We start from the raw sequence: 230,686 nt of genomic DNA, 5'->3' as shown, positions 1-230,686 counted from the left end.
GTTGGTCACTACTGGAATCAAGAGGTGAGGAATATCATTGTAGACAGAAAGCTCCACCATCTTTGGATCGACCATCATAAACTTGACTTCGTCTGGACGAGCCTTCATCAAGATACTCGAAATAATCCCATTGACCGCTACTGACTTACCAGATCCAGTAGACCCCGCTACCAAGAGGTGGGGCATCCGAGCCAAATCAAATGTCCGAGCTGAACCATCTACGGCCTTCCCAAGAGGAATCTCAAGGAGTTTAGCTGGGTCTGTTTTGGACTGCTCCCACAATTCACGGAAGGAGACCGTCGCAATCTCTGAGTTGGGCACTTCAATCCCGACCAGAGACTTCCCTGGAATCGGCGCTTCAATCCGCACATCCTTGGCAGCTAGAGCCAAGGCCAAATCATCTGCTAGGTTGGAGATGCGGTTGACCCGCACACCGACAGCTGGCTTCACTTCATACTTGGTAACAGAGGGACCGATTTCCGCCCGCTCCACTGTTGCCTTGATGTTAAAACTTGCAAAGGTCTCTTCCAAGATGCGGATATTCTGACGAACGATATTTTTCTCTTTGGATTGATTTTTGGGCTTGTCAGGTGCGAAGAGATCAATGGTTGGAAGTTTGTATTGAAGGAGTTCCTTAGGCGTGAAGTCTACAGTGACTTCTTCATCCATATCCTCCTCTTCTGCGACTTCCTCCATCTCCTCTGGGTAGTCCTCCGACCATTCTTCCGAATAGCCTTCCTCTTCATTTGGTAGATAAATTTGAGGATAGGCCTCCTCTGCAGGCGCTTCTGTTTCGATCACAGGTTCCATGACCTCACCTGTCTCAAGATCTACAGGATAGCCTTCTGTACTCATGGGACTAGCTTCTGCAAGTTGCTCGATGCGGGCAGCCTCCTCTGCTTCTGCTTGAAGGGCCTTCTTCTCTTCACGCTCGACAAAGCGCTCTTGGCGACGAATTTCTCGTTTTTCCATAAAGGAGTGAAAAGCTGCGACAGCCTGCTCATACAAGTCATAAACCGAATAAGAACTCATCAAGAGAAGTCCTAATACGATCAAGAGTCCTCCAATGAAATAAGTCCCGATGTTCGAGAGCAAGAAGGCAATCGGCGTGTACAAGATAGCACCCAGTAAACCACCTCCTGCAAAAGAAGAGACGCGAAGGTGTACGAGGTCCCCTAAGATACGTGAGAAGGTTGGCCCCAAAGAAGATCCTTCAAGTTTCAAGAGGGAGACAAAGTAAGCTTGATAGATCAGTAGCAAGCCTGCAAAAAGACTTAAAAAGCCAGACAAGGTTCCCTCATGCTTCTCAATCCATTTGAAAAAGAAGAGGTAGACAATAACAGCCGTCATCGCTACGTAAGCCAGACTACCTACCAAGAGACGGATAAGGTTGTAGGTCACTAAGCCTAAGGCCCCTAATCGTAAAAAGGCGAAAATGAAGACGAGAGTTAAGACAATCGTCATAATCATTCGGCGAATTGCTTTTTTTCTTTCTATTTCTGCTTTAGACAGTCGTCTTGTCGACCGTGTTTTTTTTGATTGATTATTGTTTGCCATAACCTTTATTATACCACATTTCTAGACTAGTTCTCTAGTAAAATCCTTTTCTCTCATGTGCGAAAGCAACAACAAAAAACAGTACCTCACAGGCACTGTTACTTATAGATTTTTCTTTGGGTGGCGGTCGATGATGGCTTGATGCTCTTTCAGCGCTTGCTTACCTTTTTCCGTCAACTGATAGCCCCGAACTGTGAACTCTTGTGCCAACTCTTCTTCGGTAAAGTGATTAGCCAAAGCTAGGTTCAAATCGGCTGCTTTCATTTTGGACAAGCCCGCGACTCCCTTCTTTTTGAGAATGGCTTTTTTCATGGTCGCATTGATATGGTCCAGCGAATCAAAAGCGGATTCGATAACAGCATACCCCTTATCTACCAAAGCCCTCAAATGTTCCGGAGCATGAATCCCATAAGTGTATTCGAAATACTTAGGAAACCAAGTCTCCGTCGTAAACGTTCCAAAATGGATTCGCCACAAGAGAATGATATCTCCTGCAAGCAAGCCATCTTGAAGCAACTCCATGTTTCTCTTCGAAACGGGCTTCGGATTCAACAACCAAGCTTCCAAGTCTCTCTCAGGCGAAATATAAGGTTTCACCTCGTGATCTGCATAAAATTTTTCTAGTATATCTGAAATAGTTGTCATCTGTTTCTCCATTTTAATCCTATCTCTCTTGAACTGTTTATACCTTCATTTGGAAAAATTCTGTTTTGATTGGAGGATTTATAGATAATTCCCCTCATCCTTCAAGTATTGTTGCGCCTTTTGAACGATATAGAGCGACTCATCTTCTGAAACCAACTTGCGAAAGAGCTCTTCCGCTCTAGACTTATCGCCTTTAAGAGTAGCATTTAAGGCCTGGTAGTAGATCATTTCTAACTGTTGGTACTTGAAGTCATTGCTTAAGTCTTCAAAATAATCATTGCTTTGGTGGGCAATGGTTAAATCATAAAGAGCGAGACAGACCTTTTTAGTTTTCTCAGCTAGTGTAGGATCTGTAATGGTCAATTCATTTAATCGAGCCTCCAGCTCTTCCTTAGACAATTCAGGATCTGTCAGGACAATTGATCGCATAAGATAACTCTCAAAAAAGTTCTTATATTTCTGTGGTAGTTCCTTCTGACTGAGTGCTTCCCTAGCTTCTTTTATGACGGTATCGAAATCTCCCATCATAAAAGAATAGGCAACCGATGTCAGCTTCATATCTATCTGTAAAATGGGCTTTTTCACATTCTTGTTCAACTGAAGGTATTGCTGCCAAGAGTCTAAATCTAAGTCTACATGCAGCAAGGTGTTGCACTTGTTGGTATAACGCTTCTTGAGCAATTGGATAAATAGAAATAATCCAACAAGAACCAATAAGACGCCAGCCGTCTGAAGAAGAGTATCTCTAATCACTAACCCAATGCAAAAAATCAGAAGCATTGCCAAAAGGCCAGCAGATCTAGTATAGAGTCTATAGTTTTTGCGCATTTGGCAATAATTCATACAAATCACTCTTTTCTATTCCTGTTTTCAATGCGGCTAGATTCAATCCTATAATTCGCCGCCTTTTCCATTGTAGTATTGTCTAAACTCTTCATAAGAATGGATTTCATGCTCCTGTCCATCTTTTGAGTAGTAAGCATCTATCTTTACTCCCGAGATTCGATTTTGACCGGTAGGAGCAAACCAGTGAAGTAGTTGGTCAAAATATTCCGCATTAGACATAGAGTCTTGACGTGGGTATAAGATGTAACCTTCCTTTGAAAGCTTTTCTTTCAATTCAGGATGTTCTTTAAAAATATTTAGATTTACGCTACTTTTGTCTCTATACCCATTAAGCTCTATTCTTGACCCAATACGATACCCTGTATTTTTCACTACCAAACCACCTAAATTAGTATAGGAAGTAAGAATTGCGTCAATAGTTGTCACTTCTGTATCTATATTTTCGGTTTCAATAAATTTATGATGGTCTAAATCAAAAAATAATTCATGTGATTTTTCTGAATCCTTTGACTCATAATAGCGCAACCATACAAGACTTTGACCTTTATTATTTATCACATCGAAATTTTTCGAGTAAGCTTTTGGAAATTTTTTTCGGATATTTTTTATGAAATCAACTTTAGTTTCTACCATATCACTACTTATATCATAGTATCGAAATCCAGTGTACTCTTTCTGTATTTTGTTTTGATCTTGTCTTTCATTATAATTAAAACTAACTAAATAACGATTCCCTACAAAATAGAAATCTTTAGCTAGAATATATTCGTTATGATTGCCCCAGTATGAAACATTCTTAATATTCCCTGACTCTACATATTTTGAAGCAGGTTCAGTTTTCTTGTGCTGATTCGATTTAGGATGAACCAATACGAATACACACCCGAAAATAAGTAACAAACTTAATAGAATCCCTGCCATTTTACTATTTAAGCATTTTTTCATTCTTTTCCTCTACAAAACCAATCGTTTCTTTCATAAACTAAACAACTTATCTTCCATCATACCCGATTTCATCCCTATACGCAACTTCCTTCTTAATTAGTGTTTTAGACCAAAAAGAAATCACCCTTAGAGGGTGACAAATGCTAAAGAATTAAGGAAACTATTTCTTTTCCAAAATTTTTAAATAATGTGTTTTCTTGAATTGACCACATAAAGTTAATACAACAAAGAGATACCACATCAAAAAACTTATAAACAATAACAGAAAGCTTCCGAAGGTGAGATATAAGATGGATAATCCTAAGGTGATGAGCCCAAAGACAAGAATTAGCAAATAGGTTTTCAAGCCATTCGACTTCTGTACTTTAAAATAATGCTCAGGCATTTCATAAGGAATGACATTCACTGTATACTTCTGCCTTCTGTGTTGCAATTGCCATATAGCGATGACAAGCATCAATCCAAACGATAGCACTAGTGGGATGAACCCATGAAAGGATACTCGATCTGTTAACAGATAAATGCCATAAAAAAGTACCGTGCTCGGAGTAAAGATAATGGGAAATGGAACACTTTTTCCGACATAGAGCTTATTCTCTTTAGGATGATAAAATACTGTTTTTTCTAGATCACCTTGATCTGCACCGAATTCGACCAAATCGCGTAAAGGGAACTGTTGTCGCTCCTTCGATGCTAACACAATCTGTTCAAAGTCCACTTCCGTAGACTCCTGCTCAAGAGCTTTATTTGCTTCTACTAATGCTTGAAAATGCTCTTGATAATACTTCAGTAATTCTTTATTTTTTCGTTTGGTACCAAGGAATTTAAGTGTAACTAAACGATCAGAAGTCCCATTTCCTATGATCTTTCCTTCCACATAAATTGGATAATTGGTGATTCCTCGAGACGAGTCCTTTTCTCCTAACCGGACGACAATAGTTAATGGATCTAGGCGATAGTGCTTAAAATTACGATCTACCACTATTTCCGATTTCCTAATCTCTATTCTTCCCATTGATGAAAAAGCAATCCATCCAACTGTCACTAGAAGAGACAAAGTAGCTAATAAGACTTTTAGGTTTTCAAAAAAATTATCTTCAATCAGTAAATGGATGATGGCGATGAACATCGACACTACCAAAAAGATCAAAAAATACAGTGAACTTCTAGAGTAAATGTAGAATTTACGTGGTTGTTTCATTTATGATAATTTCCTTTTTGTATAGTCAATTGCACAGCTGTATGTTGTTTCCTCGTGTATACTATCCCATACAGATAATGTTAGATAGATTTTAAAAGTTCACCTCTCATCATACCTTATTTTTTATAGGCCCGCAAGCTGAATATCACCTCATTCCTAGGATAGATTTGAATCAAATGGAAAATTAAGGTACAATAGAGGGTAGACTAATGTGTTGAAAGGATTAATATGAAAAAATTAATTGCCCTACTTGTATTTTCCGGTTTAGCTTTGGCAGGATGTGGCTCTCATCAATCAGATACAAAGACATCCTCTAGCTCGGCTTCAGAAACTAAGCAATCAACTACTTCCAGCGTAGATGCTAGTGAACAAAAGAAAATAGATCAGCTTCGTAAGGATATCCAAGATGCGATGACCAATGAAAATGCGGTCTTTCCTCAGCTCTCCAACGAAGTTGCTGAAGATGAAGCTGTCGTGAAAATCACGACCAACAAAGGGGACATTACCGTTAAGCTCTTTCCGAAATACGCACCTTTAGCCGTTGAGAATTTCTTAACTCACGCTAAGGAAGGCTATTATAATGGCCTCCTCTTCCACCGCGTGATTAATAACTTTATGATCCAAACAGGAGATCCTAAAGGAGATGGTACAGGTGGTGAGTCCATTTGGAAAGGAAAAGATACCTCTAAAGATTCTGGAGCAGGCTTTGAAAATGAATACTCCCCTTACCTCTACAATCTTCGTGGTGCTTTAGCCATGGCCAATTCTGGACCAAATACAAATGGTAGCCAATTCTATATTAACCAAAATAAAGAAGACTGGTCCAGCAAGCTTCCAACTGAGCGCTTCCCTGCTAAAATCATCGAAGCCTATAAGAATGGTGGAAACCCTACTCTTGATGGTGGGAACTACACTGTCTTTGGACAAGTCATCGACGGCATGGATGTAGTCGACAAAATTGCCGAAGTTGAAACAGATGACAAAGACAAACCAAAAGAAGATGTCAAAATTGAAAAAATGGAAATCGTAAAAGACTACGATTTCAAGAAATAAGCAAAAGAGAACCTCGCGGTTCTCTTTTTGTGTTTACGTCAATTCATTAAAGTCCCAGATTTGGTCCATCCAGCCTTCATAGAAGTCTGGCTCGTGGCAAACCATGAGGATCGATCCCTTGTATTCTTTAAGGGCTCGTTTCAATTCATCTTTGGCATCCACATCCAAGTGGTTGGTCGGCTCATCTAGTACCAAGACATTGTTTTCACGGTTCATCAAGAGACAGAAACGTACCTTGGCTTGCTCCCCACCAGATAGTACCTGGATTTGACTCTCGATATGCTTGGTGGTCAAACCACAGCGAGCAAGAGCTGCACGGACTTCTGCTTGGTTGAGAGCTGGAAAGGCATTCCAGACTGCCTCTAGCGGTGTCTGACGATTGCCCCCTTCGACCTCTTGCTCAAAATAGCCTAGTTCTAAATAATCTCCACGCTCTACTTCTCCAGCAATCGGTGGGATGATTCCTAGCAAGCTCTTCAAGAGAGTGGTTTTCCCGATCCCGTTAGCTCCGATGATGGCTACCTTTTGATTGCGTTCAAAGGTTAGGTTTAAAGGCTTAGTCAAAGGACGATCATACCCGATTTGAAGGTCCTTGGCTTGGAAAATGAAGCGTCCAGGAGTTCGGGCATTTTTAAATTCAAAGGATGGTTTTGGTTTCTCACTTTGCAACTCAATGAGTTCCATCTTGTCAAGCTTCTTCTGACGAGACATGGCCATATTCCGTGTAGCCACACGCGCCTTATTACGCGCTACGAAATCTTTCAAATCAGCAATCTCTTTTTGCTGGCGTTCATAAGCTGCTTCCAATTGCGATTTCTTCATCTCGTAGACTTCAAGGAATTGGTAGTAGTCTCCGGAATAGCGGGTCAACTGTTGATTTTCCACATGGTAGACGATGTTGATCACATCGTTCAAGAAAGGAATATCGTGGGAAATAAGGACAAAGGCATTTTCATAGTTTTGCAAGTAGCGTTTGAGCCAATCGATGTGCTCCGCATCCAAGTAGTTGGTTGGCTCGTCCAAGAGAAGGATATCTGGTTTTTCAAGGAGCAATTTAGCCAAAAGGACCTTGGTCCGCTGCCCACCTGAAAGGGCCGTCACATCTGTCTCCATGCCAAAGTCCATGACCCCAAGAGCACGCGCCACTTCATCTATCTTGGCATCCAAGGTATAGAAATCCCGACTCTCTAACCGATCCTGGAGCTCTCCGACTTCTTCCATGAGAGCATCCATATCCGCTCCATCTTCAGCCATCTCCATATAGAGGTCATTGATGCGAGCCTCTGCTTTAAAAAGCTCGTCGAAAGCTGTCCGTAAGACATCGCGCACCGTTTGCCCCTCTTTTAGGACAGCATGCTGGTCCAGATAGCCAGTGGTCACATACTTAGACCACTCGACCTTCCCTTCGTCGGGTTGCATCTTGCCGGTCACGATGCTCATGAAGGTGGATTTCCCTTCACCATTGGCTCCAACCAAACCGATATGCTCTCCCTTTAACAAGCGGAAGGACACATCCTCAAAAATAGCCCGGTCTCCAAAGCCGTGGCTTAAATTTTTCACCTCTAAAATACTCATGATTGACTCTCTTTCATTGATTTCACTCGTATGATTATATCATCTTCAAGACAAAATTAAAAGGGAGTCCAACTCCCTTTTCTCTTACAAACCTAAGTCTGCATATGGCTTCCGGTAGCCCACTTGAACAACTTTTCCGTCCTTCACTAAGAGAGGGCGTTTGATCAGCATGCCATCGCTAGCTAAAAGGTCTGCCGCTTCTTCTATCGAAAGCTGATCCACCTTGTCTTTCAAGCCCAATTCCCGATACTTCATCCCACTAGTGTTAAAGAATGATTTGATTGGTAGGGAAGACTCCTTGATCCAGGTTTGCAGTTGCTCACTAGTCGGTGTGTCTACCACGATATCTTGGCTATCAAACTCGCAACCTAAGCTCGTTAACTCCGATTTCGCCTTGCGGCAGGTTGAACATTTTGGGTATTCAATAAATGATAACATTTTTTCTCCTTATTCTTTCCAAGATATGGCCTCATGTTGCAACAGCCAACGTTTGCGATCTAGACCAGCAGCATAGCCAGTCAACTTTTTCTCCGTCCCCAGCACCCGGTGACACGGGATGAGGAGGACCAAGGGATTCCGACCTACTGCTTGACCGATGGCTTGAGCCGATCTGCAAGACAAGGCCCGGGCGATCTCTCCATAAGTCCGACTCTCCCCATAGGGAATCTGAGCTAAATAGGCCCAAACTCTTTGTTGAAAGTCTGTCCCTTGAGGAGATAGGGGAAAGGGCATGGAAGGACTTTCCCCTATAAAGTATCGATCCAGCCATTCAAAGACAGCTCCATGAAGAGGCTGAAAAGCTTCTTCGATATGCTCAAGCCCCTGCTCACAATTGGCTTGGTCACAAAACCAGATCCCAACTAGGCTTTCCTCATCCACCACAACAGATAGAGGCCCCAAGGGACTCTGATAGAGTTGGCGATAAAACCTAGTCATTTTGAGACTGTTCTGCACGGTAGTCCCAACGATCATCTTCGCTAATCACTTGGAAGAGGCTGGTTTCTGCCTTTCGTTTGATCTTCTGATAAGCGAGACGAACCCCATCAATTGGTACCTTCCCACAGTAATGGAAGCCTAACTTCTCTAAAAGGTGTTGCATAACCTTGTTGTCAGGATGGGTATCACAGCGAAAATCTGGGCCCTTCTCTCCTTCGATCAAACCTTGAAGGAAGGTTTGGGCTACTCCTCGACCAGCAGCTTCTTTGGCAACAGCGACTCGGTGGAAACTGATATAGAGATAGTTATCATGTTCCCATTTTCCTTCATAAATGTCATTATAAGCGGCTTCATTTCCCTTGTAGAGAGCGGCATAGGCTACGACTTCTTGATTCTCTACAGCCACATAACCACGGCTTTCTAGGATATCCTCAAAAATGATTTCTTGATCCGGATAACCATCCTGCCATTGGTCTACTCCAGCTGCAGCTAAGCTGTCCTTGCCATCTTGGATAATTTCCATAATCCGATTGATTTCATTGGGATAGGCCATTCTAATTTCCATCAGACTCTCCTTTTTCTTCCTCTTGGTGGTAACGGGCATAAAGTTCACTCTTTTGTAGCCCAAATTGTTTGGCAACCTGTTTAATCGCCTGGTTCTTTTTCATACCAGACTGGACCAGTAGATCAATCTCTTGGATCAGATCCACTTCTTCTAGATCTGGCTCCTGCTCACTGGCCCCCTCTACGATCAGGAGGCACTCCCCCTTGAGGGTATTTTCCTCTAGGTAAGCCACTAACTCTGCGATGGTCCCTCGCGTATACTCTTCGTAGATCTTGGTCAGTTCTCGGACCAGCACAACTGGACGATTCCCATAAACTGCCAGCATATTTTGAAGCGTCGCACGAACTCGGTGCGGAGACTCATAAAAGATCTGGGTCTCAGGATAGGCCAATTTCTCTTGGAAAAAGGCCTTTTGCTGCCCTTCCTTGCGTGGAAGAAAGCCATAAAAGATATGGGGCTGGGGTGCCAGGCCACTGGCAATTAGGCCGGTAATGCCAGCACTCGGACCAGGAACTGCCACAACAGGGATCTCTCGCTCAATCGCTGCCTTGACCAGGTCGTGACCTGGATCCGAAATACTGGGCAGTCCTGCATCCGATACCTGGGCCAAGTCCTTTCCAGACTCTAAATGAGCTAGCAAATCAGGGATTTTCTCCATGGCATTGTGCTCATGGAAGCTAGTTTGTGGTGTCGCAATCTCAAAATGCTTGAGCAAGAGTCCTGTATTGCGTGTATCTTCCGCCGCTATCAGATCCACCTCTTTTAGAGTTTGGATCATGCGGTAGCTCATGTCATCACGATTGCCAATTGGGGTTGGCACTAAAAAGAGAGTCCCTGTCGCTTTATCCCCTTTAAAACTTCGTTGAATCTGCATGTTTACTCCCTAAATAACAATTCATCACAGAAAATACACTCTTCATCATTTTCACGACGTTGACCATAGGAGTCTGTACAAACATGAAATCCATCATTGTAAATTCTTTGTAAATTTTCACGACCATTGCGATGGAATTTAGGGGAGCTGGTTTTCTCCACTTCTCCTAAGCGCTCTCTCAATTTATCATTTTCAAGACGCAGAGCAGTATTTTCCTCGACAATGAGCTTGAGATTTTTCTTTATGGCTTCAACCTCTGCTAATGTAACCAGCAATTCCTGGGAGAAGCCATCCAAAGCATCAAATAATTCTTTTTTATTCATCTCTTTACCTTCTATTTTTCAACTGTAGGACCATATACTCGAGAGCATTTTGAAAACTCACATTCCGTTCCCACATCTGTTTGGCCAAGACCAGTTTTTCTAGATAGTCTCTTCCTAAGGACTGACTGATGGAGCGTGCAAAGAGCAATTCCAGCAAGCGAAAGGCTTGGGCCTGCTTTTCTTTATCATCCGTCTCTTGAACCAAGCGAGAAACCAGTAAGTAGACATGCGGATCTGCTTTTAGACAAGCTGCGACGAAACGCTCACACTCCCTTGCCAGATCGAAAAAGGATGTATTCTGAGCGAGAATTTGAGCCTCTTGGAAACCTTGACTAAAGTTGGCTAACAAATCTGCTTGTTGAAGCAAGAGACCTTCCTGAAGGAGATACTCTTTTAGGAAATCTTGGTTTTTCGGAAAATGGACCTGCTGCGCCCGACTTTTTATGGTCGGGAGAACCAGCTGCTCATCTGCTGTCAGCAGAAAGATATGAACTTCACTCTGAGGTTCTTCAATGACCTTGAGGAGGGAATTGGCCGCATTGACATGCATCCGGTCTGCATCGCAAATGATAAAGACTTGCTTGGATCCTTCGTAGCCTGACTGAGAAAAATGCTGAATCAAATCCCGGATCCGATCCGTTTTGATGATTTGATTGACCGGTCGGACAACCGTTACATCAGAGAATTCATCCTCTTCAATCAAGCGACAAGCCCGACAAGTCCCACAGGGCCAAACACCCTTCTTATCCGTACAAAAGAGACTTTGGGACAAGAGCTGGGCCATCTCAAAACTGCCAAAATCTCCTGTAAAGAGATAGGCGTGGCTCAAGCGGTCTTGTTCTAAAATAGCTTGGAAGCGATCGACTAACTGAGGTTGAAGTTTTTGCACTTGTTCGAACTTCATTCACTGATCTCCAAGACTTCTTTCAATAATAGCCAAGTATCCTCGACCACCTGGTCAAAAGGTTGACTGGCATCAATTTTCACCACACGTTGTGGTTCTTTTTCGAGGATGGCCAGATAGCCTTGACGAACTTTCTGATGGAGACTGAGGCCTTCTAGATCCAAGCGATTGACTTCGCGACTAGCACTCTTAGCAATTCGAGCCAATCCCTCTTCTACATCAATGTCAAAATAGAAGGTCCGGTTTGGCTTGAGACCATCGGTCGCAAACTGGTTTAACCATTCAATATCCGCTACTGCTAAGCCACGGCCAAAACCTTGGTAAGCTACCGAACTGTCGATAAAGCGGTCCATGATGACGAGTTTCCCTGCTTCCAAAGCAGGAAGGACACGTTCTGCCAAGTGTTGGCGACGACTGGCGATATAAAGAAGCAATTCTGTCTTAGGATCCATTTCCGTATGGGATGGATCTAGAATGACTTCGCGAATTTTTTCTGATATGCCTACGCCCCCTGGTTCCCGCGTTGTGATATAGGCAATTCCTGCCTTTTCCAAACGTGGTAGCAAGGCTTCTAAAACGGAGGATTTCCCTGCACCTTCTGGGCCTTCAATTGAAATTAATGTTCCCTGTTTCATTCTCTTATCTTAACTTTCTATACTCATTTCTCTATCATGCATCACTTCTTTTTATTTTACCAAAAATAGGGGTAAAAATCCTGTCCGAATTCGTGAAAATTGATGAAAACTATTTCCTATTTTTCATTTTTTTTGGTAAAATGTATGGTGAAAAATGAATAGGAGAACGAGCATGTTTAAGGCAAAAAATATTCTGGCCATTATTTTTGGGGCTGGCATTTTTTCTTTTGGAATCTTCTTTTTAGTCATTCCATTTCACTTTTATGAGGGAGGGGCTACAGGGATTACCTTGATCACCTACTACCTCTTTAAAATTCCCGTTTCGGTCATGAACTTGGCGATCAATATCCCCCTCTTTTTCCTGGCCTGGAAATTACTGGGGCTCCGATCTCTCTATCTCAGTTTGATTGGAACTTTTTCGGTCTCTACTTGGATGGCCATCTTCGAGCTGATCCCCAGAAGTCATCAACTTCAGAATGCAATCTTTACGGCTCTTGATGGAGACATCCTCCTAGCCTGTATTGGATCAGGGGTTATCCTTGGAACTGGACTGGGGATTATCTTCAACGCTGGAGGCACTACAGGTGGAACCGATATTGTTGCGCGTATCTTTAACAAGTACACGACGCTTTCCATGGGACGCCTCATGTTGATTGTGGATGCCATCGTCTTGACAACTGTTTTGATCGTCTTTAAGGACTTCCGAATTGCGGCCTACACCCTCCTCTTTATCCTGATTGACACCGTCGTCATTGATATCGTTGGTGAAGGAGGCTTTGCAGGGAAAGGATTCCTCGTGGTAACTTCCAAACCGGATGAAATTGCCAAACAAATCACGACTGATTTGGGCCGAGGGGTCACATTCATGAACGGCATGGGCTATTATAGCCAACAAGAAATGAAAATTATCTACTGCGTAGTCTCTCGGAATGAAATGAAACAAATGAAAGACTTGATTAATAAAATTGATCCATTTGCCTTCATTACCATTACAGAAGCCCACGAAATCCTAGGAGAAGGATTTACATTAGATACCAACAAGCAACCCATTGCTCGCTAATACAAACAAATAGCCTGAGAATATCTCAGGCTATTTTATTTTAGAAGGCTTTTGCAGCTGTGCGACTAATTTCATCCACACGAATACCATTTTCTTCAAATTTCTTCTTGATGACTTCCGTATCGGTAATGCCATCAATCTGAACTTCAATAACCACACGATCATCCTTGGTTGGAATATTGACCGTATTGGAGATATTCAACCCTTCTTCTACGATCAAATGGATGATTTTTTCAAGAACACCAACCTTATCTTCTGTCACAAAGCGAACGCGAACTCCTTCTTCTCCATAACCGGATACTTCAAGGAAGGCACGGAAAATATCACGGTCCGTGATGACACCGGATACTTGGTCATTGTCCACGACCGGAAGAATGCCCACCTTGTTCTTATACATGAGATAGGTCGCATCTTCTAGGCTGGCAAATTTTGAGACAGTAATGACATCACGAAGCATGACATCTTTGACCTTGGTCTTGTTCAACAGGTAGTTCATCTCAAAAATAGACAAGCTAGTTGCTTTAGATGGACTAGCTTCCGCAATGGTACCTTCTGTCACCAAGCCAACCAATTTATCATTTTCAATAACCGGCAAACGGTGCAAGCCTTGTTCCCTCATCAAATCTGCCGCATGGGCAATTGTCGTATCTGGACTAATATAAACCACTTTACGGGTCATAAAATCTTTAACAGCCATAACAAGTTCTCCTATGCTTTTCTTAGTTTTATTATACTTGATTTTTAGTGGTATTTCAAACGCTTTCAGCAGTTTTCTCTTGTTTTCAAAATTTAGAAAAATCAAACAAGAGAGGTGAAAAAAAGAAAGGCCTTTCGTCCTTTCTTTTTATGCTTCAAACAAACTTTATAAATCTTATCCACCAAGGTAGGCCTTGCGGACTTCTTCTGAGGCTAAGAGTTCTTTTCCTGTTCCGGACAGAACAACTTTCCCTGTTTCCAAAACATAACCACGGTCTGCGATAGAAAGGGCCTTGTTGGCATTTTGCTCAATCAAGAGAACCGTTGTTCCTTGTTTTTGAATATCTTGGATGATATCAAAGATTTCCTGGATAAAGATTGGGGCCAATCCCATGGAAGGTTCATCCAGAAGCAAGAGTTTTGGCGTCGACATGAGGGCACGACCCATTGCTAGCATTTGTTGTTCCCCACCAGATAGGGTGGCTGCATCTTGGTTCTTCCGTTCTTCCAAACGTGGGAAACGTGAGAAGACTTTCTTCAAGTTAGCTTGATTTTCTTCTCGATCTTTTTTCAAGAAAGCTCCCATTTCCAAGTTTTCCATAACGGTCAAGCCTGGAAAGACGTGGCGACCTTCTGGAACTTGAGAGAGTCCAGCAGCTACAATTTTTTGAGCCGGAACCTTTTGAATCTCCTGACCTAAAAACTCGATTTTCCCATCACTTGGACGCACCAAACCTGAAATGGTACGAAGAATAGATGTTTTCCCAGCGCCATTGGCACCGATCAAGGAAACAACTTCCCCTTCATTGACTTCGAAGCTGACATCACGGACAGCCTGGATCATGCCATAGTGTACAGAAAGATTTTCAACTTTTAACATAGACATTAGGCTTCACCTCCTAGATATGCTTCGATTACGCGTTTGTTGGTCTTGATTTCATCTGGTGTACCATGGGCAATCAAGCGACCATATTCCAATACATAAATCCGTTCTGTTACTTCCATGACCAAGCTCATATCGTGCTCGATTAGCATAATCGTAATATTAAATTCTTTTTGAATGCGACGGATCAGTTGGGTTAATTCTGCAGTTTCTTGGGGATTCATCCCTGCAGCAGGCTCATCCAAGAAGAGGATCTTCGGCTCTGTTGCAAGGGCACGAACGATCTCTAAGTGACGTTGTTGTCCATAAGCTAAGTTCTTAGCCAAGGTAGCTGCTTCCTTTTCCAAACCAAATATTGCTAACAACTCGAGGGCTTTAGCTTTCAAGTCTTCTTCATTTTTGTAATAGCTTGGCAAACGGAAAAGACTAGCAAAAACATGTGGTTTGTGGTGATTGGCAAAGGCAATCAAGACATTGTCCAAAACGCTCAAATCTTTAAAGAGACGAATGTTTTGAAAGGTCCGTCCAAGACCACCAGCAGCGATTTTATATGGTGCTTTACCATTAAGTAACTGCCCATCTAAGGTAATGGTCCCTTCACTTGGCTCATATACCCCTGTTAGGAGGTTGAAGAGGGTTGTTTTACCGGCACCGTTGGGTCCGATCAAACCAACCAATTCCCCTTCATTGAGTTCCATGGTCACATCCCCAACAGCTGTCAAACCACCAAAGTTTTTTGTTAAATTTTTTACTTCAAGAAGTGCCATTAGTTAGCCTCCTTTTTTGAGAGTAGTTTTTTCAAGCTAAATTCCCATGTTCCAAGAAGACCACCTGGACGGAAGATCATTACGAGAATCAAAGCTAATGAGTAAATGATCATACGTACGCTTGAGAAATCTTGAAGCACCATGTTCAAGATTCCCAAGACGATGGCTGCCACAACTGTTCCTGACATCGATCCCAAACCACCGAAAACGACAATGATCAAGACATTAATGGTATTGGTGAAAGAGTAATCTTTCGGAACAACAGAACCGATAAAGCCGGCTTGAAGAGATCCAGCAATGGCCGCTGTGATCGCACCAAATACAAAGGCGATGACTTTGACTTTGGTCGTATTGATCCCAACAGATTCTGCTGCGATTTCATCTTCACGAACAGAAAGGGTAGAGCGTCCAATTGGACTGCGTAAGAAGTTAATCGTAAAGATAGTTGTAATCACGACAAAGAGGTAAACCAATTGCCAGGTTGTAAAGGCTGGCAAACCAAGGATCCCAGCGGCTCCATTTGTTAGGGTACCACCATTGACGATCAAGATCCGGATAATTTCAGAAACTCCAAGTGTCGCAATCGCTAGGTAGTCCCCTTTTAACCGAAGGGTTGGAACCCCAACGATCAAGGCAACGACACCAGCAATCAAAGCACCTAAAACCATCGCTCCAAAAAAAGCACCGTAGGTTGGTGATTTGGAACCGAGAATGGCTGCAGAGTAGGCACCAATTGCCATAAATCCGGCATGTCCGAGTGAGAATTGACCTGAAAAACCAACGATGAGGTTCAAACCAACCGCAAGGATGATGTTAATCCCGATTTGTTCCAAAATTTGGATATAGAAGAGGTTGAGCACACCTGCTGCAACCAAGACTTGGATCAAGGCAAAACCTGCGACCAAAAGACCAAGCCAGACTATATTCACTTTTAAATTTTGTTTCATGGCTTACACCTTCTCTTTCACATTTTTACCGAGGATACCTGCTGGACGGATCAGCAAGATCACAATCAAGATAGCATACACAATGGCATCACGGAAGTCTGAAAGACCGATCGCTGTAGCGAAGGTTTCCAACAAACCGATGACAAATCCACCTAGGGCCGCACCTGGAATGATCCCGATTCCTCCAAGAACGGCTGCAACAAAGGCTTTGATCCCTGGTGTTATCCCCATCAAAGGTTCGATCGAGTTGTAATACAAACCGATTAAAACCCCACCAGCACCCGCCAGGGCTGATCCCAAAGCAAAGGTAAAGCTGATGGTCCGGTTTACGTTAATCCCCATCAATTGAGCTGCATCGCTATCAACAGAAACGGCACGCATAGCTTTCCCCATCTTTGTCTTTTGGACAATAAATTGAAGAGCGAGCATCAAGAAAACAGACACTCCCAAGATCATCAACTGAATATTGGAGATCGAAATAGGACCAAAATTGTAACGAACGATTTCAATGACTTGCGGGAAGGAACGGGTATTGGCCCCTACAAAGAAGACCATCCCATATTGGAGCAAGAAGGAAACCCCGATGGCTGTGATCAAGGCTGCAATCCGAGTTGAATGACGAAGCGGACGATAAGCCAGGTACTCAATCACAACCCCTAAAATAGCTGTCCCAACCATAGCTAGTAGCAAGGCTACAAAGAAGTTAACTTTCAATGAGTTCAATAAGAAATATCCCATAAAGGCACCTACCATGTAGATGTCCCCATGGGCAAAGTTGATCAATTTGATAATTCCATACACCATGGTATAACCAAGGGCCAAGAGTGCATAGACACTTCCCAAGATTAGACCGTTCACTAATTGCTGGAGCATTTGAACCATCCTTTCTAACAATAAAGAGCGAGGCCAGGAATTTTCATTCTCCCAGCCTCTTGTACAAACAGCAAATGATAATTAAGGTTTAACCGACTCGACTGACTCAACTTTACCATCTTTTAAGCCAATCATAAGTGCAGATTTAACCGGATTATGGTCTTTGTCAATAGACATTGTACCAGTAACACCTTCCAAGTCTTTCAACTTCGCAAGGTTGTCTTTCAATTCGACAGAGTTCTTAGCACCTTTAGATGCTTCCGCAATCATGTAAACTGAATCATATGCCAAAGCCGCAAACATTGAAGGTTCTTCGTTGTATTTCGCTTTATAAGCTTCTACGAATTTCTTGGCTTTATCAGTCATTTCACCTTCAGTAGAGAATCCAGCTACGTAGTAAATGTCTGTAGCTGCAGCAGGTGTTGCTTGTTCAACGAACTTGGCATCACTAAATCCATCACCACCGATAATTGGTTGTTTGATTCCCATACCACGTGCTTGGTTTACGATCTTACCAGTTTCAGTGTAGTACCCTGGAAGGACAATGGCATCGAAGTCTTTGTCTTTGATTTTTGTAAGAGCAGCTTGGAAGTCTGTATCCTTAGATTGGAAAGTTTCTGTCGCTACGATTTCACCTTTATAAGATTTCTTAAAGGCTTCAGCAATCCCTTTTGCATAGTCAGATGAGTTATCGTAGTAAAGAACAACTTTCTTCGCTTTCAAATTATCCGTTGTATATTTAGCAATGATTTGTCCTTGGAAGCTATCGATGAAGGTTGCACGGAAAAGGAAATCTTGACCTTTTGTCAAATTATCTTGTGTTGCTGATGGTGTTACCAATGGAACACCTGCTTTACCAGCATTCGCAACCGCTGCGGCAGTGGCACCTGAAGTTGCAGGTCCTACAAGAGCGTTCACTTTTGATTGAGTGACAAGGTTTGTAGTGATTGTAGCTGCTTCAGCTGTTTCAGATTTGTTATCTTTGTCTGTAACAACAATCTTCTTACCATCAGCTCCACCATTATCATTGATTTCATCAACTGCTAATTGAGCACCTTTTTGTTCAGCACTACCATAGGCTGCTACTTCACCAGTTTTTTCAAAGTTAAAACCGATTTTTAGTTCTTTGCCGATTTCGTTACCAGTTGTGTTTGAACCTGAAGTTGACACTTCACCACAAGCAGCAAGAAGAGCGACACTTGCAATTGTTAAAAATGAAAGAGCAAATTTATTCTTCATTTGTGATAATCTCCTTAAATAATTCTTAAAATAAATAGATATTAAGAATATACCGAATTATCAGAAAATTGTCAACATAAAAAACGCAATCCTTTAAATGATTGCGTTTTCTACTTGTGTTTCATCTTGTTGACGGTGCAAACTTCCTACAAAATCACGATCCAATTCTTGAATATGGCAGATTTGGACCTTCTTTACAAAGCGCTCTTTTTTTAATTGCTGCATGATTTCAAGGACTTGAGGACTATCGACATAGACCTGTACATAGCGCATTTTTTTGGAATGATAGATTACATCTCCAATATCCTTTAATTTCTTTGCATCTCGATTATAATACAATTTAACAATTAAGCCTGTTCTAGCCTGCTTCTCAAACATACACAATCCCTTTCTGCTTCTGTTACAAGTATAGCAAATTTCTAGTAAAAATACTATCTTTTTCTAGAAAGTGAAAAGAGGACTAAAAAACCTCTCCTATGATAGGAGAGGGACCTAGTGACAAGGATTCCTTATCCAAGATTGTTGTTGGCCATGATTTCATCGATGAAACCATAAGCTAAGGTTTCTTCTGCAGTCATCCAGTTATCCCGTTCAGCATCAGCGTGGATTTTCTTGATGGTTTGCCCTGAATTTTCTGCCAAGATTTTTTCCAATCTGTGACGTGTTTTCAACAAGTGTTCTGCTGCAATGGCCATATCCGTTTGTTGGGTACCGCCACCAGTACCACCCATTGGTTGGTGGATCATGTACTCCGCATTTGGCAACATGAAGCGTTTGCCTTTGGCACCGCTTGATGCAATCACAGTCCCCATTGAAGCTGCCATCCCCATGACAATGGTTTGGACGTCTGATTTGATAAAGTTCATGGTATCGACGATAGCCAACCCTGCAGAGACAGAGCCTCCTGGCGTATTGATATACATATAGATGTCTTTGGTATTATCTTGGGCATCTAAGAAGAGCAATTGGGCAATAATCGAATTGGCCATTTGGTCTTCTACTGGTCCTGTAACCATAATAATACGGTCTTTTAAGAGGCGTGAGTATATGTCGTATGAGCGTTCGCCACGACTGGTTTGTTCAATAACTACTGGAATCATTCATTCATCTCCTTTTATCCATTATAACCGGCACCATCTCAGGAGTTTCATCCGGTTGATTCGAGAGTCTAGCTCTCCTTCCATTCTTTATAAAAGTTATTATATCCCATTGGTCAACAAAGGTCAAATTTTTACTTTCCCAAAGAAGGATTGGATAGGCGCTTATTTGGTACCAAACAAGCGGTCTCCAGCATCTCCCAAACCTGGAACGATATAGCCATTTTCGTTAAGGCGTTCATCCAAGGCTGCTGCAAAGATTTCTACATCAGGATGGGCTGTTTGAAGAGCTTCCACACCTTCTGGTGCCGCAACTAGGCAGACAAACTTAATATGGCTTGCGCCACGTTTCTTCAATGAGTCCACCGCTAAGATTGCAGAGCCCCCAGTCGCCAACATTGGGTCTACCACAAAGATTTGACGTTGGTCAATATCCTCTGGTAACTTCACCAAGTACTCAACTGGTTTCAAGGTTTCTTCATCACGGTACATTCCGATATGCCCAACTTTGGCAGCTGGTACTAAACTCAAGAGTCCGTCTACCATCCCGATTCCCGCACGAAGGATTGGGACAATTGCTAGTTTTTTACCAGCAATTTGTTTTTGAATTGTTTTTGTGATCGGTGTTTCGATTTCTACATCTTCAAGAGGAAGCTCGCGCAAAACTTCGTATCCCATCAACATAGCAATTTCATCTACTAATTCACGAAAAGCCTTTGTAGAGGTATCAGTTCGACGCAAAATAGACAATTTATGCTGAATCAGTGGATGTTTAATAACTTCAAGTTTTCCCATTGTGGTTCCTTCTTTCTCTATATTCATCTTATTATATCAAAAAGGAAGAAAAAGGCCTACAAATATGCAAACCTTTTCTTTTCTTATTTTAATGACTAGCTTATAGCCACTCTTTGTACTTGCCAATATAATAGTGTTTGACCAGGGTGACACTTGCCATATAAAGGAAGAGGATTCCCGCCAGTAATAGGAAGTAAAGACTATTCAGTGGCGCTACTTTTAACAAGGAAGCCAATGGGCCATATGGTAAGAAGGTAACCAAGAGTGCTCCCAATAGAGTCGTTGCCATAACAGCAAGAGCTGGCCGGCTTTGAACAAAAGGCAATTTTGGAGAGCGGAGCATATAGATGACCATAGTTTGGGACCACATGGACTCAATGAACCAGCCAGTTTGAAAGAGCATGATGAAGAGTCCCGCACTTTCTGCTCCATGGACATAGCCATATCCTGTAATCATGGGTACGATGATAAAGTAGAGAGTGATAAAGGTCAAGATGTCAAAGACAGAGGAAATAGGACCAAACCAGGCCATAAAGCGGGTAATGGATTTTGCTTCCCAAATCCGAGGTTTCTTCAAGAAGTCCTTATCCACTCGGTCAAAAGGCAAGGCGATACAGGAAAGGTCATAAACCAAGTTCAAAACGATGAGATGGATAGGGGCCATTGGAAGGAAAGGAAGGAAAATACTAGCAAAGAGAAGGGAGAAGATATTCCCGAAATTCGAAGAAACGGTCATCTTGATGTACTTGGTCATATTGGCATAAACCTTGCGGCCTTCTACCAAGCCTTTTTCGAGGACCATCAAGTCTTTATCCAGAAGGATAACATCTGCTGTTTCTTTGGCAATATCGACAGCTGTATCAACCGAAATTCCCACATCTGCCACTTTCATAGAAGGAGCATCGTTGATCCCATCTCCCATATATCCGACCTTGTGGCCATTTGCTTTGAGTTGCAAGATAATGCGTGCTTTTTGATCTGGAGATAATTTTGCAAAAACGGTGGTGATTTCTACTGCTTGGGCCAAGTCTGAATCAGAGAGACTGTCGATATCGCTACCCAGCAAAATGCGGTCAACATCCAGTCCCACCTTTTCACAAACCGCTTGGGTCACTTTCTCATTATCACCCGTAAGGATTTTAGTAGCAACTCCGTATTCCGCAAGGGTATTGATGGCTGGTGCTGCAGATGGTTTTGGTGGATCTAAGAAGGCTAGGTAGCCCGTCAAGATCATGTCTGCTTCATCTGCCACTTCAAAGGCATAGCCTTCCTCAAGATTTGATTTGTAACTAACCCCTAGCACGCGCAAACCTTGTTCATTCAGCTGAGTCACCTCTGCCAAGACGTCTTCCCGCACTTGGTCTGTTAGGGGGATAATCTCATCCTTGTATTCTACATAGTTAGAGACTGCTAGCATTTCTTCCAAGGCTCCCTTGGTGACCATGCTCACGATCCCCACCTCATCTTTGACAATGACACTCATCCGCCGGCGTTCAAAGTCAAAAGGCAATTCATCAATTTTTTGGAAGCTTTGGTCCAAGCCTCTGACAATCTCATGTTTCTTAGCTTCTCTTTCTGTCCGGCTGATAATAGCGCGATCCATTAAGTTTTTGAGGCCGGTTTGGAAGTAAGAATTGAGATAGGCCCGACGAAGGACAAACAAATCCAAGTCCCCACGAATGTCGAGGGGGTATTCGAGTACAATCTCATCTTGGGTCAAGGTTCCTGTCTTGTCCGTACAGAGGATATCAATAGCGCCTAGATCTTGAATAGCGTTGAGCTTTTTGATGACCACCTTTTCTTTGGCCATGATAATGGAACCCTTGGCCAAGCTAGCTGTGATAATCATTGGGAGCATTTCTGGAGTCAAGCCCACCCCTACACTAAGGGCAAAGACCCCTGCTTCCAGCCAGTCCCCATCTGTCAAACCATTGATAAAGAAGACGATGGGTACCATGACCATCATGAGTCGGATCAACAACCAAGAGATGGTGTTCATTTCTCGTTCAAAAGAGGTTGGTTCATCATAAGTATTGATGGTTTGCTCAATCGCTCCCATCATGGTTTCATCCCCAACGACCAAGACCAAGGCTGTTGCTCGACCTGAGATAACGTTGGTCCCCATGAAAGCTAGACTTTCACTCTCCAAAAGACTATCCAGATTTTGGCCAGTCGCTTTTTTCAAGCAGACTTTTTCGACAGCATCGCTCTCTCCAGTCAAACCAGACTGTTGAACGAAGAAGTCTCGAGAATCTAACAAGACCACATCCGCTGGGATCATGTCGCCTGCACTCAATTTAATCAGGTCTCCCACAACGATCTCATCAATGGGAATTTCTTCTTCTTTGCCTTCTCGAATCACTGTTGCTGTATTGACAATCATGCGAGAAAGGTTGCTAGCAGCCTTGTCACTTCGCAATTCTTGGATAAAGCGAATCCCTCCAGAGAGAAGAACGAGTACGACGATGATGAGAGAGGTCGTTGGATCTTCCTCACCTGGTTTGGCTAACCAAACATTGGTCACCAAAGAAACAAAGGCAATGAGCAGTAAGATGACTGTGAAGGGATTGATGATGGATTCAACAATCCGTTTCCAGATAGAATCATCTTGCCCCTTTGTGAGGACATTTTCTCCATAGTTATCCCGGTTCTCCTCTACTTGGTCTTCCGTCAAGCCAGACCAGCTAGATTGATAGGTTGCTAAGGTTCTTGTTTCTGCATCTTGCAATGCAGCAATGAGTCTTTCTTTTGTTGTTTGCATTGGAATCTCCTTTTAAATCAGGAGCCAAACGCTTATAGAGTCCCGATGACACAAATCAGCGATTGGCTGGCTATGTGCGGTTCGGGATGATCGTCGATTTGTATCATAGTGTTCTCCTTTTCTACTTGACAGGTGAGAGGCTTCTTAAGCATAAGAAAAGAGCCCTCCCCTTTTACAGGTAGGACTCATTAAACTCGTCGTTTATTTTTTAATAAAAATTCTCAAAAAATAGACCGTCCAAGCTTTAGCTCCGCAAGGCAATGAAATGAGCTTAGTCTTGACCTTTGCGATCAGGACTGTTGACCAACGAGTAGTGTCTCCACTGCTTTGCGGTAGTCATCCGTATCCTTGTGGTAGCCTCACCTACCGTTATTCCCCTTGAGTATACTCCTCCCCTATAGAAAAGTCAACCCTTAAAATCAACCTTTTTTAGGAAAATTTGTTACGATGCGATCGACAATCTCTTGGACTAGGGTTTTCGGAGCTGCCACATTCAAACGGGCATGTTGCTTCCCTTCTACTCCAAAGTCTGTCCCTTTATTGAGAATGACCTTGGCCTGGTCATGAAGTCGAGCATGGAGTTCTTCCTCTGACAAACCGTAGGCGGAAAAATCAAGCCAGAGTAGATAGGTCCCTTGCGGTTTCATCACATCAATGTCTGTCTGCTCACGCAAAACTTCTACAGTGTAGTTGATATTTTCTTCCAAGACTTCCTTTAAGTCCTCTAACCAAGCTTTTCCATTCTGATAGGCGACTTCGGTGGCGATAAAGCCAAGGGCAGAAATTTCATGTTGATTGTTTCGCAACTGCCGAGCTTGGAAGGATTTCCTTAGTGCATCATTTTCGATGATGGCATAGGAATTTTTTGTCCCTGCGATGTTGAAGGTTTTGGTCGCACTCGATAAGACAAGGGTGAACTCCTTAAAGCTTGGATCTACTGTATTAAAACATACGTGCCGATTTCCAAATAGCGCCAAGTCTTGGTGAATTTCATCTGAAACAAGCAAGACCCCATATTTTTGACAGAGGCGACCAATCTTTTCTAGGACTTCTCGTTCCCAGACGCGACCGCCTGGGTTATGAGGATTGCACAGGATGTAGAGCTTGACTTGGTGCTCCACAAAGTCTTTTTCCAATTGCTCAAAATCAATTTGGAAGAGTCCATCCACTTCTACTAAGGAATTGGTCACTAATTTGCGTTGATTGAGGCGGACACTACGGGCAAAGGGTGGATAGACTGGCGTATTGATGAGAACAGCCTCGCCTTCCTTAGTGAAAGCCTGAATAGCCGTTGAAATAGACGGAACCACACCCTCCATAAAGACAATGGCTTCCTTCTCAAACACATATCCATGCTCTGACTTTTCCCACTCCTGAACAGCTCGGTAAAGCTCTTCACTAGGATAGGTGTAGCCGTAGACTAATTGATCCGCGTAATTTCGAATGGCTTGTCGAACCGCAGGCAAGGATTCAAAATCCATATCTGCAATCCAAGCAGGAAGAAGTTCTGGATCTTGCTCTGACTCCTTCCACTTGCTAGTATGATGCCCCAAACGATTAGGGACAGTCAAAAATTGTTCTTTTCCCATGATAGACTCCTATCTAGCCAATGCTTGTTCTAAATCCTCAATCAAATCCCGTGCATCTTCAATTCCGATGGAAAGGCGAAGCAAGTCATCCGTTAACCCATAGGAATGACGAACCTCTGCAGGAATATCTGCGTGGGTCTGTGTCGTTGGGTAGGTAATCAAACTCTCCACTCCACCTAAGCTTTCTGCAAAGGTAAAGACTTGCAAGTGGTTTAAAATGGTTGGAATCTTTTCTTGGTGGCTTACTTTAAAGGAAACCATGCCTCCCTTGCCGGTATACAAAACTTCCTTAACAGCTGGATGCCCCTTCAAGAATTCCACTACCTTCTTCGCGTTTTCTGTAGAGCGCTCCATACGAAGGGCTAAGGTTTTTAAACCACGGATCAATTGGTAGCTGTCAAAAGGAGAGAGAACAGCTCCAGTTGTGTTTAAGTTATAAAAGAGTTGCTCATAGAGACCTTCATCATCAGTCACTACAACCCCAGCCAAAACGTCATTATGACCCGCTAGATATTTGGTCGCTGAGTGAAGGACGATGTCTGCTCCTTCTTCAATTGGACGTTGGTAGATAGGGCTATAGAAGGTATTGTCTACAATCACTTTTGCCCTTTTTTCATGAGCGAGTTTAGCTAATTTCTGGATGTCAAACTCCAGCATGAGTGGGTTAGTAGGCGTTTCAATATAGAGAATATCCACCTCTCCCTTCAATCCTTCTACCAATTCTTCTTCTGAATTTGCATAGGTAAAGTAAAAACGTCCTTCTTGTTCCATTTGGTTGAACCAGCGGAAAGAGCCTCCATAAAGATCTCTTACTGCCAAGACCTTACTGCCAACAGGAAAAATACTGAAGGCTAAGACAATGGCAGACATTCCTGAGCTCGTCACCAAGGCATGCTCTGCACTCTCAATAGCTGCCAAGGTCTTTTCAGCGTTTACCCGCGTCGGATTCTTGGTACGGATATAGTCAAAACCAGTAGATTGACCAAACTCTGGATGCTGGTAGGTGGTTGAAAAATGAAGCGGAGTAATCAAAGCCCCTGTTGCTGGATCCGACTTGATTCCCGCTTGAGCTAGGATGGTGTTAATATTCTTTTTGTGACTCATACAAACCTCCAATGGACGTAAATTCAATTGTCTCTATTGTATCACTTCTTTAGATGATTCGGTTTTTCCTTTTTCAAGAGCTAGATATAGCTTCAAACTATAATGAAAAAAAGAGGTGGGATAGCCCCAACCTCTACTGATTATGAAATATGAAATTTATTTCGAAGACTAGCTGCCTTGCTACCAATAAAGCGATCTAAGAAACGAAGACGAAGACCGAGGCCACCGTATACAACGATTCCCACACCACCAATCAGAGCTACATAGATCATACTGGTCACTCGACCATTTGGTTTGATCACAAAGCCAAGGATAAAGCCTGCAACTAGGACCACCAAGAGCATGATCAAGGTGAGAATGGCTGTCAATAAGCTCCGTTTGAAGACGTTCTTTCGATTAAATCGGGTCACCAGATGAATTTCCTTGTACATAAGAACAATCGGAATCATAAGACCAATCGTAGTAGAAAGAAGCGGACCATAGGCTTTAAAGAAATAGATGAAAGGTACTTGGAGAATCATTTTTACCAATACTCCATAACCAAAGTAAAGAATTGCCTTCCGATTTTGGAAAAGAGCCTGGATCATTGGAGAGAGAACAGTATACAAGCCAAGGATGACCGTTTGTAACATGGCTAGGATAAAGAGTCCCAAAGCCAGGGAATCTGGTTTCCCGTAAAAGACCGTATAAAGAGGCTCTGCAATGGCTACTGCTCCAATCGTCGCTGGAAGCAAGAAGGCCACTAGCATGGTCAAATTATCTTGAACTAGCTTACCTGCAGCTCGAAAATCCCCCTTGACATAGTTTTCTGTAAGGAGAGGGATTCCCACCCCACCGATCGATGTCGCAACTGCAATTAAAATCATGGTAATCTTGTTCGGATTCGCTGAGAAGTAACTGAACTGAACCAAAAGCTCCGAGCGACTAAAGTTGGTAAACCAAGACATGACATTGCTATAGGTCATCTGGTCGATAATTTGGAAGAGTTGAATGGCTGATCCTGTTACAATGAACGGAATCGCTTCACGAATAGTATCCCACAAAAGAGCCTTGGTATCAATCTGGCTATCAGACTCTGGGCGATGGATAATGTGCTGTAGAAGCCCTGTTTTCCAGAGGTAATAGACGAGGACTAGAAGACTCGCTCCCATCCCAATAAAGGCTGCAAAAGTGGACTGGGTCACTGCTTCAACGTAATCACCTGAGCCAACCTTCATAATAAAGTAGGCTGTCAAAAGCATCCAGATAACCCGAATCACTTGCTCAGCAATTTGACTGATGGCATAAGGTTTCAGATTGTTATGCCCTTGGAAGAAGCCACGGATGACACTCATGGAAGGGAAAATCAAGACTGCCCAAGACAGGCTCTGCATGACAGGGATTAGGTCTTTCCCACCTCCAGACAGATTTGCAAATACTGGAGAAAGCACATACATGATAATAGCAAAAACCAAGCCCAATAAAGACATGAACTTAAGGAAGCCACGAATCATGGCAAAACTGTGCTCTTCTTGCCCCTTGGTATTGTACTTGGCCACTTGCTTAGCAACCGCTACAGGAACTCCTGCAGTTGAAATCAGCAAAAACCAAGCGTAGATATTGTAGCCCATAGTGAAAAGACCGTTTGCCTCTGCTCCATGTTTGCCCATCCAGATATACCAAGGGATGATATAGGCCGCTCCTAAGAGACGACTAATGAAATTGCTGGCTGTTAACCAGACTGTACCTCGAAGCATCTGGGCCTGTTGATTACTTGTTTCGTTACTCATATGTTTCCTCTACTTTATAGTCTTCTTTCATTATAAACTTTTCCTTTACACTTGTAAAATAAGGTCTTTCAGTTTAAAATAGGATTATGATAAAGATAGAAACTGTACTAAACATTTTAAAAGAGGATCGCAATTTTCGTGAGATCCTACAAGACGGAGAATACCACTATTCTGCAAGTGGTGTTTCTTTTAATCAAATTAGCTACGATAGTCGAAAGGTCAACGCTGAGACCCTCTTTTTTGTCAAGGGGGCAAATTTCAAGAAGGAATTTTTGGAACAAGCGATCGAACAAGGTCTTCAGTGGTATGTCGCTGAGCAAGATTTTGAGGTCAGCATACCGGCCATTATCGTTACGGATATCAAACAGGCTATGAGCTTGATTGCCATGGAATTCTATGGCCACCCTGAGCGCCAGTTAAAACTCTTAGCTTTTACAGGGACCAAGGGCAAAACGACTTCTGCTTACTATGCCTACAAGATTCTTGAACAAGGCCACCGTCCAGCTATGCTATCCACTATGAATACAACCTTGGATGGCAAGACTTTCTTCAAATCAACCTTGACTACTCCAGAAAGCATTGATTTGTTTGAAATGATGGCCCAGGCAGTTGCCAATGATCGAACCCACCTGATTATGGAGGTCTCTAGTCAGGCCTATTTAGTCAAACGGGTTTACGGCCTTACTTTTGATGTTGGTGTCTTCCTCAACATTAGCCCTGACCATATTGGACCGATTGAACATCCAACCTTTGAAGACTACTTCTACCATAAACGTCTCTTGATGGAAAATAGCCGTGCTGTTGTCGTCAATAGCGATATGGATCATTTTGAGATTCTTACGGAGCAGGTGGCTGAGCAAGACCACGACTTTTACGGTAGTCAATCAAGCAACCAAGTCCACAACTCAAAAGCCTTTAGCTTTTCTGTCACTGGCAAGTTAGCCGGCGACTACGAGACCCAACTGATTGGTCGCTTCAACCAAGAAAATGCTGTGGCTGCAGGTCTTGCCTGCCTTCGTCTAGGGGCGAGTCTCGAAGACATCCAAAAAGGAATTGCCAAGACGCGCGTTCCTGGCCGAATGGAAGTCTTGACTCAAAAGAATGGGGCCAAGGTTTTCATCGATTATGCCCATAATGGAGATAGCTTGAAAAAACTGCTCTCAGTTGTCGAAACCCATCAGACAGGAACAATTTCACTGGTCCTTGGTTCAACCGGTAATAAGGGAGAGAGCCGCCGCAAAGACTTTGGCTTGCTCTTAGAAGACCATCCTGAGATCCAAGTCTTCCTCACAGCGGATGATCCCAACTATGAAGATCCTTTGGCAATTGCTGAAGAGATTAGCAGTTTCATCACGCGCCCTGTCAAGAAAATCGCAGATCGCGAACAAGCCATTCAACTGGCTATGACAACGACCAGCAAGCCTGATGATGCTGTCATCATCGCTGGAAAAGGAGCTGACTGCTACCAAATCGTTAATGGCGTAAAAGAAGAATATCCAGGGGATGCCGCCATCGCTGAACGTTACTTATAATCAAATAATAGAAAGGCTAGGAAATTTTCCTAGCCTTTATTTTTTTATAAAAACAAATCTTTCTTTATCAAATTCAACAGCTAACTTATACTTTCCATCTTTATTTTGAATGATGTAGCCCAATAAAACTAAACTATCGACAAAGATATCTCTGCGCTTTTGCTGGACTTCTTCTTTTTTGAGGAACTTGAGCAAAAAGCTAGTCATATACTTGAGAGCATACTCGGGATTGACATCTCCCAAGATGGCATAGAGCTTCTCTTGCTCCTCTGTCAAAGGATATTGGTGAGCCACCTTGTAAAAGTAATTGGAAAGGGTCTGTGCATTTCGTTCGAAGTCAGTCTCCTCTACGAGAATCGCTGCATTAGTCGTGTTGCGGAGTTCCGTTTGGAAAACTTTGTTTTTTAGTTCCTGATAAAATTCACTATCCTCTCGGACAAAGACCTCTTGATCCAGTTCAACTCGATCAGCTGACTCTAAGAAAGGCAGGTTGAGAGTGTAGCGTTTATTTTCTCGAAGGATGAAGCCCGCTTTGATATACTCCTCCATCAGCTTATCCACTGGCTGATCTGGAAATTGAGCCTTGATTTGCCGTAAAATCACATCATCCTGCTGATCCAAATAGTTGATCAAGTCCTTGAAAAATGGCTGACGTGTTAAACGTGTGGGATTAATGATTCGAATCATCCAAATACCTTTCTTTAAACTGTAGCTGTGGTGATTGGGCTAACTGACTCGGGTTGGTCCCGGGCTGATCTAAAGGAACAGCTAGGCCGAGTTCTCTGTAGTAGGCTTTCCAAAAGGAACTAATTTCTTCTTCTCCCTCTCCAAACTTCATGGGAATGGTATCAAAAATAGGAAGAATTTCTGCTACAAACTGGGAACAATAGAAGCCATCTCCATCTGGGTAAAAGGAAGCATTGTAGGGAGCACCTAAAAGGTTTTCTGCTTGCTTTTTGACTTCATTGTCATCAATCTCTGCATAGCGGTAAAGATCATATCCTTTCTCAGCTTCAAAGAAATCTTCATGGGACTGGGCAAGGACGCCACCTTCCACCGTGGCATGATAGACCTTCCCGTCCAAAAAGATGGCCACATGGCTATAGTTCCCAGTTGATGCCTGGATGGCCTGCCCCATTTCCGTATGATCCCTCACAAAAATCAAATCGCCAGATTCTAACATAGTTTCCTCCTAGCAAAAAAGGAGCCGAAACTCCTTTTTTATAATGGGTTTCCCCATTTATCATTATGCATTAAAGCTTTCAGTCAATTGTGGTACCACTTGTTTCTTACGTGAAACGGCACCTGGAAGGAAAGCGTGGTTGTTTTCAAGTTTGAAGTTGAAGGCTGCTTCCACTTTGTCCATATTTGATCCAAGAGCAAGGATTTCTGAGTTTGAGTTGACGATATCTGTAATCATCAAGACAAAGTCAGAGTATCCGTTAGCTGCATTTGCGGCTTGGATAGCTGCTTCGATTTCAGCTTGGCGTTCCAATACTTCAGCAATATCAACTGTATTGACTTGAGCCACACGGACATTGTTTCCGTTGAGTTCAAAGGTCTTAGCATCGATGTCAATCAATTCTTCTGCTGATTTGCTAGCCAAGTTTGTACCAGCCTTGAGCATAGCAAGACCGTATTCTTCCAAGTTCACATCAGCTAGTTCAGCCAATTCAGGAGCAATGACTTTATCAGATGGGTGAGTTGTTGGAGATTTCAAGAGAAGGGTATCTGAAATCAAACCTGAAAGCATCAAACCTGCGATTTCTTTTGGCACTGCTACACCATGTTCTTTGAACATGCGGTATACGATAGAAGATGCTGAACCAACTGGTTCTAAACGCATGTAAAGTGGGCTGGCAGTTTCAAAGTTAGCCACACGGTGGTGATCCACCACACCATATACTTCTACTTCAGCGATATCTGAAACAGATTGTTGGAATTCATTGTGGTCCGTCAAGATGACTTGCTCTGCACCTTCTGCTTTAGCTGATGTGATGACGCGTGGTGCTTCCACACCAAAATAGTCCAACACGAAAGCTGTTTCTTCATTTGGAGTTCCAAGAGCCACTGCTTCTGTATCCAAACCATAAGCTTCTTTTGCAAGATAATCAAAGGCTACAGATGAACCGATAGCATCTGAGTCAGGATTTTGGTGACCAAAAACGAGAATTTTTGACATGTTTCTACCTCTTCATTTTCATTTGTATATTCACTCTATTTTAGCACGTTTTTCCGTTTAAAGAAAGGGAATAGTTGTTCATTTCATCAGAAAAAGACAGCTGGAAGGACCAACTGTCTCGATTTATTTTATCCTTTAACCCGTTTCAGGTAATCTTGGTAACTTTCCGTTTCCATCAAGTCCTTCGCATTTTGGACCCGTTCTTTTGTTGGTGGTTTCACACCCTCTAATTTGTAAGGAATGCCCAATTCCCGCCATTTGAATTCCCCCATGGTATGGTAAGGCAGGATCTCAAATTTATCGACATTTTTAAGGGTTTTAACAAATTTCCCAAGTTCGATCAAGTCATCATCTCGGTCTGTAAGCCCAGGCACCAAGACGTGGCGAATCCAAACGGGCTTACCAATGTCAGACAAATACTTAGCACAAGCTAAAATATTCTTGTTTGTCTGACTGGTTACAAATCTGTGCCGTTCATCATTAATTTCCTTGATATCCAGAAGCACCAAGTCTGTCACTGCCATTAATTTATCAAATTTTTCCAAGTAACGAGGGGTATTACGGAAAGGTAGAGCACAGGTATCGAGCGTGCAGTGAATGCCCAACTCTTGAGCCTTGGTGAAGAGGGCAATCAAGAAGTCAATCTGCAAGAGGGCTTCTCCACCGCTGACCGTGATCCCACCTTTTTGACCCCAAAATCCACGATAGCGGAGGGCTTCTTCTAGGACATCATCCACTGTTCGTTCTCTAGACATGTTGGTTTCCATAGCCCAAGTATCCGGGTTATGGCAATACTGACACCGCATTTGACAGCCTTGAAGAAAGACAATAAAACGGATCCCTGGTCCATCCACTGCACCGAAGCTTTCCGTAGAGTGTACCATTCCTGTTACTTTTCCATAGTCAACTGTTTCATTTTCCATGTCTTGTCCTTCTCTCTTGAAAACGTTTTATGGTTTTATTATACCATGATTCCTTGTGAATAAAAGGATTTTAATGATTTTTTAGAAAATAAACTGTTTTTCAATTTCAACCCATTGTATTAGTACAGGCCCTTCCAATCGCTGTTACTCTTACCTATTCTCTATGGCAAAAAAAGAAAACGAAGAGCCGTTTTCTTTTTTTCTAATATCTTAAGAATCTTGATTTCACCAATCGATAATCGCGACAAAATCTTACTGGATCTTGGAAAAGACCAACACGTGGTGACAGTCCGCTCCCAAGTTTACCTAGCAGATGGGCGGCAATTCCAGTTCACCGAAAGTCGACACAAATTAGACAAGTTTCATTTTGTCAACTATGCAAAAAGAAATCAAAAATAGAGGACTCCGCTGACAGTTGAGACTGGACTCAATTGTTTTTTCTACGATATCCGTAAATGAGAACTGTTTTCATCCCAAAATCAATCGCTTATTTATTTCTTATTTTTCTACTATTTCAAGAAATAACACTCTCAAATATGCATCTTACCTAAAAGCTATTGACATTTTCCTGTTTCCCTATTAAATTGGATATGATAGAAATAAATATGAAGGGACTGTCTTCAACTAAGGATGTAAGCGGTCTCAAAAATCTAGAGGAGAGTTCTATGGACCAAAGATTTTTGGAAAAATCCTGTCGTTATAGTATCCGCAAACTAACAGTCGGTACAGCTTCTGTTTTACTAGGAGCAATTTTACTAGGCTCACACCAGGTAAGTGCTGATAGTATTGTTGGAAGTCAAAACGAAAGCAACCACCTTGAAGCTGCCCCAGCCATAGAGAGCCCGACTGATGGAACCGGAGAAGCCAAACCAGAAAATCCGTATATCGCTCCTATTTCTGAAGAAAAAAGCTCGTCACCTGATACAGAAGTTCAAAGCAAGCATACAGCCACTTCGACTACTTCGATTGAGCCAAATGAAGAAAGGGAAACTATGAAAGTTGAGACTCCCGTGACCAAACAAACAGATTATCATTTAAGCTACAATCAACCTGCTGCTGCTACCTATGATGGGTGGGAAAAACAAGCTCTCCCAGTCGGAAATGGAGAAATGGGCGCTAAGGTTTTCGGACTCATCGGCGAGGAAAGAATCCAATACAACGAAAAAACTCTTTGGTCTGGTGGACCACAACCGGATAGCACCGACTACAACGGAGGAAACTACCAAGATCGCTACAAAGTCTTAGCAGAAATCCGTAAGGCCCTTGAAGACGGAGACCGCCAAAAAGCGAAACAGTTAGCCGAAGAAAATCTAGTAGGACCAAACAACGCTCAATACGGACGCTACTTATCTTTCGGTGATATCTTCATGGTCTTTAATAACCAAAAGAAAGGTTTGGAGAACGTTACCGACTATCACCGTGACTTAGATATTACCGAAGCTATCACAACTACTTCTTATAGCCAGGATGGAACCACTTTTAAACGCGAAACCTTCTCTAGCTATCCTGATGATGTTACTGTGACCCATTTGAGTAAAAAAGGGGATAAGACCCTCGATTTTACCCTTTGGAATAGCTTGACAGAGGATTTACTTGCGAATGGTGACTACTCTTGGGAATATTCGAACTATAAACAGGGAGCAGTCACGACCGATTCAAATGGTATCTTGCTCAAGGGTACTGTCAAAGACAATGGCCTTCAATTTGCCTCTTATCTTGGAATCAAGACAGATGGACAAGTCACAGCCCAAGATGGCTATTTAACTGTTACAGGAGCCAGCTATGCGACCCTTTTACTCAGTGCCAAGACTAATTATGCTCAAAATCCAAAAACCAATTACCGCAAGGATATTGATGTAGAAAATACTGTTAAGTCTATCGTTGAAGCTGCTAAAGCCAAAGACTATGAAACTCTAAAAAATAACCACATCAAGGACTATCAAAGTCTCTTCAATCGTGTTCAACTAAATCTTGGTGGTAATAAGTCTAGCCAAACGACAAAAGAAGCTCTCCAAACCTATGATCCTACAAAAGGACAAGAACTAGAAGAGCTCTTCTTCCAGTACGGCCGTTACCTCCTCATCAGCTCTTCTCGTGACCGGACAGATGCCCTTCCTGCTAACTTGCAAGGTGTCTGGAATGCTGTAGACAATCCACCTTGGAACTCTGACTACCACCTCAATGTCAATCTACAAATGAACTACTGGCCTGCCTACATGAGTAATCTCGCAGAAACGGCTAAGCCAATGGTCAATTATATCGATGACATGCGCTACTATGGTCGTATCGCTGCTAAAGAATATGCCGGTATCGAATCCAAAGAAGGCCAAGAAAATGGTTGGTTGGTTCATACTCAGGCAACACCATTTGGCTGGACAACTCCAGGTTGGAATTATTACTGGGGTTGGTCTCCTGCTGCCAATGCTTGGATGATGCAGAATGTCTATGACTACTATAAATTCACCAAGGATGAGACTTATCTCAAAGAAAAGATTTACCCAATGCTCAAGGAAACAGCCAAGTTCTGGAATTCCTTCTTGCACTACGACAAATCTAGTGATCGTTGGGTTTCTTCTCCATCTTATTCGCCAGAGCATGGAACTATCACGATCGGGAATACCTTTGACCAATCACTAATTTGGCAGCTCTTCCACGACTATATGGAAGCTGCCAATCACCTCAATATGGACCAAGATTTGGTGACAGAAGTGAAGGCTAAATTTGACAAGCTCAAACCACTTCATATCAACCAAGAGGGACGTATCAAGGAATGGTACGAGGAAGACAGTCCTCAATTCACCAACGAAGGCATTGAAAATCATCACCGTCACGTTTCCCATCTAGTTGGACTCTTCCCAGGTACTCTATTTGATAAGGACCAGCCTGAATATCTGGAGGCCGCACGCGCAACCCTAAACCATCGTGGAGATGGTGGTACAGGTTGGTCCAAGGCTAATAAAATTAACCTCTGGGCTCGTCTCTTAGACGGAAACCGCGCCCACCGTTTATTAGCAGAACAGCTCAGATCCTCAACTCTAGAAAATCTCTGGGATACCCACGCGCCTTTCCAAATCGATGGGAACTTTGGTGCAACCAGTGGTATGGCAGAAATGCTCCTTCAATCACACACAGGCTATATTGCCCCATTACCAGCCCTTCCAGATGCCTGGAAAGACGGTCAAGTTTCAGGGCTCGTTGCTCGTGGCAACTTCGAAGTCAGCATGAAATGGAAAGAAAAAAATCTTGAGACATTAGCTTTCCTTTCCCATGCAGGTGGAGATTTAGTGGTCGATTATCCAGACATCGAATCGAGTATTGTCAAGATTAACGGGAAAGAAATCAAACCAACTCTTCTCAAAGACAATCGGATTCAGATTGCCACTCAAAAAGGGGATCAGATCACATTTGAAAAGTTACCAGAGCGGGTCACTCGCCTATCTGCTGTGAGAAAGGATGCTGTAACTGCTGAACTCGATTTCAATCCGGTTACAGATGCGACCCACTATGTCATCCGTCGAGAAAGTAATGACGAAAGCAGTGATGCTCCTTCTATCAAGGAATTCCTAACCAATGTCACTCATTTCATCGACCGCTCCATCGATTCTCTCCATAACTATAGATATTCTGTTAGAGCCATGATTGGGGAGCACTCAAGGCAAGCATCCGAATCTGCGTCAATCCAACCAGTTGTCGAATTGATGGACGACAGAGATCCTCGTGTTCAATACGGTCCTGCCTTCCATAACTGGGAGGATGCTGACCTATTTGCAGGAACTGAAAAATATGCTGACCTAACTGTCGATAGTTATTCTGACAACGATGCCACTGCTAGAATTTCTTTTAATGGACGAGGAATTGAAATCTATGGTCTCAAATCATCTGAATTAGGCCTAGCAGAAGTACAAATCGATGGCAAGAAAGTAGGAGACCTAGATTTCCACACATCGGGAGAGACGGAAAAAAGTGCTCTAATCGGTCGTTTCACAGGACTTCCTGATGGAGAGCACCTCCTGACTCTAACCGTGAAGAAGGAGCATTTGAACCGAGGGAATGAACGCTCAAAAATTTCCATAGATTACTTTAAAATCTATCCGGGTCAAGGTGCGACTGTTGAAAAGATGGATGACAGAGATTCTCGTATCCACTATGGCTCCTTGTTCAAGGACTGGAGCGAATCAGGCTTATATCAAACGACAGAAAAATACGCGACTCTCCAAAACGTGGATCCATCTCAGTATGCAGAGGCCAAAGCAACCATTCCTTTCACTGGTACGGGTATTCGTATTTACGGCTTAAAATCTTCTGACTATGGAAAAGCCTTAGTCACCATAGATGGAAAAGAAATGCCAAGTTTGGACTTCTACTCAAGTGCTGACTATGAAAAGAATGTGTTGATTGGCGAGTATACAAACTTAAGCAATGGAAATCATATCCTCACCTTGACAGTGGATCCTAACTCTCCTGATGACAGAAAGATGATTTCCCTGGATTCATTTGACATCCTGAAGCCGTCAACAGTATCCCTCGATACTCCAAGCCTGGCCCCAATAAAAGCAGGCGATCAGACGATTACCCTCACACTTCCGTCTGGGGAGTGGGATGCTATTGCCCTTCATTTCCCTGGGGAAAAAGATCCTGTTTTCCTCAAGAAAACGGACGAGCAGCACGTCACCCTATCAGATGGAAATCGAGTGTTAGAGATTAAGGACCAGCAAGTTGAATTGCCGATCTCAGAAACTGCTCATCAAAAACAAACTCAGATCATCTCAGCCTATGCCATCCGAGGAAAGACCATCACTAGTCCAGCCGTCTCTCTCTTACCTGCTATTGTGACAAGTTTGGGAGACCAAGAACCTCCTGTGGTGACCCTTCCTGAGTACACAGAGCCAATCGGCACCGCTGGACAAGAAGCGCCCGTATTGTCTCTGCCTGAATATGTCCTTCGAGTACTGAAAGACCCAGCCAGCAAGGTAGAAGTCATTAGTGGAGAGAATGAGATTGGTAGAGACAGTCATTTAGTGATTCAAAAGGTCCTTGACCAAGGTCTCTTCGGCAAAACCTACGATGCTTTCAACCTTCAACTTAAGGATAAAGAAGGAAATTCAGTTCCAGTCAAAGGAAGTGTATTGGTTCGACTTCCACTATCAAAAGAAGTGAAGCAAGTCTATGTCTTGACTCCTAATCAAGAACTCCAACCATTAGCATTTACACTACGAGAGGGCATGATTGAATTCATGGCACAAGAGTTAGGAACCTATGCCATTGTCTACAAGTCGGAATCAGAAGTCGGATCCGTTAATACAGATTCCTATGGGACTGTTGAGTCTACCCTCTTAGGAAGAAAGGATCAAAATAGGAAGGTGCTTGTTTCAGAGTCCACTCATCCAACGGATGTCAGAAACACTCTGGCTAGTGTTCCAAATTCCAAACAAGGAGACGCTTCACACAAACAGCTTCCAAAAACAAATCATGAACAACGTACATACCTCCTCTTCTTAGCTGGACTATGCCTTGTTCTCGCAGCTACTTTCCTAGAGAAAAAGAAAAACGATTAGCTATATGTAGCTAACAACATCAATAAAAAGGATGGAAATTCGATCCTTTTTATTTTATCCTAATACCAATTCGTCACTCACCAAGGTTTCACCACTGTTCTGATGGAAAAGGCGCATCAAGTCTTCAACCGTCAGGTTCTTCTTTTCTTCCCCTTTAACGTCGACCACAATCTTGCCTTGGTAGAGCATGATCAAACGATTGCCATATGCGATGGCATGATTCATATCATGCGTAATCATCAAGGTTGTCAAATCATGACTTTCCACGATCTTTTGCGTCAATTCCATGACCATTTCACTGGTCTTGGGATCGAGCGCTGCGGTATGTTCATCCAGTAGCAAGAGTTTTGGTTTGACCAAGGCAGCCATGACCAAGGTCAAAGCTTGCCGTTGTCCCCCTGATAAGTATTGCGTGTCCACTTTGAGGCGATTTTCCAAACCAATATTGAGTTCCTTCAAAGCCGTTTTAAATTCTTCGCGGTCTTTTTCTTTGACCCCCCAACTGAGTCCCCGTCTTGCTCCACGTTTTTTAGCAATGGCCATATTTTCTTCAATGGTCAAGCGGGAAGCCGTCCCCATCTTAGGATCCTGGAAAACACGCGCAATATCCTTGGCACGCTTCCGAACACTAGTCTGCTTAATGGATTTTCCTTCTAAAAGGATATCTCCTTGGTCCACTTGCAGGCCACCTGCCAGAATATTCATCAAGGTCGATTTACCGGCTCCATTTCCTCCGATGACAGAAATGAAATCTCCTTCTTCTACTGTCAGATCCAAGCCTTTGAGAACATGGTTTTCATTGACCGTACCTGCTTCGAATGTCTTATGGATATCTTCAATTTTTAACAATGTTGCCATTTATCTTCTCCTTCTAGTTGCTGGTTAATTTCAATCCACGAATCTTGAGACGTTTCTGGGCTTCTGGGGCGAACAAGACCAAGGCCAAGAGAATAGCGTTAAACAAACGGACCAAGTTTTGGTCTAGGTTTGGAATTTCGTAGATATTGAGGATAATGAGGCGGTAGACAATTGCCCCCACTCCAATCGAAAGCAAGCGTCCTCCAATGGTCAAATCATGGATCAAGACTTCTGCTAAAATAACAGCACTGAGACCTACGACGATGGTCCCTGTACCAGAAGTCACGTCTGAGAAGCCATCTGTCTGAGCGAAGAGAGCCCCACACAATGCCACCAAACCATTGGAAATCATGTAACCGAAAATCTTCATGGTGTCCACATTCACCCCATTGGCCTCACTCATCGGGATATTGTCACCAGTCGAACGAAGAACCAAACCAATCTGGGTTTTCATCAAGAGGGTCAAAATCAGACAAACCAATAACAAACAAGCAATACTAACAGCAAAGACTGCCTCCTCATTGGACAAACCCAAGCCCATCACAGACTTGAAAATGGTACTAGAATCTCCAATGGATAAATTAGGGACGCCCCCCATAATCTTAATATTGATGGAATAGAGTCCCGTCAGAGTCACAATCCCTGTTAAGAGCGCTGGGATCTTCATCTTGGTATGAAGTAGGCCAGAGACCAAACCTGCTAGCATCCCTGCTAAAATCGAGAAGAGGGTCGCTAGCCAAGGGTTTTGCCCTGCTTGGATTTGGGACGCAACGACTGCAGCACCAAGTGGGAAAGCCCCTTCTGCTGTCATATCCGCTATATCTAAAATGCGGAATGTTAAGAAAATACCAATGGCCATAATCGACCACAATAAACCTTCAGATAAACTTGATAATACTAAATCCATCATCCATCTCCTATTTCTTTTCGTTTATACCAGAGAGATCAATTCCTAATTTCTTAGCCATCTCTTTGTTAACATACAATTCTAGATTTTTAGGGGCCTCCACTGCCAGTTCGCCTGCCTTTTCCCCTTTCAGGATACGAATTGCCATCCGAGCAGATTGACGCCCTAACTCGGTGTAGTCTGTCCCATAGGTATAGAGCCCTCCTACTTGGGCCATTTCAATCGAACCTCCAATAACTGGAACCTGATGTTTCAAAGACACTTGTTTGATGGTTTCCATTGTGGAAGAAATGATGTTGTCTGTTGGAATAAAGACCATATCGACTTCTGACATCAAACTATCCGCTGCCGCTTTCACATTATTACTGTCTAAAATGGTCTTCTCGACGACACGGTAGCCTTTGGCCTCAAGTACCTTCTTAGCTTCCTCTTTTTGAACGACGGAGTTGGGTTCACTTTGCGTATAGAGGATACCGATTGTCTTAGCTGTTGGCAAAACCTTTTGAATCAGATCGACTTGCGTAGCAATGGCATCTGAAGATTGGTCGCTCGTTCCTGTCACATTGCCACCAGGCTGATCCAAGTTCTTGACCAACTTAGCAGCCAAAGGGTCCGTCACTGCAGAAAAGACTACCGGGGTCGTTTTGCTTGTATTAGCGATACTTTGTGCTGATGGAGTCGCAATGGCAAATACAAGATCACTTTCCTGTGACAATTGATTTGAAATATTTTTCAAATTTCGCTGCTCCCCTTGGGCATTTTGATAATCAATTTCAATCTCTTCTCCATCTACATAACCTTGTTTGGCTAACTCTTCGACAAAGCCTTTTCGAGTCGCATCTAGAGACTTATGGGTAATATACTGGGAAATCCCAATCTTAATCTTTTGATGCTTAGAGGTCTTCAAGTGGTGGAGGGTCAAGAGGGAGGTCATCAGTAGACCAACTACCAGGACCGGGGCAATTAACTTCTTTACAATTTTCATGAAACATGTCTCCTTATCTAAAACATTCAAACAGAATACAAAAAACCGTTTAGATGATTCTAAACGGTTGGTATGGTTCCTCACAAACTTAAAAGTATGCCAGCATTGCCGTCCATTTAGATATCATCTATATGGACCACAATCAAAAATCTTAGCCACATAGATACAAACAAATTGCTCGTTTCGTTTGCATCCATGAGTTCATGTCTACAAACATTATCTAAAGTAGCTAAAGTAAAAGTTTTGATTCAACAATGTGGAGTTCGTATTTTTCATAAGATTCTGCTTTCGTTTTTTTATGTTGACTATCTTACCGAAAATTTTTCAAGCTGTCAAGCCTAAATTCAGAATTTTTTTAATTATCTTATTTTTTCTACGTGAATCAACAAAAAAAGTGCCCGATTAGGGCACTAAATAAGCGAATATCTTATTTTTTGAAGGTGTATTTAAAATCATCCTCTTCATTCTGATAAACCGTTAACGTTCCGTTTACCAATTTATATTTGAGATTGTATTGCATTACAAAGTTTCCACCACTATTTACAAGAAATTCATGAGTTTTTTCAGATAACTCACCTTCAAATAGCACCATATCAATGGTTCCTTTTTTAACATCAATTTCAACTCCTATTTCCTTCAAATACCCCCATTTGCTTCGTTCCTCAATGTACTCCAATGCATTTTCCATAGAATATAAATAACTTTTATCGCCTTCAAGGAGTTCTTTTGCTGCTCCTTTAAAATCAACTTTTCCTGATGTGGAAATTTTTACTTTGTTACCCTCTACTTCCACAATCATTTCGACATCTTTAATAAATTCACTAGAGATATCTAAAGTCGAGGTGAAACTTTCTTTAAAACCAGATGTCATTTCTTTCTTCAGTTCAGGAGTAGCTGACCATTTCCCTTGAATACTATTAGGATTTTTAGCAAATAAGAAAAATGCAAGCACAGATAAAACTGCAACGGAGACAAGACTACATAATCCAATAATCAGCCCTTTCTTAGACTTCTTACCGGGTATTGGGGCTTGTCCCATATATGAGGAATTAGTCTGGTAATTCAGTTGCCCATTGTTTGGATAACCTCCCTGCATCTGAGCATTGTTATAGGATGTGAAGGTCACTCCTGCTTGAGCCGACTCCTGAACAGGAGCTTGTGGCTGAGTTCCACCTTGCCCAAAAGCTTGTCCTTGATGTTGAAACGGACTTGTTCCACCTTGGTATTGATTTGAAGTTGGGTTTGCACCTCCAAATGGAGATTGAATTGGTTTTACCAACGTATCCTGAGTCGCTTGTGTTTCTGGACTTCCAAACTGACCAAAAGCCTGTTGGATTTCCTCTTGATTGGCCGGTCGACCATGGACTCTCTCGAACTCTGCTAACCACTCTTCTGGTTTCATGACTATCACCTTCTAACCTTTACTTATTTTATTATAAAGGAAATTCATAGGAGAAGCAAACCCTACTAAAATGAGTATAAAAATCAGGAAAAACCCTGATTTTATGACTCTATAATTTCTGTAGTGGATAAAACCACCATAGGAATTATGGAGCCTATTTTGTTGTAGAAAACAAGAACATCAAAAAGGAGAGAACCAAGTTGGTCCTCTCCAGGGTATAACTTTTCATCAACCCACTACAGTTGACAAAGAGCCTAAATAAGCGAATATCTTATTTTTTAAAGGAGTATTCAATTCCATAATCATTTCCATCCACGGAAACTTTCAGCGTTCCATTTTCAATTTTATACTTGAGATCGTATTTAAGGAAATGACTCGCATCTTCATCCTGAATGAATCGGTGATCTTTTTCATCCACCTCACCTTCAAAGGCTACCATTTTAAGAGTGCCTTTTTTCACATCGATTTCAAGTCCCATATCCTCTAAATAGGAATTCTCACTGTTTTCCTGGATATAGTCTAAGGCATCCTCAACAGAGTAAAAATCATTGTCCCCATCATCATAGAGTTCCTTTGCAGCTCCCTTGAAATCAATCTTACCAATCACACTAATGGTTACTTTTTTCCCCTCTACCTCTACAATCATATCCATATCTTTTACAAATTCACTAGAAATATCTGATGCAGTAGAGAAAGTGCCTGAAAAAGCAGACTTCATTGTCTTTTTCATTTCAGGGGTTGCTGACCATTTTCCTTGAATATTATTCGAGTTTTTAAAAAATAGGAAAAAGGCAAGTACAGCTAAGATAGCAACTGCAACTAAACTACATAATCCAATAATCAGCCCTTTCTTAGACTTCTTACCGGGTATCGGGGCTTGTCCCATATATGGGGAATTAGTCTGGTAATTCAACTGCCCATTATTTGGATAGCCACCCTGCATCTGAGAATTGTTATAGGGCGAGAAGGTTGCTCCTGCTTGAGCAGACCCCTGAACAGGAGCTTGTGGTTGGACTCCACCTTGACCAAAAGCTTGTCCTTGTTGTTGAAACGGACTTGTTCCACCTTGGAATTGATTTGGAGCTGAACTTGCACCTCCAAATGGGGCTTGGGTCGGAGTTGGACCTCCAAACTGTGTTTGTTCTGGAGTTGGTGTCGCACCTCCAAATGGCGTTTGTTCTGGAGTTGGCGTCGCACCTCCAAACTGCGTTTGTTCTGGAGTTGGTGCTGCATCTCCAAATTTCGCTTGTTCTGGAAACGGTAAGGGACCCCCAAATTGTCCTTGATTGGAAACAGGTGCTGCACCTTCAAATGGAGATTGAATTGGGTTTACCGGTGTATCCGGAGTCGCTTGTGTTTCTGGACTTCCAAACATACCAAATGCCTCTTGTATCTCCTCTTGAGTGGCCGGTCGACCATGGACTCTCTCAAACTCTGCTAACCATTCTTCTTGATTCATTGCTATCTCCTTCTAACCTGTAGTAATTTTATTATAAAGGAATTTAATGGGATATGCAAATCCGACTAAATTGAGCATAAAAAATCAGGGGAAACCCCTGATTTCATACTCTTATTCTTGAACTTTTGTTACTTGCTCATCTTCATCGACTAGATCACTGACCTCAACCTTCACCTTGGTGACACGACCATTTTTCACCTTATCATTTGTAAGGATCAAATGTTTCTTCATGCTATCTACTTCAAAACTCAAGCGCTCCTTGTGCCCTGGAATTCGTCCGACACCAGTCAGGTAGTAGCCTGCAATGGTATCCACATCATCACTTTCCAGCTTCACATCAAAATACTCATTGAAGTCATTTAAGGTCACAATCCCCTGAACAATATAGAGGTTGGGGGCAATTTCAAACACATCATTTTCAGCCTTATCGGTTTCATCATCAATTTCACCGACAATTTCCTCGAGAAGGTCTTCCAAAGTAACTAGACCAGCCATTCCTCCATACTCATCGAGCAAAATAGCCATCTGATTTTGTGTATTTCGGAGTTCCTTTAAGAGGTCATCCACAAAGATTGTTTCCGGTACAAAGAGAGGTTCCTGAAGGATCTTTCGAAGAGCGATGTTATCAAAGCCATTTACAAAGCCCTCATTGAGGAGGCGCTTGGTATGGATGAGACCAATAACATTGTCTTTGTCATCATCATATACAGGAATCCGAGAAAAATTCTGTTTTAAAATGCTCTCGATGATTTCTCTGGTATCATCTTGGATATCCACCATAAAGGCATCCGTACGAGGAACCATTAGCTCACGCGCCATCAGCTCATCTAGTGAAAAGACTCCTTGCAACATTTCAATCTCGTCAGCATCCAGACTCGTTTCACTCTTAGCCAGCATATAGGCAATCTCATCTCGTGACATCTCTTCGTCTGCATCATCGAATTGCATAGGGGTCAGACGACTAACTAGATTCGTTGATGCCGATAAGAGCCAGACAAAGGGGCTAACGATTTCCCCTAGTAAAATAACAATTGGAGCCGTCCGAACAGCCAAGCTATCTTTCAGATTCATGGCAATCCGCTTGGGATATAACTCACCAAATACAATCGAAATATAGGTCAGAAAAGCCAAGGAGAGGAAACTAGCTATCGCACGCGCTGTCTCTGTATTTCCCATCCAAGAAGCAATGACTTTCCCAAGATTATCAGCTAGACTTGCCCCAGACAAGATGGTAATCAAGGTAATACCAACCTGAATCGTGGATAAAAAGTGGTTTGGATTTTCCAATACCTTTAAGAGACGAATATATTTCTTATCGCCTTCCTCCGCTTTTTGTTCTACCCGAGAACGATTCAGCGATACCATCGACATCTCCGTTGCAGAGAAAAAAGCATTAAATAAGGTCAATACAAATAGTAAAACAAATTGCAGTATTAAATCCTGACTGCCAGGGTCTTCCATGGATATTCTCCTCAATGTATAGTAATAATGCCCATTATATCATATTTTTTAAAATGGTGCATAGTCGTAAAAATTTCCCTCCTAAAAGAGGAGGGAAGGCTTCATTATACTCCAGATCGTGTGAAATCATAAAAGAGTACATTCAGTTTTTCTACAAGTTCCAAAAGGGTTAAACTACTTGTACAAATAAATTTTTTCCCTTTTATATTCGGAATCATAAAGTTGGCAACAATGACATCATATTCGGTGTGCTCTAGTTCATGAAGATTAAAGTCATGCTTGATGACCTGTGAAAACTCAAAGTTATCCGTACAATAGAATTTTAAGAAATCAATCATGGACTTAGCATGGTGGTCATCGTATCGGCTAATGATTAAGACCTTGACAGCCGTCCGTCTCCTTAATAGTTGAGGCAATAGATTTTCCCAATGTGAAAATACGGTATAAATCTGATGCTTGAGGTTTTCAGGATTTTCATGAAAGCCCATCTCTTTGAGATAGTGATACAAACCCGTTTCAACATCCTGATAAAATTTCGGGAAGAGGGTGCGATAATCCTCATTGGTATAGCTCTTGGTATCATCGAGAAGAAATTCACCAAAGATTTCACGCCGCTCCAAATAGGCGGTATTGTGAATATGCATAATCATCTCTTCATAATTCTCAAGTTCCAAACCATAAGATTTACTCAGGTGATCAAGAAATTGAGAGGCTAGAATATAGGATTTTTTTGTAACAGCATCTTCCTCGGTAGCATCAATCAGATCCTGCGGAGTAAAGTAAAAACGTTTCTGCAGAAAAATGATAAAGAGCTGTTCAATGGTTTCTTCGTTAAATTCTACACCCAGTTGCAGGCCAAAATAACGAAGCATCTCATTGATTTTTGGGAGTTCTTGGTAAAGATAGGCGTATTGTTCAAAATTATTGGCCCCTTCAATCCGATACCCTTGCTTGATCCGGTAAAGATAGACCGTCAGCATAATTTTATAAGAATGAAAGATCGAATAAGTCAGTGGGATTTCCGTCAGTTTATAGAAGAAGGTGATGAAATCAATGATGACTTGTTCTCTGATATCTGGAAATGGCCACTCTAAATAATAATACCGCTCTGCAAAATATTGGGAATAGAAAAAGCGAATATCGACTTCGTCTCCCACGACATTTAGAGGATTCAAGGTGATTCGAATATTGTACTTTTCCTGAATAATTTGGTTGATATTTCGAATCAAGCGATAAAATGATTGCTGGCTGAGATCATACCGTCTACAAATTAAGTCACTGGAAACATCCTTATGGAAGAACAAATACTCCAAGAGGGAGAAAGCTGTAGATTCTTTAAAGAAGTGATGGTACACCACCTCAATCCCAATCGAATCGTCATAGCTAATCTTAATACCATTTGTCGAAGATTCAATCAAAAATTCATTAAAGACCGTCCGTAAATTTGAAAGATCCTCCTTTAATGACCGCTCTGTACAATCTAACATTTCAGCGAGTTCCTTCAAATGAAACCAGCGCTTTTCACGAATTAATGTTTCTAGCAAACGCATTTGGCGTCGCTGCTTTTTGGCAAGCAATTCTATCATCTTATAGAAACTCCTTGATTTTGTATCATTACTAATTCATTATAATATATTTTCTTAAAGGAAAGCTAAAACTTTACGATTCAAGCCCTTAGCCTATCCTGTCTAAGTCTATACTCAAAAAGGAATGGTCACCCATTCCTTTTTTAATGTAGACATACTATTGTTTTACATAAAACAGCTAGATAATTTTCAAAAAATGACTCTTATTTTTTGAGTCATTCAAGTAGAGCTAAAACTTTCCGCTGTGAGAAAAGTGCCTGAAACAATTATGTTTCAGGCACTCGGAATTATTGAGACCTTAGGCTCAATAATTAGTCATGGAACTTCGACGAAGTTCGCTGACGTCCGTACTCACCTAAGGAAAGTTTTTTTAGAAGACTTTATCTTCAATTTGAAAGGAATGGTCACCCATTTCCTTCTCGTTTATTCTATTAGGATTTATTGATGATTCCATACTCTTCTTGCTTGCGCTGTTCCTTTGTCTTTTTATGATTTTCATACAAGGCCACGAGGAATTTCACGATCTCTTTACCGATCGAATAAACCGGAATGGCCACAACCATCCCAATCACACCATAGATGTTACTGGATAAGAGCAAGAGGACCATGATGGTAATGGGATGCACCTTCATCACCCCTCCCACAATCCGAGGGTAGAGGATATTTCCGTCAATCTGTTGGACGATGAGCATGAAGATAACAGCTTTGATCATCATATTGAAATCCGTGAAGGCATAGGTAACCACCATAGGAATCAAGCCAATCGTCGGTCCAATGTAAGGAATGAGGTTAGCCAAGGCTGAGAAAATCGCAAAGACCAAGGCATACTTCAAACCGATAAAACTGTAGCCAATAAAGGCTAAAGTCCCGATGATTAAAGCATCGATAGAAATACCACTAATATAGCGAGAAACTGTTTGGTTGAGACTCACTAAGAGAGAGGTAATATTCCGCCGGTCATTTTTCAGGATCGTCCGCTCTAACATCGGTAGTAGTTTTTTCCCATCAATCAAGAAGTAAACCAGGAATATCGGTGTCATCACCAGAATGAAGAGTGTATTGACAATCGTTGACACCACACTCCCTAAACTATTGGTCACACTGTTTAAGATATTTTGTAGAATATCCACATAAGACAGGTTTAACTGCTGAATAGTTGATTGGATATTGATACTCTGAAAGGCTGGATTCTTTGATAACTTCGTTACAAAACTTTGCACTTCCCAATACAAGCCTTGGGTTGAATTAATTAAGCTTGTCAACTGGTTGATCAAAATAGGCAGGATATAAACAATCCCATAAATAATCAATCCAAAAAGGGTTACCAAGGTTAATAGAATGCCCAAAATTCGATTCAGATGAAATTTCTTTTCCAAAAATTCTACGATTGGATTGGTGATATAGTACAAGAAACCAGCAATCAAAAATGGAAGAATAATCGTATTCAGAACAGATACAAATGGAGAGATCAGGCTTCCCATGCTTCCCCAAATATAGAATATAATCGTTAATAATAGGACTTCACAGGTCCAGAAAAATAATTTACTTTTATGAAACATCCCTTTCCTCCTATCTGCTATTTTATCATATTTATGGTAAAATAGAGAATATTTTTATGAAGGTTAAAAAGATGAAAGAAAGCTTAATTGAACTGAAAGACGTCACTCTCAGAAAAGAAGGAAAAAATCTCCTTTCCCGTTTGAATTGGACCGTCAATAAGGGGGAAACCTGGGCCATCCTTGGACTGAATGGTGCTGGCAAATCGACCCTACTCCGTCTCTTAATGGCGGAATATTGGAAAACGGAAGGGGAAGTTTCTGTCCTTGGAACACAATTTGGCCAAGGAGGGATTCCTGAGCTCCGCAAGCGAATCGGAGTGGTCAGCTCCTTTATTTCTGAGCGCATCCCTGAATCTCTATCACCAGAAGAAATCGTCCTCACTGGAAAATACAAGAGTAGCATTCTTTATACAGCTTATGGAGAAAAAGAACTCGAGGAAGCACGATCCATGTTGCGTCGCATCGGTGCTGCTTCTTTGATTGGGCGAAAATACCGGACTCTCTCTCAAGGGGAAAAACAGACGATTCTAATCGCCCGTAGTCTCATGGAAGAGCCCGATCTTCTCATCTTTGACGAAGCCTCTAGTGGGCTTGACTTATTTGCTCGGGAAGCGATCTTTCAGCTGATCCAACAGATTAAGCAGATGGAAAAGGCGCCGACCATTCTCTTTGTCACCCACCATGCAGAGGAAATCACCAAGTCCTTTAGCCATGTCCTTCTCCTCAAGGAGGGACAAAGTTTTGCCCAAGGACCTAAGGAGGAAATTCTCACCCAAGAAACGCTATCAGCTTTTTATGGGGGAACGGTCCAGCTGATTCCAATCGGGGAAGAACGCTATTATATCCAGCCAGAGCAGTAAAAAGACTTACTAAGATACAAAACAAAGAGATTGGGACAAGCGTCACCAATCTCTTTTCTTCTATTAAAGCGGAAACTTACTTTTACCGATTCCGAGCATAATTGATCATGTCATAAGGAAGAGTATTGGCACTTTCTCTTAAGGAATAGTTTTCCAATTCGTTGACATTTTGGCGCATGCGACGCGCATACTTGGCTGAAATCAAGTGCTGCTCCTCATATTCGAAAATCAATTTTCTTTCTAAGTAATAGCCTCTTAGCATCTCGTCAATATTATTGGGCTTGATGCGATTGATAACCCGCTCTACAAAAGCACCACTGGTAATCAACGATGTTTCCCGCAGACGAGATTCTTGAAGGAATGAAATCAAGGTACTCCGATAAATCCCTTTTAGGTTTTCCAAACTCTCGATAATGATTTCCGTATTGGCCAGATACAAAGCAGCGATCTGGTCATAGTCAATAGCTTCGAGCTTGTAATTCTCTCCGTTTTTCCATGCCCGAATACCGGAACCCAAGGTCACAAGCTCGTGCAACAGCAGTCGGAGCAAGCGGAAGAGCACCAAGAAATAATAGGTCAGGCGAGATGATAGATTGCGGTTGACCTTCTGCTCCATGGATCGAAGATAACGTTGGTAGACATGGTAACTTCTATCTCGAATCTTTCCTTCTTCATAAGCCTGTTCCAAACCATCGTTCTCAATACTAAGAATAAGGAGTTTCAGTTGTTCCCAGTCTCTTTGAGTCGCCTTATCTTCCTGATTGAGAATCATATTTTCTATCCGTCCATGATAATTATCAATCGCCGCGTATAAAGGACCCTTCTGCTTGGTCACCGTCAACTCTTTCTCCAATAGCATGACGACATCATTCAAGATAGCAATATGCATCAAATGATCATTGGATTCCTCTTTGTCCTCGGATAGTTTTGGGAGGACGAGAAGTCCGATTAAAAAACTACACAAGGTGACCCCTGCTACTAAAAACAAGAGAACTGGATATTCTGCTTCTAGATGCGTCGGTATCAAGAGAATGGTCGCAATGGACACTGTTCCTTTGACCCCTGAAAAGGTCAACAAGAGGGCATCTTTCAGATACTTATCAATGGATTTTTTCAATCGGAAACCCCGATACCAGTAAAATCCATACACCATCAAAAAGCGAATCAGGAACAAGAGCCCCGTCAATAAGAGAACAGTCACAATCAAGAGCAGATTGTTGTAAAAGGGAGTCCTCAAAATTGGCTCAGAAATCATCTCCAGCTCCATCCCCAAGAGGACAAAGACAGACCCATTGAGGACAAAATTGACTGTATTCCATACCGTATGCGTGACCGTATCCACCTTGGCTTCTAGTAGGGTAATTTTCTTAAACCGACTAGCCTTTAGGATCCCAGCCACTACAACCGCAATAATCCCTGATACATGGATCTCTTCTGCGATAAAGAAGGTCAGTAAGGGGAGACTCAACTCTAAAATGAGTTCACTGGCAATATCCGTTGCCCGAACACTGAGCAGTATTTTTTGAAGCCCACGGTTGACAGCAGCTGTCACAATCCCAACCGCAAACCCTCCTAAAATAGAGATGACCAAGTCCCAACTAGCTTGGCCTAAGGAAAAGACTCCAGTGGTCCATGCAGCTAGAGCCACACGAAAGGCAACCAAACCTGAAGCATCATTGAGCAAGCCCTCTCCTTTTAGAATGTTGGAGATTCGTTTTGGAAAGGTAAAGCGTTCCGAAAGGGAGGCAAAGGCCACCAAATCAGTCGGCCCGAGCGCTGCCCCTACTGCCATACAGGCCGCTAGTGGAATTCCTAGCCACAAGAGATGGGCCAACCACCCCAAGCTAAGGGTCGAAATAAAAATAACTGGGAAGATTAAAAAGGCGATAATGCGCCAGTGCTTCAGAATCGAGGTAATGTCTGCTTCTTCTGCCTCTCGAAAGAGGAGCGGTCCAATAACCAAGGCCAAAAAGAGCTCGGTATCTAAGTGGTACTCCGAATTGGGTAAGAGAAAGCCAATCCCAATCCCTAATAATATCTGGATCAAAGGGAGGGGCAAGGTAGGAATCAACTTATTGGTCGCATTGGAGACAATCAGGATCAAGGAAAAGACAATGGTGTATACAAGAATCTCCATCCCTTATCCTCCTGATCGTTGGTTACAACAGTCCTCAAAGAGTTGCTTTTGTTCTTGGATCTTTTGATCAATCTTTGTCAGATCCTTGTGCTCAATTTTCTTCTGGCAACGTTCCATTTCAAGAGAGACCAGCTTCTTCTTGATTTTGATCATTTTTTTGCTCATCCGTGCTTCATCTAAAAAACCAACGGCACGTTCATGAGAGGTTGACTCCACAAAATCGTGGCGAAGAGCATCAATTTTATTTTTTAAAAATTCTTTATCCATGGCGATAACTTTCTAATTTTTCGATCATGACCAAAAATGGGGGATGGTTGATCTGGTTCAGGGTCCGGTAAGTAGTGACCGTAAATTCTTGTTGAGGAAGTTGGGAGACAAACTCCAAGACAGCATCTTTTTCTAGGTCCCCACCCTCATGACCATAATAGATCATAATGGCTATTCGCCCTCCCTTGATCAAGCGGTGACAGAGTTTATCAATGGCTTGGATCGTTGTTTTAGGCTGGGTAATAATCGACTTGTCTGCTGAAGGAAGATAGCCTAAGTTGAAGATAGCCGCCTTGACCTGGTTTACATAGTGATCTACTTCTTCATGCCCCTTTAACAGAAGGTGGGCATTGGAAAGACCTGCTTCTTCCAAACGCTTTTGCGTTTGGAACAAGGCCTGCTCTTGAATATCAAATGCATAGACTTCTTTGGCTAGTTCTGCCAAGAAAAGGGTATCATGCCCATTGCCCATGGTCGCATCAACCACAGTATCTTGATCTGTAATGACCTCCCTAAGAAAATCATGGGCCATCTCTAATGGTCGCAACATGCTACTCCTCCTATTTTCCTACTTTACAACCTTGAACACTTCCACGGCGACGCATCTCAGCTTCAATGGCATTCAGAACTTCCCACTTATTGAGACTCCACATCGGTCCTATCAGCATTTCGCGTGGAGCATCTCCTGTAATCCGGTGGATGACGATCTCCTTGGGAATGATCTCCAGTTGGTCACAGATGACCGACACGTATTCCTCCTGACTCATCAATTGCAATCGTCCTTCATGGTAGTCTCGTTGCATCCGGGTATTGGTCATGAGATGGAGCAGGTGCAATTTAATGCCCTGGATATCGTTGTCTGTTACACAACGGCGGACATTCTCCACCATCATCTCATGCGTCTCCCCAGGAAGACCGTTGATTAAGTGTGAAACAATCTCTGCCTTAGGGACCTGTTGGCGAATCCGCTTCACCGTTTCCACATAGAGTTCATAGCTATGGGCTCGGTTGATCAATTCAGATGTCGTTTCATAGGTCGTCTGCAAGCCTAGCTCAATGGTCACATGCATGCGCTCTGTCAATTCTGCTAGGTAGGCCAACGTTTCATCCGGCAAGCAGTCTGGTCGTGTCCCGATGTTAATCCCTACGACACCTGGTTCATTGATGGCTTGCTCATAGCGCTCCCGAATGACATCGACGGATTCATGCGTATTAGTGAAATTTTGAAAATAGACCAAATACTTTTTGACGTCGGGCCATTTGCGGTGCATAAAATCAATTTCTTTGTAAAACTGATCCCGAATAGGGGCATCTGGTGCTACGATGGCATCTCCAGAGCCAGAAACTGTACAAAAAGTACAGCCCCCTCGAGCAACAGTTCCATCACGATTGGGACAGTCAAAGCCCGCATCGATTGGGACTTTGAAGGTCTTTTCTCCAAATAAAGTTCGGTAATAATCATTTAAGGTCGTATAGGATTTCATACTCCTCATTATAGCAAAAAAGCAGAGTGAACTCAAAGTTGAGTCTCCTCCGCTTTCCATTTGTACTTTTTAAGATCCACACAACCGTTGGATTTGCATTCCACCCCTTCGGCCCAAAGAAGCGTGCCTTGCTCTTCCCAATCAGGAGCCAGGCGACCAGTAGAGGTCACGACCCGATGACAGGGATAGGTCACAGCTTTTGTAGAAGTAGCCAAGACCTTGCCGACCTGGCGGGCGTGACGAGGATAGCCAATGAGTTGGGCAATTTGACCATAGGTGGCCACATATCCCAGGGGAATCTGAGCAACGACCTTTAGGACCTTTTCTTCAAATAAATCATTCATGCTTTACTTCTGCTTACTCTTAAAGCGCCATTCAAAACGCAAACGGTCGTAATAAGGAAAGACCATTTGCAAAAGACCAAATCCCAAAAGCATACTTCCTGTGACGTCTGTCGGGTAATGAACCCCAACATAGACACGTGATACAACGATGGTCACCATACAAAGGAAGAGGGCAATCTGAGCTAGGACTTTCCCGACTTGAGAGGTCATCCGTTGCCCCACCACAATGATTAAACTACCGAAGACCAGGGTGGCAGCTAAAGAGTGGCCACTTGGGAAAGAATAGCCCCCTTCTTGGACCAAATGTTGAAGTGCTGGTCGTGGACGTAAATAGATGTGTTTCAGGATCACCACGAGTAATCCAGTTGTAACCAAACTCCCGGTGAGGAGGAGGGCCTCCGTATACCATTTCTTCCAGACAAAGAAGAGGACAATGACGCCAACCCAGGATGCAACAACGGGTGTGTTCATCAGCACTGTTACACGGGTAAAGAAGGCCGTCAAATAGACTGGTAAATCCCCGCGAATAGCCGATTGAATCGGTTGATCGATTCCGACTAAATTTTCAGGATAAAATTTGACTACATAGCCCAGAATCATAAATAACAAAAGGGCAAAAGAGCCCTTTAAAAAATGAGATTGTTTATTTTTCATAGATTTTAAGTAGGGGCTGTACGACGGTATATACCATCCAGAATGTCACAGCCCAAATCAGTCCTTCTATCAGATTAAAGGGAACAACCATACTGAGAAGATACTTTTCAACTCCGACCATCTTTGCGATGTCAAAACCAACAAATTTGGCATAGAGAGGGATGGCATAATAGTAATTGACTAGGAGCATGGAAATGGTTAAACCAATGGTCCCAACTAGACTAGCAATTACAAACCGAACCTGGCTTTTCTTCTTATTCCAAATGACTGCAAAGGCTAAGACAAAGACTAATACACCAATGATATTAATCGGTAAGCCAACCAATGTCTCAGCTCCTCGACCATTCAAAACCAACTTGAGAACAGATCGAATCAAAATCACCACAACTGAGCTTTTTAGATCTAATAGAACTAAGGCGAGTAAGATTGGAATCGTACTAAAGTCAACCTTTAAAAAATCAATCCCTATTGATAGTTGATAAAACATCAATAGAAAAGAAAGTGCGGATAAAACAGCCACTAGGGTCAGTTTACGAGTATTTGTCATCACAGGTTCCTCCAATTTTTACTAAAATTAGAAGAAGTTGGAAAGATTCCCTTAACCTTATTCTATTTCAATCGTTTTAAAGAAAACTTAAACAGTTCCTTGGTACTTGATTAAAAAAGCCCTGATGCTACAAGAAAAAAGCACAAAGACTGATTTCTTATAGAATCAACAAAATTTCCATCAAGTCCATCGTCAAAAAGAACAGGTTTGTTCCTCTCTCGTCTTCTCCCATCCAGACTATACTGTCGGTTGTGGAATCACACCACATCAGCTTGCGCTCGCGGACTTCTCTTAGAGTATGGAAATGGAGATTTTTCTTTTAGACGAGGCGACAAGCTCTAGGCATAACTTCTAGTTAGGCAAAGCTTGGCAACAAGGTAGAAAAGAAAAAGAGCATTTCCTAGTAAAAGTCACCGCCGGTCGGGAATTACACCCTGCCCTGAAGACTCCTTAATCATAACAAAAAACACCTGCTATTGCAAGTGTTTTGTAATATCAAAAGTTACAACGAAACTCCCTTTGCAAAGAGCCTCTTCCTACTTCAACTTATCTCCCTCATACTGATGGACCAGCTCTAAGCCTGCAAACTCCTGTTGTCTGAGGGCTTCGTATACAATCATACAAACGGTATTGGAGACATTCAAGCTTCGAACATGCTCATCATTCATCGGAATCCGAATCGCCTTTTCAGCATGAAGCCGCATAAAATCCTCTGGTAAGCCTTTGTCCTCACGACCAAAAATGAAATAATGTTCTGCATCATCATTATAATCCACATCCGAATAGGTCTGGTCAGCAAATTTTGAAACCAGGTGGACCTTTCCTCCAGCTGCAGCCTCCATAAATTCATCCAAGCTGTCGTAGAAGCGAACATCTAACTTATCCCAATAATCCAGTCCCGCACGTTTCATCTTCCGATCATCGATAGGAAAAGCCATGGGCCGAATGATGTGAAGGGGGGCATTGGTAGCTGCACAAGTACGAGCAATGTTCCCTGTGTTTTGGGGGATTTGAGGTTGATAGAGAACTACATGGTTTTTTGATTTGGTTTCTGTATAAGCTAATTCTTCAATATTCATCACAATCTCATTTCTGGCAAAAAAATAGCCACACTGCCCGGAGTCAAGCTCAGCAAACAGCGTGGTTACGACTTCATTAACTTAACTCACAACAGGTTTGAGGTAAATCAATGAGGTTACTGTATCAGTATACCACTTTCATACCTCCTGTCAACTATTTCGACAAAAAAAATTCACTTTTTTACATTCTCTTTCATGTAGTTTAGAGAATCTGGTTCTTTATGCCCTATTTCCACCATTAAGAGGTGATTTTTTTTTGAAAATAGAGTAAGATAGAATCATACTTTGGAGGAAATATTCATGAAAATTATTGTAGTTGGAGGCGGTAAAGTCGGAACAGCACTCTGTCGTTCCCTCGTCGCAGAAAATCACGATGTCATTTTGATCGAACAAGATGAAGCCGTCGTTAATCACATTACCAAACGCTACGATATCATTGGTATTGTTGGAAATGGTGCCAACTTTAAGATTCTAGAACAAGCAGATGTGGCCGACTGTGACATCTTTGTCGCCCTGACAGAGCAAGACGAAGTCAACATGGTTTCTGCCGTCTTGGCCAAAAAAATGGGAGCCAAAGAAACTATTGTCCGGGTCCGCAATCCAGAATACTCAAATTCTTATTTTAAAGAGAAAAATATTCTCGGCTTCTCTCTAGTTGTCAATCCTGAGCTTCTTGCTGCCCGCTACATTGCTAATAGCATTGACTTCCCAAATGCCTTATCTGTTGAGCACTTCGCTGGTGGGCGAGTGGCCTTCATGGAGTTCAAAATCAAGGAGGAAAGCCCGCTCTGCCAGATGACCCTTTCTCAATTCAGAAAGAAATACGGAAACATCATTATCTGTGCTATCGAACGGCAAGGTCAGTTAACGATTCCAGATGGCGACTTCACTTTACAAGCCTTTGATAAGATTTTCATGACTGGAAATCGAGTGGAAATCGTAGACTTCCACAATAGCATTCGTCCGCAAGTCGTTAAAAGCCTGCTTCTGATCGGAGCTGGCAAGATTTCCTACTATCTCCTAAATATTTTGGAAAATAGCAAACGGAAGATTGACTTAAAAGTCATTGAAATCGATCAAAAACGGGCAGAATGGTTTAGTCAAGAATTCCCTGATCTCTATGTTATACAGGGAGATGGGACATCAAAAGATATTCTAATGGAAGAGCGAGCAGGTAACTTTGATGCCGTGGCGACTCTAACAGGGGTCGATGAAGAAAACATTATCGCTTCTATGTTCCTAAATAGCGTAGGTGTTCAAAAGAATATTACCAAGGTCAACCGGACTAGCCTACTGGAAATTATTGATCGGCAAGATTTTTCAAGTATTGTGACACCCAAAGGCATTGCGGTGGACACCATCATGCATTTCATCCGTGGACGCTACAATGCCCGCTATTCAAATCTTGAAGCCTTGCACCATGTTGCCAACGGTCAAATCGAGACCCTTCAATTCCAGATTCGCGAAGAAAACAAAATGACGGGCAAACCTTTGGCACAACTGAAATTGAAAAAAGGTGTTCTCATCGCAGCCATTATTCGAAACGGGAAAGCTATTTTCCCAACTGGAGATGACCATCTTTTGATAGGGGATCGCATTATCGTTACTACCCTAATCAGCAACATCACTAAAATCTATGATTTGTTAGAGGGGTAAGCCATGAACAAAAGTATGATTCGCTACCTTTTAGCAAAACTCCTTCTAATTGAAGCCATGTTGCTCTGTGTGCCGATTGTGGTTGCACTTCTCAATCTAAAGAACGATTTTGTTGTCAAGGATAGCCCGACTGTCTTTCTCTCCCTATTTGCAACCATTGCTATCCTCCTTGTATTGGGAGGCATTGGTTCCTTTTTCAAACCCAAAGATTTTCACATCTATGCTAAGGAAGGCGTTCTGATTGTGGCTTTGTGTTGGATCCTCTGGTCCTTCTTTGGTGCTCTTCCTTTTGTCTTTTCAGGACAAATCCCAAACATCATTGATGCATTTTTCGAAGTTAGCTCTGGTTTTACAACTACAGGGGCAACCATTTTAAATGACGTCTCCGTCCTCAGTCCTTCCCTTCTTTTCTGGCGTAGTTTCACGCACTTAATCGGAGGGATGGGGGTGCTAGTCTTTGCCCTAGCTATTATGGACAATAACAAGAACAGCCACCTCGAAGTGATGAAGGCAGAAGTGCCTGGTCCCGTATTTGGTAAAATTGTATCCAAATTGAAGAACACAGCTCAAATCCTTTATTACCTCTATTTGGCCCTCTTCTTCCTCTTTGTCGTGATCTACTTCTGTGCTGGCATGCCTCTTTATGATAGCTTTATCATTGCTATGGGAACTGCTGGTACCGGTGGGTTCACCGTCTTCAACGACGGGATTGCCCACTACCATTCGACGCTCATCACCTATTTGGTCAGCTTTGGTGTCTTGGTATTTGGGGTTAATTTTAACCTTTATTACTATATCATGCTTCGCAAGTTCAAAGCCTTCTTCGGCGATGAGGAACTTCGCACCTACCTGATGATTGTCGGAGTTTCTTCCCTTTTGATTGCCTGCAACATTTTCCATCTCTATCATAATTTTGCAGATAGTTTTGAAATGTCCTTTTTCCAAGTCTCCAATGTCATTACCACGACTGGATTTGGTTTTGGCAATACTGTTGATTGGCCACTCTTTTCTCAGTTCCTCCTTCTCATGCTCATGGTGGTTGGTGGATCCGCTGGGTCAACGGCTGGGGGACTAAAAGTGATTCGCTGCTTGATTCTAGCTCGGATCGGGAAGAATCAAATTCGTTCGACTCTCTCACCCAACCGGGTGATGACCCTACATGTGAATGGCACTGCCTTGGATAAGGACACCCAGCACAAAATCTTAAAATATTTTGTGGTCTATACCTTGATTACGATCGCCCTCATTGCGGTTGTCAGCTTTGACAGCAACAATTTTATGACGGTTGTCAGTGCAGTCTTTAGTTGCTTTAACAATATCGGACCGATGATTGGGACAACGGATACCTTCGCTATCTTTAGCCCCATCTCTAAATTCTTACTATCAATTGCCATGATTGCAGGACGGTTAGAAATCTACCCGATGTTACTGCTATTTATGCCTCGCACTTGGTCCGATCGCTAAAAACAAAAAGTTTTGGAGAATTTCCAAAACTTTTTTCTTTGCTCTGAGTGAGACTTCTTATGGAAGTTTGCTCTAACTTAATTTTCGCTTTTCTCTTCTTCTAGGTGGCTTCTCAGACTGAAATGATCTGGAACTGGATCTACTCCAGTCTTGCTCCAGGGATGGCAACGAAGAATCCGAGCAAGCCCAATCAGAATCCCTTTCAAACCATGCCGTTCAATAGCCTGGATCATATAGTTGGAACAGGTAGGACTATAGCGACAGGAAGGCGGAAAGAGGGGCGAAAGAAGGCGTTGATAGAGACGAACAAGGCCAATCGCACATTTCTTCATTATTTTTTCGTCTTTGTCACTGCAAGGGTATGCAATTGGCTGATTTCTTTTTTATTGAGACGGCGGTATTCACCAGGACGAAGTCCAGAAACGTCTAGATTTCCAAATTGGGTCCGGGACAATTTATCCACCAAGAGGCCAACGGCTTCAAACATCTTTTTGACCTGGTGATTGCGTCCTTCATGGATGGTCAATTGGACAACTGAGCGATTCTTTTCTGGATCAACCTTTAGAATCTCATAGGTAGCTGGCTTGGTCTTTTTGCCATCAATGGTCACACCACGAGTCAAGGGACGCAAGTTTTCTTTGTTCGCCAATCCCTTCACACGCGCAACATAAACCTTATCAATCTCATTACGCGGGTGGATCATTTCATCTGTAAAATCACCATCATTGGTCAAAATCAGGACACCAGAAGTATCCCAGTCCAAACGACCGACAGGATAAATCCGTTCCTTGACTTGCGGTAACAAATCAATAACAGTTGGTCTCCCTTTATCGTCTGATACACTGGAGATGACCCCTCTTGGTTTATTTAAGAGGTAGTAAACCTTCTCCTCGTTGTATATCGGTTGACCTTCTACTTCTACCTTGTCTCCAGACTTGATCGTTGTCGCCAATTCACGGACAACTTGGCCATTTACAGTGACAAGGCCTTGCTTAATCAATTCCTCTGCTTTGCGGCGGCTTGCGACACCAGCATGAGCAATATATTTGTTAATTCTCATCAATTTCCTCAGTTCTTTCTGTAAATAATTGGCTTTCTTGACCGATTAACTCCGTCTCTTCAACAATTGGTAGCTCGTCTAGATGGTTTATCCCCATGTAATCCAAAAAGTAATCTGTCGTCACATAGAGATTAGGTCTCCCAATGACTTCTTTCTTCCCATCTTCTCGAATCAACTCAAAAGAAAGTAATTTTGAAATAGCTCCACTAGAGTTCACCCCTCGAATATCATCGACTTCAATCCGAGTAATCGGCTGTTTATAGGCAATGATGGAGAGAGTTTCCAAGGCGGCACGAGAGAGACTTTGATTCATTGGTGACTTTGAATACTCACGTAACAGCTCTGCATATTTGGACTTGGTCACTAATTTATAGGTTGACGCTGTCTCCAATAAGGCCATACTAGAATCTTGATCCTGCTCATATTTCTGGGCCAATTTTTCTAAACTTTGAATCACCCCTGTGGGAGGAAGGGATAAGAGGTCGGCAATCTGCCTCACCGTCAAACCATCTTCTCCTGCAACAAACAAGAGGGCCTCCATCTCTGCAATTTTACTCATTCTTTAATCCTACTAAAATAATATCTCCAAATGGTTCTTCCTGAAGAGCCTCAACTTCTTGTACTTTAATTAATTCCAAAGTCGCCAAAAAGACTGTAATCAGTTCGTTGACATCCTTGGCTTCCTCAAAAATATCTTGTAGTAAGATTCTCTTACCAGGTTGACACAAGTGACGAACAACATTCATCAGGTCTTCAATTTTATACTCGTCTCGAACAATGGTCGTATGATTTTGTCGAAATTCTTCCTTCTTTTTCGTTAACAATTTTGAAAAGGCCAAGAAAAGATCTATCGTGGTCTTGTCATGGACCAATTCAGCATCATCATAGACTAATTCCGTTTTGGGTTTTGAAAAGTACTGGGCTCTCTCCTCGTGTTGAAGGGCCATCTTTTCACCCAATAGTTTAAACTTCCGGTACTCTTCGATTTGAGACAGGAGATCCTGCTCCAAATCTTCTTCATCGGTTGCTTGCTCCGCAATTTTTGGAAGGAGACGCCGACTCTTAATCAAGGTCAATTGACTGGCCATCAGCATGTATTCACCAGCGACCTCTAAGCGCATGGCTTGAAGGGTCGTCAGATAAGCCAAGTACTGCTCGATCACCTCAATCAGAGGGACCTCATAAATATCCATCTGATATTTTGAAACGAGGTGTAAGAGAAGATCCAAGGGACCTTCAAAATCCTTTATTTTAATATCCATTACTTATACTTTTCTAGGGTTACTAGGGTTTTTAAACCTAGCTCTCGGGCGATGCTAAACAGATCCATCCCCTGTTCTCTTTGTTTTAAAATATATTGTTCCCGTAAGGATTGCGCTGAAAGATTTTCAAAACCTTTTTCCATTAGGAAGGACTCTAATTGACGGAAGCCCCACTGACGCGAATAGGGCTTGCCCTTGTTATCAAATAAATACGTCCCAGTCATCAAATCTGTCAACTCTCCTAAAAGAGCATCCGGAATGCGCAAGACCCGTTTCTGTCCTTCTTTCCCTACACGTAAAACCTGAAAATCGAGTTCAATATCAACGATTTTCAACTGAAGAATTTCACTAGGTAACAAGCCCATCTCGACAATCAAGAGGGCAATCAAGCGTCCTTGGGATTGGTCCGAGCCTTCCCACAAAAGGGATAAATCCAATAACTCTTGATCGTGGCTCTTGGACACAGAGACTTTTGGAAGGACCAAGCGATGGTAATCCTCAATAACCTGATGTTGATAAAGATAAAATAGAAATTGATTGACGGCAGAAAGCTTCCGTTTTTGAACAGCTGGTTTAAAATCCTTAATCGAAGCTTGATATATTCGAAGATTGGTATCTGAGACATGGTTATGAATCGTATCCACGAACTGATCCAAATCATAAGAATAGGCCGCCTGCGAATTTTCACTTAAGTCTTTTTCTTTGATAAAACTAGCTATGTATTCTTTCATATTTTCCTCATCTCGTATTCATTTGAGAAATTGTGCATGAGGGAGTTGATGGCTTTTAAAATGGATTTTCGAGTAATGATTCCTTCAAAGACTCCATCCTCTGAAACAACCGGTAGAAAGGATTCCTCTACCAACTTATGCAAGACTTCTGTCACAGTATAATCTTTCCCTAAGCGCTCTCCATCCGTTTTTGTCATATGAACGATGTCCATGGATGAAAAGACTTCATCAGAATAATCATGTTTCATTTGGTAAGAAAGAATGTCTGTTAAAGAAATCGTCCCTACGTACTTCATCTGATCGGTCACAACAGGAACACGAGTATAGCTAATTTGACTGAGCACCAAGATAGCATGATCCACATTGTGCGTATCAATCAAGACAGCCAAATTGCGCGCTGGAGTCAAAAAAGTCTTTTCTTCTCGAAGAATAAATTCCTCAAATTCCTTAGCGATCATCGATCGAACTCCTTTGTAAGAGGTTCATAGACCTCATGTTTCCGATTTAAAAACTCAACTCGATAGGAATCTGCATCAATTTCCACTTTAGCATAGAGGCACTCTTGAATAGGCCCCCTCGGTAAACTGACTGACCCAGGGTTCAGAAAAAGGGTACGCCCTTCCTTCCAAGCATCCGGAATATGCAGATGGCCATAGAGGCAGATATCTGCATCTTCTTCCTGGGCCCAAAAATCTAACTTTTGAAAACTAAAATTAATTTGGAAAAGATGGCCATGGGTTTGAATGATCCGAGTAGGACCCAATTGCGTCACCAAACGTTCAGGGTACTCCCCATAGAAGTCCATGTTCCCTTTGACAACATGAATGCCTTCCCATACAGGATCGGTACTTTCTAACTCAGAATCCCCGTTGTGAAAAATGGCATCGACCTTTCCTTTATAGTGGTTTTTGATCTCTTCTACGATCTGACGATCACCATGAGAATCGCTCATGACGATGATTACTTGTTCTGCCATGCTGGGAATACCTCCACTAATTTCTTCACGGCTAAAGCTCGATGCGATTGTTGATTCTTTTCCTCTAGAGTTAGTTGGGCAGATGTCTTACCTGTTTCTCCAACTAGAAAGAGGGGATCATAGCCAAACCCGTTTTCACCTTTTGGTTCAAAATTGATATATCCTGGCCAATCCGCCTCAACAACCAGGCTTTCCTTACCAGGACTGGCAACGACTAAGGTTGTGTGAAATTTAGCTGACCGATCCTTCAATTCAAACACCATCGCCAACTCATGTAAGAGCTTGGCATTGTTCTCTAAATCAGTCGCTCCCACACCTGCAAAGCGAGCAGACCAGACACCTGGTAAGCCTCCAAGGATGTCAACCATAAGGCCTGAATCATCCGCCAAGACCATTTTCCCTGTTAGCTGTGAAATCGTCTCAGCTTTTAGGCGGGCATTTTCTTCAAAAGTCATTCCTGTTTCAGCTACTTCTGGAAGATCAGGATAATCATTGAGATTCTCCACTTCAAAGCCCATTTGCTCAAAAATCTGACGAAACTCTTTGGTTTTTCCTTCATTCCGAGTAGCGATTAACAAGCGATCCTTGAGGCCTTTCTGCCCCAAAAAATCTGCAAGTGGAAGACCATTCTTTGGCAGATTAACGGAGAGCAATTGTTCTCCTTCTACAATGAGAAGGGCTCCTTGGCGTTGCACGATTTCAATTTTCCGGCCTATTGTTTCCTCCACAATTTGAAAGAGGAAGGTTAAAAACTGCAAACTAGAGGCGTAACGGACAACTGTAACATTCAGCGGGAAGCCCAAGTCTGTGTCTCCAACTAGTGATTCTACTAAGTCAACAAGCTCAGAAGCTTCTGAAGAGACTTCACTATATTCGTTATAGTCACTCCGCTCTCCCCATTCAGCTAGAAACCAATTTAAGGCATCTTTGTATTCATATATCTTTTGGTTCATAATTCTACATGCTCCACATGAACGACTTGCTGCAACCAAGTCTTGGCAATCGCTGCAAAACTGGCTGCATTGGCCGTTGTATAAAATTGATGGTGGCAATCGTCCAATTGACGACTGCGATTAATCTCAAAGTAGTTGAGTAAGACCGAGATATCCCGGACACACTCTGCCCCGCTATCAATTAATTGAACCTCTGGCCCCATGACATTTTGGATTATAGGGCGAAGAAGAGGATAATGAGTGCAACCCAAAACCATCGTATCTACCTTCCCGGCAAGGGGTTTCAAGGTTTCATAGACGACTTTTTTTGTAACACTGGACTGCAACTCATTGGATTCAACCAAAGGGACAAATTTCGGACAAGCTAAACTCTCTACTGCCATTTCTGGTGACAGGCTTTGAATCTTCTTACGATAAATATCTGAGGCGACTGTCATCGGTGTCCCAATTACGCCAATTCGTTTGCTTCTCGTCGCCTTGATCGCTGCGGAAGCACCTGGTAAAATCACTCCTAAAACAGGGATATCCAAGGCTTCTTTTACCTCTTCCCATACAACAGCTGTCGCTGTATTACAGGCCAAAACAATCATCTTCACATTTTTCGTTAGGAGAAAACGAACCATCTCCCAAGTATAATCACGAATTTGATCTGCTGGTCTCGGGCCGTAGGGTGCTCTGGCGGAATCACCAATATAGACGACCTCTTCATGGGGTAGTTGTCGCATCAATTCGCGTACAACGGTTAACCCTCCGACACCCGAATCCAAAAAACCAATTGGTCGATTGTCCATCTGCCTTCCTTTCAAAACAAGGGACTAAGAAAAATCTTAAAGTCCCCCTACTTATTTTATTGTGTAATCAGTCTTGCTTTTATTTCTTCTTCGTATTCAAAGATGCTTTTTGTTGGTTCAAAATTTGACGGTAAACTTGTTGTACCTTCGCTTCACTTGGACGTTGACCGCTAGCTCCCAATAAGGTACGAACCGCTTCAACATTCAAACGTGGGTTTGATGCAAATTCTTTTTCAAACTGCTTGCGAAGTAGGTACATACCTGCCAACATCCCACCAAAGAAAGCAAGGATAATCAATAAAATTGTCAAAAATGTAGACATAAGTGTTTTTCTCCTAAATTCAATATTTACACATTTTCTATTATACCAAAAAGGCCCTATTTTTCAAAGTCAAAGCCATACAATGTTGCAAAGTAATCCTCTGGTTTTTCGGCCCGTCGGATGAGACGAGCTTGGCCCGATTCTTCTAATAAAATCTCGGCAGAGCGAAGCTTGGCATTGTACTGATAGCCCATGGAATAACCATGCGCTCCTGTATCATGGATGACCAAGAGATCCCCAATCTCAGAGATAGGAAACTCCCGATTCTTGGCAAATTTGTCATTGTTTTCACACAAACTACCAACAATGTCGACTACTTCTGTCTCACCTTCTGGACGATCGAGATTGGTGATATGGTGGTAGGCCCCGTACATAGCAGGACGGAGGAGGTTGACAGCCGAAGCATCTACTCCTAGATAGGTCCGATAAGTCTGCTTCTTATGGGTGACATGGGTGACTAACAAGCCATGTGGTGCCAACATGAAGCGGCCTAATTCCGTATAAATTTTTACTTGATCTAAGCCAGCAGGGATTAAAATAGCCTCGTAAGCACGACGAACCCCCTCCCCAATCACAGCGATGTCATTCGGCTGGTCTTCTGGTTTGTAGTTCACTCCAACCCCTCCAGAAAGGTTGACAAAATCCAAAGTCACCCCTGTCTTTTCAACAACTTCTACAGCCAACTGGAATAATTGCTTAGCCAATTCTGGATAGTAATCATTAGAGATGGTATTCGAAGCCAAGAGGGCATGGATTCCAAAGCGCTTAACCCCCAAGTCTTTTAACTCACGGAAGGCTCGGATCAATTGCTCCTTGGTCATGCCGAACTTAGCCTCCTCAGGGTGATCCATGATATCCGTTCCCAGTTCAAACACCCCTCCTGGATTATAGCGGCAAGAGATAACCTCCGGTAGAGTCGCAACTGACTGTAAAAAAGCTACATCTTCGTAGGCATCCAAGTTGATAGTCGCTCCTAGTTGACGGGCAAAGACCATCTCTTCAGCCGGCGTATTATTCGAAGAAAACATAATCTCTTGGCCCGTAAATCCTAATTTTTGAGCCATCAACAATTCCACATAGCTAGCACAATCCACGCCACATCCTTCTTCTTTTAGGATTTTTAGGATGGCTGGATTAGGGGTTGCTTTGATAGCGAAATACTCTTTAAAACCTGGATTCCAAGAAAAAGCTTGATGGAGGGCACGAGCTGTCTGCCGGATACCAGCTTCATCATATAGGTGAAAGGGAGTTGGATAGGTTTCAGTAATTTGTTTTAATTTCTCCCTGCTAATAAATGGACGTTTCATTTGAAGATTCTCATTTCTATCAATTTTCTTTAGTATATCACAAGTTTTCCAACAAAAAAAGCCGGTTCCCCGGCTCTTTCTATTAATCATTGCGTCCAAAAATACGTAAGATATTGATGAACAAGTTGATAAAATCAAGATAAAGTTCCAAAGCCAAGGCAACTACCCAACCATTGGTTGGTTGACCATTGGATTGTTCATAGACATAACGAATCTTTTGATTATCCCAAGCAGTCAAACCTGCAAAGATAATCACACAAAGGATGCTAAGGACATAATCCATACCAGAGCTTTGTAAGAAAATATTCGCAATTGAAGCAATGATGATACCAATCAAGGCTCCCATAAAGGCTCGTCCCATTCCAGACAAGTCTTTTTTGGTCACACGACTAATCGCTGACATGATGAAGAACATCAAGGCACTGACTACAAAAGCTTTATAAACTGTCGCTTGAGCATAGCGAGCAATGATAAAACTCAAGGTAAAACCATTCAAAGCGGAATAGGTTAAAAAGAGAGGCAAGGCCATGGGATTGTTTTTCACCGATTGTCTAGAAGCGACAAGGACTAAAATCAATTCAACGGCAATGGCAATATAGTAGACCCATGGAGCCTGAATTAGAATATACATGAAGGTTTCTTGGAAAAGGGTCATCATCAAAGCTGATACAACAGCTGAGATTCCAACTCCAACTCCGACTAGAGAATAAATTTTGCTATAAAAGCTATTAAGGCCACTTTGTTCGTGGATAACGGTTTGTTGATTCATAATCAATCATTCCTTTCAAACTTAAATTATTATGATTTTAACATTTTTCGATGGAAAAGTCTCCTCTTTGACCACTTTTTTCTCATTGGTTCTGAGGCTTCTTTGATAGCCCAGTACTTATCGACCATGGTCACGAGGAAAGATTCTTTGTAACGTGGTGGAGCAAGCGTCAATCCCCACATGTGTTTGAGGATGATATCCTCTTCTTTTTTATTGAGGCTTGTTATCTTTTTTGCATTTCGTACAGCTATTCGTGGATGGACCCAAGCATGGCTCTTATTGAATTTGACTTGGCGCCAATCATAGTAAAAAAGATCGTGCAGAAGAGCTCCTCTCGCTGTACTTTTGGTATCCCAGCCCATCTTCTTAGAAATGCGGTAACTAGTGTAGCTAACATGAATAGAATGCTCCAAACGATTGGAGTGAATATGATGCGGAATTTCCTTTAATTTTTGAAGTTTTGGGTGTTGAATCAAATGTCCCACTTCAGCCATATATTCTTTATCTTTCTGATACACGAGTCTCACCTCCTTAAATCTAACTAGCTCACTATTCTTAAATCATAGAAAACATTAAAATCCCTGCTGCAACTGCGACATTCAGACTTTCTGCTTGACCCGGCATCGAGATATGAATTAGCTGATCTGCTTTCTCAGCCATCTCAGAACTGATACCTTGACCCTCATTGCCCATAACTAATACAAAAGCAGGGACTTTTTCCACTTTCTTATAGTCAACGGAGTCCTTGGATAAGGTGGTCGCATAGATGGGGAGCTGGCTCTCTTTAATACCTGTCAAGAGTTGCTCTTTGTTTAAACGGATAACAGGAAGATGAAAATGACTTCCCTGCATGGAGCGCAAGGTTTTCATATTATACAAATCCGCAGATTGATCGGTTAAAAGCACCCCATCAAAGCCCGCTGCGTCAGCAGTCCGAATCATGGTTCCGACATTTCCTGGATCTTGAACATCCTCTAACAATAAATACCGTCCTTGAGCCAGCTGAAGATGCTGGATTGGCTGTATCTTAATTTCTGCCACGATTCCTTGAGGGCTTTTGGAATCAGCAATTTCTGCTAAAACCTCAGGAGATACGATGGACACCTTCGCATCTATCTTGATCTTATCTACAAACTCTTCCAAAACAAAGACTTGTTCAATCGGTGCCTGATGATTGACAGCTTCTTCATAAAGATGCCATCCTTCGATGAGGTAGGAGTCTGTTCTGTATTTTTTTTGATGAAGTTTTTTAACTTTTTTAATCCCATTATTGGACTTAGAGGTTATAATATTCATAAGACTATTATACCACATTCACAGGAGGAGCTTCTCCGTCCTGAGTAGGAATTCAATCACAAGGAGAACAAGCATGCAAAAAGTTGAAATGACAGCCCAAGGTCGGGTCCAAGGTGTTGGCTTCCGCTGGGGAGTTTATAGCTTAGCATTAGAAATCGGAGGCATTACAGGTCGGGTCTGGAACAATGATGACGGCACAGTCACTATCCTTGCCGCCTGTGAAGACAATGCCCTCATGGCCAAATTTATCCAAGAAATACGAAAAGGTCCTACTCCTTTTTCCAAAGTTTCTTATCTGGACGTCCATCTGGCAAACTTCGAACCCTACAAAGATTTTAAAATTTCAAATTAAGTCCAGAGAACTATTGTTAATTTGATAAAAAAACAGTAGAATAGAAAGGTATTATTTAAAATTAAAGGATAAAAACTCGTGAAAAAATATAAACGTTATCTACTTGCAGCCCTCAGCTTGTCTGCCCTCCTCCTCTTAACGGGATGTGTCAGCATTGACAAGACGACCAAACAACCGACCGGTTTCGTCTGGAATCTCATTGGAAAACCAATGGGAGAAGCCATCAATTTCTTTGCGACGGATCTTGGACTTGGCTTTGGTTTAGGGATTATCCTAGTAACCGTAATCGTTCGAATCATCATCTTCCCTCTAGGTATTTATCAATCTTGGAAGGCAACCTACCAATCAGAAAAGATGAACTACCTCAAACCGATCTTTGCACCGATTCAAGAACGCATCAAAAATGCAGAGACTCAAGAAGAAAAACTTCTTGCCAACTCTGAATTGATGAATGCCCAAAAAGAAAACGGCGTCAGCCCATTCGGCGGTATTGGATGCTTGCCCTTGTTGATTCAAATGCCATTCTTCTCAGCTCTTTATTTTGCAGCTCAATATACTCCAGGAGTCAACAAGAGCAGTTTCCTTGGCATTGATCTCGGTTCAAAAAGTCTGGCTTTAACCTTAGTTGTTGCTGTTCTTTACTACATTCAAAGCATGCTCTCTCTCCATGGTATCGAAGATGAAACCCAAAGAGAAACTATGAAGAAAACGGCTCTCATGAGTCCAATTATGATTGCAGTCTTCTCTTTGATGGCACCAGCTGGTGTAACCCTCTACTGGGTAGTCGGTGGTTTTGTACAAATTATTCAACAATTTGTCATCAACTACCTCATCCGTCCAAGATTGCGGAAACAAGTAGCTGAGGAATATAAAAACAATCCTCCAAAAGCTCCAGCATCCAATGGACATCGCGTAAAAAAAGATATCACACCTACCAATCCAGCCAACGCTCAACGTTCCCTTCCAACTAACGGAAACAAAAAACGAAACGCTGGAAAACAACGCAACCGTAACTAATACATACAAATAGGCCGAGATAATATCTCGGCCTTTTCCATTACTATAAAAAAAGAGGCTAGGACAAAAGTCCTAGCCTCTCAATTGTCTTTGGATTGTCGAGCAAGACGCAGTGGTTGAGTGGGCTCTACTACGCTGCTTTCATCAGCTTTTACAGCCCTACTCAACTGTGCGGAGGTGGGACGACGAAATCGAATTCTAACGAATGACCGATTTCTGTCCCACTCTCTTTTTATTCTGTTTTTTCAACGTTCAAGATTTTCACTTGGTAGCTTCCTGCTGGAGTTTCAATCGTCACAGTATCCCCTGTTTTCTTACCAATTAAGGCATGACCAATTGGACTTTCATTTGATATCTTACCAGCAAAAGCATCTGCTCCAGCTGAACCAACGATGATGTAGACATCTTCTTCGTCTTCACCAATTTCTTTTACGGTGACTGTTTTTCCGATCGCTACTTCATCAACAGCGACTGCATCACTATCTACAATTTCAGCATAGCGAATCTTTGTTTCTAGGCTGGAGATTTGCCCTTCAACAAAAGCCTGTTCGTCTTTAGCTGCTTCGTATTCACTGTTTTCTGAAAGGTCTCCGTATGAACGAGCAATTTTAATCCGCTCTACAACTTCTGGACGACGAACTAATTTCAATTCTTCTAATTCAAGTTCTAACTTTTGCTTTTCAGCAAGGGTCATTGGATAGGTTTTTTCTGCCATATTTATTTCTCTTTTCTCTTTTCTATTATTTTTTTCGAACTAAAAAGGTGTGGCATGCCACCTCCTCCTTAGTTTGAGCTGCTTTCTGTTAATTTGCTATTCACGTGTTCTTCCACGTTTTTAGTGTGTTCCTCAAAAGTTTTCGCAAAATAGACTTCCCCTGTCTCTACATTTGCGACAAAGTAGAGGTAGTCTGTCTTGCTTGGGTTGACGGCTGCTTCAATTGCAGATAGCCCTGGACTATCTACTGGACCAGGCATCAAACCAGTATTCTTGTAGATATTATAAGGTGAATCAATATTGGTGTCAATCGTTGCGTCTTCTTTCAGAGTCGTCTTCTTGCCTAATTGACCTTGTGCGTATAAGATGGCAATATTACTTTGAAGAGGCATATCTTGATTCAAACGGTTATAAAAGACACTGGCAATATCCTTGCGGTCTTTATCTGTAGCGCCTTCTTTTTCAATCAAAGAAGCCAGAGTCAATGCCTCATTGACATCAATGTTTTTAGCTTCCATAGTGTCATAGTAGGCTGAAAGATTTTGGTCCATTGCAGCTAACATTTGGTCCACAAGATCTTCCATTTTACTATCTTTTCCATAACCGTAAGTAGCTGGGAAGAGATAGCCCTCTAAGCGATAGCGTACCCCACTTTCTTTGGACGGTAAGGTTGCTAGTAACTTAGGATATTTGGCTACCATCTTTTCAATAAAAGCATCATCTTGGATTACTTTTAAGAATTCTTCTTGCGTATATGGAGTCTTGGCACCAGATTTGGAACTAGCATCCACAGAAACCACTTGAGCGATTTGATCAATCGTGTAGCCCTCAGGAATCGTAATTTTTCCTAAGACCGGTGGTTCCGGAGTTTTGGTCCCTTGCTCTTGCAATTTTTGAATAATGGTCTCTAGATCCATACTCTTTTGTAGATTGAAATAACCGGATTGGAAGTTTCCATAATTCTTAAACTTGGTGTAATAGTTGAAGAACTGACCATTCTTAATCAAGCCTTTTTTCTCCAAGATGGTCCCAATTTCACGATTGCTAGATCCAGCAGGAATTTCAACGGTTACAAACTCTGTAGACTTGGCATCCATTGCATTTAAGTTAGATCGAACATAGGTCACCGCGAAAATTCCAGTTGCAACCATTAAGACAAAAAGAATTCCTAGAACCGTCAAGACGATTCGTTTCGCAATGGTGTTCTGCTTTTTCTTTTTCTGAACGCGTTGATCCCGATCCTTGCGCGAAACACTAGATACAGGTGTTTCTTTTCTCGAAACAGCCACAGGCTGACTTGAGCTTTCTGCTTCTCGAGTTGGCTCTTCGATTGGTAGAGTTGTTTCTTCTTGGTTCTCTTTGGCTACTTCCTTAATTGCAGGAACCTCTGTAACCTCTGCTACTTCTACTTTTTCTACTTCCTCTGGAATCTCTACGGTTTCCTGAACTTCGGACTCTTCCGACACAAGCTCAGAAAGCGCCCCTTCCGTCTCGTCTTCTTGGTTCTCTGGAATAGAAATTTCTTGAACAGGTAAGTCAACTTCTTTTTCAACCTGTACAATCTGTTTATTGGCTTCTTCAAGATCACGGAGAATCCGCTCTTTGAAGCTTAATAATTTTTCATTCTCTTGTTGGTTTTCAGTCAAATACTTGACCCCCCTTGTCATAATCCTTAATATTATATCTTAAAAGGGATAGAAAAGCAATAGGAACGAGGCTTGAGGGCCTTAAATCCTATTGATCACTTACTTGATGGGACCTCCCATACTAAATCGTACCAGACTTCCCCAGCATAGTTAGAGGCCGAGCGTCCTTCGTTTACAAAGCCGTTCCTTTCATAATACTCAATCAAGTAATCATGACAGGTCAAACTAACCCCTTCCCGTCCTTCTTCTAAGGCAAGATTCTTCATGGCTTCAAGTAGGGCTTTCCCAACTCCTAAGCCTTGGGCAGACTGAGAAATCGAAAGACTCGTAAGGGTAATAAAACCTCCTGGTAGATGGGACTCTTCCTTTACTTCTGTTGTAAAAGAGCGGTCATCGACATATCTCTTTTGAGTAACAGGTCCTTCTAGATAGCCTAGAAGTTGGCCATCCTTTTCAGCGACTAAAAAGCTATTATGAAACGTTTCAATATGTTTTGCAAGCACCGTCTTATCTATTGCCTCTTCTGGACTAAAATTTTCCAGTTCTATGGCAACAATGGCTTCTAAATCATTCATAGTTGCACGACGAATGTTCATTTTTCTTCCTTTCTATAGGGATAGGTGCCACATTAGGTGATAGCCCTCAACTCCTTCTTCCTTATCCTCTATCTCTAGTTGAAAATCATTCATTTCAAAATACGGAATCAACTCTTCCTGGCAGGTCACATGAATCCCTAACAAGGATTCTTGAGCTACAAGAGACTTGAGTGTGGCGAGTAGCAAGGTGCCAAACCCTTGTTTTCTATAGTCTCGAAGAATTTCCAACCACAATAATTTTAAAGAGGGATTCTCGAACTGTTCCTCCATCTGAATCAGGCAACTTCCAATCACTCGCCCTTCAAATTCTAAGACCAGGGTCCTAAACCCATTCAGTTCTTGCAACTTCTCTCTTTGAAAAGAAAAATTTTGGGACGTGATCTGCTCGATCTCATCCCAATCATTTTTTTTAGCAAACCGAATCCTAACGCTTGGTTGCATGTTATCTCCTTATTGAACGTTATTGGTCAAGTTTCCAAGTAAACGTTCAAATGAATATTCATAGGTCTGGATATCTCCTGCTCCCATGAAGACATAAACGGCATTGTCATGATCCAAGAGTGGAGAAACGTTTTCAGCTGTAATCACACCTGATTTCTTAATAATTTTCGCTTCTAGATCTTCAACTTTGACATCCCCATGATCCACTTCACGAGCTGATCCATAAATTTGTGCCAAGTAGACCGCATCAGCCTGGTTCAAGGCATCCGCAAACTCATCCAAGAGAGCAATCGTCCGAGTAAAGGTATGAGGTTGGAAGACCGCTACGATTTCCTTACTTGGGTATTTTTGACGGGCTGCATCCAAAGTGGCAATAATTTCAGTTGGATGGTGGGCAAAGTCATCAATGATGACGGTATCGTTGACAATCTTTTCTGTAAAGCGACGTTTGACCCCGCCAAATGTTTTTAAGTGTTCTCGAACCAAATCAAGATCGAATCCAGCGATATAAAGTAAGCCGACAACTGCTGTTGCATTCATGATATTGTGACGTCCAAAGGATGGGATTTGGAATTGTCCCAAATCTTCTCCACGGAAATGAACAGTAAAGGTTGATCCCGTAGTAGAACGCAAGAGATCACTGGCTACAAAATCATTGCCTTCTTCTTCAAATCCATAGTAGTAAATCGGAGCCTTAGCTGTAATCCGACGAAGCTCAGGATCTTCACCATAGATGAACAAGGCTTTGGAGATTTGTTTGGCATAATCATTGAAGGCATTGAAAACATCTTCTAGGCCAGTAAAGTAATCAGGATGGTCAAAGTCAATATTGGTGATGATTGAATACTCTGGGTGGTAAGGCATGAAGTGACGTTCGTACTCGTCTGATTCAAAGACAAAGTACTTAGCACCTTTCGAACCACGACCAGTTCCATCCCCAATCAAATAGCTAGTATCTGTGATATTAGACAGAACGTGAGACAAAATCCCTGTAGTAGAGGTTTTCCCGTGAGCTCCTGCTACTCCCATGCTGACAAAATCACGCATAAATTCACCCAAGAATTCATGATAGCGTTGATAGGTGTAGCCTTGAGCATCTGCATAAGCAATCTCTACGTTGTTTTCAGGTTTAAAGGCATTTCCAGCAATCAAGATTTGATCCCCAGTAAGATTTTCTTCGCTGAATGGTAGGATGGTAATCCCTGCTTGCTCCAGACCTCTTTGAGTAAAGTAATATTTCTCTACATCAGATCCTTGTACAGTGTGTCCCATCTGATGGAGCATGAGAGCCAAGGCACTCATACCAGCTCCTTTTATTCCGATAAAATGAAATGTTTTTGACATAGTTTCTCCTCCTGCTAGTCCAGATTGGTCACATTGAGTTCTTGTTTAATAGGTCTCGTTGGAATGTTCTGTTGATCCTTGTTATAGATTTGACTCTTTTTCAAGAAATCATAATTGTTCTTTTTTGGTTTCTCTTCTTGATGGGATTCTTGAACTGGAACTTCCTCAGCCCCTTCTAAAAGGATCAATTGCTCTTGTTTCAGTCGCTCACCATATTTAATCAATTCACCGGGATTTTCTTTTTGAAAAGGAGCTGTCGGCTTCCCTTTTGGCATGAAAGAAGGGGTGAATTTTTTACGATTAGGCTTAGATGCAATATCTGCTGTTAAATACGGAGCCGTCCGCTTCTTTTTCAAATCAGCACGCGCTGCTTCACGAGCTTCTTCTGCGTAGCGATTCGCCGGGCTCTTTTTATCAACAGGCTCCTTGAAATCAGGAGTCATCGGCTGCCTTCTTGACTTAGGCACTTCAAATGGTTTTTGAAGGGATTTTTGTAGATTTTTTTGATAAGGTTGCTCTGCTACCTTTCCAGTAGCAATTGGCTCCCATTCTAAATAGTTTTTATCTGTATACTCCCCAAGAATATTACTAATGAAGTCCCCATCATCATATAAATTCATATGGGGCATTTGAGTTAGCATCAATTCATCATCTGCTACTTGAGGAAACTGCTTATCCGTCATCCTATTTCTTCCTTTCGACACTTCATTAATTATAAACTATTCATTTAATTTTTCAAGTTATTCTACCGAAATACCCAAAATTTCCCGAATTTCTTCAATAGAAAGGCTGGAGCGCGTTTCGGTGCCATCTAATATGGTAGAAACTAAATGACGTTTGCTAGTCTGAAGCTCTTGAATTTTTTCTTCGATGGTCCCTCGAGTAATCATCCGGTAGACCTCAACATTCTTATCTTGTCCCATTCGATGGGCACGGCCAATGGCTTGATCTTCTACCGCAGGGTTCCACCATAGGTCAACCAAAATAACCGTGTCAGCACCTGTCAAATTCAAGCCAACTCCACCTGCTTTCAAGGAAATGAGAAAGGCATCCCCTTGACCGGAGTTAAAGGCGTTGGTCATATCTTGGCGCTCATTAGCTGGCGTAGATCCTGTGATTTTAAACGAAGTCATCTTCAGAGCATCCAACTCTTTTTCAATGATATCCAACATGCCCCTAAATTGTGAGAAGATCAACACTCGTTGGTTTCCATCTTTGATCTGCTCTAGCAATTCTCGAAGGCTATCCAGCTTCCCACTTTCTCCAGTATAGTCCTCTAAAAAGAGGGATGGAGTATCACAAATCTGACGAAGACGCATCAAACCAGATAAGATTTCCATCTTACTGCGATTGAGTTCCTCTTCAGAAGAGTTTAGAATGCGGTCTTGCATTTGCTTCAACTGAGCTAAATAGATCGTTTTTTGATCGTCAGCCAATTCATTCTTATAGGTCATCTCAATCAAATCTGGAAGCTCCTGCAAGACTTCACTTTTTTTCCGTCTCATGATAAAGGGCTTGACGTATTGAGAAATAGTCTCTGGACTCAATTGTTTAAAATCTTTTTTACCCGGAAACAAACCAGGAAGCACAATTTGGAAAATCGACCAGAGTTCCTCTACGTGGTTTTCTATTGGAGTTCCCGACAAAGCAAAGGTATGAGGAACATCGAATTTCCGTAAATATTGGGCAATCTTGGTTTGGGAATTTTTCATGACCTGGGCTTCATCCAAGATGAGGTATTGGTACTGATTTTTTTCGTATTGCTCTACGTCCTGGCGGAAAGAAGCGTAACTGGTAATCGCTACCTGAGGGTTGCTTGCAATCACCTCGTCGCGACTTACTTTGAGGCCATAGATAACCTCCACTTCCATTTGTGGAGCAAACTTTTCGAACTCCTCTTTCCAATTATAGATTAGACTAGATGGAGCTAAGATCAAAATCTTAGAATCCGCCGTCGCAACACTTGAGAGAAAGGCAATGGTCTGGAGGGTCTTTCCAAGTCCCATATCATCTGCCAAAATCCCCCCAAAGCCATAGTGATTAAGCATGGATAGCCAGCGGACTCCGACTTCCTGATAATCTCGAAGTTTAGCTGTCACTTGCAACTCACCCAAAGGAAATTGTTCTGGATGAATCAAGTCATGAGCCAAGTGACGAAACTCTTCAGAAAATTGGACATTGTCAGCTGACTCAAATAACTGGGAGAGCTGGAAGGCTGCAATGCGATTGGTTTGTAACTGACCTGTTTTTGTCTTCTTTGCACGAAGATTCAATAAAGTCTGACTGATCCGCTTGGTTTCTTCATCAAAGATTAGAACCTTTCCTGATTGACTGATATAATAGTCATTCTTCTCAACCAAGGCACTCATAACTTGCTCAACCTCAGAGGGATCAATGGAGTCAAATTCAAAACCAATCTCAAGGAGACGACCACTGGTTTGAATGGCAATCTTTGGCTTTTCAACCTGATACAGATCTAACAACTTATCCGAAACTTCGACCTCTCCCAGTTCTTCAAACAAGGGAAGGGTCTGCTGAAAGAAGGGATAGATCTGCTTGGGAAGGAGAGGAGCTCGTTTTGTTTGAAATTGATTGGTAAAGCCAGCTGTCAAGATGGTTTCAAAAACCAAACGTTCCTTATCAAAATTACTGGAATAAGGCAGATCCTTAAGTTCTTTCTCAGAGCGAACGATACGGTCCTCGTAGACAAAAACTAGATCCATCAGCACTTCTCCTTGCTCCGATAAATCAAAAGCAAAGTGAGGTTGAAAATCGTGAATATAGAAATTACTTGGTGCTTTCACCTCACCAATTTTCCTGAATTGCTCTAAGCTATAGGTTAATTTGGTCTGATCAGACAAATCAAATTGAACATGTCTTTTCTGATCACTGGAGAGGGGTAAACTCTGCACAGCCTCAATCAAAATCTTTTGAAGCGGTGATATTTGATAAAAATGGCCATTTGCCAAAAGAAAGCGACCTTCCACCATTTTATAGGAAGCCACTTGGACCTGTAGTTCGATAAACTCCTTCATTTCCACTACTTGGAAAGAAAACAAGCCTGAATCTTCCTGGAGTTCTTGAAAGAATACTTCCTGATAGGTATCCAGTCCGACTTCAAGGGTAAAGAACGGTAAGTCCATCAATAATTGCACAGCTTCTTCAAAGAAGCTCATTGGAAAGTAAAGATGACGACCCCCATTTGGAAAGAAGAGGGCATCATGCACCGTATCTCCCGATAACAAGCCTTCTAAGAATCGAATTAAGGCACGACTTTCAGGGTCAAATGCTGCGTAGAAAATCGGCTCGTAATAACTTTTTCCAATCGCAAAATGGGACTGTTTTCTGATGGCTTGCAAAAAAGCTACAACATCCCGCACCACATAAGATCTCTCATCCGGTCTGCGATAGATACGAAGGGTCCACAAAAACTGACCGGAATAGTCGTCTACATGACCGGTTGCTGAGAGACCAAAACGGACTTCTTTGCTTTCAATTTTTGGTAGGACTTGATCTAAAAACAAACTTCCAAAAGATACTTTTTCCTTTGTTTCTTGACTTTCTGTTGCATCTTGCTCCAAACCAAGCAAGAGTTCCTTCCCTTCTTCATCATTTTTTAAAAAGGCTTCTCCTGCGGCTAAATGCACACAGAATTTTTTCTTCTGGAAAAACTCACAACTACAAAAAATTGCTTGATCATCTAGACTATAGCGGAGGGACTCATTGTCAATTCTGAAATAGAGGTACTGATTCTTCATTTCCTGTAGGGATACTTTCCCGTTTTCATAGAGAAGGATTCCTTCTGAACGGATTTTCCCAGGAATTAATTTTGCCATATTTACCACCTTATGTTTATCCCTTTATTATATCATATCCCCTCTAAAATAGAAAAAAAAGACAAAGAATTGTGAAGAATTCAATGCCTGATTTTACTATCACCTACTCCACTTTTCTTTTTAAATGTAGACAAACTATTGTTTTACATAAAACAGCTAGATGATTTTCAAAAAAATGACTTTTATTTTTAGTCATTTAAGAAGATGAAAAACTTTCCGCTGTGAGAGAAGTACCTGAAACAATTATGTTTCAGGTACTCGGAATTATTGAGACCTTAGGCTCAATAATTAGTCATGGAACTTCTTAGAAGTTCGCTGACGTCCGTACTCACCTAAGGAAAGTTTTTCAGAAGACTTTATCTTCAATCAGAAAGAGGCTGGGACAAAAGTCCTAGCCTCTCAATTATCTTTGAATTGTCGAGCAAGACGCAGTGGTTGAGTGGGCTCTACTACGCTGATTTCATCAGCTTTTACAGCCCTACTCAACTGTGCGGAGGTGGGACGACGAAATCGAATTCTAACGAATTACCGATTTCTGTCCCACTCTCTTTTATTTTACTCTCTTATAACCTTCTTTTTTGAAATTTTTGATATGTTCTGAATAGTTGGCCAGTTCTCCAAACGTTTTTATCTCATCGTTGGCTTTATTTAAGGCTTCAATATCTAAGTCTTGATAGACGATCTTGGTATGAATCATCAGTCCACCCTCTTTCGTCCGACTCACATCTGTTGTATAGCCCGAAATTCCTTTTTTAGGTTCAACAATTTCTTTTTTAATATATTCGAACTCAGAGTCATCTTCAATATTTACATTAAAATTATCAGCCCAAAACTCTTCAGAGATCATTTGATTGGCTCTATGTCGAATCGTCACTCGAAGAAGAATGTCTTTATCTTTTTTCTCATAGGTTTCTTCTCTTTCAATGCTACAAGCTGTTAGTCATAGAAACACAATGAATGGGACAGCCAACATGAGTCCTTGTTTCAAAATTTTCATAAATACCTACTTCCGTTTCCGAGCAATCAAATGGATTGGGGTTCCTTCAAAGACAAAGGCTTTCCGAATTTGATTTTCCAAGAAACGAAGATAAGAGAAGTGCATGAGCTCTTCTTCATTGACAAAGACCACAAAGGTTGGTGGTTTGGTAGCAACCTGAGTCGCATAGAAGATTTTTAGACGTTTTCCTTTATCTGTAGGTGTCGGATTAATGGCAATGGCATCCATGATGACATCGTTCAAGACAGCTGAAGGAATCCGTGTATTTTGGCTCTCACTGATCTGCTTGATCATATCTGGTAGCTTGTGCAAGCGTTGCTTGGTCAAAGCAGAGACAAAGATAATAGGTGCATAAGATAAGTATTGGAATTGATCTCGAATATCATCTTCCCATTGCTTCATGGTGTGGTTATCCTTTTCAAGGGTATCCCACTTATTGACCACGATGATCATCCCTTTTCCAGCTTCATGGGCAAATCCGGCAATCCGCTTATCGTACTCGCGGATTCCTTCTTCTGCGTTCAAGACCATCAAGACCACATCCGAGCGATCGATAGCCCGCATAGCCCGCATGACAGAATATTTCTCTGTATTTTCATAGACCTTACCAGATTTTCGCATTCCGGCTGTATCAATCATGGTGTACTCTTGGCCTTCTGCATCGGTGAAATGGGTGTCAATCGCATCCCGCGTAGTCCCTGCTACAGGACTGGCAATGACGCGGTCTTCCCCAAGGATGGCATTGATCAGACTAGATTTTCCGACATTAGGGCGGCCAATCAAGCTGAACTTGATGACATCTGGATTTTCTGGCTCCCGATCCGTCGGAAGGTTTTCAACAATAGCATCCAAGACATCCCCTGTACCAATCCCGTGCACAGATGACACTGGCAAGGGGTCGCCTAGACCAAGAGCGTAGAAATCATAGATGTCAGTTCGCATCTCTGGATTATCCACTTTATTGACCGCTAAAATGACTGGTTTGTGGGTCTTGTAGAGCATCCGAGCCACATACTCATCTGCATCGGTAATCCCTTCTTTTCCAGATACGACAAAGACAATGACGTCTGCTTCATCCATGGCAATCTCCGCTTGGTGCTTGATTTGCTCCATGAAAGGTGCGTCCACGTCATCAATCCCGCCAGTATCAATAATACTAAATTGGTGATTGAGCCACTCAGCCGTTGCATAAATACGGTCCCGAGTAACCCCTTCGACATCCTCGACAATGGAAATCCGCTCACCGGCAATCCGGTTAAAGAGCGTTGATTTCCCGACATTTGGACGTCCTACAATGGCAACAGTAGGTAAAGCCATGGTGTCCTCTTTTCTCTTATTTTTCTAGTTGGTGTTTCTTTAATAATTCTGCCGTAGCAGCTGGTTCTTCCTGTCCAAATTGGGCAGCCAAGCGTTGGCTCCAAGTATCCGTTGCCCGTGCTCCAGCATAGGCAGTCTGTACTCGATCAAAGGCTTCAATCACTTCAGGAGTCTGCTCCTGGTAACTTTCTTCGAAGACAACAGCTTCCAAAGGAAGGCGGGGCTTCACAGGATGGTTCTGATTTGGCACTCCTAAAGCCATCCCAAAGACAGGATATGTGTAGTCTGGTAAGTTAAATAGTTTCGCTACTTCAGCCGCTTCATACCGAACCAAGCCAATAATGACCCCTCCATAGCCTAGACTTTCAGCAGCCAGCAAGGTATTCTGACCAGCCAAGGCCGCATCTACAGAAGTAATCAATAAATTATCTGGTCCTTCTGGATGGAATTGATCCGTATGCATCCGAACCCCTTTTTCAGCTCGGTTGAGATCTCCTACAAACAGTAAGAAAACAGAGCATTGACGAATCGCCTCCTGTGGGACGAATTGATAGAGCGCTTCTTTCTTTTCCTGGCTTCTCACTAAGATAATGGAATAAGACTGGAAGTTCTTCCAAGAGGAAGCCATCTGTCCTGCAGTTAGGATTGCTTGAAGGTCTTCCTCTTTGATGTCCTCCTCCTTAAAGCGACGGACAGAGGAATGAGATTTCATCAAATCAATTACGGTATTCATCGGCGATTTTCTCCCTCTAGGCGCACTTCTTTAGCCAGGAACTTAATTCGCTCCATAACACGTTTGGCTTGCCAAGTCTCATCTCCATTCCGAGACGTAGCAAAATGACGTTCTAAATCTTCAAAATTGAAATTCGAAGTAAAGAAGGTTGGAAGAATCTCCTGCATCCGATGTTGCAAAATCACTTGCAAGACTTCATCCCGAACCCAAGGCGACATTTGCTCTGCCCCAATATCGTCTAGAATCAAAATTTCAGCCTTCTTGACCTGATCCAACATTTCTTTAACCTGACCTGTATTAATGGCATTTTTGACATCGATGACAAAGCTTGGGAAATGTAGAATGGTGGAGGAAGCCTGACGTTTTTCAGATAAGTCATGAGCAAGAGCTGCCATCATATAGCTTTTCCCAACTCCGAAATCTCCGTATAGAAAAATTCCTTTACGGGCTTGAGGATAGGAAGCAACAAAATTGGCCAACTCTTCAAAGGCTCCAAAACGTCCACGATCATCCAAGTCGACTTTCGCTAAGGAAGCCTCCTTCAAGGTGCTTGGCAAGTTGATTAGCTGCAAGCGTTTATTGATAGCAGCTTGTTTTTGTGCCTCGATCAACTCAGGTGTCTCTTCATAGGAAACATCCGCATAGCCCTCATTCATGACCAATACAGGCTTATACCCTCTTGCAATATAATCTGCATCCCCGAGGACAAAACGATTCCGTTCACTGATGTATTGGTTAAATTTGGAAATGCTGCGACGAATTTCTGCTTCCGACAAGGCTTCCTTTTGAATAAAGTTTGCAATCTCAGGTTCGGCGAGAATTTGAGCTACCAATTCTTCATAATTGAACTGCTGTGATCGATTCATCTGGGACATGGTTTTCCCTACGCTCTCCATTTACTCCCCTCCTTGATTTAATTTCTCGAGCAAGGCCCGTTTTTGTTGTTCCAGATCAGCCTGTTCTTCCTGGCTGGTCTGATTGGTATAGTTAGGCTGACTCCACTTAGGAACATTGGTTTTTCCAGTCGCTTGTCCACTCTTAGTTGCTTTCTCTTTTGCTTTTTGTGTATGGGAGTCTTGGCGCTGGCGGATCTTCAGGACAGCCTCTTCAGCCGTTTTAATTCCCTCATACGCAAAATCATTCCCAACTTTTAAGGCATATTTTTCATTGAGATTGGCAGAAGCAACCTTATTAAAGGTCAACAACAAAATCACGTTTATGACTTCATCTAATAGGCCTAACTGGGCCAAATCAGAAATCACCTTACGCTCAGATTGGGTCACGACAGCCTTACGCGCTTTTTTAATTCCTGCTAAAAATTGGAGACTGGTCTTATTTTTAGCTTCCCGGATAATGGCTCTTTCCTGCGGAGTGAACTCATCCTTGCCGTTTTCCTGTGGTTGTTGGGTTAGTTTCTGTCTCATCCGCTTGGTCGAAATGATCAAGTTGGCCGCTGTCTCCTTGGCCAAGAGATAGGTCTCATACCAAGTCCAATTCTTCTCCTCGGTAATGGCATAAAGAACCAAGAGATCCTCTTGTTCGTTTTCAAAACGAAGGCCATCCCTCGCCATTAATTGTTTAAAGTGCTCCAAACTGAAGGAAGATGTTTTCCTCTGAGGGGTCGAAACTCCATTAATCCCAAAGACAGAGGCAAAGTTCACCTTCCGTTTTTCGCCCTCTGGTTTTTCAGGAAGCAAGTCACGAACTGCCGCTTCTCCTATTTTTTTCTCCAGCAATTTCTGATAAGCAACATTGGCAAAAAATTGATCTGCTTCTAGCGGAGGCACAAATCGGAACTGAAGTCCTTCTTCTGTTTCATAAACCTCTAATAAATTCATGGCAATCAAGCGGTCTAGACTTTCGAGAAAATGAGCGAAACCTAGATCCAGATGATTTAAAATGACAGCAATCAGCCGTTTTTCTTTCCCCTGATCATAGAGACTCAGCAGAAAAGTATATAATTGACTTGCTTGAACACCTAATATTGGTCCATACAGATGCGTAAAGGAGGCTCCTGTAGGCGCCAAATAATTATTCTGCAAGAAAGAAAATGAAGTATTGGGCTTCATCTATTTTTCCTTTTTCTTCTTCGTTCCTTTGGTAATCTGTTTTAAGAGACTTTCCAATTCACCAACATCCTTGAAACTACGATAAACACTCGCAAAGCGGACATAGGTAATTTCGTCCAACTCTGCTAACTCGTCCATGACCAGTGATCCGATGTAGTCACTCTGGATCTCATTTTCACTCTGGCTTCGAATCTTTTGTTCGATGCGCCCCACAATTTCCTCAATTTCGTCACTGGAAACTGGACGTTTCTGAGCAGATCGAATAATCCCATTAAATATTTTATCTCTAGAAAACTGTTCCCGGGTGCCATCTTTTTTCACCACAACAAGAGTCCGCTCTTCTACTCGTTCATAAGTGGTGAAGCGATGATGACATTCATCACATTCTCTTCTTCTACGAATCGTTTTCCCATCTTCTGCCTGGCGACTATCTACAACACTAGACTTGTTTCCGCCACATTTTGGACACCGCATGGACACCCTCCTTATCGTTTCTTAATACTTTATTCTATCATATTTAGGGCTAAAGTGAAAGCAAGCGAAACAAAGAAAATCCCTAGCCTCCTAAAGGCATAGGGATTTGAATCTTATGGTAAATACAAGTCAGCTGACAAACCATAATGGTCGCTGATGAGAGGTTGGTTGGAACCATCAAACACAACTTCTAGTCGTTCGATAACCCATTCTTTTGAAGTGAAAACATAATCAATCCGCAAAGGTACCTGATTATCATCCCATCCATCAATTCCAGGACCTACTGTGTAAGTCCCCTTGGTCTGACGGGCTTCAATAAAGCTATCTTGAAGAGCTAGCGGACTCGCTAAAATGGCCTCATACCCCTCTTGACCAGCTGGATTATTAAAATCTCCTGCTAAAATCAAGGGTTTTTGCAATTGGCTAAAGCGCTCTTCTAAACGTGTCCACTCTTGTTGGAAACCTTTATCCCACCAGGAAAGGTGGACACTGGCAACCGCAATTTCTTTCCCATCAACTTGGGTTTCTGCAATGGCAATCCGTCGTGTATGATAATCTGTTGGATCATTCACATCTGAAACCAAGAGTTCGCTTGCCTGGATTGGGGTACGTGATAGAACTGCTACACCTTCATGATAACGGTCATAGCCGATATGGTTGTAAGCCCAGGTCCAGTGATAGCTCAATCCTTCTTCTTCTAATTTTTCAACTAAACAACGAACATAGTGATCCTGATGGATCGGCTCCGCAGAAGGAGTCGGATGATACAAGTCATTAACTGGAACAACTGGACTTTCGATGGCCTGATTGATTTCTTGGAAACAAATCAGATCGTATTGCTTTTCAAGAATGTCTGTTACTAAGTCCTCAAATTTTTGTTGGGGATTTTCTTCCATCCAACTATGAGTGTTTAAAGTTAAAAATTTCATGATCCTACTCTCCTAATAGAGAATTCCCTGTATCCGATGGATACAAGGAATGACTCTCATAGATTATAATTCAACCTTGGCAACCACTGCATCTGCTGGTAGTTGACCAGTTTGTGTAAGAGTGACAGATTTAATAGCTGCAGCATTTGTGAAGACTACAACTGTTGACGTTGCACGTCCAGCTTCACGAATAGCATCCAAATCTGCTTCCACCAATAAATCTCCCGCTGCAACTGTTTGGCCTTCTTCTACCTTCACTGTGAAAGGTTTTCCTTCCAAACTTACAGTATCAAGACCGATATGAACGAGAACTTCAAGACCAGATTCTGTTACCAAACCAAGGGCATGTTTGGTAGGGAAGACGCTTGTCACCTTACCAGCTACTGGTGAAACAATCTGACCATTTGCCGGTTCAACTGCAAATCCGTCACCCATCATTTTTTGTGAGAAGACTGGATCTTGAACTTTATCTAATTCAATGACTTGTCCTTCAGCAACTGAGTGAACTTCTTCTGTCACCCCTTTAAAGGCAACTTCCGCTTGTTGAGCCGCTGTCTGCTGACTTGGAAGAGTTTCAGGAATCACTTCACCTGAATCTAACAAATCTTGGATATCTGATTTCAAAACGTCAGCTTTTGGACCGTAAATCGCTTGGACCCCTTGTCCTTTCATGACAAGTCCCATAGCTCCTTCAGCTTTCCATTGTTCTTCTGTTCCAACTTTAGTTTCGTCCTTAACAGTCACACGAAGACGAGTCATACATGCATCCACATCGACGATGTTAGCACGTCCACCAAGAAGGTTGATGATATTAACTGCTTGAGAAGCAGCAGCTACTTTACCTGAACCTGAAGTTTCAGATGCATCTACATCTCCTTCAGCTTGTTCGTAGTTTCCATTACGTCCAGGAGTTGCGTAGTTAAATTTCTGGATCATGAAGTTTGCAATGAAGTACATGATCACAGCAAAGAGAATCGTTACCCAAATGAAGTTAAAGATGTCCATACCAAGGCCAGCTTTAATGGTCATTGGTGTACGAGTCAAGAACTCAATAGATCCAAATGAATGGACACGGAGATTGACGATATCTGCCATCGCGAAGGCTGCACCTTGTACCACTGCATAAACGAGGTAAAGAGGCATTGCTACGAACATAAACATGTACTCGATTGGTTCTGTAACCCCTGTGAGGAAGGTTGCAAGAGCAGTCGCAATCATCATCCCTTTGTATTTGTGTTTCTTATCAGGGTCTACATTACGGTAAATGGCAAGGGCAACCCCCATCAAGATACCGAATGAACCGATCATTTGTCCCACTTTGAAACGAGCAGGTGTGACAGTATCCAACAAGTGTTGGTAAGTAGCAGGGTCAGAAACTTTTGTATTTCCTAAGTCTGTAATCCAAGCCAACCAAAGTGGATCTTGACCAAATACTTGAGTGCCTTTTGCTGCACCAGTTAACACTTCATAAGTACCACCCAATTGAGTATAGTTGATTGGGATAGTCAACATGTGGTGAAGACCAAATGGAAGCAAGAGACGTTCCAAGGTACCGAAAGCAAATGGTGCTAAGATTGGAGCAGTCTCTTTTGAGTTAGCAATCCAAATACCAAAGTTGTTAATTCCTGTTTGGACTACTGGCCATAAGAATGACAAGATAAGAGCCACAATTGCAGAACGAAGGATAACGACAAATGGAACAAAGCGTTTCCCGTTAAAGAATGATAGGGCATCTGGTAACTTGCGGTAGTTGTAGTATTTGTTAAAGGCTGTTGCCCCTACAAAACCGGCAATAATCCCAACGAAAACTCCCATATTCAAGGCAGGTGATTCTAACACACTCGTGAAGTAATCAGCAACCTTGATAGATCCACCAAGAAGTGTTTTCACCTTCGCTTCTGGATCTTTCAGCATATCTCCTGTTACACCGAACATCACACCAGTGATCCGGTTAATCAGGATAAAGGATAGACCTGCTGCAAAGGCCCCACCCGCACGTTCTTTCGCCCAGCTACCACCGATAGCGAGAGCAAAGAGGATGTGGAGGTTTCCGATAACCCCCCAACCGATCTGTTCAAGAACACCACCGGTAGTTACCAAGAAACCAAGTTCTGGATTAATCATTGCAATGGTTTTACCAAGACTGATCATCAGACCTGCCGCCGGCATAACTGCAATGACCACCATCAACGCTTTACCGAATTTTTGCCAAAATTCAAAGCTTAATAGACTTTTGAATGATTGTTTATTCATCATTCGACCTCCTTATAAAATTGAAATGCCCGCAATACGAGAAAACGTTTGCATATTTCACTTACTATTATACCACTTTTTTTTCTTTTGTAAAGCCCTTACATGTAAATTTTTAATTCACAAACATTATATACAAAGGCCTTGGAAATACTGTAATCCAGGCAAACGTTTGCTTCTTTCACAAGATTTTAAAAAAATTTTTTTAAAAAATTTTTCTTTCTTCCTTTTTGACAAACAAAAAAATCCCTTTGAGATTTCTCATCAAAGGGATTGTTGTTATTCTTGCATTTGGTAGCCGACACCTCGGACAGTTTTGATATAGCTCTTTTGTCCTGGAAGATCTATTTTCCCACGAAGATAGCGAATATAGACATCAACGATATTGGTTTCTGCTGTACTCTCATATTTCCACACCCGCTCTAAGAGTTGCTCCCGACTAAGGACATGTTTGCTTCCCATCAAAGTTGCTAATAAATCATATTCACGACGTGTCAGATCAATTACTTCTTCTCCCCGATACACCATATGATTCTCGACATCAATTCGCAAATTCCGATAGGAAGTGGGAACTTTCATCTGATTACAATGTTGGTCAATAAAATCACGACCTCTAAAAATAGCGACGATTTTCTCAACCAAATCACTGATCACGAATGGTTTGATGACATAAGATACCGCAAATCGTTGGATACTCTCCATATGCTCTGAAATTTTCTCACGACTATCTAAGACAATCAAGACTGCTGCAGGACGAATCTTGCTCAGACGCTGGGCAAACTCTTCCCCACTCATATCTTCTAGTTCGTAATTGAGAAGAATTAAATCATATTCTGTAGCCTGCAGGAGTTTCAAGGCGAGTTCCCCTTGTTCTACCAAATCAACTACATAGCCTGCTTTCTGAAGTTCTAAATCAATAAAGCGCGCTAAATTCTTTTCATTTTCTACTAGTAATATCCGCTTTGTCATAACCTACAATTATTTTTCGTCGTACCAAGAATAGTGGAAGGTACCTTCTTTATCCTTACGTTGGTATGTGTGAGCACCGAAGTAGTCACGTTGTGCCTGGATCAAGTTCGCTGGAAGATCCGCTGAACGGTAGCTATCAAAGTAAGTGATAGCTGCTGAGAAGGTTGGGACTGGCACACCAGCTTGAACAGCAAGAGCTACGATATCACGAACAGATTGTTGGTACTTAGCAGTGACATCCAAGAAGTACTCATCCAAAAGAAGGTTAGCCAAATCTGCATCACGGTTGTATGCATCCGTGATCTTTTGCAAGAAACGAGAACGGATGATACAGCCATCACGCCAGATAGAAGCGATGTCTGCAAATGGCAAGTTCCAGTTGTTTTCTTTAGATGCAACACGCAATTGTGCAAAACCTTGTGCGTATGAAATGATTTTTGAGAAGTAAAGGGCTTGACGGATCTTTTCGATCAACTCAGCCTTATCACCTTCAAATTTGAAAGCAGCTGGTTTTGGAAGCACCTTGCTAGCGTGTACACGTTCTTCTTTGTATGTAGAGATGTAACGGGCAAATACTGACTCCGTAATGAGTGACAATGGCACACCAAGGTCAAGCGCTGATTGGCTAGTCCATTTACCAGTTCCCTTGTTTCCTGCGGCATCCAAGATGTAGTCTACGATTGGGCCATCTTGACCTTCATCATCTTTACGTCCAAGGATGTCCGCAGTGATTTCGATCAAGTAGCTGTCCAATTCGCCCTTGTTCCACTCAGTGAAGATTTCAGCCATGTCTGTAGCTGAAAGGCCAAGCAAGTGTTGCATGAGATCATAGCTTTCTGCGATCAATTGCATATCACCGTACTCAATACCATTGTGGACCATTTTCACATAGTGACCAGCTCCATCAGGACCAATGTAAGTCACACATGGTTTGCCATCTTCTGGTGCTTTTGCAGAGATTTCTTCAAGAACATCTACTACCAATTCATAAGCTTCTTTTTGTCCACCAGGCATGATAGAAGGACCTTCAAGGGCACCTTTTTCACCACCAGAGACACCAGTACCGATAAAGTTGATACCAGAGTTGGCCAACTCTTCATTACGACGGATAGTATCTTTGTAGAAAGTGTTTCCTCCGTCAATCAAGATATCGCCTTTATCCAAGTGTGGAAGAAGGGCTTGGATGGTTGCATCTGTACCAGGTCCTGCTTGAACCATAAGCATGATACGACGTGGTTTTTCAATTGAGTTTACAAAGCTTTCGATATCATAGCTTGGCACAAAGTTCTTTTCAGGATGGCAAGCAACAACATCTTCTGTTTTTTCTTTACTACGGTTATAGATAGCAACTGTGTATCCACGAGATTCAATATTAAGGGCAAGGTTACGACCCATTACGGCCATACCAACAACACCAAAGTTTGCTTTTGTCATGTGACACTCCTCTTTATAGTTTGCCTATATTCTACCATTTTTTGACATCAAATGAAAGCAGAAAATAGCTTCCCACTTCTCCAAGAGAGAGAAGATCATACAAGTCATTTGATCTTAAAAACAAAAGTGCCTGAGTTACAGTTCTCAGACACTTTCTGATGCATTCTAGTCATCGGTTTTAGACATTCATTCATTAGCTTCCATAATTCGCTATTTGTAGACAGACACCATTTCTAACTTCGACTAGCTCCCGGCTATGCTAGCTAATTTTTGCTCCCCAACCCTACTTTCGCTTTCCTTTAGGAAGGCTCCTATCAAACATTATTCTTCTCCGTCAAATAATCCTTGAAGGCCAGCAAAGGGGCTATTTTCTTCTTTCTTAATCGCTTGAGCGGCTTGGTATTCTTCTTCGGATAGGATTTTCCAATCATTGCCTTCGATAAAGCCTTGTCCAGCCTCTTCTTCTGGAGTGAGAACCTTGAGAGGAATATTAAGCAGGATATTATCTGCCACACTCTCACTTAGGTCAATTTTGCCCCCTTCAATAGGAAGAATCAGATCTTCCTCAAGGGCCTCGATATCTGCATCAGACTGTACATCTTCAGCAAACACTTCTGTTACAGGATAGCTTTCTTGGAGTTCAACGGGTTCCATGCTTCGGCTAGATGCCAAAACGATGGTGTAGTTCAACTGGTAATCCAAGACATAAAGACCTGTATCATAGGCTACTCGACCTGTCGCTGTCACATTCTTCAAATCAAGAATTTCTGGATTGCGCTTTTGCAGATCCTTTAACAAATCCAACTCTTGATCAAATGCTAATCCTTCAGGATTTTTACGGATTTCTTGTGTAAATAAGTTCATTCTATTGTCCTCTAATCTTCTAGATATTACTAGTATATCATGAAGCTGTCCCTTCAACCAAGATGTCTCCTCAAAAATTTGTTATAATCATGAAAAAGATAAAGGAGATCTGATGGCAAAAGTTTACGATTTACCATTTTCAACTGTATACACAGCTTTGATCCAAAAAGTCGTACGAAAGGGTGGAAAAGAGACCAGCCTTGACCAAATCACCTCTTGCTTAACGGGCTATTCTCTGGCGGAACTAAAAGAATGGAAAAAGAGTGATGGAAGCTACGGAGATTTCTTTCGCCAAGCTCCCGCCTATCACCCCAATCGGACATTGATTACTGGGAAAATTTGTGGCGTGCAAATTGAAACAATTCAGGATCCTTTGATGCGGGAAATTCGCCGCTTAGATCGCCTGGTCGATTGGTTAAGCAAGGGAAAGACCGTTGAGTAATTGGTTGAAAAATACCAGCTAAAAAAGGAGAATTCATGAAAGAAATCGGAGCAGTTTTTCGGCAAATACGTGAAAGTCGCCACATCTCTTTAGAGGAGGCTACGGGTGGCGAATTTTCGCGCTCCATGTTATCTCGATTTGAAAGAGGGGAAAATGACCTGACGACGCAACGGTTTTTTCAGGCCCTTCAACAAATCAAAACCAGCCTCAGTGAGTTCTCTCATCTAGCAGAGATTGATCAGCACTCTTTTATTCCCAAATTGTTGAAAGAGCACTATGAAAACATGAGTTTGGAACACGATCAAGCCTTGTACCAAAGCTACCAGCAAGCCTATCAGAAAGATCACAAAAAAGAAGACTTCTTAGCCAGCATTATTCTCAAGGCCAAAATACTTGGCTTATATCCTGAGGTAGAGTTGGCTGCTAGCCAAGAGGAACTAGATTTCCTCTATGACTACCTCTTCTCTGTCATGGTCTGGGGAAATTTTGAGTTAAGCCTATTTTCACTGACCTCTCCTCTTTTCTCTAGTCAGCTCTATCGACAATACACAGAGGAGTTGGTCCAACGGGAGGATTTCAAGCTTCTCCTAGATTCCTCTCGTCCTGCCATCAATTCTATTTTCCTTAATGGCTTTTTTCTCGCCATTAGTTCAAATGAATTTGAAGATGCATCTTATTTTGATCAGCTGATCAAGGACAACTTCTACGCTGAAAACGAAGCCTACCTTCGGACGGTTTATCTCTACGCCAAAGGAGAATTTCTCTATCGAAAGGGAGAAAAAGAAACTGGTCTTGAAAAGATGGAGCAGGCCATTCAGGTCCTATCCATTCTTGATTGCAAGGACAGCACCAACTACTACAAACAGAGCATGCAAGAACTCATCAAGGAATCCTGAAAAGAGAGTGGGACAGAAATCGGTAATTCGTTAGAATTCGATTTCGTCGTCCCATCTCCGCACAGTTGAGTAGGGCTGTAAAAGCTGATGAAATCAGCGTAGTAGAGTCCACTCAACCACTGCGTCTTGCTCGACAATCCAAAGACAATTGAGAGGCTAGGACTTTTGTCCCAGCCTCTTTTTGTTGAAAATATGCAACATTTTGTTTTTCTTGTTTTTGAGGTCTACAATAGGATCATCAATCAAAGAAAGAAGGCCCCTTCCATGATGATCAAACTAAAAAGATACTTCCTTCATTTGTTTCTCAAGCATACCAGCGTCTACCTAAAAGATCAGAAACTTCTTCTCTCTGATGATGAGAAATTACAAGTCTTAAAACAAATCTTTCGATCCATCAAACAAGCTCTACCCACTGATCACGTGAAGGAGGAAGGCTTATGAAACTCTTAGCTCGAAATAAAATTTTTGCCTTACTCAGTCTTTCTCGCTTTTTGAATACCCTTGGTGCCGCCATCTACAATCTGGTCTTCGTGGTCTTTGCTGCCAGCATGCCTCAGCCTAGTCTGGCAGTTGGCATTGCCAATCTCATTGTGTTTATTCCTAGCCTCTTTAGCATTTTTGTTGGGATGAAGGCTGACCATACGAAGAAAAAAGCTAACTGGTTGATCCGCATCGGCTTTCTCCAAGCCATCCTCTTCATCCTTATTGCTCTCATGACCAAGATTCCGGGTTACCTAGCCTTTTCGATTGTTTGCTTCTTAAACATTGTTTCAGATTGTTTGAGTGATTATCGCGGAGGCTTGCAACTCCCCATCATGAAAAAGAACATCTCTAGCGAGGATTTGATGGAGGCCTACTCCTTCAATCAACTACTTAGTATGGTCTGCTCGATTTCTGGACAGGCCCTAGGGGTTTGGCTGCTAGCTATCAGCCATCAACATTTCGCCCTGGTCGCTTCGATCAATGCAGTGACTTTTCTCCTGTCTTCCACTTGTCTCCTGATGAGAAAAAAGCAGTTGACACATGACCCCGTCATTGAGCCCCAAAATAAGAATTCTTTGGTACACGAATGCCAAGAGATGTACCAGAACGCCAAAAGTATTTTTGCAGATGAGGAGGTCCACCACTTTGGTAAGTTGCTCTTCTCATTGGTTCTCATCAATGCTTTAGGTGGGTCCATCTCTGGCATCTACAATCTGCAACTGCTTCACTCCCCCTTTTTTCAGTTGAGCTATAGCCAATCCCTCTTGATCTTAGAGGCTGTGACTATTTTAAGTATGGTCTGGGCTAGCCTGACACCCCACGATTATTTTTCCAAGCAAAGCCTCCACCATATCCTCCTGTGGATAGCAGGTGGGCTGACTATGCTTGGGCTCACAAATATTCTGGTGCACTGGGATTTCCTTTCCCTTCTACTCATCACTTTCCTTGGTTATCTTGTAGCAAAAATCAACCCAAAAGTTTCTAGTCTTTTAATGAGTAAATTACCCGCTGAAAAATTAGCTTCTACCTCCAGCTTTTTGGGACTGATGGTCAGCTTTGCCATGCCACTTGGGACAGCTCTCTTTTCTAGTCTAGCTATCTGGAGCCTTCCCCTAGCGTGGGGGACCTTTGCTATCCTTGGTTTCACCACCCTCCTCTTAACAACAAAATAAAAAACCCACCGTTTGGTGGATTGAGATTTAGGACAAAGTTATCTTTTATACAATTCTATTAACTTCTATAAAGATAAATACTTTTTATTCTTTAGAGTTATTCAATCATCTACTGAAACTTTCCGCCGTGAGAAAAGTGCTAGAAACAAGGTTGTTTCTAGCACTCGGGAGTTTTGGGAGTAAAACAGTTTGGGAAACTGTTTTAGCCTGAGCCTGGAAATTAAAGAGCGAGGGGGTTCAAAACGAATTGAACACGGGCTGCGGATTGTGTCAAAAAGATAAGTTCTCCTAGAATCGAAAGATTCTGCGTCAAACTTCCTATTTTGACTTTATCCGCAGACGCCCTTTGTATCGTAATTTAGTCATGGAACTTCATAGAAGTTCGCTGACGTCCGTACTCACCTAAGGAAAGGTTCTAAGATGATTGTATCTTCAATCTGAATCCACTGTTTGGTGGATTTTTTTACATATTTCTTAATCTTTCAACCCGCTCAGCAATGGGTGGGTGGGTATAAAAGAGTTTTTGAAAGCCGGATTCTTTTTTGGGATCGTTGATAAAGAGTGCACTACTTGCACTATCAACTTCTCGTTGCATGGGTACACTGTTATCGAGTTTCAAAAGAGCATTGATCATCCCTTGAGGATTCCGTGTCAATTCGACACTGGAGGCATCCGCTAGGAACTCCCGTTGGCGAGAAATGGCTAACTGAACCAAAGTCGCCGCTAATGGAGCTAATACGATGGCAATCAAGGAAAGGATCAGAATAATAATTTCTAAACCACTGCCTCCTTCTCGATCATCATCCCGTCTACGACCACCGCCCCACCACATCATCCGTCCTCCAATACTAGAGAGCATGGTGATGGCACTGGCAAGGGCAACCGCAATCGTGGAGATGCGGATATCATAATTGCGAATATGGCTGACTTCGTGTCCGATGACTCCCTCCAATTCCTCACGGTTCATCACAGCCAGAAGACCTGTCGTTGCTGCAACAGCAGCATTTTGAGGATTGGATCCTGTCGCAAATGCATTCATGGACGGATCATCTACAATATAAACTCGAGGCATAGGGATTTGAGCTACCATGGCCATATCTTGGACAATATGGTAGAGTTGAGGGGCTTGCTCTTCCGTCACCTCACGCGCCCCGTTCATCCGCATGACGACCTCGGTTGATTGGAAAATCATGCTAAAGGCATAAATCCCACCAATAATCAAAGCTAGGATGACGCCACCAAGTGAGGACCCTAACCAGAGGTAGCCAACGGCCGCTCCGATGAGAGCCAAGAGTATGAAAAAAGCAATAAGGAGAATCCAGGTTCTCCTTTTATTGCTTGCAATTTGGTCAAACAGCATATTAGTCTCCTAATCCGCTAAAGTCCACCTTTGGTACTGCTTTTTCTTCTTCAGGCACTTGAAGGAATTCGGCCTGTTTGAAGCCAAACATTCCAGCAATCACGTTTGTTGGGAAAGTTTCCAACTTGACATTGTAGTTGCTAGTTACACTGTTGTACAATTGACGGGCATAAGAAATTTTGTTTTCTGTATTGGTCAATTCTTCTTGCAATTGCATGAAGTTGGTGTTAGCCTTCAAGTCTGGGTAGTTTTCAGCAACCGCAAAGATGCCTGCCACTTGACGGGAAAGAGCATCACTGGCTGCCATCGCTTCTGCAGGTGAAGTAGCTTGAGCCACTTGTTGGCGAAGTTGAGTCACTTTTGCTAGTGTATCTCCTTCGTACTTGGCATACCCTTTAACGGTTTCAATCAAGTTTGGAATCAAGTCATTTCGACGTTTCAATTGTACATCAATTTGACTCCATGCTTCACGAGTTTGCATGCGGCTTTTCACCAAACCGTTGTAAACTCCTACTACAATCAACACAAGGACCACAATGATCCCAAGAATAATCCAAATCATTTTATTGAATTCCTTTCATTTCTTTCTACCAGTATATCAAATTTCCCTTATTTTGTGGTAAAATAAAAGCATGAAACCAGAAGAATTTTATGTCCGTTTAGCCGACCTCGGCTTCCCATTAACTGATCGTCAAAAAGAGCAATACGAACGCTATTTTGAGCTCCTCGTTGAATGGAATGAAAAGATTAATCTCACTGCCATCATCGAAAAAGACGAAGTCTATCTCAAGCATTTTTATGACTCTATCGCACCCATTTTACAGGGCTTGATCGAAAACCAACCCATCCGTCTCTTGGATATCGGCGCTGGTGCTGGCTTTCCGAGCCTTCCTATGAAGATTCTTTTCCCTGAGTTGGATGTGACTATCATTGATTCCCTTAATAAACGGATCAATTTTCTCAACGTACTGGCTGAAGAGTTGGGCTTAAGTGGGGTTCATTTCTACCATGGACGTGCCGAGGACTTTGCGCAAGACAAGGCCTTTCGTGCCCAATTTGATATCGTAACTGCCCGCGCGGTTGCCCGCATGCAGGTTCTCTCTGAACTGACCATCCCTTACCTGAAAGTAGGGGGACGTCTTCTTGCTCTCAAGGCTAGCAATGCTCCAGAAGAGTTGGAAGAAGCCAAAAACGCCCTCAATCTGCTCTTTAGCAAGGTTGAAGACAATCTACAGTATGAATTGCCTAATGGGGATCCACGCTATATCACTCTTGTAGAAAAGAAAAAAGAAACTCCTAATAAATACCCAAGAAAAGCGGGCATGCCAAATAAGCGTCCGTTATAAGATGATACTAAAAAGAAGCTGACAGTTTGTCAGCTTCTTTTTGAATAAACTAATTTTTTTAACTCTTGCTCTAGGGTATGGTAGTGATGGCACTCTAAATGAACTCCCCTAGTCGCCACAACCTTGCTTGCTAGACGGTTAGCAAAGGTTAAGGCTTCCTCCACATCTAGCCCTTGCAAGGATGCTGCTAAAAAGGCTCCCAGATGACTGTCTCCAGCCCCTACGGTATCACGGACTTCTGTAGGAAATCCGGCCACCTCGTAGAACCTACCATCGTAGGCAAGTGCTCCTTTTTCTCCCAAGGTGACGATGACTAATTGTCCCGTTCTCTGATGAAGTTTCTTAGCCGCTTCAGGAATCTCTTCACAAGCTGAAAAAGCCTTTGCTTCTAGCTCATTGAGGTGGAGGATGGGCTGGAGATCATAGATTGCTTCCAGTCGGTCCTTGGGAATCAAGAGTCCGCGAGGCCCTGGTGCAAAGATAACTTGACCTTCCAGTTTTGACACAGATTGAATGAGTTCCATCCCGGTTGGCTCTTCTACTTCAAGGCCACAGAGATAAATAGCGTCATAACTTTCCTGCTCCAGAGGCTGTAGCCATTCCTTCTGAAAACCATATTCCACTCCATGATCTGATAAAAAGGTTCGTTCTCCATCCGACTCAATGAAACAATAGCAACAACCATTCGCTCCTGTTACTGAAATAGGGGTTTGGATGCTCAACTTTTCTAGTTCTGCCTTAACAAAATCCCCGTAGACACCCGTCCCCACTGGCGAGATGAAGTCAACCTTTTGACCTAAAGCATGAAGTACGGAGACGACATTAAAGGCACACCCTCCAAGAGACCAAGTCTGCTCATGGATATGGGCGTCCCCTTCCCTACTTGGTAGACGATCCAGATAAACCATAATATCACAAACAGTGGATCCAATCACTAAGGCTTTTGACATGGTTTTCCTCCTCCTATTCTCTATTCTCAACATGGAAAAATAACCAGCACCGGATCGTGCTGGTTAGCAACTAGTCACCCCGATAGACCGGTTGCGGTCCAAAGGTTTGGGAAACCGGCATGATTTCAATGCGGTTAACATTGACATGCTTGGGCTGTTGGATGAGCCAAGCTACGGTATTGGCAATATCTTCTGGCTGAATCGCATGGGCGTCTCGATAGAGAGCTTCTACCCGTTTTTCATCTCCTTTAAAACGAACCTCCGAAAACTCGGTCCCTTCGCAGAGACCAGGCTCAATATTGGTCACCCGAATCTGTTTTCCGGCCAAGTCCGCACGCAGATTTAATGAGAACTGTTTAACGAAGGCCTTGGAAGCACCATAAACATTGGCCCCTGGATAAGGCACCGTCCCTGCAGTTGATCCCATATTGATGACATATCCATCATTTCTTTCCACCATTTGGGGGAGGATTTGCCGAGTCAAATAGGTCAGACCGATAATATTAGTCTGAATCATGGTCAACCAATCTGCAAGCTCTGCTTCATGGGCTGGAGCGAGGCCTAGGGCCAAGCCAGCATTATTGACCAAAACATCCACTCTCTCCCAAGCTTTTGGCAAACTGGCAAGTGCAAGATCCACCTGAGAAAGATCCGTCACATCCATTTGAAGGGGATAAAAAGCTTCTCCCAGCTCTTCTTGAAGAGCCTGTAATTTTTCAATGCGTCTAGCAGCACCAATCACGCGATGCCCATCGGCAACTAAGCGGTGACAAATGGCTTGGCCAAAGCCAGCAGATGCTCCCGTTACTAAAATTGTTTCTGCCATTTTCTTACCTCCAAGGATTATAGAAGCGACCTTTGTTTACCCAAATCAGGACGATACTCAAGACAACCATAAAGATTGACCCCAGGATAATCAAGCGATCAGGAGTGGTCATCTCCTGATAGGTGTACCAAGTTCGTTTTTTATTTTTACCAAAGCGGCGCAGTTCCATGGCCGTAGAGATCGTTTCTATCCGCTCCAAAGAACTAAAAATCAGTGGAGAAATCATCTGAAGATTTCCCTTCACCCGCTGGACAAAGTTGGCCTTTTTGGACAACTCCAAGCCTCTTGCTTCTTGCGAGAGCTTGATAATCTGGTATTCCTCCTGCACATCTGGAATATAGCGCAGGGTCAAACTGACTGAGTAAGCAATCTTGTAGGACACCCCAATTTGATTGAGACTCGAAGCAAATTGACTGGGATGGGTGGTCATTAGGAAAATAAGAGCTAAAGGAATCGTACAGACATACTTCAAAGCTAGGTTGAAGAGATAAAACAACTCTTGGGCTGTAATACTATATGCCCCTAGACCATCTAGAAGAACTGTCTTTGCTCCATAGATTTCTACCCCATATTGAGGGGCAAAAAGATAGACCATCAAGACATTGAGAAGGGCAAAAGCTAAGGCAAAACTCAGAACAAAGGAGATGTCTTTCAAACGAATGCCTGATGTTGCAAATAAGGCGAGGGCACCCAGACCGATGACCAACAATAAGCGAGTATCGTAACTCAACATGGCAGCTAATGATACCAACAATAAGAAAAGAAGCTTGCTAGCGCCTGATAGGCGATGCAGAAAACTGGTTCCGGCATGGTAGCCGACTAAGCGATTATTCATGACCTTCCCCCTTCTGATTCATATAAAACTGGGTCAAGGCAAGAGGATCGACACCAAGTCGATTTGCCAAGGCGAAAATAGACGTTTCTTTCAAATTAGCCCGTCTCAAAATTTCTGGTTGGGTCAAGAGCTCTGCCGGTGTCAAATCAGCCAAAACCTGCCCATCCATGACCACGACTGCCCGGTCCGAATAATCCAGCATGAGCTGCATATCATGGGTAATCATGACAATGGTATGGCCTTTTTGATGGAGTTCATCAAGGAAATCCATAATTTCCGTATAGTTTCGTTGGTCCTGACCAGCCGTCGGCTCATCGAGGACCAGAACATCTGGTCCCAAGACAAGGATAGAGGCAATGGTCACCCGCTTTTTCTGGCCATAGGACAGAGCAGAGATCGGCCACTTACGAAATTCGTAGAGACCACAGGTTTTCAAGGCTTGATGGACACGACTTTCAATCTGGTCCTCTGGAACATTTCTCAAGCGAAGACCCAGAGCCACCTCATCAAAAATCATATTGGTCGAGATCATCTGGTTGGGGTTTTGCAAGACATAGCCCACGCGCTCTGCCCGCTCCTTGACACTATCTCCCTTGATATCCTCTCCCTTTGAGAAATAGGTTCCTTCCGTCTGGATAAAGCCACAAATCGCCTTAGCAAGGGTTGATTTTCCAGCCCCATTTTTACCAACAATGGCCAACCGTTGGCCTTTTGGAATGGTTAGAGAAAGGTCTTTTAGAATGGGTTGCCCTTCTCGATAGGCAAAGTTCAAATGACCAAGTTCTAGGATTGTCTCTGCCTCTGCTCCTTTTTCAAAATGAGGAGTTGGGATATCCACTGATACATCACCAAGTGGTAGTTTTTCTACCTTGTCCAAATGCGGTAGCTTGCTGATATCCTGGCCTAACTGGCGAAGAGTCGTTAAATAGAGAGGTTCACGAATCCCATTTTCAGCCAGCAGTGTCGTCCTCAATAAATCATCAGGTTGACCATTAAAGAGAACTTGACCTTGATTGATCAAGATAACCCGATCAATCGGACGGTAGAGTACATCCTCTAAACGGTGTTCGATGATAATGGTTGTCGTCCCCTGTTCTTCATGAATCTGATCAATCAGATCAATAATATCCTGACCCGACTTGGGATCTAGATTAGCCAGTGGCTCATCAAAGAGCAGGATCGGACTTTCGTCAATCAGAACACCCGCCAAGCTGACCCGTTGTTTTTGCCCACCGGACAAATCTTGTGGCCGATGATCCAAGAGCTTGCTCAAATCTAAGCGCTCCGCCCAGGTATGGACCCGGGATTTCATGCTTTCCAACTCCACCATATCGTTTTCAAGGGCAAAAGCCAAGTCTTCTGCTACGCTGAGACCGATAAACTGACCATCCGTATCCTGCAAGACCGTACTGACCAAGTGAGATTTCTCATAAATACTGAGATCAAAAGCTTCTTTCCCCTGAATGAGGAATTGCCCACTACTGGTTCCCTTATAGATATTGGGAATAATCCCATTTAAGCACTGGCCAATGGTTGATTTTCCAGAGCCAGATGGCCCGACAATCAGGACCTTTTCCCCCTTATAAATGGTTAAGTTGATATTTTTCAAAGTTGGCTCAGACTGGGCCTTATATTGGAAGGAAAAATCCTTCAGTTCAATCATTGCTTCTTTCATTTAGTTCGCCTTTTCCCATAAGAGCGCAAATTGGATGGCTAAATCCGCGATTCGATCCTTGCTATCTAAATCCTCATGACTAGATAAGGTTCGGATATCCCATTTTTCTTCCGAGAGGTGGTCTGCTGCATAGAAGAAATGGCAGAGCTCAAAGCCCCGAAAAGCTGCTAAAGCTGCCACTGCCGAACATTCCATATCTACACAGATGGCTCCTGCTTCCATTCGTCGCTTCATCTTGTCGATGGTTTCCCGGTAGGGAGCATCTGTCGTCCACACTTTTCCTTTCTGATAGGAAACCTTGTGACTATCCAGAAAAGCTTGGAAGAGAGGAAGGCTTTCCTTATTTACTTCCACTTCATCACTAGCCGGAAGATAGTGATAGCTGGTCCCCTCGTCTCGAAGAGCTGCTGTTGGAATGATGATGGAGGTCGCCTCAATATCTTGGTCTAAAACCCCACAGGTCCCAAAGAGCACCAGTTTTTCCATCCCAAATTGAATCAAATCCTCTATAATCCCTACACAGGAAGCAGCCCCAACTGGTGCATTAAAGACAGCAATCTGTTGGTCTCCAATCGTAATCCCATAGACAATGACTTCAAAGTTGGCCATGGAAGTTTTTGCAAGCACCTCATGTTCATAATTTTCAAGGAGGCGCGCAAAAGTTACTCTTGAAAAGCAAGAGATGACTACTTTGGGAAATCCTTCAATGGGACCATGTAGGTCTTTTGGATTGATAATCGCCTGTCGATTGGCATCAAATTCTTCTAACAGCATCTCTGACTTCTCTTTCATTCATTCTACTTCTAGTCCTCTATTATACCACAAAATCGGCCTCTTTCCTTCTAACAAAGGGGAAAGCAAGCTCACTTGTTCGCCTTTTGTGATGGGAAACAACAGAGCTGTCCTCCAAAAGGAAGAAGGATTCCTCAACCACTGCGTCTACCGTTGACCTCTTTCATGATGAAAATAGATAGCTCCTGCCTCGCTTTTTTATTTCTAGGCTCGGGAAAAATTCGTTTACAAAACGAATTTTTTCTGCTATACTTCTTAGAAGCAAAGGTTTTTAATGTCATCCTGTGAGGTGACAAAGACACAGAATATGAATAATCTGAGGGCCCTTGCTATGCAAAAAATTCATGGGCTCTTTTTTGGTGCCCAAAAGTGAGGTTATTATGAAAGAAGAATCAACTGTTGATTTGCTCCTGGATGTCGACCAAAGTCCGGCACCCCTTAAAGGAATCTTATTAAGTTTCCAACACGTTTTCGCCATGTTTGGGGCAACCATCCTGGTACCACTCATCTTGGGCATGCCCGTATCTGTTGCCCTCTTTGCATCAGGAGTTGGAACGCTGATCTATATGACTTGTACCGGCTTTAAAGTTCCTGTCTACCTCGGATCTTCCTTCGCCTTCATCACAGCCATGGCTTTGGCGATGAAGGAAATGGGAGGAAAAGTCGATGCAGCTCAAACAGGGGTTATCCTGACCGGTCTGATCTACGTGCTAGTCGCTGCAGGGGTTAAAGTAGCAGGCACTCGCTGGATTGACAAATTACTCCCTGCAGTTGTCATTGGACCTATGATTATCGTCATTGGTCTTGGACTTGCAGGATCAGCCGTTAAAAACGCTGGTTTTGTCGAAGGGGGAGATTGGAAAAATGCCCTTGTCGCTGTCGTAACCTTCCTGATTGCCGCCTTCATCAACACCAAAGGAAAAGGTTTCTTCAAAATCATTCCTTTCCTCTTTGCCATTATCGGTGGTTATGTCTTCGCAGTTTGCTTGGGCTTGGTGAACTTTGATCCGGTCCTCAAGGCTAACTGGTTTGAAATCCCTGGTTTCTATCTTCCTTTCAATACGGGTGGGGCCTTCAAACAATACAACTTATATTTCGGTCCTGAAACCATCGCCATCTTGCCAATCGCTATCGTAACTATTTCAGAACACATCGGTGACCATACCGTGCTTAGCCAAATCTGTGGCCGTCAATTCTTGAAACAACCAGGTCTTCACCGTACCCTTCTTGGTGACGGGATTGCAACATCTGTATCTGCCTTCCTTGGTGGTCCAGCCAATACCACTTACGGTGAAAATACAGGCGTTATTGGGATGACTCGCATCGCTTCTGTTTCCGTTATCCGAAATGCAGCCTTGATTGCTATTTCCTTGAGCTTCCTTGGTAAATTTACTGCTCTCATTTCTACCATTCCAAACTCTGTTCTCGGTGGGATGTCCATCTTGCTCTATGGGGTAATCGCAAGTAATGGTTTGAAAGTCTTGATCAAAGAACGCGTTGACTTTAGCTTGATGCGCAACTTGATTATTGCAAGTGCCATGTTGGTTCTTGGACTTGGTGGAGCAATTCTGAAACTTGGTCCAGTGACCCTATCAGGAACAGCCCTCTCCGCTATGACAGGAATCATCCTTAACTTGATCTTGCCACATGAATCAAACTAAAAGAAAAAGTTCTCAACACTGAGAACTTTTTGAATGTAGACAAACTACTTTTTTACATAAAACAGCTAGATAATTTTCATAAAATAATTTATATTTTTTAGTCATTTAAGAATATAGAAAACTTTCCGCTGTGAGAAAAGTGCCTTAATCACAGTTATTTCAGGCACTCGGAATTATTGAGACCTTAGGCTCAATAATTAGTCATGGAACTTCGTAAAAGTTCGCTGACGTCCGCTCTCACCTAAGGAAAGTTTTTAAAATTACTTTGTCTTCAATCTGAAACAGTTCAAATGAACTGTTTTTTTATTAGAGTTGGGCTAATTGCAACAAGCGTTCTTTGGACAATTTTTTAATTTCAATTTGATTGGCATCCAACAATTCAAATTCACTCGAGTCCAAAGCATCCAGTAGGGCTTCTAAATTCACAGCAGCCACCGGCTTATAACTCTCTGGCATATCAGGATTTCCCGTGATTTCCACTAGGTTCACTTTCCAGTCGATAACTTCATCCATATTGACCTTCTCTACAAACTCTGCTGGAACAAAAGGCACTCGTGGCAAGACAGTATCCGTATCTTCTGTTAGACTGTAACTGCCAATAATGCCTCCCGTTTCGTTCTGACGGTAGAAACGAACTTGACTAAAGAAGGCGGAGCTGTATTGTACCTTTTTAACCACTTGACTGAACTCCTCTAAAGGTTGAGCGGAGTCTAGGATTTTACGAAGGAGCTCACGATCTAAAATTACAGGATGAGCAAATCCCTGAAGCTGATATTGATGAAGGTCTGGATCTTTTTCTAGATTCTGTAGATTCTTCAGCAAATAGTTCTCATAGTCAAAAGAGAAAATAGAATCTGCGTCATAGCTGGTTCCCAAATTATCGTGAATCTCATTCCCCAACTGGCGAGCTAGGGCACTGAGCCATTCCAAGATGAGTCGCCAATCTTCAAGGGTGGCAAAATCTGCTAGGATGAATTGATAAGCATGCTCTTGATCCAGATAACGAAGGATGATGGGCAAGCAACTCTTGCCATAGCGGATACACATCATGGCTGGAAAATCTTTGAGAGAGCGACCAAGCATGGCTTCCTCAAAACTGTAGGTAAGAACTCCTTCCACCAAATTTAATACATCTTTAGCTGGCATCACTTTTTGATAGCCAAACATACTCTTTTTATTTCGAATTGAAAACACAACTGACATTTGTTTTCTCCTTTTTTGTAATCGCTTACCAAATTATAGCACAAATTTTCACGACTTTCCATAGAAAAAAACAGCCAAAAGGCTGTTTTTAACTTATGCAAGAGTTCCATCAAGCGTCTCACCGATAACGGCCAAACGCTCAGCAACCTCTTCTTGTGACAAGTTGTGTTCTTCTACATAGCGATTGCGTGGATGAACACGGCACTCATGTGAGCAACCACGGATGTACTTGTCTTCATTTTCTTCTGAAGTCAAGATGCGACGGTTACAGAAAGGATTTCCACAGTTGACATAGCGTTCACATGGTGTTCCATCAAACCAGTCTTTTCCGACAACGCTTGGATCAACATGGTTGACATCGACAGCAATCCGCTCGTCAAAGACGTACATTTTACCATCCCACAGCTCTCCTTGAACTTCTGGGTCTTTTCCGTAGGTTGTAATTCCGCCGTGCAATTGACCAACATCTTTGTAGCCTTCACGCACCATCCAGCCTGAGAATTTCTCACAACGGACACCACCTGTACAGTAAACTACGACACGCTTGTCCATGAATTTTTCCTTGTTATCACGGACCCATTGTGGCAACTCACGGAAATTGCGGATATCTGGACGAATAGCGCCACGGAAGTGTCCAAGATCGTACTCATAGTCGTTACGAGTATCAAGGACAACTGTATCCTCGTCTAGAAGAGCTTCTTTAAATTCTTTTGGAGACAAGTAAGCACCTGTCGTTTCAAGGGGATTGATATCGTTATCGAAGTTATCATCCTCTAATCCAAGGTGGACAATCTCTTTCTTATATCGTACAAACATCTTCTTGAAAGCTTGCTCTTCTTCCTCATCAATCTTGAACCAGAGGTCTTCCATACCAGGAAGGCTGTGAACATAGTCCATGTATTTTTGCGTTGTTTCGTAATCACCAGAAACGGTTCCGTTGATTCCTTCATCAGCAACTAGGATACGTCCTTTGAGGCCAATTGATTTACAAAAAGCCAAGTGATCAGCCGCAAATTGTTCTGCGTTTTCGATGGGAACATATTTATAGTAAAGTAAAACACGAATAGGTTTTGCCATAAGATTCTCTTTTCTAAGATTAAATTATCAGAATTTTTCATTCAACTATACCAGTATACTCTCCCGAGAAAACGAATGCAATTTATTTGACTGAAAAATAAAAGCCTGGGGGCCAGACTTTAGAATGTAGACAAACTATTTTAAAGTAAAATAAGTTAAGCGATTCTGCAAAGAAATAAAAATGAGTTCCAATTTTTAAATCGATTCAAAAAAATACCAAAACTTTCCGCTGTGAGAAAAGTGCCTGAAACAATAACGTTTCAGGCACTCGGAATTATTGAGACCTTTGGCTCAATAATTAGTCTTGGAACTTCGAAGAAGTTCGCTGACGTCCGTACTCACCTAAGGAAAGTTTTTTAATATGACTTTGTCTTCAATCTGAAGCCTGGAATTCCAGGCTTTTATACAAATTCTTAAATAACTTTTTAAGCTCTCCCCTTAGTCCTCTAACTCTGCCTCGATCTTCTTTTGTTTTTTCCGATTGATAACAGCAAGTGGTTTCTCTAACAGGTAAGTCAAAAGGGCAAAGACTAAAATGGCAAGGACGATTTTGAGCAGATACTTGGGACTGAACATAAAGCTCACCGTTTCGCGCTTCCCAATCACATCTGTTGCGATCACAAATAAGGCAAATAAGACGCCTGCCCCAATTCGGCTGAACCAGCTATCTTTTTCTAACATATCTCGAATGTCGATCCCTGAGCTAATCCTTCTCACAAAGGCATAAACTCCCATGACAATCAAGAGAATAAGTTCGGGCATATAGGCTACTAGGGCTAAGTCCAGAATACTAGCTTTCACAAAGGCTGATAAGGCGATAAAGCAGGTCATTCCTAAAACAAGTTCCCCTGCAATTTTTCCATCAAGCAGCATGGTCCGTTCATCTTTTACAATTGGTTCTTTCTTTTGTTTCATATGTTTCCTCTTTCTATTGTTAAAACTGTTACTCCCAGAACAGTTGATCCAGCGTCTTATCCAAGGTCTTACAAATAGCAAGGCAGAGGCTGAGGGTCGGATTGTACTTCCCTGCCTCGATCAGGCCAATGGTCTGGCGTGTCACCCCGATGGCATCTGCAAGATCTCCCTGGGTCATATCATGCTCGACCCGGGCCATTTTCAATTTGAGATTTTTCGCCACAGGCTTTTCCTTTCTTGTTTTTATAACTCTATTATACACTATATTTTATATTTTGCAACATATATCTTACATTTTGTAAAAAATATTTTTGATAAACAAAAAAAGAGGCTGGGACAAAAGTCCTAGCCTCTCAATTATCTTTGGATTGTCGAGCAAGACGCAGTGGTTGAGTGGGCTCTACTACGCTGATTTCATCAGCTTTTACAGCCCTACTCAACTGTGCGGAGGTGGGACGACGAAATCGAATTCTAACGAATGACCGATTTCTGTCCCTCTCTCTTCTCTTCTTATTTACGATTAATCTTTAGATAAACTTCCATCTTTTGTTTGGGTACGGGCATAGGCAATCAAGAGAAGAGAACCTGCAATAGCAACTGTCAAAGCATTAACAGAACCTGCTACAACTCCCTGAAGGAAGACCTTGTTGGCACTTTCTTTGTAGATCATCACATCTCCAATCGGTGCAATCAATCCCCAAATAAGCAAGTTGGCAATGACTTGAACAACGTTAAAGACGATCAATTCTTTCTTGGTCACTTCTCCTTTGAGGTTACCGATTTGTTTGCGGAAGATACCAACAAAGAGACCAAACAAGCCACTAGAAATAATCCAAGTCCACCAGAGGCCATAGGTCATGGCATCCTTAATAGCATGACCGATTAAGCCCATCAAGAAACCAACAATTGGACCAAAAATCACACTAAAGAGGGCTTGAAGAGCGTATTGCAACTGAATGTTTGTATTTGGAGCAGGTGCCGGAATTGGAATCATCGCAATGACCACAAAGAGGGCTGCTCCAACCCCAATAGCTACAACATCCTTAATTGAAAAAGCTTGTTTTTGTTTCATTTTTTATCTCCTATTAATTTTCCATTTTTCTAATTTCAATATGCCAAGAAGCCCCAACTCCTACATTATAGGCCTTGGCAAAGGATCCCTGGTTGATGGCAAGACCAACACGGTAGAGGGAATTGATATAAAGGATTGGCTGTCCAATCCGCACATCGGCGAAGGACTTACCATAGGTCACTTGGTTTTGGTAAACCAGCATGTCATTGTTATAAATGGTTACTTCAAAGCGCTCTCCAAATGCAGGTTCCAAATGATTGAATTCTTCCCGAGTAATCGAGGTCCAAAGAGAACCAAAGCGCACATCCAAGATGTCAACGGCTCCTTTGACAAGATTGTCCTCTATAACAGTCTCCACCACCGGAATTTCCACAATGTGTTCGACACTAAGTTCTGGCCCTACTTCCTCAAAGCTGATATGCCCACTGGCTAACTTAGCTCCTGTATAGGCATAGACATCACGCCCGTGAAAGGTATAAGAAAACTCTGTATTGGCCCGGCGGTTTTTGACCTCTGAAATCTCACGGATAGCAACAATCCCTACATGTTTCTTGATGAAAGATAGGGTTCCATTATCCGGAGTGACAATGTATTGATTCTTCGCTGTTTTGGCTACAACGCTCTTTCGTTTAGAGCCGACACCTGGATCGACGACCGATACAAAGGTTGTCCCTTCTGGCCAGTAGTCCACCGTCTGAAAGAGGCGGTAACTTCCTTCAAAGATATTATAAGGGGTAATATCATGAGTCAAGTGGTGAATCTTGAGGGTTGGTGATTCCTCTAAAGCAACCCCGATCATAGCAGAGACAGCCCCATCCACCAGACCAAAGTCTGACTGAAGGACTAGTAAATTATTGTGCATATTTCTTCTCCATCATGTTATTTTCTATCTAGCTTTTGATAGACCAATTGTCCAAGAAGATAACCTAGTAGAGCTCCAAGAAGAAGGGTCAATAAAAACCAGCTTACTGTCTCCATATTCGACGGTACCATAACGCGTTCAATATAATCCATCGTTTTCCCACGTGCTTGTAAAGAAGCACGGTAACTAGCCGGTTGGATCCACATCATCAGAATGGGCCCTGTCGTCGTAAAGGAAAAGAGGAGGAAAGACAAGGCATTGCCTAACTTCGACTGGTAGTGTCCACGGGCTGCGACCAATTCGGCCAAAAGACCTCCAACAACAGCAGGAAGAAAGGCTCCAGCTCCATGACGGGTGAAAAGGAAAAAAGAACCAATCACAAGAGCGACTACTAGAATGGCTCCTGTTCGTTGAATTTTTTCAACATAGACTCGATAGATCCCTCCACCAACTAGGGCGGAGAAGGCTGGAGCATAAAACATGTTTCCTCGATTGTCAACCAGACTTCCCAGTAGGACGCCTAATCCAATGGCAAGAAAATACAAGCCTGCAAAGGCTGCAACCTGCTTAAACTGATGTTTCTGTATCATTTTTATTTACCTTACCCGTCCTCATCGGTGACTAATTTTTTTGGTTAAGAAATCACCAATAAATTGAATAAAGAAGATCAACAGCAGAATCAAGAAGGTTGCTAGCAAGGTAACGTCATTATTAAAGCGTTGGTAACCATATGAAATAGCCACGTTTCCGAGACCACCTGCTCCAATCGCACCCGCCATGGCTGTTTCACCAACCAAGGAAATGAGGGTCACGGTTGTGACACGAATCAAATCAGGAAGTCCTTCACGAAGGTAGACACCAACAATATCCCAAAAGGTTGCCCCACTAGCTTGAGCTGCTTCAATCACCCCACGGTCCAATTCAGACAAAACAACTTGGACTTGGCGGGCAAAGAAAGGAAAGACAGCTAAAGATAGGGGAACTAAGGCCGCCGTAGGACCAATCCCAGTTCCGACAATCATACGAGTAAAGGGATTGATCAAGGCTAGCAAGATGATAAAAGGAATGGCACGGAAGATGGACGTGATTTTATCCAAGATATGGAAAACCAATTTATTCTCGATAATCCCACCAGGTGCTGTCAAGACTAATAATAATCCTGCAATGAGTCCCAATAAACCACCAATCACAAAAGAGATAAAGGTCATGTAAAGGGTCAGATAAATCGCTGTTCCCCATCCAGCTTGGCCACTCCAGCCCATCCGGTAAACATTTGGTAGATAGGTTTGAATAAAGTCAATCATGCATTACTCCCTTCTTTTAAGACACGCACAGAAACACCTGCTGCTTGTAGATCCCGCTGTGCTGCAGTTAGATTCGCTGCTTCCCCAGTAAGGATAACAACCAACTCACCAACAGGGGTATGATCCAAAATTTCAATGTTTCCGTGTAGAATATTAGCAGACACTTGGTACTGTTTATAAATATCGTTGATAATCGCTGTGTCTGTCACCGAACCAGAATATTTCAAATGGGCCAAAACAGAATCAGCCGGCAATTTCTTAACAATTTGTTGCTGGTTGATTTTCACCATAGCTTCCTCGATTCCTGTTGCAGTTGTGATGAAGTCTTGTGTCAATTCATTCTTAGGATTAGAGAAGATGTCTAAAACAGAGCCTTCTTCAATCAATTCACCATTTTGCATGACAGCCACTCGATTGGCAATGTCTTTAACGATCTGCATTTCATGGGTAATCAAGACCACTGTCAAGCCCAACTTCTGATTCAGCTCTTGCAGAAGAGCAAGGATTTGTTTGGTCGTTTTTGGATCTAGGGCGGATGTTGATTCGTCAGAAATCAAAATCTTTGGATCGTTGGCGAGCGCACGCGCAATCGCCACCCGTTGTTTTTGTCCACCTGACAATTGAGCAGGATAGTTGTCCGCCCGATCTGACAGACCAACTAGTTCCAACAACTTGGCTACTTTTTCAGCCTTTTGCTCTTTAGATAAGTCTGAATGTTTGAGGGCAAAAGCCACGTTTTCAGCAGCGGTCATTTGGGCCATTAGATTGAAATGTTGGAAAATCATACCAATGTCCCGACGTTTTTGGCGTAAAGCCGCAGCATTCAACGTCACCTGGTCTTGATAGATGACATCGCCATCTACAGTGATAGTACCTGCTGACGGTACTTGCAAGAGATTGATGACCCGTACAAGAGTTGATTTCCCTGCTCCAGAATAACCAACAATCCCGTAAATATCCCCTTCATTGATATGAATGGTCACATCCTTCACGGCTACAATTTCCCGTTTTTTCTGATGAAAGGTAACATCGATATGGTCCAATTTGATAATTTCTTTACTCATAACTTGTGATTAACTCCTTAATTAATTCAATATGGGTATAGTAGTCAGCAATTTTCACATTCTCATCCCCACCATGATCTCGACTATTGGCATTTCCGATTCCAAAGGCAGCCATAGGAACTTGCAAGGCCTCAAAGACCGTATGCATGGGACCAGTGCCTGCAGTTGTTGGAAGGACACAGACCCCTTCTGGATAAAAGCGTTTGGCCAGATCAATGACATTGAGAATGGAAGGCGCACTCATATCGCTCCGATAACTCATTTCCCCTAGTGTATAGACGAGATCAATCTTCTCAAAGCCATTTTTATCCAACTGAGCACGAATCAATTCTAAGACTTGTTTGGGTTCCAAGCCAGGCACCAACCGAACTTCCATCTTGGCTCGAGCTTCTGCAGGTAGAATGGTTTTGACTCCTTGACCCTGATAGCCTGTCCCCAAGCCTTCAATGTTCATGGCTGGTTCAAAATAAAATCGTTTCAAGAACTCACTGCGTTCCTCTTTCAAGATAGGCAATTGGAGATTGTAAATCTCAGTCACATCGTTTGCTGTCTTATTGGCATAACGGTCAATCAAGGCCAATTCCCGCTCGTTAGGCTCCTCAATCAAATCATAGAGGCCATCCACCAAGATGCGACCGTCTTTATCTCGAAGGCTGGACAAAGCATTGAGCAGATACCAGGATGCTGACTCCACCACCCCACCATAGCTGGAATGGATATCCACATCTGCACTTTTGACCACCATGTCAAAGGTCACAATCCCCTTGTTGCCACCGGAGATTTCCAGTTCCCCTTGTTGGTTACGAGTCCCTTGTTCCCAGACTAAGAGATCTGCCCCACGCAAGTGTTTTTTGTGTTTGGCTAGATACTTGTCCAGGTCGGTCGAAGCAGATTCTTCTGCTCCTTCGATGATAAAGGTAATGTTGACTGGCAGGTCGCCATTCTCACGGATATATTTTCGAATAGCCGTTAACCGTGCTGTAATATGCCCCTTGTCATCATCTACCCCTCGACCATACATGGTCCCGTAATGGACCGACAGCGTAAAAGGATCACTCGTCCAAGGTTGGTCGCCATCTGCTGGAACAGTATCGTAATGGTTGTAGAAAATGATGGTCTTGGCATCCGGATTGGGTGAAACAAATTTAGCAATGACAAATGGCGCTGTGTAACTGTCATCCACAGTTACCTTAGCTCCTGCTGCTGTGAAAATTTCTCCCAAATAGGTCGCCACTTCCTTTAAGCCAATCTGCTGGGCAAAGATGGACCGCTTGGAAATGAGAGTCCTCAGGACTTCAAAATAATGCTGAGCCACCTCATCATTTTCAAATTTGCGTATTTGTTCTGTCTCTCTTGGATTGGACATCATTTCCTCCTACTATACACGATAAGAGGTAGAGAAAACCTTCTCCACCTCTCTATTCATCCTCTCAATTACCAAACTGGTTGGTCCATACCGTCTGAAGATTCTTCGATGACTTTCTTCACGTTATCAGTATGGTAGGCTTTAATAATGGCTTCGATTGCTTTCGCTTTATCAGATGATTTCCAATCTTTCTTAGCTGCAATCAAGTTGTACCATTGTTTAGAGTTGCTGTTTGCTTTTTCTACAAAGAGAGCTTTCTTGTAATCAATACCTGCTTCACGAACAAAGGTGTTATTGATGATTGCTGCATCAACTGATGGAAGTGAAGAAGCTGTTTGAGAAGCGTCCAACTCAGAAATTGTCAAGTTCTTTGGATTGTCTTTGATGTTGCTGATGGTAGCCAATTCCCCATCTTTTGTATCCAACTTGATCAAACCAGCTGATTCCAATACATACAAAGCACGGCTTTCGTTTGTTGGATCGTTTGGTACTGCAATGGTTCCTTTTTCAGGAATGTCTTTTACATCTGTATATTTGTTCTTCCCATCTTTAGTACCAGAGTAAAGACGGATTGGCGCAATGTAAGTATCTGCTACAGAAACTAGGTCTGCGCTGTTTTCTTTGTTCCAGTTTTCAAGGTAGTTGTAATGTTGGAAAGCGTTGATATCCACATCCCCATCGCGAACAGCTTGGTTTGGTTGAGAATAGTCTGTAAACTCAGTGAATTCCAACTTGATGTTTGCTTTTGCATCATCCAAGTTTTTTTGCACTTCTTTCCAACGAGCTTCTTCTGTATCACTTAAGCTCATCACCCCAACTTTAACAGTTGTCACACCATCTTTATCAGATGATTTAGATGATTTTGAAGACCCACATGCTGCTAAGGCAAAGGTTGCAACGGTAGCAAGAGCTGCTACACCAAAAAGTTTTGTTAATTTCATATTCTTTCTCCTTATGATGTTTTTAAAAAACCTTATTTAATATCAGAAGCTTCTGGAAGGTAGGTTCCACCAAAATACTTCTTAGACAATTTTTCAAGCGTCCCATCTTCGTACAACTCTTTGATCCGTTTGTTGACGAAGGTTTCTAATTCTTTCTCACCTTTGGCAAGGATTGGGTATACGTATGGTTGTTGATCACTTGGAAGTTCAATCACTTCCAAATTATCCAACCCTTGGTCCTTGATCAAGGCTTCAACTGTCAAACGTTCAAAAATCTTATAATCTGAACGTCCATCGCTCAAATTAGCAAGAATAGATTGGATGGTTCCATCTGTATATTTGAGCTCTGTTGGATTGTCCTTGTGCTCTTCATTGTAAGCTTCCAATTGTTTCGCTGTAGAAGTTCCTTGGATGACTTCTGTAGACTTGCCACCGATATCATCCAGTGACTTGATTCCTGAATCTTTGCGAACCACTAAGACCACTGGGTTCTTTGCGTATGGATTTGGGTACAAGTATTTTTCCGCACGTTTTTTATCGTAGCTAAGGTTGCTGACACCGATTTGGTAACGATCGCCGTCTAATCCAGCAAAGATAGAAGACCATTCTGTCTTATTAAAGTTGATTTCATACTTATCTGATCCTTTGAAGATTTCACGCATGACTTCGATTTCATAACCAGTCAATTCCCCGTCCTTATCATAGGTGAAGGGTTTGGTTGTTCCAACCGTTGCGACTTCAATGGTCCGTTTTCCACTTGATTTACTTGATGACTTTGATGAGCAGGCTACCAAAGTCCCAACTGCTGCTAAGCCCACAAGGCTCAAACCAACACATTTGATAAATTTATTCAATTTCATTTGTTCTCCTTTTTCACTAAAATTGTTTATTCCTCTTTAAAAAACAGCTTTTTCCATCATATCAAAATTCCTGACTCTTGGGTATTATATTTTCTTTATGACGGTGATAGGTTTTATCTATCACGTCTCATTTGGTTGAAAATTTTTCCAGTAAAGCGAGGGCATTTTCTACGTAATATGGAACTGATACTGCAAAAGCAGCATCATCTATGACCATGCTATCATGGTGGAGATCCGGTGCATCTGCTGCACCATTGGATCCGATAAAAGCAAAGACTCCTGGGATTTTCTCTTGATAAAAAGCAAAATCTTCACCCGCTGTCGATGGTTGGGCCTCGACAACTTCTGCAAAAGACTTGGACCAACGAAAGACTTTTTTAGCCAAAGCCTTATCATTATAGGTAACCGGTGGTGTCTTGCCCCAATCAAATTGGACCATGACTCCCGTGCTGTTAGAGATCTGTTCGATAACACGAATGAAATCCGCCTTAAGGCGTCTCTGGAGATCCGGATTAAAGGTTCGAATAGTTCCTTCAAAGTAACCAGACTTGGGAAGAACATTCCAGGTTGAACCAGCTTCGATATGGGTCACCGATAGGACAGCTGTCTCAAATGGCGAAACCGTACGGGAGACCAAGGTCTGCAACTGCTGGACCATACTAGTAATCGCTACAACCGTATCCAAACCGAGATCCGGTCGAGCTGCATGACTGCTCACCCCAGTGACAGTCACCTTGAACTTTTCAACTCCTGCCATCATGGCGCCTGGACGCAAGGCCAACTGACCCGCAGGCAATGACGGCATGTTGTGAAATCCAAGGATGGCCTGTACATCCTCTAGGAGCCCGGTCGCTAATACCGCAGATGCTCCTTCAGAAGTCTCCTCAGCCGGCTGAAAGATTAACCGAACCGTTCCCTTTAAGTCTGTTTCCATACCTTTTAGGACTTCTGCAGCCCCTAATAGGCTAACCTGATGGAAATCATGACCACAGGTATGCATGACACCAGGGTTTTGACTTTGGTAGTCGAGACCCGTGTTCTCCTGAATTGGAAGGGCATCAATATCTGCGCGAAGGGCAATGACTGGTTTACCGCTTCCGATTTCAGCAATCAGACCTGTCTTTAATCCACTGTTTAAAATGCGTACACCTAGCTTTTCCAAATAGGCTTTGAGATAAGCTGTGGTTTGGTATTCTTGTCCAGATAACTCTGGATGCTGATGCACGTAATGCCGAATGGGCACTAGATGTTCATAGGAAAATGATACCATTTTTCGTCCCCTTTCTAGCATAGTTCTATTCTATCACTGCCTCCCCTATTCGTCTAATTCCTATTTTTTTCTCTCAGTTATAGCCAGGGACTATATCATCATTGTTGTGTCCTCTGCCTTCCTTCCTAAAAATGCCAAACCTCAAGAAAAAAACCTTTGAAGAAATTATCTTCAAAGGTCTATTTCTATTAGAATCCATCTACGTTAGTATAGATTTTTTGCACGTCCTCATCATCTTCAAGAACGCTGTAGAGTTTTTCAAAGGTTTCCAAATCTTCACCTGACAACTCAACTTCTGATTGAGGAATCATTTCCAATTCGGTTACTTGGAATTCTTCGATACCAGATTCACGCAAAGCAACGATCGCTTTGTGAAGGTCAGTTGGAGCAGTGTAAACAGTGATGGTCCCTTCTTCTGCTTCGACATCATCTACATCCACATCTGCTTCCAGCAAAAGCTCAAAGATGGCATCCGCATCATCACCTGCAAAGACGATAACGCCCTTGTTGTCAAAGAGGTAAGATACAGAACCAGAAGCTCCCATGTTTCCACCGTTTTTACCAAAGGCAGCACGGACATTGGCAGCTGTACGGTTGACGTTTGACGTCAAGGTATCAACGATCAACATGGAACCATTTGGTCCGAACCCTTCGTAACGTCCTTCTGTAAAGGTTTCGTCTGTGTTTCCTTTTGCCTTATCGATTGCTTTATCAATTACGTGTTTTGGCACTTGCGCTTGTTTGGCACGGTCGATAACGAATTTCAAAGCAGTATTCAATTCTGGATCTGGCTCACCTTTTTTAGCGGCTACATAGATTTCTACTCCGAATTTCGCATATACTTTTGAGTTAGCGCCATCTTTGGCAGTTTTCTTGGCTACAATATTGGCCCATTTACGTCCCATGAGGATTCTCCTTGTGTTTGATTCATATTATTTTCAATCTTTAACATTATATCACAAATCGTCCACATTAGACTAGATTTTTCTATTTTTAACGGGGGAATTCATGCGAATTTTCTATGAGTTGGAAACTTTAAATAGCTAGTTTAACTATAAAAAAAGACTCTCTTTTAGAAACTTAGTAATGGTCTTTAAAAGAGAGAAAAGCGACACCTGACTCATCTAGCATATAAATCAGGCGATTCTCTGCATCAATCCGTCTCGACCATGCTCCTTGAAAGTCATATTTCAAGGGCTCAGGCTTACCAATCCCTGCAAATGGATCCCTTTGGATCTCTTTGATAAGAGTATTGATTCGCTTCAGTGTTTTTTTGTCCTGACTTTGCCAGTAACAATAATCCTTCCAGGCATCTTCTGTAAACTTGAGTAACATCTGTTACCCCTCAATCTCATGGAGTTGAACCTGACCAGCTCGGACTTCTGCCATGCCCCGCAAGACCTTATCTGACAATTCTTTGTTCTGAGCTAGTCTCAGGGTTTCTTGTAGGCTGTCCCACTCACTCTTAGAGATGACCACAATATCTTCATCTGGATTCTTATTTACTACCGTCAAAGGCTCAAACTCATCATTCACCTTCTTCATGTAATCCTTCAAATGATTGCGGAATGTTGAATAAACGACTGCTTCCATGACCATACCTCATTCTACCTCTTTTCTTTTATTATACATGAAAAATAAAAACTTGTCAGGAACTTGTACAAGTTTTTTCCCTCTCCACTTAATTATTCGTAAAAAGTTTCTAAATTTGGCAAAAACAAAAAATCCATTGTCTAAAAAAATTTTTAGACAATGGATAAACACTGTTTCCGCGCAGCATCACTTTCTTGCCTTACGTGAATGTGGGCAGAAAAAATTTACGTCAGACTTTCTATTCTTCCACTCTCACTGGCACCCGACCCCAGATCTGCTCTGGCAATTGGGGATGGCCTAGCTGATACACCTGATCCGCTTGCTGGGTCAAGGCATCCCAAGGTTCCTTACCGATTCTAGTCACGATTTCTACTGATTTTTTCAAGCCTTTGAGGTGAGCTTGTCCCTTTGCGGAAAATCCTAAGACATGAATGGCATCGGGAAGAGCTTGATCCATCACCCCTACCAAGATGTAGGTCAAGATGCGACGGACACGAGCCTTGGTATAGCGCTTTGTTGCGACTTTCTCCACCAACTCTTCCACAGAATTAGCACTTCGAACTGCCTCCTTTATCCGATGGGCCAGCTCCTCATTGACTTGAAAAATCTGTGTCAGATCTGGATGGGTTAGGATTTGATAACGGAGCAGTTGGTCATAATCCTCCCAAGATACCTGTGGAGCCGACTGAAAGAGTTGGCTATTGGGCATGAATTTAGCGACAAAATCCTGATCTTCCTTGTGCAGGCGTAGACTAGTGGCAGAAGCATAGGCCACTTCTTTTTCTTCTGAATGGTAGCCTGCACCCTGGCGTTGAATAGGCTTGAGCGCAATCCCCTTCCCAGCACAAGCCTTGGCATAAGCCAAGCCCAGGATATGGTTGGGAGTAGCTCCTGTGAACTCCACTCCAGCAAAGGTTTCCCACATTTTTTGGGTCTTCTGTGGATAGGATAAATCATCCGGAAGGCTTCGCAAGAAAGCTTCCATTTCCCTTGCTTTCTCCGAATAAACAGTCGCAATCGCTTGGTAATCTATGACCTCTTCTGTCCCAAAGGTCAATTGGTCGATTCCCAGACGGGACAAAATCTCCACCGCTCCCTTGGCAAAATGATCAGCTGACTGAACAGCCACGAGAAAGGGGAGCTCGACCACCAGGTCTGCTCCATCTTCCAAAGCCATCTGCGCCCGTGTCCACTTGTCTACAATGGCAGGCTCACCACGTTGGACAAAATTCCCAGACATGGCAACGATTTTCAGTCCTTCTGCCTTTTCCAGCAGGTACTTGTGTCCATTGTGAAAGGGATTAAATTCTGCAATAATACCTGTAACTGTCATGCTGTCCTACTTCTGTGCTACAAAAAACCAACGTTTGCTGGTCTTTGTTGGCTCTTTGTCCTCAAAGTCTGCATACAATTTGAAAGATTTAAAGCCAGCCTGCTCCAATAAGATGTCATAGGTTAAAACTTCATAAGTGCGTTCCTCATGAACTTCATCGTGGCGACTAAAGGATCCATCCTCTTCTTGGACAAAGAAGGTCAGCTCATGGACGATGGAGTGGGGGGCTTCATCCTCGTAGGTATCCCAAAGCATGGCAAAGTCTTCCGCATTTTCATGATAAGAATAGCCTGGGAAGACCTCATCTGTCTGGTAGGTCGAATGGACATCAAAAATAAAGACTCCGCCTTCATTGAGGACATTATAGACTTCCTTAAAGACGTCTCCTACTTCTACCTCGTCCTGCATGTAGCAGATAGAATCCGAGTAGCAGGTCACGAAATCATAAGTGCCTGCTTGCGACAGGTCCAGCATATTGCCCTCGATAAAATCAATCTTCTGCTTAGCTGAAGTAGCTCTTTTTTCAGCAATTTTCAGCATGTCAGCACTCAGGTCTAACCCTGTCACATCAAATCCAGCTTGGGAAAAACGAACAGATTGAATTCCTGTCCCACAAGCCAATTCCAGTAATTTTTTCCGATCCTTGCTTTTAGGGAGATGGCGGAGGGAAAAATCCGTCCACAAATCATACAGACTGTCATCCATGACCGCATCATAGACCGCCGCAAATGTTTCATAAGTCGCCATAAATCAAGATACAAAGAGCCTTAAAAGCATAGAGAAAATAGGAAACTTTCTGCCGTATCGTCAGATACAAAGGAAGTTTATCTTTTTCTCACAGCTTTTAGCTCGTGTTCAATTATCAAACTAACTAAACACAAGGCCCTATCCTTTCTTTCCATAGAATTTCAATTTAACCAACAAAACTCAGTTGCTACCAACTGAGTTTACCTGCTTATGCTAGGGTTGCTGAAAGATCAACAGCACTTGCTTCGTGCCAAAGCTTTTCTAGGTTATAGTGGGTACGCATTTCTTCTGAGAAGACATGGACCACCACACCACCTAAGTCAAGAAGGACCCAACCTCCAGCTGAATCACCTTCGACGTGGCTGGCATTGCCACCAGCTTCAACGACCTTCTCGCGAATATTTTCAGCGATAGCCTCCAACTGACGGCTATTCATAGAGCTTGCGATGACAAAGTAATCTGTCACGCTGGTCAAGCTTTGAACATCCAAAGCGACAATGTCTTCTGCACGCTTTTCATCGGCAGCTTTAACAACAAGTTCAAGTAGTTCTTTTTCTTTCATGTAATCCTCTTCCTTTAAAAAATTGATTTGTAATCTAAGACATCCGCAAAACGTTCTTCCCAAATATTCTCATAAAATTCATTGAGCGTTTCTGCTGGGATATCCTCTCCATCAAAGGTTGTGACAGCACCTTCTGGAATGACCAGCTTGTAGCCGTATTCAAATCCCACTTTGACGGATGTATCGACACAATATTCTGTCTGCATACCACACAGGACCAGTTGTTCAATCCCTTGTTGATCCAAGTATTCTTTTAATCCTGTCTCTTTAAACATGCTATTGTATCGCTTCTGAAATACCTTTTCATTCTCCTGTCTTTTCAACAGGGGCGATAATTGCCAATCTTCTGAGGCTAAAGCCTCTGGCGTTTCGATATGCTGTATGTAGATAATTTCAACCTGCTGTTTTCTAGCCTGTTCTTGTAAATAAGCAATCTTCTCTAAGAGCTTTCCTGTCTCAAAACCTGTTTCCACTAAGATATTTTGTACATCGATAATGATAAAAGCTGTCTTCACTCACTGCTCCTCTTTCAAATACTTCACAAAGGCGTTATAGGTTTCAAGGGTTTGGGGATAAATGGGCAATCCTTGGTGAGCCAAGTGTTCGACTGTGCGAGCCGTCTCATAGGCCACGGCACGATCCAAGGAGACTTGGGCGATGTCACGAGCTTGCTCTACCCCCGGAAAAGCCCGGTTGTGCTCAATATAATCGGCCACATAGATAATCTTGTCTAAAGTTGACATCTGTCCGCTTCCCACGGTGTGAATCTCAATACTCCGAAGAATGGCTGGATCTGTCAGTCCTAGATCTTCTTGGATCTTGTAAATCCCAACCATCCCATGCCAGACATTATTGCCCCAATTTTTTAATGTTGGATCCAGCTCATAGCGATCGATCAAATCGAGAAATTCCTGATCTGATAATTTCTTGGCATAGTCATGCAACAAACCTGCTAGTCCAGCCTGCTCTTCATCAGCCCCATAGCGTTTGGCCAAGTCACGCGCAGCTTTCTCAACCCCTAAACAGTGGGTTAGCCGTTTTTCTGGCAAGATTTGACCCATTTTTTCAAGTAAGACTTCACGAGAAAAGCCGAGATAGTTTTCATAGGTCATTAATACAAACCTTCTTTCTTGATGTAGTCCAATACTGGCTTTGGCAACATAAAATTGGGCGTCCGACCTTGGGCGATAAACTCTCGCACCATGCTAGAAGAGATGTCCATAAGAGGAACATCGACCCAGATCACAGGATAGGAGGTTCCCGCCTTGTAACGGGGACGTTGAACACCGACAAACTGCACCATCTCCACTAATTCGTCAATCCGATACCATTTTGGCAGGTAGTCAACCATATCCGCTCCAATGATAAAGTAATAGTCTGTATCTGGGTCTCGCTCATTGAGCAGCTTCATCGTATCGTAGGTATAGGAGATCCCTTTACGCTCTAGCTCAATCGTCTCGATCTCCAGACCTTCAATACCATCAATGGCTAGTTCGAGCATTTTCAGACGATGACCTTCATCTATGGTTTCTTTTTTATCCACATGCGGAGGCTCATATTCTGGCATGAGAAGAACCTTGTCCAAGCCTAATTGCTGGCGGACTTGATCTGCAACTACAAGATGGGCATTATGGACGGGATTGAAATTCCCTCCGAGGATTCCCACTTGTTTGCGTTTCTTATCTTTGATCTCTGGCTCTAACTCCACCTTGGTAAAGGGGGTTAATAGTTCAATGGCCATATACCTGCTCTCCTGTGTCTCTTAGATTTCTTTTACTTTGACTGAAATCTTCCGGTTTTCTTTTTTGCTTGATTGTTTGTATAAGATGAGGATGCGTCCAATTTTTTGAACTGTATCCACACCAATTTCTTCTTCCAAGATTTCTGCTACTTCATGGATATTCTCATCCGTATTTTGAAGAAGGGTCACTTTGATCAGTTCGCGCGCATCAAGCGCTTGGCGCACACTGGTTTTGATTTGGTCATTGAGCCCATTTTTCCCGATTTGGATAATGGGTTTGAGGCTGTGGGCTTGGCTGTTGAGGAAAGCCCGTTGTTTGGATGTTAATGTCATGCTTTTTTCATGGTTTCTTTTTTGATACTTTTCTGATGTGGTGGCAGTCGTCAGCGACCTCCTAGCGGAGTTCCATGACTTAAATTTGAGCCTAAAGCCTCAAATTTTCCGCGGCTAAGTAGTAAAATATCTACTTAGGCTTTCACCACAGCGAAAAGTATCCTTTCTAGGCTCGTTGCACTCGCCCAGTCTATAAAGAAACTATTTCCTTTCAAATTTTTAAATAATAGCTTTGCGGGTAACGACGGCGACGCCTTCTGGTGCCCAGACGGCTACTTTGGCTTCTCCATTGACGCGGATCCAGCCGAGGCCTGAAATGACCAGGTCTGTCTTGTCCTTGATGGTAAACTCATGGGAAATCAAAGGTGGGAATTCTTCTTTTTCCTTGCTATTGGGAGGAGTTAGTAAGCCACCGACATGCTTGTCATAAAAGGCGGTCGCTCCTTCTAGCTTGGTTCGGTGAAGCTTGAGTTCATTATCAAAGAAGGCGGTGAAGCCTTGCTTTTCTCCCTTGATAAAGTCAAACCGTCCCAGACCACCCAAGAAGAGGGTTTGCTCTGGATTGAGCTGATAAGTCTTGGGTTTGATTTCCTTTTTAGGGCTGACATACTTGAGGTTTTTTGCCGTCAAGTAATGAGCCATTTGGTGGCGATGAATAATCCCCGGTGTATCGTAGATGTAGGATCCATCGTCCAATGGGATTTCAATCTTGTCCAGTGTCGTCCCTGGGAAGCGAGAGGTCGTGATGATATCCTTGTCTCCAGTGATTTCTTGGATAATCGCATTGATGAGGGTCGATTTCCCTACGTTTGTCACACCCACCACATAGACATCACGTCCCTTGCGGTACTGCTCAATCTTTTCCATCAAATCCTTGATAGCACTCTTGTTTTGGGCAGAGGTGAGGACCACATCGACAGGACGCATGCCTTCTTCGTGGGCCCGCTCCATCAACCAATGGGTCACCTTGCTATCCTTGACAGACTTAGGCAAGATGTCCTTTTTATTTCCGACTAAAAGGACATCATTTCCTGCTACAAAGCGTGGTAGGCCAGGGATAACGGATCCATTAAAATCAAAAATATCCACTACATTGACCACGAGTGCATCACTATCCCCTACTTCGTGAAGGAGCTTTAGGAAATCATCATCTGTCAGATGCACATCTGTGATTTCATTGTAGTGACGGAGACGGAAACAACGTTGGCAATAGACTTCGCCTGTTTCCAAGCCCTTTTCAAGAGCTGATTGGGGAGTATAGCCTAGCCCCTCTTTGTTTTCTGTCTGAATGGGCGCTCCACAGCCAATACAGAATAATTCTTCCATTCTTAAATTCCTTTTTTATATACAATCGGACCATATTTTTCGGCCATTTGCTTCATGACACGGCGTTCACGCGCCCGGTTGATCTGGGTCTTGATGGAGTCATGCTCAACCAAAGGTTTGACCAAAATCGAACGAATGCCCGCCCGATGGGCAGCCCGGATATCCGTCATCAGTTGATCCCCGACCATGACCACTTCATTTTTCTCATAGTGGAAACGTTTGAGAGCCCGATCAATCCCAAAAGTAAAGGGCTTGAGCGACCAGGCTTCATAGTCAATATCAAATTTCTCAACAGCGCGCTTGACCCGTTTGGGACTATTATTAGACACCACGATAACCCGAATCCCTCCGTCACGAAGGTCATGCAACCACTGGCGCATCTCAGGAGTCCCATCCGGATTATTCCAAGCAATCAAGGTGTTATCCAAATCCACAAGGACTGCCTTAATACCTTGTTTTTTCAAGTCTGCAACGGTGAGATCATAGGCTGCTTCCACCGCAAAATCTGGTTTGTAATTTTCGATTGACACGTTTTTCTCCATTTTTTATATTCTCTTCATTGTAGCATAAATAGACGTATTTTGCACTTGCTTCGTTGTCTCACCTTTGTAAGAGGACCCATTCTATCTCTTTGATATTCCCTAAAATAGACAAAATCGTTACAAAGTTCCAAAAACGTGGTATAGTAGAAGAAAAAACTACGCGGAAGAGTTATGATAACAAAAGAAAAAAAAATGAGGGAGGTCTCCCCTCTCCTCCAAAAAATCATCAATTGGTCCTCCATCGTTGGGGCCCTGGCAACCCTTGCTTTCTGTATCTGGGCCTACTTTGCTGGCATCCTCCAATCCAAGGAAACCTTGTCGGCTTTTATTCTCCAAGCAGGGATCTTCGGTCCACCTCTCTTTATCTTTCTTCAGATCCTTCAAACAGTGGTCCCTATTATTCCTGGCGCTCTTACGTCTGTCGCTGGTGTCTTTATCTATGGCCACATCATTGGGACCATCTACAATTACATCGGCATCGTCATTGGCTGTGCCATCATTTTCCACCTCGCGAGAATGTACGGGCCTAAATTTGTCCAGTCTATGGTCAGCCAGAAGACTTACGACAAATATATTAACTGGCTCAACGAAGGCAAGAGGTTTGATCGTTTCTTCATCTTCATGATGATCTGGCCCATCAGTCCAGCGGACTTTCTCTGCATGCTAGCTGGATTGACCAATATGACCTTTAAGCGCTATATGACCATTATTATTCTCTGTAAACCGATTACTCTGGTCATCTACACTTATGGTCTCACATATATCATCGACTATTTCTGGCAAATGACCTAAAAAAGATGTTGGGCAAACACCCAGCATCTTTTTTATAGAATTCCTTTTTCTTTTTGAATAATGAGGTCTTTCAGAGAGATTAGAAGAACTGCCAACAGGATCATCCCCATCCCTATAAAATCAATCGCATAGAATTGATCGTTCATAATCATATAGGCGAAAAATACAGCGGAAATAGGCTCGATAGAAGCTAATAAACTCCCCTTGACCGCCCCGACCATCGAAGTTCCTTTAAGAAAGACCGTATAAGCAAAAATGGTTCCTAACACAATCAAGCCAAAGAGGGCCCAGAGGTTATCCGAAGAATAGTGTCCTTGAAAGGATACCAAGCCACTAAAAGGAAGCATGAGAATCCCTGGCAAGAGCATGCCGACCCCAATAACCAGCATGCTTCCCCATTTTTTGATTAAATTGAGGGGTAAAATGATATAGAGAGCGTAGGCAAAGGCCGAAAACAAGCCCCAGCCTAGACCCTTGGGCGTAATAGCCAATTGATTCAACTGTCCATGGGTTGCAATCAAGAAGGTCCCCCCAATTGCTAACAGCATGGAAGCAATCTCTGAGACAGTAGGCCCTACGCGATCTTTGATGCAGGTATAGGCTAAAACACCAACTGGGCAAACGTATTGAAGCACTGTTGCAGTTCCAGCATTGGTTTCTGCAATAGCGATCAGATAGGTCAACTGAGTCAATAGCAAGCCCAAAAAGGCGAAGAGAATCAAAGAGATATAAGAGCTTTTATCCTTAAAAAAGGCAACAAACTTCTCCTTATCAGACAGATAGGCAAAGAGAAGGAGGACGGCACCTGCAATCAGCAGGCGAATATTGGTCAAGATAATGGCCGAAAAACCATGTGCCATCAAATATTGCCCGCTGACTCCAGAAAGTCCCCAAGCAATCCCAGCAATCACGGTCATCAAGGTTCCTTTGAAAGATGTAGACATGTTGCCTCCCAAAACGAATTAATACAGTACTCGACTTCTTCTCTATTCTATCACAAAAACCAGCCCAAAAGGGCTGATTTTTATTGGATTTATAAACTATTTTAAACCCTAGATGAAGAAGAAACTACTCTTCTTTTCTTCCTTTTTTCATCATGCCAAATCCAAGACCTGTCAAGAGGGAGAGGCCAGCAAGACTAGCAAGTCCAGACGATTGTTCTCCTGTAGCAGGCAACTCGTCTGTTTTCTCTGATGATGGTTTTTCTTTGACGATGAAATCTTTGATCGGTTGATCTAGATCCTGATGAGATAGGGGATCAACTTGAGGGATCAGATCTTGCTCTGTTAGGAGATATTCTGGTTTTTCCAAGACTGCAGGAGCTACAAAAGCACCTTGAACCGGAAGTCGCAGAACGGTAGCCGTTAATGCATCCAGTCGAAGTCCTGTTTCTGTCCAAGAAATTCCTTTTGGATCAGTCAAATGGATCACACCTGCGCGTTCACCATCCACTAGAACATCCGCCTTTCTAAAGCGTTCTAAGTCCGTTCCTAATGCAAAGTCACGCGCCTTGGTATCCGCATTGACTAACACCAAGTATACTTCTCCATTACTTGCTGTGATTTGGTAGCCAATCACCTGATCCTCTTCTTCAACTCCATTCTCACCTGGAATCGTCAAGAGCTTGACGCGGTTCTTCACTTCTTCCATATTATCCATGCGGAAGGCGTCTGTTGACTTACGAAGGGCAATCAATCCTTTGGTGAAGGCGCGAGAGCGCGTATTCTCTGGATAGAGGGCTTCATTGGTTGCTTTTTCCCAATCAAAGTGGTTGATGGCATCGCTTGAGTCATAAGAATCGTGGATGAAGTAAGGGTAGTCAAATGGTTTTCCATTTTCATCTACTAATAAATGAGATTTGTTTGGAACCTTGTCTTCGGTAACAGGCGTGCGGTAAGCTGGATCCTTGAATTGCTTGGTTCGACCATATTCCTGACCAGAATGAAGGAACGGTGTTCCTTGAGCTGTCAGAACGAGCAGGTTTCCGAGACGCAAGCGACGATGAATCTCTGCATTATTGGCTGGGATGCTAGGATCCTTCTTGATAGACTGAGCGATAATATCAAAGAGGGTCAAGTTATCATGGGCCGCAATGTATTGGATGACATCACCTGGGCTATCTGCCTCAAAGTTGGTTGGTTGCGCGATGAGATTCTTGAAGATGGTCGCAATCTTCCGTTTTCCATTGGTGATAAAGGCTGGTTGTCCCTCATTTGGGTAGCCAGATTTTAGATTGTTTCGAACATCATCTGAGAATACTGCAACGGTGTCTGTTTTCTTCATCCAGGATTGGTCTGCTGGTTGTACCGGACTGTTTTCATCACCTGCATAGGTCACCCAGCCTTCACCCAACATGATGAGATTTGGATTTAGAGCACGAGCTGCCTTGTAGGCTTCTTCGATAGAGGCTGCATCATGATCACCCATCATGTCAAATCGGAAACCGTCCACCTTGTAGGTATCCACTAAATACTTAATCGAATCGACCAAGACTCGTTTGGACATGTAGTGGGTGGTTCCTAAGCGTCCACCACCAAAGCTTGTCCGAGGTGTACCGTCCGCATCCATGAAATGGTAGTAATTTGGCTCGATATCTTCAAAGATGTCCACATTAGCTGTATGGTTATAGACAACGTCAAGCACGACTCCCATTCCACGCTTGTGAATTTCATTGACCAAATTCTTGAATTCTTCAATTCGTTTTTGAGGATTGCTTGGATCTGTTGAGTACATACCTGTTAAGGCAAAGTAGTTCTGTGGATCATAACCCCAGTTGTAATTGCTGTTGCTCGATGCATACTCTAACAAGCGCTCGCTGTTTTTCAATTCATTAACGTGGTAATAAGATAGAACTGGCAAGAGTTGAACGTGGGTTACACCAAGGTCTTTAAGGTAATCCAATTTTTCAACAAAGGAAGCAAAGGTCCCAAATTGACTCTTAAGCTCTGATGCCAAAGCCGGATCAGAAGTGAAGTCGCGGACATGAGCTTCATAGATGATAGCATCTTCCCGCTTCTTAAAGTTTGGAATGGATGCATAGGTTAAGTCACTCGGACCTAATCTACTTGGATCCACAAAGGCTGCTTTTGCTACCTTATGAACCGCATCTGCCTTGGACAATTCACTATTCCAAGCCGCCAACGATTTGGCATACGGATCAAGGACCGTGAAGGTTTTCCCTTGGCGTTCGATTTCATACTGGTAGAAATAGCCCGTATAATCTTGGATATCCAGTCCTGAATCAGCAGAAAGGGTCTGCTTCCAAGTGCCTCGCTCCCCTTTTTCTAGAGCCACACGGCCAACTAGTTTTTCAGAATCGTTCTTGTCATAGATGACAACGGATACCTTGTCCGCACTTGGTGACCAGAGGGTGAGATCAACCTTCTTCCCTCCTTCATGAAGATGAGCTCCGAGAGTTCCATCATAGCTATAGGCTTCATCCTTGAGGCGCCAGTTCATTTTAGTTGTAAAGCGGTCATTGTCGTATTGAACCGTATAGGATTGATCAACCTGAGAGAAATCCCCTGTATAGGTCACTTTCTTTCCAGCTTCATCTAAAAGCAGGTCCGAGATGGTAACTGGATTACCCTGAGCATCCGTGATCTTGGTCCGCTTGAGCAATTCTTCTTTCTGTGCCCCTGCCAAGGTCGAGAAGCTGGCTTCAATCTTTTCCTTACCGACATGTTGGGCACCCGTCATACGGATATCGTTGACATAGTATGGGTTGGTGTAAACAGTCGGATCATCGTCCCGTAAGAAAATCTGGCTGTGGTTCTTCAAGTCAGCAAATTTATAATCTTCTTGTCGAATTTTCACATCGTCTCCAGACTTACTCTCATCCAATAATAAGAAACCAAATTCTTTTGCAGCTTCCTTTAGGGGGATATCAATGTAACGACCGTATTTCCCTGTCGCTGTAAAATCTGTCCCATCCGGCCAGGCAGCACTGCTCGGATTCTCTACATCTCCCCAATACCAGAGAGATTTTTTGTCATAATTTCCATCTGTCCGATAATAATTGACTCTGACCATTCCCTCTGCTTGAGGCTGATAAGAATAGACTTTAAATTTGTCATCTAACCAGGCTTCATTCATTTTTGGAGAGAGTAATTCAATGGACTTGTCCCCTGTGATATTGTCCCCTTTAACATTGTTGATGAGGAAGCTAATCTTCTTAGCCTGATCATTTTTAAGCTTGACATCTAGATAATAGCCGTAGTCATCTGTCTTTGCATCCTTAAAGGATTGAGCACCCGTCGGCCAGTTTTCCGAAGGTTTTTCAACATCATCCCAGGTCCAGAGCCCCTGAGTTTCCTTGTTTTCTTCTGGTAGCTTTTTCACATGAATCCGGATGGTCTGATCAGCAATCGGCTCCTCTGCCTTCTCAGACTGAGGAGAAGCAACCTCTTCAGTGAGGGCGCTTACATTTTCAGGCGCAGTGACACTTTCTTCCGCCACTTTTGGAGTTTCACTTGTCTCAGTGTTCGCAGCTGGCTTCACATCTGATGAAGAAGTGCTTGCTTCATTTGACGGGGTTGCCACCACTTCTGAAGCTGTTGCGGGGGGATTGACCACCTCATCCGCACTGACTGGACCAGCAAAGGCTGTTAAGAGGGCCAAACTCGTCGCAATCGCCACCGAACCAACGCCATTTTTCAATCGACGAATCGCATAGACGACTTGTTTATCGCCTGTTACAGAAGAATTCTGTTTCATATTTGTCTCCTTAAAATGATTAGTGTTCAACCAGTATAGCATGTAAAAATTATTTATGCAAGCGTTTTCTCAATTTATACTATCTTTTTATATTGTCCTCCCTATTTTTAAAAAAACCAGCCCAAATGGACTGGTTTTATTCTGTAAGGATGTAGTACATTATGGCTCAACCAAAATCTTGATTTGCGATTTATCTTGCGTTAATTCGATAAAGCCATCTTGAACAATGTTTTCCAATTTGATTTTCTTGGTAACCAATTTTTCAGCAGAGAAATAGCCTTGTTCCATCAATTCCAATACTTTAGGGAAGATGTGGCGATAAGCGATAATCCCTTTGAGGGTCTTTTCTTGAATGGCGAATTCGTTTGGATTGATGCTGGCTTCGCGTTCCCAAATGGATACGACCATACACTCACCTGCCTTATGGACAGCTGCCAAAGCTTGTCCAAGAACAACAGGAACCCCTGTTACTTCATAAGACACATCCGCTCCCCCATCCGTCAAACGATGGATGGCTTCTACGACTGTTTCACCTTCTTCTGGACGAACCACAATGGCACCTAGCTCTTCTGCTTTGGCTTGACGTTCAGGGGACAATTCAACCGCATAGATTTTTGAAGCACCAGCTGCACGAAGGGCTTCCACGATTAAGAGACCGATAGGCCCCAAACCAAAGATAACAGCTGTATCTCCTGCCTTGATAGCAGATTGACGAACTGCATAAACGGCTACAGCAGCAGGTTCTGTAAGCGCTGCTTGCTCATAGCTCAAGCTATCTGGAATCACATGGACCAAATCTCCATCTAGGACACAGTATTTAGCAAACCCACCATCTGCCGCAAGACCGACGAAGTTCAAATTTGGATCAAGGTTATAATCACCAATTAAGTTGTGTTTTGCTAAAATTGGCTCGATCGTCACACGATCACCGACTTTAACACGAGTCACATCGCTTCCAACTTCAACAATTTCTCCAGCAAACTCGTGACCGAGGGTAACGGGTGCTTTTTGACCAGAATAGACATGCTCTTCTGTTGGAATGAAGATTGGCCCATCCAAGTATTCATGCAAGTCTGTCCCACAGATTCCCGTGAATTTGACCGCAACCTTTACTTGATGAGGTTGTACTTTAGGGACTTCTACTTCTTCGATACGAACGTCCTTCTTGCCATGCCAGCGAGCAGCTTTCATTGTTTCCATATGATTCTCCTATTTTTCCATGAATTGCAATTCCCTTTCAGGAAACCCGACAAGCATATTGTAAACCCTTTCACAAACTTTGTCAAGAAGAAACAGACGGTTAATATCTTAATTATCGGTCCGAGATGACTCTAATTTCCAACCGACAATCCAGCCCAGAACAAGAAGATAATTTTCAAAAGCTCCAATAGCATTTACTGGCAAATGATAGTTGAGATAAGCAAATAAATGATTGGTCCCAATCCCAAGCCCACCAATGATCAAGGCCAATAAAACCGTACGAAGATAAAACCAATCATATTTGAGTTTGACAGCAATCAGGATCACAAGGACCGCCACATTCCAAATCCCAATCTCCCGTTGCCAACCGACAGAAATACCATATCCCGAATGACTTCCCATATAAGTTGGAAAGAAGAGCTGAAAGATAATCGCTCCAGACATGGCGATGATAACCAGGACAAATAAGACTCTTAAAAATTTGTTCATGTAACTCCTCCTAATGCCAGTTGATATGTAATGATCTTTCCTATTCTAACACAATTTTATGGATAGTAAAAACCAACCTTTCGGCTGGTCTTTCTCTATTACTCTTCTTTCAACTTCGCCAATTCTTGGGCAAGTAGTTTAAGAGCTACTTGTGGGTTGGCTTGGCCTTTAGTTGCTTTCATGAGGAAGCCGGTGAAGGCCTTGTCAGCGTTACGTTTCCCTGACTTGAAGTCAGCTACGGCTGCTTCGTTATCTGCAAAGACTTGGTGGATGATTGGGATCAAGACTTCAGGATCTGAAATCTGTACCAAGCCAGCTTTTTCGACGTATTCACGCGCACCGCCACCGTTTTTCGCCAAGTGAACGAAAACTTTCTTGGCAATCTTAGATGAAATGGTTCCATCTTCGATGATGGCAATCATTTCAACCAAATTTTCTGGTGTCAATTGGATTTCTTCCAGCGTTTTGCCTTCTGCATTCAAGAATTGTGCGACTTCACCTTGGAGCCAGTTAGACACTTGTTTGGCATCGCCACCAAGGGCCACAGCTGCTTCAAAGAAGTCAGAAGTGACTTTCGTCGCTGTCAATTGGTTGGCATCATAGTCAGACAAGCCAAGCTCTGCCACATAGCGAGCACGACGGTCTTTTGGAAACTCTGGCAACTCCGTACGCATTTCCTCAATCCACTCATCTGAGATTTCAAACAAGGGGAGGTCTGGTTCTGGGAAGTAACGGTAATCCGCAGCTCCTTCTTTGACACGCATAAGAATGGTACTCTTGTTGGCTTCATCATAACGGCGTGTTTCTTGACGAATAATCCCACCTGAACGCAAGATTTTCGCTTGACGCTCCACTTCGTATTCAAGACCTTTACGGACGTTTGAGAAAGAGTTCAAGTTTTTCAACTCAGTCTTAGTACCAAATTCCTCTTGACCGTATGGGCGAAGGGAAATGTTAGCATCCACACGCATCGATCCTTCTTCCATCTTGACGTCTGAAATACCTGTGTATTGGATGACTTCTTTCAAAGCTGTCAAATAAGCATAGGCTTCTTCTGGAGAACGCATATCGGCTTCAGATACGATCTCAATCAATGGAACCCCTTGACGGTTAAGGTCTACATAAGAGAAACCGTCTGTTCCGTGCGTGTTCTTACCGGCATCTTCTTCCAAGTGAGCACGTTCAATCCCGATTTTCTTAGTTGAGCCGTCTTCCAATTGCACTTCAATCCAACCGTTATATCCGATTGGCTCGTCAAATTGCGAAATTTGGTAGGCCTTTGGATTATCAGGGTAAAAATAGTTCTTACGGTCAAAGTGCATGTGCTGGTGGATATCCATATTCAGCGCCAAAGCAGCCTTGATACCAGCGTCCACAACACCCTTGTTCAAGACAGGAAGCACCCCTGGGAAAGACCAGTCAATCACATTGGTATTGGCATTTTGCTCGTTCCCAAAGTGAGCAGAGGTTGGTGAGAAAATTTTTGAGTTTGTATTCAATTCAACGTGGACTTCAAGTCCGATGACTGTTTCAAAGTTCATTAATTGTCACCTCCGAAAATAAGGGGTTGTTGCTTGTGATAATCCGTCGTTGCTTCAAAGGCAGCTGCAGCTTGGTAGATGCTTTCTTCAGAATACTTAGGACCGATCAACTGCAAACCAACTGGAAGACCTTGAGCAAAACCTGCAGGAATCGAAATCCCTGGAAGACCTGCCAAGTTGACTGGGATGGTCAAGAGGTCAGCCAAGTACATGGCAACCGGGTCGTGGTTGAGCGAATCCAAATCAAAGGCTACGCTTGGGGCTGTTGGACCAAGGATGAGGTCGTAATCCGCAAAGACTTTTTCGAAGTCTTGGATAATAAGGGTACGAACTTGGCCAGCTTTCTTATAGTAGGCATCGTAGTAACCAGATGACAAACTAAAGGTACCCAGCATGATCCGACGTTTAACCTCATCACCAAAGCCTTGGCTACGAGTGTTCACGTAGATGTCATCTAAGTTTTTAGCATCTTCCGCACGGAAACCATAGCGAATACCGTCGAAACGTTGCAAGTTTGAAGAAGCTTCAGATGAAGCGATGATGTAATAAACGGCAACCCCGTATTTAGAATGAGGCAGGCTGACTTCTTCGACAGTTGCTCCCAATTTTTCAAAGTGTTTTGCCGCATTAAGGATAGTTTCTTTGACTTCTGGATCAATCCCTTCCCCAAGGTATTCCTTAGGAAGGGCAATCTTCATGCCTTTGATGTCTTGACCAATCTTAGAAGTAAAGTCAGTAATGCGGACTGGAGCAGAAGTAGAGTCTTTTGCATCTTCGCTGGAAATAGCATTGAGCAAGAGGGCATTTTCCTTGACCGTTGGAGCAAACGGTCCAATTTGGTCGAGTGAGCTACCAAAGGCAATGAGACCGAAACGAGAAACTGTTCCATAAGTTGGTTTAAGCCCAACAATCCCGTTGAAGGCGGCAGGTTGGCGGATAGAACCACCTGTATCTGAACCAAGAGACAAACGGACTTGCCCTGAAGCTACAGCTGCAGCAGAACCACTAGAAGATCCGCCAGGCACCTTGCTGTGGTCCCAAGCATTCTTGGTTGGTCCATAATATGAAGTCTCACCAGATCCACCCATGGCAAACTCGTCCATGTTGGTTTTTCCGACAACAATCATACCTTTAGCTTTGGCATTGGCAACCGCTGTCGCATCAAAGATGGGCTCGTAGTTATAGAGCATTTTTGATGCCGCAGTCGTCAAGATACCATCTGTTGAGATATTGTCTTTGACAGCGAGTGGAATCCCTGACAGGAGGTTATCTGCATCGATTCCTTTTTCATCAATGGCTTTGGCTTGCGCAAGGGCAGCTTCTTCGGCCACCGTTACAAAGGCATTAACCGCTTCTTCACGCGCCTTGATATCGTCAAGCGTCGCTTGTGTCAATTCCGTTGCTGAAATTTCCTTAGAGACAAGGAGGTCGTGCAACTCTTCAATGGTTTTATGGTTGAATGACATTAGGCATCTCCTCCATCTTCTAGGATAGCTGGTACCTTGATGTAGTAGTTATCTTTTTCAGGTACATTTTTAAACAAGCGGTCACGGTCCGTCCCTTTTTCAGCAACATCCGGACGCAATACGGTCTTACGATCCGCCATGGTTGTTGTTGGAGCCACACCGGTTGTGTCCACTTCTTCCAACAATTCCACCATATCGACAATTTTAGACAAGGTTGTCGCAAACTCAGCTGTCTCTTCTGGAGAGAACTTCAATTTTGAAAGATTGGCAACGTGGGTTACCTCTTCTTGCGTAATTTTCATCTTGCTTCCTTTCGTGAAATGATGATTTTTCAATACCCTCTATTTTACCATATTTTTAGTATTTATGCGGTAGTTTGGCAAGAAAATAGAGTCCGAGGAAGGCTAGGCATTAAGCCATTCTCCTCGAACTCTAATCTTACAATTCTTCTAATTGTTCATTCACCACTTTTGCTCCCAAAACATGTTTGAAATGATTTAAAGCAAACTGGTGATTTTCAGGAGTGAGCGACGCCACTGCAGGCGCGACAACTTCGATCTGATAGCCCAGATTATAGGCATCTACTGCTGTATGGAGGACACAAATGTCCGTTAAGACTCCCGTCAAAATAACCGTATCTACGCCACGTTCCCGGAGTCGGATATCCAAGTCAGTTCCTGAAAAAGCAGAATAATGACGCTTGTCCATCCAAAAAACACGCGGATCCGCTTTGTGCTCCCGATAAAAATCAGCTAAGGGACCATACAAATCACGTCCACTAGTCCCAATGATATTATGAGGTGGGAAGAGCTTGCTTTCTGGATGAAAGGGATCGTCTACATCATGAGCATCAATCGCAAAAAAGACATAGGCCCCTTGGTCAAAGGCTAGCTGGGTCACCTGGGCAATGCTCTCAGAAATAGCTTGTGCAGGAGCTCCTGCCGTTAGCTTACCTTCATCCGCTACAAAATCAACGGTGTAGTCAATCGAAATTAACGCTTTAGTCATTAGTAGTCTCTTTTCTTTATTTCTTCAAAAATATCTGGGATCAAGACTTTGAGGTAGGTTCCCTTCATCCCAAGAGAGCGGCTTTCAATAATACCAGCTGACTCCAGTTTCCGAAGTGCATTGACAATCACAGAGCGGGTAATACCAATCCGATCCGCAATCACAGAAGCAGTTAACTGCCCTTCATTTCCCTTCAATTCACCGAGGATGGCAGATACAGCCCGCAATTCTGAATAGGACAAGGTATTGACAGCCATATTGACCGCAGTCCGGCGACGAATATTCTTCTCATCTTCCTCTCGTTGGAAGTTCAACATTTGAATCCCAACTACGGTACTAGCAATCTCAACCAAAATCAAATCATCATCCGCAAATTCCTTATCATTGCGCCAAATAATCAAAGACCCCAAACGAATCCCAGATACATGGATGGGAGCAATCGTTGTCAACCCATCAGGAAAATCAGACTTTGTCTCTACTGGAAAGATACTTAAATCGTGATCTACATCTAAATTCGCCTCTGTATCATAGACTAAACTGGCCGCTTTCGCATAATCTTCAGGTAATTTTTTATTGTCAAAAAAAGCCTCAACCCGGTCATTATTGGTTTTGTAGCGCATGAAATAACCTAGAAGAGTTCCCTTGCTATTAATAATACAAGCATTACAATGAATGATATCAGCCAGTTGACGGGCAATTGCATTATAAGGCATTTCATCTTGCAACTGTTCTTCAGAACGTTTCAAGATAGATGTAATTTTTCTCGTTTTTTCTAATAATTTAGCCATAATAAACCTCGCATATAGTCAGCTAAAGTATATCATATAAGTGAGGGAATTTCAATCAAATTATCTGAAGATTATTTATTTTTTCTACAATTCTATTCAATTCAGAAAAATTAGCCTTATGTAACAAAATATTCGCTGGATTCATTCAAAAAAAAGAAACCGCCTATTAGCGATTTCTCTTACACTTATCGTTTGTATTGTTTTAAGAAACGGGTCATCTTCTCTTGAATTTGAGCCAATTCTTCCACTCGTGGAAGGTAAACAATCCGGAAATGATCTGGCTCTTTCCAGTTGAATCCACGTCCGTGAACCAAGAGAACCTTTTCTTGTTTTAAGAAATTCAAGACAAACTGCTCATCATCATCTACCCGGTACATTTCACGATCAATTTTAGGGAAGATATAGAGACCAGCTTTGGGTTTGACAGCTGAAAGCCCTGGGATATCGTTGATGGCCTTGTAAATAAAGTTCCGTTGTTCGTAGATTCGACCACCTGGAAGCAAGAGTTCGTCCACTGACTGGTAGCCTCCCAAAGAAGTCTGGACCACTTGTTGGGCCAAGACGTTTGAACACAGACGCATATTGGAGAGCATATTCAAACCTTCGATATAGCCCTTCACATGGTGCTTCGGTCCGGATAGAACCATCCAGCCCACACGGAAGCCCGCTATGCGGTGTGATTTGGACAAACCGTTCATGCTGACACAGAACAAATCTGGCGCGAGACTAGCAATGGCTGTGTGTTTGGCACCATCCATGACCAAGCGATCATAAATTTCATCCGCAAAGATAATCAAGCCATGCTGACGAGCAATTTCAACAATTTCCAACAGAATCTCATCTGGATAGAGGGCTCCGGTCGGGTTATTTGGGTTAATCACGACGATAGCCTTGGTGTTTGAAGTGATTTTCGACTTGATATCATCAATATCAGGATACCACTCAGCCTCTTCATCACAGACATAGTGTACTGCATTTCCACCTGCTAGGCTGACCGCTGCTGTCCAAAGAGGATAGTCTGGCATTGGCACAAGTACTTCATCGCCATTATCCAGCAAGCCTTGCATGGACATCACGATCAACTCACTGACACCATTTCCGATATAGATATCATCAATCTCAACATTCGGAATCTTTTTCAATTGGCTATACTGCATAATAGCCTTACGGGCAGAAAAAATTCCTTTTGAATCCGAATACCCTTCACTATCCCGAGCATTCATAATCAAATCATGAATGACTTCGTCGGGAGCCGTGAACCCAAATTCAGCCGGATTTCCTGTATTTAAGCGAAGGATTTTCTCCCCGTTGGCCCGCATGCGCATCGCTTCTTCTAAGACTGGACCACGAATATCGTAAGCAACGTGCTCTAGCTTGACGGACTTATTGTATTCTTTCATGATTTTTTCCTCACTTTATCAAACTGCTTCCATTATACCACTAGTTAATCTGGAGTACAACTGAGCAACCTCTTTCATTCTCAATGAAATCCTATAGATATCCGATTTGACCTTTACTTTCTATGGTAAAAGGTTTAAAATATAATTATAGGTAACATAAATGGGTTCTTCCATTTCTTTTCACGTTTTCAAGCATTAAAGGAGGACGGAACATGTCTCAAAAATACGAAAACATCATGGTTGCAGTTGATGGATCTCGCGAAGCTGAACTCGCTTTTGAGAAAGGGGTCAATGTTGCGTTGCGAAACGGATCAAAGCTTACTCTCGCTCATGTCGTTGATACACGCGCCTTACAAAGTGTCTCTAGCTTTGATGCCGAGGTGTATGAAGGATTCCAAACAGAAGCTAATGAACTTTTGGAAGGTTATATCAAACGTGCAAAAGAAGCCGGTGTCCAAAACATTGCTTCAGTGATTGAAATGGGGAATCCAAAAGTCCTCTTAGCGACTGATATCCCAGAAGAAGAGGGAGTTGACCTCATCATGGTTGGAGCGACTGGTCTCAATGCTTTTGAACGTTTACTAGTCGGGTCTTCATCTGAATACATTCTCCGCCATGCCAAAGTCGATTTGTTAGTGGTTCGTGAGACAGAAAAGACCTTATAAACTTTATAAAAACCAAAAGGTGTGAAGGAAAACGAATTTCCTCACACCTTTTTATTTTCTTCAGTTTCTGCTGTTTTTTCAGAGTAGTGTTTTTGATAAGCTTTGATTTGCCGTTCCAACTCTTTTTGAATGGCTGGCTCAGGTGCATACTTTTCTTCCCAGTCGTTCGGTTTTAAAATTTTATGCGTGACTTCATCAAAGTGAGCCTGACCATCTGGGAAAATCTTCCCCATGTTTGCACGGTGAACAATCTCAAAGACCTCTTCCGGATCGACCCCCATTAGAACAAAACTACCATAAGTCAGATAGAGCGTATCAATCAAGGCATCGACCTGCCCCACCATGGAGATCTCAGCTGGATGCTTGCTACGAACCTTATTGGCTGCCTCATCTAGGGCTTGATGCAAGCTTTCGATTGAACGATCAAAGGTTGCTTCATCCTTGCTCGCTGCCCGAATAAATTCAACCAATTCCTCCTGCTTAAACATGGTTCGGTAAAGAGCCTCTTGATTGTCCCAGGCCTTTGGTTCTTCCTGAGTTTGACCATCCATGAGTTGATGGAAGGCTTTGACCTTATTAAAGTGATCGTCGCGACTAACAAACAGTGACTGATCCGTGATAATGCCAAAATGTTCCAGCGCTTTTTGGATCCCGTCTTTGGTATTACTGGTCGTCGTATGCTGAGCTACTTCTTTGACCCTGCTGGTTCCATTGCCCATCGCAATCGATAAGCCAACACCCGAGAGCATTTCCAAGTCATTATCTGAATCTCCAAAGGCCATCACCTGGTCCATTGAAAATCCAAATTCTTCTCCTACGATCCGAATCCCTTCCAATTTTGAGTTGTCTGGATTGATAACGTCCGCCGCAAAGGGGCTGGAACGCGTAAATTTTAATTCAGGAAAAGCTTGCTCAACTTTTTGAGTGTCTTTAGGACTAGCTAATAAGAGAACCTGATAAACCGGTCCTTGGGCAATTTGTTGCAGTTGCTTTTGATCCTGAGGGACAGCCTTGCTAACCACCTTGTTGAAGCCCTGACTAACTGCCTTCGAAAAGCCTTTTGGTACAAACCGTGCAGACCATAGAGAAATCGGACTCAGACCAAAACTCATAATGCGAGAGCCTTCAACTCCATCTTCTGTTCCTAAGGCGATCTCAATGCGATGTTTTTTTGCGTAGTCAATCAAGTCATGCAGATTCTTCTTATCAATTGGAGAAGCAGATAAGACCTTGTCCTTGGTAAAAATATACTGACCATTATAGGTGACCGCAAAATCAAAGTCATAGCGCTCGATAAAAGGACGGACAAAGAAGGGTCCTCGCCCTGTTGCCAAACCAACAAAAATTCCTTGTTCCTTTAAGGCGCGAATGGCTTTTTCAGTTGACTTCAAGACCATTCGACTATCATTGACCAAGGTTCCGTCAATGTCAAAAAAGACCGCTTTTATTTCCATGATGACTTCTTTCTTTCCGTTTTATGATACAATAAATTATAACACACATTCCAAGGAGACACACATGATTAAGAAAATTTTGGCCCTTCATACAGGAGGGACCATCTCCATGCAGGCGGATGACTCTGGAGCTGTCGTGACCAATTCATCCAACCCCATGAACCATATTGATCTGTCACTGGCAGGGGTTGAGCTTACTTCAGAAGATTTTTTAAATTTACCCAGCCCTCATGTAACTCCTCAGCACATGTTACAACTCTATCATAAGATTCAGAAAGAGGCTTCCCAGTATGATGGGATTGTCATTACCCATGGTACCGATACTCTTGAAGAAACAGCCTACTTCTTAGATACCATGGACTTGCCAACTATTTCAGTAGTCTTAACAGGAGCCATGAGAAGCTCCAATGAATTAGGAAGCGACGGCGTCTATAACTATCTGACCGCCATCCGAGTAGCAGCAGATCCCAAATCACAAGACAAGGGTGTCTTGGTCGTGATGAATGATGAAGTCCATGCAGCCAAGTACGTGACCAAAACACATACCACCAATGTCAGCACCTTCCAGACCCCCACACACGGCCCTCTAGGCTTGGTCATGAAAAAAGAAGTTCTTTTCTTCAAAACAGCTGAACCCCGTGTGCGTTTTGATTTGCGAGAAATCAAGGGAGTTGTCCCCATCATTTCAGCCTATGCGGGCATGAAAACAGAACTCCTTGACCTACTAGATGTCCAACAAATGGATGGTTTAATCATCGAAGCCTTTGGAGCTGGAAATCTTCCTAAGGAAGTAGCTGAGAAACTCTTTGAATTTCAAGAGGCTGGCCTTCCTATTGCCTTGGTTTCCCGTTGCTTCAATGGAATTGCGGAACCTGTCTATGCTTACGATGGGGGCGGAGTCAACCTTCACGAGCACGGCATCTTCTTTGTCAAAGAGCTCAATGCAGCTAAGGCCCGGCTGAAACTATTGATTGCTCTCAATGCCGGATTAAAAGGTGATGAATTAAGAGACTATATAGAAGGGTAGAATAAAGATAGAAGGTGTGATGCTAGATACGTCCACCTTTTAAATTTAAAAATAGCTCTGATGGACTGAGATAATGATTGACAAGATGAATTTCAACATGGTTCGCATAGCTAGGACCTCTTTTCTATTTTTTACGATTATAGGTCCACAAACTTAAAATAAGATAAAAAGAGAGTGGGACAGAAATCGGTAATTCGTTAGAATTCGATTTCGTCGTCCCACATCCGCACAGTTGAGTAGGGCTGTAAAAGCTGATGAAATCAGCGTAGTAGAGCCCACTCAACCACTGCGTCTTGCTCGACAATCCAAAAATAATTGAGAGACTAGGACTTTTGTCCCAGTCTCTTTCTTATCACTTCTTAATCTAAGTGTTCTTTCTGCTCCAAATGTAGAGACAGACAGTGCCAATCTTGATGCTCTCGCCAATTAGGAGTCGTGACCACCTGAACAGCTACCTTTCGTGCTTCCTCTAAGATTGGATAATCTTCAATGAGGTTGGCCACTTGAAATTCTGGTATACCTGATTGACGTGTTCCAAAGATTTCCCCAGAGCCTCGTAGCTTGAGGTCTTCTTCTGCCAAGACAAACCCATTAGTGGTTTCGGTCATGATTTTCATCCGACGCTTACCTGATTCTGTTTTGGGATTGGCAACTAATACTGCGTAAGACTGTTTATCACCACGCCCTACCCGACCTCTCAACTGGTGCAATTGGCTCAAACCAAAGCGGTCTGCATCCATGATAATCATGACGGTAGCATTGGGAACATTGACGCCGACCTCGATTACAGTTGTAGAAACTAGTAAGTCAATTTCTCCCTGCTTAAAGGCCAGCATAATGGCCTCTTTTTCTTCTCCCTTCATCTTACCATGAAGGAGAGCAATACGGGCTCGGTCTCCAAAATAAGCAATCAATTCTTTCTCTAAGGCAATAGCATTTTTGAGGTCCAAGGCTTCAGATTCTTCAATCAAGGGAGAAATGACGTAGGCTTGGGAGCCTTTTTGAATTTCTTTAACCAGCCAATCCAAGACTAAATTTAACTGTTGATGCTTGACCCAGCGGGTGATAATCTCTTTTCGACCTGCTGGCATTTGGTCGATAATGGAAACATCCATATCCCCAAAAGCAGTGATTGCCAGAGTCCGGGGAATTGGGGTCGCTGTCATCATCAAGACATCCGGATTTTGGCCCTTTTCACGCAGGATCCGTCTTTGGGCCACGCCGAAACGGTGCTGCTCATCAATAATGACCAAGCCGAGATCATGAAAATGAACTCCCTCCTGAATCAAGGCATGGGTTCCTACAATAAGGTCCACTTGCCCTGTCTGAATCAATTCCAAACGGTCTCGTCTCTCCGAAGCTTTTAGACTGCCTGTTAAAAGAAGGATTCTAAGACTAGGAAAGAGAGAGGTCAAACTTTGTAAATGTTGCTCAGCTAGGATTTCAGTTGGGACCATCAAGGCTGCTTGCTTGCCAGCTGTTACAGCAGCATACATGGCCAGTCCAGCAACGACGGTCTTCCCGCTTCCGACATCTCCTTGCAAGAGACGATTCATGTGGTGAGGAGAACGCATATCTGCTAAAATTTCGTTCAGACTTCGCTCCTGGGCTTCTGTCAACGTAAATGGAAGTTTAGCTTGAAGAGCTTTTAACTTCTTCTCATCCCAATCCAGCACGATTCCCTGTCCGACCGAACGATTTTCTTCCTTCAAGACCTGCAGTTGCAATTGGAAAAAGAGCAGTTCTTCAAATTTTACGCGTCTCAGGGCCTGCTTGTATTCCTCAAGATCCTTGGGAAAATGCATGGCCCTGACTGCTTGTCTGCGAGAAAGCAAGTGGTACTTGTCCATTAAGATTTGGGGGAGATTTTCTTCCAATAGCTGATCCAAGCCAACTTCAAAAGCCGTTTTGATGACTTTTACTAGAGCAGACTGGCTCACCCCCTGAGACAAGCGGTAGACCGGTTGGAGGTCATCTTCGACTTGGGCTAACAGCTTCATCCCTGTCAAAGCTCCCTTGGCCTTATCCCACTTACCAAAGACAGCCACTGTTTGCCCTAGTTCAATCTTGTCCGCTAGATAGGGCTGGTTAAAGAAACTAACTGCTAGGACCAGCTCCCCTTGTTTAATGGTAAAGCGAAGCCGGTTACGCTTGTAACCATAATACTGGACATTAGCTGGAGTGGCAACAATTCCAGAAACAACTGCTTTTTCTCCATCTTCCAGGTCTAAAACATTTTTTGTTTTAAAATCTTCATACCGAAATGGGAAGTAGAGCAAGAGATCCTCAACCGTTTCGATTCCCAATTTTTTGTATTTCTCTGCTGATTTCGGTCCAATTCCTGGCAGGACAGAAAGTGGTTGGTGTAAGTTCATTCTTTCCTCCTAGATAAGAAAGGAGGCTGGGACCACCGTCATCAACCTCTTTCATCTCGAACTTTTTATAAAAGGAAGCTGGGAAAAGACAAACAACTTACTTCCCACTGTCTTCCTTTGTTGGACGATAAACTCTTGGTACGCGATCGCTCAGGACACAAACAACCTCATAGTTGATCGTGCCTCGATAGACTGCTACATCCGTTGTCGTTATAGCTAGATCACCATCCCTTCCGATCAATACTACCTTAGTCCCAATCGGGTAGGCCTTCGGTAGGCGAATGGTGATTTGGTCCATGGATACGCGACCGACAATCGGACAGAATTGCCCATCAACAAGAACATGAAAACCTTGCATATCTCTGGTCCAGCCATCTGCATAGCCAATTGGAATGGTCCCAATCCACTCTTCCTCGCTAGTCTGATAGGTCGCTCCATAACCAACTGTCTGACCCACTTCTAGTGGTTTGATATGGACCAATTCTGTTTCCAGACTCAAAGCAGGACGGATGCTATAGGGAAGCTCTAACTCTCTTCCACTTGGATTGAGCCCATACATGACATCACCCAGTCGGACAGCATTAAAAATGGTATCAGCATGCCATAAAGTTGTTGCTGAATTGCTGGCATGAACGATTTTCGGAGTATAGGGCAAGAGCTCCAACAAGCTCTTAAATCGTTGCAATTGGCCTTGGAAATGCCGGTCATCTTTCTCATCAGCTGTAGCAAAATGAGTAAAGATCCCTTCCACTTCTGCTCCATGGTCTCTTAATAAGATCATGGCTTCCTGCAAGTCTTCTGCCGAACGAAAACCAATTCGTCCCATTCCTGAATCCACTTTAATATGAACCTTCAACCCAGTCAAATCAGACTTTTCAGCCAACAATGCTTTCAACCACTCGAGACTAGCTACTGTATAACGAATTTCCTCTTTGATGGCAATCGCAACGTGTTCGACTGGTGCAACTCCCAAAATTAAAATCGGTTTTTCATCTGCTACTTGGCGAACTTCCAAGGCTTCATCTAAGTTGGAGACACAAAAAGCATCTACTAGTGGCAATAAGCGTTCTACCACTGGCACAACCCCATGGCCGTATGCATTTGCCTTGACAACTGCAAAAGTCAAGGTCTCTTTCGGAATACGGGCTTGTATTTGTTGAACATTATAGGCAATAGCCTCTACATCCACATATGCTCGCGTTGGTCTATGTGTACTAGCTTTCATTTCTTTCCTCCAAAATGACACTGGTCGAAACTAAATCGCCTGAGTGACTAATCGATACCCAAACTTTTCCACTAAAAGGAGCTTTTGAAAAATAGGGAGCTCCTTTTTGATTGGTTAGAATTTCCAGATCCTGAAATCCTACTGGACCAATTCCTGTTCCCCAAGCCTTGGAAAAGGCTTCTTTGGCAGACCATCGACCTGCCAGGTATTCCATTTTCCGTTTCCCAGATAATTGGTCGAACCGTTCTCGTTCCGTCTCTGTCAATACCTTGGAAGCAAATCTCGGATGTCTCTGGTAGGCTTGTTCAATGGATTGGATCGATTCGATATCTATCCCATGTCCAACAATCATATCTTTTCCTCTTTAATGATTTTCTATCAGCAACTCTATTTAAGAAGGAAAGGGCTGAGAATATTTTCTCCAGCCCTCTCCTCTTATTCAGCTACATACTGATAAATTTCTCGTACTAAGCTTTCTGTCTTTTCCCAACCCAAGCATGGGTCTGTGATTGATTGACCAAATACTTCTGGTTGATCTTGACGACCGTCCTCTAGATAAGATTCAATCATAAATCCACGGACTACATCATGGATAATTGGATTCCAGCTACGATTTGTAAGGGTTTCTCTGACAATGCGAATCTGCTCAGCAAATTTTTTCCCAGAATTATCATGATTGGTATCAACCAGGATAAATGGATGTTGCAAGCCCAAGGCTTGGTAGCGATGCGCAGCTTCTAGCAGATCTTCATAGTGGTAGTTCGGAATATTTTTCCCATTCGCGTCTAAGGCTCCACGCAGAATAGCATGTCCGAATGGATTTCCACTTGTCTCCACAGAACGACCGTTATAGAAGAAATGATGCCCATGTTGTGCAGCATAAATTGCATTAAACATGACCGATAGATTTCCAGAAGTTGGATTTTTCAATCCAGTTGGGACTGAGATGCCACTTGCTACAAATCGATGGCCTTGATCTTCTACAGAACGTGCCCCAATAGCAACATAAGAAAGGAGATCCTCAACAAATGGGTAGGTCTCTGGATACAACAGTTCATCTGCTGTTGTCAAACCAGTTTCGGTAATCACTCGATGATGTAGGCGACGAACAGCCTTTAAACCAGCTACAAAGCTAGGTTCTGAAGCGGTATCCGGTTGATGCATCAATCCTTTATAGCCATCTCCATTGGTCCGAGGTTTGGCAGTGTAGACTCGCATCACAATGAAGACCCGATCTTTAACTTCTTCTTGAAGGGCTGCAAGGCGACGAGCATATTCCATCACTGCTTCCTCATTATCTGATGAACATGGTCCCATCACAAGCAAAATCCGCTTGTCTTCCCCTTTCAAAATAGAGGCTAATTCACGGTCACGCGCTTCTTTGCGAGCCAAATGTTTACCTTCTAAGCGATAAAGAGAGGTTACTGCTGTTTCATCAATGATTGGGCTAGTAGCTGTAAAAGACATAGGCTGATCCTTTCATACGATTAGAGTTTTTTACCGTGGCAGTTTTTAAATTTCTTACCAGATCCACATGGACAAATGTCATTGCGTTTGATTTGACTCAAATCAAGATCTTCTGGTAAATCAGTTTTTTGAGCGGCAATATTACGAGTCGCTGTCGTTGAAATACTGTGTTCTGTACGTGGACGCTCTTGTTCGTGGATTTGAGCTTTCATCATCAAACGAGTCACATCAAACTCGATGGAGCCAATCATATCGTTGAACATACGGAATCCTTCTGATTGGTATTCAACCACAGGATTGTTTTGTGCATAACCACGGAGGCCGACAGCATTACGCAATTGATCCAAGGCATCGATGTGATCAGTCCATTTGCTATCCACAACACGAAGAATCAAGACTTTTTGGAATTCTCTTACTGCTTCTTCATCGCGTAATTTCGCTACTTGGTTTTCATAAACCTCTTCAGCACGTTTAAACAAGTAATCAATCACTTCTTTATCAGATTTGCCTTCAATATCACTCTCTGAAATCGTATCTTCAGGGACCAAATTGTATTTGGCAAAGTTCAAGATAGCTTCGATTCGTTCTTCCTTGCTTGAGTGGCTTGCTCCTTCAACGATCCGTTTAATCGTCCGCTTGATCATAGCCTTGATTTCTGGCGCCAAATCACGATCCGCTGTAATGACATCATAGCGTTGAGAGTAGATAATCTCGCGTTGTTCCCGCATAACATCATCATACTGAAGGACTTGCTTACGAGTGTCATAGTTGTTCCCTTCCACTCGTTTTTGAGCTGCTTCGACTTGGCGTGTAAACATGTTAGATCTGATGACAGATTCTTCTTCGCTTAGTTTGAAGCGGTCCAGCAAGGCTTTGATACGCTCTGAACCGAAACGACGCATCAACTCATCTTCAAGAGAAAGGTAGAATTGAGATTCACCTGGGTCCCCTTGACGTCCAGAACGTCCACGCAACTGGTTATCAATACGACGGCTTTCATGACGCTCTGTACCAATCACACAAAGTCCACCGAGTTCACGAACCCCTTCGCCGAGCTTGATATCGGTACCACGTCCGGCCATGTTGGTCGCGATGGTAACGGCACCACGTTGACCAGCGTTCATGATGATTTGCGCTTCTTTGTAGTGGTTTTTCGCATTCAAGACTTCGTGAGGAACGCCCGCTTCAACCAAGAGACGAGATAGGTAGTCACTGGTTTCAACAGCAACGGTACCCACCAAGACTGGTTGGCCTTTTTCATAGCGAGCTTTTACATCTTCTACTACAGCTTTAAACTTCGATTTCAAGCTTGGGTAGAGAAGGTCTGGATGGTCGATACGAGCAATCGGACGGTTGGTTGGAATTGGAATGACGCGAATGTTGTAGATTTCACGGAATTCTTCTTCTTCTGTTTTACCAGTACCTGTCATCCCTGAAAGTTTCTTGTACATCCGGAACAAGTTTTGGTAAGTAATAGAAGCTGATGTTTTGGTTTCTTCTTGGACTGGTACACCTTCTTTAGCCTCAATCGCTTGGTGCAAGCCGTCTGAATAACGACGACCTTCCATGGTACGACCTGTAAATTGGTCGACGATCAAGATTTCTTGATCCTCACTGACTACATAGTCGATATCCAAAATCATAATGTAGTTGGCACGGAGGGCATTGTCAATGTAGTGCGTCAAAGCAACATTTTCAATATCATACAAGTTTTCAAGCTTAAAGTAGCTTTCAGCCTTATCAATCCCAGAATCTGACAAACCAATGGTTTTTGAAGGGACATCAATAATGTAGTCTTCTTCCTCCAAAGATTTCACAAAGGCATCCGCCATGTGATAAAGTTGGCTAGTTTCTGTAGAAGTCTGACCTGAGACAATCAGTGGCGTACGGGCTTCATCGATTAAGATGGAGTCTACCTCATCGACCAAGGCGTAGTTCAAAGGACGTTGTACCATGTTTTCGGCACGAACGACCATGTTATCACGAAGATAATCAAACCCAATCTCTGAGTTAGTCGAGTAGGTAATATCACAGAGATAAGCTTCTTTTTTCTCAGATGGAGATTTTGCTGCTAGGTTGATCCCTACTGAAAGACCAAGCCATGAGTATAGTTCTCCCATCTCCGTCGCATCCCGTTCTGTCAGGTATTCATTGACAGTGACAACGTGAACCCCTTTACCTGATAGGGCATTCAAATACACCGGCATGGTCGCAGTCAAGGTTTTCCCTTCCCCTGTACGCATTTCCGGAACGTCACCATGGTGAAGAACAATCCCACCCATGACCTGTACTTTATAAGGGAACAAGCCCAAGACACGCTTGGCACCTTCACGAACTACCGCAAAAGCTTCATAGAGGAGGTCATCCAATGATTCGCCATCTTGGTAGCGTTGCTTGAACTCTTCTGTTTTCGCTTTCAGTTCATCATCCGACAAGGCAGCCATTTGATCTTCATATGAGAAGACCTTGTCTGCCATCTTTTCCAATCGTCTTAATTCACCTTTATCATTTTCGATAATTGTTTTTAATAAATTAGCCATTAGTTTCCTTACTTTTCAAATTTCTTAAATTTTAAACGTTCTTTTTATTATAGCATTTTTTAAACATTTTTTCAAGATAAAGGCTGTATCTTACAAGACTTTCGTGTGGGTTTTTCGTGTGAGAAAATTCAAAAAGATGCCTGCTCAAGCAGACATCTGAAAGTGGAGACAAACTGTTCATTGATACAAATCTAATAAATTCTATAAAAATTATACTCGTTAGAATTATTCAATCGTCTACTAAAACTTTGTTTTTAATCCGAATCACCTCTATAGTAGACATCTCTTCTTTATGCGATAGTTATTCAGACAAATGGTAAGAATAGCTTGCCACAACCACTTCTTCATGCCAACGAAGTGCATACTTCAATTTCAAACTCATTTGGTTGTGGAGAATATTTTGCCAATGTTTTTTAGGGATAAATTGAGGAACTAAGACTGTGACGGTGTTTCCTTTTTCCTTGGCCTCCTCAGCTACTTTTGAGACAAATTCAACTGTTGGTTGGATAATATCCCGGTAACTTGTCATAACATTTTCAAAGCGAATATGAGGGAAATAATGCTTAAATTCTTCTGCTACCTCAGCATCTTTGACCTTGGTTTCTTCCGTTGACACGTGCATCGCTACAACATCGTTTCCTAGGCTATTTGCATAACTCATAGCTCCCACACTTACCTGAGTGACATTCCCAACAAGGACAATGACAGTATTGCCCGCGTAATTTGTCTTTTCGATCTTCCTTCCCAAACGCAATTGAGCCGCAACTTTATCATAGTGATTGCGAATACTTAAGAACATCCAAAGTAAAAGACCGATTATAGGGAAGAAAGGCCAGATCTCACTCAGACGGAACAACAAGAGGATCAAGACAATCCCATAACAGATAGCAGCCCCGAGGATATTAGCCAGCGAATACTTGAGAAATCCTTTTTGATATTGGCGTTTCCAATGAATGACCATCCCTGTTTGAGAAAGGGCAAAAGGAATGAAGACCCCAATGGTATAAAGCGGAATCAAGCTTTCTGTTTGTCCATCAAAGATCAAGAGTAAGACGATGGCACCAATCGCCAAGGTCAAAATCCCATTGGAATAGCCCAGACGATCTCCTTTTTCCATATACATGTGTGGCATGTATTTGTTTTTAGCCATGTTAAAGGCCAACATTGGAAAGGCTGAGAAACCAGTATTCGCAGCTACTGCCAGGATCAAAGCTGTTGATAATTGAAAGACGTAAAAGAAGGCTTGACCGACTGGGGAATTCCCTAAGATGGCTTGGGCCATTTGGGCTAGAGTTGTTACCCCTTTTGCCGGAACAACACCCACCCAGTAATTAAGGAAGGTAATCCCTGCAAACATGATCCCCAAAATCAAAGCCATAATGGTCAAAGTAGAGGCAGCATTCTTTGCTTTTGGTTTCTTAAAGAAGGGAACCGAATTGGAGATGGCTTCAACACCTGTTAGGGAAGCCGATCCACTCGTAAAGGCCCGCAACAAGAGAATAATGCTAACCCCTGAAATAGTTTGGCCAACATGCGCAGTCGCGTTATAGGCCAAATGCCCTGTCAAAATTTGGATCACGCCATAGCCGATTAAGGCAATGGTACTGACGATGAACAGGTAGACCGGAATCATCAAGGATGTGGCCGATTCGCGCAGTCCCCGAAGGTTCATCAGCATCAAAAGCAAGACCAACAAAATGGAAATGTGAAGATTATAAGGATGAAGAGAGGGAATCGCTGACGTGATGGCATCTGCACCGGAAGAAACAGATACCGCTACTGTCAGCATATAGTCAACCAAGAGACTTCCACCAGCAATCAAACCCGCTTTGGGAGACAGGTTCTCCGAAGTCACCATATAGGCTCCTCCCCCTTGAGGGTAGGCATGAATGACCTGACGATAAGAAATCGTTAAACTGGCTAGGAGAACCAAGACCACAATCCCAATTGGAATGGACCACCAAATGGCTCCTGCTGATACGGTCATCAAGACCAGGATAACTTGCTCTGGACCATAGGCAATAGAAGAAAGTGCGTCACTAGAGAGCATAGCCAAGGCCTGCATTTTCCCTAGCAATCCTCCTTCACCTTCTGCACCAGATTTCAACGGACGGCCAATAAACCATTTTTTCAATGTTGAAAACATAAAAAACTCCTTGAAAAAAGATCATGAGGCCGGGAATTCCCTGCCTCTTTTCATAAAACAGGGGTTATTCTACTCCTTTTTTTCAAGACTGTCAACTTAAATTATGAAATTTTCATAAAGTTTTCATCGTCTTCATTCATTCGAGCTCTCTTAGATCGGTCCGCTTCTTTCAAATTGATCCAAGCAAAAAACGAGGCTGGGACAAAAATCCTAGCCTCTCAATTATTTTTGGATTGTCGAGCAAGACGCAGTGGTTGAGTGGGCTCTACTACGCTGATTTCATCAGCTTTTACAGCCCTACTCAACTGTGCGGAGGTGGGACGACGAAATCGAATTCTAACGAATTACCGATTTCTGTCCCACTCTCACTTTTTTATTTTGCTTGATTTTCGACATAAAAGGCAATGACATCCGAAGTGTACTGGGCTGTGCCAGCTCCAAACTTGTCGATGTTTTCCTTGAATTCTGGATTATAGACATAGCCTTTGCCGATATGGCCAAAAACCTCTATAGAGCAGTCAAATCCATACGTTCGAATCGCGTCTAAAAGTTTGGCGGCTTCTTCTTGGTTTTCCGATGCTGTTACTGGCAAACCAGCCTGGAGGTTTTTCGCCAAGGCTTGAAAGACTTGATTAAAGGCTCTTGTCGCCTCCTCTTCTCGACCTTTTTGGCGTTCAAGCGCTTGATCCATGACTTCTTGACCGTACTTCTCTACCGCCTCTTGCTGGTATTTTTGAGTATCTTGGTAGCTAAATCCAGTAAATTTTTCCTCAATGGTCATTTTTCTTTCTCCTTTTTGTTCTTGAATGGTTTTTTGCAAGGTAGAAATCAAGGTATCCAGACGTTGTCTTTCTTGAGTCAAATAGTCCAACTGTCTGGTCAAATGGGGCAATAAGTTAGATTTTTCTTCGGCTAATAGTTCTGCTATTTGGTCTAAGGAAAATCCTAGATACTTGTAGTAGAGAATCACCTGTAATCGTTCTAAATCTTCTTGACTATATACCCGATAGCCATTTTCAGATTTGACAGGAACGAGAAGTCCTATCTTGTCATAGTGGTGCAAGGTCTTGACAGAGACACCTGACAGCTCTGCAGCTTCTTTGATATGGTACATGATTTCCTCCTTACAAAGATAGTATAATCCCTCCCCTTAGGTCAGAGTCAAGACTTAACATAAAAATAGTTTTCAGATAAAAAAGGCTTGAGTTGTTCCACAGCTTTTAACTCAAACCCTTTCTTTTTTATGGATGACTTACGATCAATTCTATACCTTGCCCTTCCAAAGTCCAGGATTCAACATCGCTCGGTAAGATAAAGTGACTTCCTTTTTGAATAGGATAATCCTTTCCAGCTACCGTCAATTTCCCTTCTCCGGCTAAGACGCTCAATAAGCTGTAATCATGGGTCTTTTCAAATCGAACTTCCCCATTGACTACCCATTTATGAACACCAAAGAAGTCATTGGCCACTAACAAAGTAGACGACAAGTGATCCACTTTTTCCTCAACTGGTCGGCTATTCGCTGGAGCCCCTAGGTTCAGCACATCAATGGACTGTTCAATGTGCAACTCACGTAAATTTCCTTGATCATCTTTGCGATCAAAGTCGTAAACTCGATAGGTCGTGTCGCTTGATTGCTGGGTTTCCAAGATTAAGATACCTGAACCGATGGCATGCATGGTTCCACTTGGCACATAGAAGAAATCTCCCGCTTTCACAGGAACCCGCGCTAACAGATCATCCCATTCTTTGGCTTCAATCATTTGACGCAATTCTTCCTTAGACTGAGCGTGGTGACCATAGATAATCTCTGCCCCTTCATCAGCGGCAATAATGTACCAGCATTCAGTTTTCCCAAGTTCTCCTTCATGCTCCATTCCATAGGCATCATCTGGGTGAACCTGAACACTGAGCCAGTCATTAGCATCTAGAATCTTTGTCAACAAAGGAAAGACCGGTTCTGGTCGATTCCCAAACAATTCGCGATGCTCTGCATATAGTTGGTCTAAGCCCATTCCAGCATAAGGTCCATTCTTAACAACAGAAACACCATGTGGATGGGCCGAAATAGCCCAGTATTCACCAACATGATCGCTCGGGATTTCATAGCCAAACTCATCTCGTAATCTAGTTCCACCCCAAATTTTTTCCTGCATAACTGATTGTAAAAATAGCGGTTGTGACATACCTGCCTCCATATATCCTTGTATTCAATACCTTATTATACCAAATTCCACTTGTTTTTGAAAGCCCTGCCAAGCTCTTTAGCCTCTTTTTAATTTTTTGCACGTTTTTCGCATTTTTACCGGCTTTCCGCTATAATAGGAATATGAACCTCAAAGAATCCATTATCGAATTGGCTCACTCCATTGGTATTTCAAAAATTGGCTTTACCACTGCGGATGATTTTTCCTATTTAGAAAAATCCCTCCGCCTAGCTGTGGAAGAAGGCCGAAATTCTGGTTTTGAGCACAAAAATATTGAAGAACGAATCCAACCACGCTTAAGTTTAGCTTCTGCTAAAACGATTATTTCCATTGCCGTTGCCTATCCCCACAAGTTAAAACAACAACCTCAGAAGACGGCCTATAAACGCGGAAAATTCACCCCCAATAGCTGGGGCCTTGATTATCACTATGTCTTGCAGGATAAATTAGACCGCCTAGCACGAGGGATTGAAGAATTAACCGCCAACTTCGAATACAAGGGCATGGTAGATACCGGTGCCTTAGTGGATACCGCGGTTGCTCAACGAGCAGGGATTGGCTTTATCGGAAAGAACGGCCTCGTCATCTCAAAAGAATACGGTTCTTATATGTTTTTAGGGGAGCTTATCACCAACCTAGAGATTGAACCCGATCAAGCCGTTGACTATGGTTGCGGAGATTGTAACCGCTGTGTAGAAGCCTGCCCGACTTCTTGTTTAATCGGAGATGGCTCTATGAATGCCCGACGTTGCCTATCCTTTCAGACCCAAGACAAGGGGATGATGGATCTGGAATTCCGTAAAAAGATTAAAACGGTCATCTACGGTTGTGATATCTGTCAAATCTGCTGTCCCTACAACCGTGGTCTGGACAATCCGCTAGCCACTGATATCGATCCTGAACTAGCTCATCCGGAATTAATCCCCTTTATTGAGTTATCCAATGGACAATTCAAGGAAAAATTTGGAATGGTCGCTGGTAGTTGGCGGGGAAAGAATATTCTCCAGCGTAATGCTATCATTGCTTTGGCCAATGCTAATGACCGGTCTGCTATTCCTAAACTGTTAGAAATCATCGAAACCTCGCAAAACCAGATTCATATTGCAACTGCCATTTGGTCACTGGGAGAGCTGATTCGAGAAGTCACACCTGACTTGGTTGATTTGTTAACTTCCCTCAAAAACCCAAGTCCAGCTATTATAGAAGAACGCGAACGGTTCTTCCAAAAATTCCAACACCAAATCTCACATAATTAAAAACTGCCTAACAAACTTAGGCAGTTTTTAATCATTTTTCTTCTCTCATCCAGCCTCTATCAGAAAATTCCTAATAGAGAAAAACTGACGATCCCCCATAGGAGTGCAACGACAAATCCGACTACAACATCACGGACAAAATGGAGTCCCGCCAGAACACGAACTCCTGCCAATAGCAGAGTCAAGAAAAGACCAAGGCTCGATAGAAGAGGATTCACTTCCCAGGCTACTGTCGAAATGATGGCCGCCGAAAAGACATGCCGACTTGGCATGGAACTCCCCTTGCCTTCTCTCTCTAAAAGAGACGGAAACGCGCCAAGCTCATAAGGACGGGGCCAATTGATTGCTTTTCGAATGACACTCAGTAACATAAAGCCAGACGCCGGAACCAACAGATAGGCAAGAACAACCCAAATCTCGGAAGCTTTCAGATAAGCTACCCAAAGAACATAAAAATAAAGAAGTGGCATCAGCAGGGTGACGAGGTGGTTGACCCACTTTAATAAAGAAAGATAATAGGGATGGGACACAAAAAATGGTCTGACCCGTTCATAGAACAAATATTCTTTTTTCATCAACAATTTCTCTTCGATCGATTCCTTAACAAGTAGCAACTAGACCTATATCAAAATCCCTTCCAGGTGATCTAGCTCATGCTGGCAAATTTGGGCCGCAAAACCTTCTAAGCTTATGAGCTGAGGCTTCCAATTCATGTCGCGATAGGAGACCTGAATCTTTTCAAAGCGGCTCGTTTTTCGGCTCCCTGCCAAAGAAAGGCACCCCTCTTCTGTCTCATAAACTCCTTCTTTCTTGACTAGAACAGGGTTAAAGAGAACCAAGGGTATCAAACCAAATTGGATAATGATCACTCGCTTGCGTACACCAATCATATTAGCCGCCATGCCAACACAGGAATCCTGGTGAGCTCGTAAGGTATCTTGTAAGTCTTGCGCCAGATACAAATCCTCTTTTGTCGCTTCTTCAGATACTTGACTCAAAAAGAAGGGATCCTTCATAATGGCTTTTTCCATCTTTTCTCCTCTCTTGCTTAAAAAAGAGAAGGTCATTCATCCATCTTCCCGACGAAGAACTCCCTCCCCTAGCATTTCATGCTTTCTGTTGTTTCAGCCTTACCTAATTAGTCTTTTTTGCTGACTTGTTTTGCTAAGACAAAGTTACCCAAGGTTGCTGAACCATTTCCAGCTACCGCAGGAGTCACGATGTAGTCACGAACATCTGGAACTGGTAAGTAGCCGTTCAATAATACTGTGAATTTTTCACGAACGCGATCCAACATGTGCTGTTGTGCCATCACTCCTCCACCAAAGATAATAACATCTGGGCGGAAGGTTACAGTTGCATTGACAGCAGCTTGGGCAATATAGTAGGCTTGGATATCCCATACAGAGCTATTGAGTTCGATATTTTCCCCACGAATACCAGTACGAGCTTCCAAGCTTGGACCAGCCGCAAGACCTTCTAAACAACCTCTGTGGAATGGACACACACCATTAAATTCTTTTTCAACATCCATTGGGTGTTTGGCAACATAGTAATGGCCCATCTCAGGATGTCCCACTCCACCAATGAATTCACCACGCTGGATGACACCTGCACCAATCCCTGTACCAATTGTGTAGTAGACTAGGTTTTCAATCCGTGCACCCGCATTATTACGAGCGACAACTTCACCATATGCTGAGCTATTTACGTCAGTTGTAAAGTAAATCGGTACATTTAATGCACGACGGAAAGCACCTACCACATCAATATTCGCCCAATGGGGTTTGGGAGTTGTTGTAATAAAACCATATGTTTTTGAATTTTTATCAATGTCAATCGGTCCAAATGAACCAATCGCTAAACCAGCAAGAGTTTCAAATTTAGAGAAAAACTCAATACATTTATCAAGGGTTTCAATAGGGGTTGTTGTTGGAAACTGTGTCTTTTCAATGACGTTATTATTTTCGTCACCTACAGCACAAACAAACTTTGTTCCACCAGCTTCAAGACTACCATATAATTTAGTCATATCAATCCTCTTCTTCAATTCTCTTTTTTTCTATTATATCATAAAGGAAAACGGTTCACTTCTATTCCTTAAAGAAAAAACTACTCTTATTTATGTTTCAACATTAGGTGAGCAACTTTTTTTATTCCAAACCTCATCTCCAAACAAAATTCAAGGACTGGAGGATACCCTAACCAGTCCTTGAGCAATCATATTTTAGATTATGCTTTTACTTCAATAATCGCATCGCCTTTAGCAACTGCACCAGTAGCTACTGGAGTTACCGAAGCATAGTCAGCTGTGTTTGTGACGATGACCATTGTTGTATCATCAAGACCAGCTGCTGCAATTTTAGCAGAATCAAATGTTCCAAGAACATCACCAGCTTTAACCTTGTCACCTTGAGCAACTTTTTGCTCAAAACCGTCACCATTCATTGAAACAGTGTCAATCCCAACGTGGATCAAGATTTCAGCACCATTCGCTGTCTTCAAACCGAAGGCATGTCCAGTTGCAAAAGCAATCGTTACTTCAGCATCTGCAGGAGCGTAAACGACACCTTCAGATGGCTTCACTGCAATCCCTTGACCCATAGCACCGCTTGAGAAGACAGGGTCATTCACATTTTCTAAAGCAACAGCTTGCCCAACGATTGGAGAGATGATGGTTTCGTCTTGAAGAGATGATGGAACAGTTCCAGTTGTTTCTTCTTCAACGAAACGATCTGTTGTAGCATTTTCAGTTACAGTTTCAGGTTCTTCATCCTCAAAACCAAACATGTAAGTAAGAGCAAAACCAAGAGCAAATGATACTGCTACCATAAGGAAGTATTGTGGGAGTTGACCATTTACATAAAGCACTGTACCTGGAATGATTGTGATTCCACTACCAGTACCAGCAAGGCCAAGAAGTGAAGCCAATCCACCACCGATAGCACCAGCAATCAATGAAAGGAAGAATGGTTTACGGAAACGCAAGTTAACCCCGAAGATCGCAGGCTCAGTAATACCTAGGAAGGCAGAAAGAGCAGCTGGGAAAGCAAGAGTTTTCAATTTAGGATTTTTAGTTTTCACACCAACCGCTACAGTAGCAGCTCCTTGAGCAGTCATAGCAGCTGTGATGATAGCATTAAATGGGTTGGCATGGTCAGCAGCAAGCAATTGAATTTCAAGCAAGTTGAAAATGTGGTGAACACCTGATACGACAATAATTTGGTGTACCCCACCAATCAACAACCCACCAAGACCAAATGGTAAGCTAAGAACAGCTTTTGTTCCAAGAAGAATGTAGTTTTCAACAACGTGGAATACTGGTCCAATAAGGAATAGACCAAGAATTGACATTACGAAAAGAGTAACAAATGGTGTCACTAAGAGATCAAGGACATCTGGAACTACTTTACGAACAGCTTTTTCAAACTTAGCTCCAACAACCCCGATAATAAAGGCTGGAAGAACAGATCCTTGCAACCCTACGACAGGAATAAAGCCGAAGAATTTCATAGCAGTCACCTCACCACCAGAAGCAACAGCCCAGGCATTTGGAAGTGAACCAGAAACAAGCATCATACCAAGAACAATACCAACCGCTGGGTTCCCACCAAAGACACGGAAGGTTGACCAAACGACAAGACCTGGCAAGATGATAAAGGCCGTATCTGTCAAGATTTGAGTATAAGTCGTAACATCTTCTGGAAGAGTCACACCAAGGGCATTCAAGAGTCCACGGACACCCATGAAGAGACCTGTCGCAACAATAACTGGGATGATTGGTACAAAGACATCACCAAAAGTACGGATAGCCCGTTGGAACCAATTTCCTTGTTTAGCGGCTTCTGCTTTCATCTCAGCCTTAGTTGAAGTTGGCAATCCAAGAGCGACAACTTCATCATAGATCTTATTTACAGTTCCAGTACCAAAAATAATTTGGTATTGACCTGAGTTAAAGAAAACTCCTTGAACTTTTTCAATATTTTCGACAGCATTTTTGTCGACTTTCGCTTCATCTTTCACCATCACACGAAGACGAGTCGCACAGTGAGCAACACTGTTGACGTTCTCAACTCCACCGATTGCATCGATGACTTTTTTTGCAATTTCTGTATTTGACATTTGCAAAAATCTCCTTATTTTTTATTGTTTTGAAAACGGTTCACCCGTCTCTACGCATTTAATTGTACCACGTATTAAGAATATGTCAACCGTTTTGCAGAAAGTTTTTGATAACATTTTGCTATTTTTGATTGTTTGAAACAATTGTTTTTCATTTTCATTCACATAAATACCTAATCTACCTATCCTATTGGATGTTTTATATTAATTTGTTTTCAAAAACTTTCATATTTTCATTTATTTTCAAAAACTCAATCTAGTTTCTCCTACTAAATCTTATGATAAACGTTTGACATTTTTTCTCAATTCTTTGGCCAAAGTCTTGCTTTTTTTTATAGAAATCGGTACTATGGAAGTAAGAAAAATTTTGGAGGAGTCAAATGGAATGGACAACAGCACTTCGGTACAAACGATATGAAGACTGGACCGAAGAAGAAAAGAAACAAATAAAAGAAAACATGGCTAATTCTCCTTGGCATACTCATTACCATGTCGAACCCAAAACTGGTCTTTTAAATGACCCGAATGGTTTCTCCTATTTTAATGGTAAATGGATTCTTTTTTACCAGAATTTTCCCTTTGGAGCCGCTCACGGATTGAAGTCTTGGGTACAACTGGAAAGTGATGATTTAGTTCATTTTAAAGAAACTGGTCTTAAAGTTTTACCAGACACACCTTTGGATAGCCACGGAGCCTATTCTGGTTCGGCTATGCAATTTGATGACAAACTTTTCTTATTCTATACAGGAAATGTACGAGACGAGAACTGGATCCGTCATCCCTACCAAATCGGAGCTCTCTTAGACCAGGATGGAAACCTCGAAAAAATCGACCAAATCCTCATTGATCAACCAGAGGATGCTACCGATCATTTCCGCGACCCACAGATTTTTAAATTCAAAGATCAATACTATGCCATCGTCGGGGGTCAAGACCTTGAGAAAAAAGGATTCGTTCGCCTTTACAAAGCGGTGAATAACGATTATACCAACTGGGTTGAAGTAGGCGATCTTGATTTCAACAATGATCGTACAGCTTATATGATAGAATGTCCTAACTTGGTCTTCGTCGGCGAGCAACCTGTCCTTCTGTATTGCCCTCAAGGTTTGGACAAAGCAGTCCTCGACTACGACAATATCTACCCAAATATGTATAAGATTGGGGCTTCTTTTGATCCTGAACAAGCTCGTCTCGTTGACGTATCTGAATTGCACAACTTGGACTACGGCTTCGAAGCCTATGCAACTCAAGGCTTCAACACTCCTGATGGAAGAGCCTTAACGGTTAGCTGGTTAGGTTTACCAGATGTCGCATACCCATCCGATCGCTATTACCACCAAGGAGCCTTCTCTTTGGTCAAAGAGCTAACTATTCAGGATGGTAAACTTTATCAATATCCGGTCGAAGCTGTAAAAGAGCTCCGCTCCACCTCTTCCGAATTTACAAACAAGGAAACAACCAATAATTGCTACGAGTTAGAATTAGCCTTTGAAGCCAATAGCAAAAGTGAGATTGTTCTCCTAGCCGATAAAGAAGGCAAAGGACTTTCTATTACTTTTGATATTGCAAATGGTCAAGTCATTGTCGACCGTAGCCAAGCTGGCGAACAGTATGCCCAAGAGTTTGGAACTACTCGTACTTGCCCGATCGAAAATCAAGCGACAACTGCTACAATTTTCATAGATAACTCGATTTTTGAAATTTTTATCAACAAAGGAGAAAAAGTATTCTCTGGTCGCGTCTTCCCGCATGCTGATCAAACTGGTATCTTGATCAAATCCGGAACACCTACTGGAACATACTACGAACTAGACTATGGTCGCAAAGCTCACTGATGTCGCCAAACTAGCTGGTGTCAGCCCCACGACAGTTTCACGAGTCATTAACAAAAAGGGCTATTTATCTGAAAAAACTGTCTCAAAGGTTAAAGAGGCTATGAGGGAATTGGGCTACAAGCCCAATACGATCGCTCGGAGTCTACAAGGAAAATCAGCCAAGTTAATCGGCTTAATCTTCCCAAAAATCAGCCATGTCTTCTATGCAGAATTAATCGATAAACTGGAAGAAGAACTGTTTAAACATGGATACAAAACCATTATTTGTAATAGCGAGCATGATTCGGAAAAAGAACGTGAATACATCGAAATGCTAGAAGCCAATCAAGTAGATGGGATTATTTCTGGTAGTCATAATCTGGGAATTGAAGACTATAACCGGGTCACAGCTCCTATCATCGCCTTTGACCGGAACCTATCACCTGAGATCCCAGTCGTCTCGTCGGATAACTACGCTGGGGGCGTTCTCGCTGCGGAAACCCTTGCCAAGACAGGGGCAAAAAAGATTATCATGCTCACAGGGAATGATAACTCCAATTCCCCTACTGGCCTCCGGCATGCTGGCTTTGCTTCAGTTCTGCCAGAGGCACAAATCATCAATGTTTCCAGTGATTATTCACCCATTCGCAAAGAAATGGAAATCAAGTCCATCTTGACCCAGCAAAAACCGGATGCCATCTTTGCGTCTGACGATCTAACGGCTATTTTGGTGATGAAAATCGCTGACGAACTCGGCATTGCCATTCCAGAAGACCTGAAGATCATTGGCTACGACGGGACCTACTTTATCGAAAATTATTTCCCCCGTCTCACCACTATCAAGCAACCCTTACAGGAAATTGCTCGCCTGACGGTCGACCTTCTTCTTCAAAAAATCGAAGGAAAAGACGTAAAAACAACAGGCTATTTTCTCCCAGTGAGTGTTTTACCTGGCAAAAGTGTTTAAAAGAGAGTGGGACAGAAATCGGTAATTCGTTAGAATTCGATTTCGTCGTCCCACCTCCGCACAGTTGAGTAGGGCTGTAAAAGCTGATAAAATCAGCGTAGTAGAGCCCACTCAACCACTGCGTCTTGTTAGACAATCCAAAGTCAATTGAGAGGCCGGACTTTTGTACCAGTCTTTTTCCTTATCATGATCAAGCGAAGCTCTATACTCAAAAAGAAACCACCCGTGAAGGTGGTTTCTTTTCTATCTTATTCTGCTTCCGTTACGAATTGACTTAAAACACCATTCACAAACCGAGCAGATTTTTCATCTGAAAATGTTTTAGCTAATTCAATTGCTTCATTCACTGCAACCAACTGAGGGGTATCAAAAGAAGTGATTTCAAACACACCCAAACGAAGAATGTTTTTCTCCACTAGAGTCAAGCGTTCGACGGTCCATCCAGTTTTCAAGTGTTGGGCAATCTGTTGATCCAATTCATCCTTTGATTGACGAACACCAGATACCAAATTGAGTAGAAAAGCTGGAATTTCCACTTCCTGGTTAGTCTCCTCTTTGTCATGAGTAAAAGCAAATTGACAGGCTTCTACAACATCCCCTTCATACTCTAAACTCATTAGAGCTTGAAAGGCACGCTCCCGTAGATCACGACGTGATTCAAATAAAATATCAGTCATTGAGGAAATCCTCATTAAACAAATCTTTCAAATCAGGTTTCGCTGCTTTTTCAGTCACGATTCCAACCACATGGATATTGACATCATCCAAGGTGACATCTGCCATATTATAGACAGCCGTTTTTACTGCTTTTTGGATCGCAACCGCTACTTTAGGGACTGCTACACCATACTCTAGATAAAGGTAAATATCAACAGAGATTTGACCATCTTCTTGTGTACGAAGGTAAACCCCACGTCCAAGAGCACGTTTTGAAAGGCTATCCGATACACTCTTGTTTTCAAGAGAATGAACACCATCTACTTTTGCAGTCGCAATCGCAATAATTTTTTCTAGCACACGAGGTGCAATGACGATTTCGCCGTATTGTTCAGTTGCCATAGAAGTTCCTTTCTATCAGACCTATTTTAGAGCTGATTAGGCACGAGAAACGTAAGTTCCTTCAGCTGTATTGATAATCAATTTTTGTCCTGCTTCGATGAAGTCTGGAACGTTTACCACAAGACCTGTTTCCATTGTAGCTGGTTTACCAGAACCTGTCACTGTAGCACCTTTAATAGATGGTTGAGTTTCAGCAACTGTCAATTCAACAGTTGTAGGAACAGTCACCCCAATCACTTCACTTCCGTAGAATTGGATTTTCACTTCTGAGTTTTCAAGGATGTAAAGCAATTCGTTCTCAACATTGGCAACAGGAATTTCATATTGGTCGTATGTTTCAGTATTCATGAAGTAAGCTGTATCATCCATTTTATACAAGTATTGAGCTGGTACAGTTTCAATAATAGCTTGCTCAAATTTTTCTTCTGGACGGTAGCTTGTATCAAAAGTTGAACCAGTACGAACATCACGCAATTTCATACGCATGATGGTGTTTCCTTTACCTGGTTTGTGGTGGCTCGCTTCCAAAACGCGGATCAATTTTCCATCAGCTGTTTCAAAGGTCATACCAGCTTTCAACTTACTTGCTTCAATCATGTTTTCATACCTCTTTTTAAAAATATATTACTCTTTATTCTATCACAAATGCTCAGATTTCTCAAATCTGTCTCTGCAAATTTCCTTAGATCACAATCAATTCTTTCGGTGCCAAGGTCAAGACTTCACAGCCAGTTTCCGTAATCAAAAGATCATCTTCAATCCGAACACCAGACAGGCCTTCAATGTAGATTCCTGGCTCATCTGTCAAGACCATGCCGGCCTTGATAACTTCTTTGGAAGTTTGACTGAAATAAGGCTCTTCATGGATGTCCAAGCCAATACCATGTCCAATTCCATGAGTAAAGTACTGGCCGTATCCTGCAGCCTCAATAATATCCCGAGGAATTTTATCAAAATCACGGAAACCGAGTCCATCCTTGGCTTGAGCAATGAGAGCTTGGTTGGCTTTCAAGACCGTTTCGTAGATTTCTCTTTCCTTGTCGCTGACATGACCTGCATAAATGGTCCGGGTCATATCACTGACGTAATGGTTATAGAGACAGCCAAAGTCCAAAGTCAAGGCATCCCCAGGAGAGATGATGCTATCACTTGGAGTCGCATGGGGCATAGCAGAGCGCTCTCCCGCAGCGGAGATGATATCAAAGGATACACCTGAAGCCCCCAATTCCCGCATTCTGAAATCGAGGAAGGTCGCCGCTTCTAACTCTGTTGTTTGCCCAACCTTGATAAACTCCAGCACATCTAGGAAGGCTTGATCTGAAATACTGCAAGCCTTGCGGATGGTTGCTACTTCTGTCTCATCTTTAATCAAACGAAACTCCATTACAAAATCAGACAAGGCTCTTAGAGAGACTCCTGAGAAAGCAGTCGCTAGACGGGTATGGTAGGCAACTGTGATCTCATCCTCAAAGCCAAGTTCTTGAATCGCTGCGTCTTTGACAATTTTTGCTGCCTCATCCAATTCATTGCGGGTTTCAACAATCTCAACAAAGGGGAAACAAGTCGCATGGGCATGAATGGTATAGCGCGAATCAGTGAAGAGGACCACGCGCTCTTCTGTCACCAAGACAGTCCCATTTGATCCCCAAAAATTGGTCAAATAGTAGACATTTTTCAAGTTGTTAATGAGGACAGCTTTTAGATCCTGTGCCTTCATTTTAGTTCGTAGATTTGTAATTCGTTGATTCATTGTAATTTCCCTTTCAAATACTGTCCTGTAAAGCTAGCTGGGTTGCTGGCTACTTCTTCTGGTGTTCCTGTCGCAATAATGGTACCACCACCGACACCACCTTCTGGTCCCAAATCAATGATATGGTCCGCTGTCTTAATGACATCCAAGTTGTGCTCAATGACCAAAACGGTATTGCCATCATCCACAAAGCGTTCCAAGACCTTGAGCAAACGAGAGATATCTTCTGTATGAAGTCCAGTTGTTGGCTCATCCAAGATATAGAAGGACTTACCAGTTGAGCGCTTATGAAGCTCTGAAGCCAACTTCATCCGCTGGGCTTCTCCACCAGAAAGCGTCGTTGCCGGTTGTCCCAGGGTCACATAGCCCAAGCCGACATCCTTGATGGTTTGTAATTTGCGATTAATCTTTGGAATATGTTTAAAGAAATCCACCGCGTCATTGACAGTCATGTCCAAAATCTGGGAGATATTTTTTTCTTTATAGTGAACTTCTAGGGTTTCACTATTATAGCGTCGTCCATGGCAGACTTCACACGGTACATAGACATCCGGTAGGAAATGCATCTCAATCTTGATGATCCCATCTCCCGAACAAGCCTCACACCGACCCCCTTTGACGTTGAAACTAAAGCGGCCTTTTTTGTAGCCTCTAATCTTGGCTTCATTGGTTTGGGCAAAGAGGTCACGAATGTCGTCAAATACACCTGTATAGGTAGCCGGATTGGAGCGTGGAGTGCGGCCAATCGGGCTTTGATCAATATCGATCAGTCGATCAATGTGCTCTACTCCTGAAATAGTCTTGTATTTCCCTGGTTTCTCTGAATTGCGATTCAATTTTTGAGCCAGCGTTTTTTTCAAAATACTGTTGACCAAGGTGGACTTGCCTGAGCCAGAAACACCAGTGACAGCAATGAACTTGCCCAGCGGGAAGCGTGCGGTCACCTCTTTTAAGTTATTTTCAGCAGCCCCTGTCAGTTCGATAAAGCGACCGTTGCCTACCCGCCGTTCCGTTGGTACGGGGATAGCCCGTTTTCCAGAGAGGTACTGACCAGTGATGGATTTGCTATTGCGAGCTACCTGCTTAGGTGTTCCAGCCGCAACAATTTCGCCTCCAAAGACACCGGCTCCTGGACCGACGTCGATCAGGTAATCAGCCTCTCTCATGGTATCCTCATCGTGTTCAACGACGATCAAGGTATTGCCCAAATCACGCATCTTCTTGAGACTGGCAATCAAGCGGTCATTGTCCCGCTGATGAAGACCAATCGAAGGCTCATCCAGGATATAGAGGACACCTGAGAGGTTGGAGCCGATCTGGGTCGCCAAGCGAATGCGCTGGCTTTCTCCACCTGACAAGGTTCCAGCTGATCGAGACAAGGTCAAATAACTCAAACCAACATTGTTTAGGAAGCTCAAGCGATCCTTGACTTCTTTGAGAATCGGTCGCGCAATGGTCTCCTCATTCTTGCTTAATTTGAGATCAGCTACCACCTTAAGATGGTCCTCAATGGACAAGTCAGAAATTTGCCCGATATGTAGCCCCTTCTCTCCTCCCACTCGAACAGACAAGGCCTGGTCATTCAAGCGATACCCATGACAGGTGGCACAAGTCAATTCATTCATGTAGGACAACATCTGATTGCGGGTAAAGTCACTAGAAGTTTCGTGGTAGCGGCGATTAATATTGGTAACGACCCCTTCAAAAGGAATGTCAATGTCGCGAACCCCACCAAATTCATTCTCATAATGAAAATGGAATTCCTTGCCCTCAGAACCATAGAAAACCAAGTGTCGCTCTTCTGGAGACAAGTCTTCAAATGGCTTGTCCATATCAATCCCAAACTGGATCATGGCCTGCTCCAACATCTGAGGATAGTAGTTAGAAGAAATCGGATTCCATGGTGCCAGAGCTCCTTCACGGAGAGTCTTGCTAGCATCTGGAACAACCAAATCCAAGTCAACCTCTAGCTTGATTCCTAGTCCATCACAATCTGGACAAGAGCCAAAGGGGGCATTAAATGAAAAGAGACGAGGTTCCAACTCAGGGACGGTAAAGCCACAAACCGGGCAAGCGTAGTGCTCTGAAAAGAGCAGTTCATTTTCATCCATGGTATCGATGACCACATAGCCATCTGCGATCCGAAGCGCCGCTTCGACCGAATCAAAGAGACGGGACCGAATGCCATCTTTGATGACAATCCGGTCTACGACAACCTCAATTGTGTGCTGTTGGCTTTTGGATAATTCTGGGACCTCTGTCACATCAAAGATTTCGCCATCCACACGCACCCGGACATAGCCGTCTTTTTGCACCTTTTCGATGATATTCTTATGCTGGCCTTTTTTCTTACGAACAATAGGCGCTAAGATTTGCAGGCGTTGGCGCTCCGGCAATTCCAAAACTTGGTCAACGATCTGCTCGACCGAAGAAGCCGTAATCGCTCCATGGCCATTGATACAGTAAGGAGTCCCCACACGAGCATATAGAAGGCGTAAGTAATCGTTGATTTCTGTTGTCGTTCCAACCGTTGACCGCGGATTTTTGCTGGTTGTTTTTTGGTCAATGGAAATGGCTGGACTTAGGCCATCAATCGAGTCCACATCGGGTTTTTCCATATTTCCTAAAAACTGACGAGCATAGGCTGACAGGCTCTCTACATAACGTCTTTGTCCTTCTGCATAGAGAGTGTCAAAGGCTAAGCTCGATTTCCCAGAACCTGATAGACCAGTGACCACAACCAGCTTATCTCGAGGGATTTCAACATCAATATTTTTTAAATTATGAGCACGCGCTCCATGAATGACAATTTTATCGAGCATTTCTTCCACTTTTCATCAATTTATTTATCCTTCATTATATCAAATTTTTCAGCATTCTTTTATCCAAAAGCGTGCTTTTTCTGTTATAATGTTAAGGTGTAAAAAAACAAGGGGAGGCACCATGAAACAGGTCTTTTTATCGACAACGACTGAATTTAAAGAAATAGAGACACTGGAACCCGGTAGCTGGATCAACCTTGTCAATCCTTCCCAAAGTGAATCGATGGAAATCGCCTCTGCTTTTAACATCGATATTGCCGACTTACGGGCACCGCTCGATGCGGAAGAAATGTCCCGTATGACCATCGAAGATGAATATACCTTGATCATCGTAGACGTTCCCATCAAGGAAGAGCGGAACAATCAGACCTACTATGTCACCATCCCTTTGGGAATTATCCTAACAGAAGAGGCTATCATCACCACTTGCTTGGAAGAGTTGCCTCTCCTAGACACCTTTATCAATCGTCGCTTGCGGAATTTCTATACCTTCATGCGATCCCGCTTCATCTTCCAGATCCTTTATCGCAATGCGGAGCTCTACTTGACCGCACTTCGTACCCTGGATCGTAAGAGTGAACAGATTGAAAGTCAACTGCACAAATCAACGCGTAATGAAGAGCTGATTGAGCTGATGGAATTAGAAAAAACCATCGTCTACTTTAAGGCCTCTCTGAAAACCAATGAGCGCGTAATCAAGAAATTGACCAGTGCCACCAGCAACATCAAGAAATACCTGGAAGACGAGGATCTGTTGGAAGATACCTTGATCGAGACTCAACAGGCCATTGAGATGGCAGATATTTATGGAAACATTCTCCACTCTATGACCGATACCTTCGCATCGATCATCTCCAACAACCAGAACAATATCATGAAAACCTTGGCCATGGTGACCATCGTCATGTCCATCCCAACCATGATCTTCTCAGCCTATGGCATGAACTTTAAAAACAATGATCTCCCCCTCAATGGAGAACCTAATGCTTTCTGGCTCATTATCTTCATCGCCTTCGCTATGACCGGATCGCTCGTTGTCTACCTCATCCATAAAAAATGGTTCTAACACCTACTAATAACACTAAGGAGTATTTATGTCTCAATTTGATTTGACCCAATTAAGTAAAAAAAATCAAGAATTCGTTCGCATCGCTAAACACCAATTGATTGAAAACGGCAAAACAGAAGAAGAGGCTACTAGCCTGATTGAAGAAATTCTTCCAGCTATCTTTGAAAACCAACCAAAAGGAGTAACGGCGCGAACTCTCTTTGGAGCGCCAACTGTTTGGGCCAATGCTTTTAGTGATCAGGAACGCTACGAAAAAGAGCATCCAAAAGAGAATGATGCTCCTCATCTCATGATTACAGATTCTTTCCTTCTCGTCTTTGGTCTCTTTGCTGCCATTTCAGCCTTCATGAACCTTTTTGCACCTCAGGGAACCACTTATGGACTCCTCACTTTGACTCTTGGTAGCTTGGCTGGTGGGGTTGTGCTCTATTTGATGTATTACTACTTCTACCAATACTACGAAGTTTCTAAACGTGGAATGAAACGGCCTGCTTTAACCAAGTCACTTCCTATCCTAATGTTGGCGATGATCCTTTGGGTTGTGATTCTCATGGTCACTGCTTTGCTCCCACAATTCCTCAACCCGCGTGTACCAAACTGGTTCATGCTCTTACTCGGTGGTGGGGCTCTTCTCCTCCGCTACTACTTGAAGAAAAAATACAATATCAAGAGCGCCAACACAGCACCTCAACGACGCTAAAAAGAAACGGATGAAGTTCTCATCCGTTTTTGTTTTACTGTATTTTCCTGTTCAACCTTTTTGAAAAATAGAGGACTAAGTCATCATTGTTTTCACAAGAACTGTAAGGATCCAAGGGCTGATCCCTAAACCAAACTCCAGATCTATCTGGGATATAGCCCCGTTTGACATACAGTCTTTGAGCTGGGCCATAACCCGAGTGTAAACCAACCCCTAAAGTAACAATCTCTGATAGTAGCCGGACTCTTTTTTCTGCCTCCTCTAAGAGTTGATTCCCAATCCCTCGATTTCTAAATGGTTCAAAAACATTAAAATCAGATAGTTCAGGATAGACTCCCACGAAAGGGCCGTGCTTAGCAGCAGGCAATATAGTGATATAACCTGCCACAAATCCATCCGACTCAGCTACTAATACGTCCCTCTCTCTATTCTCCTGCTCTTGAAAATAGCTAGTCAAGATATCCTCTCTACCTGGCCACCCTTGGTGGATAAAGGCTTGAGAGATGTGCTCAATATCTGCCTTTATCATCCTCCTGATGATTACACCTTCCTTCATGTTGCGCTCCTTGATACCTTTCTCCCCCTCATTATAGCATAATTAGAGCTTGGGAAAGGGCAAAGAGGGCCACCCGGACCTGAAAAAAAGACCCGTAAGGGTCTTTTCTTTAATCTTCGTTTACGAAAGGCATCAAAGCCATTACGCGAGCGCGTTTGATAGCTGTTGTTACTTTACGTTGGTTCTTCGCTGAAGTTCCAGTTACACGACGAGGAAGGATTTTCCCACGTTCTGAAACGAAACGGCTAAGAAGCTCAGTATCTTTGTAATCAACATATTCAATTTTGTTTGCTGCGATGTAATCAACTTTTTTACGGCGTTTGAATCCGCCACGACGTTGTTGAGCCATGTTTATTTCTCCTTTATAGTTTTAATTCGTTAAACCCATTCTTAGAATGGTAGATCGTCATCCGAGATGTCCATTGGATTAGCTCCGAATGGATTGTCATCACGTCCAAAGTTTGGTGTTGCGTTTGATGGTTCAGATCCTCCAAAGCTTGGAGCTGCATTTCCTACAAATCCTCCAGCTGAAGCATAACCACCACCTGCTTGTCCTTCACGATTCGCGCGGCTTTCCAACAATTGGAAGCTGTCCGCTACGACTTCAGTGACATAAACACGTTGACCTTGCTGATTCTCATAATTACGAGTCTGGATACGACCTGTAATCCCAACTAAGGCACCCTTTTTAGCCCAATTTGCTAAATTTTCAGCTTGTTGACGCCAAATCACACAGTTGATAAAGTCTGCATCTCGTTCACCATTTTGGTTTTTAAAATTACGGTTAACCGCGAGTGAGAATGTCGCAACAGCCTGATTTTGAGGGGTATAACGAAGTTCAGCATCTCGAGTCATACGACCTACAAGTACAACATTGTTAATCATTAGTCACCTTCTTTATTCGTTAGGGCTTACGCGTCAACTTTTACGATCATGTGACGAAGAATGTCACCGTTGATTTTTGAAAGACGGTCGAACTCGTTAAGAGCTGCATCGTCGTTCGCTTCAACGTTTACGATGTGGTAAAGTCCTTCACGGAAATCTTGGATTTCGTATGCAAGACGACGTTTTTCCCAATCTTTTGATTCAACAACAGTTGCACCGTTGTCAGTCAAGATAGAGTCAAAGCGTGCTACCAAAGCGTTTTTAGCTTCTTCTTCAATGTTTGGACGAATAATATAAAGAATTTCGTATTTAGCCATTGATATGTTCCTCCTTTTGGTCTAATGACCCCAAGTCTTTGCAAGGGGTAAGTGAGGTTTGCTCACAAGAAACTATTATACCAGACTTCGAGATAGAAGGCAAGTATTATCTATATGATTTAAAAAATAACAAGAAGATCAAATATTGGTTTTCTGTTTTAAGATACAACGTCGAAGATTTCGATAATAATATACGATGAACAAGGCCGTCATGGCTTCCATCAAATAAAATGATACTCCTGCATCCACACCATAGTTTAGTATTAATAGTGTTTCTTTTAAGTAAAATACAATTACCAGATTAACGATTGATAAGACAAAAGGAAATAGATTGGACGCAAAGGTTCTTTCTATTGTTAGAAAATATCTTCTGCTTAGTATCACAAAAAACAAGGTTCCTAAAATAAGATCAGAAAAGACGCGAAGCATTAACTGATGGTTTATTAATTCATTCATTTTCGAGACATCGTTTATGAGAATTCCATTCGGAAAAGATCCATATCGATCATCTAAGGTCATAAACGGAACCCAGTAAAGCAAAATTAAATAAATAATAAGTAAAAACCATTCCCAGCTTTTCCAGATGGCAAACTTATTTTGATTTTTTTCTTGCACAATTAATAACGCTCCTCTATTATTTCTCCATTTTTCAATATAAGACCATTAAAATTACCATTTATTCGGTATAAACCATCTGGTAAGGGGGTCTTTTCATTGAGCATAATTAGCTCTTCTTTCATTTTCTCAATATCCAAAGAAGGATTCTCTTTTTCTGGAAATGAAATATCCACGTATAGAAGGTTCTCTTTTATTGCCTCCTCTACCTTAAGGGCTCCTGCTCCTCCAAAAGCGGTTTGCCCTTTTTGGATATTATTTTTCATTTCTGTTCCTAACCATACAAAAACCTTTGTAGGATATAATCGCGAATCAAAAATAAGTTTTAACTTTACTTTCGCCTGCTTAAATGTAGGATCCTTCTCGAAAGCTATTTGGTATTTTTTCTCAATAGGTTTGAAATCTTTTTGACTTTCTAATGCTTGATACACAATCGGTCCATAATTCTTTTCTATATTCTCCTCCGTAAAAATAGAAAAATCAGCAAATATCGATACAGTATCTTTTCTTCCCAAATACCATTCATCACCAGGTACAAAAGGAAAAAGTAGTTCGCTAGGTTGATGTTCCCTTACAATTGGGATTTGATATTGTCTTCCATTAACTGTTTCTGAGTAAATATAGTTAACTTTCACTCTATAGAAATTCCAATTAGCTGAAAAGGGATTGATTCCAGTCACTTTTAGCTTACCTTTAAAGTCCCTTGCTTGGAGATAGGCATTTGCTCGACTTTCAATATTTTTTATCCCTACATAACAAAAAATACCAAATACGAGTATAAATACAGCAAGTTTTTGAAACACTTGGTATCTTTTACAACACAAAAGAGCCTTTTTTAGATGATCTTTTTGATGATTTAATCTTTCCACTATTAAAACTCCTCTTTGCTAAGATTATCAAAAACCTTCATAGCTAAAGCAGATGCTCCCTGTAAATAACGACCATCACTCATTTCAATATGTTTATGGACGGACTCCTCATTAGTCCTTCTATTTTCCTGTTCTTTAATTATGCGATAAACAAACATGCAGACAAAAAGGGTTAACACGACTGTAATCGCTACAATGGCATGAATATGCCACATTTCCCATTTCCATTGTTTTTTCAATCTCACTCTTTTTCTCCTAAAAACTATTTATTAACATTATACAATAATTAATTTTCCCAAAAAAGTCCTTTTAAACTTTGAATTATCACTAGATTTAGTATGTTCTCTCTCCCTTTCCTTAAAGAAAACTGATATCAGTTAGCTTTAAGAAAGGGCCGTTATACTAACTTCATCACAAACAAGAAACGAGGAACGGTTATGAATTATTTAGTCATCCCCGCTTATCAACCCGATCAAAAACTTCTCAAACTGGTAAAAAAACTGAGAGAAAAATGTGACTTCTCCATTATCGTTGTGGACGACGGTAGCTCTGAGGACTGCCAAGCGATTTTTGAAAAGTTAGACGGACTAGCTACAGTCATTCACCACGAAACCAACCTTGGAAAAGGAGGGGCTCTCAAAACAGCCTACACCTACATTCAAGAGCAAGGGCAATACGGAACAGTCATCACTGCCGATGCCGATGGCCAACATAAGGTTTGGGATATCTTCCGCGTAGCCAATCAAGCACAAGAAAATCCCAACCAATTGGTTCTAGGGGCACGCGCCTTTTCAGGCAAGGTTCCTTTGCGTTCTGCTTTCGGAAATAAATTGACCCGATTCTTGTTCAAGCAACAAACAGGGGTCGCTGTGACAGATACTCAGACTGGCCTTCGAGCCTTTACAACCAACATGATCCCCTTTATGTTAGATATCGAGGGACAACGGTATGAGTACGAAATGAATGTGCTTCTTGCAGCTAGCAAGGCCTTTCCCATCTTGGAAGTTCCGATTGAAACAGTTTATATCAATGACAATGAAGGGTCCCACTTCCGTCCTATTCGCGACGGTCTCATGATCTACAAGGACATGTTCAAGTTCGCCCTCTCTTCCCTCAGTAGCTTTATCGTGGATTACCTGGTCTATGCCTTCTTCCTTTTCGTGATGATGGCTGTGCCGATTAGTCTTCGGATCCTCCTTGCAAACGGGATCGCTCGTGTAGCCAGCTCCATCTTTAACTACTCAACCAACAAACGTCTAGTCTTTAAGAACAAAGACAGCGTGGCTCGAACCGGAAGTGGTTACTTGGGACTTGCGATTGGACTCTTTATTCTCGATACCCTCTTGATTCGACTTTTCTATACAAGCTTTGGTCTCCATTTGCTCCTCAGCAAAGTGATCGTCGGACTCTTGCTCTTCGTCGTCTCATGGTTGATTCAGAAAAAAATCATTTTCAAGGAAAGGATTGCACCTACTCATGAAATTCTTTAAAAAATCTTATACCTATGCTGCTTGTTTCGGCATCCTGCTAACAAGCTCCTTCAGCTATTCTATGCTCAAGACCTTTATCTTATCCGATGCTATCCAAACAGTCAAAGCTACGACCACTGATACCAAGGCAGCTGAACAAGCTGCCGCAACTGCTACTACTACGGATACTAGTTACTCCGATGACAATATCCAGGTAAGCCTGACAGAAAAAACAGTTGAAAACACTCAAGTTTACATTGCAGATATTACGGTTAGCTCTTCTGACTATCTAAAAACAGCCTTTGCACAAAATACTTACGGAACAAACGTGACGGCTAAAACTTCCGTCACTGCAGCTGAGAACAATGCCATTCTAGCCGTCAATGGAGACTACTACGGAGCTAATATCACCGGCTATGTCATCCGAAATGGAGTGGTCTACCGTGATACGGTTCGCGAAGACTCTAGCAATGGCGACCTGGCGATTTATAAAGATGGTTCCTTCAAGGTTATCTACGAAGATGAAATCTCTGCGGATCAGTTGGTCAAAGACGGGGTTGTTAATCTCCTTGCCTTCGGACCTTCCTTGGTTGAAGATGGAGAAATTACAGTCGATACGAACTCAGAGGTAGGACAATCCATGGCGTCTAATCCACGGACAGCCATTGGGATCATCGATGAAAACCACTACATTATCGTAGTGTCAGACGGACGGACTTCAGAGAGTGAAGGCCTGTCTCTCTACCAATTAGCGGAAGTGATGAAGTCTTATGGCGTTAAAACAGCCTACAACCTAGACGGGGGTGGATCTTCTACACTTTACTTCAATGGCCAAGTTATTAACAAACCAACAACAAATGGTACTATCTCAGAAAGGGCGGTGAGTGACATTGTCTACATCGGTTACTAATCCTATTAAACAACGAGTGAAAAAGACCATCCTCTGGTACACTCTAATCTCAGCATTCTTCTTTGTCGGAAGTCGCATCTACGAACACTTTAGTTTTGGCGAAACCTCTGCCTTCATGCACTACCTCTTCTTGATTCCTTTGATCGGTGGTGCCCTGCTAGTGGCTCTGCAACTAGTGGTAAAAGGCCTCTCTCGAATCACTCTTAATCTTTGGAACTCAGCTGTTGCCACGGCAACTGCTGGAGCACTCTACCGAGGTATTGTTAACCTCTCTGGTCGTTCAACAACTCTCGATCAACCCTACTATTATGTTGCAGGGATCTTCCTAGCCCTTGCCCTCATCAGCATCTTCTTTGTCCGCAGTGTCTGGGTGGAGAAAGTAGCTTAAGATCAAAAACGTCCGTTTCTTTATAGAACGGACGTTTTAGTTTGAAGTCAAAGTCTTCTGAGAAACTTTCCTTAGGTGAGAACGGACGTCAGCGAACTTCTTCAAAGTTCCATGACTTATCCAAGATACAAAGGGCGTTCGCGGATAAAGTCAAAATAGGAAGTTTGACGAAGAATCTTTTGATTCTAGGAAAACTTATCTTTTTGACACAATCCGCAGCCCGTGTTCAATTAGTTTTGAAACCTTAGGTTCAAAACTCCCGAGTGAGGCTGGGACAAAAGTCCTAGCCTCTCAATTATTTTTGGATTGTCGAGCATGACGCAGTGGTTGAGTGGTCTCTACTACGCTGATTTCATCAGCTTTTACAGCCCTACTCAACTGTGCGGAGGTGGGACGACGAAATCGAATTCTAACGAATTACCGATTTATGTCCCACTCTCACTTTTCTCACGGCGAAAAGTCCCTGTAAGGAGTAAATGATATCTATTGCAGAATCATTTAATTTTTATGCAAAAACAGTTTGTTTACTTGCTATCCCCAGTTAGCCTTCTCGTTTTTTGCTAGCTACAAAGCCTGCCAAAGCTAGTGAGGTCATACCAAAGAGGCTAAGGACTGTTGAAACCAATTCATCTTGACCTGTTTTTGGAAGGCTAGTTGTTGGCATTGAAGCAGCCACTTCTGCTTGGCCACCTGTATGATAGGTAACAGCGACTGGTTTGTTTGTTGCAACTTCTTTCGTTTCAGGTGTAGTTGGTTGGTCTGGTGTCACTGGAGTTTCCGGTAACTCTAGCGTCGGATTTTCTGGTTGAATCCATGGCGCCACAATCGCTCCACCATACTCTTCTGGGCTAGCTTTGACCAAAGAAAGAAGGTGGAAATTGATTTGATTGCTCACTTCATAAAGGAAATCATTTTCCGATGCACGATACCCCGCTGGGAGATCTACATGAACACGATAGGAGCCGTTCATCAGCATGGTCTCAAAGCGTTTCAAATCATAGATACTTTGTGGGAGAAGGCGACTGATACCATCATTCCCCACCACTTTTACGACTGTTCCTGTCGGAACCGGCTGATCAAATCCAATAGTGAGTTTGTTTTCATCTAAATAATGGAAGGCAAAGGTCACTTTCGGATGTGGATTTTCGGCTGAAACCGTCACCTTCTTCACTAGTTCTGTTCCCCAATCATAATGGTAATCAGATAAGGTGATTTTCACTGTATAAGTGCCAAAAGGTAAGTCTGGGAAGGTGCCAGCATTGTAGGACGCATTGAACTCTCCTTCTACTACACGGCCTTGGTCATCCACTACCTGGTAACGAACGACGGATGGATAATACGAAATGACTTCTCCGCTGCTATCTGTGAAGACCACCTCCAAGGTGCTCTTTTCAGCCTTTGGTTTTTCAGTCTCTGTCTCGCCTGGTTGTTCATCTGAACTGGCTTCATTCGTCGAAGTCGTTGCCTCTACTTTCTTTCCTTCGATGTCCATCTCAGTGGTATTGTAGACCTTATCCCAGATGGTATAGCGAACAGTAGAAGGGTCCACCTCTTCCGGAAGCAGATAGCTACCGTCCTCTTGGGGTTCCAAGGCCACGGTTTCCCCATTTTTGACGTAGGACAGATAAGTCCCTGCTAGTCCACTACCAGTTTCGATCACCTTACCTGGTCGGAAAATCCGTGTTGCTGGATCGTACTGAGCACTTCCAGACTCGATGCTTGGAGCCGTATTGTCAATCTTAACCTTGAAGTTAAGCTCTTGTTGCTTGGCCCCTGAAGCAGTTGGACGGTAGGTGATCACAAATTGGTATTCCCCATCTGGTAATTGCTTGCCGTCTTTGTCCAAGCCTTCCCAAGAGATTTCATAAAACTCTTCGCTACGATTCCCAATCCGGTAACTCCAGTCCGTCTTACGGTGGACTTCATTTCCAACCTCGTAAATTGGGTTGCTACGAGCTGTGTCATCCTTCTTGTAGACTGATAGGTGGACATTTTCAACATTGCGAAGCATGACGGCTTTTACCTTGACACTATCAAAGTTGGAATCGTTGTTCGGAGAGAAGTAGAGTTGATCCCCGTCAAAGCGATCCCCATCCTGACCAAGAGTTTTAGCTACGGATTCTCCATTTTCATAGACATAACTAATCAAAGAGGTAAAGTGATTGTCTGGATGACGCTCTGGCGTTTCTGGGACCTTTTCATCTGGATAATCGGTCTTATCCTTGTAGTAGTAAAATGGCTTGTCGCTACCTGTATATTCGTAGATAGGCTTTTCAATGCCACGCAGATTTTGGTAATCTCCATGGAAGCCAACATAAGGGAGGCTGACCAGATGTTTTTGGGTGCCGGCATCTTTGACCAGTACATAACCTTCTAAGAAATAACCATTTGGCATTTGCTTGCTGAGCTCTTCCTTGTACTTGCTCGCATCAACCGTTACATGGATGGTCCGCTGACCATTGGCTGGAACAGTAATGGTTTCCTTGCCATCTATGGTTTCTAATAGCCGAGGATGAAGGGTGAATTTACCATCTTGAACTTGGTCTGTCTGAAGGGTCGTTTCATAACGAAGAGACTTCTCTTGATTGGAAAGATTGTGGATGGTCACGTCAAACTCAAAAGTATCTGTGACATTGCCTAGTGTCAGACTACTTTTAGCATCTTTTGCAGTCACATAGAGATCTCCTAGAGCTGCAGCTGTGACATCCATGACCCCTGCTCCTTGCTGACGAACAGAGGAATAGGCATGTGTTTCCTCATCCACATGCGGGACAGCTGTACTCATGGTCATCTGTTTGACAAGAACTTGTAACTGTTCTGGACTGAGATGAGGGAAGCGCTCCTTCAGGGCTTGTTTCACCAGCGCAGTGGCACCCGCTGCATGAGGAGAGGCCATACTGGTCCCCCTATCCATATAGTACTCTCCATTATTAACAGATGAGTAGATCATCCCTCCTGGAAGAGTGACATCCGGTTTGAGGTCGCCATCAGCTGACAGCCCCCAAGAGGAGAAGTCGGATAATTGATTGGCTGCGTCGTACGGAGCCCGTTTGAATTTGTTGGCAATATGGAGCTGGTAGTCCTTGGCATGTTGAGCTAAGACACTTCCAGCATCGTGGCCAATAACCCCAACTGGGAATCGTTCCCCCAGTCCTTCTAAGTCAAAGCCTACAGGATTATTGCCCTGCTCCTTAGTCTGGTAGAATATCACCCCTGTAGCACCTGCTCTTTTCAGCTCTTTGACCTTATCCACATCCGAAACTTCCCCACCTCGCTCCGTAAGGACTAAGTGCCCATTGATACTATCAGCTTGGTAGTGGTCGATTCCTCCCTTTTCCACATGGAGATAGCTTTGAGGGATGGTTGTCCGAAAAGCGTCACGTTCTACAAAGGAGTGCATCGGAATCTTGCCATCAGGAAAGTCCACGGAACCTTTTAAGGCTTCTACGGTCAGGCTTGCTTCTGTCGACTCATGCTTGGTGAGACTATTAATAGACGCGACTGAGATGACATTTGGGTTGACGGATGGGGTTCCTGTCATCCCATAATCCGGTGTGCTTGCAAGTGGTTTGCTGTGCCAGAAGCCATTGGTCGCCATATTGGTAGAGGCAACTGTAATGGTCACTCCCGCCTTTCTCGCTGCCTCAAAGGCCTGGCGCGTGATTTCTCCTACATCATAAATCGAGCCTGATGCGGTTCCCAAACTCATGTTGATGGAATCAGCCCCTAATTTGACGGCGTCTTCCACTGCCTTGGTATAGATGAAATTTTGCACCTGACCGCCCTTGGTGTCTGAGAAAACACGCAAAAACATAAGCTGGGCTTCGGGAGCGACACCTCGGATAATCTCACCATTTGGGGATGGTTGAGAGGCATTTCCCACAGCGGTTCCAGCTACGTGGGCACCGTGAGAGATTGGATCATCTTCTTTAACATTGTCATCCATATCACTATAGTTGTGAACGTAGACGACTTTATTGTTGTACCATTTACCGTAAGTGATGCCGGCCTTCTTCTTAGCCTCTTCAATTTCCGCTTCACTCTTGTACTTGGCCTTGCTGATATCTGTTAGACGGAAAATATCGTGGGCAGGGTCGACCCCCGAATCGATGACCGCTACAACCTGACCTTGACCCTTGATCCCCTTATCCCAGAGTGGCTGTAAATTAATCAGACTATTTTCTTCACTGACCTTGGTCGTAGTTGAAACGGGCGATGCAGGAGCAGGCTGGTTTTCCTCCACTCTGATCCGACCTAGTGGAGCATAATCTAGGGCATCTACACGTGCTAGTCCCCGAATCTTTTTAGCATCTCCATAGGTCGTTTCAAGAGCTAAGCCGTTAAAAAGCAAGTTAACGTCATACAATTTTTTGAACTGAATGGATTGCTTTTTGAGTTCTTTCAAAAATTGTTCATGATCTTGGTTGGTTTGTTCGATACGCGCTTCTTTTGAGACTGGTGATGATTCTCCAACCCCATCAGAAACTTTTTCTTTCAGACGAACTAGGACCTCGACTGGACTTGAATCCTCTAGAGTTTCTTTCGTTCCTTCCTTGGGAGTGTCCTTCGTAGCAAGCTCAGGATCAGCTGTTGGACTTGCCATAACAGAAGCTGACAAGGTCTTCGCTTCTTTTGAGTTCTCGTTTGAAGGATCGCTAGTAGCTGAAGAGGTAGTTTGTGATTGCTTGGATTGGTCCTTAGCATCAGGCTTAGCTTGCTCTTGTGAGGAAGACTCCTCCTTAACTACATCAGTTGCATGAGCTCCGTCCAAACCTTTGTCCTGTCCGACTGTCGAATTCACCTCCTGACTTTCTTCCTTGACTACAAGAGCGGGTACATCTGCCTGCCCTTCCTGCTCCTGGGCTGAAACAGTCACCCCACAAAAAAAGCATCCGACAAGTACTGATACTAAGCCGACTGCATATTTTCGTAAAGAAAAACGTTGTTGTCTGTCGCTTCCCATAACCAGACCTCCTTTATTTTTTGTAAGCGGTTTCCGCACCTATATTTTAGTCCTTATCTTATGCAAAGTCAATGCAATCTAGCAAAATCTAAAAAAATATACTATCTTATTGATTTTGTCAGATTTCTCTATCCATTATTGAAGAATCTTTTCTTGCCAAGGGGAATTCCTCAGACAAAGTTTCTTTCATTAAAAAGGAACAAAAAAAAGAAACCAGAATAACTTCTGATTTCTTTTGGAATAAACTTATTTATTTACGTTTTCCCATTTCCAGTTGTGTACTTCTGGAATATCATCACCATGTTCACGGATGTAAGCATTGTGGAAGGCAATTGTTTCGTCCATTTGAGCTGCGAATTCAGCTGCTTCTGCTCCAAGAGCTGCATTGGCTGCATCTTGTGCCAAGTGGAAGCGATCCAATTCAGACATGACACGCATATCGAATGGTGTTGTGATATCTCCGTTTTCACGGTAACCATGTACACGAAGGTTATGGTTGTGACGGTTAAAGAAGATGTCACGGATCATACCTTCGTAACCGTGGAAGGCAAAGATTACTGGTTTATCAGTTGTGAAGACTTTGTCGAACTCTTCATCTGAAAGTCCACGCGCATCGACGGATGGGTGACGCAATTTCAAGATATCTACCACATTGACAAAGCGGATCTTCAATTCTGGGAAGGCCTTGTGCAAGATTGTAATGGCTGCAAGAGCTTCTAAGTTTGGCTCTGTACCTGCAGCTGCAATGACAAGATCAGGCTCTTCATCTGCTGACACAGTTGATGCCCAATCGATCACCTTGTATCCTTCACGAACCAATTCTTCTGCCTCATCAGCTGAGTAGAATTGAGGACGTGGGTGTTTTGAAGTAACGATCAAGTTTACCTTGTCTTCTGCCTTGAAGGCTTTATCCATCACTGCAAGCAAGCTATTGGTATCTGCTGGCAAGTATTCACGGATATATTCAGGAGTTTTCTCAGCCAAGTGAGTCAAGATACCTGGATCTTGGTGAGTGTAGCCATTGTGGTCTTGTTGGAAAACTGTTGAAGTCGCAATCAAGTTCAAGGCAGGGTAGTTTTTACGCCATGTCGTGTGAGTCTTAGATTTACGCAACCATTTGAAGTGTTGAGTAATCATAGAGTCTACGACACGAAGGAATGATTCGTAAGAAGCGAAGAATCCATGACGACCTGTCAAGACATATCCTTCCAGCATTCCTTCTGCTTGATGCTCTGACAATTGAGAGTCAATGACACGTCCAGCAGGGCTCAAAGCTTCATCGTAGTCTGGTTTCGTACGTCCTAACCATTGACGGCTTGTACGAGTGAAGACTTCTTGAAGACGGTTTGATTTGGTTTCATCTGGTCCAAAGATACGGAAGTTATGTGGGTTCGCATCCACAAGATCTGCTGCATACTTACCAAACTCGATCATATCTTGCGCCATGATGGCACCTGGTGTTTCAATCTTGAAGGCATGTTTCTTCCAATCAGCAGTGTCCATTGGTTTGATGACACCTGCGTTTGTGATTGGGTTCATAGCCATGCGACGGTCACCTTTTGGTGCAATTTCAGCAATCTCAGGAACTAGTTTACCAGTTTCGTCGAACAATTCAGCTGGACGGTAAGATTCCAACCATGAAAGAAGGGCATATACATGCTCCATGTGGTGAGCATCTACTGGGATTGGAACTTGGTGCGCACGGAATCCACCCTCGATTGGTGTTCCTTCCCAAGCTTTTGGTCCAGTCCAACCTTTAGGAATACGAGCAATCAAGACAGGGTATACTGGTTGAGTTGCTTCTTCTGCAGAACCTTTACGAGCTTCTGCTTGGACTTTCTTGATTTCTTCAATCGCTTCGTCTAATTTTTCTGCAAACAAAGCATGAGCTGCTTCGTGGTCGTCAGAAATAGCCGTTACGTCTGCAAAGATTGGTTTCCATCCAAGACCTTCAAAGAAGAGGGCCAATTCTTCGTCTGTTTTGCGTTCGAAAATCGTTGGGTTGTGGATCTTCCCACCGTTGAGGTAGAAGATTGGAAGAACAGCACCATCGTTAACTGGGTTCAAGAAGGTATTAGCCAACCAACCAGCCATCAATGGACCAGTTTCTCCTTCGCCATCACCGATTACGGTTGCAGCAATTACATCTGGATTATCCAAAACAGCTCCAGCTGCGTGAGAAAGAGCATAACCAAGTTCTCCACCTTCGTGGATAGATCCTGGTGTTTCAGGCGCCGCGTGAGAGGCAATCCCTCCTGGGAATGAGAAGATTTTACATAGGTGTTTAAATCCTTCTTCATTTTGTGGGATATTTGGATTCAATTCTGTGTAAGAACCATCTAAGTAAGAGTTGGACACCATAACTTGTCCACCATGACCTGGTCCTTCAATGTAGAACATATCCAAGTCGTATTTGTTGATGGCACGGTTCAAGTGAGCATAGATAAAGTTTTGTCCTGGTACAGTTCCCCAGTGTCCGATTGGGTGAGCCTTCAAGTCGTTTTCAACCACTTCACGTTTCAACAATGGGTTGTCTTTCAAGTACATTTGAGCAGCCGAAATGTAGTTGGCTGCACGCCACCACGCATCCACTTTATCCAAGTAAGCTTTGCTGTTAAAATCAACAGTCATATTGTCTCCTCTCAAATTCTAGCTATGATTCTGATGAATTAGAATCCAGTGCAAGTATTTAGGTTATAAACATTCTGTTTCACTAACATGAAGACAGAACGAACGCGAACCAAATTTAATTCAATTCTTTTCTATTCTATCAATAATTTAGCTTTTTGTATATAGAAAAAATTAAAAAAAATATAGTTTTTTATAAAAAGTTTCAAATCTCTTCTAAAATCAAAGCATTTTTCAATCATTTTACAAACAGATTTTTGCTTAGACCGCTCGAAAAGCCTTTGAAATCAGCTATCTATAAATTTCCTTGTCACATAAAATCTTTCATGATATACTTTAGGTATCAAACTAAAGGAGATCGGTATGATAAAGGAAAAACGCAATAAAGGATTTGTGTCAGGTCTGGTGCTTGCCCTTGTCTTCCTTGCATTCGCAGGATTAGTATTTTCATTATGGATGGGACGCCAGAACCCTTCTACTAGCTTTGCGAAGGCAGAAAAGTCTGGGGACCCTGTAACGATGAAGGTCTATGATATTACACGAGAACCTGTCGGAACTGTGGACAACGGCCACGTCCTCTATATCGTCCAGTACGATAACCAAAACGATGGTAAGTTTGCAGGGATCGAAGCCAAAAAAGACGATGCGACGATTAAAGAGGTCATTGATAAGGCAAAAAATGGAGAACTGCAGACCCATCCTTATCAACTAAAGGGAACGCAATTAGCCCCTTTGGCAAAGGATAGCAAAAATACGTCTCGTAACGGTCGCCTTGTCGGCTATAGCGACTACATCCATTCCCTTCTCGACCCGACTTCTGTCGTGTCACTTAATATGACGACCAGCTATTACTTAAGCCTTACAGAGTACAACAAAGACTCCTTATTCCTCTTAATTGGTTCAGCTGCTCTTGCTGGACTTTCTATCATAATGGTCGTAGCCAGCTTCTCCGTTCGGAAACGGACCATTGCTTCCTATCAGGAACTCCACCAAAACTATCCCGAACTCCAAGGAGATCTGTCCCGCCTGTCTGATGAAGCCAGCTACTACAATCAAGACTTAAAAGTTATCTTGTACAAAAATCATTTGATTACCTATTTCAGAGGAACGCAAACGATTGATTTACGAGAGGTTCAACAACTATACTTACATGTCACTCGAGTTCGTCAATCAGGGATTGCTCGCTCAATCTTCCAATTGTGCTACATCCGCAAGGACAAACCAAAGAAACAGCACCGCCTAGCCATTAAGAATAAGAAGAACGCTGAAGAACAACTCTACACTCTTTTTGCACAGGTGTCTGAGAGATTCCCAGATGTCAAGGTTGGCATTTAAATATTTTCCAACTCCCTTTGGAAATACTTTTCTCAGCACTAAAATCCCCTCATCAGAATCAGTTGATGAGGGGATTTTTTTCTATTTAGGTCACATTTGAAACACGAAGATCAAATCACTTTTTTACCATTTTTATAGACATCTGTCACTAGGTTGGTCGCAAAGAAATAGAAGAGATAATCTAGATTTGGTGCATCGTAAATCGTGATATCGGCCTGTTTTCCAGTATCCAAAGATCCAATGGTTTTGGCACGATCGACTGAATAAGCTGCATTAATAGTTACTGCATTGAGAATCTCAACTGGCGTCAAACGCATCATAAAGCAACCTAGATGCATAGCAAACTGAAGATTGGCTGTCGGACAAGAGCCTGGGTTGCTGTCAGTCGTTAGCGTAATAGCCATACCAGCATCCAACATCTTACGAGCCGGTGCATAAGTATCTTCCATTAGACTGAAGGTTGTTGCCGGCAAAAGATTTCCGATGACTTTAGCGGCTGCTAGTTTCTGAATGCCTTCATCGGTAATCACCATCAAGTGTTCTGCACTAGTGGATTCCAATTCAGCCGCTACATTCACGCCACCGATGGACTCAATCTCATCCGCATGAATCCTTAATTTGAAGCCCATTTCCTTGGCTTTCGACAGAAGGTAGCGAGATTCATCTGCTGTAAAGACACCTTTTTCACAGAAGATGTCACAGAATTCAGCCAGATTGCCTTCTTTCACCTTCGGAAGCATTTGATCAATGATGAGATCTAAATATTCCTTTGAACGGCCCTTGTACTCTGTCGGGATGGCGTGAGCTGCCATAAAGGTCGAAACGAGATCGATTTCATGGTCGTGATTCAAGGCTGCTACCACATCTAATTGCCGTTTTTCAGTTTCCCAATCCAACCCATAACCACTTTTAGCTTCAACAGTTGTCACCCCATGGCGCAACATATAATCCAAAAGACGTTTAGACTTGTCATAAAGATTCTCAAATGAAGCTTCTCGTGTCGCTCGAACAGTGCTCAGAATTCCACCGCCTTGAGCGAGAATATCTAAATAGGAAACTCCCGCTAACTTTTTAGCAAACTCATGCTCACGACTACCTCCATAGACCAAGTGGGTGTGGCAATCGATCAGACCGGGGGTCGCAACTTTTCCTTCACAAGACTTCACTTCCGTATGGTCGTCAATCAATTCTGGATCTGGTTGACCTGTTCCAACTGCAAGAATCTTTCCATCTTTAATGGCAATATATGCATCCGAAAGAATTTGGGCATCTGCCATCTCCTTGCCATAAAGAGGATGGCCTAGATCATTTGGACAAAACAACTGGTTAAAGTGGGTTAATAGTACATCAGCAGACATATGAAAACATTCCTTTCTATTTCCATTATTATTCATTTTACAATTCTAAAGAAAAAGCGTCAAAAAAAAGTCAAAAAGTTTTCCCCTCATTTTTTTTTGCTTTATTAAAAATTAAATTTATTTTTGACTCTTTATTGACGTTTCTTGGATACAATAAAGAAAATATAAATTCATAGTTTATACATAAGGAGGTTCCTACTATGTCATTTATAGACGATAAAGAAATTGCAGCTGCTATGTCTGTCAAACTTGACTTTGATGTCCTACCTGAAAAGGCAACTTTTCAAGAGGGCATCCGTCGTGCACCTGATAGAGGCTTCCGCTTAACGCAAGCTCAAACTGAGATTGCCCTTAAAAACGCTCTGCGTTATATCCCTAAAAAATTCCACCAAGAGTTGATCCCAGAATTTTTAGAAGAACTAAAAACTCGCGGGCGGATTTATGGCTACCGCTTCCGTCCAAAAGATCGGATCTATGGAAAACCAATTGATGAGTACAAAGGAAAATGCACTGCTGCTAAGGCCATGCAGGTCATGATCGATAACAACTTGAGCTTTGAAATTGCCCTTTATCCATATGAATTGGTCACTTACGGAGAAACAGGTTCTGTCTGTGCTAACTGGATGCAGTACAACTTGATCAAGAAATACTTGGAAGTGATGACAGAAGACCAAACCTTAGTTGTTGAATCTGGTCACCCTCTTGGCCTCTTCAAGTCTAAACCAGAAGCTCCTCGCGTTATCATTACCAACGGTCTTTTGATTGGTGAGTATGACAACATGCACGATTGGGAAATCGCTGAAGAGATGGGCGTTACCAACTACGGTCAGATGACTGCAGGTGGATGGATGTATATCGGTCCTCAAGGAATCGTCCATGGTACCTTTAACACCCTTCTCAACGCTGGACGTCTTAAACTCGGCGTTGCTGATGATGGTGACTTAACTGGTAAACTCTTCATCTCATCTGGTCTCGGTGGTATGAGTGGCGCTCAAGGGAAAGCAGCTGAAATTGCAAAAGCTGTTGCGATTGTTGCAGAAGTTGACCTCTCTCGTATCGAAACCCGTCACTCTCAAGGCTGGATTAGCCAAGTGACAGACAGTGCAGAAGAAGCTGTGAAATTGGCCCAAGCAGCGCTGGAAGCTGGTGAATCAACTTCGATTGCCTACCATGGTAATATCGTAGACTTGCTCGAATATGTCAATGAACACCAAGTTCATGTTCATCTCTTGTCTGACCAAACCTCTTGCCACAACGTTTACGATGGTGGGTATTGTCCAGTTGGTATCAGCTTTGAAGAACGGACACGTTTGTTGGCAGAAGACAAAGAAACCTTCCACCGCCTCGTCGATGAAACCTTAGCTCGTCACTTCGCAGTGATTAAAGCTTTGACTGCTAAGGGCACCTACTTCTTCGACTATGGTAATGCCTTTATGAAATCTGTTTACGACTCTGGCATCAAGGAAATTTCTAAGAATGGTCTCGATGACAAGGACGGCTTCATTTGGCCATCTTATGTAGAAGATATCATGGGACCTATGCTCTTTGACTATGGCTATGGTCCATTCCGTTGGGTCTGCCTCAGCGGTAAACATGAAGACTTGATTGCAACTGACCATGCAGCGATGGAAGCGATTGATCCAACTCGTCGCTACCAAGACCGTGATAACTACAACTGGATTCGCGATGCTGAAAAGAACCAATTAGTAGTTGGTACTCAAGCTCGTATCCTCTATCAAGATTGTATGGGCCGTGTCAACATTGCTTTGAAATTTAACGAACTCATTCGCCAAGGCAAGATCGGACCTGTCATGATTGGACGTGACCACCACGACGTATCTGGTACAGATGCTCCATTCCGTGAAACATCCAACATCAAAGATGGATCAAACGTTACTTGCGATATGGCAGTTCAATGTTACGCTGGTAACGCTGCTCGCGGTATGAGCCTTGTTGCTCTCCACAATGGTGGTGGTACTGGTATCGGTAAAGCCATCAACGGAGGATTTGGTCTCGTTCTAGACGGTAGCCACCGGATCGATGAAATTATCAAGTCTGCTATTTCATGGGATACCATGGGAGGGGTTGCTCGTCGGAACTGGGCACGGAACGATCATGCTATTGAAACAGCGATCGAATACAACCGTCTCCATGCAGGTACAGACCACATCACCATTCCTTATCTTGCAGATGAAGATTTGGTCAAAGATGCGGTTCAAAAATTGTTTTAATTATAAAAAATAAAAATGGAGAAAGGGAGGAAAATTCAAAGACTCCTCCTCCCCCAACTTCTCCTATAAAAAGAGGTAATCATATGGCAAAAATTGTTGAGTGTATTCCAAACTTTTCTGAAGGACGCAATCAAGCTGTGATCGACGGATTAGTCGCTACTGCAAAAAGCATTCCAGGTGTGACATTATTAGACTACTCGTCTGATGCCAGCCACAACCGTAGCGTCTTTACACTCGTTGGGGATGAAGAAAGCATTCAAGAAGTGGCTTTCCAATTGGTGAAATACGCATCTGAAAACATCGATATGACCAAACACGAAGGCGAACACCCTCGTATGGGAGCAACAGACGTTTGTCCATTCGTTCCGGTCAAAGATATCACAACGGATGAATGTGTTGAAATCGCTAATAAAGTAGCGGAACGCATCAATCGTGAATTAGGGATTCCAATCTTCCTCTATGAAGATGCCGCAACTCGTCCAGAACGCACCAACCTTGCTAAAGTTCGTAAAGGTCAATTCGAAGGCATGCCAGAAAAATTGTTGGAAGAAGACTGGAAGCCAGACTATGGTGAACGCAAGATTCACCCAACTGCAGGGGTTACGGCTGTTGGTGTCCGTATGCCACTCGTTGCCTTCAATGTCAACCTTGACACAGATGATCTAGAAATTGCCAACAACATTTCGAAAATTATTCGTGGATCCAGCGGTGGATACAAATACTGTAAAGCGATCGGTGTCATGCTAGAAGATCGCAACATCGCCCAAGTTTCTATCAACATGGTCAACTTGGAAAAATTCCCATTGTATCGTGTCGTTGAAACCGTTCGTTTCGAAGCACAACGCTACGGAGTTCGAATCATCGGAACAGAACTCATCGGACTGGCTCCTGCTAAGGCTTTGATTGACTCTGCTGAGTACTACTTGCAATTAGAAGACTTTGACTACAGCAAACAAGTCTTGGAAAATCACTTGTTGGGTTAGAAAGGGAGTTCTATGAAACTAGTTGACTTAAGTATTACGGAGTTTGCCAAGGTTCTTGGTTCAGACGCTCCAGCTCCCGGTGGTGGTTCTGCTGCTGCCCTCTCTGCTGCGAATGGGATTTCCCTTACCAAAATGGTCTGCGAACTAACCATTGGTAAGAAAAAATACGTTGAATTTGAAGACCATATCAAAGGGGTTCACGAAAAAAGTGCCCAACTCCAAGACCAATTACTAGAAGCTATTGATAAGGATACAGAAGCTTTCAACGTCGTATCAGCAGTCTTTGATCTTCCAAAAGAAACCGAAGAAGAGAAAGTCGCTCGTCGCGAAGCCATGCAAAAAGCCTTGAAACATGCGACCGTATCTCCATTCTCTATGATGGAGCTCATCGTTGAGGCTCTTGAAACAACAAAAGAAGCTGTTGGTAAGTCCAACACCAATGCAGCGAGCGACTTAGGAGTGGCTGCTCTCAATCTCAAGGCTGGCCTTCAAGGTGCTTGGCTCAATGTCCTGATCAACATTTCAGGAATCAAGGACCAAGACTTCGTCCAAGAATACCATGTCAAGGGGCTCGAACTTCTTCAAAGAGGTTCTGAGCTTGCAGATGGTATTTACCAAAGCATTTTAGAAAGCCTATCCTAAACCAATCAATCAACTTTATAACTTCAATACCTACAAAGAAAGAAGGGATTCTATGGTTTTATCGGATATTGAAATTGCCAATTCTGTCCAAATGAAGCCCATCACGGAAATCGCTGCTGAACTTGGATTAACCGAAGAAGATATCTCACTCTACGGAAAGTACAAGGCAAAAATCGATAGCAATCAACTGGAACAACTAAAGGATAAGGAAGATGGCAAGCTGATCCTCGTGACAGCTATCTCTCCTACTCCTGCCGGAGAAGGAAAGACAACCACCTCTGTTGGTCTAGTAGATGCCCTCTCTGCTATCGGTGAGAATGCCGTCATTGCTCTCCGTGAACCTTCTCTTGGCCCTGTCTTTGGAATCAAAGGTGGTGCTGCCGGTGGTGGTTATGCCCAAGTGGTTCCTATGGAAGACATCAACCTTCACTTTACAGGTGACTTCCATGCCATTGGGATTGCCAACAATCTGCTTGCAGCCTTGATTGACAATCATATTCACCACGGTAATGAGTTGGGCATCGATTCTCGTCGCATCACCTGGAAACGAGTGGTCGACATGAACGACCGTCAACTCCGCCATATTGTCGATGGCCTTCAAGGAAAAACAAACGGAGTGCCTCGTGAAGATGGTTTCGACATCACGGTAGCGTCTGAAATCATGGCTATTCTCTGTCTCTCAGAAAATATCCTTGACTTAAAAGAACGCCTCGATCGCATCATTATCGGTTACAACTACCAAGGACAGCCGGTGACAGCCAAAGACCTCAAAGCTGGTGGTGCTATGGCCGCTGTTCTCAAAGATGCCATTCATCCGAACTTGGTACAAACATTAGAACATACTCCTGCTATCATCCACGGCGGTCCATTTGCCAATATCGCCCATGGCTGTAACAGTGTGTTAGCTACCAAGTTGGCTCTCAAATATGCAGACTATGTTGTTACAGAAGCTGGCTTCGGAGCAGACTTAGGCGCTGAAAAATTCATCGACATCAAGTGCCGCATGGCAGGACTCAAACCTTCTGCGGTTGTCCTCGTCGCAACCATCCGGGCTCTCAAGATGCATGGTGGAGTTGCCAAAGCGGACTTAGCTACAGAAAATGTCCAAGCCGTTATCGATGGTCTTCCAAACCTCGACAAACACTTGGCCAACATCCAAGAAGTCTATGGCCTGCCTGTAGTGGTTGCCATTAACAAATTCCCTCTGGATACAGAAGCGGAACTTGAAGCTGTCTATGAATCTTGTAAAAAACGCAATGTAGATGTTGTCATTTCGGATGTCTGGGCACATGGTGGAGCTGGTGGCCGTGACTTGGCTGAAAAAGTCATTCAACTAGCTCAAGAAGAAAACCACTTCTCTTATGTCTATGACGAAGAAGACAGCATTGAAACGAAATTGACCAAGATTGTCACAAAAGTCTATGGTGGTAAGGGCATCAGCCTAACACCAGCTGCCAAGCGTGAACTAAAAGAATTAGAAGCACTTGGTTTCTCAAACTACCCAATCTGTATGGCCAAGACGCAATACTCCTTCTCCGATGATGCTAAGAAGATGGGTGCACCGAAAGATTTCACTGTCAAAATCAGTAATCTTAAGGTAGCTGCAGGTGCTGGCTTTATCGTAGCTCTCACCGGAACGATCATGACCATGCCTGGTCTACCTAAAGTTCCAGCCAGTGAAAAGATTGATATCGACGCCCAAGGCAATATTACTGGTCTCTTTTAAGAAAGAGGACGTCCTATGGTGACTATCCTTCATCTCACCCCCGCAGATTATCAGATTTCTACTTGGTCTGGTGGTCAAACCACCCAACTCTTCCTCTCTCCAAAAGAGGGAAGTTATCCAGATCGGACCTTTGACTTTCGCCTCTCTACTGCAACGGTGGAGGTTGAAAAAAGTGATTTTACTGATCTCACTGGCTACCACCGAATCTTGATGCCTCTGACTTCATCGATTACACTCACCCATCAACATAAAGAAGTTGTTTTGAAGCCATTTCAAAGCTACTTCTTTGACGGGGGAGATCCCGTATCTAGCCAAGGGACCTGTCAAGATTTTAATCTAATCTATAAACCTTCTTATCAGGGGCATATGAGTGCTATATCCCCAAAAGAAAGTGTCACGAGCCAGAGTCGCTATCAATTGATCTATGCTCTCTGTCCACTAACACTTGAATGGAAAAAGGGACAACTTTACTCCCTCAAAACTCACGAGCTCCTGTTTATCGAACAAGCATCTCCTCTTCAAGAGATGACAATTACGTTTTCACCCCTTCAGTCTGGGAAGCAACCGATTGCTATCTGGACTGCGCTAAGATAATGTTTAAAAGGAGAGACATTATGAACGGAGCACATAAACAGTCGATTGAGGAACAAGAAAAAGCGAAATTCAGCTTTAGCGGTGCCACTCTATACGGTATCAATGCCGTAATCGGATCTGGTATCTTCCTCTTACCTCAAAAAATTTATGCCGGTTTAGGACCAGCTTCTCTAGCTGTCATGTTCGGGGTAGCTGTTCTCGTCATGCTACTATCAGCCTGTCTGGCTGAAACGGCTGGCTACTTCGACAAAAACGGTGGAGCTATGCAATACTCAAAAGCAGCTTTCGGAGACTTCGTCGGCTTTAACGTCGGAATTCTCGGTTGGGCCGTTACCGTTATTGCTTGGGCTGCCATGTTGGCCGGTTTTGCTAAGATCTTCATCATCACTTTCCCAGCATTCGAAGGCTATAACCTACCGATTAGTATCGTTATGTTGGTTCTCTTAAGTCTGATGAACATTGCCGGTCTGAAAACATCTAAGATGTTCACTCTGACAGCTACTGTTGCAAAATTAATCCCTATTGTCCTCTTCTCGCTCTTTGCCATCTTCTTCATTTCTGGTGGCGTGAGCAAGGGCAACTTCACACCTTTCCTCCAATTGGAAAGCGGTTCAAATCTCTTTAGTGCTGTTTCGAGTACTGCCGTCTACATCTTCTACGGATTTATCGGATTCGAAACCATGTCCATCGTTGCAGGGGAAATGCGTAACCCTGAAAAGAACGTTCCCCGTGCTATTTTAGGATCCATCAGTATCGTATCTGTCCTCTACATGTTGATCATTGCTGGAACAATCGCCATGCTTGGTGGTCATATCATGCAAACAAATGCACCGGTACAAGACGCATTTGTTGAAATGATTGGCCCTATCGGAGCTCCTCTCGTTTCTTACGGTGCCCTCATTTCAATCGCCGGTCTAAACATTGGTGAATCCATCATGGTTCCTCGTTTCGGTGCTGCCCTAGCAGACGAAAAACTCTTGCCAGCCGGTCTTGGAAAAACAAACTCTAAGAATGCTCCAGTCGTAGCCATTATCATTTCCGGTGCCTTTGCATTCTTACTCTTGTTATCTGGATCTTTCGAATCATTAGCAACCTTTAGTGTTGTCTTCCGTTTCTTCCAATATATTCCAACTGCTTTGGCAGCCATCAAACTTAGAAAAATGTACCCAGACAAAAAGGTTACCTTCCGAGTACCATTTGGTCCTGTTATCCCAGTTCTAGCTGTTGTGATCAGTATCTTGATGATTGCAGGGGACAACATGATGAACTTTGTTTGGGGAGCTATCGGTCTAGTAATTGCTAGTGGACTTTACTATGTCTTCCACGGTGACAAACTACCTAAAAAACAAAGTAATCCTCACTAATTTTATTTACACACTAGATGGGAACTTTAGCGGGAGTAAAGCATTCCTTTGCTCCCTAGCCCATCTAAGAATCCACGAATATCAAACCTGAGCTCTTTTCTCTAAGACTTCTTTCAATCTTCCTAAGAGCAATAGACAATGGGCTCACGTTTGGTATTCAAACTGAAGTAAACACATCTACTTCTACAGAACAATTCATAATCGGAGGTTTTATATGACTCAATTGATTCATTTAGATGGTAACAGCTTAACACTGGAAGAAGTCATCGCCGTTGCTCGGCACGGTGCCCAAAGTGAGTTAGATGAAGCGGCAAAAGAAGCTGTCATTGCATCTCGTAAAATTGTTGATGATATCGTCCGTGAAAAACGAGTCGTCTATGGTGTAACCACTGGATTTGGCTCCCTCTGTAATGTCAGCATTTCTCCAGAAGATACTGTCCAACTGCAAGAAAACTTGATCCGTACTCACGCATCTGGTTTTGGTGATCCACTTCCAGAAGATGCTGTTCGTGCCATCATGCTCATCCGGATCAACTCGCTCTTAAAAGGCTATTCTGGCATTCGTCTGTCAACCGTTGAAAAACTGTTAGAATTGCTTAACAAAGGAGTGACTCCTTATATCCCTGAAAAAGGCTCTCTTGGAGCTTCTGGAGACTTAGCACCACTTGCCCATATGGTTTTACCAATGCTAGGTCTTGGACATGCCTACTACAAAGGTCAACTCTTGAGCGGTCAAGAAGCTCTCGACCAAGCTGGTATTGAAAAGATCCAATTGGCTGCCAAAGAAGGACTTGCCTTGATCAATGGTACGACTGTCCTAACCGGTATCGGCGCTCTTGCAACCTATGATGGTATCCAATTGCTCAAACTATCTGACATTGCCGGTGCTCTTTCAATGGAGGTCCACAATGGTATTACCAGCCCATTTGAAGAAGACCTTCATACCATCCGTCCTCAAAGTGGACAATTGGCAACTGCTCGCAATATCCGTAATCTCCTTGAAGGAAGCAAGAACACAACGGTAGCAACCCAACAACGGGTACAAGATCCTTATACACTCCGTTGTATCCCTCAAATCCATGGAGCCAGCAAGGACTCTATTGCTTACGTGAAAACAAAAGTTGAAATTGAAATCAACTCTGTAACAGATAACCCAATCATTACCAAAGAAGGCCACGTCATCTCCGGAGGTAACTTCCACGGTGAACCAATGGCTCAACCATTCGATTTCTTAGGTATCGCCCTTTCTGAAATCGGTAACGTATCTGAACGTCGGGTGGAACGCTTGGTCAACAGCCAGCTCAGTAAATTGCCATCCTTCTTGGTCAAACACCCTGGTCTCAATTCAGGCTTCATGATTACCCAGTATGCTTGTGCCTCCCTTGCATCCGAAAACAAAATCTTGTCTCACCCAGCAAGCGTAGACTCAATCCCATCATGTGAAAACCAAGAAGACTTCGTCAGCATGGGAACTACTGCCGCTCGTAAAGCAGCTGAAATCCTCAAGAATTCACGCCGCATCGTTGCGACTGAAATTATGGCAGCCTGCCAAGCTTTGGATCTCAAACCAGAAAATCATGAACTTGGTAAAGGTACAAAACCAGCCTATGACATGATTCGCAGCAAGGTGGCCTTCATTGAATTTGACAAGGATATCGAAATCTTCGAAGAACTCAATAAAGCATCTGCCGTTGTCGAAAGTGAAGAATTCTTAGCAACCATCGAAAAAGTAGTTGACTTAAGCATTCAATACTGATACAGTAAGGATACAGCAGAAAAAGGCTGAGAAAATTTCTCAGCCTTTCCCTTTCTAGCCAAATACAAACAAACGGAGGCATGTAACGTGCTTAGAGATTATTACCCAATGACTTACAGTTATTACCAAGGCAGTATTGAGGACAATCCTTATACAGCCAAATGGGGAATGCTGACGAAGTTTTTGGATTTAAATGATGAAACCTTGACTCCTTTTGAAGAAGTCACCTTTGGAATCCTAGGTTTTAAAAGCGATAAAGGAGTCTATATCAATAACGGTCGCGTCGGTGCTGTCGAAAGTCCTAATGCTATTCGCACCCAACTCGCCAAACTTCCTTGGCACTGGGGCACCAATGTTACGGTTTTTGATGTCGGAAATATCGATGGCCCCAATCGTTCTCTTGAAGATTTGCAAGAGAGCCTCTCTCTAACTGTCAAACGGATGTTGGAGCTAAATATTCAACCAATCGTCCTCGGTGGAGGGCACGAAACGGCTTATGGTCACTATCTGGGCCTCAAATCCTCCTTGCAACCAGATGAACAATTGGCTGTCATCAACCTAGATGCTCACTTTGACCTGCGTCCTTACGACCAAACTGGTCCCAACTCTGGAACAGGATTTCGCCAAATGGCAGACCACGCAAAAGAAGAGAGCAAAGATTTCCCTTACTTTATCTTGGGCATCCAGGAACACAGCAACAATTTGTTCCTATTCAACTATGTGGCAAAAACACCAAGCATTGATTTCTTAACAGGACAAGATCTCTTCCGGATGAGCCACCAGGCCATTCTTAATCGGATTGATCAATTCTTAGAAAAACAGACAGCGGTTTACCTCTCTATCGATATGGATTGCTTTGCCGTTGGTTCTGCCCCTGGCGTCAGTGCCATCCAGTCACTTGGTGTGGATCCAAAACTAGCCCTGATGTTGCTCCAACACATTGCAGCTAGTGGCAAACTGATTGGCTTTGATATTGTGGAGGTTTCTCCTCCTCATGATATTGACAACCATACCTCCAACCTTGCTGCAACCTTTATCTTTTACTTGACCCAAATCTTGTCTCAACAAAAATAAGATACAAAACCTCTCTAACATACAAAAGGCTTATCAACATCCATCCCTTGGGTGTTGATAAGCCTTTTTTTATTCTTCCTTCATAACATTTGATGAGCTACACTAGAGATTTTTTAATCTCTTGAGGAAGGGACGGTCTCTATACGGAGTCAGGTGTTGCTCTGCCAGTTTCTTGTAGTAGTCCTTATCTTCTTTCAAGAAAGCACTCAAAGCAGGATTCAGTTGCTCTCCTTGCTCCTTCTGGGCCGCCAAGAAGGCCAAGAGATAATACACCATCCCCTTGTCTCGTGCATTCGTCGTTTGCTTCATGGCTCCTTCTTTACGAGATAGGTAAGTTGCCACCTTCTCTTGCTCTCCGAAATGACAGGCAATTAAGGATTGATAAAATCCGAGCAATTCTTCCTTCCAAGGGAAGCGAACGCCGGACAAAACCTTTTGAGCCCTGTCAAAATAGAAGCGGGCTTGGACCAAATCTCCCTTCCAATAGTAGGCAATCCCAAGATCAATTTCAAACACCACTCGGACTGAATCAACAGATTGATCTCCCACCAAGCGTAGGACCTCTTCCAAATGGGTGACAGCTACTTGAAAATGCCCTCTCACTTGCTCTATTTCAGCCAGGTAGGCTAAAGATGCTGCAATTTGAATGGCATACTTGGCCTGCATGCTATTGGTCAGACTAAAGCAATCAATGGAGCGATAGAGGTGGCGGGTCGCCTGCTCCTCATCCCCTACCATCAAATGGTACAAACCCTTCAAGCGTAACTGAATCGCAATCGCTTCATGGTTGTTGGCCTGAATCGCATCTTCTAAAGCCAAATCTGTGTAATAGGCCATTTCAGAAATATTTTCTGTTTGAATGCAATAATAAATGATTTGCCGGTAACCTTCTAAAAGGAAGTCGAGCCGTTTGAGTTCCCGCGCATAGGAGATGACCTTTTGAATATCATGAATTCCCTTTTGGTACTCACCGCTTCGAATGAAGTAGCGCCCCTCTAGATACAAGTAGCGCAGTTGCAAATACTTGTAGTCTCTATCCTTTTGGTGTCGTGAAAAAAGCTGATCCAGTTCTCGACGAAGACGAGAGAGCTCCCCAAAAATGTCCAAATGGCTATTTTCACCATCTGATACTACTCCCTCTTCTCCCTTGGAGTATATTGGGAATAGTTCATGTTCCAACTGGAGGATTTCTTCTAAGTAGGTCAGCTCAAAGGATAGGGAACGCAAGAGATTTTGGGACTGCTTGTATTGGTAAGCAATTTCCTTATAGAAGAGCAGGTCTGTCGAATCTTCTAAGGTTTCTTCCAGTTTTTGCGCGATTTGTTGGTGGAAGAGACGCCGTCTGGCTGGTGACAGGAGTTGGTAGAAGTACATGGCTACCAACTGCTTGCAAAATTGGACCAAGAGATCCTCCCCTTCCTCCACTATTGAGATGATTCCTCTTTGAGCTAAAGGATCTAATAATGCAGTTAAAACAGAAAGATCTGTAGCTGTCAAATCGGCCAAGATAGACATGGATATCGGCTTATGAAAACAAGACAAATAATGAAGAAGGGACTCCTCCTCACTGCTCAAGTCACCCAGCTCTTGAGACAGACAGGCTTGAATAATATCTGGTAAGGGCTCTAAACTTTCCTTCTCTTTCCACTCTTCTATATAGCTGGACAGCAAGAAGGGACTACCTTCACTCCACTCCATCATCTGCTCGATCAGGGCTGGTTCTATCTGCCCCAGTTGGCCTTGCAAGAGTAATCGACTTTCACTCGGATCAAAATTGGTCAACTCTAGCTGGGACAACCGTCTCTCGACTTTTAAACTCCCAAAGAAGGTGAGCAAGAATTCCGGCAAGGGCCCTTCTGCTGTAACAATCAGTTGCCACTTTTCCCCGCTACTTTTCTCCTCTAATTGCTTCACTTTGTCGAATGAGGCCTCATCCATCCACTGGGCATTTTCAAGAAGAATCAAGAGAGGTTTTTCTTGGCTAAGTCTTTGAAGGTGCTTCCGGACAGCAGGGAGATCGTCCACTTTTCCTAGAGGAGGAACTTCCAAGTCCCCACTCACTTTCTCTAGGGAAGCTTTGAGGTCACCCCAGATTCCTCCTTCTTCTTTGCGGCTACCGACTTTGCCTTCCACCTTGACAAAGCTAAAACTGCGATTGGACATCAAGACCAATTGACGCATCAAACGTTTCTTGCCTGTTCCCGATCGCCCCATGACCAAGAGAGGGCCAACCGCTTCCCCCTTCTCTACCAAGGAGAGGTATTCTTCCAGTTGGGACAGTTCTTGTTTGCGACCAAAGAAAGGGAGTTCTCGGACATTCATACGATTGCTCTGTTTATGGGTACGTTTAGCTTCCAAAACAGAATGATACAGTTCTTCTATCGCTCGACTGGGACGAACATTCAGCTCACGATCCAATAAATCAACCAACTTGTAATAGGTCTCAAAAAATTTCCCCAGCTGGTGATGGACTCTATAATACTCCATCAAGAGTTGGTAGTTCTTTTCTTCAAATTCATCCAGCTCTACTAAATGGTGGAGTAAGGACTCTATACCAGGGTCTCCCAGCCCCTCCTTGTCAATCTTTTGATAACAGCTTTCAATATAGAGTTGCTTATAAGCGCTCCGTTTGCGCGAAGCCCACTGGTCAAAGTCCTCATCATCCTTGACATAGAAGCCTTCTAGAAAATCTCCCTGATAAAGATGTAAATTGCTTATGGGATCCCTTTCAAAAAGCTGAACATCCAAAGAAAGATTCAGCTCAGGATTAAGGGCCAGACTGCTCCTACTTGGAGAAACAATGACATCTCCTTCAAAGATTTTATTAGCTTGGTAAACAGTATTCCGTAGATTTTTCCGAGCGACTTGGTTTTCCTTATCCCCCCAGAGAATACCCGCAATTTCATCACGGTTAACCTCACCCGATACAGCTAAGTAATAAAATAAAGCCTCCATCTTCGAGAAGGAAAAACGGATGTCTTTCCGTTGGAAAACAACCTTAGGGGGTCCAAATAACTTCAACGTGAGTTCTCTCTTCATTGCAAGCGCCTCCAAAATCTTCATATTAATACTATAAAAAAAAAGTTGTCATTTAGCAAGCGATTGGCCCAAGTAAAAAAGAGACTGAGAAAAATTTTTCTCAATCTCTACAATTCCTACTTAGACTGTTGATTAAATCACTTCCAAGTTTGGTTGGTGTTCAAATAAAGCTTTTGTTGCATGGTGGACATGATAGGCTACATCTTCATTGTTCATGGTGTAGAGATGGACACCGGCAACATCTTGTGTGACCAAATCAACGATTTGATCCACCGCATAGGCCAAACCAGCCGCACGAAGGGATTCTGGATCATGTTCATACTTATCCAGGATGGCTTTGAACTTCCGTGGGATATGAACATTTTCACAAGTCTTCAACAAGCGAAGGGCCTGGTTTCTGTTAAGAATTGGCATCACCCCTGCATGAATGGGAACATCAATTCCCGCCAAGGTACACTTATCTTGAAAATCGTAGAAACGCTCATTGTCAAAGAAAAGCTGAGTCACTAGGCTCGAACATCCAGCATCCACTTTCTTTTTCAGATTTTGAATATCTGAAATTTGGTTTGGCGAATCGGGGTGACCTTCTGGGTAACAAGCACCGATCACATCAAAGTGAGGAGCTTCTGTTTTAATAAATTCAATCAAGTCCGTTGCATAACGAAAGTCTTTTAAAGGCTCAATACCAGGAATAATATCACCACGAAGGGCCAAGATCCGATGAACCCCTACTTGATCTAATTCATGAAGGGTATCTGCTACTTTTTCCTTGCTTAGATAGATGGCAGGTAAGTGGGCAATGGTCGGAATAGACAATTCATTCTGAATATGATTGGCTAAAGCAACCGTCGTCTCTTTGATATTGTATTTATTATTGCTAGCTGTCACACTGATAAAGTGTGGAGCTAATTCCTGCATATTTTCCAAGGCACGTAAGAGCTTGGCATTGCCTACTTCAGGATTTGGAGGGAAAACCTCAAAGGAGAGCGACGGTGTTTGCTTAGTCATCAAATGTATTCCTTTCTTGATTGAGCAATCTTTTTTTACTATCGAGCAAGCTTAGGAATTTCTACTTGCTTTATAGCGCTTTACGAGCAGCTTTTGCCGCTTCTACAAGACGGATTAAGCTTTCTTTTGTTTCTTTAATTCCACGTGTTTTCAAACCACAGTCAGGGTTGATCCAAACTTTTCTGCTTGGTACTTTAGCAAGGATAGCTTCGATAGTGTGATCGATTTCGCCTTCGTTAGGCACACGAGGTGAGTGGATATCGTAAACCCCAGGTCCAACTTCTGTTTGGAAGTTTTTCGCTTTGAGTTCGTCCAAGATTTCAAGGTTTGAACGGCTTGCCTCAAATGAGATGACGTCTGCATCCATGTTGTCGATCGCTGGGATGATATCTGTAAATTCTGAATAACACATGTGCGTGTGGATTTGTGTGTCTGGCGCTACTGTTGAATGTACCAAACGGAAGGCTGGAATAGCCCAGTCAAGGTAGTCTTCGTACCAGTCACTACGACGGAGTGGCAATTTCTCACGAAGAGCAGCCTCGTCGATTTGGATAATCTTCACGCCTGCAGCTTCAAGGTCAAGAACTTCATCCTTGATGGCAAGAGCGATTTGAAGAGTAGAATCCTTGATAGAGATGTCTTCACGTGGGAATGACCAGTTAAGGATGGTAACAGGTCCAGTCAACATACCTTTAACAGGTTTGTCCGTACGGCTTTGTGCGTAGCTAGACCATTTGACAGTGATTGGGTTGAGACGAGTCACATCACCCCAGATGATTGGTGGTTTAACCCCGCGCATACCGTATGATTGTACCCAACCATTCTTAGAGAAGAGGTAACCTGACAAGTTTTGACCGAAGTACTCAACCATGTCATTACGCTCGAATTCACCGTGTACAAGCACGTCAAATCCAACTTCTTCTTGCCATTTAATCCATTCGTCGATGGTTTCAGCAAGGAAGGCATCGTATTCTTCTTGTGACAATTCACCCTTACGGAAGGCCAAACGCTTCGCACGAACTTCCTTCGTTTGAGGGAAGGATCCGATGGTTGTTGTTGGAAGGGCTGGAAGTTTGAATGCTTCTTCTTGGATTGCTTCACGTTCAGCGAAGACTGGCAAACGAGTGTAGTCTGCTTCTGTCAATCCAGCAATACGTGCACGAAGTTCTGCATTTGCTCCGACACGTTCTGTCGCAAAGAGTTCTTTGTTTGCTGCAAGAGCTTCTTCACCTTGACCATTGCGGATAGCATCCAAGTCACGAAGTTCTTCCAATTTTTCAACAGCAAAAGCAAAGTGATTCAAGATAGCTGGCTCAAAGTCTTCATTAGCTGTTGTAAATGGCACATGAAGCAGTGAGCAAGAAGTTGTCAAAACAATGTTTTCAGCTGGTACTTGTTTCAAGATTTCCAAGCTTGCTTCGTAGTTGTTACGCCAGATGTTCTTACCATTGACAATCCCTGCATAAAGAGTCTTGTCAGCTGGGAAGCCACCTTTAACGAGTTCAAGAGTTTTCTTCCCTTCAACGAAGTCCAAACCAATCGCATCTACTGGCAAGTTCACAAGGTCAGCGTAGATGTCACGTACATCACCAAAGTAAGTTTGGATCAAGACCTCAAGACCTTTCTTGTCAGCCAAGAGTTTGTTGTAGAGGTTCAAGAAGAGAGCTTTTTCTTCAGCTGACAAATCTTTAACAAGAGCAGCTTCGTCCAATTGAATACGAGTTGCACCAAGCTCTGCCAATTTAGCAAAAACATCTTGGTAAGCAGCTACTAAGCTATCCACGAAGTCTTCAGCTTTCACGCCTTCTTCGAAGTCTGATAATTGAAGGAAAGTGAATGGCCCAACCACAACCGGACGAGTATCGAGACCCAATTCTTTGGCTTCTTGGTACTCATCAAAAATCTTGTGACCAGCCAATTTAACTTCTGTTGTTTTTTCAAATTTTGGAACGATGTAGTGGTAGTTGGTGTTGAACCATTTCTTCATTGGAAGAGCACGCACATCCCCTTTTTCACCTTGGTAACCACGCGCCAAAGCAAAGTAGCGTTCAAGGTCAGACAAGTCCAAGTTTTGAACAGATGCAGGAACCACGTTGAAGAGGAAAGCAGCATCTAGGAAGTTGTCATAATGTGAAAAGTCATTTGATGGGATTTCAGTAATGCCTTTTTCTTTGACAATGTTCCAGTGTTTGGCACGCAATTCTTTTGCAGCATCCAACAAATCTTCAGCTGTAATTTCGTTTCTAAAATATTTCTCAGTTGTAAATTTTAGTTCGCGGAATTCACCCAAACGAGGGAATCCGATGATTGTAGTTGACATGTTTTGTCCTCCAAAAATTCAAGTTAAGTCTATCTTATCAGAAGAAGCCCCTTCTGTATAATTGCTTTTCAATGGTTTATGGTATAGCCAGAAGCTATAACCTTATAGATCAAGGGTTTCCGCCACTTGTCATTGACCAGAACTAATAGTTCTTATAAAAAATAACTATAAGGTTTCTACCAGACAGACTGAGCCCCCTCCCATTGGACAGTCCTCGTCTCCGCTAAAACAAAAAAAGAAGCTATCTGCTTCTTTTAGAATGTAGATAAACATTTCTTTACATAAAATAGCTAATTTATTTTTCAAAAAAATTGGTTTCTTTTTTAGTCATTCAAGCAGATCTAAAACTTTCCGCTGTGAGAAAAGTGCCTGAAACAATTGCGTTTTAGGCACTCGGGAGTTTTGGGAGTAAAACAGTTTGGGAAACTGTTTTAGCCTGAGCTTTGAAATTAATAAGCGAAGGGGTTCAAAACAAATTGAACACGGGCTGCGGATTGTGTCAAAAAGATAAGTTTTCCTAGAATCAAAAGATTCTGCGTCAAACTTCCTATTTTGACTTTATCCGCAGACGCCCTTTGTATCTTGATTTAGTCATGGAACTTCTACGAAGTTCGCTGACGTCCGTACTCACCTAAGGAAAGTTTTAAATAAGACTTTATATGCAATCTGAAAAGCTATACGCTTCTTTTTTGTAGGCCCTTAAGCTTCCCTTAGTTGAACACAAAAAGCATCCCAAGGTTCCAATACTTTTGTCTGTTTGACCTGCTCTACATTGGTATTGCTAATGAGGATCTCCTGATAGTCTTCCTCCAGTTCAAAGCTCTGGACTTGACTAGACAAATTGACCACGACCAAGTAGCACCGGTCCCCATCTACTCGTTTGTAGGCAAAGACTTGATCAGTTGTATCCACTAGCTCAAAGTCTGCAGAGATCAACCAGTCTTGCTCCTTACGGAGGGCAACCAATTGTTGATAGGTATAGAAAATGGATGAGGGATCAGCCAAAGCCGCTTCCACGTTGATTTCCTGATAGTTTGGATTAGCAGCTAGCCAAGGTTGACCGGTTGTAAAACCAGCCTGTGGCTGCTTGGACCACTGCATCGGAGTCCGAGCATTGTCCCGGCCAATATGTCGGATCTGGTCCATAATGGTATCTAGCTCCACTCCCTTTTCTAAGCTTTCCTTGGCGTAGTTAATAGACTCAATATCTTCGATTTCGTCTAGGCTCTTAAAAGGATAGTTGGTCATGCCAATTTCTTCCCCCTGGTAGATATAAGGTGTCCCTCTCATCAAATGAAGAAGAATGGCTAGGGCCTTAGCGGACTTCACCCGATAGACTTGGTCATCTCCCCAGGCAGAAACAATCCGAGGGAGGTCATGGTTGTTCCAAAAGAGAGAGTTCCAGCCTTCGTCCATGCCCAGTTCCGTCTGCCACTTGTTAAAGATTTCTTTCAACTTAGGAACATTGAGCTTCTTCGCATAGTGCCATTTGGGCTGCCCCTCTTGGAAGAGAAGCCCGATGTGTTCAAATTGAAAGACCATTGACAATTCCTCATTGTCAGGACCAGAGTATTGCTTGGCAATCTCAGGTGTCGCTCCCCAGGTCTCCCCGACCGTTAACAAATCCTTATCCCCGAAAGTCGCTCGATTCATTTCTTTCAGATAAGGGTGGAGCATGGGACCATTGGCTACGATCTTCTGATCAGGAATTTTCCCAATCATGTCGATGACATCCATTCGAAAACCACCGATCCCCTTGTTGATCCAAAAGTTCATCATGTCATAAATCTTCTGCCGAAGGGTCTCATTTTCCCAATTCAGGTCCGGTTGCTTCTTACTAAAGAAGTGCAAATAATATTGCTGGGAAGCCTGATCAAATTCCCAAGCTGAACCACTGAAGGTAGAGACAAGATCATTGGGTTGGTCCCTCCAAATATAGTAGTCCCGCTCTGGACTGTTTGGACTTTCCTTGGCTTCGATAAACCAAGCATGCTCATCAGATGTATGGTTGACCACCAAATCCATGATCATCTTAATACCGCGCTTTTGCCCCTCCGCAATCAATGTTTCCATATCTTCCATGGTGCCAAAGATGGAAGCAATAGCCTCATAATCAGATATATCGTAGCCATTATCATCCATAGGGCTTTGGTAGACAGGAGACAGCCAAATAGCCGTAATGCCTAACTTCTCCAAATAATCCAGTTTACTGATGATCCCCTTGAGGTCACCGATTCCATCTCCATTGCTATCTAAAAAACTCTTGGGATAGATTTGATAAATCACGGCATCATGCCACCATTTTTTCTTCATGCGCTTCTCCTTTTTGACTTTATTTGTAATCCCTTACATCATAACCAAACTAGAAAAGAATTGCAACCCTCAGCTGACCTATCAGTCTCACTTAAAATAGAAAAGAAAGTCTCTTTAGAGACTTTCTTTTTCAAGACTTCTGTTTTTCTTTTCTTTTTGCCAATTGTGATAAGAGAGCATGGCCAATCCAAAGAGATGACTACCAAACAAGGCCGTCACAAAAATCAACTTGCCCCTGTCTGGATAAGAAAGCGGGACATTGCTAAAGCCATAGCGAGCCCATTCGATAAAGATCGGATGCGAAAAATATAGCGCCATGCTCATCTTCTTTAAGTACTGCAAATCATAGCTTTTCAAAAAGGACGATCGCAGGCAAGCATTAACCAAATAGACCGTCACAAAGGGAAGGAGCAAGAAAAAGTTCTTATCGATTCCTTCATGTTGAAAAATGAAGAGGCCTTCTAAACAGAAGAGTCCAAAGGCAAGGGCCACTTTTTTCCAACGGTGAACCCTAAAGGTTTGATCATAAAAATGATCATACAGATAGTAACCCATATAGATAAAAACAGGCGTGTAAAAGAGACCATTTCGCGCTGTGAAAAATAAATTGCTGTAGAGCTGGTATCCCTTGAGAAGACTCGTGGTGTCCAGATAAGCTGAATAGGTCTCGATCAAACCCCAGCAGTACAGAAGAAAGGTGATCACCCCCGTCCAAACCATACCTAGGCGTTTGACTAATTGATTGACCAAAAACAAGCCCAGCAAAAAGGCTGGGATATACCAGAGTTGGTAGCACATTCCCAGATAGAGAAGAGCAATCAGAACGCCTGCTGGAAAGAGATAGACAGGGAGATGGAGACTAGAAAAAAAGACCCAGGCATAGGGAAGATAGACACAACTCCAAAATAAATAGGTTTTTACGATTTTGACTAGATAGGCCTTTATATTCCTTGCATCTCTTAGTGATGGCTTGAGGAAAAAGCTGGCACAGACGATAAAAAATGGCACCGCTAGCCGTCCAAGGATACTCTTGAGACCAAAATGCACCGGCTCATAGGAAGTTAAGCGACCACTATGCACCAAAATCACTGCAATCGCAAAGAGGTATTGAAAAAGACTAATACTGGAAGTGTTATAGAGGGAATTCTTTTTCATGGTCCTACTCCTTCGCCAAATGCAGATTCTATGGTTATTTTAGCATGAAAGAGAGGACCAAGCAAGGAATCCTTGCCTCCTTATCTACCTTTTTTCCTCTATTTTTGATATACTCAAAGCATGCATAAACAAACAATTATTGATTTTAAAGAGCTTGGATTGCGACACATTTTCACCAAGCCCCTAAAGGAATTAAAAACAAGAGACCTCGGCCAAGTAGAGACTCTTCTGAGAGAGGTGGAAGCCTATCAGGAGGCTGGTTTTTATGCCGTAGGCTATGTCAGCTATGAAGCCGCTCCTGCTTTTGAGAAAAAATTAGCCGTTCACCCAGCACTTCTCATGGGAGAGTATCTCCTCTATTTCACCATCCACGAGAAAGTCGAGACCCTTCCTTTCCCAGAGGACTATGAAGCAGTGAATCTTCCAGCTAATTGGCAGGAAGAGGTAGAGGCGCCTGCTTATAAAAAAGCCATCGAGACCATCCATCACCATATCCGCCAAGGGGATACCTACCAGGTCAACTACACCGTCCAGCTTTCTCAAGAGCTAAAAGCTGACCCTTTGGCCATCTACAATCGCTTGGTGGTAGAACAGAGGGCCCATTACAATGCCTTCATCCAGCACGATGATGTGGCCATCCTCTCTATTAGTCCTGAGCTCTTTTTTGAACAAGATGACAGGCTACTGACCACGCGCCCTATGAAGGGTACGACTCGTCGTGGGCTTACCAACCAAGCCGACCTCAAGGAAGCCGCTTGGCTAGAAGCCGATCCCAAAAATCGAGCAGAAAACATGATGATTGTGGATCTCCTCCGCAATGACATGAACCGGATTTCGGAAATTGGAAGTGAGCAGGTGACCCATCTCTGCCAGGTTGAGCAATACTCTACTGTTTGGCAGATGACGTCGACCATTGAAAGTCGCTTACGCCCCGAAGTCGACCTTGTCCAAACCTTCCAGGCCCTCTTTCCTTGCGGTTCCATCACAGGGGCACCGAAGATTTCCACTATGGAAATTATTCAACAGACAGAGGTTGCTCCTCGTGGCGTCTACTGTGGAACAATCGGTATCCTTCTTCCAAAAGGCAAACGAATTTTTAATGTGGCCATTCGAACCCTTCAAATGCAAGGGCATCAAGCCATCTATGGCGTAGGGGGAGGCATCACTTGGGACAGCAAATGGGAAAGTGAATACCAGGAGACCAAGCAAAAGTCTGCTGTCCTCTACCGACAAGAGCCTCGTTTTGACCTCTTGACAACTGGTCGTATCCACCAAGGAGAACTGACCTTCCTGGAGCAACACCTGACCCGTTTGAGAGAGGCCAGCCGCTACTTTGCCTATCCTTATGATGAGCCAAAACTCCTGAAAGAACTTCAAGAAGAGCTTGCTCGTTTGGATTCCAACCTTGACTATCGTTGTCGGATTGCCTTGCAAAAAAACGGGTCCTTCCAGCTGGCTATCACCGAGCTGAAGGACTTGCCAGCTAGCTATCTACAGGCTCAACTAAGAAAACAAACTGCTCCATTAGACCGACCTTTTACCTATTTCAAAACGAGTCAGAGAGACCATCTCAGCCAGTCAGATCACGAGCAGATCTACTATTTAGAAGACGGGACCTTGCTAGAGACAACCATCGGAAATCTCATCCTAGAAATTGACGGCCAGCGCTACACGCCTCCAGCTCACCTTCCTCTACTCGACGGGATTTACCGCCGCCATCTCTTAGAAACTGGACAAGTAGAGGAAAAACTGTTAACGCTGAAGGATTTAGAAGTTGCTGACCAAGTCTATGCCTGCAATGCCCTGCGTGGCCTCTATCCACTCGATTTCACTAGAGAGGAGTCAGAATGAAACTTATTTTTTTACATGGCCTAGGCCAGGATGCCCACTCTTGGAAAGGGGTCCAAGATGCACTTTCCCCCTTGCAATCTGAATCTTTCGCTATTTTCTCACATCCAAGCGAAAGCTACCAGGAGGCCAAAGAAAGATTGACGGAGTACCTCCAACAAGAAAGCGAACCCTTTATTCTGGTCGGACTCTCACTGGGAGGCGTTCTCGCTCTCGAACTCTCCAGCCAAGACTTGCCACAACTCAAGGGCTTGGTGCTTTCAGGGACGCAATACAAACTCAGCACCAATCTCCTCTATAGGCTCCAAATTCTCCTATTTCGTATGATTCCCAAGCGTGTCTTTGAAAAGCAGGGTGCCAATAAACAGCACATGTTGCAAATCTTTACCGAATTAAAATGTCTCAATCTAACCGATACCGCTAAAACCTGCCCTCTTCCTAGCTTAGTGATTTGTGGCAGCAAGGATGGGGCCAATCAGGCTTCTTCTAAAAAGTTGGCAAATCTCCTGCCTAAAGGTCACTATCTAGAAATCGCAGACGGAGGCCATCTACTCAATACTCAGAAACCCCATGAACTGGCAGAAGCTATCAAAGAGTTTGTCGCTAGGTTTTAAAATGAGGAGGCTAGCTTAAAAAACTGTTCCTCTTAATGTAGATAACGTATTTTTTCATGTTACATAACTTAAAAATCAAGAAATGTTTATATTTTTAAGTTATGCATGAATATCTAGAGGCTTTCCGCCGTGAGAAAAGTGCCTGAAACACAATTGTTTCAGGCACTCGGGAGTTTTGGAACCTTAGGTCCAAAACTAAGTCATGGAACTTCTTCGAAGTTCGCTGACGTCCATACTCACCTAAGGAAAGCCTCTAAGAAAATTTATTCTTAAAGTCACGGCTAACTTTTAAAAGGTTAGTCTTTTTTTTTAGAAATATTTTAGAATTGCTTGATAGTTATTTGAAAAGCAAGCTGTATACTAAGAGTGTAAAGAAAACAACTAGTCATTTGGACGAAGGAGAAAACCATGGAAAAAGTATTAGAAATTTCCCATTTGAGTAAAAAATTCGGTCATCAATACGCCTTAAATGATGTGAATCTCACTATTCGCAAAGGCGACGTCTACGGCCTGATCGGTAAGAACGGGGCAGGGAAAACCACCCTCATCAAGGTCATCACCCAGCTGATTCAAGAAACTGACGGAAGCGTCTCCCTCTTTGCTTCTAAAAATCGCTCCCAGTGGACACAAGCCCTGAAACGGGTCGGATCTGTCATTGAAAGTCCTGTGGCTCACAAGCATATGACCGCCTACCAAAACTTAGTCTACTATTGCAAGGCTCGCCATATCCCCAATCCCGACCAGGTCATCAAAGAAACCTTGAACTATGTTGGCCTGAATAATACGGGTAAGAAGAAATTCCGCGATTTTTCACTCGGGATGAAACAACGGTTGGGAATTGCGATTGCGCTCATTGCCAAACCCGACTTCCTCATTTTGGATGAACCCATCAATGGCCTAGATCCTGTCGGGATCAAGGAATTCCGTCAGATGATCAAACGCCTCAATGATGAACTCGGCATGACCATCCTTATTTCCAGTCACATCCTGTCCGAACTTTATCTGGTTGCCAATCGCTTTGGTATTGTCGACCAAGGACGCCTGATCAAAGAAATTAGCAAGGCCGAATTCGAGGAACAGGGAGAAGATTACATCATTCTCAAGACCAGCCAGCTAGCCCTTGCGAGTCAACTGATCCAGGATCAACTCCATCACCGTATCAAGGTCATCGATAAGGATGGAGAAATCCATATCTTCGGACAGACTCACGATATTAAAGTCATTGTCAAAGCCCTCGTTCAAGCGGATATTGACGTGGACGAAATCTACTATGCCCGCCAAGATCTGGAAAAATTCTTTACGGACTTAGTAGACTAAAAGCTACCAAAACACTTACTTCCTGTATTACATTTTCCACACATTTCATTTAGGAGATTTATCATGTTGCATACTATTCAAGCAGATTTTTATAGACTTTTTCGCTCCAAAGGCTTTTGGATTACAGAAGCCATTCTCGTTCTCAATATCCTGTCTGGAGTCATCTTTGGAGCTACCGGACACGTCGGTGTCAATACGGAATCAAAATTACCCCAAGCGACAGAAGTTTGGACGGGCTTTAAAGCCTTGACCAACTACTCCTCCAGCATCAGTGTGACCATTCTCTTTACCATTATTGTCATCACCTTGGTCCTGGGAACGGACTTAACGCAAAACTTATACAAGAATAGTCTGTCCTATGGCGTTTCTCGTACCAGCTACTACTTTGCCAAAAGTGCCGTTGTTCTGACCATTGCTCTCTTTCAATTTCTCGTTTCTTATGGTCTCGTCTTCTTGATTGCGACCCTCTACAATGGACTTGGGACCATGCCAGAGCACTTCTTCGCTCATTTTGGACTGACCCTTCTGATTCAGTTCCTCTGCACCTTGGCTTGGGTCAGTATTATTTCCTTCCTCCTTTACGCTAGCCAATCCATCACCTTGGCTTTCGTTGGCTACTTCGTTGGAAATATCTTCTTAAGCCTTCCTGCGCTCTTCTTTAAAGACATCGACATTTTGCACTATCTAAACTTGGAATTTCAATATTCCATGGTCCAAAGTACGACAGCAACCAACAATACCCTCTCTATCGCCCTTGGCTTCATCCTTGTTTTCGGCTTCCTAGGACTGTCTACTTTTAAACACAAAGATTTATAACAAAAAGACTTGAGCGGTGCTCAAGCCTTTTTTCTTAGTGTAATGGTCAAGATAAACCAATCTGCCTCCGTTGCCAGTTGCAAGTCACCCCCCAAGATTTCTACAAAATTTTGAATAATGTAGAGACCCAAGCCAGAAGACTCTTCTGTATCCGACAGATTTTCTGAGTAGAAGCGACTAGCCAATTGGTCTAAGTGCTGGATCGGTTGTTGCACAATATTGCGTAGCTCGACCCGAATCGTGTCCGCGTCCGACATCAAGGTCAAACGTGCATGCTCCTTCCCATGCTTGAGGACATTGCTGAGCATATTTTGCAAGAGGCGCTCCCAAAGCTCTGGATCGGTAGCATAATGGAGATGTTCTTCTAACTCTACCTCTAAGGCAATCCCCGCCTCAGACAAGCTATCATAATACTGGAATAACTGCTGGGTTAGCACTTGGCTGAGATTAACGTCTGAAAGCAGAGGCTGGATGGCTCCCTCCATCAAGCGTCTGTATTCCAAGAGAGACTCTAGGCGTTTTGAGACGACCTGAAGATTGGAAGCAATTTTCTTCAGCTTTTCCTCTTCTTGCGTCCCGCTCTTGATAATTTGTTGGGTATAACCAGACGCAATGGTCAAAGGCGTCCGAATATCGTGAGCTATATTACTGATGGCCATATCCAAGGTCTTCTTCTCTTGAAAGGCAATCCGATTGGTCCGCTCGATCTGGTCAAAGAGCTCACTGACCTGCTTGGTCAAGGCGACCAATTCTTTTTTTGAAACACGTGACGTCAACCGTACTCCACTCCCATTTTGGAGCTTATCTTGGATTTGCTCCTGCAAATCTTTTAAGGCAGAAAGCAGGCGAAGGTAGCCCAGTCCCAAGAGGAGGACTAGGATGACTAGAACTAGAAGCAATCCCCACATTACTGGTCTCCTTTCAAGCGAACACCCAAGCCCCAGACGGTTTCAATATAATCCTCATTAGGATCGAGCTGAGCAATTTTCTTTCGGAGATTGCTCAATTGGGCATTAAGGGTATTGTCTCCTGGCAGATAGACTTCTTCCCAGACCGCCTCATACAATTCTTCCTTGGTGAAAATTTTCTTTGGATGTGCCAGCAAGGTCTCAAAAATTTGAAATTCTTTTTTGCCCAAGCGAAGCGTCTGTTCGCCAGACTCCAGTTCAAAGGTTTCTGGATTCAGGATCAAATTCTTAAAGGATAGCTTTTGCGACACTTGAGATACCTGTGCTACCGTCGTTTGATTTCTTAACTGCACCGTCACCCGAGCTGCCACTTCATCCAGATTAAAGGGCTTGACAATATAATCATTGGCACCTGCAAGGAGATACTGGCTAATGAGGTATTTGTCTCCAAGAGCGGTCATCATGATAACAGGCACCTGACTCTGCAAACGGATCTCCTCAAGGACCTGGTCCCCATTTTTCCCTGGAAGCATGATATCCAGAAGGACCAAATCAACGGCTTCTTGCTGGAAGAGCCGCAGCCCTTCTGTACCTGAAAAAGCCTGAAGGACCTCATGATCTTCACTTAAGAGACTGTATAAAATTTCTTGGATATCATTATTATCCTCGATTAATAAAATCCGTACCACTTGCCTCACTCCTTTTTCCCTTGAACTCCAAATCATTTCTATTCCCCTAGCCTATCAAATAAAGGGACCTTCGTCAATCAAAAATGCAAAGAAAACACTCGATCAAGAAGAACTTTCCTCCTAATCGAGTGTTGCATTAGTGAACAGAAGCCCCATTTGTCGCAATGACTTCTTTGTACCAATAGAAGGATTTCTTACGGGAGCGATCCAAGCTTCCCTTACCTTCATTGTCCCGATCGACATAGATGAAGCCGTAGCGCTTCTTCATTTCTCCTGTCCCGACAGAGACCAGGTCAATACAGCCCCAAGTCGTATAACCCCAGAGGATAACGCCATCTTCGTTGATGGCCTCCCGCATGGCCTTGATGTGGGCAGCCAGGTAATCAATCCGGTAGTCATCCTCAATCTCCCCGGCTTCATTTGGGGTATCAACGGCGCCTAGTCCATTTTCTACAATAAACATGGGTTTTTGATAACGATCCCAGATGGTGTTGAGGGTAATGCGGAGACCAAGAGGGTCAATCTGCCAACCCCATTCTGAGCTTTCTAGGTAGGGATTCTTCAGAGAGGCAAAGATATTGCCCGCTGTTTTCTCTTTTTCAGCTGGATCCCCTGAAGCGACCCGACTGGCATAGTAGGAGAAGGAAATAAAGTCTACCGTGTGTTTTTTCAACAATTGAAGGTCCTGTTCCGTCATCTCAACCGTGATTCCCTGACGCTCCCACTCTTTCTTGGCATAGTTAGGGTATTCCCCACGCGCCTGCACATCGATAAAGAAATAGTTCTTACGATCTTCTTCTAGACCAGCCCATACATCCCGCGGAGCACAGGTATGCGGATAGTTCTGACCCGCTGCTAGCATACAACCGACCTTATTGTTAGGGTCAATCTCATGGGCTAGCTTGGTAGCAATGGCTGAAGCGACCAATTCATGGTGAGCCGCCTGGTATTTGACCTGCTCCTCATTCTCCCCTTCTTCAAAGCAGAGACCCGCTCCCATAAAAGGCGCATGGAGGATCATATTGATCTCATTAAAGGTTAGCCAGTATTTGACCAAGCCCTTGTAGCGAGTGAAGAGGGTCCGGCAAAGACGTTCATAACATTCCAACATCTTGCGACTACGCCACCCTCCATACTCGGTAATCAAATGCATGGGACAGTCAAAGTGGGTAATGGTCACCAAGGGCTCAATCCCATACTTATGACATTCCTTAAAGAGGCCTTCATAGAACTGTAGACCCGCTTCATTTGGCTCTAGTTCATCTCCTTGTGGGAAGATCCGAGACCAGGCAATGGACAAGCGATAGGTTTTAAAGCCCATTTCCCCAAAGAGCGCAATGTCTTCCTTGTAGCGATGGTACATATCAATGCCATCTTTAGCCGGATAAAAATAGCCCTCTTCAAAGTCGAACATCTTTTTCTGACCCGTAATAATGGCGTGACGATCAGGCCCAATCGGCACCACATCCACATTAGCCAAGCCACGGCCGTCTTCATTATAAGCTCCCTCACACTGGTTAGCAGCCGTCGCACCACCCCAAAGGAAACCATCTGGAAATTGAAGTTTATCGGTCATCTCTCTACCTCACTTGATTTGATAGTTCTATTATACCCTTCTCTAACCCGAAAATCTTACAGCATCCTAAGAAAAACTGATACTATTCTAAGATTGTTTTTGTTCACGTGCAACACAAAAAGACCGGAGGACTCCGATCTTATAGGATGTATACAAATTGTTTTTCACCTAATTTAATATCAGCTTTTCTGAAAAAATAAGAATGATTCCTATTTTTTAATCGTACAGAATAAACTGAAACTTTCCGCCGTGAGAAAAGTGCTAGAAACACGATTGTTTCTAGCACTCGGGAGTTTTGAAACTTTAGGTTCAAAACTAAGTCATGGAACTTCCTGGATTGCTGAAATCATCCACTGGATAATTTCACCTAACGTCCGTACTCACCTAAGGAAAGTTTCAAAGAAGATTTTGTCTTTAATAAAAAAGACCGGATAGCTCCGATCCTTTTCTATAGTTCATTTTCTCAAATTCTATTTCAAGAATAGCTAAGGTTGACGTTAAATGACCACGCCTCCTATTTCATACGATAAAAATCAATCACTAGACCAGCAGGGCCTTCAACTAGCAAGCTTTCGGTTCCCCAATCGGTTACAACTGGGCCGTTTAAAACCTGAATACCAAGTTCTTTCAACCGTTTGTAGTTCTTGTCTACATCCTCAACCTCGACATGAAGAATGATTCCTGACTGAAAATGTTCCAAAGGTATCAAATGGTTTTGGGATAACATGAGACAGTGACTGCCAATCGTGAACTGAGCAAAATTTTGGTCAACATAGTCCGCCTTTTTGTCCAAGATACGTTCCAAGCTAGCACAGACTTGAGGAACATTTGAAACGATAATATCTAATTGATTTAAATTCATTTACTATCCTCCAGAAAAAGACCGGATTGCTCCGATCTTTTAAGTTCGTCTCTATGAAAATCAATGAATAAACAAGGCGGAACCAAGTTTGATGGCAAAACTTTGCTCATCAAACTACGAAAAATCCTTTGGGACTTTTTCTAGGCTCCGCACTAGATTCCATCATTGAAAATTAAGGTTTCAATGATGAAATCGTCGGCAGTAACCTAATAAAGAAGTCTACAATATTTACATTTGATTTTCGACGAGCAGGATTATTTGATTGCGCGTGATTGCAATCCTTCTTCTTCCAAGAAGAGGCGGAATGGTACGAGTTCTTCTGCTTCGTATTTTTCCTTGAAGGCTTTGATCGCTTCTTCTGAGTGTTGTTTTGGATCCAACTCAAGAACTTCTACTGGAAGTGGACGGTGTGGAGTGATGTGAGCATCGATGACAACTGTCTTACCTTCTTTGTTCAATTTCACAGCTTCAGCAACGACTGCGTCGATGTCTTCGATACGGTCAACTGTAAATCCAATAGCTCCTTGAGCTTCAGCGATTTTCGCATAGTCAGCATTAGGGAAGTCACAACCAAACAAGTGTTTGTTTGTGTCTTCGTATTTGTCCTTGATGAAGGCATATTTACCATTTGAGAAGACAACGTTGATAACTGGAAGGTCGTATTGAACGTTTGTGATAACGTCTGGGTAGCACATGTTGAATGCACCGTCACCCATGATGTTCCATACTTGACGATCTGGATTGTCTTTCTTAGCAGCGATACCACCAGGAAGGGCGATCCCCATTGTCGCAAAGAGTGGAGATGTACGCCACATGTTCTTAGGTGTCATGTGAAGGTGACGAGTAGATGTTTGAGTAGTGTCACCTACGTCGATTGAATAGATCGCATCTTGATCAGCATGTTTGTTGATTGCATTGTAAACTTGGTACAATTGCAATTCACCTTCAGTTTTACCTTCGAGTTTGTTCATGTAATCACGCCAGTTTTGGTTGTTCTTAACGTTTGCACGCCACCATGGAGTAGATTCAACTGGATTCACTTTGTCAAGGATTGCTTTAGCTGCTTGACCTGCATCCCCAAGGATTGAAGCGTCAAGGGCATGACGTTTCCCAAGTTTGTAAGGGTCGATATCTACTTGGATGAATTTTTCAGTGTTCTTGAAGGCTTCGTAAACTTCAGCAAATGGGAAGTTTGAACCAAGGAAAAGAACTGTGTCTGCTTCAAAGACCACTTCGTTGGCTGGTTTCCAACCAACACGGTAAGCAGAACCTGTCAAACCTTCATAGTTCCATTCGAAAGCTTCAAAGTTTTTACCAGTTGTGATGATTGGTGCTTTAATTTTACGTGACAATTCAGTGATCACTTCACCAGCTTTCACACCACCGTAACCAGCGTAGATAACTGGACGTTCAGCATTGTTCAAGATTTCAACAGCTTTGTCGATTTCAACTTCGTTCAAAGCAGGAGCGATGAATGAACGTTCGTATGAACCTGAACCGTAGTATGAGTTTTCGTCGATTTCTTGGAAACCAAAGTTTACTGGAATTTCAACAACAGCTGGACCTTTTTTAGAAACGGCAGCACGGCAAGCTTCGTCAATCACTTTTGGCAATTGCTCTGCATAAGCTACACGTTTGTTGTAAACAGCGATACCGTTGTACATTGGGTTTTGGTTCAATTCTTGGAAAGCATCCATGTTCAATTCGTTAACTGGACGTGATCCAAGGATAGCAAGGAATGGAGTGTTATCCATAGCTGCATCGTAAACACCGTTGATCAAGTGAGTTGCACCTGGACCACCTGAACCAACTGCAACACCGATAGATCCGCCAAATTTAGCTTGCATAACCGCTGCAAGAGCACCTGTTTCTTCGTGACGAACTTGCAAGAAACGGATATCTTTGTCTTCAGCCAAAGCGTCCATGAGTGAGCTGAGTGTTCCTGATGGGATACCGTAGATAGTGTCTACGCCCCATGTTTTCAATACGTTGAGCATTGCTGCAGATGCAGTAATTTTTCCTTGAGTCATAAATATAACTCTCCTTCAATAAAAATAATTGTCAGTCTTTGAACTGAATTCGACAAAGAGTGAAAACGTTTCAAATAACTTTACTATATCAATTTATCACGTTTTATTGTCCTTGTATAAGAATATGCTCACTGAATGCCTGGAACTATTACATAACACAAAGCAAATATCTGTTCTGTTTCTGCCAACTATTTTATAACAGAAGTCACAAACCGCATAAGGACAAGGTTTTTGCTTGTTGTAGAATTAGTACAAAATAGAGTGTTTTCCCAAACTGTTTTATAGAAGACATTAAAAAATCCTAGCTGGAAAATCATTTTCCTTGCTAGGATGGGTTATATTTCGCTTTGAAAAGCCTTACTCAAGACCCTGTATCCTTCAATTGTTAAATGAAGACCATCTGTTGTATAAGCCGGTTTGAGCTGACCATCCTCTCCAAGCAAATGGTCAAAAACATTGATAAATTCAACATTTATCATCCCTTGGGCCAATTCGCGGTAAGCCTGGTTTAAGGTCTGTATCTTTTGATTGGTACGGATATAGACTGTCCCCTTGTAGGACTCTCCCTCATTCACAGGAAGAACCGAAACGAGTTTGATTTGCGCCAAGGGCAAGAGTCGTACCATCTCCTGCAAGATGATGCTCATGTTATCAATGGTTTCCGACAGGGGCATTTCCTTTCCAATGTCATTAGTCCCGATCAGTAAAAAAACCTTATCCACTGCTTGACCGAAAATATGGGCATCTAGATGCTCTCTTAAGAGGCCTGTCTTGTAGCCTCTAATCCCCCGGTTCACCATATACTGATTCGTCAACAGCAACTCTTGAAGGGGATAGTATTCGACGATAGAGTCTCCTATAAAAAGAATATCGGGTTCCCTCAAAGGATTTTGATTCAGTTCTCGGTAATTCTTCTGTATTTTTGCCTGTTCTTTCAACAGCCAGGTTTCTAATAATTGTACAGCCATAAAGGCTCCTTTCGATTCGTATAGTAGAAACTGTGCAAGGTAGGATAAAATCCTAGTCGAAGCTGAGCCTTCCATCCAAATAAACTTCGATGACTTCGTAGACTCCATGATTCTGATGAGAAGGCGCCGTATAGCGGGCTGCTTGTCGCGCATGGGGATCCGCATTTTCCATTGCATAGGAATAGGTCGCTAACTCAAGCATCTCGACATCGTTTTGGCTATCGCCAAATGCCATCAGATGCCCACCATCCACGCCCCAGCGTTCTTCTAAGAATTGAATGGCCGTAGCCTTATTGACACCCGGTTGCAGAATATCAATGGCTCCATAGCCACTAGCTGCTGGAAGCAGGCGCTCTCCAAACTTTTCTCGCAGCTCTTGCACAAAATCTTCGACTTTTTCAGTCTCCGTGACGACACTTAACTTCAAAACTTGCTCGCCATGTTCATGGACCAAATCATCCACAAAGCACATCCGTTTATAAAAAGCAGCCGCTAACTCAGGCGTCATCAATTGCTCTAAAAGAGGAAACTCTGTTCCTTTCTTGGCATAGCCTCCCGATAAGCTACTAACGACCAGATGGAGTTCTTCTTCTCGGCCTTCTAGATACTGCAAGACCTCCTGCACTAGCTCTTCCGGCCAGCTACACTCTCGGATGAGCTTTCCATTCTCTAATATCCGTGCCCCATTAGCCAGCACTAAGGTGACGCGATCTTTCAAGTCTCCTATTACATGAGCCATACGGCTATAGCCATTTCCTGTCGCAATGACAATGGGAATCCCTCTTTGGTCTAACTGATCCAAGATGCGGCTCAAGCGCTCATGGTCTACTTCTCCTTGCTCGTCCATCAGAGTGCCATCCATATCTGTCGCAATCATTTGTAGCATACCGCCACCTCTTTCCATCTTTCCCCTATTATACACCATTCCCTCATCATTTTGGAGCCTTCTCTCCCATAAATCGCCACTCTCCTCCTTCCTTAAAATTTAAGAAATTCCACCGAATCCTCTTTAATTTTTGGTCCAATTTTATTATAATATAGATAGTAGATTTTCCCTGTATGAAGTAACTAGCAGACCCTTTCACACACCTGGTAAAAACGTCTGCTACTCCCGAAAAAGATCTAAGAGGTAGGCATGAACACAAAGACCTTATACCGCCAAACATCCTTTACCAATAGCGATTTCCCTTTTTCAATCAAGCAGATTAGCACCCAAAATGGCCAGCCAGATATCTTATTTCATTGGCACACCGATATTGAGATTATTTATGTCAATGAAGGGACTGCTCAGTTCCATATCGACTATGAATATTTTAATAGTCAGCCTGGTGATATTATTTTGATCCGCCCCAATGCCCTTCACTCCATCCACCCCATCCAGAGTTCTTCTCATACTATGGATGTCCTGCATTTTAATCTGGACCTGATTGGGATTACCCATAAAAATATCGCCACTCTAAAATATTTACAACCCCTCTACAATGGGGATTTTGAATTTGTCCGACGCATTCAAGCCCAATCACCTGGTTACGAAGAAATCAAACAGAGCCTCTTAACCTGTATGGCAAACGGAAGAGAACAAGGCCCCTCCTATGAACTCCGACTTAAATCCCAGCTCAATGAACTCCTCTATCTCCTCTTCTCCCACAACTATATCGTCGAGAAGAAGTTCTCAACAGACGCTTACCGGAGAGAAGAAAAAATCCGTTTGGTCCTCGATCATATTTCGAACCATTACCAAGAGGAGCTCATGATCGAGCATTTGGCAGAGCTGTGCCATTTTAGCCCGACCCACTTCATGAATTTCTTTAAGAAACAATTAGGGCTCTCTTGCATGGAGTACATCATTCAATATCGACTGAAAAAAGCAGCCCATCTCCTCCAGCATTCCGATCAGGCAATCATTGATATCGCGAGCCAATCCGGCTTCAACAACCTCTCAAACTTTAATCGCCAGTTCAAGAAATACTATCAGGTCACTCCAAGCCAATACCGAAAAGCTTGTCTTTAACCAATAGATCAAATAATAAAAGCACATAAAACACAAGTGAAGTTTGCGTTTTATGTGCTTTTAATTTTTTACAACAGAAGGTCTGATACAACCTAGCAACCTTCCTCTTTATCACTCAACATTCTATTTAAAGACCATTTCCCTGTCTTTTCATATTGTCCAATTAATTCTTGGGAAGTTCGAGTGATTTCCGAAGGGAAATGGAGGCTTTTTAATGTATTGACCGCATTCTTCGTTACTGCAGCTCCCTGCTTTATCTGATAATCAAAGACGATTTTCCCGTCAACATAGCGACTATCAAAATGATAATTATCATTGACTGCACCAGATGCAGCAACTAGCTCAATATCATGGCTTGAAATCATATACAGGCAATCGTGTCTCGATAGCCAGCGGACAATCCCTAAGCCAGACCCAATTCGCTCAATGGTATTGGTTCCCTTAAAGAGTTCATCAATAAAGAAATAATGAAAACCTGACTTTTTCAGACTCTCAATCATTCGGAGAATCGTTTTGCTCTCTGTAATAAAATAGCTATCTCCAACCTCAATATCATCACTGACATCCATAGAGGTCATGACATGTCCAGAAGAAAGCTCCAAACTTTCGCCATAGGCGAAGCCCAAGCCCTGCGCTAAAATACAGTTAATGGCTACCATTTTCAGATAAGTGGATTTCCCGGAGGCATTATCCCCACTAATCACCATATTTCTTTCAAAACTAACGTCGTTAGCAACCGGATCCGCTAGTAAAGGATGGTAGATCCCCTTTCCTTTAATCCCAGCTTCTTCCTTAAAATTGGGATGACAAACCAAATCAACATCACGCTTATGGCGTAGAAGGCTGATGGCTACTTCCAATTCCCCCAAAAGATTGATTGTTTCCTGCGCTTCTTTCTGATGAGTCCTCACTTGCTGATAGATATAGATTTGGGCAATCTGCGGAATTAAGAAAAGAAAATTAAGGTAAATCAGGATAATTTCCATCTCGGAGCTTCCTGTTGGACTTTGTAAGATACTGGAAATGACTTTCGTCTTCTTAAATGGTTGGATAGCCTGTTTGAGGGCTTCTTGTTTTGGTAGCGCTAAACGGCTCAGCTTACCCGCTGAAGCAAAGATGCGAACCAGGTAACTAACTTGATCCAAGCGCATTTTATTCGACCAATTCCGAATGCTCGAAAAAATAATATTAAACGTTACACTCGCTATCAAGACTGACATGGCTTGAATTTGAAAAAACGGAAGAAAGAAAAGAGAGAGGACTGGCAAACACGCTAAAAAAAGATAGAGAGAAAGATAGATCCTCGAATCCTGCTTCCCTGGATTCGCCACAATACTTCTAGCCATATTGTGGTTCTTTTTTCCTAACTGGTTCATAACAAGCTGAACCTTCAGACGAAGATCCGGGTGATGTTCAAAGAAATCTTCTAACTCCTGGAAAGATGCATCTGGTTGAAAGTTTATCAAACGCATCTTCTGATACAAGGCCTCTGCCCCTATACTAGACTGTGTATGGTTCAACTGATCAAAAACTCTATGCATGTCTAAATCATGCCAAGTTTGACCATCTACTTGACTATCCGTTGGCTGGAGTGTAGATGCCAAAAGCATCGTTTCCACTAAACTCTCTTCACTATCATTTTTTATAAAAAAAGGTTTTCCTTCCCAAGCCTTGGCTAATTTTTTTCTCAGACGAATCGTTGCTATCCGATTTGTTAGAACCATAACGATGATCAGTCCAACAAATCCAATTGGTAACCATCCAAGTTTGTCCATTCCTTCATTCGCTCCTTCCTATTCCCAATTCAAATTCACACGTTCTTTCACTTCCTGGTAGGCTGTATCGACACGCGCTTTTGTTTCATCATCCAATTGGTCCCGGTACTTGCCACCTTCAATCCAGTCCTCCAAGATATAGGTCTGGAAATGATAGAGTTCATAGCCTTCAGGAGAATAACTGTCCTTTGGCGTCCGGTTAACCCAAGTAGGACGAGCTGTGGCCGTTTTGATCCGGGTCTTGCGCCCTACCTTCTCAATGGTTATATCCATCAGGACACCCCGTTCGGTCCATTGGGCATTGTCTATCCCTTCCATGGTTTCCAGTCGCTGATTCGAAAGGAAATTCCCCATCGAATAAATGATCAATTTCTGTTGCCCATCCTTATCCACAATCTCGGCTGGTTGGACGACGTGAGGATGGCCACCCAAGACAATATCAGCTCCCCAAGAAATCATCTTATGGTATAGTTCCTTTTGTTCCTCTGTTGGCTCTAAATCATATTCAATCCCCATCTGAGGCATGACAATGGTCATGTCCGCTTCCATCTCAGCTTTTTGGATTTCCTTGCGCATGCGTTCCTCGTTGAGGTCCGACAAACGATTGTCATAATCTCCTTGATCTAAATAAGCTTCCATCCCATTAAAGCCATAGGAATAAGCCAAAATTGCAACCTTGATTCCATTTACTTCCTTGATCAGGATAGGGGCTTGATCTCGCGTCTCATGCGGATAGACACCAACCGTTTGGATCCCTGCGTCTTCAAAGGCTTTCGCAGTCGAAAACAGCCCTTCCAAGCCAGTATCGAGGATATGGTTATGTCCCAGGTCCATCACCTGATAGCCTGCATCCTTAATCGAAGCAACGACCGCACCAGGGGCATTGAAAATTGGATAACCCGAAAGTCCATAATCCGAATTGATGGTTCCTTCAAAATCCCCCAAGACCAGATCCCCTTGCTTCAACCATTCCTGAGCATAGTGATAATTCTCAGAAAAATCATAGCTTCCATCTTCCTTGGCGCCACTCATATAAACCAAGTCATGGTAGAGTTGATCTCCATTTGCCATGATCCGAGCCGTATGTGGCAACTGATCCGGATGAATTTCTTCTTGCTTTTCAACAACTTCCGGCATCTCTAGTGCTGTAATGGGGAAACCATTCCATTTTTGAACCCATAAGACCAGATTCGCGGCCGCAAATACTGTAATCAGCAAACCATAGACAAACTGTTCGTTGGTTAAGCGAAAAGCGGTCACCTTTCCCAAGCCAATATCAAGCCAATCATTGAGCATCCTGAGGATATCTTTCCCAAGCTCGCTCCATCTCTTTAAGAGATCCTTCCAATTCTTCATCATCTTCTCTTCCTATTCAATTCTCTTGCACTTGTCAAAGACCTCTCCTTCATCTTTCAGGCCTTTTTTTCATTGTAACACAATTTTGACAAAAGAAAACAGACTGACCTAAACTTCCATGAATAGATAAATGGAGGGACTAAAAAGAGGGCTTACAGCCCCCTTCTCAATCATTCTTTTAGTGCATCTGCTTGAGTAAATCCCCGTATCCCTCTACCTCCATCTCCTCTTTAGGAATAAAGCGCAGAGAGGCCGAATTGATACAGTAGCGAAGGCCACCTTGCTCTCTTGGCCCATCGGTAAAGACATGGCCGAGATGGGCATTGCCTGAGCGGGAACGAACTTCAATCCGCTCCATCCCGTGGCTATGATCCTGGTAATAATGAACGACATCTTTGGCAATAGGGCGAGAGAAACTTGGCCATCCACAGCCAGACGCAAACTTATCCTTGGCAAAGAAAAGAGGCTCTCCAGTCGTAATGTCCACATAGATTCCCTCTTCAAAGGTCTGGTCATAGGCATTGTGGAAAGGTCGCTCTGTCGCACTCTCTTGAGTGACTTGGTACTGCTCCTCTGTCAATCGTGCCTTTAATTCCTCTTGACTGGGCTTGGGATAGGTTGCCGGATCAATCAAGGGTTGGTCCGCATCCGTCACATCGATATGGCAATAGCCCCCAGGATTCTTCTTGAGGTAGTCTTGATGGTAGTCCTCCGCCAAAATATAGTGGCGCAAGGGTTCTAGTTCAACCGCTATTTTGCTACCAAGTTGCTTCTCTTCTTCCGCAAACACTTGGGCGATCACCTCACGGTCCGCATCGTCCAGGTAATAGACACCGGTCCGGTACTGGCGACCTCGATCATTTCCCTGCTTGTTCATGGACAAGGGATCGATCACCCGGAAATAGTAGAGCAGAATAGCTCGTAAGGAAATCTTATCTGGATCGTAGATGACTTGTACAGTCTCTGAATGATCCGTTTCCTTAATCAGTTGGTAATTGGTCGTTTCTACCTGGCCATTGGCATAGCCCACCGTCGTCTTTTCTACACCCGAGATCCGAGAGAAATACTCCTCTAACCCCCAAAAACAGCCACCTGCTAGATAAATCTCTGCCATCTTTTTTCCTCGCTTCCTGCATTCCTTATGTGGAACACTTGACATCTATTAGCTCCATCATAATCCAAGAGCCTCCAATTTTCAAAGATTCTGCATCAAAAATCCCTTCTACTATACTAGTAAAAGGGATAAAGGCACTCACTCCCACTTATTTTTCAAATAAGAAAAAGAGCGAGTAACCAAGATTCCGTAGAGATACTAAAAACTGATGGAAAAAATCATGCATGAGAGACATGACCCACACCTCCTCTCAATCTCTGACCTTCCTAAACATCGTTGCCAAGATTAAAGAAGCACCGTCGGTCCATACACCTGCAACTGAGGCTTCACAACTTCGTAATGCCAATGATCATAAGCTCGCCAGGCTTGATAGGCCTCTTCACTCAAACCGAGCTCCCCCAGACCAATCAATAAACTGGTACTTTGATAAAATTTTTCCAACTCAATCAACAGGCGATTGTCTACCTGTCTTGCCTTCACTAAAACTTCCAAATTATGATTTAGATTTCCCTCAAATCGAAGGGCATCTGGACTAGTTTTGCATTCCCTAGAAAAGGCTGTTTGGAGAGTTTCGATCATGGTCTTTGCCTCTTGAATCACATCCCTTTCTCCCATAGCAATCACCTTCCTTCTCACCTTCATTGTACACCTTTTTCTCTCTATAAAAATGGAAAATCTTTAAAACTAGGAACAGATTCTCTCTCTTGACAAGAATCCATAAAAAATCCCCAAGTATCTACTTGAGGAAGTTCTTTTCGAAGGATTAGTCAATGTAGTGCAATTTTCCACGGAAATCTTCCAAGCTTTGGTAGCCTTTTTCTTCCATGATGGCTTTGAGCTCTGCAGTGATGCGTTCAAAAGCCCCCACTCCTTCTTTATGAAGCGTGGTTCCGATTTGGACCATACTAGCCCCACAAAGGATATGTTCAAAGGCATCACGACCAGTCAAGACCCCACCGGTTCCCACTATCTGAATTTCTGGATTCAAACGTTGGTAAAAGGCATGGACATTGGCCAAAGCAGTTGGTTTGATGTACTCGCCACCAATTCCACCAAAACCGTTCTTCGGACGGATCACTACGGTTTCATCCTCGATATAGAGACCATTTCCGATCGAGTTGACACAGTTGACAAACTTGAGCGGGTATTTGTTAAAAATCGTTGCAGCTTGATCAAAGTGGACAATATCAAAGTAAGGTGGTAACTTGATGCCAAGAGGTTTGGTGAAATAGGCAAAGACCTCTGACAAGATCCGATCCGTCGTCTCAAAATCATAGGCGATCTGAGGTTTCCCTGGAACATTGGGGCAGGAGAGGTTCAATTCTGTCAAACCTTTAAAATCACTTTTTTGCACCTTTTTCAAGATGGTATGGGTCTCTTCGGGCGACATGCCGACAAGAGATAAAAAGAAGGTCCGGTCAGGATCTGTTTCTTGCAACTCTAATAGGTAATCCAAATAATAATCCAATCCTTGGTTAGGTAGTCCCATCGAATTGATTGAGCCAAGTGGCACATCTTGGTAGCGTGGCTCTGGATTTCCAGCACGGAATTCCAGAGTTGCTGTCTTGGTCACAAAAGTCCCAGCAGCTGAATTCTTCACTTCCTCTAATTCCTCAGTAGTCATACAGGCTACACCTGCCGCATTCATCAGGCAGTTGTCAAATTCAAAACCAGCAATTTGCGTCTTTGTCGATACCATCTTCTTCTCCTTGAAATGAATTCTTACAGCCATTATAGCACGAAAAGGAGGATTCATGACTAGAAAACAAAAAAAGAGCAAGAAACGTACGGAAATAGGAAAAATCACCTTAAACGTTATCCTTTTATTTTCTATATAGAGGGGAAAAATCAGACATTTTTCCAATCCTATCGTCCTTTCGCATCCATTTCTTTCCACTTAATAGGTAGTTGTGAAAATTTTCAGAAAATTCAACTTTTTTCTTTACAAGTCAAAAAAAGTCTGCTATAATTATCGACGTAATAAAACATGACATTGCTTTCAGCAGTGCCTCCATATACCAGTAAATTCGCTAACCTGCTGGAATTCGTTTCAATGAAAAAAGGAGAAATAAGATGACAACTGCAAAAGAATATATCCAAAGCACTTTCGAAACCGTAAAAGCTCGCAACGGCCATGAAGCGGAATTCCTTCAAGCTGTTGAAGAGTTCCTCAGCACTTTGGAACCTGTATTTGAAAAACATCCAGAATACATCGAAGAAAACATCTTGGCACGTATCACTGAGCCAGAACGCGTGATTTCTTTCCGTGTTCCTTGGGTTGACCGTGATGGAAAGGTTCAAGTAAACCGTGGTTACCGTGTTCAATTTAACTCAGCTGTTGGTCCATACAAAGGCGGACTTCGTTTCCACCCAACTGTTAACCAAGGGATCTTGAAATTCCTCGGCTTCGAACAAATCTTCAAAAACGTTTTGACTGGACTTCCAATCGGTGGAGGTAAAGGTGGATCAGACTTCGATCCTAAAGGGAAAACTGATGCTGAAGTGATGCGTTTCTGCCAAAGCTTCATGACTGAATTGCAAAAACACATCGGTCCTTCTCTTGATGTCCCAGCTGGTGATATCGGGGTTGGTGGACGTGAGATTGGTTACCTTTACGGACAATACAAACGCCTTCGCCAATTTGATGCCGGTGTCTTGACTGGTAAACCTCTTGGTTTCGGTGGTAGCTTGATCCGTCCAGAAGCAACTGGTTATGGTTTAGTTTACTATACTGAAGAAATGCTTAAAGCCAACGGCGACAGCTTTGCTGGTAAGAAAGTCGTGATCTCAGGTTCTGGTAACGTTGCTCAATACGCTCTTCAAAAAGCAACTGAACTTGGTGCAACTGTTATCTCTGTATCTGACTCAAACGGTTACGTGATTGACGAAAACGGTATTGACTTCGACCTTCTTACAGACGTCAAAGAAAAACGTCGTGCTCGTTTGACAGAATACGCTGCAGAAAAATCAACTGCTACCTACTACGAAGGTTCTGTATGGGCTTATACCGGCAACTATGATATCGCTCTTCCATGTGCGACTCAAAACGAGATCAATGGTGAAGCAGCGAACCGCTTGGTTGCTCAAGGGGTAAAAGTTGTTTCTGAAGGAGCCAACATGCCTAGCGACCTTGAAGCCATCAAAGTCTACAAAGAAAATGGCATCCTTTATGGACCTGCCAAAGCTGCCAATGCTGGTGGGGTTGCTGTATCTGCTCTTGAAATGAGCCAAAACAGCCTCCGTCTTTCATGGACACGTGAAGAAGTGGATGGTCGTTTGAAAGACATCATGACCAACATCTTCAACACTGCTAAAACAACTGCAGAAACCTACGGTCTTGGTAAAGATTACCTTGCTGGTGCCAATATCGCAGCCTTTGAAAATGTTGCAAATGCGATGATTGCTCAAGGACTTGTTTAATTTGATTCTTTTGCCACACCTCTGAATCCTTTGGTTTCGGAGGTGTTTTTCTTGATAAAAAAAGAAGATTGGAAAAACCAAATCTTCTTTTATGTTTATAAATCATCCAAGGCATCTTTCATCTTGTCAAAGAAGCCTTTTTTCTTTGGATTTACCTTGATATCACCAGCTTCCGCAAATGCACGAAGGGCTTCTTTTTGCTTGTCATTTAGACCTGTAGGTGTCACCACATTAACAGATACATATTGATCTCCTACAGAGCCACCACGCAAGCTTGGTGCTCCTTTACCGCGGAGGCGGAATTTCTTACCTGTCTGAGTTCCTTCCGGGATGACCAAATCAACATCGCCGTGAACCGTTGGTACATGAACCGTATCTCCAAGAGCAGCCTGAACAACGTTCAAGTTCAATTTATAGTAAATGGTTGATCCATCACGCTCAAATTTATCGCTCGGCTCAACATTGACCACCACATAAAGATCTCCGTATGGACCTCCGTTAAAGCCAGCTTCTCCTTGACCAGAAAGGCGAATTTGTTGCCCTGTTTCGACCCCAGCTGGGATTTTCACGCTAACACTGTGGGCTTGTTTCTCATGCCCAGTCCCATGACAGGTAGTACAAGGTTCTTTGATTTCTTGACCACGTCCGTGACAGACATCACAGGTGATTTGGCGACGCATCATCCCAAGCGGTGTTTGCGTATCCACATTGACAACCCCTGAACCATGACAGCGTCCACAAGTTACTGGACTTGTTCCTGGCTTAGCACCAGTTCCATCACATGTCCGACAGCTGGCTTCCCGATGGTACTTCACTTCCTTCTCAGTTCCAAAGATAGCTTCTTCAAACTTGAGGTTTACGCGGTACTGAAGATCATCTCCCTGACGTGGAGCATTTGGATTGCGGCTTGCACCGCCACCTCCAAAGAAGCTTGAGAAAATGTCCTCAAAGCCGCCAAAGCCAGTGCCATCAAAACCACCGAAACCACCAGCTCCGCCACCGAAGCCGCCGAAACCACCATTGGCACCTGCAGCACCGTATTGGTCATAAGCCGCCCGCTTTTGTTCGTCGCTCAAAGTCTCATAAGCTTCTTGAACTTCCTTGTACTTGTCCTCAGCACCAGGCTCCTTGTTGATATCTGGGTGATATTTTTTAGATAATTTCCGATAGGCTTTCTTAATCTCATCTTGAGACGCATTCTTTGAAACGCCCAAACGGTCATAAAATTCAGTATTGTTCATTTAAGATACTAAGAGCGAACAGAAAGCGACTGAAATTTAGGAAATCGACAAGAAATCCTGATTTCTTAGACGGTTTATCTAATTTCCAAGCTTTCCGCTCGAGTTCAATTCTCCGAACGCTCTTTGTTCCTTTCTATAATTTTCATGTACATCTTTAGAGGCTGTTTTCTATACTCTGCTTCACTTGATCAAACTCTTCATCTGATAGAGTAAATATCAAATCCTCTTCTGCATACTCGTTCTGTTCTTTAAAATAGTTGTCCGTATTCTCTGCCAACCCTAAACTTAGAATCACTTTTCTTGCAAACTCTTGATGTGCAAAACCGATAGCCGTAATGATTTGTTTATCTTGCACAACCAGTTTGGGTTGGAAATTTTCACGTGGCAGAAATTCAAAATAGTCAAAGAAGTTTTGCCAAATTCCACCTGTAAATTTCGTATCCTTCAACAGACCTGCCTTCGCTAATAAAAGAGGCGCTGAAGAAATGGCTGCAATTAGGATATCTTGCTCACCAAGGTCCCTCAAAAACGAAATCAATTTCTCATCCTGTAGGGCAGGCCCTATATTGACCATTCCTGGCAAAATCACACAAGAATACTCTTCTATACAGATTTGATCTAGTGTTTTCGTTGGTTGACAATGCAGGCCATCTTCAGATATCACTATCGAATCATCCGAAGATACATAATCAATCGTGATGTCAAAAGACAGAGCTAAAGTACTCGTTAAAGCAGTTATCTCATAAAGAGAAAAATTAGGATAAATGATACAAAGTACTTTTTTCATACGCAACATCCTCTATTTTACCGAAAAACAGAGGCTGGGTTGCAACCTCTGGATTTCTTCTTATCACTACGACGTTCTAAAACAAAGTCGATTATACTTTGTTTTAGAACTAGTATGGCTGAATTGAGTTTCGGATTAAAGGAATCCTAAAATCTCGGAACCTTTCTTTATTTCAAGAGGTTCCGCTAAAACAATCCACTGGATTGTTTTACTTCTCAGTAAACTCTCCGTCTACGACGTCATCGCCTGCGTTTCCTGTTGCTTGTGCGCCTTCTGCTCCTGCTTGAGCTTGTTGCGCTGCTGCGGCTTGTTCGTATAGTTTAACAGCAAGTCCTTGTGCTTTTTCGTTCAATGCTTCAAGTTTTGCTTTCATTTCGTCCAAGTTGTTGTCTTCTTGAGCTTTCTTAAGATCATCAAGGGCAGCTTGTGCAGCATCACGTTCTGCATCGAAACCTTTGCCTTCAGTTTCCTTGATTGTTTTTTCAGTCGCAAAGATAGCTTGGTCTACTTCGTTACGAAGGTCTACTTCTTCTTTACGTTTCTTATCTGCTTCAGCGTTTGCTTCTGCATCTTTCATCATACGGTCGATTTCTTCGTCTGTCAAACCTGAGTTCGATTGGATAACGATTGTTTGTTCTTTTTGAGTTCCAAGGTCTTTAGCCTTAACAGATACGATACCGTTCTTATCGATGTCGAATGTTACTTCGATTTGTGGGATACCACGCGGTGCAGCTGGGATATCAGTCAATTGGAAACGTCCAAGAGTCTTGTTATCTGCTGCCATTGGGCGTTCACCTTGAAGAACGTGGATATCAACGGCTGGTTGGTTGTCTGCTGCTGTTGAGAAGACTTGTGATTTAGATGTTGGAATTGTTGTGTTGCGGTCGATGAGTTTTGTGAAGACACCACCCATTGTTTCGATACCAAGTGACAATGGTGTTACGTCAAGAAGGACAACGTCTTTGACATCACCAGTGATGACACCACCTTGGATCGCAGCACCCATGGCAACAACTTCATCAGGGTTTACTGATTTGTTTGGCTCTTTACCAGTTTCAGCCTTAACAGCTTCGACAACGGCTGGGATACGAGTTGAACCACCAACAAGGATAACTTCGTCGATTTCTGACAAGCTCAAACCTGCATCTGAAAGGGCTTGACGAACTGGAACTTTTGTACGTTCTACAAGGTCACGAGTCAAATCGTCAAATTTCGCACGAGTCAAGGTCATTTCCAAGTGAAGAGGTCCAGCTTCACCAGCAGTGATAAATGGCAAGCTGATTTGAGTTGAAGTTACACCAGAAAGGTCTTTCTTCGCTTTTTCAGCTGCATCTTTCAAACGTTGCATTGCCATCTTGTCGGTAGACAAGTCAATACCGTTTTCTTTCTTGAATTCTGCTACAAAGTGGTCGATAATTTTTTGGTCAAAGTCGTCACCACCAAGTTTGTTGTCCCCTGCAGTTGACAATACATCGAAGACACCGTCACCCAATTCAAGGATAGATACGTCGAATGTACCACCACCAAGGTCAAATACCAAGATTTTTTCTTCTTTGTCAGTCTTGTCCAAACCATAAGCAAGAGCTGCTGCTGTTGGTTCGTTGACGATACGTTCTACTTCAAGACCAGCGATTTTACCAGCGTCTTTTGTTGCTTGACGTTGAGCATCGTTGAAGTAAGCTGGAACTGTGATAACTGCTTTGGTTACTTTTTCACCAAGGTAGTCTTCAGCATAACCTTTCAAGTATTGAAGAATCATAGCTGAGATTTCTTGTGGAGTGTATTCTTTTCCGTTAGCAGAAACTTTTTCAGAAGTTCCCATTTTAGATTTGATAGAGATCACTGTATCTGGGTTTGTAACTGCTTGACGTTTTGCAGCATCACCAACGATGATTTCGCCGTTTTTGAATGATACTACAGATGGAGTTGTGCGGTTTCCTTCTGGGTTTGCGATGATTTTGCTTTCAGTTCCTTCAAGAACTGCTACTGCTGAGTTTGTTGTACCTAAGTCAATACCGATAATTTTAGACATGTGTTTTTCTCCTTAAATTTTAATTCGAATTTTGATTTTTTGATATTTCCCTTAAGTGGTGGGGACGTGAGCAACTCCCTTCGGGATTTCATCACTTATTTTTGAGCCTATTGTCTCAAAAATCCCCTGTTTCAGTAGCTTTTGCTACTGAAACTTTCACCACAGTGGGAAATATCTTCCTTGCAAGCCTCCGGCTTGCCTCTTATCTTTCTTCATAGTTTATTGTCGTTTCGGACAAATTTTCTATTATGTAAATTGCGACATGAGAAGTCGAAATCGATTTTATTTCGACGACGAGTTAGTAAGGAGGCTAGGCAAACGCCATAGCGATTGCCGTTTTCTGACGAGTTGCTTTAGCTACCGTCAGAATTGCCTAGTTGTACACTACTACCATGGCTGGGCGTAGGATGCGATCATGGAGTTTGTAGCCTTTTTGGAAGACTTGGGCGATGGTATCCGCTGGGTGGTCATCGTCTGCTGGGAGAGTTTGGATGGCCATATGGTAGTTATGGTCAAATTCACCGTCAGCTGCGATTTCTTCGATTCCTTCTTCTTTCAAAGCGTGAATCAAGCTTTCTTGCACCATTTCCAAGCCCTTCTTCACATCATCTGTCAAACCTTCAACTGCTAGTGCACGCTCAAGGTTGTCCAAAGAAGGGAGAATCGCTTTAGCTAAGTCCTGGCTACGATAACGTTGCAAGTTTTGACGCTCTTCATTGGCACGGCGTTGGATATTTTGCATTTCTGCATGAGCGCGAAGGTATTTATTTTCGAACTCATCCGCACGTTCATTTGCCAAGTCCAACTCAGACTTCTCAGGAGTTGTTTCTTCTACCGTTTCCACAACTTCCTCTTCTTGGACTTCTTCTACTTCTTCATTTTTTATATCTTGGGCCATTTTCGCCTCCTTTAATGATTTCAATCTTAATGTACTTCATAATGATTACTGCTGAGGTAGCGGTAAAAATCTGTCAACTTCATGGTCAAAACACGGTTGACCACATTGACTTGGTTGATTAGCTGTTGGTAATCCAGATCGACTGGACCGATAATGGCTAGAATTCCAACTCCCCGATAAGGAATGAGAAACTTACTACTAATCACCGCTAGGTCAGCTAGACAGGACTCTTGACTGTCTGCAACACGGACGTTCTGCATCTGATCTTCACGCAACCCCTCACGAATCTCCAGAGCTACCTTTTGCGGTTGGTCAAAGAACTGATAAGCTGCCAGATTGGCAAAATTCAAGAGATTGACCTTGCCTGCCACCACAATATTTTCGTTGAACATTTCCTTAAAGATATGTTCAAAGAGATCGATAACATTATCCGTTGTTGTAAAGTAACGCTGGATAATCTGCGGAATCTCCGTCCGAATCTTGTAGTGAATATCTAGAACGGTGTGACCTAGGAAGCGTTCCTGAATAATGCTCTTCAGTTTCAGCAAATCCTCCTGCAAAAAGTTCCTTGGAATCAGAAACTGACTGGTAACCGTTCGAGACTCGTCTAGGGTAAATACTGCCAAGGCTGTATGTTGCCCCAAAACAACGATATCAAAGGCTGTCAAACGTTGCCTGCTCGGCTCAACATCCAGTGCTACCACCGTACAGCCACTCAAGTCTGTCAGTAGATTAGCAGCCTCTTGCAGAATATCCTCCAATTTGAAGAATTCCTGATCAAAGGCTTTGACAATCTCATAAACCTCATTTTCAGCCAGTCGGTCAAAATCCAGTGAGTGTTTTACATAGTACTGAAAACCAGCAACACTTGGCATCCGACCACTTGAAGTATGAGCCTTCTCAAGCAAACCTTGCTTTTCTAGAGCCACCATGTCATTACGAATGGTTGCACTGCTAGAGTTAATAGACTCTTGCAAGGCTTTGGATCCGACAGGTTCGTGCGTTTTGGTAAAGATGTCAATAATCAGATTTAAAATATCCTGCTGACGCTCTGTAACCACCTCATCACTCCTCTCTGTCTGATCGATTAGCACTCGATACGCTCAAGTGCTAACTTATGATTCTATTATACACCCTTAAAAGAGAATGTCAAGATAAAAACTCAAAAAATTAGCACTCTTTTATCAAGAGTGCTAAAAATCAGTCTGAAGACCTAGAATCCTACCTTCCATCTACTTGGTATTTCCTTTTAAGTCTGAAAAAACCATGGATTAGATAAGAAATCAGAAAAGCATATAAAAGAAAATAATAAAGAAAGATAT

At 42.9% G+C, this 230,686-nt stretch carries 210 protein-coding genes, 4 pseudogenes and 2 riboswitches (1 of these 216 cut by a window edge); of the genes and pseudogenes, 42 read left to right on the top strand and 172 right to left on the bottom strand.

The genetic code is table 11. The features are described 5' to 3' along the window. From LXO72_RS01065 to LXO72_RS01045, 5 genes are all read right to left on the bottom strand, one after another. Nucleotides 1–1,557, bottom strand: the 5' portion of a protein-coding gene (locus tag LXO72_RS01065; protein ID WP_233331282.1) for a DNA translocase FtsK. It extends 798 nt beyond the left edge of the window; 1,557 of the gene's 2,355 nt are visible here — the first part of the coding sequence; the start codon lies at nucleotides 1,555–1,557; its stop codon lies off the left edge, out of view. Between the two features lie 102 nt (nucleotides 1,558–1,659). Continuing rightward, entirely contained in the window at nucleotides 1,660–2,202 is a 543-nt protein-coding gene (locus tag LXO72_RS01060; RefSeq protein ID WP_233331281.1) for a hypothetical protein, read from the bottom strand. A 78-nt stretch (nucleotides 2,203–2,280) separates the two neighbouring features. Further along, nucleotides 2,281–3,045: a hypothetical protein gene (locus tag LXO72_RS01055; protein WP_233331280.1), complete on the bottom strand. Its 765-nt coding sequence runs from the start codon at nucleotides 3,043–3,045 to the stop codon at nucleotides 2,281–2,283. Between the two features lie 48 nt (nucleotides 3,046–3,093). Beyond that, entirely contained in the window at nucleotides 3,094–3,993 is a 900-nt protein-coding gene (locus LXO72_RS01050; RefSeq protein ID WP_233331279.1) for a hypothetical protein, read from the bottom strand. Nucleotides 3,994–4,153: 160 nt separating this feature from the next. Next, the gene (locus LXO72_RS01045; protein ID WP_154857622.1) at nucleotides 4,154–5,194 is read right to left on the bottom strand and encodes a hypothetical protein; all 1,041 of its coding nucleotides are present in this window, start codon (nucleotides 5,192–5,194) and stop codon (nucleotides 4,154–4,156) included. 228 nt (nucleotides 5,195–5,422) lie between these two features. Between LXO72_RS01045 and LXO72_RS01040 the strand changes: the two genes are divergently transcribed. Continuing rightward, complete coding sequence (locus LXO72_RS01040; RefSeq protein WP_154857620.1) at nucleotides 5,423–6,247, top strand: peptidylprolyl isomerase; 825 nt, start codon at nucleotides 5,423–5,425, stop codon at nucleotides 6,245–6,247. Nucleotides 6,248–6,280: 33 nt separating this feature from the next. Here the strand turns inward: LXO72_RS01040 and LXO72_RS01035 are convergent, their stop codons facing one another. The 8 genes from LXO72_RS01035 to tmk all read right to left on the bottom strand — a co-directional run bounded on the left by LXO72_RS01035 (nucleotide 6,281) and on the right by tmk (nucleotide 12,059). Beyond that, nucleotides 6,281–7,822 carry an ABC-F family ATP-binding cassette domain-containing protein gene (locus tag LXO72_RS01035; protein ID WP_154857618.1) on the bottom strand — a complete coding sequence of 514 codons (1,542 nt, stop codon included), beginning with the start codon at nucleotides 7,820–7,822 and terminating at the stop codon, nucleotides 6,281–6,283. A gap of 84 nt (nucleotides 7,823–7,906) precedes the next feature. Then, the gene (locus LXO72_RS01030; RefSeq protein WP_048789566.1) at nucleotides 7,907–8,260 is read right to left on the bottom strand and encodes an arsenate reductase family protein; all 354 of its coding nucleotides are present in this window, start codon (nucleotides 8,258–8,260) and stop codon (nucleotides 7,907–7,909) included. 9 nt (nucleotides 8,261–8,269) lie between these two features. Continuing rightward, a complete protein-coding gene (locus LXO72_RS01025; RefSeq protein WP_154857616.1) occupies nucleotides 8,270–8,758 on the bottom strand; it encodes a methylated-DNA--[protein]-cysteine S-methyltransferase in 489 nt (162 codons plus the stop codon). Beyond that, nucleotides 8,751–9,323 (bottom strand): GNAT family N-acetyltransferase, encoded by a 573-nt coding sequence (locus LXO72_RS01020; RefSeq protein ID WP_154857614.1) that lies wholly within the window; start codon nucleotides 9,321–9,323, stop codon nucleotides 8,751–8,753. Before LXO72_RS01020 ends, LXO72_RS01025 begins: the two co-directional genes overlap by 8 nt. Continuing rightward, complete coding sequence (rsmI, locus tag LXO72_RS01015; protein ID WP_233331278.1) at nucleotides 9,313–10,197, bottom strand: 16S rRNA (cytidine(1402)-2'-O)-methyltransferase; 885 nt, start codon at nucleotides 10,195–10,197, stop codon at nucleotides 9,313–9,315. The genes LXO72_RS01020 and rsmI overlap by 11 nt, the downstream gene beginning before the upstream one ends. 2 nt (nucleotides 10,198–10,199) lie before the next feature. Next, entirely contained in the window at nucleotides 10,200–10,520 is a 321-nt protein-coding gene (gene yabA, locus LXO72_RS01010) for a DNA replication initiation control protein YabA (protein ID WP_023024026.1), read from the bottom strand. A gap of 4 nt (nucleotides 10,521–10,524) precedes the next feature. Continuing rightward, entirely contained in the window at nucleotides 10,525–11,424 is a 900-nt protein-coding gene (locus LXO72_RS01005) for a DNA polymerase III subunit delta' (RefSeq protein WP_233331277.1), read from the bottom strand. Next, entirely contained in the window at nucleotides 11,421–12,059 is a 639-nt protein-coding gene (tmk, locus tag LXO72_RS01000; protein WP_233331276.1) for a dTMP kinase, read from the bottom strand. Before tmk ends, LXO72_RS01005 begins: the two co-directional genes overlap by 4 nt. A 172-nt stretch (nucleotides 12,060–12,231) precedes the next feature. Here tmk and LXO72_RS00995 point away from each other — a divergent pair, with 172 nt between their 5' ends. Beyond that, the gene (locus tag LXO72_RS00995; RefSeq protein ID WP_233331275.1) at nucleotides 12,232–13,119 is read left to right on the top strand and encodes a YitT family protein; all 888 of its coding nucleotides are present in this window, start codon (nucleotides 12,232–12,234) and stop codon (nucleotides 13,117–13,119) included. 40 nt (nucleotides 13,120–13,159) lie between these two features. Here LXO72_RS00995 and LXO72_RS00990 read toward each other — a convergent pair whose 3' ends face one another. The 13 genes from LXO72_RS00990 to LXO72_RS00930 all read right to left on the bottom strand — a co-directional run bounded on the left by LXO72_RS00990 (nucleotide 13,160) and on the right by LXO72_RS00930 (nucleotide 27,639). Beyond that, nucleotides 13,160–13,816: a CBS domain-containing protein gene (locus tag LXO72_RS00990; RefSeq protein WP_233331274.1), complete on the bottom strand. Its 657-nt coding sequence runs from the start codon at nucleotides 13,814–13,816 to the stop codon at nucleotides 13,160–13,162. Between the two features lie 174 nt (nucleotides 13,817–13,990). After that, complete coding sequence (locus LXO72_RS00985; protein ID WP_233331273.1) at nucleotides 13,991–14,701, bottom strand: ABC transporter ATP-binding protein; 711 nt, start codon at nucleotides 14,699–14,701, stop codon at nucleotides 13,991–13,993. Further along, nucleotides 14,701–15,465 (bottom strand): ABC transporter ATP-binding protein, encoded by a 765-nt coding sequence (locus tag LXO72_RS00980; RefSeq protein WP_233331272.1) that lies wholly within the window; start codon nucleotides 15,463–15,465, stop codon nucleotides 14,701–14,703. Before LXO72_RS00980 ends, LXO72_RS00985 begins: the two co-directional genes overlap by 1 nt. Further along, nucleotides 15,465–16,412 carry a branched-chain amino acid ABC transporter permease gene (locus LXO72_RS00975; RefSeq protein ID WP_205011637.1) on the bottom strand — a complete coding sequence of 316 codons (948 nt, stop codon included), beginning with the start codon at nucleotides 16,410–16,412 and terminating at the stop codon, nucleotides 15,465–15,467. The genes LXO72_RS00980 and LXO72_RS00975 overlap by 1 nt, the downstream gene beginning before the upstream one ends. Nucleotides 16,413–16,415: 3 nt before the next feature. After that, nucleotides 16,416–17,285, bottom strand: coding sequence for a branched-chain amino acid ABC transporter permease (locus LXO72_RS00970; protein WP_233331271.1), 870 nt, complete (start codon nucleotides 17,283–17,285; stop codon nucleotides 16,416–16,418). Nucleotides 17,286–17,366: 81 nt separating this feature from the next. Further along, the gene (locus LXO72_RS00965; RefSeq protein ID WP_233331270.1) at nucleotides 17,367–18,524 is read right to left on the bottom strand and encodes an ABC transporter substrate-binding protein; all 1,158 of its coding nucleotides are present in this window, start codon (nucleotides 18,522–18,524) and stop codon (nucleotides 17,367–17,369) included. A gap of 93 nt (nucleotides 18,525–18,617) precedes the next feature. After that, complete coding sequence (locus tag LXO72_RS00960; RefSeq protein ID WP_233331269.1) at nucleotides 18,618–18,902, bottom strand: DUF2129 domain-containing protein; 285 nt, start codon at nucleotides 18,900–18,902, stop codon at nucleotides 18,618–18,620. Nucleotides 18,903–19,033: 131 nt separating this feature from the next. Beyond that, nucleotides 19,034–19,624: an ATP-dependent Clp protease proteolytic subunit gene (locus tag LXO72_RS00955; RefSeq protein ID WP_023024046.1), complete on the bottom strand. Its 591-nt coding sequence runs from the start codon at nucleotides 19,622–19,624 to the stop codon at nucleotides 19,034–19,036. A gap of 162 nt (nucleotides 19,625–19,786) precedes the next feature. After that, nucleotides 19,787–20,416 (bottom strand): uracil phosphoribosyltransferase, encoded by a 630-nt coding sequence (upp, locus tag LXO72_RS00950; RefSeq protein ID WP_233331268.1) that lies wholly within the window; start codon nucleotides 20,414–20,416, stop codon nucleotides 19,787–19,789. Between the two features lie 100 nt (nucleotides 20,417–20,516). Continuing rightward, a complete protein-coding gene (gene mgtA / locus LXO72_RS00945; protein ID WP_233331267.1) occupies nucleotides 20,517–23,177 on the bottom strand; it encodes a magnesium-translocating P-type ATPase in 2,661 nt (886 codons plus the stop codon). A gap of 223 nt (nucleotides 23,178–23,400) precedes the next feature. Continuing rightward, a riboswitch (M-box (ykoK) riboswitch) is annotated at nucleotides 23,401–23,555 on the bottom strand. 41 nt (nucleotides 23,556–23,596) lie between these two features. Next, nucleotides 23,597–24,766, bottom strand: coding sequence for a MalY/PatB family protein (locus tag LXO72_RS00940; protein ID WP_233331266.1), 1,170 nt, complete (start codon nucleotides 24,764–24,766; stop codon nucleotides 23,597–23,599). 9 nt (nucleotides 24,767–24,775) lie between these two features. After that, complete coding sequence (locus LXO72_RS00935) at nucleotides 24,776–25,870, bottom strand: cystathionine gamma-synthase (RefSeq protein WP_233331265.1); 1,095 nt, start codon at nucleotides 25,868–25,870, stop codon at nucleotides 24,776–24,778. A gap of 140 nt (nucleotides 25,871–26,010) precedes the next feature. Then, a complete protein-coding gene (locus tag LXO72_RS00930; protein WP_233331264.1) occupies nucleotides 26,011–27,639 on the bottom strand; it encodes a putative polysaccharide biosynthesis protein in 1,629 nt (542 codons plus the stop codon). An 86-nt stretch (nucleotides 27,640–27,725) separates the two neighbouring features. Here LXO72_RS00930 and LXO72_RS00925 point away from each other — a divergent pair, with 86 nt between their 5' ends. Then, nucleotides 27,726–29,171, top strand: a complete 1,446-nt coding sequence (locus tag LXO72_RS00925) for a UDP-N-acetylmuramoyl-L-alanyl-D-glutamate--L-lysine ligase (protein ID WP_233331263.1) — start codon at nucleotides 27,726–27,728, stop codon at nucleotides 29,169–29,171. Nucleotides 29,172–29,207: 36 nt separating this feature from the next. Here the strand turns inward: LXO72_RS00925 and LXO72_RS00920 are convergent, their stop codons facing one another. The 4 genes from LXO72_RS00920 to pflA form a co-directional block, all read right to left on the bottom strand. Then, on the bottom strand, nucleotides 29,208–29,858 hold the full coding sequence (locus tag LXO72_RS00920; RefSeq protein WP_233331262.1) for a DUF1803 domain-containing protein: 651 nt from the start codon (nucleotides 29,856–29,858) through the stop codon (nucleotides 29,208–29,210). Continuing rightward, nucleotides 29,842–30,354 carry a YiiX/YebB-like N1pC/P60 family cysteine hydrolase gene (locus LXO72_RS00915; RefSeq protein WP_233331261.1) on the bottom strand — a complete coding sequence of 171 codons (513 nt, stop codon included), beginning with the start codon at nucleotides 30,352–30,354 and terminating at the stop codon, nucleotides 29,842–29,844. Before LXO72_RS00915 ends, LXO72_RS00920 begins: the two co-directional genes overlap by 17 nt. 63 nt (nucleotides 30,355–30,417) lie before the next feature. Beyond that, nucleotides 30,418–31,353 carry a manganese-dependent inorganic pyrophosphatase gene (locus LXO72_RS00910; RefSeq protein WP_233331260.1) on the bottom strand — a complete coding sequence of 312 codons (936 nt, stop codon included), beginning with the start codon at nucleotides 31,351–31,353 and terminating at the stop codon, nucleotides 30,418–30,420. Nucleotides 31,354–31,481: 128 nt separating this feature from the next. Further along, complete coding sequence (gene pflA, locus LXO72_RS00905; protein WP_048689741.1) at nucleotides 31,482–32,276, bottom strand: pyruvate formate-lyase-activating protein; 795 nt, start codon at nucleotides 32,274–32,276, stop codon at nucleotides 31,482–31,484. A 216-nt stretch (nucleotides 32,277–32,492) separates the two neighbouring features. Between pflA and LXO72_RS00900 the strand changes: the two are divergent. Then, nucleotides 32,493–32,675: pseudogene (locus LXO72_RS00900) on the top strand (UTRA domain-containing protein); the annotation flags it as partial. A 266-nt stretch (nucleotides 32,676–32,941) separates the two neighbouring features. Beyond that, nucleotides 32,942–37,831, top strand: a complete 4,890-nt coding sequence (locus tag LXO72_RS00895) for a glycosyl hydrolase family 95 catalytic domain-containing protein (protein ID WP_233331259.1) — start codon at nucleotides 32,942–32,944, stop codon at nucleotides 37,829–37,831. Between the two features lie 54 nt (nucleotides 37,832–37,885). On the opposite strand, the gene LXO72_RS00890 is transcribed toward LXO72_RS00895, so the two are convergent. The 8 genes from LXO72_RS00890 to LXO72_RS00855 all read right to left on the bottom strand — a co-directional run bounded on the left by LXO72_RS00890 (nucleotide 37,886) and on the right by LXO72_RS00855 (nucleotide 48,048). Beyond that, entirely contained in the window at nucleotides 37,886–38,689 is an 804-nt protein-coding gene (locus LXO72_RS00890) for an ABC transporter ATP-binding protein (RefSeq protein WP_048715373.1), read from the bottom strand. Between the two features lie 13 nt (nucleotides 38,690–38,702). Beyond that, on the bottom strand, nucleotides 38,703–39,596 hold the full coding sequence (locus tag LXO72_RS00885) for an ABC transporter permease (protein ID WP_048689748.1): 894 nt from the start codon (nucleotides 39,594–39,596) through the stop codon (nucleotides 38,703–38,705). 10 nt (nucleotides 39,597–39,606) lie between these two features. After that, nucleotides 39,607–40,581 (bottom strand): ABC transporter substrate-binding protein, encoded by a 975-nt coding sequence (locus LXO72_RS00880; protein ID WP_233331258.1) that lies wholly within the window; start codon nucleotides 40,579–40,581, stop codon nucleotides 39,607–39,609. Nucleotides 40,582–41,008: 427 nt separating this feature from the next. Continuing rightward, on the bottom strand, nucleotides 41,009–41,983 hold the full coding sequence (locus tag LXO72_RS00875; protein ID WP_233331257.1) for a hypothetical protein: 975 nt from the start codon (nucleotides 41,981–41,983) through the stop codon (nucleotides 41,009–41,011). A gap of 271 nt (nucleotides 41,984–42,254) precedes the next feature. Beyond that, nucleotides 42,255–43,442 (bottom strand): hypothetical protein, encoded by a 1,188-nt coding sequence (locus LXO72_RS00870; protein WP_233331256.1) that lies wholly within the window; start codon nucleotides 43,440–43,442, stop codon nucleotides 42,255–42,257. A 111-nt stretch (nucleotides 43,443–43,553) separates the two neighbouring features. Continuing rightward, complete coding sequence (locus LXO72_RS00865) at nucleotides 43,554–44,903, bottom strand: hemolysin family protein (RefSeq protein WP_023024065.1); 1,350 nt, start codon at nucleotides 44,901–44,903, stop codon at nucleotides 43,554–43,556. Nucleotides 44,904–45,007: 104 nt separating this feature from the next. Next, nucleotides 45,008–46,489: a M protein trans-acting positive regulator PRD domain-containing protein gene (locus tag LXO72_RS00860; protein WP_233331255.1), complete on the bottom strand. Its 1,482-nt coding sequence runs from the start codon at nucleotides 46,487–46,489 to the stop codon at nucleotides 45,008–45,010. 431 nt (nucleotides 46,490–46,920) lie between these two features. Then, entirely contained in the window at nucleotides 46,921–48,048 is a 1,128-nt protein-coding gene (locus LXO72_RS00855) for an AI-2E family transporter (RefSeq protein WP_048715385.1), read from the bottom strand. Nucleotides 48,049–48,104: 56 nt separating this feature from the next. Between LXO72_RS00855 and LXO72_RS00850 the strand changes: the two genes are divergently transcribed. Next, on the top strand, nucleotides 48,105–48,908 hold the full coding sequence (locus LXO72_RS00850) for an ABC transporter ATP-binding protein (protein ID WP_233331254.1): 804 nt from the start codon (nucleotides 48,105–48,107) through the stop codon (nucleotides 48,906–48,908). An 82-nt stretch (nucleotides 48,909–48,990) separates the two neighbouring features. On the opposite strand, the gene LXO72_RS00845 is transcribed toward LXO72_RS00850, so the two are convergent. From LXO72_RS00845 to LXO72_RS00810, 8 genes are all read right to left on the bottom strand, one after another. Then, nucleotides 48,991–51,045, bottom strand: coding sequence for a cation:proton antiporter (locus LXO72_RS00845; RefSeq protein WP_233331253.1), 2,055 nt, complete (start codon nucleotides 51,043–51,045; stop codon nucleotides 48,991–48,993). 3 nt (nucleotides 51,046–51,048) lie between these two features. Beyond that, nucleotides 51,049–51,312 carry a hypothetical protein gene (locus tag LXO72_RS00840; RefSeq protein ID WP_006595800.1) on the bottom strand — a complete coding sequence of 88 codons (264 nt, stop codon included), beginning with the start codon at nucleotides 51,310–51,312 and terminating at the stop codon, nucleotides 51,049–51,051. Then, nucleotides 51,305–51,862: a class I SAM-dependent methyltransferase gene (locus tag LXO72_RS00835; RefSeq protein ID WP_233331252.1), complete on the bottom strand. Its 558-nt coding sequence runs from the start codon at nucleotides 51,860–51,862 to the stop codon at nucleotides 51,305–51,307. Before LXO72_RS00835 ends, LXO72_RS00840 begins: the two co-directional genes overlap by 8 nt. 10 nt (nucleotides 51,863–51,872) lie before the next feature. Beyond that, the gene (locus LXO72_RS00830; protein WP_233331697.1) at nucleotides 51,873–52,805 is read right to left on the bottom strand and encodes a TIGR01212 family radical SAM protein; all 933 of its coding nucleotides are present in this window, start codon (nucleotides 52,803–52,805) and stop codon (nucleotides 51,873–51,875) included. Nucleotides 52,806–52,828: 23 nt separating this feature from the next. Further along, entirely contained in the window at nucleotides 52,829–53,140 is a 312-nt protein-coding gene (locus LXO72_RS00825; protein WP_233331251.1) for an MGMT family protein, read from the bottom strand. 3 nt (nucleotides 53,141–53,143) lie between these two features. Next, nucleotides 53,144–53,794, bottom strand: a complete 651-nt coding sequence (locus tag LXO72_RS00820) for a phosphatase PAP2 family protein (protein WP_233331250.1) — start codon at nucleotides 53,792–53,794, stop codon at nucleotides 53,144–53,146. Next, nucleotides 53,784–54,341 (bottom strand): ECF transporter S component, encoded by a 558-nt coding sequence (locus tag LXO72_RS00815; RefSeq protein WP_233331249.1) that lies wholly within the window; start codon nucleotides 54,339–54,341, stop codon nucleotides 53,784–53,786. Before LXO72_RS00815 ends, LXO72_RS00820 begins: the two co-directional genes overlap by 11 nt. A gap of 216 nt (nucleotides 54,342–54,557) precedes the next feature. After that, nucleotides 54,558–54,792, bottom strand: a riboswitch (FMN riboswitch). 85 nt (nucleotides 54,793–54,877) lie between these two features. After that, nucleotides 54,878–55,420, bottom strand: a complete 543-nt coding sequence (locus LXO72_RS00810; protein WP_048688281.1) for a tRNA (cytidine(34)-2'-O)-methyltransferase — start codon at nucleotides 55,418–55,420, stop codon at nucleotides 54,878–54,880. 300 nt (nucleotides 55,421–55,720) lie between these two features. On the opposite strand from LXO72_RS00810, the gene trkA reads away from it, so the two are divergent. Further along, nucleotides 55,721–57,076 carry a Trk system potassium transporter TrkA gene (trkA, locus tag LXO72_RS00805; protein WP_048688284.1) on the top strand — a complete coding sequence of 452 codons (1,356 nt, stop codon included), beginning with the start codon at nucleotides 55,721–55,723 and terminating at the stop codon, nucleotides 57,074–57,076. A gap of 3 nt (nucleotides 57,077–57,079) precedes the next feature. Then, nucleotides 57,080–58,540 carry a TrkH family potassium uptake protein gene (locus LXO72_RS00800; RefSeq protein ID WP_048715397.1) on the top strand — a complete coding sequence of 487 codons (1,461 nt, stop codon included), beginning with the start codon at nucleotides 57,080–57,082 and terminating at the stop codon, nucleotides 58,538–58,540. Between the two features lie 77 nt (nucleotides 58,541–58,617). Here the strand turns inward: LXO72_RS00800 and yidD are convergent, their stop codons facing one another. The 14 genes from yidD to LXO72_RS00730 all read right to left on the bottom strand — a co-directional run bounded on the left by yidD (nucleotide 58,618) and on the right by LXO72_RS00730 (nucleotide 68,007). Continuing rightward, complete coding sequence (gene yidD, locus LXO72_RS00795; RefSeq protein ID WP_233331248.1) at nucleotides 58,618–58,872, bottom strand: membrane protein insertion efficiency factor YidD; 255 nt, start codon at nucleotides 58,870–58,872, stop codon at nucleotides 58,618–58,620. Continuing rightward, the gene (locus tag LXO72_RS00790; RefSeq protein ID WP_023024093.1) at nucleotides 58,872–59,600 is read right to left on the bottom strand and encodes a pseudouridine synthase; all 729 of its coding nucleotides are present in this window, start codon (nucleotides 59,598–59,600) and stop codon (nucleotides 58,872–58,874) included. Before LXO72_RS00790 ends, yidD begins: the two co-directional genes overlap by 1 nt. Beyond that, nucleotides 59,590–60,159 (bottom strand): SMC-Scp complex subunit ScpB, encoded by a 570-nt coding sequence (gene scpB, locus LXO72_RS00785; protein ID WP_048715400.1) that lies wholly within the window; start codon nucleotides 60,157–60,159, stop codon nucleotides 59,590–59,592. Before scpB ends, LXO72_RS00790 begins: the two co-directional genes overlap by 11 nt. Further along, nucleotides 60,152–60,862, bottom strand: coding sequence for a segregation/condensation protein A (locus LXO72_RS00780; RefSeq protein WP_048715402.1), 711 nt, complete (start codon nucleotides 60,860–60,862; stop codon nucleotides 60,152–60,154). The genes scpB and LXO72_RS00780 overlap by 8 nt, the downstream gene beginning before the upstream one ends. Then, on the bottom strand, nucleotides 60,862–61,593 hold the full coding sequence (gene xerD / locus LXO72_RS00775; RefSeq protein WP_023024100.1) for a site-specific tyrosine recombinase XerD: 732 nt from the start codon (nucleotides 61,591–61,593) through the stop codon (nucleotides 60,862–60,864). The genes LXO72_RS00780 and xerD overlap by 1 nt, the downstream gene beginning before the upstream one ends. Beyond that, nucleotides 61,590–62,051, bottom strand: coding sequence for a cyclic-di-AMP-binding protein CbpB (cbpB, locus tag LXO72_RS00770; protein WP_117744570.1), 462 nt, complete (start codon nucleotides 62,049–62,051; stop codon nucleotides 61,590–61,592). The genes xerD and cbpB overlap by 4 nt, the downstream gene beginning before the upstream one ends. Then, complete coding sequence (locus tag LXO72_RS00765; RefSeq protein ID WP_023024104.1) at nucleotides 62,048–62,569, bottom strand: metallophosphoesterase; 522 nt, start codon at nucleotides 62,567–62,569, stop codon at nucleotides 62,048–62,050. Before LXO72_RS00765 ends, cbpB begins: the two co-directional genes overlap by 4 nt. Then, nucleotides 62,554–63,522, bottom strand: a complete 969-nt coding sequence (locus tag LXO72_RS00760) for a nucleoside-triphosphate diphosphatase (RefSeq protein ID WP_233331247.1) — start codon at nucleotides 63,520–63,522, stop codon at nucleotides 62,554–62,556. The genes LXO72_RS00765 and LXO72_RS00760 overlap by 16 nt, the downstream gene beginning before the upstream one ends. Beyond that, nucleotides 63,519–64,313: a glutamate racemase gene (racE, locus tag LXO72_RS00755; RefSeq protein WP_023024108.1), complete on the bottom strand. Its 795-nt coding sequence runs from the start codon at nucleotides 64,311–64,313 to the stop codon at nucleotides 63,519–63,521. Before racE ends, LXO72_RS00760 begins: the two co-directional genes overlap by 4 nt. A 79-nt stretch (nucleotides 64,314–64,392) precedes the next feature. Further along, nucleotides 64,393–64,635, bottom strand: coding sequence for a YneF family protein (locus LXO72_RS00750; RefSeq protein WP_006595782.1), 243 nt, complete (start codon nucleotides 64,633–64,635; stop codon nucleotides 64,393–64,395). A 56-nt stretch (nucleotides 64,636–64,691) separates the two neighbouring features. Continuing rightward, a complete protein-coding gene (locus tag LXO72_RS00745; protein ID WP_123159485.1) occupies nucleotides 64,692–65,942 on the bottom strand; it encodes a diaminopimelate decarboxylase in 1,251 nt (416 codons plus the stop codon). Between the two features lie 82 nt (nucleotides 65,943–66,024). Continuing rightward, entirely contained in the window at nucleotides 66,025–66,711 is a 687-nt protein-coding gene (locus LXO72_RS00740) for a Bax inhibitor-1/YccA family protein (protein WP_129270194.1), read from the bottom strand. A gap of 29 nt (nucleotides 66,712–66,740) precedes the next feature. Further along, nucleotides 66,741–67,205, bottom strand: coding sequence for an HDIG domain-containing metalloprotein (locus tag LXO72_RS00735; protein ID WP_117744891.1), 465 nt, complete (start codon nucleotides 67,203–67,205; stop codon nucleotides 66,741–66,743). A gap of 61 nt (nucleotides 67,206–67,266) precedes the next feature. Continuing rightward, nucleotides 67,267–68,007, bottom strand: a complete 741-nt coding sequence (locus tag LXO72_RS00730; protein WP_233331246.1) for a TrmH family RNA methyltransferase — start codon at nucleotides 68,005–68,007, stop codon at nucleotides 67,267–67,269. Between the two features lie 73 nt (nucleotides 68,008–68,080). Between LXO72_RS00730 and LXO72_RS00725 the strand changes: the two genes are divergently transcribed. Together LXO72_RS00725 and yidC are read left to right on the top strand one after the other, a co-directional pair. Beyond that, nucleotides 68,081–68,359 (top strand): acylphosphatase, encoded by a 279-nt coding sequence (locus tag LXO72_RS00725; protein WP_023024118.1) that lies wholly within the window; start codon nucleotides 68,081–68,083, stop codon nucleotides 68,357–68,359. 78 nt (nucleotides 68,360–68,437) lie between these two features. Next, nucleotides 68,438–69,376 carry a membrane protein insertase YidC gene (yidC, locus tag LXO72_RS00720; RefSeq protein WP_023024119.1) on the top strand — a complete coding sequence of 313 codons (939 nt, stop codon included), beginning with the start codon at nucleotides 68,438–68,440 and terminating at the stop codon, nucleotides 69,374–69,376. Between the two features lie 232 nt (nucleotides 69,377–69,608). Here the strand turns inward: yidC and greA are convergent, their stop codons facing one another. The 18 genes from greA to LXO72_RS00630 form a co-directional block, all read right to left on the bottom strand. Then, a complete protein-coding gene (greA, locus tag LXO72_RS00715; protein ID WP_023024120.1) occupies nucleotides 69,609–70,091 on the bottom strand; it encodes a transcription elongation factor GreA in 483 nt (160 codons plus the stop codon). Between the two features lie 68 nt (nucleotides 70,092–70,159). Then, nucleotides 70,160–71,770: an endolytic transglycosylase MltG gene (gene mltG / locus LXO72_RS00710; RefSeq protein WP_442805154.1), complete on the bottom strand. Its 1,611-nt coding sequence runs from the start codon at nucleotides 71,768–71,770 to the stop codon at nucleotides 70,160–70,162. A 62-nt stretch (nucleotides 71,771–71,832) separates the two neighbouring features. Next, entirely contained in the window at nucleotides 71,833–72,333 is a 501-nt protein-coding gene (locus LXO72_RS00705) for a GNAT family N-acetyltransferase (RefSeq protein ID WP_233331244.1), read from the bottom strand. Nucleotides 72,334–72,345: 12 nt separating this feature from the next. Next, nucleotides 72,346–72,774 carry a GNAT family N-acetyltransferase gene (locus LXO72_RS00700; RefSeq protein WP_233331243.1) on the bottom strand — a complete coding sequence of 143 codons (429 nt, stop codon included), beginning with the start codon at nucleotides 72,772–72,774 and terminating at the stop codon, nucleotides 72,346–72,348. A 9-nt stretch (nucleotides 72,775–72,783) separates the two neighbouring features. Then, nucleotides 72,784–74,118, bottom strand: a complete 1,335-nt coding sequence (murC, locus tag LXO72_RS00695; protein ID WP_048715429.1) for a UDP-N-acetylmuramate--L-alanine ligase — start codon at nucleotides 74,116–74,118, stop codon at nucleotides 72,784–72,786. A 14-nt stretch (nucleotides 74,119–74,132) separates the two neighbouring features. Next, nucleotides 74,133–74,801: a cystathionine gamma-synthase gene (locus LXO72_RS00690; protein ID WP_233331242.1), complete on the bottom strand. Its 669-nt coding sequence runs from the start codon at nucleotides 74,799–74,801 to the stop codon at nucleotides 74,133–74,135. Nucleotides 74,802–74,858: 57 nt separating this feature from the next. Further along, nucleotides 74,859–77,954 carry a DEAD/DEAH box helicase gene (locus LXO72_RS00685; protein ID WP_233331241.1) on the bottom strand — a complete coding sequence of 1,032 codons (3,096 nt, stop codon included), beginning with the start codon at nucleotides 77,952–77,954 and terminating at the stop codon, nucleotides 74,859–74,861. 550 nt (nucleotides 77,955–78,504) lie between these two features. Further along, entirely contained in the window at nucleotides 78,505–78,801 is a 297-nt protein-coding gene (locus LXO72_RS00680; protein ID WP_233331240.1) for a hypothetical protein, read from the bottom strand. A 156-nt stretch (nucleotides 78,802–78,957) separates the two neighbouring features. Next, nucleotides 78,958–80,268 (bottom strand): ribosome biogenesis GTPase Der, encoded by a 1,311-nt coding sequence (gene der, locus LXO72_RS00675; protein ID WP_048716584.1) that lies wholly within the window; start codon nucleotides 80,266–80,268, stop codon nucleotides 78,958–78,960. A 16-nt stretch (nucleotides 80,269–80,284) separates the two neighbouring features. Beyond that, nucleotides 80,285–81,001 (bottom strand): NADPH-dependent oxidoreductase, encoded by a 717-nt coding sequence (locus LXO72_RS00670; RefSeq protein WP_154857530.1) that lies wholly within the window; start codon nucleotides 80,999–81,001, stop codon nucleotides 80,285–80,287. Next, nucleotides 80,998–81,897: a primosomal protein DnaI gene (gene dnaI / locus LXO72_RS00665; protein ID WP_233331239.1), complete on the bottom strand. Its 900-nt coding sequence runs from the start codon at nucleotides 81,895–81,897 to the stop codon at nucleotides 80,998–81,000. The genes LXO72_RS00670 and dnaI overlap by 4 nt, the downstream gene beginning before the upstream one ends. Then, nucleotides 81,898–83,070: a DnaD domain protein gene (locus tag LXO72_RS00660; RefSeq protein WP_233331238.1), complete on the bottom strand. Its 1,173-nt coding sequence runs from the start codon at nucleotides 83,068–83,070 to the stop codon at nucleotides 81,898–81,900. Beyond that, a complete protein-coding gene (nrdR, locus tag LXO72_RS00655; protein ID WP_006595763.1) occupies nucleotides 83,071–83,544 on the bottom strand; it encodes a transcriptional regulator NrdR in 474 nt (157 codons plus the stop codon). A gap of 113 nt (nucleotides 83,545–83,657) precedes the next feature. Beyond that, entirely contained in the window at nucleotides 83,658–84,473 is an 816-nt protein-coding gene (locus LXO72_RS00650; protein ID WP_233331237.1) for an endonuclease/exonuclease/phosphatase family protein, read from the bottom strand. A 63-nt stretch (nucleotides 84,474–84,536) separates the two neighbouring features. Beyond that, the gene (locus tag LXO72_RS00645) at nucleotides 84,537–86,726 is read right to left on the bottom strand and encodes a PTS transporter subunit IIBC (RefSeq protein ID WP_233331236.1); all 2,190 of its coding nucleotides are present in this window, start codon (nucleotides 86,724–86,726) and stop codon (nucleotides 84,537–84,539) included. Nucleotides 86,727–87,002: 276 nt separating this feature from the next. After that, on the bottom strand, nucleotides 87,003–87,692 hold the full coding sequence (locus LXO72_RS00640; RefSeq protein ID WP_023024140.1) for a response regulator transcription factor: 690 nt from the start codon (nucleotides 87,690–87,692) through the stop codon (nucleotides 87,003–87,005). Between the two features lie 9 nt (nucleotides 87,693–87,701). Beyond that, nucleotides 87,702–89,126 (bottom strand): NADP-dependent phosphogluconate dehydrogenase, encoded by a 1,425-nt coding sequence (gene gndA, locus LXO72_RS00635; RefSeq protein WP_023024142.1) that lies wholly within the window; start codon nucleotides 89,124–89,126, stop codon nucleotides 87,702–87,704. A gap of 321 nt (nucleotides 89,127–89,447) precedes the next feature. Then, nucleotides 89,448–89,990, bottom strand: a complete 543-nt coding sequence (locus tag LXO72_RS00630) for a YceD family protein (RefSeq protein ID WP_233331235.1) — start codon at nucleotides 89,988–89,990, stop codon at nucleotides 89,448–89,450. A 109-nt stretch (nucleotides 89,991–90,099) separates the two neighbouring features. On the opposite strand from LXO72_RS00630, the gene LXO72_RS00625 reads away from it, so the two are divergent. From LXO72_RS00625 to LXO72_RS00610, 4 genes are all read left to right on the top strand, one after another. Next, nucleotides 90,100–90,432, top strand: coding sequence for a DUF2200 family protein (locus tag LXO72_RS00625; protein WP_233331696.1), 333 nt, complete (start codon nucleotides 90,100–90,102; stop codon nucleotides 90,430–90,432). Between the two features lie 35 nt (nucleotides 90,433–90,467). After that, on the top strand, nucleotides 90,468–91,328 hold the full coding sequence (locus tag LXO72_RS00620) for a helix-turn-helix domain-containing protein (protein ID WP_233331234.1): 861 nt from the start codon (nucleotides 90,468–90,470) through the stop codon (nucleotides 91,326–91,328). Nucleotides 91,329–91,592: 264 nt separating this feature from the next. Beyond that, the gene (locus LXO72_RS00615) at nucleotides 91,593–91,769 is read left to right on the top strand and encodes a hypothetical protein (protein ID WP_233331233.1); all 177 of its coding nucleotides are present in this window, start codon (nucleotides 91,593–91,595) and stop codon (nucleotides 91,767–91,769) included. Continuing rightward, nucleotides 91,766–92,983, top strand: a complete 1,218-nt coding sequence (locus LXO72_RS00610) for a transporter (RefSeq protein WP_233331232.1) — start codon at nucleotides 91,766–91,768, stop codon at nucleotides 92,981–92,983. Before LXO72_RS00615 ends, LXO72_RS00610 begins: the two co-directional genes overlap by 4 nt. A gap of 463 nt (nucleotides 92,984–93,446) precedes the next feature. Here LXO72_RS00610 and htpX read toward each other — a convergent pair whose 3' ends face one another. Both htpX and LXO72_RS00600 read right to left on the bottom strand, forming a co-directional pair. Then, the gene (gene htpX / locus LXO72_RS00605; protein ID WP_048716550.1) at nucleotides 93,447–94,343 is read right to left on the bottom strand and encodes a zinc metalloprotease HtpX; all 897 of its coding nucleotides are present in this window, start codon (nucleotides 94,341–94,343) and stop codon (nucleotides 93,447–93,449) included. Between the two features lies 1 nt (nucleotide 94,344). After that, the gene (locus LXO72_RS00600; protein ID WP_233331231.1) at nucleotides 94,345–94,905 is read right to left on the bottom strand and encodes a LemA family protein; all 561 of its coding nucleotides are present in this window, start codon (nucleotides 94,903–94,905) and stop codon (nucleotides 94,345–94,347) included. A 70-nt stretch (nucleotides 94,906–94,975) separates the two neighbouring features. On the opposite strand from LXO72_RS00600, the gene rsmG reads away from it, so the two are divergent. Further along, nucleotides 94,976–95,689 (top strand): 16S rRNA (guanine(527)-N(7))-methyltransferase RsmG, encoded by a 714-nt coding sequence (rsmG, locus tag LXO72_RS00595; RefSeq protein WP_233331230.1) that lies wholly within the window; start codon nucleotides 94,976–94,978, stop codon nucleotides 95,687–95,689. Nucleotides 95,690–95,718: 29 nt separating this feature from the next. Here the strand turns inward: rsmG and LXO72_RS00590 are convergent, their stop codons facing one another. The 6 genes and pseudogenes from LXO72_RS00590 to LXO72_RS00570 all read right to left on the bottom strand — a co-directional run bounded on the left by LXO72_RS00590 (nucleotide 95,719) and on the right by LXO72_RS00570 (nucleotide 100,749). Continuing rightward, nucleotides 95,719–96,639 (bottom strand): carbohydrate kinase family protein, encoded by a 921-nt coding sequence (locus LXO72_RS00590; RefSeq protein ID WP_233331229.1) that lies wholly within the window; start codon nucleotides 96,637–96,639, stop codon nucleotides 95,719–95,721. Between the two features lie 70 nt (nucleotides 96,640–96,709). Beyond that, a complete protein-coding gene (locus LXO72_RS00585; protein ID WP_233331228.1) occupies nucleotides 96,710–97,465 on the bottom strand; it encodes an SDR family oxidoreductase in 756 nt (251 codons plus the stop codon). A 4-nt stretch (nucleotides 97,466–97,469) separates the two neighbouring features. Further along, nucleotides 97,470–98,300 carry an energy-coupling factor transporter transmembrane component T family protein gene (locus tag LXO72_RS00580; RefSeq protein WP_233331227.1) on the bottom strand — a complete coding sequence of 277 codons (831 nt, stop codon included), beginning with the start codon at nucleotides 98,298–98,300 and terminating at the stop codon, nucleotides 97,470–97,472. Then, nucleotides 98,293–99,096 (bottom strand): annotated as a pseudogene (locus LXO72_RS10215) (energy-coupling factor ABC transporter ATP-binding protein); the annotation flags it as partial. The pseudogene LXO72_RS10215 and the gene LXO72_RS00580, both read right to left, overlap by 8 nt. Nucleotides 99,097–99,123: 27 nt before the next feature. Further along, a pseudogene (locus LXO72_RS10210) lies at nucleotides 99,124–99,975 on the bottom strand (DUF3744 domain-containing protein); the annotation flags it as partial. After that, the gene (locus LXO72_RS00570) at nucleotides 99,976–100,749 is read right to left on the bottom strand and encodes a nucleoside phosphorylase (protein WP_233331695.1); all 774 of its coding nucleotides are present in this window, start codon (nucleotides 100,747–100,749) and stop codon (nucleotides 99,976–99,978) included. Between the two features lie 398 nt (nucleotides 100,750–101,147). Here LXO72_RS00570 and LXO72_RS00565 point away from each other — a divergent pair, with 398 nt between their 5' ends. Then, on the top strand, nucleotides 101,148–102,428 hold the full coding sequence (locus LXO72_RS00565) for a uracil-xanthine permease family protein (protein ID WP_009731544.1): 1,281 nt from the start codon (nucleotides 101,148–101,150) through the stop codon (nucleotides 102,426–102,428). A 306-nt stretch (nucleotides 102,429–102,734) separates the two neighbouring features. On the opposite strand, the gene LXO72_RS00560 is transcribed toward LXO72_RS00565, so the two are convergent. From LXO72_RS00560 to LXO72_RS00440, 25 genes are all read right to left on the bottom strand, one after another. Continuing rightward, nucleotides 102,735–103,631 carry a DUF4299 family protein gene (locus LXO72_RS00560; protein WP_233331225.1) on the bottom strand — a complete coding sequence of 299 codons (897 nt, stop codon included), beginning with the start codon at nucleotides 103,629–103,631 and terminating at the stop codon, nucleotides 102,735–102,737. 93 nt (nucleotides 103,632–103,724) lie between these two features. Next, on the bottom strand, nucleotides 103,725–104,708 hold the full coding sequence (gene trhO, locus LXO72_RS00555) for an oxygen-dependent tRNA uridine(34) hydroxylase TrhO (protein ID WP_233331224.1): 984 nt from the start codon (nucleotides 104,706–104,708) through the stop codon (nucleotides 103,725–103,727). Nucleotides 104,709–105,146: 438 nt separating this feature from the next. Continuing rightward, complete coding sequence (locus tag LXO72_RS00550; RefSeq protein WP_233331223.1) at nucleotides 105,147–105,623, bottom strand: DUF6773 family protein; 477 nt, start codon at nucleotides 105,621–105,623, stop codon at nucleotides 105,147–105,149. A 28-nt stretch (nucleotides 105,624–105,651) separates the two neighbouring features. Further along, nucleotides 105,652–105,846, bottom strand: coding sequence for a helix-turn-helix transcriptional regulator (locus tag LXO72_RS00545; protein ID WP_003005328.1), 195 nt, complete (start codon nucleotides 105,844–105,846; stop codon nucleotides 105,652–105,654). A 297-nt stretch (nucleotides 105,847–106,143) separates the two neighbouring features. Next, on the bottom strand, nucleotides 106,144–106,695 hold the full coding sequence (locus tag LXO72_RS00540; RefSeq protein ID WP_233331222.1) for an ECF-type riboflavin transporter substrate-binding protein: 552 nt from the start codon (nucleotides 106,693–106,695) through the stop codon (nucleotides 106,144–106,146). 13 nt (nucleotides 106,696–106,708) lie between these two features. Beyond that, complete coding sequence (locus tag LXO72_RS00535) at nucleotides 106,709–107,557, bottom strand: SAM hydrolase/SAM-dependent halogenase family protein (RefSeq protein ID WP_023024179.1); 849 nt, start codon at nucleotides 107,555–107,557, stop codon at nucleotides 106,709–106,711. A 17-nt stretch (nucleotides 107,558–107,574) separates the two neighbouring features. Continuing rightward, nucleotides 107,575–108,153 carry an MptD family putative ECF transporter S component gene (locus LXO72_RS00530; RefSeq protein WP_042507479.1) on the bottom strand — a complete coding sequence of 193 codons (579 nt, stop codon included), beginning with the start codon at nucleotides 108,151–108,153 and terminating at the stop codon, nucleotides 107,575–107,577. A 15-nt stretch (nucleotides 108,154–108,168) separates the two neighbouring features. Continuing rightward, nucleotides 108,169–108,861 carry a methionine ABC transporter permease gene (locus LXO72_RS00525; protein WP_006595735.1) on the bottom strand — a complete coding sequence of 231 codons (693 nt, stop codon included), beginning with the start codon at nucleotides 108,859–108,861 and terminating at the stop codon, nucleotides 108,169–108,171. Continuing rightward, nucleotides 108,858–109,925: a methionine ABC transporter ATP-binding protein gene (locus LXO72_RS00520; RefSeq protein WP_195348050.1), complete on the bottom strand. Its 1,068-nt coding sequence runs from the start codon at nucleotides 109,923–109,925 to the stop codon at nucleotides 108,858–108,860. The genes LXO72_RS00525 and LXO72_RS00520 overlap by 4 nt, the downstream gene beginning before the upstream one ends. After that, entirely contained in the window at nucleotides 109,918–111,291 is a 1,374-nt protein-coding gene (locus tag LXO72_RS00515; protein WP_117744608.1) for a M20/M25/M40 family metallo-hydrolase, read from the bottom strand. Before LXO72_RS00515 ends, LXO72_RS00520 begins: the two co-directional genes overlap by 8 nt. A gap of 68 nt (nucleotides 111,292–111,359) precedes the next feature. Further along, nucleotides 111,360–112,232: a MetQ/NlpA family ABC transporter substrate-binding protein gene (locus tag LXO72_RS00510; RefSeq protein WP_135782720.1), complete on the bottom strand. Its 873-nt coding sequence runs from the start codon at nucleotides 112,230–112,232 to the stop codon at nucleotides 111,360–111,362. A gap of 32 nt (nucleotides 112,233–112,264) precedes the next feature. Continuing rightward, nucleotides 112,265–113,092 (bottom strand): amino acid ABC transporter substrate-binding protein, encoded by an 828-nt coding sequence (locus LXO72_RS00505; protein WP_233331221.1) that lies wholly within the window; start codon nucleotides 113,090–113,092, stop codon nucleotides 112,265–112,267. Nucleotides 113,093–113,219: 127 nt separating this feature from the next. Beyond that, on the bottom strand, nucleotides 113,220–114,362 hold the full coding sequence (locus LXO72_RS00500; RefSeq protein WP_233331220.1) for an amidohydrolase: 1,143 nt from the start codon (nucleotides 114,360–114,362) through the stop codon (nucleotides 113,220–113,222). A gap of 188 nt (nucleotides 114,363–114,550) precedes the next feature. Continuing rightward, nucleotides 114,551–115,267 (bottom strand): YebC/PmpR family DNA-binding transcriptional regulator, encoded by a 717-nt coding sequence (locus tag LXO72_RS00495; RefSeq protein ID WP_006146163.1) that lies wholly within the window; start codon nucleotides 115,265–115,267, stop codon nucleotides 114,551–114,553. A gap of 175 nt (nucleotides 115,268–115,442) precedes the next feature. Next, nucleotides 115,443–115,697: a Txe/YoeB family addiction module toxin gene (locus tag LXO72_RS00490; protein ID WP_013903192.1), complete on the bottom strand. Its 255-nt coding sequence runs from the start codon at nucleotides 115,695–115,697 to the stop codon at nucleotides 115,443–115,445. A 3-nt stretch (nucleotides 115,698–115,700) separates the two neighbouring features. Continuing rightward, nucleotides 115,701–115,955 (bottom strand): type II toxin-antitoxin system Phd/YefM family antitoxin, encoded by a 255-nt coding sequence (locus tag LXO72_RS00485; RefSeq protein ID WP_003014291.1) that lies wholly within the window; start codon nucleotides 115,953–115,955, stop codon nucleotides 115,701–115,703. Nucleotides 115,956–116,193: 238 nt separating this feature from the next. Then, on the bottom strand, nucleotides 116,194–117,288 hold the full coding sequence (locus LXO72_RS00480; protein ID WP_233331219.1) for a nucleotidyltransferase: 1,095 nt from the start codon (nucleotides 117,286–117,288) through the stop codon (nucleotides 116,194–116,196). A gap of 6 nt (nucleotides 117,289–117,294) precedes the next feature. Then, the gene (locus tag LXO72_RS00475) at nucleotides 117,295–118,035 is read right to left on the bottom strand and encodes a class I SAM-dependent DNA methyltransferase (RefSeq protein WP_233331218.1); all 741 of its coding nucleotides are present in this window, start codon (nucleotides 118,033–118,035) and stop codon (nucleotides 117,295–117,297) included. Nucleotides 118,036–118,243: 208 nt separating this feature from the next. Beyond that, a complete protein-coding gene (gene rsfS / locus LXO72_RS00470; RefSeq protein WP_129270143.1) occupies nucleotides 118,244–118,597 on the bottom strand; it encodes a ribosome silencing factor in 354 nt (117 codons plus the stop codon). Between the two features lie 14 nt (nucleotides 118,598–118,611). Continuing rightward, nucleotides 118,612–119,112 carry a cysteine hydrolase family protein gene (locus LXO72_RS00465; RefSeq protein ID WP_233331217.1) on the bottom strand — a complete coding sequence of 167 codons (501 nt, stop codon included), beginning with the start codon at nucleotides 119,110–119,112 and terminating at the stop codon, nucleotides 118,612–118,614. Next, nucleotides 119,113–119,709: a bis(5'-nucleosyl)-tetraphosphatase (symmetrical) YqeK gene (gene yqeK / locus LXO72_RS00460; protein WP_233331216.1), complete on the bottom strand. Its 597-nt coding sequence runs from the start codon at nucleotides 119,707–119,709 to the stop codon at nucleotides 119,113–119,115. It abuts the gene before it with no gap. Further along, a complete protein-coding gene (locus LXO72_RS00455; protein ID WP_129270137.1) occupies nucleotides 119,709–120,338 on the bottom strand; it encodes a nicotinate-nucleotide adenylyltransferase in 630 nt (209 codons plus the stop codon). The genes yqeK and LXO72_RS00455 overlap by 1 nt, the downstream gene beginning before the upstream one ends. A 21-nt stretch (nucleotides 120,339–120,359) precedes the next feature. Next, on the bottom strand, nucleotides 120,360–120,671 hold the full coding sequence (yhbY, locus tag LXO72_RS00450) for a ribosome assembly RNA-binding protein YhbY (RefSeq protein ID WP_006595720.1): 312 nt from the start codon (nucleotides 120,669–120,671) through the stop codon (nucleotides 120,360–120,362). Between the two features lie 219 nt (nucleotides 120,672–120,890). Beyond that, the gene (yqeH, locus tag LXO72_RS00445) at nucleotides 120,891–121,997 is read right to left on the bottom strand and encodes a ribosome biogenesis GTPase YqeH (protein ID WP_031575855.1); all 1,107 of its coding nucleotides are present in this window, start codon (nucleotides 121,995–121,997) and stop codon (nucleotides 120,891–120,893) included. Nucleotides 121,998–121,999: 2 nt separating this feature from the next. Beyond that, nucleotides 122,000–122,527 carry a YqeG family HAD IIIA-type phosphatase gene (locus LXO72_RS00440; protein ID WP_045759146.1) on the bottom strand — a complete coding sequence of 176 codons (528 nt, stop codon included), beginning with the start codon at nucleotides 122,525–122,527 and terminating at the stop codon, nucleotides 122,000–122,002. Between the two features lie 183 nt (nucleotides 122,528–122,710). On the opposite strand from LXO72_RS00440, the gene LXO72_RS00435 reads away from it, so the two are divergent. After that, the gene (locus tag LXO72_RS00435) at nucleotides 122,711–123,331 is read left to right on the top strand and encodes a TVP38/TMEM64 family protein (RefSeq protein WP_061454661.1); all 621 of its coding nucleotides are present in this window, start codon (nucleotides 122,711–122,713) and stop codon (nucleotides 123,329–123,331) included. Nucleotides 123,332–123,363: 32 nt separating this feature from the next. Here LXO72_RS00435 and LXO72_RS00430 read toward each other — a convergent pair whose 3' ends face one another. The 10 genes from LXO72_RS00430 to LXO72_RS00385 all read right to left on the bottom strand — a co-directional run bounded on the left by LXO72_RS00430 (nucleotide 123,364) and on the right by LXO72_RS00385 (nucleotide 135,939). Beyond that, entirely contained in the window at nucleotides 123,364–124,275 is a 912-nt protein-coding gene (locus LXO72_RS00430) for a DMT family transporter (protein ID WP_233331215.1), read from the bottom strand. 124 nt (nucleotides 124,276–124,399) lie between these two features. Beyond that, entirely contained in the window at nucleotides 124,400–128,047 is a 3,648-nt protein-coding gene (locus LXO72_RS00425) for a pullulanase (protein ID WP_233331214.1), read from the bottom strand. A gap of 159 nt (nucleotides 128,048–128,206) precedes the next feature. Continuing rightward, a complete protein-coding gene (locus LXO72_RS00420; protein WP_233331213.1) occupies nucleotides 128,207–129,247 on the bottom strand; it encodes a 2,3-butanediol dehydrogenase in 1,041 nt (346 codons plus the stop codon). A gap of 108 nt (nucleotides 129,248–129,355) precedes the next feature. After that, nucleotides 129,356–129,736, bottom strand: a complete 381-nt coding sequence (locus LXO72_RS00415; RefSeq protein ID WP_233331212.1) for a hypothetical protein — start codon at nucleotides 129,734–129,736, stop codon at nucleotides 129,356–129,358. Between the two features lie 98 nt (nucleotides 129,737–129,834). Beyond that, nucleotides 129,835–131,277, bottom strand: coding sequence for an Asp-tRNA(Asn)/Glu-tRNA(Gln) amidotransferase subunit GatB (gatB, locus tag LXO72_RS00410; RefSeq protein WP_049474046.1), 1,443 nt, complete (start codon nucleotides 131,275–131,277; stop codon nucleotides 129,835–129,837). Next, the gene (gatA, locus tag LXO72_RS00405; RefSeq protein WP_233331211.1) at nucleotides 131,277–132,743 is read right to left on the bottom strand and encodes an Asp-tRNA(Asn)/Glu-tRNA(Gln) amidotransferase subunit GatA; all 1,467 of its coding nucleotides are present in this window, start codon (nucleotides 132,741–132,743) and stop codon (nucleotides 131,277–131,279) included. The genes gatB and gatA overlap by 1 nt, the downstream gene beginning before the upstream one ends. Further along, on the bottom strand, nucleotides 132,743–133,045 hold the full coding sequence (gene gatC / locus LXO72_RS00400) for an Asp-tRNA(Asn)/Glu-tRNA(Gln) amidotransferase subunit GatC (protein ID WP_002884769.1): 303 nt from the start codon (nucleotides 133,043–133,045) through the stop codon (nucleotides 132,743–132,745). Before gatC ends, gatA begins: the two co-directional genes overlap by 1 nt. 136 nt (nucleotides 133,046–133,181) lie before the next feature. Further along, nucleotides 133,182–133,751: a cysteine hydrolase family protein gene (locus LXO72_RS00395; protein ID WP_048789815.1), complete on the bottom strand. Its 570-nt coding sequence runs from the start codon at nucleotides 133,749–133,751 to the stop codon at nucleotides 133,182–133,184. Beyond that, complete coding sequence (gene codY / locus LXO72_RS00390; protein ID WP_233331210.1) at nucleotides 133,751–134,539, bottom strand: GTP-sensing pleiotropic transcriptional regulator CodY; 789 nt, start codon at nucleotides 134,537–134,539, stop codon at nucleotides 133,751–133,753. Before codY ends, LXO72_RS00395 begins: the two co-directional genes overlap by 1 nt. Before the next feature lie 185 nt (nucleotides 134,540–134,724). Beyond that, nucleotides 134,725–135,939, bottom strand: a complete 1,215-nt coding sequence (locus LXO72_RS00385; protein WP_023024219.1) for a pyridoxal phosphate-dependent aminotransferase — start codon at nucleotides 135,937–135,939, stop codon at nucleotides 134,725–134,727. 212 nt (nucleotides 135,940–136,151) lie between these two features. Between LXO72_RS00385 and LXO72_RS00380 the strand changes: the two genes are divergently transcribed. After that, nucleotides 136,152–136,604, top strand: a complete 453-nt coding sequence (locus tag LXO72_RS00380; protein ID WP_048716469.1) for a universal stress protein — start codon at nucleotides 136,152–136,154, stop codon at nucleotides 136,602–136,604. A gap of 41 nt (nucleotides 136,605–136,645) precedes the next feature. Here the strand turns inward: LXO72_RS00380 and LXO72_RS00375 are convergent, their stop codons facing one another. Beyond that, a complete protein-coding gene (locus LXO72_RS00375) occupies nucleotides 136,646–138,058 on the bottom strand; it encodes a Cof-type HAD-IIB family hydrolase (RefSeq protein WP_233331209.1) in 1,413 nt (470 codons plus the stop codon). Nucleotides 138,059–138,122: 64 nt separating this feature from the next. On the opposite strand from LXO72_RS00375, the gene LXO72_RS00370 reads away from it, so the two are divergent. Next, nucleotides 138,123–139,085, top strand: a complete 963-nt coding sequence (locus LXO72_RS00370) for an asparaginase (protein WP_233331208.1) — start codon at nucleotides 138,123–138,125, stop codon at nucleotides 139,083–139,085. Nucleotides 139,086–139,444: 359 nt separating this feature from the next. On the opposite strand, the gene recG is transcribed toward LXO72_RS00370, so the two are convergent. From recG to manA, 8 genes are all read right to left on the bottom strand, one after another. After that, on the bottom strand, nucleotides 139,445–141,460 hold the full coding sequence (recG, locus tag LXO72_RS00365; RefSeq protein ID WP_233331207.1) for an ATP-dependent DNA helicase RecG: 2,016 nt from the start codon (nucleotides 141,458–141,460) through the stop codon (nucleotides 139,445–139,447). Nucleotides 141,461–141,557: 97 nt separating this feature from the next. After that, on the bottom strand, nucleotides 141,558–142,685 hold the full coding sequence (gene alr / locus LXO72_RS00360; RefSeq protein WP_233331206.1) for an alanine racemase: 1,128 nt from the start codon (nucleotides 142,683–142,685) through the stop codon (nucleotides 141,558–141,560). Beyond that, complete coding sequence (acpS, locus tag LXO72_RS00355; RefSeq protein ID WP_233331205.1) at nucleotides 142,675–143,037, bottom strand: holo-ACP synthase; 363 nt, start codon at nucleotides 143,035–143,037, stop codon at nucleotides 142,675–142,677. Before acpS ends, alr begins: the two co-directional genes overlap by 11 nt. 83 nt (nucleotides 143,038–143,120) lie before the next feature. Further along, nucleotides 143,121–144,152 (bottom strand): 3-deoxy-7-phosphoheptulonate synthase, encoded by a 1,032-nt coding sequence (locus LXO72_RS00350; RefSeq protein WP_048716451.1) that lies wholly within the window; start codon nucleotides 144,150–144,152, stop codon nucleotides 143,121–143,123. A 20-nt stretch (nucleotides 144,153–144,172) separates the two neighbouring features. After that, nucleotides 144,173–146,692 (bottom strand): preprotein translocase subunit SecA, encoded by a 2,520-nt coding sequence (gene secA / locus LXO72_RS00345; protein ID WP_233331204.1) that lies wholly within the window; start codon nucleotides 146,690–146,692, stop codon nucleotides 144,173–144,175. A 301-nt stretch (nucleotides 146,693–146,993) separates the two neighbouring features. Then, the gene (locus LXO72_RS00340; RefSeq protein WP_233331203.1) at nucleotides 146,994–148,838 is read right to left on the bottom strand and encodes an APC family permease; all 1,845 of its coding nucleotides are present in this window, start codon (nucleotides 148,836–148,838) and stop codon (nucleotides 146,994–146,996) included. Between the two features lie 373 nt (nucleotides 148,839–149,211). After that, nucleotides 149,212–149,952, bottom strand: a complete 741-nt coding sequence (locus tag LXO72_RS00335) for a MerR family transcriptional regulator (protein WP_233331202.1) — start codon at nucleotides 149,950–149,952, stop codon at nucleotides 149,212–149,214. Nucleotides 149,953–150,079: 127 nt separating this feature from the next. Next, a complete protein-coding gene (manA, locus tag LXO72_RS00330; RefSeq protein WP_233331201.1) occupies nucleotides 150,080–151,024 on the bottom strand; it encodes a mannose-6-phosphate isomerase, class I in 945 nt (314 codons plus the stop codon). A gap of 143 nt (nucleotides 151,025–151,167) precedes the next feature. Between manA and queG the strand changes: the two genes are divergently transcribed. Further along, nucleotides 151,168–152,301, top strand: a complete 1,134-nt coding sequence (queG, locus tag LXO72_RS00325; RefSeq protein WP_233331200.1) for a tRNA epoxyqueuosine(34) reductase QueG — start codon at nucleotides 151,168–151,170, stop codon at nucleotides 152,299–152,301. Nucleotides 152,302–152,360: 59 nt separating this feature from the next. Here the strand turns inward: queG and LXO72_RS00320 are convergent, their stop codons facing one another. The 4 genes from LXO72_RS00320 to LXO72_RS00305 all read right to left on the bottom strand — a co-directional run bounded on the left by LXO72_RS00320 (nucleotide 152,361) and on the right by LXO72_RS00305 (nucleotide 156,423). Beyond that, nucleotides 152,361–152,915 carry a phosphatase PAP2 family protein gene (locus LXO72_RS00320; protein WP_233331199.1) on the bottom strand — a complete coding sequence of 185 codons (555 nt, stop codon included), beginning with the start codon at nucleotides 152,913–152,915 and terminating at the stop codon, nucleotides 152,361–152,363. A gap of 6 nt (nucleotides 152,916–152,921) precedes the next feature. Continuing rightward, a complete protein-coding gene (locus LXO72_RS00315) occupies nucleotides 152,922–153,332 on the bottom strand; it encodes a peptide deformylase (protein WP_233331198.1) in 411 nt (136 codons plus the stop codon). Nucleotides 153,333–153,439: 107 nt separating this feature from the next. After that, nucleotides 153,440–154,333, bottom strand: a complete 894-nt coding sequence (scrK, locus tag LXO72_RS00310; RefSeq protein ID WP_233331197.1) for a fructokinase ScrK — start codon at nucleotides 154,331–154,333, stop codon at nucleotides 153,440–153,442. Between the two features lie 200 nt (nucleotides 154,334–154,533). Further along, nucleotides 154,534–156,423 (bottom strand): sucrose-specific PTS transporter subunit IIBC, encoded by a 1,890-nt coding sequence (locus tag LXO72_RS00305; protein WP_233331196.1) that lies wholly within the window; start codon nucleotides 156,421–156,423, stop codon nucleotides 154,534–154,536. 380 nt (nucleotides 156,424–156,803) lie between these two features. Here LXO72_RS00305 and LXO72_RS00300 point away from each other — a divergent pair, with 380 nt between their 5' ends. After that, complete coding sequence (locus LXO72_RS00300) at nucleotides 156,804–158,258, top strand: sucrose-6-phosphate hydrolase (RefSeq protein ID WP_233331195.1); 1,455 nt, start codon at nucleotides 156,804–156,806, stop codon at nucleotides 158,256–158,258. Then, entirely contained in the window at nucleotides 158,239–159,204 is a 966-nt protein-coding gene (locus LXO72_RS00295) for a LacI family DNA-binding transcriptional regulator (RefSeq protein ID WP_048716431.1), read from the top strand. The genes LXO72_RS00300 and LXO72_RS00295 overlap by 20 nt, the downstream gene beginning before the upstream one ends. Nucleotides 159,205–159,452: 248 nt before the next feature. On the opposite strand, the gene nusB is transcribed toward LXO72_RS00295, so the two are convergent. The 5 genes from nusB to uvrA all read right to left on the bottom strand — a co-directional run bounded on the left by nusB (nucleotide 159,453) and on the right by uvrA (nucleotide 164,835). Beyond that, the gene (gene nusB / locus LXO72_RS00290) at nucleotides 159,453–159,881 is read right to left on the bottom strand and encodes a transcription antitermination factor NusB (protein ID WP_223355542.1); all 429 of its coding nucleotides are present in this window, start codon (nucleotides 159,879–159,881) and stop codon (nucleotides 159,453–159,455) included. Further along, on the bottom strand, nucleotides 159,874–160,263 hold the full coding sequence (locus LXO72_RS00285; protein WP_006595687.1) for an Asp23/Gls24 family envelope stress response protein: 390 nt from the start codon (nucleotides 160,261–160,263) through the stop codon (nucleotides 159,874–159,876). The genes nusB and LXO72_RS00285 overlap by 8 nt, the downstream gene beginning before the upstream one ends. Nucleotides 160,264–160,299: 36 nt before the next feature. Next, the gene (efp, locus tag LXO72_RS00280; RefSeq protein ID WP_233331194.1) at nucleotides 160,300–160,860 is read right to left on the bottom strand and encodes an elongation factor P; all 561 of its coding nucleotides are present in this window, start codon (nucleotides 160,858–160,860) and stop codon (nucleotides 160,300–160,302) included. Nucleotides 160,861–160,945: 85 nt separating this feature from the next. Next, the gene (locus LXO72_RS00275; RefSeq protein WP_233331193.1) at nucleotides 160,946–162,013 is read right to left on the bottom strand and encodes a M24 family metallopeptidase; all 1,068 of its coding nucleotides are present in this window, start codon (nucleotides 162,011–162,013) and stop codon (nucleotides 160,946–160,948) included. Then, nucleotides 162,010–164,835 (bottom strand): excinuclease ABC subunit UvrA, encoded by a 2,826-nt coding sequence (gene uvrA, locus LXO72_RS00270; RefSeq protein WP_233331192.1) that lies wholly within the window; start codon nucleotides 164,833–164,835, stop codon nucleotides 162,010–162,012. The genes LXO72_RS00275 and uvrA overlap by 4 nt, the downstream gene beginning before the upstream one ends. 121 nt (nucleotides 164,836–164,956) lie before the next feature. On the opposite strand from uvrA, the gene LXO72_RS00265 reads away from it, so the two are divergent. Beyond that, nucleotides 164,957–165,901, top strand: coding sequence for a magnesium transporter CorA family protein (locus tag LXO72_RS00265; protein ID WP_006597173.1), 945 nt, complete (start codon nucleotides 164,957–164,959; stop codon nucleotides 165,899–165,901). Between the two features lie 28 nt (nucleotides 165,902–165,929). After that, nucleotides 165,930–166,604 carry a DUF1129 family protein gene (locus LXO72_RS00260; protein WP_129270089.1) on the top strand — a complete coding sequence of 225 codons (675 nt, stop codon included), beginning with the start codon at nucleotides 165,930–165,932 and terminating at the stop codon, nucleotides 166,602–166,604. Nucleotides 166,605–166,638: 34 nt separating this feature from the next. Here the strand turns inward: LXO72_RS00260 and LXO72_RS00255 are convergent, their stop codons facing one another. From LXO72_RS00255 to LXO72_RS00225, 7 genes are all read right to left on the bottom strand, one after another. After that, on the bottom strand, nucleotides 166,639–167,160 hold the full coding sequence (locus LXO72_RS00255; protein ID WP_233331191.1) for a GNAT family N-acetyltransferase: 522 nt from the start codon (nucleotides 167,158–167,160) through the stop codon (nucleotides 166,639–166,641). Nucleotides 167,161–167,269: 109 nt separating this feature from the next. Continuing rightward, nucleotides 167,270–167,509, bottom strand: coding sequence for a 30S ribosomal protein S18 (rpsR, locus tag LXO72_RS00250; protein ID WP_000068664.1), 240 nt, complete (start codon nucleotides 167,507–167,509; stop codon nucleotides 167,270–167,272). 41 nt (nucleotides 167,510–167,550) lie between these two features. Next, on the bottom strand, nucleotides 167,551–168,045 hold the full coding sequence (locus tag LXO72_RS00245) for a single-stranded DNA-binding protein (RefSeq protein ID WP_195347701.1): 495 nt from the start codon (nucleotides 168,043–168,045) through the stop codon (nucleotides 167,551–167,553). A 26-nt stretch (nucleotides 168,046–168,071) separates the two neighbouring features. After that, nucleotides 168,072–168,362: a 30S ribosomal protein S6 gene (gene rpsF / locus LXO72_RS00240; protein ID WP_006595679.1), complete on the bottom strand. Its 291-nt coding sequence runs from the start codon at nucleotides 168,360–168,362 to the stop codon at nucleotides 168,072–168,074. A 138-nt stretch (nucleotides 168,363–168,500) separates the two neighbouring features. Beyond that, nucleotides 168,501–168,977 carry a hypothetical protein gene (locus LXO72_RS00235; RefSeq protein ID WP_154857419.1) on the bottom strand — a complete coding sequence of 159 codons (477 nt, stop codon included), beginning with the start codon at nucleotides 168,975–168,977 and terminating at the stop codon, nucleotides 168,501–168,503. A gap of 2 nt (nucleotides 168,978–168,979) precedes the next feature. After that, entirely contained in the window at nucleotides 168,980–169,846 is an 867-nt protein-coding gene (locus LXO72_RS00230; protein ID WP_233331190.1) for a hypothetical protein, read from the bottom strand. A gap of 2 nt (nucleotides 169,847–169,848) precedes the next feature. Continuing rightward, a complete protein-coding gene (locus LXO72_RS00225; RefSeq protein WP_233331189.1) occupies nucleotides 169,849–170,091 on the bottom strand; it encodes a hypothetical protein in 243 nt (80 codons plus the stop codon). Between the two features lie 192 nt (nucleotides 170,092–170,283). Here LXO72_RS00225 and LXO72_RS00220 point away from each other — a divergent pair, with 192 nt between their 5' ends. Genes LXO72_RS00220 through LXO72_RS00210 form a run of 3 tightly spaced genes read left to right on the top strand, consistent with a single transcriptional unit; the run spans nucleotide 170,284 to nucleotide 172,613 of the window. Further along, nucleotides 170,284–171,336, top strand: a complete 1,053-nt coding sequence (locus tag LXO72_RS00220) for a bifunctional glycosyltransferase family 2/GtrA family protein (protein ID WP_233331188.1) — start codon at nucleotides 170,284–170,286, stop codon at nucleotides 171,334–171,336. After that, complete coding sequence (locus LXO72_RS00215) at nucleotides 171,323–172,225, top strand: phosphodiester glycosidase family protein (RefSeq protein ID WP_233331187.1); 903 nt, start codon at nucleotides 171,323–171,325, stop codon at nucleotides 172,223–172,225. Before LXO72_RS00220 ends, LXO72_RS00215 begins: the two co-directional genes overlap by 14 nt. Then, entirely contained in the window at nucleotides 172,206–172,613 is a 408-nt protein-coding gene (locus LXO72_RS00210; protein WP_233331186.1) for a hypothetical protein, read from the top strand. The genes LXO72_RS00215 and LXO72_RS00210 overlap by 20 nt, the downstream gene beginning before the upstream one ends. Nucleotides 172,614–173,154: 541 nt before the next feature. Here the strand turns inward: LXO72_RS00210 and LXO72_RS00205 are convergent. Together LXO72_RS00205 and LXO72_RS00200 are read right to left on the bottom strand one after the other, a co-directional pair. After that, nucleotides 173,155–177,576 carry an SGO_0316/SGO_0317 family LPXTG-anchored serine peptidase gene (locus LXO72_RS00205; protein ID WP_233331185.1) on the bottom strand — a complete coding sequence of 1,474 codons (4,422 nt, stop codon included), beginning with the start codon at nucleotides 177,574–177,576 and terminating at the stop codon, nucleotides 173,155–173,157. Nucleotides 177,577–177,822: 246 nt separating this feature from the next. Then, nucleotides 177,823–180,207 carry a phosphoketolase family protein gene (locus LXO72_RS00200; protein ID WP_233331184.1) on the bottom strand — a complete coding sequence of 795 codons (2,385 nt, stop codon included), beginning with the start codon at nucleotides 180,205–180,207 and terminating at the stop codon, nucleotides 177,823–177,825. Between the two features lie 360 nt (nucleotides 180,208–180,567). On the opposite strand from LXO72_RS00200, the gene LXO72_RS00195 reads away from it, so the two are divergent. Further along, nucleotides 180,568–181,539 carry a hypothetical protein gene (locus tag LXO72_RS00195; RefSeq protein ID WP_233331183.1) on the top strand — a complete coding sequence of 324 codons (972 nt, stop codon included), beginning with the start codon at nucleotides 180,568–180,570 and terminating at the stop codon, nucleotides 181,537–181,539. A gap of 110 nt (nucleotides 181,540–181,649) precedes the next feature. On the opposite strand, the gene hutI is transcribed toward LXO72_RS00195, so the two are convergent. Next, on the bottom strand, nucleotides 181,650–182,897 hold the full coding sequence (gene hutI, locus LXO72_RS00190; RefSeq protein ID WP_233331182.1) for an imidazolonepropionase: 1,248 nt from the start codon (nucleotides 182,895–182,897) through the stop codon (nucleotides 181,650–181,652). Between the two features lie 200 nt (nucleotides 182,898–183,097). Here hutI and LXO72_RS00185 point away from each other — a divergent pair, with 200 nt between their 5' ends. From LXO72_RS00185 to hutG, 8 genes are all read left to right on the top strand, one after another. Beyond that, nucleotides 183,098–185,128, top strand: a complete 2,031-nt coding sequence (locus tag LXO72_RS00185) for a urocanate hydratase (RefSeq protein WP_233331181.1) — start codon at nucleotides 183,098–183,100, stop codon at nucleotides 185,126–185,128. An 83-nt stretch (nucleotides 185,129–185,211) separates the two neighbouring features. Continuing rightward, complete coding sequence (gene ftcD / locus LXO72_RS00180) at nucleotides 185,212–186,111, top strand: glutamate formimidoyltransferase (protein WP_117744647.1); 900 nt, start codon at nucleotides 185,212–185,214, stop codon at nucleotides 186,109–186,111. A 12-nt stretch (nucleotides 186,112–186,123) separates the two neighbouring features. Beyond that, nucleotides 186,124–186,753, top strand: coding sequence for a cyclodeaminase/cyclohydrolase family protein (locus LXO72_RS00175; RefSeq protein ID WP_233331180.1), 630 nt, complete (start codon nucleotides 186,124–186,126; stop codon nucleotides 186,751–186,753). A gap of 52 nt (nucleotides 186,754–186,805) precedes the next feature. After that, nucleotides 186,806–188,479 carry a formate--tetrahydrofolate ligase gene (locus LXO72_RS00170; RefSeq protein ID WP_233331179.1) on the top strand — a complete coding sequence of 558 codons (1,674 nt, stop codon included), beginning with the start codon at nucleotides 186,806–186,808 and terminating at the stop codon, nucleotides 188,477–188,479. A gap of 15 nt (nucleotides 188,480–188,494) precedes the next feature. Beyond that, on the top strand, nucleotides 188,495–189,073 hold the full coding sequence (locus LXO72_RS00165; RefSeq protein ID WP_129270067.1) for a HutD/Ves family protein: 579 nt from the start codon (nucleotides 188,495–188,497) through the stop codon (nucleotides 189,071–189,073). Between the two features lie 20 nt (nucleotides 189,074–189,093). Then, entirely contained in the window at nucleotides 189,094–190,437 is a 1,344-nt protein-coding gene (locus tag LXO72_RS00160) for an APC family permease (RefSeq protein ID WP_233331178.1), read from the top strand. Nucleotides 190,438–190,651: 214 nt separating this feature from the next. Beyond that, nucleotides 190,652–192,193: a histidine ammonia-lyase gene (gene hutH / locus LXO72_RS00155; protein WP_233331177.1), complete on the top strand. Its 1,542-nt coding sequence runs from the start codon at nucleotides 190,652–190,654 to the stop codon at nucleotides 192,191–192,193. Between the two features lie 87 nt (nucleotides 192,194–192,280). Beyond that, nucleotides 192,281–193,267: a formimidoylglutamase gene (hutG, locus tag LXO72_RS00150; RefSeq protein ID WP_233331176.1), complete on the top strand. Its 987-nt coding sequence runs from the start codon at nucleotides 192,281–192,283 to the stop codon at nucleotides 193,265–193,267. A 102-nt stretch (nucleotides 193,268–193,369) separates the two neighbouring features. Here hutG and LXO72_RS00145 read toward each other — a convergent pair whose 3' ends face one another. From LXO72_RS00145 to LXO72_RS00125, 5 genes are all read right to left on the bottom strand, one after another. Then, nucleotides 193,370–196,306, bottom strand: a complete 2,937-nt coding sequence (locus LXO72_RS00145; protein ID WP_233331175.1) for an AAA family ATPase — start codon at nucleotides 196,304–196,306, stop codon at nucleotides 193,370–193,372. A gap of 132 nt (nucleotides 196,307–196,438) precedes the next feature. Next, complete coding sequence (metF, locus tag LXO72_RS00140; protein ID WP_125374500.1) at nucleotides 196,439–197,314, bottom strand: methylenetetrahydrofolate reductase [NAD(P)H]; 876 nt, start codon at nucleotides 197,312–197,314, stop codon at nucleotides 196,439–196,441. Nucleotides 197,315–197,384: 70 nt separating this feature from the next. Further along, nucleotides 197,385–199,634, bottom strand: coding sequence for a 5-methyltetrahydropteroyltriglutamate--homocysteine S-methyltransferase (metE, locus tag LXO72_RS00135; RefSeq protein ID WP_233331174.1), 2,250 nt, complete (start codon nucleotides 199,632–199,634; stop codon nucleotides 197,385–197,387). 699 nt (nucleotides 199,635–200,333) lie between these two features. Continuing rightward, the gene (locus tag LXO72_RS00130; RefSeq protein ID WP_233331173.1) at nucleotides 200,334–201,947 is read right to left on the bottom strand and encodes a glycoside hydrolase family 13 protein; all 1,614 of its coding nucleotides are present in this window, start codon (nucleotides 201,945–201,947) and stop codon (nucleotides 200,334–200,336) included. A gap of 114 nt (nucleotides 201,948–202,061) precedes the next feature. Next, complete coding sequence (locus tag LXO72_RS00125) at nucleotides 202,062–203,102, bottom strand: acyltransferase family protein (RefSeq protein ID WP_233331172.1); 1,041 nt, start codon at nucleotides 203,100–203,102, stop codon at nucleotides 202,062–202,064. Between the two features lie 120 nt (nucleotides 203,103–203,222). Here LXO72_RS00125 and pabB point away from each other — a divergent pair, with 120 nt between their 5' ends. The 4 genes from pabB (at nucleotide 203,223) to LXO72_RS00105 (ending at nucleotide 207,697) form a co-directional block, all read left to right on the top strand. Then, nucleotides 203,223–204,953, top strand: coding sequence for an aminodeoxychorismate synthase component I (gene pabB, locus LXO72_RS00120; protein ID WP_233331171.1), 1,731 nt, complete (start codon nucleotides 203,223–203,225; stop codon nucleotides 204,951–204,953). Then, nucleotides 204,950–205,564, top strand: a complete 615-nt coding sequence (locus tag LXO72_RS00115) for an alpha/beta fold hydrolase (RefSeq protein WP_154857386.1) — start codon at nucleotides 204,950–204,952, stop codon at nucleotides 205,562–205,564. The genes pabB and LXO72_RS00115 overlap by 4 nt, the downstream gene beginning before the upstream one ends. Before the next feature lie 408 nt (nucleotides 205,565–205,972). After that, a complete protein-coding gene (locus tag LXO72_RS00110) occupies nucleotides 205,973–206,881 on the top strand; it encodes an ABC transporter ATP-binding protein (RefSeq protein ID WP_154857384.1) in 909 nt (302 codons plus the stop codon). 63 nt (nucleotides 206,882–206,944) lie between these two features. Next, nucleotides 206,945–207,697 carry an ABC transporter permease gene (locus LXO72_RS00105; protein ID WP_233331170.1) on the top strand — a complete coding sequence of 251 codons (753 nt, stop codon included), beginning with the start codon at nucleotides 206,945–206,947 and terminating at the stop codon, nucleotides 207,695–207,697. Nucleotides 207,698–207,717: 20 nt separating this feature from the next. Here the strand turns inward: LXO72_RS00105 and LXO72_RS00100 are convergent, their stop codons facing one another. The 7 genes from LXO72_RS00100 to LXO72_RS00070 form a co-directional block, all read right to left on the bottom strand. Further along, nucleotides 207,718–208,605 carry a sensor histidine kinase gene (locus tag LXO72_RS00100; RefSeq protein ID WP_233331169.1) on the bottom strand — a complete coding sequence of 296 codons (888 nt, stop codon included), beginning with the start codon at nucleotides 208,603–208,605 and terminating at the stop codon, nucleotides 207,718–207,720. Continuing rightward, nucleotides 208,605–209,294, bottom strand: coding sequence for a response regulator transcription factor (locus LXO72_RS00095; protein WP_233331694.1), 690 nt, complete (start codon nucleotides 209,292–209,294; stop codon nucleotides 208,605–208,607). Before LXO72_RS00095 ends, LXO72_RS00100 begins: the two co-directional genes overlap by 1 nt. Before the next feature lie 136 nt (nucleotides 209,295–209,430). Then, complete coding sequence (locus tag LXO72_RS00090; RefSeq protein WP_233331168.1) at nucleotides 209,431–210,870, bottom strand: 6-phospho-beta-glucosidase; 1,440 nt, start codon at nucleotides 210,868–210,870, stop codon at nucleotides 209,431–209,433. A gap of 514 nt (nucleotides 210,871–211,384) precedes the next feature. Continuing rightward, nucleotides 211,385–211,732, bottom strand: coding sequence for a VOC family protein (locus tag LXO72_RS00085; protein ID WP_233331167.1), 348 nt, complete (start codon nucleotides 211,730–211,732; stop codon nucleotides 211,385–211,387). Nucleotides 211,733–211,986: 254 nt separating this feature from the next. Further along, nucleotides 211,987–213,762: a pyruvate oxidase gene (spxB, locus tag LXO72_RS00080; RefSeq protein WP_048688661.1), complete on the bottom strand. Its 1,776-nt coding sequence runs from the start codon at nucleotides 213,760–213,762 to the stop codon at nucleotides 211,987–211,989. Between the two features lie 335 nt (nucleotides 213,763–214,097). Beyond that, entirely contained in the window at nucleotides 214,098–214,730 is a 633-nt protein-coding gene (locus LXO72_RS00075) for an SGNH/GDSL hydrolase family protein (RefSeq protein ID WP_233331166.1), read from the bottom strand. 52 nt (nucleotides 214,731–214,782) lie between these two features. After that, nucleotides 214,783–215,616: an HAD family hydrolase gene (locus LXO72_RS00070; protein ID WP_233331165.1), complete on the bottom strand. Its 834-nt coding sequence runs from the start codon at nucleotides 215,614–215,616 to the stop codon at nucleotides 214,783–214,785. 249 nt (nucleotides 215,617–215,865) lie between these two features. Between LXO72_RS00070 and LXO72_RS00065 the strand changes: the two genes are divergently transcribed. Next, complete coding sequence (locus tag LXO72_RS00065) at nucleotides 215,866–216,741, top strand: AraC family transcriptional regulator (RefSeq protein ID WP_233331164.1); 876 nt, start codon at nucleotides 215,866–215,868, stop codon at nucleotides 216,739–216,741. 92 nt (nucleotides 216,742–216,833) lie between these two features. Here LXO72_RS00065 and LXO72_RS00060 read toward each other — a convergent pair whose 3' ends face one another. The 5 genes from LXO72_RS00060 to LXO72_RS00040 form a co-directional block, all read right to left on the bottom strand. Beyond that, nucleotides 216,834–218,516, bottom strand: a complete 1,683-nt coding sequence (locus LXO72_RS00060) for a MutS-related protein (RefSeq protein ID WP_233331163.1) — start codon at nucleotides 218,514–218,516, stop codon at nucleotides 216,834–216,836. Between the two features lie 18 nt (nucleotides 218,517–218,534). Then, nucleotides 218,535–219,872: a CapA family protein gene (locus tag LXO72_RS00055; RefSeq protein WP_442805153.1), complete on the bottom strand. Its 1,338-nt coding sequence runs from the start codon at nucleotides 219,870–219,872 to the stop codon at nucleotides 218,535–218,537. Between the two features lie 178 nt (nucleotides 219,873–220,050). Then, a complete protein-coding gene (gene msrB / locus LXO72_RS00050; RefSeq protein ID WP_233331162.1) occupies nucleotides 220,051–220,986 on the bottom strand; it encodes a peptide-methionine (R)-S-oxide reductase MsrB in 936 nt (311 codons plus the stop codon). Between the two features lie 285 nt (nucleotides 220,987–221,271). Next, entirely contained in the window at nucleotides 221,272–221,601 is a 330-nt protein-coding gene (locus LXO72_RS00045) for a helicase BlpT (protein ID WP_233331161.1), read from the bottom strand. 148 nt (nucleotides 221,602–221,749) lie between these two features. Further along, on the bottom strand, nucleotides 221,750–222,685 hold the full coding sequence (locus LXO72_RS00040; RefSeq protein ID WP_233331160.1) for a dihydroorotate oxidase: 936 nt from the start codon (nucleotides 222,683–222,685) through the stop codon (nucleotides 221,750–221,752). Between the two features lie 374 nt (nucleotides 222,686–223,059). Here LXO72_RS00040 and gdhA point away from each other — a divergent pair, with 374 nt between their 5' ends. Beyond that, the gene (gene gdhA, locus LXO72_RS00035; protein WP_233331159.1) at nucleotides 223,060–224,406 is read left to right on the top strand and encodes an NADP-specific glutamate dehydrogenase; all 1,347 of its coding nucleotides are present in this window, start codon (nucleotides 223,060–223,062) and stop codon (nucleotides 224,404–224,406) included. Between the two features lie 95 nt (nucleotides 224,407–224,501). Here the strand turns inward: gdhA and dnaJ are convergent, their stop codons facing one another. The 6 genes and pseudogenes from dnaJ to LXO72_RS00005 all read right to left on the bottom strand — a co-directional run. Further along, nucleotides 224,502–225,647, bottom strand: a complete 1,146-nt coding sequence (dnaJ, locus tag LXO72_RS00030) for a molecular chaperone DnaJ (protein WP_233331158.1) — start codon at nucleotides 225,645–225,647, stop codon at nucleotides 224,502–224,504. A gap of 154 nt (nucleotides 225,648–225,801) precedes the next feature. After that, complete coding sequence (locus LXO72_RS00025; RefSeq protein WP_233331157.1) at nucleotides 225,802–226,434, bottom strand: DJ-1/PfpI family protein; 633 nt, start codon at nucleotides 226,432–226,434, stop codon at nucleotides 225,802–225,804. 208 nt (nucleotides 226,435–226,642) lie between these two features. Beyond that, the gene (dnaK, locus tag LXO72_RS00020; protein WP_233331156.1) at nucleotides 226,643–228,466 is read right to left on the bottom strand and encodes a molecular chaperone DnaK; all 1,824 of its coding nucleotides are present in this window, start codon (nucleotides 228,464–228,466) and stop codon (nucleotides 226,643–226,645) included. A 373-nt stretch (nucleotides 228,467–228,839) separates the two neighbouring features. After that, nucleotides 228,840–229,364, bottom strand: coding sequence for a nucleotide exchange factor GrpE (gene grpE / locus LXO72_RS00015; RefSeq protein WP_004261014.1), 525 nt, complete (start codon nucleotides 229,362–229,364; stop codon nucleotides 228,840–228,842). 26 nt (nucleotides 229,365–229,390) lie between these two features. Next, the gene (gene hrcA, locus LXO72_RS00010; RefSeq protein WP_233331155.1) at nucleotides 229,391–230,425 is read right to left on the bottom strand and encodes a heat-inducible transcriptional repressor HrcA; all 1,035 of its coding nucleotides are present in this window, start codon (nucleotides 230,423–230,425) and stop codon (nucleotides 229,391–229,393) included. Between the two features lie 160 nt (nucleotides 230,426–230,585). Beyond that, nucleotides 230,586–230,686, bottom strand: a pseudogene (locus LXO72_RS00005) (DUF2812 domain-containing protein); the annotation flags it as partial.

Source organism: Streptococcus sp. XMC (genome assembly GCF_021341835.1).
Classification (GTDB): Bacteria; Bacillota; Bacilli; order Lactobacillales; family Streptococcaceae; genus Streptococcus.
The sequence above is the reverse complement of the archived record's forward strand: the minus strand, read 5'-3'. Positions and strand labels throughout refer to the sequence as shown.

Coding starts and splice junctions, on each gene's coding strand:
- LXO72_RS01060 (WP_233331281.1), bottom strand. CDS start 2,202: ATGACAACTATTTCAGATATACTAGAAAAATTTTATGCAGATCACGAG.
- LXO72_RS01055 (WP_233331280.1), bottom strand. CDS start 3,045: ATGAATTATTGCCAAATGCGCAAAAACTATAGACTCTATACTAGATCT.
- LXO72_RS01050 (WP_233331279.1), bottom strand. CDS start 3,993: ATGAAAAAATGCTTAAATAGTAAAATGGCAGGGATTCTATTAAGTTTG.
- LXO72_RS01045 (WP_154857622.1), bottom strand. CDS start 5,194: ATGAAACAACCACGTAAATTCTACATTTACTCTAGAAGTTCACTGTAT.
- LXO72_RS01040 (WP_154857620.1), top strand. CDS start 5,423: ATGAAAAAATTAATTGCCCTACTTGTATTTTCCGGTTTAGCTTTGGCA.
- LXO72_RS01035 (WP_154857618.1), bottom strand. CDS start 7,822: ATGAGTATTTTAGAGGTGAAAAATTTAAGCCACGGCTTTGGAGACCGG.
- LXO72_RS01030 (WP_048789566.1), bottom strand. CDS start 8,260: ATGTTATCATTTATTGAATACCCAAAATGTTCAACCTGCCGCAAGGCG.
- LXO72_RS01025 (WP_154857616.1), bottom strand. CDS start 8,758: ATGACTAGGTTTTATCGCCAACTCTATCAGAGTCCCTTGGGGCCTCTA.
- LXO72_RS01020 (WP_154857614.1), bottom strand. CDS start 9,323: ATGGAAATTAGAATGGCCTATCCCAATGAAATCAATCGGATTATGGAA.
- rsmI (WP_233331278.1), bottom strand. CDS start 10,197: ATGCAGATTCAACGAAGTTTTAAAGGGGATAAAGCGACAGGGACTCTC.
- yabA (WP_023024026.1), bottom strand. CDS start 10,520: ATGAATAAAAAAGAATTATTTGATGCTTTGGATGGCTTCTCCCAGGAA.
- LXO72_RS01005 (WP_233331277.1), bottom strand. CDS start 11,424: ATGAAGTTCGAACAAGTGCAAAAACTTCAACCTCAGTTAGTCGATCGC.
- tmk (WP_233331276.1), bottom strand. CDS start 12,059: ATGAAACAGGGAACATTAATTTCAATTGAAGGCCCAGAAGGTGCAGGG.
- LXO72_RS00995 (WP_233331275.1), top strand. CDS start 12,232: ATGTTTAAGGCAAAAAATATTCTGGCCATTATTTTTGGGGCTGGCATT.
- LXO72_RS00990 (WP_233331274.1), bottom strand. CDS start 13,816: ATGGCTGTTAAAGATTTTATGACCCGTAAAGTGGTTTATATTAGTCCA.
- LXO72_RS00985 (WP_233331273.1), bottom strand. CDS start 14,701: ATGTCTATGTTAAAAGTTGAAAATCTTTCTGTACACTATGGCATGATC.
- LXO72_RS00980 (WP_233331272.1), bottom strand. CDS start 15,465: ATGGCACTTCTTGAAGTAAAAAATTTAACAAAAAACTTTGGTGGTTTG.
- LXO72_RS00975 (WP_205011637.1), bottom strand. CDS start 16,412: ATGAAACAAAATTTAAAAGTGAATATAGTCTGGCTTGGTCTTTTGGTC.
- LXO72_RS00970 (WP_233331271.1), bottom strand. CDS start 17,285: ATGCTCCAGCAATTAGTGAACGGTCTAATCTTGGGAAGTGTCTATGCA.
- LXO72_RS00965 (WP_233331270.1), bottom strand. CDS start 18,524: ATGAAGAATAAATTTGCTCTTTCATTTTTAACAATTGCAAGTGTCGCT.
- LXO72_RS00960 (WP_233331269.1), bottom strand. CDS start 18,902: ATGTTTGAGAAGCAGGCTAGAACAGGCTTAATTGTTAAATTGTATTAT.
- LXO72_RS00955 (WP_023024046.1), bottom strand. CDS start 19,624: ATGATTCCAGTAGTTATTGAACAAACCAGTCGTGGCGAACGCTCATAC.
- upp (WP_233331268.1), bottom strand. CDS start 20,416: ATGGGAAAACTTGAAGTTATTAAACATCCACTGATTCAGCATAAATTG.
- mgtA (WP_233331267.1), bottom strand. CDS start 23,177: ATGCAAACAACAAAAGAAAGACTCATTGCTGCATTGCAAGATGCAGAA.
- LXO72_RS00940 (WP_233331266.1), bottom strand. CDS start 24,766: ATGGGAAAAGAACAATTTTTGACTGTCCCTAATCGTTTGGGGCATCAT.
- LXO72_RS00935 (WP_233331265.1), bottom strand. CDS start 25,870: ATGAGTCACAAAAAGAATATTAACACCATCCTAGCTCAAGCGGGAATC.
- LXO72_RS00930 (WP_233331264.1), bottom strand. CDS start 27,639: ATGAGTAACGAAACAAGTAATCAACAGGCCCAGATGCTTCGAGGTACA.
- LXO72_RS00925 (WP_233331263.1), top strand. CDS start 27,726: ATGATAAAGATAGAAACTGTACTAAACATTTTAAAAGAGGATCGCAAT.
- LXO72_RS00920 (WP_233331262.1), bottom strand. CDS start 29,858: ATGATTCGAATCATTAATCCCACACGTTTAACACGTCAGCCATTTTTC.
- LXO72_RS00915 (WP_233331261.1), bottom strand. CDS start 30,354: ATGTTAGAATCTGGCGATTTGATTTTTGTGAGGGATCATACGGAAATG.
- LXO72_RS00910 (WP_233331260.1), bottom strand. CDS start 31,353: ATGTCAAAAATTCTCGTTTTTGGTCACCAAAATCCTGACTCAGATGCT.
- pflA (WP_048689741.1), bottom strand. CDS start 32,276: ATGGAAAATGAAACAGTTGACTATGGAAAAGTAACAGGAATGGTACAC.
- LXO72_RS00895 (WP_233331259.1), top strand. CDS start 32,942: ATGGACCAAAGATTTTTGGAAAAATCCTGTCGTTATAGTATCCGCAAA.
- LXO72_RS00890 (WP_048715373.1), bottom strand. CDS start 38,689: ATGGCAACATTGTTAAAAATTGAAGATATCCATAAGACATTCGAAGCA.
- LXO72_RS00885 (WP_048689748.1), bottom strand. CDS start 39,596: ATGGATTTAGTATTATCAAGTTTATCTGAAGGTTTATTGTGGTCGATT.
- LXO72_RS00880 (WP_233331258.1), bottom strand. CDS start 40,581: ATGAAAATTGTAAAGAAGTTAATTGCCCCGGTCCTGGTAGTTGGTCTA.
- LXO72_RS00875 (WP_233331257.1), bottom strand. CDS start 41,983: ATGAAACCAGAAGAGTGGTTAGCAGAGTTCGAGAGAGTCCATGGTCGA.
- LXO72_RS00870 (WP_233331256.1), bottom strand. CDS start 43,442: ATGAATCAAGAAGAATGGTTAGCAGAGTTTGAGAGAGTCCATGGTCGA.
- LXO72_RS00865 (WP_023024065.1), bottom strand. CDS start 44,903: ATGGAAGACCCTGGCAGTCAGGATTTAATACTGCAATTTGTTTTACTA.
- LXO72_RS00860 (WP_233331255.1), bottom strand. CDS start 46,489: ATGATAGAATTGCTTGCCAAAAAGCAGCGACGCCAAATGCGTTTGCTA.
- LXO72_RS00855 (WP_048715385.1), bottom strand. CDS start 48,048: ATGTTTCATAAAAGTAAATTATTTTTCTGGACCTGTGAAGTCCTATTA.
- LXO72_RS00850 (WP_233331254.1), top strand. CDS start 48,105: ATGAAGGTTAAAAAGATGAAAGAAAGCTTAATTGAACTGAAAGACGTC.
- LXO72_RS00845 (WP_233331253.1), bottom strand. CDS start 51,045: ATGGAGATTCTTGTATACACCATTGTCTTTTCCTTGATCCTGATTGTC.
- LXO72_RS00840 (WP_006595800.1), bottom strand. CDS start 51,312: ATGGATAAAGAATTTTTAAAAAATAAAATTGATGCTCTTCGCCACGAT.
- LXO72_RS00835 (WP_233331252.1), bottom strand. CDS start 51,862: ATGTTGCGACCATTAGAGATGGCCCATGATTTTCTTAGGGAGGTCATT.
- LXO72_RS00830 (WP_233331697.1), bottom strand. CDS start 52,805: ATGAGGAGTATGAAATCCTATACGACCTTAAATGATTATTACCGAACT.
- LXO72_RS00825 (WP_233331251.1), bottom strand. CDS start 53,140: ATGAATGATTTATTTGAAGAAAAGGTCCTAAAGGTCGTTGCTCAGATT.
- LXO72_RS00820 (WP_233331250.1), bottom strand. CDS start 53,794: ATGAAAAATAAACAATCTCATTTTTTAAAGGGCTCTTTTGCCCTTTTG.
- LXO72_RS00815 (WP_233331249.1), bottom strand. CDS start 54,341: ATGACAAATACTCGTAAACTGACCCTAGTGGCTGTTTTATCCGCACTT.
- LXO72_RS00810 (WP_048688281.1), bottom strand. CDS start 55,420: ATGAATATTGAAGAATTAGCTTATACAGAAACCAAATCAAAAAACCAT.
- trkA (WP_048688284.1), top strand. CDS start 55,721: ATGAAAATTATTGTAGTTGGAGGCGGTAAAGTCGGAACAGCACTCTGT.
- LXO72_RS00800 (WP_048715397.1), top strand. CDS start 57,080: ATGAACAAAAGTATGATTCGCTACCTTTTAGCAAAACTCCTTCTAATT.
- yidD (WP_233331248.1), bottom strand. CDS start 58,872: ATGAAGAAATGTGCGATTGGCCTTGTTCGTCTCTATCAACGCCTTCTT.
- LXO72_RS00790 (WP_023024093.1), bottom strand. CDS start 59,600: ATGAGAATTAACAAATATATTGCTCATGCTGGTGTCGCAAGCCGCCGC.
- scpB (WP_048715400.1), bottom strand. CDS start 60,159: ATGAGTAAAATTGCAGAGATGGAGGCCCTCTTGTTTGTTGCAGGAGAA.
- LXO72_RS00780 (WP_048715402.1), bottom strand. CDS start 60,862: ATGGATATTAAAATAAAGGATTTTGAAGGTCCCTTGGATCTTCTCTTA.
- xerD (WP_023024100.1), bottom strand. CDS start 61,593: ATGAAAGAATACATAGCTAGTTTTATCAAAGAAAAAGACTTAAGTGAA.
- cbpB (WP_117744570.1), bottom strand. CDS start 62,051: ATGATCGCTAAGGAATTTGAGGAATTTATTCTTCGAGAAGAAAAGACT.
- LXO72_RS00765 (WP_023024104.1), bottom strand. CDS start 62,569: ATGGCAGAACAAGTAATCATCGTCATGAGCGATTCTCATGGTGATCGT.
- LXO72_RS00760 (WP_233331247.1), bottom strand. CDS start 63,522: ATGAACCAAAAGATATATGAATACAAAGATGCCTTAAATTGGTTTCTA.
- racE (WP_023024108.1), bottom strand. CDS start 64,313: ATGGACAATCGACCAATTGGTTTTTTGGATTCGGGTGTCGGAGGGTTA.
- LXO72_RS00750 (WP_006595782.1), bottom strand. CDS start 64,635: ATGTCTACATTTTTGACAATTTTATTGATTATCCTTGCTTTCTTTGGT.
- LXO72_RS00745 (WP_123159485.1), bottom strand. CDS start 65,942: ATGAAACGTCCATTTATTAGCAGGGAGAAATTAAAACAAATTACTGAA.
- LXO72_RS00740 (WP_129270194.1), bottom strand. CDS start 66,711: ATGAATCAACAAACCGTTATCCACGAACAAAGTGGCCTTAATAGCTTT.
- LXO72_RS00735 (WP_117744891.1), bottom strand. CDS start 67,205: ATGGCTGAAGTGGGACATTTGATTCAACACCCAAAACTTCAAAAATTA.
- LXO72_RS00730 (WP_233331246.1), bottom strand. CDS start 68,007: ATGAATATTATAACCTCTAAGTCCAATAATGGGATTAAAAAAGTTAAA.
- LXO72_RS00725 (WP_023024118.1), top strand. CDS start 68,081: ATGCAAAAAGTTGAAATGACAGCCCAAGGTCGGGTCCAAGGTGTTGGC.
- greA (WP_023024120.1), bottom strand. CDS start 70,091: ATGGCAGAAAAAACCTATCCAATGACCCTTGCTGAAAAGCAAAAGTTA.
- LXO72_RS00705 (WP_233331244.1), bottom strand. CDS start 72,333: ATGAACATTCGTCGTGCAACTATGAATGATTTAGAAGCCATTGTTGCC.
- LXO72_RS00700 (WP_233331243.1), bottom strand. CDS start 72,774: ATGCAACCAAGCGTTAGGATTCGGTTTGCTAAAAAAAATGATTGGGAT.
- murC (WP_048715429.1), bottom strand. CDS start 74,118: ATGTCAAAAACATTTCATTTTATCGGAATAAAAGGAGCTGGTATGAGT.
- LXO72_RS00690 (WP_233331242.1), bottom strand. CDS start 74,801: ATGACGGATAAGCAGTTTCCTCAAGTAGCAGATGATGAATTGATGCTA.
- LXO72_RS00685 (WP_233331241.1), bottom strand. CDS start 77,954: ATGGCAAAATTAATTCCTGGGAAAATCCGTTCAGAAGGAATCCTTCTC.
- LXO72_RS00680 (WP_233331240.1), bottom strand. CDS start 78,801: ATGATCTCTGAAGAGTTTTGGGCTGATAATTTTAATGTAAATATTGAA.
- der (WP_048716584.1), bottom strand. CDS start 80,268: ATGGCTTTACCTACTGTTGCCATTGTAGGACGTCCAAATGTCGGGAAA.
- LXO72_RS00670 (WP_154857530.1), bottom strand. CDS start 81,001: ATGAATACCGTAATTGATTTGATGAAATCTCATTCCTCTGTCCGTCGC.
- dnaI (WP_233331239.1), bottom strand. CDS start 81,897: ATGGAGAGCGTAGGGAAAACCATGTCCCAGATGAATCGATCACAGCAG.
- LXO72_RS00660 (WP_233331238.1), bottom strand. CDS start 83,070: ATGAAGCCCAATACTTCATTTTCTTTCTTGCAGAATAATTATTTGGCG.
- nrdR (WP_006595763.1), bottom strand. CDS start 83,544: ATGCGGTGTCCAAAATGTGGCGGAAACAAGTCTAGTGTTGTAGATAGT.
- LXO72_RS00650 (WP_233331237.1), bottom strand. CDS start 84,473: ATGAAATTTTTAACTTTAAACACTCATAGTTGGATGGAAGAAAATCCC.
- LXO72_RS00645 (WP_233331236.1), bottom strand. CDS start 86,726: ATGAATAAACAATCATTCAAAAGTCTATTAAGCTTTGAATTTTGGCAA.
- LXO72_RS00640 (WP_023024140.1), bottom strand. CDS start 87,692: ATGACAAAGCGGATATTACTAGTAGAAAATGAAAAGAATTTAGCGCGC.
- gndA (WP_023024142.1), bottom strand. CDS start 89,126: ATGACAAAAGCAAACTTTGGTGTTGTTGGTATGGCCGTAATGGGTCGT.
- LXO72_RS00630 (WP_233331235.1), bottom strand. CDS start 89,990: ATGAACTTATTTACACAAGAAATCCGTAAAAATCCTGAAGGATTAGCA.
- LXO72_RS00620 (WP_233331234.1), top strand. CDS start 90,468: ATGAAAGAAATCGGAGCAGTTTTTCGGCAAATACGTGAAAGTCGCCAC.
- LXO72_RS00615 (WP_233331233.1), top strand. CDS start 91,593: ATGATGATCAAACTAAAAAGATACTTCCTTCATTTGTTTCTCAAGCAT.
- LXO72_RS00610 (WP_233331232.1), top strand. CDS start 91,766: ATGAAACTCTTAGCTCGAAATAAAATTTTTGCCTTACTCAGTCTTTCT.
- htpX (WP_048716550.1), bottom strand. CDS start 94,343: ATGCTGTTTGACCAAATTGCAAGCAATAAAAGGAGAACCTGGATTCTC.
- LXO72_RS00600 (WP_233331231.1), bottom strand. CDS start 94,905: ATGATTTGGATTATTCTTGGGATCATTGTGGTCCTTGTGTTGATTGTA.
- rsmG (WP_233331230.1), top strand. CDS start 94,976: ATGAAACCAGAAGAATTTTATGTCCGTTTAGCCGACCTCGGCTTCCCA.
- LXO72_RS00590 (WP_233331229.1), bottom strand. CDS start 96,639: ATGTCAAAAGCCTTAGTGATTGGATCCACTGTTTGTGATATTATGGTT.
- LXO72_RS00585 (WP_233331228.1), bottom strand. CDS start 97,465: ATGGCAGAAACAATTTTAGTAACGGGAGCATCTGCTGGCTTTGGCCAA.
- LXO72_RS00580 (WP_233331227.1), bottom strand. CDS start 98,300: ATGAATAATCGCTTAGTCGGCTACCATGCCGGAACCAGTTTTCTGCAT.
- LXO72_RS00570 (WP_233331695.1), bottom strand. CDS start 100,749: ATGCTGTTAGAAGAATTTGATGCCAATCGACAGGCGATTATCAATCCA.
- LXO72_RS00565 (WP_009731544.1), top strand. CDS start 101,148: ATGAAAGAAGAATCAACTGTTGATTTGCTCCTGGATGTCGACCAAAGT.
- LXO72_RS00560 (WP_233331225.1), bottom strand. CDS start 103,631: ATGTCAGTTGTGTTTTCAATTCGAAATAAAAAGAGTATGTTTGGCTAT.
- trhO (WP_233331224.1), bottom strand. CDS start 104,708: ATGGCAAAACCTATTCGTGTTTTACTTTACTATAAATATGTTCCCATC.
- LXO72_RS00550 (WP_233331223.1), bottom strand. CDS start 105,623: ATGAAACAAAAGAAAGAACCAATTGTAAAAGATGAACGGACCATGCTG.
- LXO72_RS00540 (WP_233331222.1), bottom strand. CDS start 106,695: ATGAAACAAAAACAAGCTTTTTCAATTAAGGATGTTGTAGCTATTGGG.
- LXO72_RS00535 (WP_023024179.1), bottom strand. CDS start 107,557: ATGCACAATAATTTACTAGTCCTTCAGTCAGACTTTGGTCTGGTGGAT.
- LXO72_RS00525 (WP_006595735.1), bottom strand. CDS start 108,861: ATGATTGACTTTATTCAAACCTATCTACCAAATGTTTACCGGATGGGC.
- LXO72_RS00520 (WP_195348050.1), bottom strand. CDS start 109,925: ATGAGTAAAGAAATTATCAAATTGGACCATATCGATGTTACCTTTCAT.
- LXO72_RS00515 (WP_117744608.1), bottom strand. CDS start 111,291: ATGTCCAATCCAAGAGAGACAGAACAAATACGCAAATTTGAAAATGAT.
- LXO72_RS00510 (WP_135782720.1), bottom strand. CDS start 112,232: ATGAAATTAACAAAACTTTTTGGTGTAGCAGCTCTTGCTACCGTTGCA.
- LXO72_RS00505 (WP_233331221.1), bottom strand. CDS start 113,092: ATGAAATTGAATAAATTTATCAAATGTGTTGGTTTGAGCCTTGTGGGC.
- LXO72_RS00500 (WP_233331220.1), bottom strand. CDS start 114,362: ATGGTATCATTTTCCTATGAACATCTAGTGCCCATTCGGCATTACGTG.
- LXO72_RS00495 (WP_006146163.1), bottom strand. CDS start 115,267: ATGGGACGTAAATGGGCCAATATTGTAGCCAAGAAAACTGCCAAAGAT.
- LXO72_RS00490 (WP_013903192.1), bottom strand. CDS start 115,697: ATGTTACTCAAGTTTACAGAAGATGCCTGGAAGGATTATTGTTACTGG.
- LXO72_RS00485 (WP_003014291.1), bottom strand. CDS start 115,955: ATGGAAGCAGTCGTTTATTCAACATTCCGCAATCATTTGAAGGATTAC.
- LXO72_RS00480 (WP_233331219.1), bottom strand. CDS start 117,288: ATGACAGTTACAGGTATTATTGCAGAATTTAATCCCTTTCACAATGGA.
- LXO72_RS00475 (WP_233331218.1), bottom strand. CDS start 118,035: ATGGCGACTTATGAAACATTTGCGGCGGTCTATGATGCGGTCATGGAT.
- rsfS (WP_129270143.1), bottom strand. CDS start 118,597: ATGAAAGAAAAAGAACTACTTGAACTTGTTGTTAAAGCTGCCGATGAA.
- yqeK (WP_233331216.1), bottom strand. CDS start 119,709: ATGACCTATGAAAACTATCTCGGCTTTTCTCGTGAAGTCTTACTTGAA.
- LXO72_RS00455 (WP_129270137.1), bottom strand. CDS start 120,338: ATGGCCATTGAACTATTAACCCCCTTTACCAAGGTGGAGTTAGAGCCA.
- yhbY (WP_006595720.1), bottom strand. CDS start 120,671: ATGACATTAACATCCAAACAACGGGCTTTCCTCAACAGCCAAGCCCAC.
- yqeH (WP_031575855.1), bottom strand. CDS start 121,997: ATGGAAGAATTATTCTGTATTGGCTGTGGAGCGCCCATTCAGACAGAA.
- LXO72_RS00435 (WP_061454661.1), top strand. CDS start 122,711: ATGATAACAAAAGAAAAAAAAATGAGGGAGGTCTCCCCTCTCCTCCAA.
- LXO72_RS00430 (WP_233331215.1), bottom strand. CDS start 124,275: ATGTCTACATCTTTCAAAGGAACCTTGATGACCGTGATTGCTGGGATT.
- LXO72_RS00425 (WP_233331214.1), bottom strand. CDS start 128,047: ATGAAACAGAATTCTTCTGTAACAGGCGATAAACAAGTCGTCTATGCG.
- LXO72_RS00420 (WP_233331213.1), bottom strand. CDS start 129,247: ATGGAAACAATGAAAGCTGCTCGCTGGCATGGCAAGAAGGACGTTCGT.
- LXO72_RS00415 (WP_233331212.1), bottom strand. CDS start 129,736: ATGAACAAATTTTTAAGAGTCTTATTTGTCCTGGTTATCATCGCCATG.
- gatB (WP_049474046.1), bottom strand. CDS start 131,277: ATGAACTTTGAAACAGTCATCGGACTTGAAGTCCACGTTGAATTGAAT.
- gatA (WP_233331211.1), bottom strand. CDS start 132,743: ATGTCATTCAACCATAAAACCATTGAAGAGTTGCACGACCTCCTTGTC.
- gatC (WP_002884769.1), bottom strand. CDS start 133,045: ATGAAAATTACGCAAGAAGAGGTAACCCACGTTGCCAATCTTTCAAAA.
- LXO72_RS00395 (WP_048789815.1), bottom strand. CDS start 133,751: ATGACTAAAGCGTTAATTTCGATTGACTACACCGTTGATTTTGTAGCG.
- codY (WP_233331210.1), bottom strand. CDS start 134,539: ATGGCTAAATTATTAGAAAAAACGAGAAAAATTACATCTATCTTGAAA.
- LXO72_RS00385 (WP_023024219.1), bottom strand. CDS start 135,939: ATGAAAGAATACAATAAGTCCGTCAAGCTAGAGCACGTTGCTTACGAT.
- LXO72_RS00380 (WP_048716469.1), top strand. CDS start 136,152: ATGTCTCAAAAATACGAAAACATCATGGTTGCAGTTGATGGATCTCGC.
- LXO72_RS00375 (WP_233331209.1), bottom strand. CDS start 138,058: ATGGAAATAAAAGCGGTCTTTTTTGACATTGACGGAACCTTGGTCAAT.
- LXO72_RS00370 (WP_233331208.1), top strand. CDS start 138,123: ATGATTAAGAAAATTTTGGCCCTTCATACAGGAGGGACCATCTCCATG.
- recG (WP_233331207.1), bottom strand. CDS start 141,460: ATGAACTTACACCAACCACTTTCTGTCCTGCCAGGAATTGGACCGAAA.
- alr (WP_233331206.1), bottom strand. CDS start 142,685: ATGAAAGCTAGTACACATAGACCAACGCGAGCATATGTGGATGTAGAG.
- acpS (WP_233331205.1), bottom strand. CDS start 143,037: ATGATTGTTGGACATGGGATAGATATCGAATCGATCCAATCCATTGAA.
- LXO72_RS00350 (WP_048716451.1), bottom strand. CDS start 144,152: ATGTCTTTTACAGCTACTAGCCCAATCATTGATGAAACAGCAGTAACC.
- secA (WP_233331204.1), bottom strand. CDS start 146,692: ATGGCTAATTTATTAAAAACAATTATCGAAAATGATAAAGGTGAATTA.
- LXO72_RS00340 (WP_233331203.1), bottom strand. CDS start 148,838: ATGTTTTCAACATTGAAAAAATGGTTTATTGGCCGTCCGTTGAAATCT.
- LXO72_RS00335 (WP_233331202.1), bottom strand. CDS start 149,952: ATGTACCATATCAAAGAAGCTGCAGAGCTGTCAGGTGTCTCTGTCAAG.
- manA (WP_233331201.1), bottom strand. CDS start 151,024: ATGTCACAACCGCTATTTTTACAATCAGTTATGCAGGAAAAAATTTGG.
- queG (WP_233331200.1), top strand. CDS start 151,168: ATGAACCTCAAAGAATCCATTATCGAATTGGCTCACTCCATTGGTATT.
- LXO72_RS00315 (WP_233331198.1), bottom strand. CDS start 153,332: ATGGAAAAAGCCATTATGAAGGATCCCTTCTTTTTGAGTCAAGTATCT.
- scrK (WP_233331197.1), bottom strand. CDS start 154,333: ATGACTAAATTATATGGTAGTCTTGAAGCTGGTGGAACAAAGTTTGTT.
- LXO72_RS00305 (WP_233331196.1), bottom strand. CDS start 156,423: ATGTCAAATACAGAAATTGCAAAAAAAGTCATCGATGCAATCGGTGGA.
- LXO72_RS00300 (WP_233331195.1), top strand. CDS start 156,804: ATGGAATGGACAACAGCACTTCGGTACAAACGATATGAAGACTGGACC.
- LXO72_RS00295 (WP_048716431.1), top strand. CDS start 158,239: ATGGTCGCAAAGCTCACTGATGTCGCCAAACTAGCTGGTGTCAGCCCC.
- nusB (WP_223355542.1), bottom strand. CDS start 159,881: ATGACTGATATTTTATTTGAATCACGTCGTGATCTACGGGAGCGTGCC.
- LXO72_RS00285 (WP_006595687.1), bottom strand. CDS start 160,263: ATGGCAACTGAACAATACGGCGAAATCGTCATTGCACCTCGTGTGCTA.
- efp (WP_233331194.1), bottom strand. CDS start 160,860: ATGATTGAAGCAAGTAAGTTGAAAGCTGGTATGACCTTTGAAACAGCT.
- LXO72_RS00275 (WP_233331193.1), bottom strand. CDS start 162,013: ATGAATCAACGAATTACAAATCTACGAACTAAAATGAAGGCACAGGAT.
- uvrA (WP_233331192.1), bottom strand. CDS start 164,835: ATGCTCGATAAAATTGTCATTCATGGAGCGCGTGCTCATAATTTAAAA.
- LXO72_RS00265 (WP_006597173.1), top strand. CDS start 164,957: ATGAAACAGGTCTTTTTATCGACAACGACTGAATTTAAAGAAATAGAG.
- LXO72_RS00260 (WP_129270089.1), top strand. CDS start 165,930: ATGTCTCAATTTGATTTGACCCAATTAAGTAAAAAAAATCAAGAATTC.
- LXO72_RS00255 (WP_233331191.1), bottom strand. CDS start 167,160: ATGAAGGAAGGTGTAATCATCAGGAGGATGATAAAGGCAGATATTGAG.
- rpsR (WP_000068664.1), bottom strand. CDS start 167,509: ATGGCTCAACAACGTCGTGGCGGATTCAAACGCCGTAAAAAAGTTGAT.
- LXO72_RS00245 (WP_195347701.1), bottom strand. CDS start 168,045: ATGATTAACAATGTTGTACTTGTAGGTCGTATGACTCGAGATGCTGAA.
- rpsF (WP_006595679.1), bottom strand. CDS start 168,362: ATGGCTAAATACGAAATTCTTTATATTATTCGTCCAAACATTGAAGAA.
- LXO72_RS00220 (WP_233331188.1), top strand. CDS start 170,284: ATGAATTATTTAGTCATCCCCGCTTATCAACCCGATCAAAAACTTCTC.
- LXO72_RS00215 (WP_233331187.1), top strand. CDS start 171,323: ATGAAATTCTTTAAAAAATCTTATACCTATGCTGCTTGTTTCGGCATC.
- LXO72_RS00205 (WP_233331185.1), bottom strand. CDS start 177,576: ATGGGAAGCGACAGACAACAACGTTTTTCTTTACGAAAATATGCAGTC.
- LXO72_RS00200 (WP_233331184.1), bottom strand. CDS start 180,207: ATGACTGTTGATTTTAACAGCAAAGCTTACTTGGATAAAGTGGATGCG.
- LXO72_RS00195 (WP_233331183.1), top strand. CDS start 180,568: ATGATAAAGGAAAAACGCAATAAAGGATTTGTGTCAGGTCTGGTGCTT.
- hutI (WP_233331182.1), bottom strand. CDS start 182,897: ATGTCTGCTGATGTACTATTAACCCACTTTAACCAGTTGTTTTGTCCA.
- LXO72_RS00185 (WP_233331181.1), top strand. CDS start 183,098: ATGTCATTTATAGACGATAAAGAAATTGCAGCTGCTATGTCTGTCAAA.
- ftcD (WP_117744647.1), top strand. CDS start 185,212: ATGGCAAAAATTGTTGAGTGTATTCCAAACTTTTCTGAAGGACGCAAT.
- LXO72_RS00175 (WP_233331180.1), top strand. CDS start 186,124: ATGAAACTAGTTGACTTAAGTATTACGGAGTTTGCCAAGGTTCTTGGT.
- LXO72_RS00170 (WP_233331179.1), top strand. CDS start 186,806: ATGGTTTTATCGGATATTGAAATTGCCAATTCTGTCCAAATGAAGCCC.
- LXO72_RS00165 (WP_129270067.1), top strand. CDS start 188,495: ATGGTGACTATCCTTCATCTCACCCCCGCAGATTATCAGATTTCTACT.
- LXO72_RS00160 (WP_233331178.1), top strand. CDS start 189,094: ATGAACGGAGCACATAAACAGTCGATTGAGGAACAAGAAAAAGCGAAA.
- hutH (WP_233331177.1), top strand. CDS start 190,652: ATGACTCAATTGATTCATTTAGATGGTAACAGCTTAACACTGGAAGAA.
- LXO72_RS00145 (WP_233331175.1), bottom strand. CDS start 196,306: ATGAAGAGAGAACTCACGTTGAAGTTATTTGGACCCCCTAAGGTTGTT.
- metF (WP_125374500.1), bottom strand. CDS start 197,314: ATGACTAAGCAAACACCGTCGCTCTCCTTTGAGGTTTTCCCTCCAAAT.
- metE (WP_233331174.1), bottom strand. CDS start 199,634: ATGTCAACTACAATCATCGGATTCCCTCGTTTGGGTGAATTCCGCGAA.
- LXO72_RS00130 (WP_233331173.1), bottom strand. CDS start 201,947: ATGAAGAAAAAATGGTGGCATGATGCCGTGATTTATCAAATCTATCCC.
- LXO72_RS00125 (WP_233331172.1), bottom strand. CDS start 203,102: ATGAAAAAGAATTCCCTCTATAACACTTCCAGTATTAGTCTTTTTCAA.
- pabB (WP_233331171.1), top strand. CDS start 203,223: ATGCATAAACAAACAATTATTGATTTTAAAGAGCTTGGATTGCGACAC.
- LXO72_RS00115 (WP_154857386.1), top strand. CDS start 204,950: ATGAAACTTATTTTTTTACATGGCCTAGGCCAGGATGCCCACTCTTGG.
- LXO72_RS00110 (WP_154857384.1), top strand. CDS start 205,973: ATGGAAAAAGTATTAGAAATTTCCCATTTGAGTAAAAAATTCGGTCAT.
- LXO72_RS00105 (WP_233331170.1), top strand. CDS start 206,945: ATGTTGCATACTATTCAAGCAGATTTTTATAGACTTTTTCGCTCCAAA.
- LXO72_RS00100 (WP_233331169.1), bottom strand. CDS start 208,605: ATGTGGGGATTGCTTCTAGTTCTAGTCATCCTAGTCCTCCTCTTGGGA.
- LXO72_RS00090 (WP_233331168.1), bottom strand. CDS start 210,870: ATGACCGATAAACTTCAATTTCCAGATGGTTTCCTTTGGGGTGGTGCG.
- LXO72_RS00085 (WP_233331167.1), bottom strand. CDS start 211,732: ATGAATTTAAATCAATTAGATATTATCGTTTCAAATGTTCCTCAAGTC.
- spxB (WP_048688661.1), bottom strand. CDS start 213,762: ATGACTCAAGGAAAAATTACTGCATCTGCAGCAATGCTCAACGTATTG.
- LXO72_RS00075 (WP_233331166.1), bottom strand. CDS start 214,730: ATGGCTGTACAATTATTAGAAACCTGGCTGTTGAAAGAACAGGCAAAA.
- LXO72_RS00070 (WP_233331165.1), bottom strand. CDS start 215,616: ATGCTACAAATGATTGCGACAGATATGGATGGCACTCTGATGGACGAG.
- LXO72_RS00065 (WP_233331164.1), top strand. CDS start 215,866: ATGAACACAAAGACCTTATACCGCCAAACATCCTTTACCAATAGCGAT.
- LXO72_RS00060 (WP_233331163.1), bottom strand. CDS start 218,516: ATGGACAAACTTGGATGGTTACCAATTGGATTTGTTGGACTGATCATC.
- LXO72_RS00055 (WP_442805153.1), bottom strand. CDS start 219,872: ATGAAGAATTGGAAGGATCTCTTAAAGAGATGGAGCGAGCTTGGGAAA.
- msrB (WP_233331162.1), bottom strand. CDS start 220,986: ATGGCAGAGATTTATCTAGCAGGTGGCTGTTTTTGGGGGTTAGAGGAG.
- LXO72_RS00045 (WP_233331161.1), bottom strand. CDS start 221,601: ATGGGAGAAAGGGATGTGATTCAAGAGGCAAAGACCATGATCGAAACT.
- LXO72_RS00040 (WP_233331160.1), bottom strand. CDS start 222,685: ATGGTATCGACAAAGACGCAAATTGCTGGTTTTGAATTTGACAACTGC.
- gdhA (WP_233331159.1), top strand. CDS start 223,060: ATGACAACTGCAAAAGAATATATCCAAAGCACTTTCGAAACCGTAAAA.
- dnaJ (WP_233331158.1), bottom strand. CDS start 225,647: ATGAACAATACTGAATTTTATGACCGTTTGGGCGTTTCAAAGAATGCG.
- LXO72_RS00025 (WP_233331157.1), bottom strand. CDS start 226,434: ATGAAAAAAGTACTTTGTATCATTTATCCTAATTTTTCTCTTTATGAG.
- dnaK (WP_233331156.1), bottom strand. CDS start 228,466: ATGTCTAAAATTATCGGTATTGACTTAGGTACAACAAACTCAGCAGTA.
- grpE (WP_004261014.1), bottom strand. CDS start 229,364: ATGGCCCAAGATATAAAAAATGAAGAAGTAGAAGAAGTCCAAGAAGAG.